The organism is Variovorax sp. Root434 (assembly GCF_001426595.1).
Taxonomy (GTDB): domain Bacteria; phylum Pseudomonadota; class Gammaproteobacteria; order Burkholderiales; family Burkholderiaceae_C; genus Variovorax.
Genome location: NZ_LMEK01000025.1, coordinates 1 through 227253 on the forward strand (window position 1 = coordinate 1; position 227253 = coordinate 227253).

Below are 227253 nucleotides of genomic sequence, written 5' to 3' on the forward strand. Positions count from 1 at the left end.
GAARCAGTCTGTGTAAATAGTCGGCGTTGAGTCTGCCTTGAATGCCCTTCAGACGTTGGTCTGGAGGGCATTTTTCATTGGAGAGCGATCAATGGGACATCGGCACGGACAGGACCGGGGGCAGGCGACGCTGTTTCCGCTGATGCTCGATGAGCTGGTGAGCCAGGACGCACTGGTTCGAGTGGTGGATGCCTGGGTGCAGGCGCTGGACTTGAAGGCGCTGGGCTTTGCCAAGGCGCAGGCGCAGCGACTTGGAACACCCCCCTACGACCCGGGGGATCTGCTGCGGCTGTACCTCTGGGGCTACCTGAGCGCGATCCGCTCCTCGCGGGCGCTGGAGCGCGAGTGCCATCGCAACGTGGAGTGCATGTGGCTGCTGGGGCGTTTAGCGCCGGATCACAAGACGATTGCCGAGTTCAGGCGCCAGAACACCGCAGGCCTGGTGGCCAGTTGTGCGGCCTTCGTGCAGTTCGCCCGGGCCAGCCGGCTGATCCGTGGATCGACAGTGGCTATCGATGGCTCGAAGGTCCAAGCGGTGGCCTCGCGCAAGGCGGTGGTGGGGCAGCGGGAGTTGGCGGCGCAGGCGCAGCGCAACGCGCAGGAGATCGCGGCCTATCTGCGATTGCTGGACAGCCGTGACAGCGAGGATGACCAGGATGGCGAAGGGCCTGGCGGTAGCCCCGGTGCGCCGGATGAGGTACGTGCGGCCCTGGAGCGCCTGAAGGCCGAGGGTCGTGCCATCGCCAATGAGGCGCAGCAGCTCATGCGCAGCGAGGCGAGCACCGTCGTGCGCGGTGAACCCGAGGCTCGCCCGATGCGCAGTCTGAACAGCCAGCCGGGCTACAACCTGCAGACGGCGGTGGAAACGCAAAGTCATCTGGTCGTCGCGCATGAGGTGGTCTGCGAAGTGAATGACCTGCGCCAGCTGCAGCCGATGGCCGAGGCGGCCAGCCGGGTGCTGCAGCAGCCTTGCACGGTGGTGGCGGATGCGGGGTATGCCAATGGACAGCACATTGCCGCGCTGGACGCCCAGGGCATCACCAGCTATGTGGCCGACAACCGCTCGGTGAACAACCAGGGCGGTGGCGGGCTGTACGAGCGCGATGTCTTTGTCTATGACCGCGCCAGCGACAGCTTCAGCTGCCCGGCGGGCAAGGTCCTCAAGCGCAAGCAACTCTCGCGCACGGACAAGGCGGTGATCTATGCAGCGCAGCCGAGCGATTGCACCGACTGTGCACACAAACTCAAATGCACCACGGCCCGCCAGCGCTTCGTCTCGCGCCACCTGTACGAAGAGGCGCTGCAGGCCAACGCGAGCCGGCTGGCCTCGAAGCCCTGGATGATGGCGCTGCGGCGCCAGACGGTGGAGCACCCCTTTGCCAGCATCAAGCATCTCATTCTGGGCAATGCCCGGCTGCTGATGAGGCACACGAGCGGAGCGCGCGCGGAGTTCAGCCTGGCTGTGATGGCCTACAACCTGAAACGGGTGTTCAACATGAAGGGCGCGACCTGGATGCACCAGGCGCTGAGGGGCTGAGGCCCTTGGGGCATTTGCTCGCCCCAATGAAAAATGCCCCGCTCTCGCGGGGCATCTCGATCAAGTCGTCGGCAGACTATTTACACAGCCTGGACGCTCTTCCGATCTAGGCGCTGAGGGGCTGAGGCCCTTGGGGCATTTGCTCGCCCCAATGAAAAATGCCCCGCTCTCGCGGGGCATCTCGATCAAGTCGTCGGCAGACTATTTACACAGCCTGCGAAAGGGGCGGGCTCTTCGCTGAAGGCGGCACAAGGTGCCGCCGCCCGGTCATATGCGCCCCATGAGCACGAGGATGACAACGATCACAAGCACGAGGCCGAGGCCACCGCTGGGCCCGTAGCCCCAGGACCGGCTGTAGCCCCAGCTTGGAAGCGCGCCGATCAGCAGCAGGATCAGGACGATCAGCAGAATGAACGAGAGGGACATGGTTTGCTCCTGGGACGTTGTTGCAACGAACCCCGATGCTGGTCATCCCCGCGGTGGCGCGGCGCCGGAGAGCCACCCCTTCGGTGGTCAGGACAGTCCTACCGCGCGCGTCGGCGTTTTGCCCGGCGTATCTGCAAGCGATGGAAGAGGCGTCCTCAGAGCCTGGCGAGCCGCTCCAGCGCGGCGAGCAGCGTCTCGTCTTTCTTGGCGAAGCAGAAGCGCACCACGCGCTGGTCGAAGCCGTTGCCGTAGAAGGCCGACAGCGGGATCGCCGCCACGCCGATCTCGCGCGTGAGCCACAGGCAGAACTCGGCTTCGGACAGGTCGCTCACCGCCGAGATGTCGACGCACTGGAAATAGCTGCCTTCGCTGCGCAGCAGCTTGAAGCGTGTCTTCTCGGCCAGGCCGGCGGCGAACAGGTCGCGCTTGCGCTGGTAGAAGGCCGGCAGTTCGAGGTACGGCTTCGGCTCGGCCATGTACTGTGCGAGCGCATGCTGCATCGGCGTGTTCACGGTGAACACGTTGAACTGATGCACCTTGCGGAACTCGGCCATCAACGGGGCCGGCGCGGCCACGAAGCCGACCTTCCAGCCGGTGACGTGGTAGGTCTTGCCGAAGCTGCTGACGATGAAGCTGCGCGCGGCCAGGCCCGGGAAGCGCGCCACGCTTTCGTGGCGCGCGCCGTCGTAGACCATGTGCTCGTAGACCTCGTCGCTGATCACGAACACGTCGGTGGGCGCGAGCAGTTCCTCGAGCTGGCGCATCTCGGCGGCGGTCCAGATCGTGGCGCTCGGGTTGTGCGGCGTGTTGATGATGATGGCGCGCGTGCGCGGCGTGAGCGCGGCGGCGATCTTGTCGAAGTCGGGGCGGAAGGTGCCGGGCACGAGCGGCACGCGCACCACGCTGCCGCCGGCCAGCTCGATGTTGGGGACGTAGCTGTCGTAGCAGGGCTCGAGCACGATCACCTCGTCGCCCGGGCGCACCACGGCGAGGATGGCCGTGATGATGGCCTGCGTGGCGCCGGCGGTGACGGTGATCTCGGTGGCCGCGCTGTAGCCGTGGCCGTACAGCGCCGAGATCTTCGCGGCGATGGCGTCGCGCAGCGCCGGGATGCCGGGCATCGGCGGGTATTGGTTGTGGCCCGCGGCCATGGCGGCCGTCACGTCTTCGAGCAGCTTCGGATCGCAGTTGAAATCCGGAAAACCCTGGCCGAGGTTGACCGCATTCTTCTCGGCGGCCAGCGCCGACATCACGGTGAAGATGGTGGTGCCTACAGCCGGCAGCTTGGTGACGATGTCGGGCGTGCGTGGGGATTGAGCTGTGCTCATAGTTCGTAGTCTTGTTGATGGCCGCTCAGGGCCTTGGCGATGAGGTTGCGGTCAAGGCGGTCGGACAGCAGCTCGGCGAACTTGAAGACGAAGTTGCGCAGGTAGGCGCTGCGCTTGAACGCGACCCGCGCGATATTCTGGCCGAACACGTGGCCCATCGGGCGCACCACGAGGTCGGCGTTCGATTCGTCGCGCACGGCCATCTCGGCCACGATGCCTACGCCCAGGCCGAGGCGCACGTAGGTCTTGATCACGTCGGAATCGATGGCCTCGAGCGCGATGCGCGGCGTGAGCTTCTTCTGCGCGAACGCATGATCGATGCGCGTGCGTCCGGTGAACGACGGGTGGTACGTGATGATCGGCTCGCTCGCCAGGTCTTCGAGCGAGATGCGCTCCTTGGCGGCCAGCGGATGGTCCTTGGGCAGCACCAGCACGTGCTGCCATTCATAGCAGGGCAGGGTCACGAGCTCGGCGTAGCCGTCGAGCGATTCGGTGGCGATGCCGATCTCGGCGATCTCATCGATCACCATGCGCGCCACCTGGTCAGGCGACCCCTGGTGCAGGCTCACGTTGACCTTGGGGTACGCCTCGCGCAGATTGGCCACGGGCACCGGCAGTACGTAGCGCGCCTGGGTGTGGGTGGTGGCGATGGAGAGGGTGCCGCTGTCCTGCGCGCTGAACTGTTCGCCGATGCGCTTGAGGTTGCCCACTTCGCGCATGATGAGTTCGATGCTGGCGATGACGTGCTGGCCCGGCTCGGTCACGCGCTTCAGTCGTTTGCCGTGGCGCGCGAAGATTTCAACGCCCAGTTCTTCCTCGAGCTCGATGATGGCCTTGGAAACGCCGGGCTGCGAGGTGTGAAGCGCCTTGGCCGCCTCCGTGAGATTCAGGTTGCGCCGCACGGCTTCCTGAACAAACTTGAACTGGTGCAGATTCATATCAAATTCCGTCTTATTGCGGAATTCATTATGCCTTCGGAATCTATCGAAATTGCCGGATGTTCAGGATTTGACCGCAATTCTGGCCAGGAGATCGACCAGTTCGGGCTCCTCGCCAACGATGCGGGCGAGCGAGAAGCCGACGTCGGGCCAGCGCTGCCGCAGCGCCTCGAGCTGGTGCGGCAGGTCTTCGCGCGCGTGCTTGCCCATGCCGAGGAACAGCGGAACCACGCGGATGGCGGTGGCACCGCCGGCAATCAGCGCCGCTGTCGCCGTGGGCAGGTCGGGCGTTGCCAGCTCCATGTAGGCGCAGGCCACGTGGGCGTCGGGTTCGTTCCTGCACACGCGCTCGGCCACGGCCTCGATGGGCTGGCGCCAGCGATCGTCGCGCGAACCATGTGCCAGCAGGACGATGCCCTGGGTCATCGTCGCAGCACCAGCCAGCTGAAGGCCGTCAACGACATCACCGAATAGATCATTCCCGGCGCCGCCGCCGTGAGCCATGGCGACCAGTTGCTCAGGTTGCCGAGATAGCCGAATACGTTGTTCAGCAGGAAGAAGCTGATGCCGATCATCACGCCGCCGAACACATAGGTGGTGATGCCGGCCTGGCGGAAGTGCAGATAGGCGAAGGGCAGGGCGAGCACCACCATCACCAGGCACGAGAGCGGATAGAACACCTTGCGCCAGAACTCGATCTCGTAGCGCTGCGCGGTCTGGCCGTTGGCGTCGAGGTGGCGGATGTAGTCGAACAGGTCGATCGTGCCCATGCGATCGGGGCGCAGGAGCGCGACCGACACCATTTCGGCGGTCAGCGTGGTGGGCCAGTTCAGCTGCGGAATCTTGGTCGTGGCAATGCGGGCCTGGTCGGCCGAGCTGCGCGTGTCGTACTTCTGCTCTTCGACGTCGGTGAGCATCCAGTGCCCGTTGTCGATGCGGGCCGAGCCCGCGACGATCTGGGTGCTGATGTAGCCGTTGTCGTCGAACTCGAAGATGCGCGGGCTCTTCAGCGCGCCCTTGCGGTCGATCGACAGCACGTTCACCGCGAACGACACATTGCCCCGTTTTTCCTTGAGCCAGGCGCCCGTGTTGCCGGCCAGGGAATAGACGCCCTGGTATTTGGCCTTGAGCAGCTGGCCCGTGCGCTCCGAAGCCGGTGCGACATAGTCGCCGATGGCAAAGGTCAGCATGACAAAACCGATGCCCAGCAGCAGCAGGGTGCGCAGCGCACGCCAGGGCCCCAGGCCGCTGGTGCGAAGGATCGTGTATTCGGAGCTCTGCGCCAGCCGGGCCATCACGAAGATGGAGCCGATCAGCACCGTGATCGGCAGCAGCTCGTAGAGGTGGCTCGGGATCAGCAGCGTCACGTAGATCAGCGCCTGCGCCGGCCCGTAGTTGAGGCTGTCCGGCTTGCCGATGGACTGCAGTTCGTCGACGAAGTCGAAGAAGAAGAAGAGGCTCAGAAAGCCGAGCGTCACGAACGCCACGGCCTTCAGCACCTCCACGTAGATCAGGCGTCTTATCGTTTTCACGTGGGTTCGATCTTGGGGGTGGACAGCGCGGCGGCGGACGGGCGTGGCTTGCCCGGCCGTCCCCAGTTGTTCTGGCGTATGCCGAGCCACGCCAGGTTGATCAGCAGCACGCCGCCATGCAACAGCACCATGAAGCCACCCAGACTGTATTTGCCTGAACTGATCCAGCTCTGCCCCAGGTTGAGCATGTTGTAGTAGACGACGAAAGCGAACAGTGCCAGCAGCAGGTTGCCGCTGCGGCCGACGCGCGGGTTGGCGCTCGACACATTCAGCGCCAGCAGCACGAAGTTGACGGCCGTCAGCAGCATCCCGATGCGCCAGGCCAGCTCGCCGCGGCTCGGGTCGCTCGGATCGGTCAGCAGGGACAGCGTGTTGCGCGCGCGCGGCGGCGTTGCGTCGTTGGTCAGGCCGTTGTTGCCGCCTGCCCGGGTGCCATAGGTCTTGAATTCGCTGATCTTCAGGCCGGTCTGGGCAATGGGCTGCTCGAGCCGCTGTCCGTTGTTGAGCAGGAGGTAGCGCGAATTGCCGATGTTCTCGATGCTGCCGCTGCGCGCCGAGGTCGTGATCTGCATGTTGCGCTCGATCGACCAGATGAAGACGTTGGTGGCCTTGGAGTTGTCCGCCGTCTCCTTGTCGATGAAGAACACGCGCACCCGGCCGGCGGATTCGCGGAACTCACCCGGCGCCACGCGCTCGATGTCGCTTCGCTGCTCGTACTGCTTGCGCATGCCGATGGTCTGCGAGTTGGCCCACGGCCAGCCCACCAGCGCCATCACCGCGATCAGGATCAGCACCGGCCAGGCGAAGCGGAACAGCGGCTTGACGAAGTCGATCAGGCCGCGCCCGCTGGAAAACCAGATCACCATCTCGCTGTCGCGGTACATGCGCGAGAGGGCGCCGACGATGGCGATGAACAGGCTCAGGCTCAGGATGGTCGGCATGTAGCCGAGCACCGTGTAAGTCATCACCAGGAACACCTCCTGCGGGTTCACACTGCCCTTGGACGCGAGCCCCAGGGTGCGGATGAGCATCATGGTCATCACGATGGTGACCAGGACCACGAGGGTTGCTCCGAAGCTGCGGGACAGCTCCTTGCGTAGGGAAGAATGGAATAACATCGTTCGAGGAAAAAAAGGATTATGGACTTTCAACTCAAGACCCTCACCGTCGCCCAGGCTGCAGCCGAGAAATCCGACGTCCTCATCGTGCTCGTGGGCAGCGCTCCGCTCACCTCCAAAGACCCGTTGTCGGTGCTCGCCGCCAGTGCCCGCAAGGCCGGCGACCTGCCCGACAAGGCTGGCAAGCAGCTGGGGCTCTACCGTCCGGAAGACGTGGTCGCGTCCCGCGTGGTGCTCGCCGCCATCGGCGACGGCAAGCCCGCCTCGGTGCGCAGCGGGGTGATCGCGGCGGTCAACGCGGCCAAGGCCCAGGGGCCCAAGCGCGTGGCCATCGTGTTTGCGCAGCCCGCCGACGGCGCGGCGGTAGCCAGCGCCGTCACGGCGGCGGCCGACGCGAGCTACGTCTACACGACCACCAAGTCGAAGGTCGAACCCCGCAGCATCCGCCAGCTGACCGTCGGCGTGGCCGATGCCGCCGCCGTCACCGGCGCCTTCGATGCCGCCCGGGCCACCGTCCAGGGCATCGAACTGGCCAAGGAATGGGGCAACCGGCCTGCCAACCATGCCACGCCCACGATGCTGGCCGAGGCCGCCAAGGGGCTGGCCAAGCTGCCGAACATCAAGTGCGAAGTGCTGGGCCCGAAAGAAGTCGAGAAGCTCGGCATGGGTGCCTTCGCGGCCGTGGCGCAAGGCTCGGCGGAGCCGCTGCGCTTCATCGTGCTGCGCTACCACGGCGCGCCCAAGGACGAGGCGCCGGTGGTGCTTGTCGGCAAGGGCATCACCTTCGATACCGGCGGCGTCTCGCTGAAGCCCGCGGCCGAAATGGACGAAATGAAGTTCGACATGTGCGGCGCGGCCAGTGTGCTCGGCACCTTCCGCGCACTCGGCGACCTCCAGCCCGCCATCAACGTCGTCGGCCTCATTCCCTCGTGCGAGAACATGAACGACGGCCGCGCCGTGAAGCCGGGCGACGTGGTGACGAGCATGAGCGGCCAGACCATCGAGGTGCTCAACACCGATGCCGAAGGCCGGCTCATCCTTTGCGACGCATTGACTTACGCCAAGCGCTTCGATCCGGCGGCCGTGATCGACATCGCGACCCTGACGGGCGCCTGCGTCGTGGCCCTGGGCGGTGTGCGCAGCGGCCTGTTCACCAGCGACGAAACGTTGGCCGCAGCGATCGAAGCCGCCGGCGAGGCCTCGCAGGACCGCTGCTGGCGCCTGCCGCTGGACGACGACTATGCCGAAGGCCTCAAGAGCAACTTCGCCGACGTGGCCAACATTGCCGGCCGCGCCGGCGGCGCCATCACCGCCGCCAAGTTCCTGCAGCGCTTTGCCGGCGACTTCGCCTGGGCGCACCTGGACATCGCGGGCACCGCCTGGAAGAGCGGTGCGGCCAAGGGCTCGACCGGCCGGCCGGTGGGCCTGCTGGTGTCATACCTGACGACCCGCGCGAACGGCAGCGACGGATCGGGCAAGGCCAGCAAAACCAAAGCCCCCGCAGCTCCGGCCAAAAAGGCCAGGTCGGCGAAGTGACGGAAATCGGTTTTCACTACAACGCGCCCGACAAGCTGAACTACGCCTGCCGGCTGGTTCGCAAGGCCGTGAATGCACGCGGCCTGCGCGTGGTGGTCGTCGGCGATGCGCGTGCGCTCGATGCCGTGGACGCCGCGCTCTGGCAGCTGTCGCCGGTGGACTTCGTCGCGCACTGCCGCGGCGATGCGCCGGCCCATGTGGTCGTGCGTTCGCCCGTCGTTCTTTCGGCGGAGGGTGCCGACGCGGCGTCGCTGCCGCACCGCGAAATGCTGGTGAATCTCGGACCCGAAGTGCCTGCAGGCTTCGAGCGCTATGAGCGCATGATCGACATCGTGAGCGACGAGGCCAACGATCGCCAGGTCGGCCGTTCGCGCTGGCGCCACTATGCCGATCGTGGCTACACCATCCAGCCGCACGATTTCGCAAAGAGTTCCTGACATGGCCAGCACGCTGCGCACACCGCCCCGGTTCGTTCCCACGCTGACCACGGTGCTCGAGGTTCCGCCGGAGCCCGCGAGTCCCGAGCCCCAGGCCGCGGCCGCGCTCCAACCCGACCCGGCGAGCGTCATGGCATTGCCGCCGGCCGTGCAGCTTTCGCAGGCGGAAATCGTCAGCCTCGAAGAGCAGTTGCTGCACCGCGTGTTGCAGCGCGTCGACCTGTCTCTGGAAGAGCGTTTGAGCGACACCGTGTCAGCTGCCGTTCAGCATCAGCTCGACGCGATGGTGCCGCGTTTGCGCAATGAAATCGAAGCCGTTCTGCGTGCACTGGTGATCGAGGCAATGGCCGCGGAACTCAGCGAAAACACAGGGTCTACGCCAGCTTCCGGCGCCTGAATCCTCGGCTAAACTGCGCCGCAGGTCGGAAGGGCGTGAGGGTGCCGCTGGTCCGCGGCGCGAAACTTGCGAGGTCTGTGCGCCCGGATCACACGACCGGTTTTTTATTCTTTTCATCCAAGTTCTGGAGGTTCTCATGCAATTGAAATGGACTGCGGTCGCACTGGCTGCTCTCACGCTTGTGGCTTGCGGCAAGAAAGAAGAAGCTGCTGCTCCCGCTGCAGCGCCCGCGCCAACGGCTGCGGCCCCGGCTGCTGCACCTGCCGGAGAAACCCTGCTCGTCAAGATCGGTCACGTTGCGCCCACGAGCGGTCCCATTGCCCACCTTGGCAAGGACAACGAGTTCGGCGCCAAGATGGCCATCGAAGACCTGAATGCAAAGGGCCTCAAGATCGGCGACAAGGTCGCCAAGTTCGAACTGGTCGCCGAAGACGACGCTGGCGATCCGAAGCAGGGCACCGCCGTCGCCCAGAAGCTGGTCGACGAGAAGGTCAACGGCGTGGTGGGTCACCTGAACTCGGGCACCACCATTCCCGCTTCGAAGCTTTATAGCGACGCCGGGATTCCGCAGATCTCGCCTTCGGCCACCAATCCGAAGTACACGCGCCAAGGCTTCAAGACCACGTTCCGCGTGGTGGCCGACGACACGCAGCTCGGCGGCACGCTGGGCAAGTACGCTGTCGAAACGCTCAAGGGCAAGAACATCGCCGTGATCGACGACCGCACAGCCTACGGCCAAGGCGTTGCCGAAGAGTTCGAGAAGTCGGCGAAGGCCGCTGGCGCCACCATCGTGGGCCACGAGTTCACCACCGACAAGTCGACCGACTTCAACGCCATCCTGACCAAGCTGAAGGCCGCCAAGCCCGACGTGCTGTTCTTCGGCGGCATGGACGCCGTCGGCGGCCCGATGCTCAAGCAAGTCAAGCAACTCGGCCTGAACGTCAAGTTCATGGGCGGCGACGGCCTGTGCACCGGCGAACTGCCGAAGCTGGCTGGCGATGCGATTGGCGAAGAGATGGTGGTGTGCGCTGAAGCCGGCGGCGTGGACGGCGACTTCAAGCAGCCGCTGGAAGACTTCAAGACCAAGTTCAAGACCAAGAACGGCGTCGAAGTGCAGATCTACGCACCGTACGTGTACGACGCGGTCAACGTGCTGGCCGAAGCCATGGTCAAGGCCGGCTCGTCCGACCCGGCCAAGTACCTGCCTGAAGTCGGCAAGACGCAATACAAGGGCGTGACCGGCCCGATCGCCTTCGACGAAAAGGGCGACATCAAGAACGGCGCCCTGACGCTGTACACCTACAAGGGTGGTGCACGCACGCAGATCGCCGTGGTGCGCTGATTCGCTTCGGCAGCGGCAACCTTCACGGTTGTCCGCAAAAGAGAAAAGGGCCTTCGGGCCCTTTTTTCATGGCTGTGACCCGTCCTGAAATGCGTTGACACCTTTCATCAACGAAAGGAGAAAACGCAATGGACACAGGCGTCAAGAGAACACAGCGCGACTACACGATGGCCTTCAAGTTGGCTGTGGTCGAGCAAGTGGAAAAAGGGGAGCTGAGCTGGGGCCAGGCGCAGAGTCGCTATGGGATCCAGGGCAACTCGACAGTGTTGAACTGGCTGCGCAAGCACGGTCGCCAGGGATGGGGTCGTGCGGCATCATCGGCGGCTATGCCGATCGACAAGACAGCCATTGCACCGACGCCGGAACAGCGGATCAAGGAATTGGAGACGCAACTGGCCAGGGCGCAGGAAAAGGCCCGGTTGTTCGAAGCGGTGCTGGAGGTCCTGAAGAAGGACCACGGCGTGCGTGTCGTAAAAAAGCCTTTGGGCAAGTCCTCGCGCAAGGCCTCGTCCAAGGGCTGAGCGTGACCCGGGCTTGCCACCACATGGGCATAAGCCGTCAGGCGTACTACCAAGGTCAGCACAGGGCCGCCCGGCGCCACGAACGCGCCGAAACGGTGGTGCAGCTGGTCAAGGAGCAGCGGATGCGCCAGCCGAGACTGGGTACACGCAAGCTGCACCACCTCCTGCGCGAGCCCCTGCAGCGCCAGGGCATCGAGCTGGGGCGTGATGCGATGTTCGACGTACTGCGCAATGCGCGCCTGCTTGTGGCGAACCGCCGGGCGTACCACAAGACGACGGACAGCCATCATCGCTTTCGCCGCCACCCGAACCTGGTCAAGGCGGGGCCTGCGCAGATTCGCGTCACGCGCAGCGAGCAATTGTGGGTGGCCGACATCACGTACCTGCCCACGGCCGACAGGGTGGTTTACCTCAGCCTGGTCACCGATGCGCATTCGCGCAAGATCGTGGGCTGGCACGTCCATGCCAGCCTGCAGACGGAAGAGGTGGCGCGGGCCCTGAAGATGGCGCTGCGCGGGCGAAAAACGCGCGAGCAACTCGTGCATCACTCCGATCGCGGCATCCAATACTGCTCGAGCTACTACCAGGCGCTGCATCGCCTGCATGGCCTGAAGTGCTCGATGACCGACGGCTACGACTGCTACCAGAACGCGCTGGCCGAGCGCGTCAACGGCATCCTCAAGACTGAATTCCTGCTGAGCCAGCCAGCGGACCTGGCTCAGGCCAGACGTCTGGTGGCGGAGTCCGTGCAGATCTACAACCACGAGCGGCCCCATCTGTCGCTCAAAATGCAAACACCCGATGCCGTGCACCGGGTGTCCGTGGTCGGCTGAGGCCGGCTATTTGGGTGTCAACGCATTTCAGGACGGGTCACTGCTTCAGGGGCGGTTCAGAGCGGCGCAAGACCCGAAGAGCGATTGGCGTTGCAGTACTCGATGAAGGCGTCGAGATCGCGCGACTTGTCGAACACCGCGTCTGCACCCAAAGCCATACAACGCGCGCGTATGTCGGCCGTCACGTAGTTGCTGAGCACCACCACCCGCTGGCTGGGCTTGCGGGTCCTGCAGCCGCCCAGAACGCCGAGGCCGGAACCTTCCTTCAGGAAGAGGTCGACGATCAGGAGCTGCCAGTCGTCGGGATGCACCTCGAGCCATGCAAGGGCCTCTGTCTCGGTTTCGGCGAAGCCGACCACACGGCCATTGACCAAATCCTCGAGTGCCGGGACCAGGTTATCCCTGATGGTCTTGTTGTCCTCGACGAGGAACGTGATGAGGGCCATGCCGTGGTTTCGCTTTGAGAACGAATAGCGTAGCGTGCCTGGCGTTGCCGCGGCGTAGGAGAAAGGATACGGACGGAGTGCCGGTGGCCGAATCCGGGGTCAGTCGTCGCCGTCGGCGCGGATCTCTGCCTTGAGCTTCTTGGCCAGCGCCTGGCTTTCGTCGCGCTCCGCAGCCGCTTCGAGGCGCTTCTCGATCTCCTCGCTCAGTGCGGCATTGACCTCGGCCAGCTTCTCGGCGGACTTCGCCAGCTTTTCTTCCAGCTGGCTCGTGTGCTCGATAGCTTGTGCCACTTCGCCGACCTGCACTTCTTCGGGCAACTCCTGTTCGAGTACCGTGTTCACCACGGCGAGGTTGTCCGATGCCCGCTGCACGTCGGCAGCCACCTGCTCGCTTTTTTCCAGGGTGCGGTCCAGTGGGGTCCTGCCGCGCGGCGCGTTTTTTCGTTGTCCAGCCATCGAGGCTCCTTTGCAGGCTTTGAAACTAAAACACTCGGATCGTAGCGCCAGATGAAAGGATCCGGCAGGTGATATCCAGTTGTTGCAAAGCAACGCACTGCTTGGTGAGCCAGACGATAAAAAAAGCCCAAGTGCTTGTGGCGACTTGGGCTTCTTGCGTTGTCTGATGTTCGTGAACGGTTACGAACAATCAATCTCTGGCGGAGCAGGCGGGATTCGAACCCGCGGAGGGCTATTAACCCTCACACGCTTTCCAGGCGTGCGACTTAAACCGCTCATCCACCGCTCCTGAGCCTACGATTGTAGCAGTCAGTTCAGGCCGGATTCGACGGCTTGCCTGCCTGGACCATGCGCATCGCCGAAGCGATGAGCGCGGCGGTCTCGGTCATGTTGCTCGGCACGATCAGCGTGGTCTTGGAATCGGCCGCCACCTTGCCGTAGGCGTCGACGGCGCGCTCGGCCACCTTGAGCTGCACGGCCTGCTCGCCGCCGGGCTGGCGGATGGCGGCCGCCACGCGCTCGATGGCGTCCGCCGTTGCGGTGGCCACCGCGGTGATGGCGGCGGCTTCACCCTGTGCGTTGTTGATCTGCGCCTGCTTCTCGCCCTCGGAGCGGGCAATGAAGGCCTCGCGTTCGCCGGTGGCGATGTTGATCTGCTCCTGGCGGCGGCCTTCGGAGGCCGCAATCAGCGCGCGCTTGCCGCGCTCGGCGGTGATCTGCGCCTGCATGGCCAGCAAGATTTCCTTCGGCGGCGTCAGGTCCTTGATTTCGTAGCGCAGCACCTTCACGCCCCAGTTGAGCGCGGCCTCGTCGATCGCGGCCACCACCTGGGCGTTGATCACGTCGCGCTCCTCGAAGGTCTTGTCGAGCTCCAGCTTGCCGATCACGCTGCGCAGCGAAGTCTGTGCGAGCTGCGTCACGGCCACGATGTAGTTCGACGAGCCGTAGCTCGCGCGCATCGGGTCGGTCACCTGGAAGTACAGGATGCCGTCCACCTGCAGCTGCGTGTTGTCGCGCGTGATGCAGATCTGGCTCGGCACGTCGAGCGGGATTTCCTTCAGGCTGTGCTTGTAGGCCACCCGGTCGATGAACGGGATCAGGAAGTTCGGGCCGGGCGTCATGGTGCCGTGGTACTTGCCCAGGCGCTCGCGCACCCAGGCGTTCTGCTGCGGCACGAACTTGACCGACTGGCTGATGAAGATGATCGCGATGACCAGGATGATGAGAGGGACCGAAAATTCCATGGTGCGCTTCCTTTTTCTGAGTTCTATGGACTGACTAGACCTTGTCGACGACCAGCCGGCTGCCGACTACTTCGACCACCCGGTGCTCGCCGCTCGAGGGCGTGCGGCCCGCGCGCTGGACCACCGTCCATTGCGCGCCGCGGTAGCGCACGGTCGCCGTGCCGTCGGCGTTCCACGCATCGACGTGAACGCTCTCGCCGATGTCGAGGTTCACGTCGCGGTTGGCTTCGGTGGGCGGGGGAGGAGGGCGCTTGCGCTGGATCGAGTACCAAGTGAGCACGGCCCCCACGCCGATCACCGAGGCCACGATCAGCTGGGCGACGGTGCCGAAGCCCAGGTGAGCCGAGATTGCCGCGGCCGCGAAGCCTGCGGCCAGCAGCAAAAGATAGACGGTGCCTGAGAGCAACTCGACCACGATGGCGGCCCCCGCAATCAGCCACCAGACGGTGGAATTCGCCATTTCAACTCCTCTTTTCCTTGTTCGATGCGCGCCATTCTGAGGCATTTGCCTCAAGCGCTTGCCTCGGGTAGGGGGTACTGCGCCGCAGCCGGAGAAATGGGCCTTGCCCGACGGGCCCGAATGGCTTGCCGGAAGCTGACCGGATCCGTCATCCGAATTCCGTACACTTCGCGCCTCGCCTCATTGCCTGTCTGTCTGCCTGTCCGGAGCCCCGCTCATGAAATTCCGCTTTCCCATCGTCATCATCGACGAGGACTTCCGCTCCGAGAACACCTCGGGCCTCGGCATCCGCGCGCTCGCGCAGGCCATCGAGACGGAGGGCTTCGAGGTGCTGGGCGTCACGAGCTACGGCGACCTGAGCCAGTTCGCGCAGCAGCAAAGCCGGGCCAGCGCCTTCATCCTGTCGATCGACGACGAGGAGTTCACCATCGGCCCCGACCTCGATCCGGCCGTGCTGAACCTGCGCAACTTCATCGGCGAAGTGCGGCGCAAGAACGCCGACGTGCCGATCTACATCTACGGCGAGACCAAGACATCGCGCCACATCCCGAACGACATCCTGCGCGAGCTGCACGGCTTCATCCACATGTTCGAGGACACGCCCGAATTCGTGGCGCGCCACATCATCCGCGAGGCCAAGAGCTACCTCGAGAGTGTGCAACCGCCGTTCTTCAAGGCGCTGATCGATTACGCGGAAGACGGCTCCTACTCGTGGCACTGCCCGGGCCACTCGGGCGGCGTTGCGTTCCTGAAGAGCCCGGTGGGCCAGATGTTCCACCAGTTCTTCGGTGAGAACATGCTGCGCGCCGACGTCTGCAACGCGGTGGAGGAACTGGGCCAGCTGCTCGACCACACGGGCCCAGTGGCGGCCAGTGAGCGCAATGCGGCGCGCATCTTCAATGCCGACCACTGCTTCTTCGTGACCAACGGCACCAGCACCAGCAACAAGATGGTGTGGCACCACACGGTGGCGCCGGGCGACGTGGTGGTGGTCGACCGCAACTGCCACAAGTCGATCCTGCACGCGATCATCATGACCGGCGCGATTCCGGTGTTCATGAAGCCCACGCGCAACCACTTCGGCATCATCGGCCCCATTCCGAAGAGCGAGTTCGAGCAGAGTGCCATCAAGGCCAAGATCAAGGCCAATCCGCTGCTGGCCGACGTGGACGCCGACAAGGTCAAGCCGCGCGTGATGACGCTCACGCAATCGACTTACGACGGCGTGATCTACAACACCGAGACCATCAAGAACATGCTCGATGGCTACGTCGACACGCTGCACTTCGACGAAGCGTGGCTGCCGCACGCCGCATTCCACCCGTTCTACGGCGCCTACCATGCGATGGGCAAGCGCCGCGTGCGGCCGAAGGAATCGCTGGTGTTCGCCACGCAATCCACCCACAAGCTGCTGGCCGGCATCAGCCAGGCCAGCCACGTGCTGGTGCAGGACTCGCAAAACCGCCAGCTCGACCGCGACCTGTTCAACGAGGCCTACCTGATGCACTCGTCGACCAGCCCGCAATACGCCATCATCGCGAGCTGCGACGTGGCCGCCGCCATGATGGAGCCGCCCGGCGGCACTGCGCTGGTGGAAGAGAGCATCCTCGAAGCGCTGGACTTCCGCCGTGCCATGCGCAAGGTGGAAGAAGAGTTCGGCAAGGACGAGTGGTGGTTCAAGGTCTGGGGCCCCGAGAAGCTCGTCGACGAGGGCATCGGCCGCGCCGAAGACTGGATCATGCAAGGCGAGAAGAGCGGCAAGCCAAAGAACAAGAAGTCGCCGCGCAACTGGCACGGCTTCGGCGAACTGGCCGACGGCTTCAACATGCTCGACCCGATCAAGTCGACCATCGTCACGCCGGGCCTCGACCTCGAAGGCAACTTCGCCGAGACCGGTATTCCCGCGAGCGTGGTGACCAAGTTCCTCGCCGAGCACGGTGTGATCGTGGAGAAGACGGGCCTCTACAGCTTCTTCATCATGTTCACCATCGGCATCACCAAGGGCCGCTGGAACACGCTGCTCACGGCGTTGCAGCAGTTCAAGGACGACTACGCGCGCAACCAGCCGATGTGGCGCATCCTGCCCGAGTTCTGCCAGCAGCACCCGGGCTACGAACGCCTCGGCCTGCGCGACCTGTGCCAGCACATCCACCAGCTGTACGCGCGCTACGACGTGGCCCGCCTCACGACCGAGATGTACCTGAGCGACCTGACGCCGGCCATGAAGCCCAGCGACGCCTTCGCCCACATCGCGCACCGCAAGACCGAACGCGTGGAGATCGATGAGCTCGAAGGCCGCATCACCACCAGCCTGATCACGCCGTACCCGCCGGGCATTCCGCTGCTGATTCCGGGCGAAGTGTTCAACAAGAAGATCGTCGACTACCTCAAGTTCTCGCGCGAGTTCAATACGCAGTGCCCGGGCTTCGAGACCGACATCCACGGCCTCGTGGCGCGCATCGATGAGACGGGCAAGAAGCGCTACTACGCGGACTGTGTCAAGGAAGCGAAGTAAGGTACAGGGCGGCCCGAAGGGCTGGGGCCTAGCCTTCGCGCACTCGCATGAAGCGCGCGAAGCGGGGCAGTCCCTTGGCGGTGGTGCCGTTGTAGCGGTAGGTCACCCAACTGCCGATGGCGGGTGGGTTCTCCCGTTCGGCATCGGTCAGTCCGGTGCCAAGCTTGAAGCGCTTGCCGTCGGACGTCTCGACCACCAGTGCGCCGAGCCGGGCACTGTGCTTGCCTTTGCCGGGCACGTGCTCGATCACGCGGGCCTCGGCGTCCTCATAGGGTTTGACCTTCAGCAGGTCGCTGTTGCGCTCGCCACGGTACAGGGAGCTGCCGCGGTGGAGCATCAACCCCTCTCCGCCCATCTTGACCGTCTTGTCGAGCAGCGCCTGCAGTTCTGCATGTGTGGTCGCGCGCTGCTGCGGCACCGGCACCACCCAGGGGGCGTCGGTGATGGGAAGCAGCTTGCGCAGCGCGGCCAGCCGCGTCGTGAAGTCGCCGCCCTGGGCGGGCAGGTCGAAGACCATGAAGCGCATCTCGTGCCATGCGATGTCGTTGGGTGTCTGGCTGCGCACTGTCGACACCGCATGGGCGAAGCGGCCGCGTCCAGCCCACAGCTCGCCGTCGAGCGGCTGCCTGGGCAGCGGGGCGGTGAACCATGCGGGCGCCATGATCCGCTCGCCGCCGCGCGTCCAGAGCTGCTTGCCGTCCCAGTAGCCGCGCACGCCGTCGTACTTCTCGCTGACCCAGTAGTCGTTCAGCGACATGCCGGGGCGATAGACGTCGGCCAGCATCAGCGAGGGCGCTGCCTCGCGCGCGAACGCGGAGGGCGCGGCGATCACGCCGAAAGCGGCAAGCAGCAAAGAGCGTCGATTCAGCACGATGTGTGAAATGGGTTGCGCAGCACGGCCGTTTGGCAGCCGTGCCGGGGTTTGGCGCAGGACTACTCGGCCATCCCGCCGACGACGTTGCTGAAGCCGCCGTCCACATAGGTGATCTCGGCGGTCACGCCGCTGGCCAGGTCGCTCAGGAGGAAGGCGGCCACGTTGCCGACTTCCTCGATGGTCACGTTGCGGCGGATCGGCGAGGCGTCGGCCACGGCCGCCAGCATCTTGCCGAAGCCCTTGATGCCGCTGGCCGCCAACGTCTTGATGGGGCCCGCGCTGATGCCGTTGACGCGCATGCCCTTCGGGCCGAGCGAGGCGGCCGTGTAGCGCACCGAGGCTTCGAGTGAGGCCTTGGCCAAGCCCATGGTGTTGTAGTTGGGCAGCGCGCGCTCGGCGCCCAGGTAGGTCAGCGTGAGCAGGGACGACTTGTCGTTGAGGTAGGGCAGGGCCGACTTGGCCATGGCCGGAAAGCTGTAGGCGCTGATGTCGTGCGCGATCTTGAAGCCTTCGCGCGAGAGCCCGTCGAGGAAGTCGCCCGCGATGGACTCGCGCGGCGCGAAGCCGATGCTGTGCACGAAGCCGTCGAACTTCGGCCAGGCCTGTGCGAGGTCGGCGAAGAGCTTGTCGATCTGCGCGTCGTCGCCCACGTCGCAATCGAAAATCAGCTTCGAGCCGAAGTCTGCGGCATATTCGGTGATACGGTCCTTGAATCGCTCGCCGACATAGCTGAAGGCGAGCTCCGCGCCCTGCTCATGGCAGGCCTTGGCAATGCCATATGCAATGGAGCGATTGCTCAACACGCCGGTGATCAACAGTTTTTTGCCGGAAAGAAAGCCCATGAAGTTGCCTCGTGAAAATCTTGGGCAGAATTCTCGCATGCGGTTTCTCCGGGTCTGGTGGTTGATGGTGTGTGCGGTTCCCGCGTGGGCCGCGCATGGATATGCGCTCTGGGACGACCTGAAGTACGCCCCAGGCTTCAAGGCCTTCGACTACGTCAACGTGGACGCCCCGAAAGGCGGCGAGTTGCGGCTGGTGAGCAACCAGCGCTACTCGACTTTCGACAAGTACAACCCTTTCACCATCAAGGGGGCACCGCCGGCCTACCTCGACAGCATGCTGTTCGAGTCTCTGTTGGCCGGTTCGATGGACGAAACCGGGTCGGGCTACGGCCTGCTGGCCGAGGACGTCGCGGTAGCCTCCGACCGCCGCAGCGTCACCTTCCGCCTGCGACCCGAGGCGAAATTCCACAATGGCATGCCGGTCGAGGCGGCCGACGTGAAGCACAGCTACGACACGCTCATCGGCCCTTTCACCTCGCCAGGCTACAAGACGCTGCTGCAGGAAGTCGACGGTGCCGACGTGCTGGATGCGCGCACCATCCGTTTTCGCTTCAAGACGGTCAACCGCGAGTTGCCGCTGATCGTGGGCAGCCTGCCCATCTTCAGCCGTGCCTGGGGTGTAGAGAACGGCAAGCCCAAGCCCTTCGACCAAGTCGTGATGGATATTCCCATCGGTAGCGGCGCCTACAAGATCGGCCCTGTGCGCTTCGGCAAGGACATCACCTACGTGCGCGACCCCGGCTACTGGGGCCGCGAGCTGGCCGTGAACCGTGGCTTGCACAATTTCGACCGGATCACTGTCAAGATCTACAAGGACAACACGGCCCGGCTCGAAGCCCTGAAGGCGGGCGAGTTCGACATGATGAGTTTCTACTCGGCCGGCGACTGGGCGCGGCGGGTGAACGGCAAGCGCTTCACCACGGGTGAGCTCGTCAAGCACGAGTTCCCGCACAAGAAACCGGCGGGTTTTCAGAGCTTCGTGCTCAACAGCCGCCGCGACAGGCTGAGTGACCCGCGCGTGCGCGAGGCGCTGGGCCTGGCGCTCGACTACGAGTGGATGAACCGGCAGATGTTCTACAACGGCTATCCGCGCGTGAAGGACCTGTTTGGAAATACGGATTGCGAGGCGCAGGGCTTGCCGTCGCCCGAGGAGAAGGCGCTGCTCGAACGTTGGCGCGGCAAAATCCCCGACGCGAGCTTTGGTCCAATGTTCACGCCGCCCATCACCGAGGGCGAGGGCCAGTCGCTGCGCAACAACCTGCGCCGCGCGCGCGACCTGCTCAAGCAGGCCGGCTGGGAATACCGCGACGGCGCCTTGCGCAACGCCAAGGGCGAGGCCATGACGTTGGAATACCTCGACAGCAAGGAAGGCGGCGTGCGAACCGTGTCGCCTTGGATCCGCAACCTCGAGAAGCTCGGCATCACCCTGAACTTCGCGACCGTCGACTTCGCTCTCTACCAGGAGCGCCTCGACCGCTTCGACTTCGATATCACGACCATCAATTTCCCGGGCACGAACAACCCCGGGCAGCAGTTGCTCGAGATCTTCGGCAGCAAGGCGGCCAAGACGGAGAGCTCGGGCAACTACATGGGCGTGTCGACGCCGGCGGTCGATGCCTTGCTCAAGGACATCGTCGATGCCGACACCAAGGCCGACCTGATACCCGCGTGCCGTGCGCTCGACCGCGTGATCATGCACAGCCATTACCTGATTCCCCAATGGACGCTGAACTCGCACCGCATCGTCTATGACGACTGGCGGCTTGCGTTCAAATCGCCCATGCCGCCGTACGCCAACGGCGAGGACTGGGTCATGGGCACATGGTGGGCCAAGCCGGCGCGCCAGAAATAGAAGAGAGGAAACAGACCGTGCTCTCCTATGTCCTCAAGCGTCTGCTGCTGTTCATCCCGACCCTCCTCGGCGTGCTGCTGGTGACTTTCCTCGTGATCCAGTTCGTGCCCGGCGGCCCGGTGGAACAGTACCTGGCTGAAGCCAAGACGGTGGGGCGGGGCGGCGGTGGCGGCGGCTTCGAGTCCGGCGGTGGCAGCTATCGCGGCAACCAGGGCGTCGACCCGAAGCGGCTCGAGCAGATCAAGGCGCTGTATGGCTTCGACAAGCCGCCGCACGAACGGCTGTTTCTGATGCTAGGCCAGTTCGCGCGCTTCGATCTGGGCAAGAGCTTCTTCCAGAACAAGGACGTCTGGACGCTGATCCTCGAGAAACTGCCCGTCTCGATCAGCCTGGGCCTCTGGACCTTCTTCATCAGTTATGGCGTGGCGGTGCCGCTGGGTGTCGCGAAGGCGGTAAAGGCGGGAACGCGCTTCGACCTGATCAGCACGCTGATTGTGCTCATCGGCTATGCCATCCCGGGCTTCGTTCTGGGTGTGGCGCTGCTGGTAGTGTTCGGCGGGCAGTTGCAGTGGTTCCCGCTGCGAGGCCTGACCTCGGCCAACTGGGACGACCTGGGCTGGGGCGCGCGCATCGTCGACTATCTCTGGCACATCACGCTGCCTGTCACGGCGATGGTGCTCGGCAGCTTCGCGGTGACGGCCATGCTCACCAAGAACGCCTTCCTCGAGGAAATCCGCAAGCAGTACGTGTTGACGGCGCGGGCCAAGGGGCTGGGCGAGAAGCAGGTGCTCTGGAAGCATGTGTTCCGCAATGCGCTGATTCCGATCATCACGGGGCTGCCTTCGGCGTTCATCGGTGCGTTCTTCGCCGGCTCGCTGCTGATTGAGACGCTGTTCTCGCTAGACGGCCTGGGTTTGCTGGGCTACGAGAGCGTGATCCGGCGCGACTATCCCGTCGTACTCGGCACCCTCTATCTCTTCACGCTGATCGGCCTGGTGACCAAGTTGATTTCCGATCTTTGCTATGTTTGGGTGGACCCGCGTGTCAAATTCGACTGAGGGCGTTGTGCCCATGAGTGCGGCCGGTGGCACGGAGACGAAGGCAACGCCGGTGGCCACAACGGCCCACCTCTCGCCTGGTCGTCGTGCGTGGATGCGTTTCAAGCGTGACCGCCTCGGCTTCTGGAGCTTGGGGGTCTTCGCGACGCTAGTGGTGCTGAGCCTGTTCGCCGAGGTGCTGTCGACGGACAAGCCGCTTGTCCTGCGCTATGAAGGGCACACATATTTCCCGGTGCTGCGCGACTACTCCGAGAAGACTTTCGGCGGTGACTTCGAAACGCCAACCGACTACCTTGACCCCTTCATTCGCGAGCGCATCACGAAGGGCGACAACTGGGCGATCTACGCACCCAATCCCTACGGCCCCAAAACGCTCAACTACTTCGCCAAGTCGCCGAGCCCGGCTGCCCCGACGGCCGACAATCTGCTCGGCACTGATGACCGTGGCCGCGACTTGCTGGCGCAACTGATCTATGGCTTCCGCGTGAGCGTGCTGTTCGGCCTGGCGCTCACCGCCATCGGCACGGTGCTGGGCGTGGTCGCCGGTGCCGTGCAGGGTTACTTCGCCGGCAAGACCGACCTCGCGTTCCAGCGCTTCATCGAAATCTGGGGCTCCATGCCGGAGTTGTACCTGCTGATCATCTTCAGCGCGATCTTCGCTCCCAGCGTGGCACTGCTGCTCATCCTGCTGAGCCTGTTCGGCTGGATGGGCTTGGCCGACTACGTGCGCGCGGAGTTCCTGCGCAACCGCCAGATGGACTACGTGCGTGCCGCGCGCGCTCTTGGCGTAGGCAACCTGCAGATCATGTGGCGCCACATCCTGCCCAACAGCATGGTGCCGGTCGTCACTTTCCTGCCGTTTCGCATGAGCGCGGCCATCCTGGCGCTGACCTCGCTCGACTTCCTGGGCTTGGGCGTACCGCCGGGCACGCCGTCACTCGGCGAGCTGCTCAGCCAGGGCAAGGCCAACATCGATGCCTGGTGGATCTCGATATCGACCTTCGGCGTGCTCGTCGTCACCCTGATGCTGCTGACATTCATGGGCGACGCGCTGCGCGACGCACTCGATCCGCGCAAGGCCGACAAATGACGAACGATCCGCAACTCAAGCAGGCCCTGCTGGACGTGAAAGGCCTGCGTGTCGCGTTCGGCGGCAAGGAGGTCGTGCACGGCATCGACTTCCAGATGGCCGCCGGCGAAAAGCTCGCGCTGGTCGGCGAGTCGGGCTCGGGCAAGACGGTCACGGCGCTGTCGCTGCTGCGGCTGGTGCAGAACGCCGATGTCACCGGCGTCGCGAGGCTCTTCGGTGGCGCAGCGCCGCAGAGCGTGCGCGACCTGCTGTCGATTCCGGAGCGCCAACTGCGCGGCATCCGCGGCAAGGAGATCGCGATGATCTTCCAGGAGCCGATGACCGCGCTGAATGCGCTCTACAGCGTCGGCGACCAGATCGCCGAGGTGCTCGAACTACATGAGGGTCTGTCGGCTCGCGCCGCGCAGGCGGCCGCCGTCCAGTTGCTGGCCGATACCGGTATTCCCGAGCCGGCGCGGCGGGCGAGGGCGTTTCCGCACCAACTCTCGGGCGGCCAGCGCCAGCGCGCGATGATCGCGATGGCGCTCGCCTGCAAGCCGCGCCTGCTGCTGGCCGACGAACCGACCACCGCGCTCGACGTCACGGTGCGCGCGCAGATCCTGGAGCTGCTGGCCGACCTGCAGCGCAAGTACGGCATGGCCGTGCTGCTCATCACGCACGACCTGAACCTGGTGCGCCGTTTCGCCGACCGCGTGGTGGTCATGGAAAACGGCCACGTCGTCGAGCATGGCGCCGTGGCGCCGGTGTTCGATGCCCCGCAGCATCCCTATACGCGCAAGCTGATCGACAGCCATCCGCAGCGCAATGTGGCGGCCGTTGCCGCGCGTGCCGACGCATCGCCCGTGATCGAGGCGAAGGCCTTGCGCGTGATCTACCCCGTGCCGAGGCCCGGCATCGCCGGCTGGTTCCGGAAGGGCGAGTTCGTGGCGGTGCAGGGCGCGGATTTCCGCATCGTGCCGGGCGAGACGCTGGGCGTGGTGGGCGAATCGGGTTCAGGCAAGTCGACGCTTGCGCTGGCGGCGCTGGGGCTTTTGAAGCACCAGGGTGCACTGGAGGTCGCGGGCAAGAGCTGGGCGGTCGATCGCGCCTCCGATCTCGGCTTGCGCCGCGTCATGCAGGTGGTGTTCCAGGACCCGTTCTCGTCGCTGTCGCCGCGCATGACGGTGGAGCAGATCGTGGGCGAGGGGTTGCGCGTGCATGCACCCGAACTCGACGTCGGAGCGCGCCGCGCCCGCGCGCTCGCCGCACTGGCCGACGTCGGGCTGACGGAGGCCCAGTTCCCCTCGCTGCTCGATCGCTATCCGCACGAGTTCTCGGGCGGACAACGGCAGCGCCTCGCGATCGCCCGTGCGCTGATCGTCGATCCGCAACTGCTGGTGCTCGACGAGCCGACCAGCGCGCTCGACGTGACGATCCAGAAGCAGGTGCTGAGCCTGCTTCAGCGCCTGCAGCGCGAGCGCGGGCTGAGCTACCTGCTGATCACGCACGACGTCGAGGTAATCCGTGCCATGGCGCACCACGTCATCGTGATGAAGGACGGTGCCATTCTCGAAACCGGGCCGGTCGAGCGAGTGCTCGACGCGCCCGATCACCCGTACACAAAAAAGCTGGTAGCCGCCGCGCTGCTGGAATAAACGGAGATTGCAGTAAATGTCGGAAACCGGACGCGACCGGCGCGGCGCCTGGCGCGCGGCGCTGGCCTGCATGGTCACCCTTGCGGTGGCGATGGGCCTGGGGCGCTTCGCCTTCACGCCCATGCTGCCCATCATGCTGCACGAGGGAAAGCTGGAGCTGGCGGCGGGCGGGGTGCTGGCGTCGCTCAACTACCTGGGCTACTTCCTCGGCGCGCTGAGCTGCGCAGCCATCGGCATCAGGGCTTCGAGCATGGTGCGCGGCGGATTGGCGGCCACGGCGGCCCTGCTGATCGGCATGGGGTTGCTGCACAGCTTCACGAGCTGGGGCGTGTTGCGGACGGCGGCGGGCGTGATGAGCGCCTGGGTGTTTGTCTTTGCCTCGGGCTGGGGGTTGCGCCGCCTGTCGGAAACGAATGCGCCAACGCTGGCCGGGGTGATCTACACCGGACCGGGCATCGGCATCGCCATGACCGGCCTGCTCGGCGGGGTGCTGGGGCGCTGGGGTTCCGAGGCGGGGTGGATCGGCCTGGGCGTCCTGGCAATCGTGCTGGTCGCGGTGATCTGGCGGGTTTTCGACGACGGCGAGCGGGCACCGGTCGGCGGCGGGGCCGCGCCGGCGCCTGTTGCCCCGGCCCGCGCAGCCGGATCGGCGGCTGACCGCAGCGACGCGATCTGGCTGGTTGCGCTCTACGGCCTGGCCGGTTTTGGCTACATCATCACCGCCACCTTCCTGCCGGTGATCGCCCGGCAGGCGCTGCCGGGGTCGCCCTGGCCCGATTTCTTCTGGCCGCTGTTCGGGCTGGCCATCATTCCGGGGGCGTTGATCGGAGCCCGCGCGCCAACGCATTGGGACAACCGGTTGCTGCTGGCTGGCGCCTACGCGCTGCAGGCGCTGGGTGTCGTTCTGTCGGTGGCGTGGCCGAGCATCGCCGGGTTCGCGCTCGGCAGCCTGCTGTTGGGCATGCCGTTCACCGCCATCACGCTTTTCGCCATGCGGGATGCCCGTCGTCTGCGAGGCAATGCGGCGGCCGGGTTGATCGGCTACGCAACGGCTTCCTATGGGGTGGGGCAGATCATCGGGCCGCTGTTTGCGGCGCCGCTGGCCCAGCGGACGGGGTCTTTTCAGCTGCCGCTGCTCGTCGCGGCGGCGGCACTGGCACTCGGTGCGGTCCTGTTTGCGTTGGTTTGGTCTAAATCGCGTCGCGCAATAGCCGATTGAGGGGCAAAGCCCCTTCATATATTGCACAAATAGCATATAATTCGAGGCTCACGACCAAACGGGCGGGTACCAACCGCCCGTTTTTTTTGGTCTATGCATTCTGGGCTGAGCATTCATGGCTGAGCTCATGGCGATTTGGCATCCGTGGCGGGCGGGTGGCATGAACCCAGTTATTCAAAAGGCGCATTCGAACACGTGGCATTGCAGCAAATAGTGGAACAAACTGTGGCCGGTCTCGGCTATGACCTGGTCGAGATCGAGCGCTCGGCCGGGGGATTGCTGCGCGTGACGATTGATTTGCCCTGGACGGCCCCCACCTCCGAAGCTGTGGCTGCCGGTGTGCCCGAGCCCTTCGTGACGGTCGAGGACTGCGAGAAGGTGACGCGCCAATTGCAATTCGCGCTTGAGGTCGATGGTGTCGATTACAAGCGGCTCGAGGTGTCCTCGCCGGGTATTGACCGTCCGCTGCGCAATGAGCAGGATTTCGAGCGTTTCGTGGGCGAGGTGATCGACATCACGCTCAAGGCGCCCATGGGCGCGGCAGCGGCGGGCCAGGTGTCGGCCAACCGCAAGAAGTTTCGCGGCACGCTGGAGCGGATCGCACAGGTAGAGGGTGCCGCTGGCGCCCAGGGCTGGCAAATCGTCTGGAGCGATGCGCCGGAGCCCAAGCCAGGTCAAAAAGTGAGCAAGAAGCGCGCGCCCGCAACGCTGCAGGCGCTGGGCTTCGTGCTGGACGAGCTGCGCGACGCGCGGCTCGCGCCCATTGTGGATTTCAAGGGCCGCAAGGCCAAAACCCAACCGGGTTTTTCGGATATTGACGACGGAACGCAGGTTCCGGACTGACCAGAGGAGTGGTGGCATGAATCGCGAAATGTTGATGTTGGTGGATGCGATCTCGCGCGAGAAGAACGTCGAACGTGACGTCGTCTTCGGCGCGGTCGAATCCGCACTGGCGCAAGCCACCAAGAAGCTCCATCAGGGCGACGTGGACATCCGCGTCGCGGTCGATCGCGACAGCGGCGACTACGAGACCTTCCGCCGTTGGCATGTCGTGCCCGACGAGGCCGGCCTGCAGCTGCCCGACCAGGAAATCCTCCTGTTCGAAGCCAAGGAGGAAATGTCGGACATCGAAGTCGGCGAGTACATCGAGGAAGCGGTGGACTCGGTGCCGATCGGCCGCATCGGCGCCATGGCCGCCAAGCAGGTCATCCTGCAGAAGATCCGCGACGCCGAGCGCGAGATGCTGCTCAACGACTTCATGTCGCGCGGCGACAAGATCTTCGTGGGCACCGTCAAGCGCCTGGACAAGGGCGACATCATCGTCGAGGCCGGCCGCGTCGAAGGCCGCCTGCGCCGCAGCGAGATGATCGCCAAGGAAAACCTGCGCAATGGCGACCGCGTGCGCGCCATGATCATGGAAGTCGACCTGACGCTGCGCGGCGCGCCCATCATTCTTTCGCGCTCGGCTCCCGAGTTCATGATCGAGCTGTTCCGCCAGGAAGTGCCCGAGATCGAACAAGGCCTGCTCGAAATCAAGAGCTGTGCCCGCGACCCCGGTTCGCGCGCCAAGATCGCCGTGCTCTCGCACGACAAGCGTGTCGACCCGATCGGCACCTGCGTCGGTGTGCGCGGCACGCGCGTCAACGCCGTGACCAACGAGCTCGCCGGCGAGCGCGTGGACATCGTGCTGTGGAGCGAAGATCCGGCCCAGTTCGTGATCGGTGCGCTGGCCCCGGCCAACGTGTCGTCCATCGTGGTGGACGAAGAAAAGCACGCCATGGACGTGGTGGTCGACGAGGAAAACCTCGCGATCGCCATCGGCCGCGGTGGCCAGAACGTGCGCCTGGCTTCCGACCTCACCGGTTGGAAGATCAACATCATGGACGCCAACGAGTCGGCCCAGAAGCAGGCAAGCGAAACCGACGCCAGCCGCAAGCTCTTCATGGAAAAGCTCGACGTCGACGAAGAAATTGCCGACATCCTCATTTCCGAAGGCTTCAACAGCCTCGAAGAGGTGGCCTACGTGCCGATCTCCGAAATGCTGGAGATCGAGGCCTTCGACGAAGACACCATCAATGAGCTGCGCTCGCGTGCCAAGGATGCGCTGCTGACCATGGAAATCGCCAAGGAAGAGGGTGTCGAGCCCCAATCGGCAGTGTCGCAAGACCTGCACGATCTCGAAGGCCTGGACCCCGAGCTGATTCCCAAGCTGACCGAAGCGGGTGTGAACACCCGTGACGACCTTGCCGACCTCGCGGTCGATGAACTCACCGAGATCACCGGCCAGAGCGCCGATGACGCCAAAGCCCTCATCTTGAAAGCCCGCGAACACTGGTTCGCTGGCCAAGAGTGACGGTCATGGAGGCACGAAACCAATATGTCCAGTACCACTGTCGCCGAGTTCGCGAACGAGCTCAAGAAGACTCCCGAAACCTTGCTTGACCAGCTCAAGAGCGCAGGCGTGCCCAAAGCGGCCGCCACCGATGCACTCACCGAGGCTGACAAGCAGCGCCTGCTCGGCCATCTGAAGGCCAGCCACGGCACCGTCGAGCCCGAGCGCAAGAAGATCACGCTGACCAAGAAGTCGACCAGCGAGATCAAGCAGGCCGACGCCACCGGCCGCGCCCGCACCATCCAGGTGGAGGTGCGCAAGAAGCGCACCTTCATCCAGCGCGAGGATGGTCATCCGGCCACCCCCGAACACGCGCAGCAAGCTGCCGAAGCCCCGGCAGCCCCGCCGGCCGCACCCCGCGTCGATGAAGCCGAACTGGCCCGCCGCGAGGAAGAAGCGCGCCGCCAGGCCGAGCTGATCCGCCGCCAGGAAGAAGAGCTGGCCGAAAAGCGCCGCCTGCGTGAAGAAACCGAAGCACGTGAACGCGAACAGGCTGAAAAAGCCGAACGCGCCGAACAAGCCGAGCAGGAAGCCGCACGCATCGCCGCCGAAAAGAAGGCTGCCGCCATCGCGGAAGCCGCGGCAGTGAACGCCGCCGCCAGGTCAGCCGCCGCGCCGGCCGTGGCGCCAGCGCCCGCAGCGACAGCGGCTGATGTTGCTGCCGCCGCCGCGGCGCAGCAGGCTGCCGACACCAAGCTCGCCGCGCAGACCGCTGCGATGCAGGCCAAGGAAGACGCGAAGGCCAAGGCTGCGGCCGAATCGAAGGCCCGTGCCGACGAGGAAGCTGCGCGCGCCAAGGACCTCGACGAGCGGCGCCGCAAGGCCCTCGCCGAAGCCGAAGCCATCCGCGCCATGATGAACGCACCGGCCCGCGTGCTGGTGCCGCACAAGGCGCCCGAGAAGCCGCAGCCCGAGAAGGCCGCGGTCAAGGGCACGCTGCACAAGCCGGCTGCACCTGCAGCGCGCCCCGGCGCGCCTGCCGCGCCCGGCGCTGCAGCAGCACCCGGTGCCGCCGGTGCCGGCAAGGAAGTCAAGTCCGCGAAGCTCTCGTCGAGCTGGGCTGGCGATCCCGCCAAGAAAAAGGAAATCAAGACCCGCGGCGATGCCAGCGGCGGTGTCGGTCGCGGCAATTGGCGCGGAGGCCCGCGTGGGCGTCGCGGCAACGACCGTGGCGGTCATGACGAGCAGCACGCACCGGCCGCACCGGTCGAGGCACGCGTGCTCGAAGTGCACGTGCCCGAAACCATCACCGTGGCCGAGCTCGCGCACAAGATGGCCGTCAAGGCGCAGGAAGTCATCAAGCAGCTGATGAAGCTCGGCATGATGGCGACCATCAACCAGTCGCTCGACCAGGACACCGCGATGATCATCGTGGAGGACATGGGTCACAACGCCGTGGTTGCCGCGCTGGACGATCCGGAAGCCTTCACCGACGAGGACGTGTCGGCGCAAACCGCCGAAGCCCTGCCGCGCGCACCGGTCGTGACCGTCATGGGCCACGTCGACCATGGCAAGACCTCGCTGCTCGACTACATCCGCCGCGCCAAGGTCGCCGCGGGCGAAGCCGGCGGCATCACGCAGCACATCGGCGCGTACCACGTGCAAACCGAACGCGGCATGGTGTCCTTCCTCGACACCCCGGGTCACGAGGCCTTCACGGCCATGCGTGCCCGCGGTGCGCAGGCCACCGACATCGTGATCCTGGTGGTGGCGGCCGACGACGGCGTCATGCCCCAGACCAAGGAAGCCATCAAGCACGCAAAGGCGGCAGGTGTGCCGATCGTGGTTGCGATCAACAAGATCGACAAGCCCGATGCCAGCCCGGACCGCGTGAAGCAGGAACTGGTGGCCGAAGAAGTCGTGCCCGAAGAGTACGGCGGCGACGTGCCGTTCGTGCCGGTGTCCGCCAAGACGGGCCAGGGCATCGACGACCTGCTCGAGCAGGTGCTGCTGCAGGCCGAAGTGCTGGAACTCAAGGCGCCGGTGGATGCCGCCGCCAAGGGCCTGGTCATCGAGGCCCAGCTCGACAAGGGCCGCGGCCCGGTCGCCACCGTGCTGGTTCAGTCCGGCACGCTCAAGACCGGCGACGTGGTGCTGGCTGGCTCGACCTATGGCCGCGTGCGCGCCATGCTGGACGAAGACGGCAAGTCGACCAAGGCCGCGGGCCCGTCGATCCCGGTCGAAATCCAGGGCCTGACCGAAGTGCCACAGGCTGGCGACGAGTTCATGGTGATGAGCGACGAGCGCCGTGCGCGCGAAATCGCCACCTACCGTGCCGGCAAGTTCCGCAACACCAAGCTGGCGAAGGCGCAAGCCGCGAACCTGCAGAACATGTTCACCGACCTGTCGGCCGGCGAAGTGCAGACGCTGCGCATCATCATCAAGGCCGACGTGCAGGGCTCGCAGGAAGCGCTGGCGCAATCGCTGCTCAAGCTGGCGACGGACGAGGTCAAGGTGCAGGTGGTGTACGCGGGCGTGGGTGGTATCAGCGAAAGCGACATCAACCTCGCCATCGCCTCCAAGGCGGTCGTGATCGGCTTCAACGTGCGTGCCGATGCCGGTGCGCGCAAGCTGGCCGAAGGCAACGGCGTGCAGCTGAACTACTACAGCATCATTTACGACGCCGTGGACGAGATCAAGGTCGCGATGTCGGGCATGCTGGCGCCGGAGCGCCGCGAGGAAATCATCGGCTCGGCCGAGATCCGCACGGTGTTCGTGGCCTCGAAGATCGGTACGGTCGCGGGTTCGTACATCACCTCGGGCTCGGTCAACCGCAGTGCGCATTTCCGCCTGCTGCGCGACAACGTGGTGGTCTACACCGGCGAAGTCGACTCGATCAAGCGCATGAAGGACGATGTGCGCGAAGTCCGCGAAGGTTTTGAGTGCGGTATCAAGCTCAAGAACTACAACGACATCAAAGAAGGCGATCAGCTCGAATTCTTCGAAATCAAGGAAATCGCCCGGACGCTGTAAGCGTTCGAAGCGAGAGAGTCCATGCCGAAAAGAAAAGCCGCCGCCCCAAACCGCGCGTTCAAGGTTGCCGACCAGATCCAGCGCGATCTGACGGAGCTGATCGCGCGCGAGTTGAAGGACCCGCGCGTGGGCATGGTCACGATCCAGGCGGTCGAGGTCACGCCGGACTATGCGCACGCGAAGGTCTTCTTCAGCCTGCTCACGGGCGACGTGGACGAGACCACCGAAGCGCTGAACCAGGCCGCGGGATTCCTGCGCAATGGCCTGTTCAAGCGCCTGCATATCCACACCGTGCCCACGCTGCACTTCCTGTTCGACCGCACCACCGAGCGTGCGGCCGACATGAACGCGCTTATCGCGCAGGCCGTCGCTTCGCGCTCGAAAGACGACTAGCCATGAACGCGCCACGCACAAGGGTGCAGCGGCGCCCTGTGCATGGGGTGTTGTTGCTCGACAAGCCGCTGGGACTCTCCAGCAACCAGGCCTTGCAGAAGGCCAAGTGGTTGCTGCGCGCCGAAAAGGCGGGCCATACCGGCACGCTCGATCCGCTCGCCACGGGAGTCCTGCCGCTGTGCTTTGGCGCGGCCACCAAATTCAGCCAACTTCACCTTGATGCCGACAAGACCTACGAGGCCACGGCCCGTCTTGGCGTCAAGACCGCGACCGGCGATGCCGAAGGCGACGTGATCGCCGAGCGGCCTGTGCACGTCACGTCGGAAGACCTGGCGCGCGTGGAAGCGCAGTTCACAGGCTCGATCCGCCAGGTGCCCCCGATGCACAGCGCGCTCAAGAAAGACGGCAAGGCCCTGTACGAGTACGCCCGCGAAGGCATCGAAGTCGAGCGCGCGCCGCGCGACGTGGTGATCCACAAGCTCGAACTCGCCGCCATCGATGACAACACGATCCGCATCCTTGCCGCCGTCAGCAAGGGCACCTACATCCGCACCCTCGGCGAAGACATCGGCGAGGCGCTGGGCTGCGGTGCGCACCTGACCTCGCTGCGCCGCATCGCCACGGGCGGTTTCGTCGAAGCCCAGTGCATCACGCTCGAGGCGCTTGAAGCCATGGACGAGGAGGAGCGTCTGGCACAGCTCCTGCCTGCCGAAACCTTGGTGGACGGCCACAGCCGCGTCACGCTCGGCGCGGAAGATTCGGCACGTTTTCTCTCGGGCCTGCGCCGCCGTGGCAGTTGGGCCGATGCGAGCGAGGTGGCCGTGTTCGGCACCGATCCACCTGCCTTCCTCGGCACGGCCCACGTCACGGCCGGCGAACTGATACCGGGGCGCTTGCTGAACCCCATCGAAATCCAGCAAATTCTTTTGAACGCACAACAGACCGAAGCGACACCATGAGTACCAAGCAAATCCGCAATATCGCCATCATTGCCCACGTTGACCATGGCAAGACCACGATGGTTGACCAGTTGCTGCGCCAGTCGGGCACCTTCGCCGAGCACGAAAAAGTGGTCGACACGGTGATGGACAACAACGCCATCGAAAAGGAACGTGGCATCACGATCCTGGCCAAGAACTGCGCCGTGACCTGGGAAGGCACGCACATTAACATCGTCGACACCCCGGGCCACGCGGACTTCGGCGGTGAAGTGGAACGCGCGCTGTCGATGGTCGACGGCGTGGTGCTGCTGATCGACGCGCAGGAAGGTCCGATGCCGCAGACGCGCTTCGTGACCAAGAAGGCGCTGGCCCTGGGCCTGAAGCCCATCCTCGTGGTGAACAAGGTCGACAAGCCCGGCGCGAACCCTGACAAGGTGGTCAATGCCGCCTTCGACCTGTTCGACAAGCTCGGCGCAACCGACGAGCAGCTGGATTTCCCCGTGGTGTACGCCTCGGGCATCAACGGCTGGTCGTCGCTGGAAGAAGGCGCACAGGGCGAGCAGTGGGGCCCCGACATGTCGGCCCTGTTCAACACCATTCTGAAGCACGTGCCGTCGCAAAAGGGCGACCCCGCTGCGCCACTGCAACTGCAGATTTCCGCGCTCGACTTCTCGACCTTCGTCGGCCGCATCGGCGTGGGCCGCATCAGCCAGGGCACGCTGAAGCCGATGGCCGACGTGATCGTGATGGAAGGTCCGGACGGCAAGGCCGTGAAGGGCCGCGTCAACCAGGTGCTGACCTTCCAGGGCCTGGACCGCGTGCAGGCGACCGAAGCCGGCCCCGGCGAGATCGTGCTGATCAACGGCATCGCCGACATCGGCATCGGCGTTACCGTGACCGACGCTGCCAACCCGGCGCCGCTGCCGATGCTCAAGGTCGACGAACCGACCCTGACCATGAATTTCTGCGTCAACACCAGCCCGCTGGCTGGCCGCGAAGGCAAGTACGTCACCAGCCGCCAGATCTGGGACCGCCTGCAGAAGGAACTGCAGCACAACGTGGCGCTGCGCGTGAACGAGACCGACGAAGAGGGCGTCTTCGAAGTCATGGGCCGCGGCGAACTGCACCTGACCATCCTGCTGGAAAACATGCGTCGCGAAGGCTATGAAATGGCCGTGTCGAAGCCGCGCGTGGTGTTCCGCAACGTCAATGGCGAAAAGCACGAACCCATCGAGCTGGTCACGGCCGACATCGAAGAACAGCACCAGGGCGGCGTGATGCAGGCACTGGGCGAGCGCAAGGGCGAACTCGTCAACATGGAACCGGACGGCCGCGGCCGCGTGCGCCTCGAGTACCGCATTCCGGCGCGTGGCCTGATCGGCTTCACGAACGAGTTCCTGAACCTGACGCGCGGTTCGGGCCTCATCAGCAACATCTTCGACAGCTACGAGCCGCACAAGGGCGAGATCGGCAGCCGCAAGAACGGCGTGCTGATCTCCATGGACGACGGTGAAATCTTCACCTACGCCCTGGGCAAGCTCGACGATCGCGGCCGCATGTTCGTGAAGGCGAACGACCCGGTGTACGAAGGCATGATCGTCGGCATCCACAGCCGCGACAACGACCTGGTGGTGAACGCCACGCGCACCAAGCAGCTGACGAACTTCCGCGTCTCGGGCAAGGAAGACGCGATCAAGATCACGCCTCCGATCGAACTCACGCTCGAATACGGCGTGGAATTCATCGAGGACGACGAGCTGGTCGAAATCACGCCCAAGAGCGTGCGCCTGCGCAAGCGCTACCTGAAGGAACACGAGCGCAAGCGCGCAGGCCGCGACACGTCGCAGGGCTGATCGCTTTCGGATTGCAGCCCCCTTCATGCGCCTGACGCACGGCAGCGCTGTCTGGCTGATGGCCGTCGTGACCCTGATGTGGGGCACGGCGGGCGTCGTCACGCGGCACCTCGCGCAGGCGCACAGTTTCGAGATCACCTTCTGGCGCAGCTTCTTCACGATGCTGGCGCTGCTGGTGATCTTGCCGCTTTGGCGGGGGCGCGCGGTGTTCTCGCAGTTGCGTCATGCCGGGCGCGAACTCTGGATTTCCGGCGTGTGCTGGGCCGTGATGTTCACGGCCTTCATGGTCGCGCTCACGCTGGCTTCGACGGCCAGCGTGCTCGTCACGATGTCGCTCGGGCCGCTGTTCACTGCGCTGGCTGCGCGCTTTTTCATCGGGCATCGGCTGCCCGCGCGCACCTGGCTGGCCATCGTGGTCGCGGGGGCCGGCATCGGCTGGATGTACGGCACGCAACTGCTGCAGGGTGGCGGCGCTTCACTGGCCGGCACGCTCGTTGCGCTGTGCGTGCCTTTGGCCGGCGCGACCAACTGGACCGTGGTTCAGCACGCGCAAGCCAAGGGTCACAGGATCGACCTGGTACCTGCCGTGCTGATTGGTGCGGTGCTCTCGGCGCTGTTCACGTTGCCCTTCGCCTGGCCCTTCAGGGCCGATGCGCATGATCTCGGGCTGCTGGCTTTCCTGGGCGTGTTCCAGCTCGCCATTCCCTGTGTGCTCTCGGTGCTGTGCGCCCAGGTGCTGAAGGCGCCTGAGGTCGCGTTGCTGGCCTTGCTGGAGGTGATCTTCGGGATCGCGCTGGCCTGGATCGGCGCGGGAGAGCGGCCTGCAGCGAGCGTGCTGACCGGCGGGGTGCTGGTCATCGGCGCGCTGGTGTTCAACGAACTGCTGGCATTGCGCGGGCGGCGCACCACGATCTCTGACATCGCGGTGCCGGGCGCCCACTGAGGAACCGGTTCTGCCGCGTGCGGCGCGGGCCTCCACACCGCGAAAACCAGAAAAAAACGCCGGCAGATGCCGGCGTTCTTGCGTCAGATCCGCAGGGGATCAGGGACGGGCGACCTTCCAGGCGCCGTTCAGGACGCCGTCGCCGGTCTTGTCGCCGGGCTTGGCATCCTTCGACCAGTAGTACAGCGGCCAGCCCTTGTAGGCCCACTGGCGCTTGCCGTCTTCGCGAATGATGATGGTGTAGCCGCCGATGGGCTTGGCGGCGTCGGCCACGCCGAGCGCGGGCCAGTTGGTGGCGCACTGGGCGTTGCAGGCGGAGGTGCCGGAGCCCGCGGTGTCCTTGGCGAAGGTGTACAGCGTCATCCCGTTCGGTCCGACCAGCACGCCGTCAGCGGTGCGGGTGGGCGTGTCGGGCGCGCTGGCGGTCTTGTTGGACATGCCGCCGCAGCCGGCGAGCAGGGCCGCCGCGAGGATCGAGGCGCTGAGCAATTTCATGCAGTTTCTCCTTCAGTTGAAAAATCGCGACAACGAGCTTGGTGACAGGCCAGGCGAGATGATTGCGCGAGCCGGCAGTTTATGCGGTCGGCACGACAAATTGCGGTAGGCCGGGGTCGCGAGTTCGAGCAAAAGGGCGGTGCGGCCACCTGCCGGAGATGGCGCCTGCGGGAAAAGACTCAGCGGCTGCGGTTCTTCATCGCGCGCTCGACCTCGCGCTTGCCTTCGCGGTCCTTGATGGTGTCGCGCTTGTCGTGCTCGGCCTTGCCTTTGGCGAGGGCGATCTCGCACTTCACCTTGCCGGCTTTCCAGTGCAGGTTGAGCGGCACCAGCGTGTAGCCTTTTTGCTCGACCTTGCCTATCAGGCGACGGATTTCGTCCTTCTTCAGCAGCAGCTTCTTGGTGCGGACCGAATCGGGATTGACGTGGGTGGATGCACTCTTGAGCGGGTTGATCTGGCAGCCGACGACGAACAGTTCGCCGTTGCGGATCACCACGTAGCCGTCGGTGAGCTGCACCTTGCCTTCGCGCAGCGATTTGACTTCCCAGCCTTCGAGGACCATGCCGGCCTCGAAGCGCTCTTCGAAGAAATAGTTGTACGCGGCCTTCTTGTTGTCGGCGATGCGGGAGGAGGTATCTTGTTTCTTTGTGGCCATGACTCGGGAATGTGGGGGCTGCATGGCTTCAATACAATCCGTCGCGCACGCTGTGCCGATTCTATGAAAACAGTCAACAAGTCCGTCCTCATCTGGTACAGCGCCGAAGAGATGTATGCGCTCGTCACCGATGTGGCGAGGTATCCGCAGTTTCTTCCGTGGTGCGACAAGGCCCGCATTCTCGAGGAGGACGAGGCCGGCATGACGGCCGAAGTCGGTCTGGCATTCGCCGGTTTGCACCAGAGCTTCACGACCCGCAACTCGCACGTGCCGGGGCGCGAGGTGCAGCTGAAGCTGGTCGACGGGCCATTCTCCAACCTCGATGGCAAGTGGAAGTTCGTGCCTGTGGGCGAGCAAGGCGAGCGCGCCTGCCGCGTTGAGCTGCACATGAGCTACGGCTTCAGCAACTTCGCCCTGCAGGCACTGGTGGGGCCGGTGTTCGACACCATCGCCTCCAGCCTGGTCGAGGCGTTCGTCAAGCGCGCCGAGCAGGTCTACGGCTCGTCCTGATGATCATCGAGGTCACGCTGAGCTGCTCGCCGGCGGCGCGCGAGGTGTTCGAGCAGGTCCTGCAGCTCGCGCCCGGCACGACGCTGGCCGATGCGGTCCGGGCCAGCGATCTTTCCCTGCGCTTTCCGGATCTGGATTGGCGACACGCCATGACCCCGGGCATCTGGGGCAGGGCGGTCGAGTGGGAGCAGGCCTTGAAGGACGGCGACCGCATCGAGCTGTGCCGTCCCCTCAAGGTAGACCCCAAGGTGGCGCGCCGGCAGCGGTTCCAGCGTCAGGGTGCTCGGGGCACAGGCCTGTTTGCGAATCGCCGCAAGGGCGGCAAAGCCGGCTACTGAGCGCCGGTTACTTGCAGTCGCTGTTGATGACCGTCTGAAGGCGCTTCTGCTCGGCGGCGCGCGCAGCGTCGTCCATGATCTCGCGCTCGCCCTGCGCATTGACCTTGGCAATGCGGATGCCGCTGTCGACCGTGGCCTTGCCCTGGCGCGCGAGCGCGCAGTTGTCGGCCTTGGCCTTCGCAACCTTGGCTTCTTCCGCAGCCCGCTTGGCCTCTTCCTCGGCCTCGGCTTTCTTGGTCTTTTCCTCGAGTTCCTTGTCGACGCCGGTGGGCTTCGGCGTGCCCGCCGTCTTGGCAGGTGCACCAGCCTCCGCGGCCGCGCCTTCGGCGGGCGGTGCATCGACGTTGGGATTCGCGCGCGACACCGGCGGAGGACCCACGCGGCGCAGGATGTTCTTCTCCGGCACATCGGGCGGTGGCGCCTGATCGCTGAAGACCTTCTTGCCGTTCTTGTCGACCCATTGCCATTGCGCGCTCGCCGACAGCGGCAGCGCAACGACACATCCCAGTACCAGCCAGTGCACGAATTTCATCCCTGAAGTTTAGCCGGGCCTTACTTTTTGCAACATGCGGGGTGGGTGGTTTTGCAACGCTTCGAAAAAGCCCGGCCCGGCAAACGGGTCGGGGGCCTCGTTACAATCCGTCTTTTGGAGCTTCACCCATGCGCCTTCTCGGCAAAGCGCTCACCTTCGACGACGTGTTGTTGGTGCCAGCGTTCTCCCAGGTCCTGCCCAAGGACACCTCTCTCGCCACCAAATTCTCCCGCAACATCACGTTGAACCTGCCGCTCGTCTCGGCGGCCATGGACACCGTGACTGAAGCCCGCCTCGCGATCGCCATCGCGCAGGAGGGGGGTATCGGGATCGTGCACAAGAACCTCACCGCGCAACAGCAGGCCGCCGAAGTGGCCCGCGTGAAGCGCTACGAGTCGGGCGTGCTGCGCGACCCGGTGGTGATCACGCCGACGCACTCGGTGCGCCAGGTGATGGCGCTGTCCGACCAGCTCGGCATCTCGGGCTTCCCGGTGGTCGACGCCGGCAAGGTGGTTGGCATTGTCACGGGACGCGACCTGCGCTTCGAGAACCGCTACGACGTGCCCGTCAGCGAAATCATGACGCAGCGCGACCGGCTCATCACCGTGCCCGACGGCACCACGCTGGCCGAGGCCAAGGCGCTGCTGAACAAGCACAAGCTCGAGCGCCTGCTGGTCATCAACGGCGACTGGGAGCTCAAGGGCCTGATCACCGTCAAGGACATCACCAAGCAGACCAGCTTCCCCAACGCCGCACGCGACGCCAACGGCCGCCTGCGCGTGGGCGCGGCGGTCGGTGTGGGTGACGGCACCGAAGAGCGCGTCGAAGCCCTCGTGAAGGCCGGCGTCGACGCCATCGTGGTCGACACCGCCCACGGCCACAGCGCCGGCGTGATCGAGCGCGTGCGATGGGTCAAGAAGAACTATCCGCAGGTCGACGTCATCGGCGGCAACATCGCCACCGGCGATGCCGCGCGCGCACTGGCCGACGCCGGCGCCGACGCGGTGAAGGTCGGAATTGGCCCTGGCTCCATCTGCACCACCCGCATCGTGGCCGGCGTGGGCGTGCCGCAGATCATGGCGGTCGACAGCGTCGCCACCGCGCTGCAAGGCACGGGCATTCCGCTGATCTCCGATGGCGGCGTGCGCTACTCGGGCGACATCGCCAAGGCCATCGCGGCCGGCGCCAGCACCGTGATGATGGGCAGCATGTTCGCCGGTACCGAAGAGGCGCCGGGCGAAATCGTGCTGTACCAGGGCCGCAGCTACAAAAGCTACCGAGGCATGGGCTCCATCGGCGCGATGCAGCAGGGCAGTGCCGACCGGTATTTCCAGGAATCGACCACCGGCAATCCGAACACCGACAAGCTCGTGCCCGAGGGCATCGAAGGCCGCGTGCCCTACAAGGGCTCGATCGTCTCCATCGTCTACCAGATGGCCGGCGGCGTGCGTGCCAGCATGGGCTACTGCGGCTGCGCCACCATCGCCGACATGCAGAACAAGGCCGAGTTCGTCGAGATCACCACGGCCGGCATCCGTGAGAGCCACGTCCACGACGTGCAGATCACGAAGGAAGCGCCGAACTACCGCGCTGAATAGTCTGGCCCCCACGCTCCCCCACTGCGTGTGGGTCGCTGCCCCCCGAGGGGGCCGCAGGCCGCCTTGGGGCGGCCCGGCGCCGGCCTGAAGCCCATTCTGGCCAGACCTTGAAAGTCGGGCCAGACTTAGTTTAGAATTTGGGCCAGATTCAGATTTTCTGGCCCAAATGCAATCCATCGGCATCGCTGAAGCCAAGAACAACTTCTCGGCCCTGATCGACTCGGTCGAAAGGGGCGAGGAGGTTCGCATCACCCGCCACGGCAAGGAAGTCGTGCGCATGCTGCCGGTGCGCCGCAAGCCGGTCATCACCGACGAGCAGATCGAGCGCGAACTCGGGCAGATCGACGCGCTGCACGCCGCCATCCAGCCGGGTCTGCCACTGCGCGTGCTGCTCGACGAAGGGCGCCAATCGTGACAGCCTTCGTCATGGACGCCTCGGTTACCTCCGCCTGGCTGCTGCCCGACATGGCCAGCGAACACACCCGCAAGCTCTACGCCGCCATCCGCCGCGACGAGGTCGAGCCGCAGGCGCCCAATGCCTGGCAATGGGAGTGCGCCAACATCCTCGCCAACGGCGTGCGCAGCGGCCGCATTCCGACGTCGGCAGTCGAAGGGCTGTGGAGTGTGCTCGACGCCATTCGCCACCGCGTCGAACTGCATGAGCTCGCTCCCGCGCAGCACAAGGCCGTGCTCGCCGTGGCCATCGACGTTGGCGTGTCGCTCTACGACGCCGGCTACCTCTGGCTCGCCAAGTCGCTCAATCTCCCGCTCGCCACCTTCGACGAGCACCTCATCCAGGCAGCGCCCAAGGCGGGCGTGAAGCTGTTCGACATTTCAACGCTCTGAGTCCCAACGCCCATGCAACACGACAAGATCCTCATCCTCGACTTCGGCTCGCAAGTCACGCAACTCATTGCACGCCGCGTGCGCGAAGCCCACGTGCTGAGCGAGGTGCACCCCTGCGACGTCACCGACGAATGGGTGCGCGAATACGCGGCCGACGGTCACCTCAAGGGCGTGATCCTGTCGGGCAGCCATGCCAGCGTGTACGAAGAAACCACCGACAAGTGCCCGCAAGCCGTGTTCGACCTCGGGGTGCCCGTGTTCGGCATCTGCTACGGCATGCAGACCATGGCGCATCAGCTCGGCGGCAAGGTCGAAGGCGGCCACAAGCGCGAGTTCGGCTTCGCGGCTGTGCGTGCCCATGGCCACACCGCGCTGCTGAAGGACATCTCGGACTTCACCACGCCCGAAGGCCACGGCATGCTCAACGTGTGGATGAGCCACGGCGACAAGGTCACCGAACTGCCTCCGGGCTTCAAGCTCATGGCCAGCACCGACAGCTGCCCCATCGCCGGCATGGCCGACGAGGCGCGCCGCTACTACGCGCTGCAGTTCCACCCCGAAGTGACGCACACGGTTCAGGGCAAGGCGATCATCGAGCGCTTCGTGCTCGGCATCTGCGAAGCGAAGCCCGACTGGGTCATGCGCGATCACATCGCTGAAGCGGTGCAGAAGATCCGCGAACAGGTGGGCGATGAAGAAGTCATCCTAGGCCTCTCAGGCGGCGTCGATTCGAGCGTGGCCGCCGCGCTGATCCACCGCGCCATCGGCGACCAGCTCACCTGCGTGTTCGTCGACCATGGCCTGCTGCGCTTGAACGAAGGCGACATGGTCATGGAGATGTTCGAAGGCAAGCTGCATGCGAAGGTGATTCGCGTGGATGCCAGCGACCTGTTCCTCGGCAAGCTCGCCGGCGTGAGCGACCCCGAAGCCAAGCGCAAGATCATCGGCGGCGAGTTCGTCACCGTGTTCAAGCAGGAAGCCGCCAAGCTCAAGGCCGGCGACGGCGGCCACAAGGGCGCGACCTTCCTGGCCCAAGGCACGATCTACCCCGACGTCATCGAGTCGGGCGGCGCCAAGAGCAAGAAGGCCGTCACCATCAAGAGCCACCACAACGTGGGCGGCCTGCCCGAGCAGTTGGGCCTGAAGCTGCTCGAGCCGCTGCGCGACCTGTTCAAGGACGAAGTGCGCGAACTCGGCGTGGCGCTCGGCCTGCCGCCCGAGATGGTGTATCGCCATCCGTTCCCCGGCCCCGGCCTGGGCGTGCGAATCCTCGGTGAAGTGAAGAAGGAATACGCCGACCTGCTGCGCCGCGCCGACGCGATCTTCATCGAGGAACTGCGCAACTTCACGGACGAAAGCGGCAAGACCTGGTACGACCTCACGAGCCAGGCCTTTACGGTGTTCCTGCCAGTGAAGAGCGTGGGCGTGATGGGCGATGGCCGCACCTACGACTACGTCGTCGCATTGCGCGCCGTGCAAACCAGCGACTTCATGACCGCCGACTGGGCGGAGCTGCCTTATGCGCTGCTCAAGAAGGTGTCGGGGCGGATCATCAACGAGGTGCGCGGGATCAACCGCGTGACGTACGACGTGTCGAGCAAGCCGCCGGCGACGATCGAGTGGGAGTGAGGAACGCAAGTTGAGCGGTATTCGAACGGTCATCCACTCGAGTGCGTGACCGTTTCGCCGGCCACCGCCACGCCCGGCAGCATCGCGACCGCCGGATCTCGCGTTCAGTTCGGAAAGCGAAGCTCGAAGCGAATTGTTCCGGTCGGGGAGCACGAGACACGCGCCTCCCCGCGATGGATTCCCATGATGGCCTTGACGATCGCCAATCCCAACCCGCTGGACTCGGCTGGACGGTCATGCGTCGCGTCGGCGCGATAGAAGCGGTCGAACAGTCGCTCGAGTTGCTCAGGTGGAATGGGGATGCCGTCGTTTTCGACAGCGATCGTCGAACCGGATTCGTGCTGCGTACCGATCAGGCGCACAGTCGTGTTGATGGTGCTGTAGCGAAGCGCGTTGACGACCAAATTGTGAATGGCTCTGCGCGCCAGCGGCGCGTTGGCCAGCACGGAGCCGCTCGCCTGTACCGAGAACTGCAAACCGGCTTCTTCTGCAGGCCCTTCGAAATAGTCGGCGATTCCCCGCAGTTCGTCAGCCATCGCAAGCGGCACGCGCTCGATGTCGAGCGCGGCATGATCGGCCCTGGCCAGGAACAGGATGTTGTCCACGATCAGGCTCAGGCGGTTCATCTCCTCGAGGTTCGAATCCAACACTTGCTGGTACTCGGTTGGGCTGCGCACGCGGTTGAGCGCGACTTGGGTCTGCCCGATCATCGCTCCCACCGGCGTGCGAATTTCATGCGCGAGGTCAGCCGAAAACTGGGACAACCGGTCGTAACCCTGGGAGATGCGGTCGAGCATCGCGTTGAACACGGCCACCATTTCCCTTAGTTCTCGCGGGGCGTCCTGTTCCGGAAAACGAATGGCGAGGTTGATCGGGTGTATTTGCGCTGCCTGTTCCGACACACGACGCAGAGGACGGAGTCCATGGCGCAGCGCCACGTAGACCAGCAGCACAGACGCGACTATCGACATCAGCGTGCTTCGGATGACCTGAAATCGACTCTCGCCGATCATCCGCATCTCGCTCTCGAGGGGATGCCCGGCCACCACCTCCACCAGTTCTCCGTCTTGTCCCGAGCGGGCGAGGCCCGCCACCCAATGCATCCGAGGATGGTCGGTCGTCCGCAGCACGTCCTGCGCCACCATCTGTCGGCCAACAGGCGCAAGCATCACGGCAGCGGGCACCTCCACGCGATCCGGATTCACCTCGACGAAAGGAGTCTCTCCAGCGCGGCGCAGTATGAGTACGTCGGTGGTCCCACCCCGGAGGGCTTCGAAGAGCAGAGATCGATCGCGCAGGTCTTGCATCGTGCGCGCGTCACCAACGAGCCGGCGGAAATGCTCGGCACGCCCAATGAGCTGGTCGTCGGCATGCGCAGTGATGGCGGTTCGCGCGAAGAAAAAGAAGTAGCCACCGAGCATGCTCGTCATCGAGAGTGCGATCAAGCCGCACAGCAGCGTCACCCGCATCGCGAGCGATTGCGGAAGCCAGTGCCCCTTCAATCCGCGCTCCTTTCCAAGTCGTTGAGCGCATCGCCGAAGGCGTAGCCCACGTTGCGCACCGTGTGTATCAACGGCGTCGCGAATGGCCGGTCAATCTTGGCACGCAACCGCTTGACCGCTACATCGACGACGTTGGTGTCGCTGTCGAAGTTCATGTTCCAGACTTCGGAGGCGATCAACGTACGCGAGAGCGCCTCCCCCTGGCGCTTCACCAGCAGGTGCAGCAGCAGGTACTCCTTGTTGGTCAACGCGATTTCCACGCCCTCGCGCGTGACCTTGCGTCGCAGAGCGTCCAGCTTGAGGTCGGCGACCTGGTACATGTCGGCATCGCGAGCGACGCCGCGTCGCAGCAGTGTGCGGATGCGCAGCACGAGCTCGGTGAAGGAGAAGGGTTTGACGAGGTAGTCGTCTGCGCCAAGTTCAAGGCCGCGGATGCGATCGCTCAGCTGGTCTCGGGCGGTCAGGAACAGCACGCGCATGTCGCCCTTCTCGCGAAGCGCCGGCATGATCTGCCAGCCGTCGATACCAGGCAGCGTCACATCGAGAACGACAAGGTCGTAATCGTTGTTCAGCGCCGCGTGGAGGCCGTCGGGCCCGGTGCGTGACAGGTCCACGGCGTAGCCACTTTCCCGGAGCCCCTTCTTCAGGTACTCGCCGGTCTTGGGGTCGTCCTCGATGACCAGGATCTTCATGCGAGTGGATTCTCGCCTCGACGGAGGTACGGACGACATGACGTTTTTGTCATTGACTTGTCACCCCCGACCGGCGAGCGAATACCTAAAGTCTCCTCGACCGCCTTGCCCCATTCACACATCTCAAGGAGATTCACATGCATCAACGTCCCAACTCGCTTTTCGCAGCCAGCCTCGTCGCGCTGGCCATCGTCATTCCCACGGCCTCGTTCGCGGCCGGCCCGGAGGCGACAGTGCGCGTTCGCGGCACGATCGTCACGCGCAACGGCGACCAACTCGAAGTGAAGGCCCGCGAAGGCAATTTCGTCTCGATCAAACTCAAGCAAGGCTGGACTGCCAACGGCGTTGCCAAGGCAGCAATTTCCGACATCAAGCAAGGCGACTACGTCGGCATTGCGTCCTTGCCCAGGGCACAGGGTGGCGACGGCGCGCTGGAGGTCCTGATCTTTCCGGCGGCGATGAAGGGCATGGGCGAAGGCAGCTTCGGATGGGACCTCAAGCCGGAAAGCTCCATGACCAATGCCACGGTTTCCAACGCCGTGAAGTCGGTCGACGGTGGCGTCGTCACGGTGACGTATCACGGGCAGGAAAGGAAGATCGCGATCCCGACGGGTACGCCTGTCGTGACGTTGACTCAAGCAACCTCGGACGACGTCAAGGCCGGCGCAGTCGTGTTCGTCTCTGCAGAGAAGGGCGCCGACGGCAGCCTGTCCTCAGGACGTCTGGTGGTCGGCAAGGACGGCGTCGTTCCGCCGATGTAAGCGAAGTGGCCGGCACTGCGCCGGCCGTGCGACCTCAGAACAACACGAGAGCCAACTTCCATGTCTACAACATTTGATCTCCCCGATGCCAACCAGGAACAGTGGCTGAAGCGCTACTACTACTTACGCGCCTTGTTCTCGATAGTCTGGGTAACCGCTGCTTTCGCTGTCGGTACCAAAGTGCCCGCAATTGCGGCGCTGCTGCTGGTTGTCTATCCCGCATGGGATGCGACCGCCAACTGGATCGATGCGACCCGCAGCGGCGGTCTCGCGAAGAATCGCACGCAACGCATCAATGTCGGGGTGAGCGGCGTTGCGACGGCGGCGGTACTTGTCGCATTGAATTCCGGAATGGGTGCCGTGATCGCGGTCGTCGGCGCATGGGCCATCGCTTCCGGCCTGCTTCAACTGAGCACGGCGGTTCGGCGATGGAAAAGCCATGGTGCGCAGTGGACGATGATCCTGAGCGGGGCCCAATCCGCTCTGGCAGGTGGCTTCTTCATTGCCCAGTCACGAATGGAGACGCCTCCCTCCATCGCGAACGTGGCCGGCTATGCGGGGGTCGGTGCGCTTTACTTCCTGATTTCGGGCGTATGGCTGACGGTGCGTCACATGCGGAGCATTGGCCCGAGCATCCAGAACAGAAATTGATCATCTGCACAGACAGCGCAAGACCGGTTTGACAAGTTCGCATGCAAGCCGAAGGTGCGCCAGATGCGCGAGACGGCCAAAGGGAAGCCACGGTTCGCGATAACAGGTGGTCTTAATTCAAATCAAGAAAACCGGAAGATTCGAATTTTCCGGCCTGGCGATCGTTCGCAAGGCTTCACGCGGGGCGCTCCTGCCAGGGACACCACCTTGAAGCCTTGGCCGGCTACCGCGATCCGGCACTCAGGGCGCCAACGCGCTCGACGTCGCCAGCGAGGCCGCCTCCGCTGTGCAGTCACGCGCTGGTTTTGCGCCATGGGTGCGGGCTTTTTTGACTTCGTCACGCGCGGCGTTGAACTGCGCCATGAACGTCGGGTTCGTGTGCAGCCGCGCCACGGCTGCAGCGCCAACCAGGCGTCCGGCTTCGATATCGCTCTTCCAGTGCGCACCGCAGATTCCGCGGCTTTGCCCGTAAGCCCGTCCGCGTTGCAGCAGCGCATTGCTGCGGTCGGGCGCGAGTTCCGCCAGCACCAGTGCCTGGGCCCAGCCGGCAGCCGCATGGCCTGACGGGTATGAACCGTTCTTGCGCAGAAAATCTTCTTCCTCCGGGGTGCAGCTACTTTCCTTGAATGCGACAAATGGACGCGTCCGGTTGTAGTTGTTCTTTGCTTTGGAAGTCGAGGCGGCCGCATCGGTCAACACGCGCCGCAGCAACATGTTCAGATGCGGTGTGGCCTGCTCGGAGACCGGAACTCCCAGCGCGCAGGCAAAAACCTGTTCTGCCGGGGGGAACTTGAGATTGGCATCCTCCCTGGCGAGTTCTCCTCGTGCGCTGTTCTGCAGCGCACGCAGCGCATGGAAGGCTGCATTGTCGGCCTCCTGGTCGGCAGAACCGACAGCGGGGGGAGCGGCCAGCAGCGCCAGGCTGTCAGGCAGTTCATCCGCCGCAAGGTAGCCCTTGAGGAAGCCCGAGCCTGGTCGAGATTCACCAACCGCGCTTGGGCTGATGGAGGGGGGCGCGGCAGACATGGCACCGCCTGGATGAGCCAGATCGGTGCTGGTACAGGCGCTTGCCATAAGAGCGGCAAGGAGCAGGGGAAGGGAAGGGGGAATTCGCATAAGGTCTCCAATATTTCTTGAAACGGTAAATCGGAACGGAATCGAATGAGCGACGGATGCCGAGGTCGTGGGAAGTGGCGACGTGGTGTTTGAATCGTTGTTCACGTGCGAGACATCGCCGAAAAGCTCGACGACCATGCCGAGGTCGTACGACGCGCCGAGGTTCGCGGTCTTGAGTAGAAGGTTGCCGACCTTATTGGGTCGGATCAATACGCAGTTTGCTTTTGGGGTGCGCAGACCAGGGTCAGCGCGGCAAAAGCGGCGACCACGATGCCGGGGCCGCTGGCGGCCATCACGCCCGCCACGCCCAGGCCTGCGGCCAGTACCTGTCCGGCGATCAGCGGGCCGCCGATGGCACCCAGGCGGCCCACCATGATGGACGCGCCCACGCCGGTGCCACGGATGGAGGTGGGGTAGAGCGCCGGGGCCATGGCGTACAGCACCAGTTGGCGGCCCGTGGCGCAAAACCCGGCACCCAGCCCGGCGAGCAGCATCATCGGCAGACCTTGAGCCCAGCCCAGCCCGGCAAGCGACAACAGCATGCCCAGGTAAATGCAGACTGCGGTCTTGACGCGGGCGGACGAGTCCATCAGCCGTCCCACCATCAACGAGCCTGCGGCACCGCCAAAGTTGAACAACAGCGACACGAGGCTGCTGTCCTCGCGGCTGAAGCCCTTGCCCTGCATCAGCGAGGGTAGCCAGTTCAGCAGCATGTACAGCACGGTCAGCACGAAAAAGCTGGCCAGCCACAGCAGCAAGGTGGACTTCCACATGCCGCCCGTAAACAAGCCGGACACGCCTTCGGTGGCCACCGGCCGGTGGGTGGCGGCGGCTTGCTGCTGGCGCAACTGGTAGGCCTGCGACTCGGGCAGCATCAGCATCAACAACACGGCGATCGCGATGGGCACCACGCCGCCCACGTAGAACAGGCCGCGCCAGTCGCCGCCAAAGTTGACCATGCCCAGCACGGCGGCAGCGGCACCGCCCAGAGGCACCCCGGCGTAAGTAATGCTGACCGCGATGCTGCGGTGGCGCGGTTGGGCCGCCTCGGACGACATGGCAATCAGGATGGGCAACGCCGCACCCAGGCCCAGTCCGGTCAGGAAGCGGGCGGCCAGCAGGCTGTGAAAGTCCCACACTTGGGTGGTGGCCAGCGAAAACACGCCAAAGATCAGCACCGACACCACCAGCACCTTCTTGCGGCCAATCCGGTCCGACAGCCAGCCGCCCAGCAGCGCGCTGGGCAGCAGCCCCAGCAGGCCGGCGCTGAACATGGCACCGATCTGCGGTTGCAGCAATTGGAATTCCTTGCCAATGCCGCCTGCCGCGATGCCTGCGGCCTGCAGGTCCAGGCCCTCCAGCAGCGCGACGATGAAGCACAGTATCAGCGTCTTGAATTGTTGCCCCGGTGTGCCGGGGCTTGAATGTGTCTCGATCATTGAGGTTGCTCCCATTTATATAGCGACTGACACAGGTGAAATGCGCGCCGGGAGTTCGTCGGGCCTTCGAGCCCTTTCCAATCCAAAGGCAGGCGCAGCGAAAGAGATGCCAGTCATCGTGTGCTCTTCGCTGGCTGGATTGTGGTTATGAAAAATAACCAATACAAGCGGGATTCGGCGCTCGACCGTAGGTGCTTTCCCTCGCTTTGGAAGGTCGGAATATGGTTTCAATAAATAATCAAATTTGCCGGATTCGACACGCGAGAACGAGGCCCGATCTAGTCACCATCGGCAAAGTTGTCGAACAACAGCCCGCGCAGCCACTGGTTGCCCGGATCGCGGTGCACCTTCGCGTGCCAGAACAGGTTGATCGCGATCTGCGGCAGCGCCACCGGATGTGGGCGCCACACCAGTCCGAACGGCTCGGCGATGCTCTGTGCGAGCCGTTCGGGCACGGTCGCGATCATCTCGCTCGATCGCAGGATGTGGCCAATGGCCACGAAGTGCGGCACCTTGAGCCGGATGCGCCGCTGGATGCCCTGTGCCGCCATCACGTCGTCTGCCTTGCCGTGGCCCGTGCCGGCAGCCAGCACCTGCACGTGGTCGGCCGCGCCGAAGTCCTTGAGCGAAACGCTGCGCTTGTACGCGAGCGGATGCGCGTTCGAGAACAGGCACACGTAGCGCTGCAGGAACAGCCGGCGCTGGAACACGCCCGCTTTCAGCTGTGGCAGCAGGCCGATGGCGATGTCGACGTGGCCGGCTTCCAACTCGTCGCGCAGGTTGGTCGCGGTGTTGTTGCGCACCGTGCTGATCGTCACGCCCGGCGCCGCCACCGACAGCGCCTCCATCAGCCTCGGCGTGAAGTAGATCTCGCCGATGTCGGTCATCGCGAGCGTGAATCCGCGCGTGCTCGTGGCGGGGTCGAACACCACCTGCTGGTTGAGTGCGGTGTGCAGCGCGCCCATGGCGTAGGCCACCGGTTCGGCCAGCTGCAGCGCGAAGGGGGTGGGCTCCATGCCGCGCGCGGTGCGCAGGAACAGTTCGTCGCCCAGCAGCTTGCGCAGCCGCGCCAACGCATTGCTGATGGCCGGCTGCGAAAGCCCGAGCGATTCAGCCACGGCCGACACGCGCTTTTCGGCCAGCATGCGGTCGAACACCAGCAGCAGATTGAGGTCGATGTCCTTGAGTTGCATGGCGTACCTTTATTCAGCACAGTGATGCAGATGATTCACCAAATTCTATTGGTCAATCGGCCGGTGCCGAGCATCATCGGTCCCGGAGACAAGCTGGATCCACACCGGCGCAAGAGAAACCCACGATGGACCTTCACATTCACCCCCTTGCCCGCACCCTCGAGGTCCGCCCCGGCGCGAACCTGCTCGAAGTGCTGCGCGAACACCATGTGCCGGTGTCGTACAGCTGCATGTCGGGGCGCTGCGGCACCTGCCGCTGCAAGGTGGTGTCGGGCCAGCTGCTCGACGGCGGCCAGGACGCGATCCGACCGGACGGGCAGGGCGAGCGCTACGTGCTGGCCTGCCAGAGCACGCTGACCGAAAGTTGCGCCATCGAGATTCCGGAGCCCGACGAAGTGGTGGTGCACCCGGCGCGCATCCTGAAGGCGACGGTCACCGGCATCGACGTGCTCACGCACGACATCCGCCGCCTGCGCCTCAAGCCGAACAAGCCGCTGGAGTTTTCCCCGGGTCAGTATGCGCAACTGCAGTTCGCGCCCGACTTGGCGCGGCCGTATTCCATGGCCGGACTGAGCCGCGACGCCGAGCTTGAATTCCACGTGCGCAGGGTGCCCGGCGGGCGCGTCACGGCGCACATCTTCGAGCAGCTGCGCGTTGGCGATTCGGTCCGCGTGAGCGGGCCGCTGGGCACCGCCTACCTGCGTACCAAACACCGCGGGCCCATGCTCTGCGCGGCAGGCGGCACGGGGCTGGCGCCCATCCTCTCGATCGTGCGCGGTGCCATAGCGACCGGGCTGACGCAGCCTATCCACCTCTATCTGGGTGTGCGCTCCGATGCCGACGTCTACGGCCTGGGCGAGCTGCGCGAACTGCAGGCGCAGCATCCAGGGTTGAATGTGCACGTGGTGGTCGTCACCGGCCCCGCGAAAGAAAACCAGCGTGTGGGCCTCATCACCGATGCCATCCGCGCCGACTGGTCCGGTAACCTCGATGGATGGCGCGCCTACCTGTGCGGCTCGCCGCCAATGGTCGAGGCCGTGACTCAGCTAGTGCGTGGCCGGAGCCTCGCGCCCGAGCAGATCCACGCCGATGCCTTCTACCTGCAAGGCGTCTGAAGCAAGAAACCACGAGAAAAGAGGAGACCCGCGATGACCACGCAAACCGTGTTCCCCATCGAGCTGAAATGGGAAAGCGAAAAGAGCAGCCGCATTCCCTTCATGGCCTATACCGACGAGGCGCTGCACAAGAAGGAGCTGCAGCGCTTCTTCTACGAAAAGCACTGGTGCTACGTCGGTCTCGAAGCCGAGATTCCGAACCCCGGCGATTTCAAGCGCACTGCCATCGGCGAGCGGTCGGTCGTCATGTCGCGCGACGAAGAGGGCGTGATCCACGTCTTCGAGAACGTCTGCGCGCACCGCGGCATGCAGTTCTGCCGCGAGCGCCATGGCAACCGCAAGGAGTTCGTCTGCCCCTACCACCAGTGGAACTACACGCTCAAGGGCGACCTGCAGGGCGTGCCGTTCCGCCGCGGCGTGAAGCAGGACGGCAAGGTCAACGGCGGCATGCCACCGGACTTCAAAACCGAGGAGCACGGCCTGACCAAGCTCAAGGTGGCCTCGCGCGGCGGCGTGGTGTTCGCGTCGTTCGACCATGGCATCGAGTCGCTCGAGGACTTTCTCGGACCCGACATCCTGCACTACTTCGACCGCCTGTTCGACGGCCGCAAGCTCACCATCCTCGGCTACAGCCGCCAGCGCATTCCAGGCAACTGGAAGCTCATGCAGGAGAACATCAAGGACCCGTACCACCCGGGCCTGCTGCATACTTGGTTCGTGACCTTCGGGCTCTGGCGCGCCGACAACAAGTCGGAACTGAAGATGGACGCGCACGGCCGCCACGCCGCGATGATCTCCACGCGCGGCACCGGCGGCAAGGCGTCGCAGGTCACGCAGGTGTCGAGCTTCAAGGAGAGCATGCAGCTGAAGGACCCGCGCTTTCTCGACATCGTGCCCGAGCCCTGGTGGGGCGGGCCGACCGCGGTGATGATGACGTTGTTCCCCAGCCTGATCCTTCAGCAGCAGGTCAACAGCGTCTCGACCCGGCACATCCAGCCCGTGGGACACGACGCCTTCGATTTCGTCTGGACGCATTTCGGCTTCGAGGACGACACCGAGGAGATGACACAACGGCGACTGCGCCAGGCCAACCTGTTCGGCCCGGCGGGTTTCGTCTCGGCCGATGACGGCGAGGTGATCGAGTTCTCGCAGGAAGGCTTCGAGCAGAAGCCCTTCCACCGCACGCTGGCCGAACTCGGCGGGCGCGAGGTGGAGAACACCGACCACATGGTGACGGAGACACTGATTCGCGGCATGTACCGCTACTGGCGCGAGGTGATGGAAGCATGAAGAACCTCGACGCCAACGTCTACCTGGAGCTGTCGCGCCTCTATGCGGCCTATGCCCATGCGGTCGATTCCGGTCACTGGGACCTGTGGCCCGCGTTCTTCACGGAGCAATGCAGCTACCGCCTTCAGCCGCGCGAAAACCACGAGCGCAATTTGCCACTGGCCACGCTCTCGTTCGAGAGCCGGGGCATGCTGGAAGACCGGGTCTACGGCATCAAGGAGACGCTGTTCCACGATCCGTACTACCAGCGCCACGTTGTCGGCCTGCCACTGGTGCACAAGGTCGACGAAGACGGCACGATCCACAGCGAGGCCAACTACGCGGTGTTCCGCACCAAGCTCGACGGGCCTTCGACGGTGTTCAACGTCGGCCGCTACATCGACGCCGTGGTGCCCACACCTGAAGGCCTGAAGTTCGCGTCGCGCCTGTGCGTGTTCGACAGCGAAATGATCCCGAACTCCATCATCTACCCCATCTGAAAGCGACCATGAGCACCATGACCTGGGTCGACGCCGCGGCCGTCGACGACATTCCCTCCGACGACGTGGTGGGCATCGAGGTGCAGGGGCGCGACATCGCCCTCTACGGCACCGAGGACGGCATCCACGCCACGGACAACATCTGCACGCACGGCCATGCGCGGCTGTGCGACGGTTTTCTCGAAGGCCACGAAATCGAATGCCCGCTGCATCAGGGGCGCTTCGACGTGCGCACGGGCAAGGCGATGTGCGCGCCGCTCACCGAAGACTTGCGCAGCTACCCGGTGAAGATCGAGGGCGGGCGGGTGTTTCTCGCGTTCGAGGGCTGATCTGTTCTGCCGCTGATCTGCAGTCTCTGTATCTGTTGCGCGGTGAGAGGGCTGGCGACAATGAGCCTCCCTTTCACGGAAGCGCCATGACAGCAGAAAAGACCCGGGACCAGATCGCCGACCAGATTGCCGCGGAGCTGGGCCACAGCTTCGACGGCGAGATCATTGCCGGCGGCCACTATGTGCCGCTCGTGCGCGACGGCCGCACGGTCTACCTCAGCGGCCAGGTGCCGCGCGTGGGCACCACGGTGGTGGTCACCGGCCGCGTCGGCGATACGGTGTCGCTCGACAAGGCCCGCGAAGGCGCGCAGATCTGCACGCTGCGCAGCCTGGCGCTGCTGCGCAGGGCCTTCGGTTCGCTCGATGCCATCGAGAAGGTCTTGCGCGTCGGCGCGTTCGTGCAATGCACGGCCGACTTCACGCAGCAGAGCGAAGTGGCCGATGCCGCTTCCGACCTCTTGCACCGTGTGTTCGGCGAGGCCGGCGTGCACGTGCGCACGGCGGTCGGCGTGTATGCACTGCCGAAGAATGCGACGGTCGAAGTCGAGATGACAGTCGCCGCCAAGCAGTACATCGGCTAGCGCGACGCCAGGCCGATGAGGTCGCGTGCCAGCTGGGCGATGGTCAGCGGCGCGCAGCCTTCAGCGTTGTTGCTCACGGTGACGAAGGCGTTCTGGCCCGCGCGCGTGGTTCCCGCGATCACCTTGGCCAGCGCCGCGCGCGTCTCGGGATCGGGATCGACGATCTTGTCGAAGGGGCCGTAGAGCTTTTCCGCATCCTCGTAGCCGAAGCGGCCGTGGCGCCGGTGCAGGTTCCAGCGGCACACCAGCGGACCGGGCCACATGGCGCGCAGCATCGGCAACTGCTCCTCGATGGGGGGCATCTTGGCGTGCAGGCCCATGCAGAAGGTGGCGCGCACGCTGCGCAGCATCCCGGCGAAGGCGGGGTTCAGCAGCTGCGGGTCGCGCACTTCGACGGCGATCACCGCATCGGGCGCGACCGACGTGAGGTCGGGCAGCGAGTCGAGCATCTCGGCGATGCGCGCCAGCAGCGCGGGCTGGTCGGCCAGAAGGTGGCCGGGAATCGGGCTCAGCTGGAACACCAGCACGCCGATGCGATGGCCCAGCCCTTCGAGCGCGGGCAGCACGAACTCCTGCCGCGCGATCTCGCTGCTGAGAAACACGGGGTTGGCCTGCATGCCGCGGCCGCTTTCGTCGCGCACGGTGGCGTCGGTCACGAGGCTCGGCGCCTTCACCACGAAGCGGAAGTCGTCCGGCACCATCGCCGCGTAGCGCGCGTACTGGCTGGCGGTGAGGGCGCGGTAGAAATTGCGGTCCAGGCTCACGGTGCGAAACAGCGGGTGCTTCGCCAGCGCCGAGAGGCCGTTCTTCGACAGCACGGTCTCGGCATATTCGCCATCCCAAACCAGGTTGGCCCAGCCCGGATAACTCCACGACGAGGTGCCGAGCCGCAGCTTGGGCGGCAGCGCCGTGGACAGCTCGACCAGTGCCGGATCGGTGGGGGCGGGCTCGACCGTGCCGGTGCGCGGCTTCTTCTTTGCGGGCGGTTCGGCTTCCGCCTTGGCGGGCGCCGGCGCGGCCGCTGACGCCTCTTCAGGGCGCGGAAGATCGGGAAAAAGAGAGTCCTGTACGTCAGCCATGTCTATGTCTGGGCCCGCATTCTCGGCCAACGCCGGACGGGCGCGCCGCGCCGGGCACAATTCGCGCCATGAAACAGTGGTTGCGCACGCAGGGTGGTTGGTGGCTGGCATGGCTGGCGCTCACCGCCGCGGGCGCGGTGTGGCTCGCGCGCGCCGAACTGGCGCAGGTGCACCAGGACTTCGAGACCGACGTGCGCATCGCGCACCGGCTCATGAGCCAGCAGATGGTGCAGTACGACGCCGTGCTGGCCACGCTCGCGCTGCTGGAGCCCAGCACCGGCGCGGACCATCCGGAGCAGCGCCTGCCTTCGGTGTATTCGTCGATCCTGCGCGTGCAGCGGCGCGACCGCGACGAGCCCTGGGCAGACAGCGCGCAGGCCGGCGCATTGGCCGCGGCCGAGGCGCGTTCGCGCAGCCTGCAGCGCCCCGAACTGGCCGCGCTCGACCTGGCCCATGGCCGCTATGTGCTCGTGATCGGCGCCACGCCGTTCAGCTACGCGCTCGACATCGACCTGGCCGGTTCCGTGCCGTGGCGCGACTGGCCGATGAATCCGCAGCGCAGCCCCGTGAGGGTGAGCCTGCAGCGCGACGGGCAGCAGCTCGTGCTGCAGCCCGGTACGCCGGCCACGAACGGATGGCGCTTCGACCTGACCAAGGCGCTGGCCTCGCCGAGCCAGCCCTTCGACCTCGTGGCCGAGCGGCAGGTGGGGTGGGGCGAGCTGCCGTGGCGCGGCATCGCCGGCTGGGCCGTGGCCGCGGCCGCGCTGCTGGTGGGCCTGTGGGCCGCGCAGCGCCAGCGGGTTGCGCGGCGGCGGGCCGAAGAGCTGCTGCGGCTCGGGCAGGTCGCGCGGCTCAATGCGCTGGGCGAACTGTCTGCCGGGCTGGCGCACGAACTCAACCAGCCCCTCACGGCGGTGCTGGCCAACGCGCAGGCCGCGCGCCGTTTGCTCGACGACGAGCCGCCGGACCTGGCCACGGCGCGCAACGCGATGGGGCAGGCCGTCGAGCAGGCGCGCCGCGCGGCCGGCGTGGTGGGGCGCCTGCGTCGCGTCATCGAGCGTCCCGAGGCCGGCGGCGACGCGAAGCCGCTGGTGCTGCAGGAGGTGGTGCGCAGCGCCATGCACCTGCTGGCGCCGGAGTTCGCGAAGCACACGATCAATGCGCAGTTCGACGCCGCCGCGCAGGCGCCGGTGCGCGTGCAGGCCGAGGCAGTGGCCCTCGAGCAGATCGTGCACAACCTGCTCATGAACGCGCTTCAGGCGCTCGAGCTCGTGCCGGCGGCCGAGCGGCGCCTTGTCGTCTCGGTCGGCCGCAACGGGCAGGAGGGCGTGCTCACCGTGACCGACAACGGACGCGGCATCGCGCCCGAAGCGCTGCCGCGCCTCTTCGAACCTTTCTTCAGCACGCGCGAAGGCGGGCTGGGCCTAGGCCTGAGCCTCAGCGAAACCCTGGCCAGCGGCATGGGCGGCAGTCTGAGCGCGGCCAACGCCTCGCCCCGCGGCGCGCGCTTCACCCTGCTGCTGCCACTGGTCGCACCGAACCCGTGAACACATCGAGCATCCATCCTCCGCAATCCCCGCTGGTCCACCTGATCGACGACGACCAGGCGGTGCGCGACAGCCTGTCGCTGCTGATCGGCACGGTCGGCCTGCGCGTTCAGGCCTGGGCCGACCCGCAGGCCTTCATCGACGGCTTCGACCGCGCGAGCGTCGGCGCCATCGTGCTCGACGTGCGCATGCCCGGCATCAGCGGCCTGACGGTGCTCGACCGTCTGGTGGCGCAGGGCGTCGACCAGCCCGTGATCATGCTGACCGGCCACGGCACGGTCGAGATGTGCCGCCGCGCCTTCAAGGCCGGCGCGGCCGAGTTCCTCGAAAAGCCGGTGGACGACGAGCAATTGCTCGAAGCCCTACAGCAGGCCGTGCGCCAGCACGTGCGCTCGCGCGAACGCTCGCAGGCCGACAACGCCGCGCGCGAGCGGGTGGCGCAGCTGTCGGAGCGCGAGCGCGAGGTGCTCGCCTTCATCGTGCAGGGGCTGACCAACAAGGAGATCGCGCGCACGCTCGCGCTCTCGCCGCGCACGGTCGAGACGCACCGCGCCAACCTGTTCGCCAAGCTCGGCTGCGATTCGCTCGCGCAATTGATCCGGCGCTATGCCGTGCTGGTGGACAGCGCTCCGTAGAACTACGGAGCACCGCGCGTAGCCGTACGAATGGCCGTTGCGCGCCGGGTTTTCTACAGTGGCGCAGCCGTCGGCAACTGCCGGCGCAATCACCCGCATCCACTGGAGAAAACGAACAATGCATTCCATCCTTCGCCTCGGCGGCCTCGCCGTTCTGCTCGCCGCTTCCGCAGTCCAGGCCCAGACGCCCGCACCCGCGGCTTCGGCCGTGCGCACCGAAAAGAACATGTCGCTCGCACTGGCCAACCAGATCGCGGCCGAAGCCGTGGCCGCCTGCGCGGCCAACGGCTACAACGTGGCGGCCACCGTGGTCGACCGCGCCGGCACCGTGCGTGCCGTGCAGCGCGCCGACAACGCCGGCCCGCACACGCTGGCTTCGAGCGAGCGCAAGGCCTGGACCTCGGCCTCGGCCAAGAGCCCGACGCAGGCCATGATGGAAGGCGTGCAGAAGAACGCAGGTGCGGCCAACCTGGTCTACCTGCCGGGCTTCCTGCTGCTGGGCGGCGGCGTGCCGGTCAAGTCGGGCAATGAGGTGATCGGCGCGGTCGGTGTGGGCGGCGCACCCGGCGGCCACCTCGACGACCAGTGCGCCAACGCGGCGCTGGAAAAGGTCAAGGGCCTGCTCTGATGAAGGCGCGCGGCATCTGGCCGGGTGTGCTGGCGATCGCGCTCGGGTTGGGCGTGCCGGTCAGCGTGCTCGCCCAGGTGCCGCCGCTGGCGGCGGAGGTGCTGGCCTACGAAGGACTGCACCAGGCCGCATGGCATGGCGACCTGCAGAAGCTGAAGGCGCTGGCCGCCTCGGGCGCCAACCTCGATGCGCGCGACACGCGCGGCCGCACGCCGCTGCATGTCGCCACGCATGCGCGGCAGCGCGAGGCGATCAAGCTGCTGGCCAAGGCCGGCGCCAACCTCGACCTGCTCGACGACGATCGCTACGACGCCGTCACCATCGCGTCGGTGGCCGACGACACGCCGACGCTTTCCCTGCTGCTGTCGCTCGGCGCCAAGGCTGGGCAGACCACGAGCCGCTACGACGGCACCGCGCTGATCGCGGCCGCGCACCTCGGGCACGACGAGGTAGTGCGGCGGCTGATCGCGGCCGGTGCGCCGCTCGACCACGTCAACAACCTGCACTGGACGGCCGTGATCGAATCCATCGTGCTCGGCGACGGCGGCCCCCGCCACCAGCGCACGCTGGCCGCGCTGATCGATGCCGGCGCCAGCCTCAAGCTGACCGACCGCCAGGGCAACACGCCGCTGCAGCTGGCCAAGGCGCGCGGCTACACCGCGATGGTGAAACTGCTGGAGGCGCCGCGTACAAGATAGGGGCAGCTCGGGGACAATCGGGCCTCGCCACGAGGAAAAACGCCCATGTACATGCCCCCGCAGTTCAATGCCAAGGATCCGTCCATCGCGCTGGAGCTGATGCGCTCGCACCCGTTCGCGAGCCTGATCTCGAACGACGACGACGGGCTGCCGTACGTCACGCACCTGCCGCTGGTGGCCGAGCCGCGCGGTGGCGACGAACTGGTGCTGCTGGGGCATTGCGCCAAGCCCAATCCGCACTGGCGCTACCTGCAGGCGCGACCCCAGGCGGTCGTTACCTTCCTCGGCCCGCATTCGTACCTGTCACCTTCGGTGTACCCCGACCTGGCCCGCGTGCCGACCTGGAACTACCTGGCCGTGCACTGCACCGTCGAGGCCCGGCTGATCGAGGAGCCCGCGGACAAGGACGCGCTGCTCAAGAAACTCATCGGCGACCACGAGCCTGCCTATGCGCAGCAGTGGCGCGACCTGGGCGAGGAGTTCCAGCTCAAGATGCTGGCCGGCATCACAGGCTTCGAGTTGCGCGTGACGGCGCTGCAATGCAAGGTCAAGCTCAACCAGCACCGCCGCGAGTCGCATGCCGCGATGCATGCGGTCTACAGCGCGGGCACGCCGGACGAGCAGGCGCTTGCCGTGTGGATGGGCCGGCTCGGCATGACGGCCGATGCGCCCGTGGCGGAGGAACGCTGAGATGCGCGGATTCGGGCTCATCGGCCTCGTGCTGGCACTCGTGATCGCCGGGCTGGTTGCGAAGAAGCAGATGACGAGCATGGCTTCTTCTTCGCGACCGGCCGTGCCCGGCGTTGCCGCACCGGCAGGCGAAGCGCCTGTGAATGCGCAACAGGTGCAGCAGCAGGTCAAGGCGCGCCAGATGCCGGATGACAACTGAGGCCATTCCCGCGCCGATGCCGGGCGACGCGCACTGGATGGCGCTCGCGCTCGCCGAGGCGCAGCTTGCCGCCGAGGCAGGCGAGGTGCCCGTCGGCGCTGTGCTGGTCAAGGACGGCCAGCTGATCGCGACGGGCCGCAACACGCCGGTCGCGCAGCACGATCCGAGCGCGCATGCCGAGATCAACGCGCTGCGCGCCGGTGCCGCCGCGCTCGGCAACTACCGGCTCGATGGCTGCGAGCTGTTTGTCACGCTGGAACCGTGCGCGATGTGCTCGGGGGCGATGCTGCATTCGCGGCTGGCGCGCGTCGTGTACGGCGCGACCGACCCAAAGACCGGTGCAGCCGGCTCGGTGCTAGATCTCTTCGCCGAACCCCGGCTGAACCATCGCACGCTGGTGCAGGGCGGTGTGCTGGCGCAGGAGTGCGCCGCCGTGCTGCAGGCCTTCTTCCAGCAGCGCCGGAGCGCCGCGCGCGCGCAGGCCGAACCCTTGCGCGACGACGCGCTGCGCACGCCGCAGGAGCGCTTCGACGCGCTGGCCGGCTACGCCTTCGCGCCGCACCACGTGCAGGACCTGCCGAGCCAGCAGGGCTGGCGCATGCACTACGTCGATGAAGGCGGTAAGGGCGACGCCTGCTGCCTGTGCCTGCACGGCCCGGGCGAATGGGGCTACTTCTTCCGGCATCTGGTGGGCCTGCCGGGGCTGCGCACGCTCGTGCCCGACCTGATCGGTTTCGGCAAGAGCGACAAGCCCAAGCGCGAAGCGCCGCATCGCCTTGAATGGCACCGCGACGTGCTGCTCGAATGGCTGGATCGCATGCCGTCCGGCGCGATGGTGCTCGCGCACAGCGCGGCCGCGACCGACCTGGCAGCGCTGCTGCAGGCCGCAGCGCCCGGCCGTTTCGCGGCGATGCTGCTCGTGCCCGACGGCGGCGAGCAAATCGAGGGCGCTTGGCGCGCACCTTTCCCCGATCGGGGCTACGAAGCAGCGCTGCGCGCGCTCGGCCCCATCGCCACGTCCTCGGGACCTGCGCCGGCGCAAGCCCGAACGTTCGTGCGGCAGGTGCGAAACGCAATGGGATACTCGAACACGTGAGCAAACACATCTATATCTATTCCCCCGCCAGCGCGGTCCGCGACAAAGCCGCCTTCCGGCGTGGCGTGAAGCGGCTCCAGGCACTGGGCCATGAAGTCGAAATCGACGAGGCGGCACTCTCGGCGTACCAACGCTTCGCGGGCGACGACGCCACGCGGCTCGCCGCGATTTCGCGCGCCGCAGCAAGCGGTGCCGACGTGGCGCTCATCGCGCGCGGCGGCTACGGCCTCACGCGCATCCTCGACGCCATTCCGTACAAGGCCGTGGCCAAGGCGATCGGCAAGGGCACCGAGTTCGTCGGCTGTAGCGACTTCACCGCGCTGCAGAGCGCGCTGCTGGTCAAGACCGGCGCCGTGAGCTGGTCGGGCCCTGCGCTCGGCGAAGACTTCGGCGCCGAGGCCGGCCCCGACGACATCATGGAAGCCTGCTTCGACGATCTCGTGAGCGGGCAGGGCGAAGGCACCGGCTGGCGCATGCCGGTGCGCGATGCCGACCTGAAGTTCAAGCCCGTGCAGGACGCGGTGCTGTGGGGCGGCAACCTCTGCGTGCTGGCCAGCCTGCTCGGCACGCCGTACTTTCCTGCGGTCGACAAGGGCGTGCTCTTCATCGAGGACACCAACGAGCATCCGTACCGCATCGAACGCATGCTCGACCAGTTGAAGATGGCCGGCGTGCTGGCGCGCCAGCGTGCCATCGTGTTCGGGCAGTTCACCGGCATCCGCAAGGTGCCGGGCTACGACCGCGGCTTTGGCCTGGACACGGTGATCGACCGGCTGCGCGCGTCGCTCAAGGTGCCCGTGCTGGCGGGCCTGCCATTCGGCCACGTGCCCACGAAGGTGCTGCTGCCGGTGGGCGCGAAGGTGTCGATGGCGGCGGAAGGGCGCGACGTCTTCCTCGTTTGGGGCCACTTGCACGCGTCGGCGCACGGGCACCACCACGAACATGATCATCATCACGCCCATTGACCACGGGCAGGGAGAAGAAAGCGAAAAAAGAAAAACGGCCCCGAAGGGCCGCCGCAGCTTCAGCTGTTGTTGCTGGTAAAGCGCTGGTGCGCGCGAGGCCCCATCGAGCCCGGCAATCCGCCCTTGAACATGCTGTTGATGGCTTTCATCTGGCGGCGGGCGGCGGTTTCGCCGTCGATGGCGCTCAGCGCCATCATCACGTCCTGGCGCAGGTACCAGAGCGCCTCGACGTCGGCCGCGAAGCGCACGCGTTGGCTGACGCGCTGCACCGAGTGGCCGCCATGGGCCTGGAGCACCGACAGCATCGCGGTGCGAATGCGCCCCAGCTGGCTCTCCGTCGCCTGGCGGGATCCGGAGCCGGGTACGTTCAGCAGGCGAAGGAGGCGGAGAAGCATGGGCGGGATGCGTGTGGGAAGCCAGGACGGCCGCTACCTTAAGCCTCAGTCAACAGTTCCACAAGATCTGAAACGATGTTTCTTGTTTGCAAACAACACCCTTGGCTTAGTATTTTTTCCGTCGTTGTGTTTTGTTTTCAAAAGCACTACAAGCGGCCAAAAGACCCCTGGTATGTCTGCTCCGTGCCCAACGGGGTATACCCGGCGGTCAACACGAAGAGAGCGCAACCCGCTTCTTTTTGTGCGCGATGGATAGCCAGGAGAGCTGTTTGCGGAGGAAGGTAGAGAGCCTGAACGTTCACAACCTGCGATAGAAAAATCGAGAATCACAACAATATGGGTGTCAATTCCACAGTCGTATTCGCGGACTTGACGGGGAGTACGAGAGTCTTCGAGGCCATGGGGAATGCGCGGGCCACGGAAACGGTGACGCGGCTGACGCAATGGATCGGCGGCGTGTGCCAGGCGCATGGCGGCCGGGTGGTGAAGTCGCTCGGAGACGGCGTGTTCGCCATCTTCTCCAGCGGTGCTGCCGCCACGCACGCCGTCGTCGAGCTGCAGCGCTATCACCAGAAGCGGCTGCTCGCGTGGCCTGTGCCGTTGCGCATGGCGCTGCAGATCGGCGTGGCCAGCGGCGAGGTGGTCGAGGTCGAGGGCGACTGCTACGGCGACGCCGTCAACCTGGCCTCGCGCCTGAGCGACCTGGCCGGCCCCGGCCAGATCTGGGTGACCGATGCGGTCATCTCGCAATTGCGCGAAGGTACGGTGCAGCACCGCGACCTGGGCCTCATCAACATCCGAGGCCGCAGCGAGATGTCGGTGGTGCACCGGATCGACTGGCAGGAGGAGGTGACGAGCTTCCTCACGGTGCCTGCGGCGCTCGCTCCGCTGCGGATGCCCGACTCCACCTTCGGCCAGATCGAACTGGCCTGGCTCGACGTTCGTTCGATGTTCCGTACCGAAGAACTCCCGATCCACCTCGGCCGCGTCAACGACGCCCAGTTCGTGGTCAACGATCCCCGCGTCTCGCGGCTGCATGCACGCATCGAGTTGCGACAGGGCAGCTGCGTGCTGATCGACGTCAGCACCTACGGCACCTGGGTGCGCTTCCACGGCAACGGCGGACCGAGCACCGAGATCGCCCTGCGGCGCGAGGAATGCGTGCTGCACGGGCGCGGCGAGATCGGGCTGGGCGCGCCGCTCAGCGATGTCAGCGCGCCGACCATCGCCTTCAACACGAACAGCGGCGATGTGATGCTGTCGCGCCGGGAGATCGCGCGTTGACGCTGCACGCGTGACATTGCCAGCCGTCTACAGCCCTCGGCCCGGCTGCAGCTACTACGGCCCCGCCAGTCGCGCTGGCATGCCAATTTTGTTTCAGGAAGTGACTAAAAAGTCACATTGATACACATTAATGTGGCGGCGGCGCTGGCTTCTGGATGTCCGCCAGCCTGTTTCCCGCAGGGCATGCCGCTTGCCTTGGATCGCTCGGTCGGCGCCGATACGCCGGAGGAGCGAGGATCATGGTGGAACAGTTCGAGGCCGGCTGCGCAAGCCCGGTCGACGAAGCGATGTGCATCGCCGCGGCGCCGGCACATGTGGCGGCAGCGGCAACCGATGAAACAAGGTCGGACGTCCCGCCGCGGCCCCTGAAGGCCGCAGCCGCGTTCTCCATGGCCGCCGCGTTGGCCGCATGCGGTGGCGGCGGAGGCGGCGCTGGGGGCCCCGGCTTTCCCATTGGCGGCGGTCTCGGCGCAGGTCCGGGCGCCAGTCCGGGCGCTGACCCGGGCGCCGTTCCGGGCGCGGCACCCGACACCGGCCCCTATCACTATCCCCAGGCCCGGAGCGACGCGGAGGCCGCGCGCTTCCTGCTGCAAGCCCAGTTCTCCGCCTCCGACAGCGAGATCGCCGCCGTGCGCGCCAAGGGCTACATGCCGTGGCTCAGCGAGCAGTTCGGTGCGGCCAGCGAGCCTGACGCCTGGGACTGGGTCAACGGCAAGACTTACGGGGCCGTCGACACCGACGCCATGATCTGGCGCCAGCTCATGACCGCGGCCGACCCGGTGCGCAAGCGCATGGCGCTCGCGCTCAGCGAGATCTTCGTGGTCTCCGGCACCGACATCGGCTCGAGCTGGCCCACCGCCATGATGGCCCAGTACTGGGACATGCTCGTGAGCGGCGTCACCGGCAACTTCCGCCAGCTGCTGGAAGACGTGACGCTCAACCCCGCGATGGGCTTCTACCTCAATACCCGCGGCAACCGGAAGGAAAATGCCTCGGGCCGGCAGCCCGACGAGAACTACGCCCGCGAAGTCATGCAGCTCATGACCATCGGCCTGTACCAGCTCGAAGGCGACGGCACGCTGAAGACCGGCCCCGACGGCCTGCCCATCGAAACCTACGTGCAGAGCGACGTGTCGAACCTCGCACGCGTCTTCACCGGCTACGACCTCGACATCCGATCCGCAGAGCGCAACGCCTTCCGCCCGCCCGACGCGAGCTACACCATCGAGACCAATGCCTGGACCACGCGGCCGATGGCCTACACGGCGGGCAACCATTCGATGCTCGAAGCGCGCTTCCTCGGTGCCACGGTGCCCGCCGGCACGCCAGGCCCGGCGGCATTGAAGATCGCGCTCGACACGCTCTTCAATCACCCGAACGTCGGCCCCTTCATCGGCCGGCAGCTGATCCAGCGGCTGGTCACGAGCAACCCCAGCGCGGCCTACGTCAGGCGCGTGGCCGACACCTTTGCCAACAACGGCGCTGGCGTGCGCGGAGACATGAAGAGCGTGTTCGCGGCCGTGCTGCTCGATGACGAGGCGCGCGGCCCCGCCGGCCTTTCCGACCCGAACTTCGGCCGCCTGCGCGAACCGATGCTGCGGCTCGTGCAATGGGGCCGCAGCTTCGGCATCGGTTCGGCCGATGACACCTGGGAGATCGGCAACACCTCCGACCCGAGCCAGAGCCTCGGCCAGAGCCCGCTGCGCTCTCCCTCTGTGTTCAATTACTTCCGCCCCGGCTATGTACCGCCCTCGACCGCCATCGCCAGCAACAAGCTGGTGGCGCCCGAATTCCAGCTGGTCAACGAGACCAGCGTAGGCGGCTATCTCAACTTCATGCAGAACGTGCTTCAGGGCGGCTTCAACGGCAAGGACGTGGTGGCGAACTACGCGGTCGAAAAGGCGCTGGCGCTCGACCCCGCCGCACTGGTGCTGCGGCTCGACCTGCTGCTCACCGGCAACCAGCTTTCGGCCGCCACCGTGGCGTTGATCACCGACGCGCTGGGCAAGCCGCCACTGGCGAACCCCGCCACCGACGCCCGCAGGCTCGACCTCGTCTGTGCCGGCGTGCTGCTGGTGATGGGCTCGCCCGAATATCTCGTCCAGAAATAAGAAGCCGGAGCCGACCGACCATGCACCTGATCCATCCTGCCCTGCACACGCGCCGCGCCTTCCTGCGCCGCACGGGCCAGCTCGCGATCGCCGGCACCGCGCTGCCATTCGCGCTCAACCTCGCTGCCATGGGCGAAGCCGCCGCGCAGGCTGCGCCCGGCGACGACTACAAGGCGCTGGTCTGCGTCTTTTTATTCGGCGGCAACGACTACGCCAACACCCTCGTCAACTACGACGCCGACAGCTACGCGAAGTACAGCGCTATTCGCGGCGCCATCGCGCTGCCGTTCGATGCGGCGCTCGCGGCCACCGAACTCAAGCCCGCCGTCTCGCTCGCCAACGGACGCAAGTACGCGCTGAACCCGGCGATGACCAGGCTCGCCACGCTGTTCGACGAAGGCAAGATGGCCGTTCAGCTCAACGTCGGCCCGCTCGTCAAGCCGCTCACGCGGGCGCAGTTCGAAAGCCCGAACCGCAAGGCCTTCCCGATCCCGCCCAAGCTGTTCTCGCACAACGACCAGCAATCGGTCTGGCAGTCGTCCTCGCCCGAAGGCTCCACCATCGGCTGGGGCGGCAACCTCGGTGACCTGATGCTGGGCGGCCAGCGCAACGCGTCGCTCTTCACCTGCATCTCGGTGGCTGGCAACACGGTATTCCTGTCGGGCGACGAGGCGCTGCAGTATCAGGTCGGCACGCGCGGCGCGGTGCGCATCAACAGCGTGAGCGCCACCACCGGCAGCGTCTATGGCTCCTCGGCCGTCAAGGCGGCCATGCAGCAACTCGCGCAGCAGGCGCGCAGCCACACGCTGGAGAACGAATACAACAAGGTCACCACGCGCGCGGTAGAGGCCGAAGGCAAGGTATTCGCGGCCATCCAGCCCGACGATCTGAGTGGCAACTTCCCCAGCGGCAACAACCTGGCCGACCAGCTCAAGATGGTGGCGCGCCTGATCCGCGGACGTACCGCGCTGGGCGTGCGGCGGCAGGTGTTCTTCGTCTCGATGGGTGGCTGCGACCTGCACGACGACCTCGACACGAAGCAGGGTGGTCTGATGCAGCGGCTGTCCGATGCAATGACCGCGTTCCAGCGGCAGATGGAAGCGCTCCACCTCGCCGACAAGGTGACGGCCTTCACCGCCTCCGATTTCGGCCGCACGCTGTCGAGCAACGGCAATGGTTCCGACCACGGCTGGGGCAGCCATCACTTCGTGGTCGGCGGCGCGGTGAAGGGAAAGGCGCTGTACGGCACACCGCCGCCGGTGAGCGTGGGCAACACCACCGGCGACGACGACCAGTGGCACGTTGGCCAGGGCCGGCTGCTGCCGACCACCTCGGTCGACCAGTACGCGGCTACGCTGGCCAAATGGTTCGGCGTGCCCGACGCGGAGCTCGACGGCATCCTGCCCAACCTGAAGAACTTCAACAACGTGACTGCGCCGAGTGGCATCAGCTATCCGCGCGATATGGGATTCATGGCATGAACGAAATGAGCAGCATGGGTGCCATCGGTGGCCTCAACGGCATGGAAGGTGGGGCCAGCGTGAATTTCAGCGCGGAACACCCCGCGAATGAGTCCACCCCGATGCGCAGCAAGGGGGTGACGCACGTGCGTCCCTTCACCCGCGTCGAGGCCGCCATCGCGGCAGTGGAGTCGCTGGACCGCGAACTGAAGAAATTCGAACTCGCGGTGGCCGACAGCCTGCAGGACTACCTTGGCGTGCAGATGGCACAGATCACCGACTGCGCGCTGGCACGCGGCTGGGAGCCGGTCAGCTTCATGCAGAAGGACGGATTCCGCGTTTACCGCTATGAGGCCATGCCCGCCTACAAGGGGCGCCGCAAGAAGCGTTGAGGCGCCGCCGCAGAGCCGAACGTTCAGGCGTTGGCCGTCGTGTCGAAGACGGTCAGCGTGCCAAGCACACCGCGCGTCTCGAGCACGGCCAGCTGGCGCGCCACTGCCGCGACGAAGCGCGGTTCGCCGCCAAGCTCGCCGAAGACTGGCGAGAACCCCGCGAAGAAGGCCACGCGCTCCTGCACCGACGGTGCCGCGTTGGCTTGCACGAGCCGTTGGGCCAGTGCTTCGGCGAGAGGGTCTTGTATGTCGTGCGTGGCACCGGTCTCGTCCACGCCGCGCAGGTAGTGAATCCATGCGGCGATGGCGAGCGCGAGCCGGTCGATGGGCTGTCTGGCAGCGAGCCGGTCGCGCACCGTGCCGAGCAGGCGCTGCGGCAGCTTCTGCGAGCCGTCCATCGCGATCTGCTTCGTCTGGTGCTGCAGCGCGGGATTCGAGAAGCGCTGCAGCAGCCGCGCGCGATAGCTGTCCAGGTCGAGGCCCTGCATGGCCGGCAGCGTGGGGGCGATCTCTTCGCGCATCAACGCGTCGATGAAGTTGCGCAAGGCCGGCTCCGCCATCGCGCGGTCCACCGTGCGAAAGCCCGCCATCGCACCCAGGTAGGCGAGCGCCGAATGGCTGCCGTTGACCATGCGCAGCTTCAGCCGCTCGAAGGGTTCCGCATGTTCGACGAAGCGCGCGCCTCCCGCGGCCCAGTCGGGGCGCCCGTTGGCGAAGCGGTCTTCCACCACCCATTCGAGAAAGGGCTCGCCGATCACCGGCCATGCATCTTCGGCACCGAGGCGCGCGGAGATGCGTTCGCAATCGGCGTCGGTGGTGCGCGGCACGATGCGATCGACCATCGAATTGGGGAAGCTGCAGTGCGCGTCGATCCAGCTGTGCAATGCCTCGTCGACCTGCTGCGCAAAGGCCAGCACGATGCCGCGCAGCGTGTCGCCGTTCGCGGGCAGGTTGTCGCACGACAGCAGCGTCACGGGCGGCAGCCCGCGCTGGCGGCGCAGGTTCAGCGCGTGCACGACGAAGCCGGGCATCGTGCGCGGCGCTTTCGGGTGCGCGAGGTCGTGCACGATGCTGGCGTCGTCCAGCCGCAGCGCGCCGGTGGCCGGGTCGTGGTGGTAGCCCTTCTCGGTGATCGTCAGGGTGACGATGCGCGTGTCCGGATGGGCGAGGCGTTCGAGCACGGCCTGCGGGTCTTCCGGCCCCACGAGCACGTCGAGCAGGTTGCCCACCACCTGCAGCGCCTCGCGCGGGCTGCCGTCGTCGGCCGCATCGCGCAGTGCCAGCGTGTAGAGGCCGCCTTGCGGCTGCAGCGCATCGCGCGTGTCGGCCGCGCGCAGCGACACGCCCACCGTGCCCCAGCGCAGGTCGCCGCTGGCATGCAGCGCGGCCTCGTTGACGATCGCGAGGTGCGCGCGATGGAAGGCGCCCACGCCGAGGTGGACGATGCCGGCCCGCAGCGCGTCGCGGTCATAGCGCGGCTTCGCGACGTCGATGGGCAGCGAGGGCAGGGTGTCGGGATTCAGGTGTGGCACGGCGCTTTCCCCGCTCACCAGTTCCACAGCGTGCCGTCGTGCTGCAGCCGGTTCACCGGGAGGTAGGCGCGCTGGTACGGGTACTTGGCGGCGAGCTTCTCGTCGATGTCCACGCCGTGGCCCGGCGCCTCGCCCGGATGCAGCATGCCGTTGGCGAAGCTGTAAGCGTGCGGGAACACCGCGTCGGTCTCGTCGGTGTGGCGCATGTATTCCTGGATGCCGAAGTTCGGCACCCACATGTCGAAGTGCAGCGCCGCGCCCATACAGGCCGGCGAAAGGTCGGTCGCGCCGTGGCAGCCCGTGCGCACCTGGTAGAGCGAAGCCAGGTCGGCGATGCGGCGCAGCTGGGTGATGCCGCCCGCATGGACCACCGTGGTGCGGATGAAGTCGATCAGCTGGTTCTCGATCAGGTCCTTGCAGTCCCAGATGCTGTTGAAGATCTCGCCCACGGCCAGCGGCGTGGTCGTGTGCTGGCGGATGAGCCTGAAGGCCTCCTGGTTCTCGGCCGGCGTGGCGTCTTCCATCCAGAACAGGTTGAAGGGCTCGAGCGACTTGCCCAGCCGCCCGGCCTCGATGGGCGTCAGGCGGTGGTGCACGTCGTGCAGCAGGTGGATGTCGGGGCCGACGGCGCTGCGCACTGCGTCGAACAGCTTCGGCGTGTGCTCCAGGTACTTGGCGGTCGACCAGTCGTGCTCGCTGGGCAGGTCGGCGTCGGCCGGCTCGTAGAACATGGTGCCGCGGCCCACGCCGTACACCTTTTCCAGGCCCGGCACGCCGCTCTGCGCGCGAATGGCGAGGTAGCCTTCGTCCTTGTAGCGAAGCACCTCGTCCACTGTCTGTTCGATGTCGCGGCCGTTGGCGTGGCCGTACACCATCACGCCGGTGCGGCTCTTGCCGCCGAGCAGCTGGTACAGCGGCATGTTCGCGGCCTTGGCCTTGATGTCCCACAGCGCGGTGTCGACCGCGGCGATGGCGGTCATGGTGACCGGGCCGCGGCGCCAGTAGGCGCCCTTGTAGAGGTACTGCCAGATGTCTTCGATCTGGTGCGCGTCGCGCCCGATCAGGCAGGGGATGACGTGCTCGGTGAGGTAGGCCGCCACGGCCAGCTCGCGCCCGTTGAGCGTGGCATCGCCGATGCCGGTGAGGCCCTCGTCGGTTTCGATCTTGAGGGTGACGAAGTTGCGCCCGGGGCTGCAGACGATGACGCGTGCGTTGGTGATTTTCATGATGCGTGGCTTCAGGGGGTGTGTGGTTCAGCCGTTCCAGCCGAGGTGACCGAGGAAGTCGCGGGTGCGCTCCACCGTCGGGTTGTCGAAGATCTGCGTGGGCGGGCCCTGTTCGATGATGGCGCCGGCCTCGAACACCACCACCCAGTCGGCCACGCGCCGCGCGAAGCCCATCTCGTGGGTCACCACGATCATGGTCATGCCTTCCTGCGCGAGCTTCTGCATCACGCTCAGCACTTCGCCGACGGTCTCGGGGTCGAGCGCCGAGGTGGGCTCGTCGAACAGCATCACCTCGGGCTCCATCGCCAGCGCGCGGGCAATGGCCACGCGCTGCTGCTGGCCGCCCGAGAGGTTGGCCGGGAAGTTGCCGGCCTTGTTCGCCAGGCCCACCTTTTCCAGCAGCACCATCGCGCGGGCGCGGGCCTTGTCCTCGGGCATGCCCAGCACGGTGACCGGGCCCATCGCCACGTTGTCGAGCGCCGACTTGTGCGGGAACAGTTCGAAGCTCTGGAACACCATGCCCATGCGCTGGCGCACCTTGCGCACCTGCGACTCCTGCGAGGGCAGCGCCACGCCATCCACCAGCACGCGCCCGCCGTCGATGGTTTCCAGCGCGTTGGTGCAGCGAAGCAGCGTGGACTTGCCCGAGCCCGAGGGGCCGATCAGGCACATCACCTCGCCCTTGTGCACCTGCAGCGACACGCCGCGCAGCGCCACGAAGTCGCCGTACAGCTTGCGGACGTTCTCGTACACCAGCACGGGCGGCTGGTCGGCGTTCTTGCGCGCCGGGGAAAGAGCGGTTGGGGTGGTTGCGTTCATTCCTTGACTCCGTATTTGCGGTGGATCCAGTCCACCAGCTTGGCTTGCGGGTAGCCCATGAGCCAGTAGATGACGGCCATGGCGGTGAGCATTTCCAGCACGCGGAAGGTCTGCGCGCGAATCTGCATCGAGGTGTAGGCCAGCTCGCTGACGGCGATGACCGAGACCAGCGAGGTGTCCTTGAACAGCGAGATCCAGGTGCTCGCGATCACCGGCAGGATGCGGCGCGCGGCCTGCGGGATCACCACCTTGAACATCGCCTGGCGTCGCGACATGCCCATGGCGAGCGCGGCCTCCATCTGGCCCTTGCGGATCGAGTTGATGCCTGCGCGGAAGGTCTCGGCGTTGTAGGCCGCGACGTTCAGCACGAGCGCCACGAGCGCGGTGGTGATGGCCGAGAACTGCACGTCGAAGGCCATGGGCATCACGTAGAAGGCCCAGTAGATGATGAGGATCAGCGGCAGGTTGCGGAAGAACTCCACGAAGCCGAGCGAAACCGACTGCAGCAGCTTGTTGGGCGACAGGCGCATCAGCGCGAGCACGATGCCGCCGGGCACCGCCAGCAGCATCGTGAGCACGGTCAGGCCCACGGTGAGGGCGGCGCCTTCGAGCAGCGCGGCCCGGTGCGTCCAGATCACGGACCAATCGAATGTCATGGCTGTGTCTTTCCTAGGAGCGGCCGAGGTGCGCGAAGCGGCGATAGAGCCGGTCCACGCCCCGCGTCACGGGAAACAGGATGCAGAAGTACGCCACCATCACCGCGGTGAACACCTCCACCGGCCGGTAACTCTGGCCGGCCACGGTCTCGGCGCGGTGCATCAGCTCGGGCACCGCGATCACGGTGGCGATGGCCGTGTCCTTGATCGCGATGGTGAGGATCGAGCCGAAGGCCGGCAGCATCCGCACGATGGCCTGCGGCAGCAGCACCTTGCGCAAAATTTGCGCGCGCGACATGCCCAGCGCCAGCGCGGCGCGCGTCTGGCCCGGCCGGATCGACTCGATGCCGGCGCGGATCACCTCCGCTGCGTAGGCCGCGATGTGCAGCGTGAGCGCGACCAGCGCCGCCCAGAATGGCGGGAAGGTCACGTTCGCGATGATCGGAAACGCGAAGTAGATCCAGATCAGCACCACCAGCACCGGAATGGCGCGCATCGAGTCGATGTAGAAGACCAGCAGCGACCGCAGCCAGCGCGGGCCGTACAGGCGCAGCAGCGCAATCACGAGCCCGGCCAGCAGGCTCGTGGCCGCGCTGACGATGCTCAGCAGCACGGTCATGCCCAGGCCGCTGGCGAAGAAGCGCCAGTTGTCCGCGATCGGCGAGAAATCGAAGTTCATGGGAAGAACCCCCGTGAGGTGATGAAGGGAAGGGCGGGCGCGTTCTTCAGAACGTGACCATCACCTTCATGGCGCGCTGCCGGTCGGCGGCCAGCGCAAAGGCCTCGTGCACGCGCGACACCGGCAGTGCGTCGGTCAGCAGCGGCGACACGTCGAGCACGCCGCGGCTCAGGTAGTCGACCGCCCATGCGTACTCGCCGATGAAGCGGAAGGTGCCCACGTAGGTGAGGCTTTTCACCATGACCTGGTTGAACGGGCAGCCCTCGCTGCTGCCGTTGAGTGTGCCCACCTGCACGACGGTGCCGCGCGGGCGCGTGAGGCGGATGCAGTTGGCCAGCCCCGCGTAGTTGCCCGACACCTCGAAGCTCACGTCGACCTGGCCCTTGCCCTCGGCCAGCGCGTCCAGCGCCGCCGGGTCCTTCGCGGCGTTGATGGTCTGCGTGGCGCCCACGCGGGTGCAGGCGGCCAGCGTCTGGTCCTGGATGTCCACCGCGATCAGCCGGCTCGCGCCCGCCAGCTTCGCGGCCATGAGGATCAGCGCCCCGATGGGGCCGGTGCCGATCACCATCACCGTCTTGCCCAGCAGCGAGCCGGCCTCCTGCACCGCATGCAGCGCCACCGCCAGCGGCTCGCCGAAGGCTGCCAGCTCGAACGACAGGCCGTCGGGTACGGGCACGCACTGGCTCGCTTCCACCACCACCTGCTCGCGCATCGCGCCCTGCATGTGGGGCCACTTGCTCGCGCTGCCGAAGAAGTGCACGTTCTCGCAGTGGTTGGAAGCGCCCATGCGGCAGAAGCGGCAGTGGCCGCAGGTGCGCGAGGGGTTGAGCGCCACGCGGTCGCCGGCGCGCACACAGGTCACTTGCGCGCCTACTTCCAGCACCTGGCCCGAGGCTTCGTGGCCCGGCGTGAGCGGGGCGCGGATCAGGAAGTCGCCGACGCGGCCGTGCTGGTAGTAGTGCAGGTCGGAGCCGCAGATGCCCACGGCCTTGACGCCGACGCGCACTTGCGTGGGCGAGAGCGTTTCAGTGGGTACGTCTTCCACGCGCAGGTCGCGGGCACCGTGGATCTGGCAATTCAACATGTTGAAGGTCTTGAAATGATGGGCAAGGGAGTCCCCGCGGGCCGCGCCGATGGCGGCGGCCCGAAAGGCTTCGATGGGGGGTGGAGGAAGCGCCCGAAGGCGCTCGACTTACTTGAGGTTCTGCGTCATGCGCCGCTCTTCCGCGGTCAGCGCGGGCTGCATGCGCTGCGCCACCGAGCGCAGCCAGTCGAGGTACACCTGCTGCTCCTTGGCCACGCCCATGCCGGACTGGATCTCGAAGATCTTGCTGTCCTGGCAGTCGTTTTCCTTCGGGAATGCGGCCAGCCCCTTCACCTTCTTGCTGATGTTGGGCCACAGCATGCGGTTGAGCGGCGCCACGTCGGAGCGCCCGGCCACCACTTCCTCGATGGGTGCGACCGAGCCCGAATTGGCCACCCCGCGCAGCTTGGCCTTCGGGAACTGCTGGCGCACCAGCGGCTCTTCGCCGGCACCCGAGAAATAGGCGATGGTGACCTCGGGCCTGTTGAAGTCCTCGAGCGTCTTCGCGCCGGTGAACTTCGGGTTGTCGGCGCGGCCGAACATGCACACGCCGGTGCTGGAGAAGGTGACGAAGTCGATGATCTTCGCGCGCTCGGCCGTCTGGTTCAGCGGGCCGATCATGATGTCCATCTGGTTGGCCACCAGCGCCGGCACCTTGGTTTCGTGGCTCACCGCCACCGGCATCATCTTCACGCCGAGCAGCTTGGCGAATTCCTTGCCCAGCATCCACGACGGGCCGGCCCAGTCTTCGCCGTCGCCGCTGGTGTTCTGCACCAGCCAGGGCGGGTTGTTGACCACGCCGACTCGCAGCACGCCGGCCTTGCGGATGGCGTCGATGCGGGGACTGGCACCCGGCGCGGGCGGGGTCTGCGCCAGGGCCGTCGAGCCAAGGGCCGCGAGTGCCGCAGCGAACACGGCACCGCGCGATGCGCGCGCCAGGAAGGTCTTGATCTTCGTCATGCTGTCTGTCTCCTGATATTGCTGGGATTCATGCTCACTTGAGCGTACCGACGATGCGGGCCTCGTCCGCGTCGAGGCGCGCTTTCTGCGCCTTGGCGACCTCGCGCAGCCAGTTCAGGTACGCCGGCTGGTTCTTGTCCACCGCGAGCCCGACGGGCGAGGCCTTCTCGGTGCTCGACTGGCAGTTGTTGTCCTTCGGCAGCACGGCGAGTCCCTTGACCTTCTGCTGCAGGCCGACCCATGGCACGCGGTTGATCGGCGCAGCATCGGCGCGGCGCGCCATGATTTCCTCGATGGGGGCGGTGGCGCCCGAGCTGGCGACGGCGCGCAGCTTCGCCTTCGGGAAGCGCTCCTTGACCCAGCCTTCCTCGGCGCCGCCGGTGAAATAGGCGATCGTCACGTCGGGCTGGTTGAGGTCGTCCACCGAGGCGGCCTTGGCCAGCTTCGCGTTGTCGGCGCGACCGAACATGCACACGCTGGTGGCGGAGTAGATGACGAAGTCGACCACCTTGAGCCGTTCGGGCGTTTCGCCCAGGGGGCTGATGGTCATGTCGACCTGGTTGGCCGCGAGCACCGGCACCTTGGTTTCGTGCGACACCGGCACGGTGCGCAGCTTCACGCCGAGCTGCCGCGCATATTCGTTGGCCAGCAGCCAGGCCGGGCCGCTCCACGGCTCGCCCTGGCCGGTGGTGTTTTCCATCAGCCAGGGTGCGTTCTGCAGCACGCCCACGCGCAGTTCGCCTGCCTTGCGGATGGCGTCGATGCGTGGGCTGGCGCCGGGCGCCGGCTGGGCGGACGCGCCACCCGCGGTAGCGGCCAGCAATGTCAGGGCGAAGCAATGCGCGGCGATGCGGCATCGCCGAAGGACTGTCGATCTCATGGTCTTGTCTCCGTGGTTCGGGTGGCGCCAGCCGGAGGCCGGACGCCGGGTGCCTGCTCAGCGCCAGGCTTGCGCGAATTCGCTGATCACGCGCTCGATGTGCGCGCGCATGGCTTTGCGGGCCGCGTCCGCGTCGCGCTCCAGCAGGGCGGTGAACACGCGCTGGTGGTCGTCCTGCGAGGCGCGGCGCAGCGCCGGGGTGTGGAAGTGGGCTTCCAGCTGCGACCAGATCGGGGCCTTGGTGTGGTCCCACACCGCGGTCACCATCTGCAGCAGCACGCTGTTGCCGGTCGACTCGGCAATGCGCAGGTGGAACAGGCGGTCGGCCGCTTCGTTGGCCTCTTTGTCGTGCATGTTCTCGCGCATCTCGGCCAGCGCGCTGTAGATGCGGTCGAGGTCGCTGTCCTTGCGGCTCTCGGCGGCCACCGCCGCGATCTCGGCCTCGATCAGACAGCGCGCGCGCAGCAGCTCGAAGGGGCCCGGGCCGGGCGACAGGGTGTAGGCCGAGGCCGGCGCCACCGCGCCGGATGCCGGCGCACAGACATAGATGCCCGAGCCGCCGCGCACTTCGACGTTGCCCTGGATCTCCAGCACGATGATGGCCTCGCGCACCAGCGTGCGGCTCACGCTGAAGCGGTCGGCCAGTGCGCGCTCGGACGGCAGGCGGTCGCCCACCTTGAATTCGCCTTCGGTGATGAGGGCGGCGATGCTGGCTGCGAGCTTCTGGTAGGAGCGGTCGGAATCCAGCTCGGTCGCAGGCAGGCGGGGGAGTTCGTGAATGGTCGCCATGTGGTGAGCCAGTCTAAAAGTGGTTCACCAATTTACCGATAGTGGTTTACCACTAGCCGAGTGCCGGCTTGCTGGGAGCCGGCCGCGCTCAGCCCTGCGCCAGAAGGCCGCCGAGCCTGTCGATGTCGATCGGCTTCTGCAGGTGGTGGTCGAACAGCCCTTCGGCCGCCTCGCCGCCCGTGTCCTCCGCCGAAAAACCCGAGATCGCGATCAGCAGCTTCGGCGTGCCTTGGGCGGTGCTGGCGCGCAGTCGCCGCGCCACCTCGGTGCCCGGGAAATCGGGCAGCGTGAGGTCGATGAGCGCGGCATCGAAGCTCTCGGCGGCGGCCGCGTCCAGCGCCTGCTGCGCCGTGTAGGTGCAGCGCGCGGTGTGGCCGAACAGGCCCAGCAATTCCTGCAGCAGGTCGGCCGCGGCCTTGTTGTCGTCGACGATCAGCACGTTCACGAGGGGGTTTCTTTCCTTCAGGTTGAAGAGGGAAGTATGGCGGGCGGCTCCAGCGGCAGGTCGACCACGAAGCGCGAGCCTTCGCCCGATGCGCTTTCCACGCCGATCTGTCCGCCATGCAGGCTCACGATCTTGTGCGTGATGTACAGGCCGAGGCCCAGCCCGGCCGCGTGCTTGCGGCTGTCCTTGGTGCGCTCGAACTGCTTGAAGATGCGCTCCTGGTCTTCGGGCGCAATGCCGATGCCCTGGTCGCGCACGGCCACCCGGGCGGTGCCTCCCATCTGCTGCACCACCATCTCGACCGGCTTGCCGCCGCCGTAGCGCAGGGCATTGGTCAGCAGGTTGGTCAGCACCTGTTCGATGCGGAACTCGTCCCACACGCCGTGCAGTTCGGCGGGCGCAATGAGCGTGATGGCCGAGCCCGCGGCTTCGGCCTGCTGGCGCAGGTTTTCCACCACTGCGCGCGCCAGCGCGGCCAGGTCGACCGGCTCGGTCTTGATCGACAGCGCGTCGCGCCGCATGCGCGTGACGTCGAGCATGTCGTCGATCAACCGCACCATGTTGCGGATCTGCCGCTGGTCGCGCTCGATCATCGCGGGCAGGCGCTCGGGCGCGAAGTTGGCGAGATTGCCCTTGGACAGGTGCAGCTGCCGCAGCTGCGCCTCGAGGTACAGCGTGTTGAGCGGCGTGCGCAACTCGTGCGACACCATCGACATGAAGTCGTCGCGCATGCGCACCGCGCGCTCCAGCTCGTGCTGCGTCTGCTGCAGCTGCTGCACCAGCTCTTCCTGCTTGCGGTGCGCGGCAGCGAGCGATTCCATCTCGTGCCGCAGCGCCTTGCGGTGCCGGTACAGGTCGACGAACACGTGCACCTTGCTGACCACCGCATGCGGGTCCAGCGGCTTGTGCAGGAAGTCGACCGCGCCGCTCTCGTAGCCCTGGAAGGCGTAGTTCAGCTCGCGCCCGGCCGCGCTCACGAAGATGATGGGAATGTGCCGCGTGCGCTCGGTGCCGCGCATCAGCTCGGCCAGCTCGAAGCCGTTCATGCCCGGCATCTGCACGTCGACGATGGCGAGCGCGAATTCGTGCTCCAGCAGCAGCGCGAGCGCGGCGTCGGCCGAGGCGGCGCGGTACACGATGCGCCCCGGCGCGCGGATCAACGCCTCCAGCGCCAGCAGGTTTTCCGGCAGGTCATCGACGATGAGCAGCTTGCTCTGGACGTCAATGTTCATGGGCGGCCTCCAGTTGAAGCAGCAAGGTGCGCAGTTCGCGCAGGGGGAGCACGTAGTCGGGAGCGTGGCGCGCGATGGCGGCTTGGGGCATGGTGGGAATCTGTGCTTCTTTCGGTTCCTGGACGGCGGTGAGCCCGCCGGCCAGATGGATGCGGTGCAGGCCTTCGGCACCGTCTTCGTTCGCGCCGGTCAGCAGAAAGCCGGCGAGGGCAGGGCCGTAGGCGTCGGCGGCGGAGGCCATCAGCACGTCGATGGACGGCCGCGAGAACAGCACCGGCGGCTCGCAGCTCAGCGAGAAGGCGCGCTCGCGCTCGATCGACAGGTGATAGCCGGGCGGTGCGAAGTAAAGGCTGCCGGCCGCCAGCGGCATCTTGTCGGCGGCTTCGTGCACCGGAATCGGCAGGCGCTGCGCGAAGATCTCGGCGAGGTGGCTCGCGTGCCCCTCGGGCAGATGCAGGACCACTGCCATCGGAATGTGCCAACCAGCGGGCAGGCCGTGCAGCAGCGCGGAGAGCGCATCGATGCCGCCGGCCGAGGCGCCGAGCACCACGGCGTCCACGCGCTTGCGAACGGGTGAGCGAAGGTGGCGGTTCATGTGGCCTTGCGGTAGATGCGCTCGGCACGCGCATGCGTGTCGAAACGGTCGGAGTAGCCCGAGAAGTCGATGCTTTCCTTCGAGCCCAGCCCGAGAAAGCCACGATGCGACAGCGACTCGTGGAACAGACCCAGCGCCCTGTCCTGCAGCTCCCGATTGAAGTAGATCAGCACGTTGCGGCACGACACCAGCTGGGTTTCGGCGAACACGCTGTCGGTGGCCAGGCTGTGGTCGGCAAAGATCACGTCGGCGCACAGAGAAGGGTCGAAGCGCGCGGCGTCGTAGGCGGCGGTGTAGTAGTCGGAGAACGCGCTGCGTCCGCCCGCGCGCTGGTAGTTGGCGGTGTAGCCGCGGATCGCCTCCAGCGGAAAGATGCCCAGCCGCGCCTTCTCCAGCGAAGCGGGGTTGATGTCGGTGGCGTAGATCTGCGTGCGCGCGAGCAGGCCTTCCTCGCGCAGCAGGATGGCCAGCGAGAACACTTCCTCGCCGGTGCTGCAGCCCGCCACCCAGACCTTGACGGAAGGGTAGGTGTGCAGGATCGGCACCACATGCTCGCGCAAGGCCAGGAAGTAGGCCGGGTCGCGGAACATCTCGCTCACCGGGATCGTCAGGAACTGCAGCAGCCGGCCGAACAGCAATGGCTCGCGCAGTACCCGCTCCTGCAGCGCCGAGATGCTCGGCAGCCCGAGTTGCTCGAGCGCATGCAGCACGCGGCGCTTCTGCGAGGCCACGGTGTAGTTGCGGAAGTCGTAGCTGTACTTCAGGTAAATGGCTTCCATCAGCAGGCGCAACTCGATCTCCGTGTCGCTCAGCGGGTGAAGTGGCGGCGTCTGCGCGGCCTGCGATGTGCCGGGGCGTGTGGTCACAGGCGCTCCATCTTCGGCATCCACACGCGCAGCAGCGAGAACAGGCGTTCCAGGTCCACCGGCTTGGCGAGGTAGTCGTTGGCGCCGGCAGCAAGGCACTGCTCGCGGTCGTCCTTGGTGGCCTTGGCGGTGATGGCGATCACCGGCATCTTCTCGAAGCGCGGGTCGCCGCGCAGGCGGCGCGTGGCTTCGAGGCCATCCATCTCCGGCATCATCACGTCCATCAGCACGAGGTCGATCTCGCTGACCTGGTCGAGCCGCTCCAGCGCCTCGCGGCCGTTGCGGCCGATCTCGACGATGGCGCCGCGCTGCTCCAGCGCGCTGGTCAGCGCGAAGATGTTGCGCACGTCGTCGTCCACCAGCAGGATGGTGCGGCCCTCGAAGATGCGGTCGCGCCCGCGCGCCGTCTTCAGCATGCCCCGGCGCTCGCTGGACAGCTCGGCCTCCACCTTGTGCAGGAACAGCGTCACTTCGTCGAGCAGGCGCTCCGGCGAGCGGGCACCCTTGATGATGATCGAGCGCGAATAGCGCTGCAGCTCGGCTTCTTCGTCGCGCGTGAGGTTGCGCCCGGTGTAGACGATGACCGGCGGGAACGACACGATCTCCTCGGCCGCCATGGCCTTGAGCAGCTCGCTGCCCTGCATGTCGGGCAGCCTCAGGTCGGTGATCATGCAGTCGAACACGCGGGTGCGCAGCAGCTCCAGCGCTTCCTCGCCGGAGCCGACGGCAACGATCTCGATGTCCTCGTCGCCGATGAGCCGGATGACGCTCTCGCGCTGCAGCTCGTCGTCTTCCACCAGCAGCACGACCTTGACCTTCTGCGTGAGCTTTTCCTCCAGCCGGCCGAACACCTTCCTCAGCTCGTCGCGCGTGGCCGGCTTCAGCGCATAGCCGATGGCGCCCATCTGCAGCGCCGCGCTCTGTGCGTTCTCGGCGGCGGACACCACGTGGATCGGAATGTGGCGCGTGTGCGGCGAGTCTTTCAGCCGCTGCAGCAGGCCGAGCCCGGTGCTGTCGGGCAGGCGCATGTCGAGCAGGATCGCGTCGGGCAGGAACTGCGTGGCCAGCTCGAAGCCGTCGGCCGCGCCATGCGCCACCAGGCAGCGGTAGCCCAGCTCGTGCGCCAGGTCGTAGAGGATGTGCGCGAACTGCGGCTCGTCCTCGATCACGAGCACGCGGCGCACCTGGTCGCGCGGGAGGCTGCGGTCGTCGGCGAACTGCGGTGCAGGCGCCGGGGGAGGGGGCTTCGGCGCCAGCGGCGCAGCGGAAGGCACGGACGGTGCGGGTGCAGGCCGGGGCGTGTAGATCGTCGACGACTGCTGCGGCAGCCCCGGCGAAGCCTGCGGCGCCTTCGCCGGCAGTTGCAGCGTGAAGGTGCTGCCCCGGCCCGGCTCGCTCTGCACCGTGAGCGTGCCGCCCAGCAGCTGCGTGAGGTCGCGCGAGATCGACAGGCCCAGCCCGGTGCCGCCATAGCGCCGGCTGGTGGTGCCGTCGGCTTGGCGGAAGGCCTCGAAGATCAGCTCGTGCTGCTGCGCGTCGATGCCGATGCCCGAGTCGGACACCGCGAAGGCGGCGCCACCGTCCGGTGCCGGCGCAACGACCAGCGCCACTTCGCCGCTGTCGGTGAACTTGAGCGCATTCGACAGCAGGTTCTTGAGGATCTGCTCGACCCGGTGCCGGTCGGTGACCAGCGAGGCCGGCGCGTCGGGCCGCACCTCGAGCCGGAAGCCCAGGTTCTTCTGCATCGCCAGCGGGCCGAAGGTGCTCTCGAGGCTGCGGGCCAGCTTGGCGAGCGCGACGTCTTCGGGCACTACTTCGAGCTTGCCGGCCTCGACCTTCGCGATGTCGAGGATGTCGTTGATCAGCACCAGCAGGTCGTTGCCCGACGAGTAGATCGACTCCGCGAACTTCACCTGCTCCAGCGTGAGGTTGCCCTGCGGGTTGTCGCCCAGCAGCTTGGCGAGGATGAGCGCGCTGTTGAGCGGCGTGCGCAGCTCGTGCGACATGTTGGCGAGGAACTCCGACTTGTAGCGGCTCGCGCGCTGCAGTTCGTCGGCGCGGTCTTCCAGGTCGCGCTGCACGCGGCGCAGCGCGGTGTTGCGCTGGTCCAGCGCCTCGGTGCGCTCGGAGAGCTGGCTGTTGGTCTGCTCCAGTTCGGCCTGCTGGTTCTCCAGCATCGCCTGCGAGGCATGCAGGGCGCGCGACTGTTCTTCGAGCTCTTCGTTGGCGGTGCGCAGTTCTTCCTGCTGCACCTGGAGTTCCTCGTTGAGCTGCTGGGTCTGGGCGAGAACGTCCTGCAGCTGCTCGCGGTAGCGCGCCGCCGCCAGCGAGCTGCCGATGTCGTCGGCCACCGTGTCGATCAGCTGGCTGCCGCGCTCGTCCAGGGGGCCGGGCAGGCCGAGCTCGACCACGCCGTTGACCATGCCGGCGCTGGCAACGGGCACCAGCAGCACGGCCTTGGGCGACATTTCACCGAGGCCCGAATTGACCTTCAGGTAGTCGGCATCGACCGGGTCGAGCAGCATGCGGCGCCGCTCGGCCGCGGCCTGGCCCACCAGGCTCTCGGTGGGGGAAAAGACCTGCGGCATCGCCTCGGCCGAACTCGAAAAGCCATAGCTCGCCGCCCGACGCAGCGGACCGTGGCGCTCGCGCACATACATCGCGCCGACCGAGGTGCCCAGGTAGCGCGAGAAGAACGCGAGGATCTTGCGGCCCATGTCCGGCGCGCTGAGTTCGCCTACAAGTTCTCCCACCAGCTCGGTCTGTGCGCTGCGCAGCCAGGCCTCCTGGGCGAGCCTGTCCGCGTGCTCGGCCTGCTCCTTCAGCACCACGTCGTAGCTGTCGGACAGCAGCACCAGCTGGCGCCGCCCGAAGTAGGCCGCCAGCCCGGTGATGACCAGCGTGAACAAGAGGAACAGGCCGACCACCCACCATGCGGTGCGGTTGGCGTCGTTGTTGCGCTGGAAGCGCAGGGTCTGCTCGGTTTCCATGAACGCCGTGAACTCGGCGCGCATGGCGTCGGCCAGCCGCTTGCCCTGGCCCAGGCGCACCTCGAGCTGGGGGTCCGGGCCGGCACGGCGCGCGGCGATCAGCTGGGCGGCCAGCTCGTTCCAGTTGCTCTGGATGGCGGCGATGCGGTCGACGCGTTCCACCTGCTGGCGGTTGTCCGACACCAGCTTGCGCAGCGTGGCCGTGTCGCCGTTGATGCGGGGCAGGGCGCTCTGGTAGGGCTCCAGGAAGCCGTCGTCGCCGGTGAGAAGGAAGCCGCGCATGCCGGTCTCCATGTCGACGCTCTGGTGCTGCAGCTCGCTGGCGACACGGGTGACGCGGTCGGTGTGCTCGACCCAGCCGATGGTCGACAGCAGGAAGAGGATCAGCCCGACGAACACCACCGCACCGAACACGCCGCCGATCAGCGGGAGCTTGAGGTTGCGGCTCAGCAGACGCTCGAAGTGGTCGGGGTCGATCGCGGTGGGAGTTTTCATCAGGCGCATTTGTAAGCAAAACCTATCGAGTCTTGCCGATAAATCGGGGGGACCCTGTCGGAGAAGGGCCCGTCGCAATTTTGACGCGGGCGAGGAAGCCTTATCGTCGGCACCCTGTGGCTATACTGTGAATTCATACAGCATTGCCAGATGGGCGCCACACCCTCCAACCCGCAGAACGATGCGGCCACCGTTGCCGCACATGTCGTTTCCGTCAAGGCCCTGTGCGCCTTCGGTGCGAAGGCGGGCGACCTCGACCTGCGGTTCGTGCCCGCGCCCAGCGCGCTCGAAGGCATGGCAGGCCACGCGCTGGTGCAGCACCGGCGCGATCCCGAGCACTACGCCTGCGAAGTCGGGCTCGAAGCCACTTGCGGTTCAGTCCGCGTGCGCGGCCGGGCCGACGGCTACGAAGCGCGCAAGGCCCGCGTCGAAGAGATAAAAACCTTCCGCGGCGACTTCGACGCCATCCGCGGCAACCACCGCGCGCTGCACTGGGCGCAGGCCCGCACCTACGGCTGGATGCTGTGCGAGCTGAACGGCCACGACGAAATGACGGTGGCGCTGGTGTACCTCGACCTCGCCACCGGCGACGAGACCGTGCTCGAAGAGCATCACACCCGCGAAGCGCTGCGGGAGCATTTCGAGCTGCTGTGCGGCCGTTACAGCGCCTGGGCCGCGAGCGAAGCCGGGCACCGCGCCGCGCTCGACGAAACATTGGCCCAGCTCGAATTTCCGCATCGCAACTTCCGCACGGGCCAGCGCGAACTGGCCGAAGCCGTCTACCGCGCGGCGATGGGCGGGCGCTGCCTCATGACGCAGGCGCCCACGGGCATCGGCAAGACGTTGGCCACCATCTTCCCGCTGCTCAAGGCCCGCGCCGCGCGCAGGATCGACAAGGTGTTCTTCCTCACCGCCAAAACCTCCGGCCGCCCGGTGGCGCTAGACGCGCTGCGCGTGCTCGACAGGGGGCAGGGCCAGGGCCGGCTTCGCGTGCTCGAACTCGCCGCCCGCGAGAAGGTCTGCGAATACCCCGACCGCGCGTGCCACGGCGATGCGTGCCCGCTCGCCAAGGGCTTCTACGACCGCCTGCCAGCCGCACGCGAGCAGGCCGCGCAGGTGGCGTGGCTCGACCGCGAAGCTTTGCGCCACATCGCGCTCGCGCACGAGGTGTGCCCCTATTTCCTCGCGCAGGAAATGGCGCACTGGGCCGACGCCATCGTCGGCGACTACAACTATTACTTCGACAGCAGCGCCTTCCTCTACGCCACCATGCGCGACGCCGACTGGCGCGTGGCCGTGCTGGTGGACGAGGCCCACAACCTGCTGGAGCGCTCGCGCGGCATGTACACCGCGCAGCTCGAAGGCGCGGCGCTCGAAGAGGCGCACCGAGTCGCGCCGGCCGCGCTGCGCGGTCCGCTGGCCCGGCTGTTCCGCGAATGGGACACGGTGCAGCAGGCCCAGGTGGCCGACTACGAAACCGGCGACGAGATTCCCGAGCGCTTCCTGCGCACCCTGCAGGCCGCCAACACTGCCATGGCCGAGTACTTCGCCGCCACGCCCGATGCGTCGCAAGGGCCGCTGCAGCGCTTCTTCTTCGACGCGCTGCACTTCGCCCGGCTGGCCGAGGCCTTCGGCGACCACTCGGTGTTCGAGCGCACGCTGGGCGCGGCGCAGCAGGATCGCGGGCTCGCCATCCGCAACCTCGTGCCCGCGCCATTCCTGGAGGCGCGCTTCGGCGATGCGGTGTCGGTCACCTGCTTCTCGGGCACGTTGTCGCCGTTCGAGTTCTACCGCGATGCGCTCGGCCTGCCCGAAGGCACCGCGTTGCTCGACGTGGCATCGCCCTTCAACAGCCAACAGCTGCGCGTCGAGGTGGCGATGCATGTGTCGACGCGCTTCCGCGACCGCGCGGGGTCGCTGCGCAACGTGGCGGACATCATCGGCGCACAGTTCGAGCGACTGCCCGGCAACTACCTGGCCTTCTTCAGCAGCTTCGACTACCTCGAGAAAGCTTGTGCCGCCTTCTCGCTTCGGCATCCTGGCGTGCCGGTATGGACGCAGACGCGCGGCATGCGCGAGGCTGACCGCCACGGCTTCATCGCGCGCTTCGAAGAGGGCGGGCAGGGCATCGGCTTCGCGGTGCTCGGCGGCGCGTTCGGCGAGGGCATCGACCTGCCGGGCAGCCGACTGATCGGCGCCTTCGTGGCCAGCCTGGGTCTGCCGCAGTACAACGAACTCAACGAGATCACGCGCGAGCGCATGCAGACGCGCTTCGGCAAGGGCTACGAGTACACCTACCTCTACCCGGGCCTGCAGAAGGTGGTGCAGGCGGCCGGCCGCGTGATCCGCACCGAGCAGGACCGTGGCGTGCTCCACCTGCTCGACGACCGCTTCGCGCGTGCAGAAATCCGGGAGCTGCTGCCGCGCTGGTGGCATGTGCAACTGGGCGGAGGCCATGAAGAAGATGCGCGCCGCTAGACGCCTCGAACACGCCGGCCAGCCCGACCTGTTCGGCGAGGCGCCCGTGGCCGCCATCGAGGGGCTGCGCTACGAAAGCGGGTTCCTGTCGCCCGAAGAAGAGGCCGCGTTGCTGCACATCGTCCAGGGCCTGCCGCTCAGGGAGATGCGCTGCAAGGAATACACGGCGCGGCGGCGCGGCACCAGCTTCGGCGGCAGCTACGACTTCGACACCAACCGCCTCAAGCCCGGCCCGCCGCTGCCCGAGGCATTGCACCCATTGCGGGCGAAGGCGGCCGCATGGGCCGGCATCGCGCCCGAAGACCTCACCCACATGCTCATCGCCGAATACCGGCCCGGCACGCCGCTGGGCTGGCACCGCGACGTACCGGACTTCGAGGACATCGTCGGCATCTCGCTGTTCGGCGATGCGGTCATGCAGTTCAGGCCGTATGTGCCCGGCGCGGCGGCCTCGCGACCGAGCTCGCTGGAATTTCTTGTCGAGCCGCGCTCGATCTACATGCTGCATGGCCCGGCACGCTGGGAGTGGCAGCACGCCATCGCGCCGACCGAGGCATTGCGCTATTCGATCACGCTGCGCACGCGAAGAAGATCGCCCGGGCCGTGATCGCGGCTGTCATCGCGTGCCGCCGCCGCGGCGCGCCTGCAGCTGGTTGCTTCCGCCGACGTGACTCTCGCGGTCGTGCCGGCTTTCCGGCGTGCGGCGCGGCTCGTTCCTTGGCGTGGCGGGCTGATTGCCCGCCTTGTTGTGCTGCGTGGGCACGGTGTCGTGCTCGTCGGTGGTGATGGTGTCGGGGTTGTGTTTCGGGTGCTGCCTGTGGCTCGTCATGGGGCTTCCTGGATAGGGGTGGACAAGACATTCATTTGTCCTGCGGCCGATGCAGGATGCCTGTGGGAATGGACCGACCCCGTACGTCGTCCAAGCCGCGCGGCAGCGGCCGATCTACGCCATGGGTCGGAAGACAGACTTCGCTGACGCGCAGCGCGTGCGTCTTCTTACCCCTTGCGCGCGCCGTGCGCCCAGCATGGGGGCTTCTCAACCCGCAGGAGCAATGCCATGCCAAGAGGCGACAAGTCGTCCTACACGGACAAGCAGAAGCGAAAGGCCGAACACATCGAAGAGGGCTACGAGCACCGCGGTGTGGGCAAGGGCGAGGCCGAGCGCCGCGCCTGGGCCACGGTGAACGCCGAGACAGGCGGCGGCAAGAAGTCGGGTTCGGGCCGGGGCAAGGCGGAGAACCGCGCCCCCTCGCGCAAGGGCGGACGCCTGGGCGGCGCTGCCGCTGCCCACCGCACCGCCGCCGAACGCTCGGCCTCGGCGAAGAAGGCCGCCGCCACGCGCAAGCGCAACGCCGAAAAGCGCGGCTGAGCGCAGTGAAGAGGAACATGGCCTGAACGTGCGAGTTCCGGCGGCCCGCTGAAATCAGCCATCGGGCATGTCCGAAAATCGGATTTCTCTTCGGAAAGCCGTGAAAACCGGACATTCCTGACCTGTTTCTGGCGCCAGCCGGACGACTTGCGATTTCCCGCCACCCGGCGGTGAACGCGGGTTGCCGGCTTGTTCGGCGACGCTGCGCCGAACACGGCTTCTATGCCGCCCAAGATCGGGCAACCGGCGGCCATTCCACCGCCGTTTTCGTCGTTTGCCGCGCCTTCGACGCGTCGATACGATCCCGCGCCTTGCCCTTCACGAAAGGACCGCGCGAGTGCCCATCACCACAGCTTCTTCCCCTGGCTCCGATGCCAATGCGCGCTGGCAGCAACGCAGCCGGCGCCATGTCTGGCATCCCTGCACGCAGAGCATCCGCCTCGAAGCGGTGCCGCCCCTGCCCATTGCGCACGGCGACGGCGTGTGGCTCTTCGACGCCGAAGGCCGCCGCTACATGGATGCCACCAGCTCGTGGTGGGTCAACCTCTTCGGCCATGCGCATCCGGCGATCAACGCCGCGCTCAAGGACCAGCTCGACAAGCTGTCGCACGTGATGCTCGCGGGCTGCACGCACGCGCCGGCGGTGGAACTCGCCGAGCGCCTGTCCGCGCTGACGGGCCACGCGCTCGGCCATTGCTTCTACGCGTCCGACGGCGCCTCGGCCGTGGAGATCGCGCTGAAGATGAGCTTCCACGCATGGCGCAACGCCGGGCGCGGCGGCAAACGGCGCTTCGTGGCGCTCAGGCAGGGCTACCACGGCGAGACGCTCGGCGCCTTGCATGTGACCGACGTGCCGGTATTCCGCGATGCCTATGCGCCCTTGCTCGCTGATGCACACCTCGTCGCCTCGCCGGATGCGCGCAATGCCCGGCCCGGCGAGGACGCGGCCGCCGTCGCGCGCCGCGCCGCCGCCGAACTCGAAACGCTGCTGGCCGAGCAGCACGACACCATCGCCGCAGTGATCGTCGAGCCGCTGGTGCAATGCGCCACCGGCATGGCGATGCACGACCCCGAGTACCTGCGTCGGCTGCGCGCCCTGTGCGATCGCCATGGGGTGCACCTCATCGCCGACGAGATCGCGGTGGGCTGCGGGCGAACCGGCAGCTTCTTCGCGTGCGAGCAGGCCGGCATCTGGCCCGACTTCCTGTGCCTCTCGAAAGGCATCAGCGGCGGCTACCTGCCGCTGGCGCTGGTGATGACGCGCGACGCCATCTACGAAGGCTTCGTCGACGACGACGCGGCGCGCAGCTTCCTGCATTCGCATTCCTACACCGGCAATGCACTGGCCTGCCGCGCGGCGATTGCCACGCTGGATCTTTTCGAGAGCGAGGATGCGCTGCAACGCAACCGCGGCCGTGCCGCGCGCCTGCTGCGGCACCTGCGCGAGGGGCTTGCAGGGCAGGCGGTCGATCATCTGCGGCAGCGCGGAATGATCACGGCCTTCGACGTGCGCGAGCCGGGCGCGCGTTTCGCCGAACGCTTTCACCTGGCGGCGCGCACGCACGGGCTGCTGATGCGGCCGATCGGCAACACCGTGTACCTCATGCCGCCGTACACGATCGGCGATGCCGAGATCGATCAGCTGATCGACGGCACGCTGGCCACGCTGAAAGCCGTCATGGCCACGAACCAGGAAGAAGGAGCCCGCGATGTCGCGCTTGCTTGACCGCCTGCAGGGCGAGATCCACGCGCTCGATGCGCAGTCGCTGCGCCGCCGCCGGCAGATCGCCGAAACCGCCTGCGCGCCCGAACAGGTCCTCACGCTGGCCGGCGCCACCGCGCCGCGCACCATGCTCGGCTTCAGCAGCAACGACTACCTCGGTCTTGCCGCGCACCCGGCATTGGCCGCGGCATGGGCCGAGGGTGCTGCGCTGTACGGCACAGGCAGCGGCGGTTCGCACCTGATCCTTGGCCACTCGCGCGCTCACGCGCAACTCGAGGAGCGGCTCGCCGAGTGGATGGCACCTTTCATCCCCGAAGCGCAGAGCCTGTTCTTCTGCACGGGCTACATGGCCAACCTCGCCGTGCTGTCGGCGCTCGGCGGCGCCGAGGCGGTCATCTTCTCGGAAGCACTCAACCACGCCTCGCTGATCGATGGCGCGAGGCTGGCCAAGGCGCGCGTCGAGCGGTATCCGCACTGCGACGTGGCCGCGCTCGACGCGCAGCTCGCCGCCTGCGACGCGCCGGTGAAGCTCATCGTCAGCGATGCGGTGTTCAGCATGGACGGCCACATCGCCCCCGTGGCCGAACTGCTCGCGCTGGCCGAGCGGCACGATGCCTGGCTGGTGATCGACGACGCGCACGGTTTCGGCGTGCTGGGCGCCACGGGGCGCGGCGTGCTCGAAGCCATGGGGCTGCGCTCAGAGCGGCTGGTGCTGATCGGCACGCTGGGCAAGGCCGCAGGCGTGTCGGGCGCGTTCGTGGCGGCGCATCGCACCGTCGTCGACTACCTGGTGCAGCGCGCGCGGCCGTACATCTTCACCACGGCCGCACCGCCGGCCGTCGCGCACGCGCTGCTCGCGAGCCTGGCGCTGATCGAGGGCGAGGAGGGCGCCGAACGCCGTTCACGGCTGCGGGAACGCATCGCGCAATTGCGCCGGGGCCTGACCGCTGTGCTGCCAACAGACGGCAGCGCATGGCTGCCCGAGTCGCCCACCGCGATCCAGCCGCTGATCGTCGGCGACAACGCGCGCGCAATGCGCACCATGGCGCAGCTCGATGCGCGCGGCCTGCGCGTCGGCGCGATCCGCCCGCCGACCGTGCCCGCCGGCACCGCGCGGCTGCGCATTGCGCTGTCGGCCAGCCACGGCGAAGCCGACGTCGCCCGGCTCGTCGATGCATTGGGCACTGCACTGGCGCAGCCCTGGAAGGAGGCCGCATGAACTGGTTCGTCACCGGCACCGACACGGGCATCGGCAAGACACTGGTCAGCAGCGCCATGCTGAGCCTGCTGGCCGGCTCCGGCCTGCGCGCGGTCGGCATGAAACCGGTGGCGGCCGGCCTTGAAGAGAGCGATGGCGAATGGCGCAACGAAGACGTGGAGCAGCTGCACGCGGCAGGCAACGTCGATGCGCCGCTGTCGCAGCGCTGCCCGTACCTGCTGCGCGCGCCGATGTCGCCGCATCTGGCGGCCAGGGAAGAGGGCGTGCACATCTCGCTACTGCCGATGCTCTCGGCCTTCGCGGAACTCTCGGCGCGCGCCGATGCCGTGGTGGTCGAAGGCGTGGGTGGCTTCTGCGTGCCGTTCGGCGACGACCTCGACAGCGCCGACCTCGCCGTGGCGCTGGGCCTGCCCGTGATCCTCGTGGTCGGCCTGCGGCTGGGTTGCCTCAACCATGCGCTGCTGAGCGCCGAGGCGGTTCGCGCGCGTGGCCTCGTGCTGGCGGGCTGGGTGGCGAGCGTTGTCGATCCCTCGATGCTGGCGCCGCAGGCCAACCTGCAGACGCTGCGTGCCCGGCTCGGCACGCCGCTGCTCGGCGTGGTGCCGCATCTGCAACACCCCAGTGCCGCGCAGGCAGCCCGCCACATCGACTTGCGTGCACTGCGCGCGACGGCGGCCCATGCCGCGCGCCGTGCCGCGGCGGAGGAATCAGCCGCGCTGGCCTGATTCGACGAGCCGCTTGGCTCGCACGCCGCCCTGGCGCTCCAGCATCCAGCCCGGGTACTCGGCCGGCAGCGCGCTCACCTTGTCCAGCGCGGCCAGTTCGTCGCCCGTGAGCTTGATGGCCGTGGCGGCGATGTTGTCGTCCAGCTGCTCGGCGCGCTTGGCACCGACGATCACGCTGGTCACCACCTGCTGGTGCAGCAGCCACGCCAGTGCGATCTGTGCGACCGACACCTTGCGCGCTTCGGCCAGCTCGCGCATCACGTCGATGCAGTCGTAGGCACGCTCGACGTTCACCGGCGGAAAGTCGAAGGTGGTGCGGCGGCTGCCTTTTTCCGCCTGCGTGTCGCGGCCGTACTTGCCGCTCAGCAGACCGCCCGCGAGCGGACTCCAGACCATCAGGCCGACGTTCTCGCTGCGCAGCATGGGCGCCAGCTCGCGTTCCAGGTCGCGCCCGGCGATGGTGTAGTAGGCCTGCAGCGACTCGAAGCGCGCGAGCCGGTCGCGCTCGGCGATGCCCAGCGCCTTCGCGATCTGCCAGGCCGCCCAGTTCGACACGCCCACGTAGCGCACGTGGCCCTGGCGCACGAGGTTGTCGAGCGCGTGCACGGTTTCCTCGATGGGCGTGATGGGGTCGAAGCCGTGGATCTGGTACAGGTCGATGTGGTCGAGCTGCAGGCGCTGCAGGCTGGCCTTGACGCCATCCATGATGTGAAAACGCGAGGCGCCCGCCGAGTTGACGCCCTTGCTGCCGGTTTCGCCGAGCACCTTGGTGGCCAGCACGAAGCTGTCGCGCGGCACCTTGAGGTTCTTCAGTGCCTGGCCGGTGATGACTTCCGACTGCCCTTCGGAGTACACGTCCGCCGTGTCGATGAAGTTGATGCCGGCGTCGAGCGCGCGGCCGACCAGCCCTTCGGCCTCCGACTGCTGCAGGTTGCCGATCTGGCCCCAGATGCCGGAGGAGCCGCCGAAGGTCATGGTGCCGAGGCACAGTTCGGAAACCAGGAGGCCGGTGCGGCCGAATTTGCGGTATTGCATGCAGAGGTTCCTTTGCGTTGGAAGCAGCCGCCGAAAGGGGCCGACAAGCCCGGGCGACTGCAGAAAAGTATCCGGCCGGCGCCCGGCCCATGGCGAGCGCGTTCCTGCAAAGTATTTGCCTGATTCTCCAGACCTCCCGCGTGGCGCGTGCGAATCCGATGGAGGAGCGCTAAGCTTCGAACCGCTCATTCCTCCATGGTGGCCGCCCCTTTGGCCCCCAACCATGACAAGGCCTCGAACATGTCCGACGAAACACCCGAAATCGCCGCCGTCATCGCCCAGCCGATGCCGCTGGAGCCCGAACTCGACGAAGCCCGCAAGGAACTGGTGGCGCTGATCGAACACATCACGCGCGGGCAGGACGGCACCGTCATCACCGCCGTGCCCGGCCTGCAGGTGTTCTGCATCAGCAAGCCCGAAGGTCCCAAGCACGCCTTCGCATCTCCGGCGCTGGGCCTGATCGCGCAGGGCTCCAAGCGGATCATCGTGGGCGACGACATCTACGTGTACGACCCGATGCACTACCTCGTCACCTCGGTCGACCTGCCAGTGTGCGGCCAGGTGTGCGTGACGAGCGAGAAGGAGCCTTACCTCGGCGTGCGGCTGGAACTGGCCCTCGACGAGATCGGCGAGCTCATCGGCGACGAGAAGCTGCCCGCCAAGGCCAATGCGCCAGCCTCGCGCGGCATGTACGTCAACCGCATCGCGATGCCGGTGCTCGAGCCCGTGCTGCGCCTGCTGCGGCTGCTCGATACGCCGGAAGACGTGCCGATCATGGCGCCGCTCATCAAGCGCGAGATCATGTACCGCCTGCTGGTCAACGGCGAGGGCGCGCGGCTGCGGCAGATCGCGCTGCAGGACAGCCACACCCAGCGCATCGCGAAAGCCATCAGCGCGCTGCGCGTCAACTACGCGCAGTCGCTGCGGGTGGAAGACATGGCGCGGGCGGTGCACATGAGCGTGTCGTCGTTCCACCACCACTTCAAGGCCGTCACCGCGATGAGCCCGCTGCAATACCAGAAGCAGCTGCGCCTGCAGGAGGCGCGCCGGCAGATGCTGATCGCCGGCGCCGACGTGGCGAGCGCCGCGCACAACGTGGGCTACGAAAGCCCGTCGCAGTTCGCGCGCGAGTACGGCCGCATGTTCGGCGCGCCGCCGCTGCGCGACAAGCGCCGCTGGCTCGGCGAGGCGGGCAACGACGCGATGGGTGCCGCGTCGATGGAAGCGGCCTGAGTCTGACCACCGAGCGCACGGAGCGGATCTTCGTCGAGGCGAGCGACGCACCAGCAGGCGACGCCAGCGCCGCAAGAACAGGCGCAGCCCTGTAGCACTTGCTGCAATTTCCTGCGCCGCCGCTGCCATGCAGGTTTCGCGGAACTCCGCTATCGTTTTGTTCGCTGCAGCAACACGGAGTAATGCATGCTTTGGCAAAAGAAGCTGGCACGATGGAGCGACGTGGTCCGCGAACGCGCCAACCTGCCTGTGCGGCTTACCTTGTGGGACGGTCAGTCCTACGACTTCGGCACCTTCAGCGGGCCTTCGGTCACGCTGCATTTGAAGTCGCCCGCCGCGCTGCCGCTGATGCTGCATCCCACACTCGACAACCTCGGCGAGGCCTACGTCAAGAGCAAGATCGACATCGAGGGCAAGCTCAGCGACGTCATCGACATCGCCTACGGCCTCGCCAGGACCTCAATCGACAAGCATGGCGGGGCGGTGCGGAACATGGCGCGCTATTTCGCGCACACGAAATCGGCGGACAGGAAGTCCGTCCAGTACCACTACGACGTCTCCAACGAGTTCTATAGGCTGTGGCTCGATCCGAACATGGTCTATTCATGCGCCTACTTCGAGAACGGCGACGAAGACCTTGCCACTGCGCAACTGAAGAAGATAGACCACATCCTCACCAAGATCGAACTCAAGCCGGGGCAGACCCTGCTCGACATCGGCTGCGGCTGGGGCGCGCTGGCGATCCGCGCGGCGCAGAAGTTCGGCGCGCGCTGCGTGGGGGTGACGCTCTCCCGGAACCAGCTGGAGCTGGCGACCGAACGCGTGAAGGCCGCCGGCCTGCAGGACCGCATCGAGATCCGCCTGCAGGACTACCGCGACGTGACCGGCCGGTTCGACCGCATTACCAGCGTCGGCATGTTCGAGCACGTGGGCCGCAGGAACCTGCCCGCGTACTTCAGGCGCATGCAGGAGCTGCTTGCAGACGACGGCGTGGTGATGAACCACGGCATCACCTCGTCCGATCCCGCTGGCGGCGGCGTGTCGTACGGCGGCGGCGACTTCATCGACCGCTACGTATTCCCCAACGGCGAGCTGCCGCACATCAGCCTGGCATTGCAGGCGATGCAGCAGGGCGGCCTCGAAGCCTTCGACGTGGAGAACCTGCGCCGCCACTATGTGCAAACGCTGCGCTGCTGGAGCGACGCCTACGAAGCCAACAGCGAGAAGGCGCACGCATTCGTCGACGAAGAAAAATTCCGCATCTGGCGCATCTACCTCGCGGGCTGCGCCTATGCCTTCGAGAACGACGATGTGGCCATCTACCAGATCGTGGGCCGCAAGGCCGGGCGGCCGGCGAACACGCTGCCGTGGTCGCGCCGCTCTATCTACGACGGCACCTCGTTCGGAAGCCCCTAGAGCTTGAGCGCCGGACAAGGGCTCAAGCCGTCTATAGCATGCACGGCTCATGACCTCCACCAGCAGAACAACAAACCGCCCCCTCGTCATCGCCTCGATCATGGCCTCCATGGCGATGGTGGCCATCGAAGCCACCATCGTCTCCACCGTCATGCCGCAGATCGCCTCCGAACTGGGCGGACTGCATCTGTACAGCTGGGTGTTCGCCTCCTTCCTGCTGGCGCAGACCGCGATGACCGTGGTATTCGGCAAGCTCTCGGACCTGTACGGCCGCAAGCCCATCATGTTCGTGGGCATCGCCGTCTTCGTCCTCGGCTCGGTGCTGGCGGGCTTCGCATGGTCGATGCCGGCCATGATCTGCTTCCGGCTCATCCAGGGCATCGGCGCGGGCGCCATCCAGCCGGTGGCGCTCACCATCGTGGGCGATCTCTATCCGGTGCGCGAACGCGGCAAGGTGCAGGGCTGGCTTGCGAGCGTCTGGGCCGTGTCGGCTGTGGTGGGACCGATGATCGGCGCGCTGATCGTGCAGAAGCTGTCCTGGGCCTGGATCTTCTGGGTCAACGTGCCCATCGGCCTGGCGGCGGCGGCTGGCTTCTGGCTCTTCCTGCACGAAGCGCCGACGGTGCGCCGCTCGTCCATCGACATGGTGGGCGCGGTGCTGTTCACCATCGGCATCGCGGCGCTGATGATCGCGCTGACGGAATTCGGCGTCGGCAATTCGGGCGTGGCACTCGCGTGGGCCGGGTTGTTCGTCGTCACGCTCGTGCTGTTCATCGCGCAGGAGCGCCGTGCGACCGACCCGATGGTGTCGCTGAAGCTCTGGGGCGCGCGGATGATCGCCGCCGTCAACGGAGCGGCAATGCTGGCCGGCATGGTGCTGATCGGCATCACGACCTTCCTGCCGATGTACGTGCAGGTGGTGCTCGAGCGCTCGTCGGTCACGGCCGGCCTCACGCTCACGATGGTGATGCTCGGCTGGCCCATCGGCGCGACGCTGACCTCGCGCACCTTCCATCGCATTGGCCTGTGGCGCATGGTGGTGGTCGGTGCAGCGCTGATTCCGGTGGGCACCTCGGCCTTCGTCCTGCTCGCGTCAGGCAGCTCGCCGGTGCTGCCCGCCATCGGCTCTTTCGTCATCGGCCTGGGCATGGGCGTGATGAGCCTGAGCTCGCTCATCCTCATCCAGGAAGGCGTCGATCTCGCGCAGCGCGGCATCGCCACGGCCTCGAACGTGTTCTCGCGCAACCTCGGCAGTGCGCTGGGCGCGGCCTTCTTCGGCGCGGTCTTCAATTTCGGGCTGACGCGAGGGGATGGCAGCCCGATGTTCACCGACGACCAGCTGCGCCTGCTGCTGCAGGGCGTGCAGGGTTCGGCGGCCAATGATGCGGGCATTCGCCTGGCGCTGGGCGGTTCGCTGCATCTCACCTTCGTGGCGATGCTGGCCGTGAGCCTGGGTGTGGTCGCGCTGGCGTTGCTGTTGCCGAAGGAAGGGCTGGAGAGCCATGCGGTCGGGGCGAGGAAGCCGGCGCCGAAGTAGGCCGCTTCAGCGCAGCAGCGACTTCTTCATGTACGCCAGGTAGAAACCGGGCGCGTAATCGTCGATGCGGGCGAACTCCTCGTAGCCGTGCTTCAGGTAGAACGGGCGCGCCTGCCACTCGAAGGTGTCCAGCTTTGCGTTCTTCGCACCCAGCGCGATGGCTTGCTGCTCGGCCTCGGCCAGCAGGCGGCTGCCAAGGCCCGAGCCTCGCGCGTCTTCTTCGACGAAGAGCACTTCGATGTTGAGCCAGTAGAGAAACACGAAGCCGCGCAGTCCACCGAGGAGGCGGCCGTTCTCGTCCCTTGCGTTGAGGCGGATGTACTGCTGTTCGGGGTACTCGCCGACGAAGCCATAGTTGTAGTGGCGCAGCTTGAGGCCGAGCTCGCCGGAGCGGACTTCTTCAGGCGTGGCGGGGGCAATGGTGAGGTTTTTCATTCGGGAGAAAAGCTGTGCGATGGAACGGCGCAACTCTACCGGTTCGCCCGAAGTCCGAACCCGAACCACAGCCCGCTCACGCCCCTCCATCGCGAACCTCATCAGGTAACTTGGAATCTGTCTTTGGAAAAGCGGTGGCATTACACAGAATCGGCCGAAGCGTTCGTTCGACCATTGCCATGCCACTGCGTACCTTTCATCTTTCTCCGTCGGCCCAGGGCCGCAAAGTTCTTGCCCTGACAGCCACTGCCTGGCGCATTCCGCCGCGCTCGGCACGCGAAGTGGCGCGCCGGGCGCCACATGGCTATATGCCTGTGCGGGCGCTGCGGCGGCTGCATGCGGCCGCGGTGCTGGCCTTGCTGCCGCATTCGTGGTGAACTTGGCGCCAGGGCCATGAACCTGGAGACAAGAGAAGATGCTGATCGTCCTGGGTGGTCTGCCGGGCACGGGCAAGACCACCATCGCGCGCGAGATCGCCGAACTCGTGCCGGCCGTCTACCTGCGCATCGACACCATCGAGCAAGCGCTGCGGTCGGCCAGGGTGCTGGCCGGTGACGTGGGGCCGGCCGGCTACATCGTGGCCTATGACCTGGCCCGTGCCAATCTTTCCCTGGGGCAGGCGGTTGTGGCCGACTGCGTGAATCCCTTGCCGGTGACGCGCGAGGCCTGGCGCACCGTCGCGGCAGATACTGCATCGCGCATCGTCGAGGTCGAGATCGTGTGCTCCGATATTGCTGAACATCGGCGCCGCGTCGAGCAGCGCAGCGTCGACGTGCCGGGCCTCGTGCCGCCGACGTGGGCCTCGGTGCAACGCCACGACTACGCGCCCTGGACCACCCAACGCCTTGTCATCGATACCGCAACCCTCAGCGCGCGCGAGGCCGCGCAGTCGATCCTGTCCCAGGTGCGCGACTGAGCATTCAGCAAATATCGATATAGAAATTCAGCGCAAACGGTGCGCACGATGCCTCTGAGAATTTGCAGCAATTCTTTCCGAGGCGTCTTTCGCCGCATACCGTGTCCTACTCGCTGTCCCTGCTCGACAAGAGCCTGATCCCAGAAGGCGCCGACGCCACTCAAGCGTTCCAGCACACCATTGCGCTCGCGCAAAGCGCGGAGCGGCTGGGCTACCGCCGCTACTGGCTCGCCGAGCATCACGGCAACAGGAACTACGCGGGCTCCGCCCCCGAGGTGCTGGCCGCGCACGTGCTCGCGAAGACCTCGCGAATCCGCGTGGGCACGGGCGGTGTCATGCTGCAGCACTACAGCCCGTTCAAGGTGGCCGAGACCTTCCGCGTGCTGGCCTCGCTGGCACCGGGGCGCGTGGACCTAGGCATCGGCAAGGCGCCCGGCGGCCTGCCGCTGACGAGCAAGGCGCTGCAATGGCTGCACGATCCGGTGAAGGCGAAGGGCGAGGACTTCGGGCTGCGCCTGGCCGAGCTCGATGCCTTCCTGCACGATGGCATTGCCTCCGGCCATGCGCTGGCCGGCGCGGTGGTCACGCCCAATCCGCCGCAGCTACCGCAGCGCGTGCTGCTCGGCGGCAGCCCTGAAAGCGCGGTGCTGGCGGCGCGCCTCGGCTGGGACTTTGTCCATGCGGGGCATTTCAATGGCGACCCGGTGAACCTTGCGCAATCGATCGAGGCCTACCGCGCCGAGACGGGCCGCGCGCCGTTGCTCGCGCTCTTCGCCTTCGCGGCCAAGACGCACGAAAAGGCCGCGGAGCTTGTCGGTGCGCTGCGCAGCTTTAGGGTGCACCTGCCCACGGGCCAGAGCGTCAACCTGCCCAGCCTCGAAGCCGCCGCCGAGTTCGCGCGGCAGGCCGGCGTGAGCGACTACCGCACCGAAGAACGCCGCCCTCATGTGATCGCCGGCACCGGCGAAGAGGTGCGCGACGCGCTCGACGCGTTAAGCGAGCGCTACGGCATCGAGGAGTTCGTCATCGACATCCCCGTGGCCGGCTTCGCCGAGCGCCACGCCTGTGTCGAACTGTTCGCCAAGGCGCGCGAACCCGCGCTGGCCTGAGCCTTTTCTTTCAACCCCACAAGAACGATCGTCATGAGCAACATCAAGTTCGGCGTCATGCTGCAGGGTGCCGGCAGCCACATGAACTCCTGGAAGCACCCGGGCGGGCCGGCCGACGCCAGCGTCAACCTCGGCTTCTATGTGCGCACCGCGCAGAAGGCCGAAGCGGCGGGCATCGCCTTTGCGTTCGTGGCGGACGGGCTCTACATCAACGAGAAGTCGATCCCGCACTTCCTCAACCGCTTCGAGCCGATCTCGATCCTGTCGGCGCTCGCCACCGTGACTTCGAAGATCGGCCTCGCCGGCACCGTCTCCAGCTCGTACAGCGACCCGTTCACGGTGGCGCGCCAGTTCGCCTCGCTCGACCTCATCAGCGGCGGGCGCGCGGGCTGGAACGTGGTGACCACGCCGCTGGAAGGCAGCGCCAAGAACTACAGCCGTGCGCACCCCGAGCACGCGCTGCGCTACGAGATCGCCGACGAGTACCTGGCCGTGACGCAGGGCCTGTGGGACAGCTGGGACGACGACGCCTTCGTACGCGACCGCGAGAGCGGCCGCTTCTTCGACCGCGACAAGCTGCACACGCTGGACCACAAGGGCAGATTCTTCGAAGTGTCGGGCCCGCTGAACATCCAGCGCTCGCCGCAGGGCCAGCCGGTGATCTTCCAGGCCGGCTCGTCGGACGCGGGCATCGGGCTCGCGGGCAAGTACGCCGACGCCGTGTTCACGCACTCGCCTTCGCTGGAGGACACGCGCTCCTTCCTGCGACAGGTGAAGGCCAGCGCCGTCGCGCAGGGCCGGCAGGCCGGCGACGTGAAGATCTTTCCCGGCATTGGCCCCGTGGTCGCGGCCACCGAGGAAGAGGCCGAGGCCAAGTACCGCGCCATCCGCGAGCTGCTGACCGTGGAAGAGGCGCTGGCCTACCTCGGCCGCTTCTTCGACCACCACGACTTCAGCCAGTACCCGCTGGACGCGCCTTTCCCCGAACTGGGCGAGCTCGGCCGCAACAGCTTCCGCTCGACCACCGACCGCATCAAGGCCAACGCGAAGGCCAAGGGCCAGACGCTGCGCGAAGTGGCGCTGGAAGTGGCCACGCCGCGCACGCAGTTCGTGGGCACGGGCGAGCGCATCGCCGACGAGATCATCCGCTGGGTGGACGAGGGCGCGGCCGATGGCTTCATCCTCGGGTTCCCGGTGCTGGGACAGGGCCTGGACGACTTCATCGAGTTCGTGATTCCGGTGCTGGAGGCGCGCGGGCGCTACCAGCGCGAGCTGCCCGGCCAGACGCTGCGCGACCACATGGGCCTGCCGCGCAAGGCGAGCCGCTACGCCGCGCAAGACGACGCGTCCGCAGCGAAAAAGAAGGTCGCCTGATGGGAGTGAACCGCAAGGAGACGGAGACGAACCGCATGAACGAACACTTCCTCTACACCACGCCGCTCGACCCGCGCGCAAAGCCGTTGCTCGAAGGCCTTTCGTTCGAGTACGACAGCCGCTATGGCGACGTGCTGCGCGAGCCCGGCGCGCCGCGCGAGATAGACCGCTATCCGGCCGAGGTGTTTGCGCCGTCGCACGGCGGCAACTTCGTGCTGCTGCTGCGCGACGGCGTGGCTATCGGCGGCGGCGCCTTCATGCGGCATGACGAGCGCACAGCGGAACTCAAGCGCGTGTGGACGCACGGCCAACTGCGGCGGCAGGGTTTGGCCAGCAAGGTGCTTGCCGAGCTGGAAGCGCAGGTGCTGCGCCAGGGCTACGAGCGCATCTACCTGACGACGGGCTTTCGCCAGCCCGAGGCCGTGGGCCTGTACCTCGGCCATGGCTACACGGCGCTGTTCGATCCGCCCATCGACCCCGAAACGCCGCGCAAGCTGCCTTTCGAGAAGCACCTGAACGCGGGGCGCCCTCACGGTCGTCCCGCCGCGCAACGAGTCGAGGCGGTACAGCGATGAACACGACCGTTCTCGACGCCGGCGCCGAGTCGCGCAGCCCCTTGCCCGTTCGCGCGCCTCAACCGCAGCGCGTGGCACCGGCACCAACGCCGGCACCCGCCAATGGCGACTACTCGCACTTCCGCGTCGTGCCGGCGAAGTACCCGGCCCGCACGGCCGGCACCATCTTCGCCGTGGCGGTTATCGGCATCGTGCTGCATTCGACGCTCACCAACCCGCGCTGGGGCTGGGGCGTGTTCGCCGAATGGTTCTTTGCGCAGCCGGTGCTCGAAGGGCTGGGCCGCACACTGCTGCTGACGGCGCTGGGCGCGCTGCTCGGCTTCTTTTTCGGCACCGGGCTGGCGCTGGCACGCGTCTCGCGCTCGCCGCTGCTGGCGCGGCTGTCATGGGTGTTCACGTGGATCTTCCGGTCGATTCCGGTGATCGTGCTGCTGCTGATCATCAACAACCTCGGCTACCTCTACGAGACCGTGACGCTGGGTATTCCGGGCACCGACGTCACCTTCTTCTCGTATCCGACCACGCAGCTCATCAGCCCGTTCGTGGCGGCGTTGCTGGGTCTCACGCTGAACCAGGCGGCCTTCGCCTCGGAGATCGTGCGCGGCGGCATCCTTTCGGTGGAGCAGGGGCAGCTCGAAGCGGCGGCGGCACTGGGGCTGTCGCGCGGAAGGCAGTCGTTGCGCATCGTGCTGCCGCAGGCGATGCGCACGATCTTGCCTACGGCCTTCAACGACATCATCGGGCTGGCCAAGGGCACGTCGAACCTCTACATCCTGGCGCTGCCCGAGCTGTTCTACACGATCCAGATCATCTACCGGCGCAACCTCGAAGTGATTCCGCTGCTGATGGTGGCGACGGTGTGGTACCTCATCATCCTCACGGTGTTGTCGGTGGCGCAGCATTACATCGAGCGGTATTTTTCGCGCGGCGCGCTGCGCCATCCGCCGCGTTCGTGGCTCGGCGGCGTGGTGCGCGGCCTGTGGCGATCGAAGGCTCCGGCCGTGGCGCCCGTGGCCGGAGCGCCTGTCGTCGCCGACGCCCCCGCACAGGTGCCGCGCTGGACCGATCCGCTAACGCAGGGCGGCGAGGTCACGATCCACGGCGTTTCGAAGAGCTTCGGCACGCTCAAGGTGCTCGACGACGTGACGCTCACCGTGGGGCAGGGCAGCGTGACGGTCATCCTCGGCCAGTCGGGCTCGGGCAAGTCGACGCTGCTGCGCGCCATCAACCACCTGGAGCGCGTGGACGACGGCTTCATTGCCATCGACGGCGAACTCATCCGCTACCGCCGCGACGCGGACACGCTCTACGAGCTGCACGAGAAGGAAATCCTCAAGCGCCGCGTTGATGTGGGCATGGTGTTCCAGAACTTCAACCTGTTCCCGCATCTCACGGTGCTGGAGAACATCGTCGAGGCGCCGGTGTCGGTGCGCGGCCTGCCGCGCGCCGAGGCCGAGGCACTGGCCTCCGAACTGCTGGTGCGCGTGGGCCTGGGCGACAAGACGCATGCCTATCCGCGACAGCTTTCCGGCGGCCAGCAGCAGCGCGTGGCCATTGCCCGTGCGCTCGCGCTCAAGCCCAAGGTGCTGCTCTTCGACGAGCCCACCTCGGCGCTCGACCCCGAGCTGGTGGGTGAGGTGCTGGCCGTCATCAAGGAGCTCGCGCGCTCGGGCACCACGCTGGTCATCGTGACGCACGAGATCGGTTTTGCGCGCGAGGTGGCCGACACCATCGTCTTCATGGAGCGCGGCCGCATTCTCGAAACCGGTACGCCCGACAAGGTATTCAACGCGCCGGAGCACCCGCGCACGGCCGAGTTCCTGGCCAAGGTTCTTTGATTCCTTCTCCTTTTCTTTCTCTACTGCATCGCTCTTCATGATCCATCGACGAAACATCCTGTCCGCTCTTCTGGCGACGTTGCTGCCCCTGGCTGCCCTGGCGCAACCCGCCGCCGATCTGAGCCCCGAGCAGGCCGGCCGGCCGCGCGCGCAGAAGCTCGACGAGGCCATCAAGCTCGCGAAGGACTTCAAGTTCCAGAAGGAGGGCGTGCTCGTCGTCGGTACGACCACCGGCCGCCTGCCGTTCGCGGCCTATGCGACCGACACGAAGACGCCCGTGGGCAACGCCCCCGACATCGCCCAGCTGGTAGCCGACAGCCTCGGCCGCAAGCTGGAGCTGGTGTCCACCGCCTGGGCCGATTGGCCGCTGGGCCTGCAGTCGGGCAAGTTCGACGTGGTGGTGTCCAACGTGACAGTGACCGAGGAGCGCAAGGAGAAGTTCGACTTTTCCACTTACCGCAACGACCAGATCGGTATCTACGTGAAGTCCGACAGCAAGCTTGGCGCCATCAAGGAGCCGAAGGACATCGCGGGCCTGAAGGTGATCGTGTCGGCCAGCACCAACCAGGAGCAGATCCTGCTGCGCTGGAACAAGCAGAACGTGGCGGCCGGACTGAAGCCGGTCGAGATCCAGTACTACGACGACGATGTGGTACAGCGGCTGGCGATCCAGTCGGGCCGCGCCGATGCGTACGTGGGCCCGAACGCCATCGCGGCCTATGAGGCACGCGACGGCAAGACGAAGCTCGCGGGCGTGTTCTCTGGCGGCTGGCCGCAGAACGCCGAGATTGCAGTCACCTCGCGCAAGGGCTCGGGCATTGCAGATGCCATCACGCTCGCACTGAACGCGCAGATCAGGAACGGCAACTACGCCAAGGCGCTTTCGCGCTGGAACCTGAGTTCCGAAGCCATCGAGGCCTCGCGCACCAATCCGCCGGGCCTGCCGAAGAACTGAGCGATGGGCATGACTTTCAAGTACGCACCGGGCGCCTGGATCGCCCGCAGCTTCGTCGCACTCACGCTGGTTGCCGGCGCGGCGCAGGCCGCCGACAAGTTCGACTTCAGCCCCGAGCAGCGCAGTCGCCTGCGCGCTGGCAAGGACGCCGAGGCCGTCAATGCCATTCCACCGAGCTTCAGGTTCGTGAAGGAAGGCGTGCTGACCGTCGCCATCGCGCCGTTCGCGCCGCCCATCTCGACCTACGCCACCGACGCGAAGACGGTCGTCGGCTTCGACGCCGACTTCGCGCTGCTCATCGCCGATGCGCTGGGCCTGAAGCTCGACCTGCAGCCCATCGCCTGGGCCGACTGGCCGCTGGGATTGAGCTCGGGCAAGTACGACGCGGTGATCTCCAACGTGGGCGTGACCGAGCAGCGCAAGGAGAAGTTCGATTTCTCGACCTACCGCCTCGGCCTGCATGGCTTCTATGTGCGCACCGACAGCGCGATCAAGTCGATCAAGGAGCCGAAGGACGTCGCGGGCCTCAGGCTGACGACCGGCGCCGGCACCAACCAGGAGCGCATCCTGCTCGAATGGAACCGGCAGAACGTTGCGGCGGGTTTGAAGCCCGTCGAGATCCAGTACTACGACGACGATGTGACGCGCACGCTGGCGGTGGTCACCAAGCGGGTCGATGCCAATTTCAATCCGAATGCGCCGCAGGCCTATGAGGCTGCGAAGAACGGGCAGATCCGTTTGGTCGGCACGGTCAACGCGGGCTGGCCGCTGAAGTCGGACGTGGCCATTGCCACGCGCAAGGGCAGCGGTCTCGCGGTGGCGCTGACCACCGCGGCCAATGGCCTGATCCGCAGCGGCACCTACGCCAAGGCGCTGGCGCGCTGGAGCCTCACGGAAGAAGCTTTGCCGAAGTCGGAAACCAACCCGCCCGGTTTGCCGAAGTTCGCGCCATGAGCATCCGCCATCTTGCATTCCTCGCGCCCGGCAACTACGCCGAGGGCGATCCGCACACCGGGCTCGAAGCCGCGCTGAAGCTCTTCGAATTCGGCGAGAAGCTCGGCTTCAATGGTGCATGGGTGCGGCAGCGGCACCTGGAGCGCGGCGTGTCGTCGGCCGCGACCTTCCTGGCCGCCGCAACGCAGCGTACGCGTCGCATCGAGCTGGGCGCGGCAGTGATCCAGATGGGCTACGAGAATCCGTTCCGGCTTGCCGAAGACCTCGCCACGGTCGACGTGCTCTCGCGCGGCCGGCTGCAGGTGGGCCTGAGCGCGGGCGCGCCGCTGCATGGCGCGCTGTTGGGCAATCGCTTCCACGACGCGGCGCCGAACACCATCGACTTCACGCACAAGCGCGTCGGGCGGCTCAAGGCCAACCTGGAGGACACGCTGCTCGGCGATGAGCAGACCTTTGTCGAGTCGGCCGGCGGTCGCGTGCGGCCGCGCATTCAACCGTATGCGCAGGGCTTGACCGACCGGCTCTGGTACGGCGGCGGTTCGCTGCGCTCGGTCGAGTGGGCGGGACGCAATGCGTTCAACCTGCTGCTGGGCAATGTGCTGTCGGGCGAGACCACCGACGACTTTTTGCAGGCGCAGCTGGGCCTCGTCGAGCGCTATCGCGCCAGCGAAGTGGATGGGCGCGGGGGCAGGGTGGCGCTGGGCCGCGTCATCGTGCCGCTCGATGGCGCAGATGCCGCCACGCGCAAGCGCTACCGCGAGTTTGCGGCCGGCCGCGTCGAACGCACGCTGACGCCGCAGGGCGAGCGGCGCACGCTGTATGCGGCCGACCTCGTGGGCACGTCCGACGAGATCCTGCAGCGCCTGCGGCGCGACCCGGTGCTGCCGCATGTGAGCGAGTTGCGGGTGGAGCTGCCCTATAACTTCAGCGGTGCGGAATACGAACAGATCCTGACCGACTTGTCTGGCCGCATCGCGTCGGAACTCGGTTGGCGGGCGCTTTGAACTGGAGGATGGAGAGAGAAGAGAGGCCCTGAGGCGTTGAGTTCGAGGTGAGTCGGAGTCGGGTTGCGCTTTAATTCGACGGGCGACTTTTCGACGGGCCTTCGGCCCGTTTTTTTCTTTCCAGGAGAAGGCGAGCCCTACAGCATGTATGTCACGAGCTTGAAGTCCGGGTCCTCGGGGAAGGGCTTCACCGTGAAGCCCAGCCGCCGCACCAGCTTCAGCATGTCGGGGTTGTTGGCCAGCACCAGCCCGTCGATTTCCGCGAGGCCCTTGTCGCGCGCCACGTCGATGATGCTTTCCATCAGCCGCGAGCCGATGCCCTTGCCGCTGAACTCGTCGGCCACCACCAGTGAGAACTCGCAGCTGGTCTGGTCGGGGTTGGTGACGTAGCGCGACACGCCCACGATGTGCTCGCTCTCGAGCACGGTGCCTTCGGGCGACACGCTGCGCTCCAGCATCACCGCCACCAGCGCCATCTCGCGGTCGTAGTCGATCAGCGTGAAGCGCGACAGCATCGACGGCGGCAGTTCGTGGAAGCGCGAGACGAAGCGAAACCAGCGGCTCTCGGGCGAAAGGCCCTGCACCAGCGCCTGCAGCATCTGGGCGTCGTTGGGGTGCACCGGCCGCACGATGTAGGTGCCGCCGCCGGTGCCCGGCAGGGGCCACTCGCGTCGGTAGCGCGCGGGGTACGGCATGATCGCCAGATGCTGGTAGCCGTTGCCCAGGTGGCCCGCCGCCGCCTGCGTGCTGCTGCCGATCACGATGCGCGCATCGACAGACACCGCGCCCGACTCGTCCACGATGATCGGGTTGATGTCCATCTCGCGCAGCTCGGGCAGCTCGCACACCATTTCCGACACGCGCAGCAGCACGTCTTCGATCGCTTCCATGTTCACGGCACTCGCGCCGCGCCATTCGCCCAGCGTCTGCGCCACGCGCGAGCGCTCGATGAGCCGGTGCGCGAGAAACTGGTTGAGCGGCGGCAGCTCCATTGCGCGGTCGTTCAGCAGCTCGATCATGGTGCCGCCCGCGCCAAACACGATGACCGGGCCGAAGGGCTCGTCGGTCACCATGCCCACGTAGATCTCGCGGCCGCGCCGCGCCCGCACCATCTTCTGCACGGTCACGCCGTTGATGCGCGCCTCGGGCGCGAGGCGGGCCACGCGCTCCATCATCTCGATGTAGGTGTCGCGCGCGCCGGTGCCGTTCATCACGTTGAGCGCGACGCCCTCGACGTCCGACTTGTGCGGGATGTCGGGCGAATCGATCTTCAGCGCCACCGGAAAGCCAAGCTGCGTCGCGATCATCATCGCCTCGCTGGCGCTGCGCGCGAGCATCGTGCGCGTGATCGGAATGTGGAAGGACGACAGCAGCGACTTCGATTCCATCTCCGTCAACACACGGCGCCGCTCGGCCAGCACGCTTTCGATCAGCAGGCGCGCACCCTCGATGTCGGGCTTGGCCAGCGCCGACAGCGGCGGCGGCGTCTGCTGCAGCAGCTGCTGGTTCTGGTAGAAGGCCGCGATGTTGCCGAAGGCGCCCACCGCGGCTTCCGGCGTGCGAAAGCTCGGAATGGTTGCCTCGGCCAGCACCGAGCGCGCCTTGCCGACGGAAGAGTCGCCCATCCAGCAGGCCAGCAGCGGCTTGTTCATCGGCCGCGGAATGTCGGCCAGTGCTTTCGCGGTGGCGGCCGCATCGGCGCCGGCCTTGGGCGAGAAGATGGCGAGCACGCCGTCGACCTGGCTGTCGGCCGAGGCTGCGTCGATGGCGGCGCGGTAGTGCTCGGGCAAGGCCTCTTCAGAAAGGTCGATCAGGTCGGCCAGCGAGGCGAGCGGGGGCAGGGCGGGCTGCAGCACTTTCTGCGCGGGCGCGGAGAGCTTGCCCAGGTCGAGCCCGATCTCGTTGATCCAGTCGGCCGCCAGCACACCGGGCCCGCCGCCGTTGGTGACCACCGCAAGCCGCTTGCCCACGGGGCGGTAGCGCGAGGCCAGGCACTTGGCGGCCGAGAACAATTCGACGAAGGAACGCACGCGCACGGCGCCTGCGCGGCGCAAGGCGGAATCGAACACGTCGTCGCTGCCCACGATGGCCGCGCTGTGCGTCTGCGCGGCCTCGTTGCCCGCGGGCTTGCGGCCGGCCTTGAGCACCACCACCGGCTTGGCATGCGAGGCCGAGCGCAGCGCGCTCATGAAGCGGCGCGCGTCGGCAATGCCTTCGAGGTACACGATGATGCTGTGCGTGGCCCGGTCGTTGGCGAGGAAGTCGAGCACCTGAGGAATGTCGACCGAGGTGTGCGGACCCAGCGACACCACGCTGGAAAAACCGACGCCGTTCTGCCGCGCCCAGTCGAGCATCGAGGCCGTGAGCGCACCCGATTGCGACACCAGTGCGAGCGGCCCCGGCCTGGCCAGCGGGCCGGCCGCACTCGCATTCAGATGCAGCAGCGGCCGCTGGAAGCCCAGCGAGTTCGGCCCCAGCAGATGCACCCCTTCGCGCTGCGCGATCTTGCGCCACTGAGCAGCCTGGTCCGCGCCGATGCCGCTCGAAAGAACCGCTGCCGCCGTGCAGCCGATGCGCCCCGCGATTTCAAGCGCGGCCGCCACGTCGCGCGGTGCCAGCGCGATCAGTGCGAGGTCGGCATGGGTATGGGCCAACTCTTCGAGCGTGCCCTTGGTGCGCACGTCCAGAAAGCGCAATGTGCCGTCGAAGCGGTCGGCGCGAAAGGCCTCGCGCAGCGTGTGGCCCGCCGGGGTCTGGCCGCCCGGGTCGTCGGCGTGGCCGACGAAGGCCACGATGGAGGCGGGCGCGAAAAGCGGGGTCAGAAAATGCTTGTCCATGCCCCCAAGTCTGCACCGTTCGCCGGCCGTTGTGCAGTGCGATGGTCAGGACGGATTCAGCACGCTTGGCTATAGTCAAGGTTCCATGCAAAAACGTATTGGCGTGATCTTCGTCTCGCGACGAAATTCATTACGCAGCATCCTGGCCGAAGCGTGCCTCGCGCACCTGGACCCGAAGCGGTTCTCGGCATCTTCCTGCGGTCAACCCGGGCACGTCGCCCGCGAGTTCCATCCCGCAGCCGTCGCCGCATTGAAGAGCACGAGCATCCCCGTGCCGCTGCGGCCGCCGCGCAGCTGGGACGAACTGGTGCGCGCGAATGCCGCGGCGGCAGACTTCGTCATCACGCTGGATGCAACCACCGAATCCCGCCAGCCGCCATGGCCCGGCCAGCCCGACGCGGCGCTGTGGGCCTACCCGGACGTGGCCGATGGCAGCGACCTCGACAAGATCGCGCACGACGCGATCCAGATGCTGTTCTCGCTGCGCCGCCGGCTGGAACTGCTCGTGAGCCTGCCGATACAAGGGGTGGATCGCTCGGCCGTGCGCTCCGACGTGCGGGACCTGGGGTACTTGCGCTAGCGGGCCTGCGCGCCCGTTCGCTTCACTCCAGCGTGAAGCCGATCTTCAGCGTCACCTGCCAGTGCGCCACCTTGCCGTCGACCACATGCCCGCGTGTCTCGGTCACGGTGAACCACTGGATGTTGCGCACCGTCTCGTGCGCCTTGGCGATGGCCGCCTGCACGGCATCTTCGATGCCCGTCGGCGAAGAGCCCGTCAGTTCGAGCGATTTGTAGACATGGTTGGACATGGGATCGGTCTCCTTCAGGTTGTTGGTTGGACAGCGGCGGCAAGGCGGCCGCAAAACATCGTAGTCCTGTTGCGGGTAGCCGTGGACGAATCCGGCTATCGATATGCGCCCGGCTGCTTTCCCGCAGCCCCGAAGCTCTCGACCAGGAACCCGACGACGGCCTGCACGCGCGCCGTGCGGCCCTTGCGGCTCGGTACCAGCAGCGTGACCGGTGCACTGTCGAACTGCCAGTCGGCCAGCACGCGCACCAGCGTGCCGCGCGCGACGGCGTCGGCTGCGTCCCATTCGGAACGCAGCACGAGGCCCATGCCTTGCTCGGCCCATTGCCGGGCCACGCCGCCATCGTTGGTGACGTAGGCGGGCGAGATGCGCAGCGTCTCCCGCGCGGCCAACCGCTTGCCCGATGACCCGGCTGTGCCTTTGGCCGGACGCACGTGCCACAGCGTCACGTCCTCGTCGTTCTCCCGGATGCAGATGCAGTCGTGCGCCAGCACATCGCGCGGCGCACGCGGCACGCCGCGCAGGCGCAGGTAGTCCGGGCTCGCGCACAGCCAGCGCTCGTTGGCGCTCAGCGTGCGCGCCACCCATGAAGAATCGCGCACCGTGCCGATGTGGATCACCGCGTCGGCGTCGTGCCGGTCGGGCCACGGGGTTTCGCGCAGGTCGAGCTGCACGCGCAGCCCCGGATGCAGCCGGGCGAAACGCGCCAGCATCGGCGCGATGTACTGCCGGCCGTAGCCGAAGGGCGCGGCGATGCGCAGCGCGCCGGTAAGCCGCCGGTCGTCGCGCTGCATCGATTCGCGCAGGCCTTCGATTTGCCCGAGCAGCGCGGCGGCCTCGCGCGCGAAGCGTTCGCCCTCGGGCGTGAGGCTCAGCCGCCGCGCGGTGCGGGTGGCGAGCGACAGGCCCAGCGCGGCTTCGAGCTTGCGCAGCCGCATCGACAGCGCGGGTGGTGTCACGTCGAGCGCGCGGGCCGCGGCGCTCAGTGAGGGTTCGCGCAAAAGGGCGGCGGCGAGCTGCATGTCCTCGATCTGGATCATTAACTTCTGCTTAACGATTGATGAGCGTGCATTGAAGCACAGGCATGGCCTTGAAACGTACAGTCGGTGGCCATGAGCACCCTTTCCACCATCGACACACCTGCCGCTCTCATCGAACAGGCGCGCATGCTGCACAACATCGCGCGCATGCAGCAGCGCATGAACGAACTCGGCGTGCGCTTTCGCCCGCACGTGAAAACCAGCAAATGCATCGACGTTGCCAAGGCACAGCGCGACGCGGGCGCGCAAGGCATCACCGTTTCCACGCTGAAGGAGGCCGAGCAGTTCTTCGCCGGAGGCTTCACTGACATCCTCTATGCCGTCGGCATGGCGCCGCACCGGCTGCCGCATGCGCTGGACCTGCGCCGGCGAGGCTGTGCGCTCGGCATCATCACCGACGGCGTGGAATCGGCGCGGGCGATTGCCGCGTTCGGCCGCGCGAACGGCGAAGTGTTCGACGTGCTGATCGAGATCGACACCGACGGCCACCGCTCCGGCATCCGCCCGGAGGAAGACGCGCTGCTCGACGTGGCACGCGCGCTGCATGACGGCGGCATGCGCCTTGGCGGCGTGATGACCCATGCCGGCTCCAGCTACGAGCTGGACACGCCCGAAGCCCTGAGGGCGATGGCCGAGCAGGAGCGCTCGGGCTGTGTGCGCGCGGCACAGCGCCTGCGCGGCGCGGGCCTGCCGTGCCCCGTGGTCAGCGTCGGCTCCACGCCCACGGCGCTGATGGCCCAAGCGCTCGATGGCGTGACCGAGGTGCGGGCCGGCGTGTACGTGTTCTTCGACCTCGTGATGCGCAACATCGGCGTTTGCACCGAGGCCGACATCGCCTTGAGCGTGCTCACAACGGTGATCGGCCACCAAGCCGAAAAGGGCTGGGCCATCGTCGACGCGGGCTGGATGGCCATGAGCCGCGACCGAGGTACGCAGAAGCAGAAGCGCGACTTCGGCTACGGGCAGGTCTGCGGTATCGACGGCAAGGTGCTGGACGGCTACGTGCTCAGCGGTGCCAACCAGGAGCACGGCATCCTCTCGCGCGAAGGCGCGCCGGACACGGACATCGCGGCGCGCTTTCCCATCGGCACGCGGTTGCGCATCCTGCCGAACCACGCCTGCGCGACCGGCGCGCAGTTTCCCGAATATCACGCGCTGTCGGAAGAGGGCGCGCTGAAGACCTGGGGACGGTTTCACGGCTGGTGACGCGGAGGGCGTGCGTGATCAGGAATGCATCGCCTACCTCTGGGAGCAGCAGCTTCTCAACACGCCAGTGCCTGGCAACGCAAAATGATCTGAGCTAAACAAGACTTGTGTGTCGACGGGTAGCCTCGTGCGAGGCTGACGACATCTCCAAGAGCTGGTCGAAGGGTTTTGCGGGCGCACGGACCGCGTCCCCGTTCGACCATCCCGAAGATTTCTGCCCCTGAGGCCTTCCGCCTTGGGTCAGCTCTTGGGCTTTGCGTATTCCTCTGCGCTCATCACCTCGAGGCCGACGAACGGAGCGTTGCCTTCGACCCACGCGTCGTGACCCGGCGGAATGGTGTACGACATGCCTTCCTCGATGACGGTCTGCGAGCCGTCATTCATTTGCACGGTGATCCGCCCGGACACCGCATACCCGACGTGAGCCACCTGGCAACTGTCCGTGCCCACGACCGGCTTGATGCACTTCGACCAGCGCCACCCGGGCTCGAACCTGAAGCGTCCGAGCGTGTAGCCCTCGAGGCGGACCACTTCGACGCGGGTCTTGTCGGGCTGCCGAACCTCATCCGGTTCGTCATGGGATTTCGTCTGAAGCTTGCTGACGTTCATCGGACTTGCCATCGCGACTCTCCTTGCGGCACGAGTGAGCAGACAGTCCGCGGCAGTCTCGTGCCGAACCGCACGTGAACGATGGAATGGTAGTCCTGGGTCACGCTTGCGATGATCTGTTTCTTGCACGGCAGTGCCGCTCTTGCAGCGGGTTTCATGTGGCAGTTTGCGTAATCCGGGTTACAGAAAATCTTCGTTCACCACCAGCGACAACACGGACCAGCGCAGTCGCTGGGCCCAGTTCGATTCGGGCTCCCGATGCAGCACCCAGCGGCGTCCGTCGCGCAGGAAGCTCCATTGCAGGCCGCCTCGCTGGGGTACCTCGCTCACGGTGAAGCTCGCAGGCATGCGCACGCGCTGGATCAGGTCGGCCAGCTCGCTTGCAAGCGCGGGGCTGTCGACGATCAGGCCCAGTTCGGTGTTGCAGTGCGCCGAGCGCCGGTCCATGTTCATCGACCCCACGTAGAACCAGCGCCGGTCGACCACCGCCAGCTTGGCGTGCAGGCGCCCGAGCGAGCCGCGGCCGCTTTCGGTGTTGCTCCAGGCCGGCTGCGGCTCGCTGGCCGGCATCAGCTCATACAGCATGGCGCCCATCTGCAGGAGGGCGCTGCGGTAGCGCGCGTAGCCATAGTGCACCAGCGGTTCGTCGGTGGTGGCGAGCGAATTGGTCATCACAGACACGCGCGCGCCCTCGCGGCTCGCATGGCTCAGCGCCTCGATCATGCGGGGCATGGGCACGAAGTAGGGCGAGACGACGAGCACCTCCGAGCGCGCGGTCCGGAACAGGTCGAGGTTCGCGGCCATGACCGCGCCCTCGCGGCCTTGGGGCTCAGCGGCCTCTTCGACACTGCCGCCGGCATCGCCCGCGAAGAGGCCTGGCACCGCCGCGTCCGCAACCACGCGCACCTGCGCAGGCACCAGTGCGACGCGCCCCTGCGCCAGCTGCGCACCGACGGGGCCGCGTCCCAGCGCATCGGGTTCGTCGGCGGGAGGCATGACGCGCCCGAGGTCGCGCACCAGCGCGGCGAAGCGTTCGCGCGCAGGGGCGGGTGCCGGGGAGCCGCTGGCTGCGATGGCTTCGAAGGGGTACGACAGCGGTCCGTTCCAGAAGGCGTCGAAGCTCGCCGACAGCGCGCGCACCGCCGGCCCGGCCAGCAGCGCGTCCATGTCGATGAAGTTCGCCGGCTTGCTGCGCCCGAAGTACTCGTCGGCGATGTTGCGTCCGCCGGTGATGGCGAAGCTGTTGTCGGCAATGAAGAGCTTGTTGTGCATGCGCCGGTTCACGCGGCCGATCTCGTGCAGCGACAGCAGCACGCGCGTACGCAGGCCGCCGCTGCGCACCGGCAGCGGGTTGAAGACGCGCACCTCCACGTTCGCGTGCGCGGCCAGCCCGGCCAGCATCTCGTCGTCTCCGCCCGTGTACAGGTCGTCGACCAGCAGGCGCACGCGTACGCCGCGCTGCGCCGCGTCGCGCAGCTCGCGCAGGAACTGCCGCCCCGCGCTGTCCTGGGCCACCACGTAGTACTGTGCGTCGACGGTGTGTTGTGCGGCCTGCGCAAGTGCGATGCGTGCGTCGAAGGCCTGGTCGCCACCTGGCAGCAGACGCACGCCGGACACATCGGACATTGCGGACATCGCACTGTCCGCGGCCGGCAGCGACGCGGCGGCAATGCGCGCCAGGGGGCTGTCCCCAAGGTCGGTGCGCGCGTGCGACGCAACACGGGGTACCTCGTCGGGCAATGCAGCGCAGCCCGCCAGCAGCGAGACCGCGAGCATGGCCGCGGTGCACAGCCAGCGGGCGAGCGCCACATGGTGCAGCGCCAGGATGCAGAAGCGGCATGCAAGGGGTTCCCATGCGGCACGCAGCGCGGCAAGAGACTTGGGGGTGTTCATGGCGGTCCTCGGTGCATCGGATGCGAAGTGGCGATCGATGCAGCCAGTTTTCCGCGCGGCGCGCGCCGCAACCATTGGACGCAGCGCCTAGTCCCCGGCGTGGCCATCCGACTAGGCCTTTGGTGTAGGTGCGCACGCTCGCTTCTTGGGGGGCTTTGCGCTAATCTGCATTCAGGACGGGGAGGGTCACCGTAGACGAGAGGCCTGTATGAAGGTTCTGCTGGTCGATGACCACGAGATCGTCTGGAACGGCACGCGCCTCCTGCTGGAGCGCATGGCCGCCGAGATCGAACCCGGCCGTCCCTTCCATTTCGAAGCCGTGCGGGACGCCGAGCAGGCCTGCCAGCTCGACCCCGCCGGTATCGACCTGCTGCTGCTCGACTACCACCTGCCCCAGCTGTCCGGGCTGGCGGCGCTCAAGGCCGTGAAGGCGCATTTCGAGGCCACGCCCGTGTGCATGCAGTCGGCGGAAAGCTCGCCGCAGCGCGTGCGCGAGGTCATCGAGGCCGGCGCGGCCGGCTTCATTCCCAAGTCGTACCGGCTCGAGGACATGGAGGCCGCCCTGCGCGTGGTGCTGCGCCACAAGATCTACCTGCCGGCCGAGTTCGTGCTGGCCGACGACGTGACCCGCGCGCGCGACCCCGACGAGCTGCCGCGTGAGGACCTCGCGGGCTTCCTGCGCGTCGAGCTGTCGCCGCGCCAGCGCGAGGTGCTGGCGCTGGCGATGCGGGGCATGCCGGTCAAGCTGATCGCGCGCCAGCTGCTGATTGCAGAGGGCACGGTGAAGGTGCACCTGTCGATGGTCTACCGGGCGCTCGGGGCGCGCAACCGCACCGATGCCATGTGCCGCGTCTTCGACGCGCAGGCGGCATGGGCGCTCGAGGCTGCGTGAGCATGCCGGCCGCGCTGGACGATCTGGACGAGCGGCGCCTGCAGGTGGTCGCCGAGCAGGCCGTGGGGTTGCGCTGGCAGATCCTGCTCACCGCCGTCGTCGTCGCGGCCATCGTCTGGCGCGACGTTCCAACACTCTGGGTGCTCGGCTGGTTCGCGGCGGTAATCGCCAGCCGCGAGTGGCGCGCCGCCGCGCTCGCGCGCATGGCCGCCGACCGCGCCCGCCCGATCGCCGCGCGGCTGCGTGCCACCGTGCACTGGAACGTGCTGATCGGCGCCTGCAACGGCTCCGCGGCGCTGTTCATGGCCCGGCTCGACCCGACGCTGGACGCGGTCCTCACGATGATCCTGGTGTCCTGGGGCGCGGGCGCCGTGTCCACCAGCGCGACCGTGATGCCCGCCTTCCTGGCCTACGCGGGGCTGCTCTTCGTGCCCACGGCCGCCATGTGGCTGGTGGCCGGCGGCTGGCTCGGCGGGGGCGTGGCGGCGCTGGTGCTGATGTTCTTCGGCGTGCAGACGCGCTTTGCCCGGCGCAACCTGCAGACCTTCGAGGAGTCGTTCGGCATCCGCGCCGAGAACCAGGCGCTGGCCACTTCGCTGGAGTTCGAGCGCGCGCAACTGGCCATCGCGCGCGACCAGGCGGTGCGCGCCAACAACGACAAGAGCCGCTTCCTTGCCGGCGCCAGCCACGACCTGCGCCAGCCCCTGCAGGCGATGGCGCTCAACGTGGGTGCGCTGCGGCACGTGGCGATGGCGCCCGATGCGCGCGCGATCGTCGAGGTGGTCGACAGCAGCCTGGAGCAGCTGCGCGCCATGCTCGACGCGCTGCTCGACGTCTCGAAACTCGACGCCGGCGTGGTGGTGGCCCAGCCGCAGCGCGTGCAGATCGACCGGCTGCTGACCGCCGTGATGGCCAGCTTCGGCGCCGCGGCGGCGGCGCGCCGGGTGGCGCTGCACACCGACTGCCCGCCCGGCCTGGCGGTGCGCACCGACCCCGACCTGCTGCGCCGCATGCTGGCCAACCTCGTGGACAACGCGATCAAGTTCTCGCCCGCGGGCGGGCAGGTCGAGGTGCGGGTCCGTACACAGGACGCATCGGATGCCGAGGTCGAGCTGACCGTGCAGGACAGCGGCCCCGGCATCGCCCCCGAGAACCACCGGCTCGTGTTCGAGGACCTGGTGCAACTCCAGGCGTCGGGCTCCGGCGCCACGCCCGCCGCGGGGCATGGCCTGGGCCTGGGCATCGTGCGGCGGATGGCCGAGTTGCTGGGCGTGCCGGTCAAGCTCGAGTCCCGCCTCGGCGCGGGCGCCTGCTTCCGCCTGCGGCTGCCGCGTGCCGCGCCCGTCGGCGCCGATGGCTCAGGGGGTGACGGCGCCGGCGCGCCGTGGAGCCTGGCCGGGCGCTGCGTGCTGGTGCTGGAGGACGACCCGATGGTGCGCGGCGCCTACCTCAACGCGCTGGGCGCGATGGGCTGCCGCGTGCTGTCCGCCGCCACGCTCGACGAGGCCCTGGCGCAGGTCGACGAGCCCGATGCGGTGGTGCTCGACTGCCGGCTCGGTGGCGGCGCCTCGGGCTTCGATGCCGCCGAGCGCTTGCGCGCGCAGCGCTCCGCACACCCCGCGCTGCCCATCGTCATGGTCACGGCCGACACCGACCCGGCGGTGGTCGAGGCGGCGCGGCAGCAGGCGCTGCCACTGCTGCGCAAACCTGTCGACGACCAGACGCTCGGCCGCGCGTTGGCCGCAGCCATCGAGCATTCCTGAATCCGCGACCATCCTGCGAGGAGCCGAACATGAACGACGGTGGCCGCGACGACGAGGGTGATCCCGGCGACCGCCTGCTCTCGCAGGGCGCCGAGGTGCTGGTGCGCGAGATCGCCGCGGCGCCGCCCGATGCGCTGCACTGCGATGTGCTGGTCATCGGCAGCGGCTACGGCGGCGCGGTGGCGGCGGCACGGCTGGCGGGTGCGATGTCGCTGGACGCGGCGCCCGGCATCGCACCGGGCGCCGTGCCGATCAAGGTCTACGTGCTGGAGCGCGGCAGCGAATACCTGCCCGGCGAATTCCCGGCCACCTTCGCCGAGTTGCCGGGGCATGTGCGCTTCAGCATGCAGGACGGCAGGCCCGCGCGCGGCAACGCCTCGGGGCTGTTCGACCTGCGCCTGGGCGGCGAAGTGAATGCGCTGCTCGGCAACGGGCTGGGCGGTGGGTCGCTCATCAATGCGGCGGTGATGGAGCGCGCCACGTCCGATGCCTTCGAGGGCGGCGCCTGGCCCGCGGGCCTCGACCTTGCCGCGCTGGCGCAGGGTTACGGCAAGGCCGAGGCCATGCTGGCGCCGGAGCAGATTCCCGAGAACGTGTCGAAGCTCGACTCCCTGCTGAAAGCCGGTGCACGGCTGCATGCGGCGAGCGGCAAGGCCCATGTCGCCATCGCCTTCGCCGACGGCACGCGCACGCCGGCCCAGGTGGCGATGCACCGCTGCCTGCGCTGCGGCGACTGCGTGAGCGGCTGCAACCACCGCGCCAAGAAATCGCTGGACACCAACTACCTGGCGCTGGCCCATGCACGGGGTGCGCGCCTGTTCACCGGCGGCACCGTGCACCGCATCGCGGCCCTGCCGGGAGGGGGCGGCTATGCGGTCGAGTTCTTTTTCACCGACCGGCGCAAGGCACGCACCGACAACGTCCGGCCCTACGTGGTGCACGCGCGACGGGTGGTGGTGGCCGCCGGCACGCTGGGCTCCACCGAGCTGCTGCTGCGTTCCAGGGGCGCGGGCCTGCCCGTCTCGCAGGCCGTGGGCCGTGGCTTCTCGGCCAACGGCGACATGATCGCGGTGGCGGCGGCGCAGAACGACGAAGCGCTGTCCAGCGCGCCCGAAGGCGATGCGCCGGCTCAGCGCGGCATCGGGCCGACCATCACCGGGCTGCTGCGCACCTGTGCGAAGCAGGGCGAGCGCCCGCTGGTGATCGAGGAGTTCGCCATTCCCGCGCCGCTGCGCCGCCTGCTGGCCGAAGTGGTGACCACCACCGACGCGCTGCAGGCGCTCGCGCACATGGACCTCGACCTGCACGCGCCGGACGAAGGGCGCGATCCGCTGGCCGTGGACGACGACATGCTGCGCCGCACGCCGGTCTACGGAATGATGGGCGACGACGGGGCGGCCGGCCAGGTCAGCTTCGTCGGTCATGGCGGCGAGGGCGCCGTGCTGGCCGATGCGCAGGTGCGTGTGGCGTGGCCGAAGGTGGCCGCACTGCCCGTGTTCGAGGCGCAGATGCGCGCATTGCATGCGGCCCACGATGGCGCGGGCGGACTCGGCGGTCGCGTGCTGCCCAACCCGCTGTGGAAACCGATTCCGCCGTTCGGCAGCCTCGCCGCGCTGGTGGACCAGCTGGAGGACGTGGGCTCGGTGCTGACCGTGCACCCGCTGGGCGGTTGCCGCATGGCCGACGGGTGCGAGGGCGGCGTGGTCGACAGCTGGGGCCGTGTCTACGACGGCGCTGCTGCTTTAACTGCGCCGTCGCTGCTGCCGGGCCTGGCGGTGCTCGACGGCTCGATCGTGCCGGTGTCGCTCGGCATCAACCCCTCGCTCACCATCGCCGCGCTGGCCGAGCGCGCGGTGCCCGTGCTGGCCACGGACTGGGGCCTGGTGCTGGCCGGTTCGCCGCAGCCGCCGCCGTCGCCGTCGCAGCGCCCGTTGCGCCGCGACCTGACCCATCCCCGCGCGCCTGCGCCGACGCGCATCTCGCTGCGCGAGCGCATGACGGGTCGCGTGCACATCGACGGCCAGGCCTTCGCGCTGAGCGCCGAAGTCGAGTTCGAGCCGTTCGACGTGCCGTCCTTGCGCGCGACGCCGCGCGTGCTGTCCCAGCCGGTGGTGCTCCTGCGCTTCGGCAAGGGCGACGACGCGCCCGTCGCGCATTGCACCGGCACCGCATCGATGCTGGTGCGCGAGAAGAGCGACAGCATCGAACGCATCCTGCGCAGCCACGCGCTGGCACGCAAGAAGCTGCTGGCACTGGTGCAAAGCCTGCTGGACGTGCGCGCCGCATCGGCCGGCGGCGCGATCGATGAGGACGACGCTGTCTTCGAGGGCCCCGCCATGGCCGACCTGCTGGCGCTGTGCTCGCACCTGGGGCAGGTGCGCCTCATCGAGTACGACTGGACGGTGGCGCGCATCGCGCACGGCGCACCACTGAAGGAGGGCGACCGGCTGCGGCTCACCAAGCGCATCGCGTTCGTCGAAGGCGGCAATCCGTGGCGGCAGCTGAGCGAGGGCGACCTGCAGCAGCTCGGCCCCGATGCGCCCAAGCCGCTGGGCCGACTGGTGCTGGACCCTTCCTACTTCGTCGAGACGCTGCAACCCCTGCTGCGCGTCGAGCACCAGCAGGACATGCCCAACCAGCTGGCCGACCTGGCCGAGCTGGCGCTCTGGGTGCTGCGCATCGTGCTGCAGGTTCACCTGCTGCGCTTCGTGCCGCCGCCCGACTCGCCGCAGCGGGACTGGGAGCGCCTGCCGGGCGAGGTGTACGGCGTGCGGCCCGAGCCGATCGAACTCGTCACCGCGGCCGGCCCGGGCAGCGAGCCGCCGCGGCTGCTGTCGCGCTACCGCCCGCCGGCGCGCCGCGCGGGCACGCGGCCCGTGATGTTGATCCACGGCTACGGCGCAAGCGGCTCCACCTTCGCGCACAGGAGCATCCCCGGCAACCTGGTACACAGCCTGCTCGCGGCCGGGCGCGAGGTCTGGGTGCTCGACCTGCGCACCAGCATCGGCTTCCCGAATCGACCGCGACGCTACTGGTCGTTCGACAAGGTGGCCGAGACCGACATTCCGGATGCCTTGCGCACCGTGCAGGCGGCGTATGCGACGCCCGACGAAGCGGCGCCCATCCAGGTCGACGTGGTGGCGCATTGCATCGGCGCCGCCATGTTCAGCGTGGCGGTGCTGCGCCTGCCGGGGCTGCATGCATCCATCGGCGCGGTGGTGCTGTCGCAGGTGGGGCCGCTGCTGCGCGCCACGGCCTTCAACCGCTTCCGCGGCTATGTGGCGGGCTACCTGCAGCAGTTCATCGGCATCGACGAGTTCGACACGCGACCCACACTGACGCGCATGAAGCGCCTGCTCGTCGACGGCCTGCTGGCGACCTTTCCCTATCCCGACGACGACGGGGAGGCCGAGCGCCTGCGCGAGGCGCCGGGCTTCGCGGCCGTGCGGCACCGGGCCGACGCCATCTTCGGCCAGACCATGCGGCTGCACAACATCGGCAAGGACACGCTCGATGCGCTCGATTCGATCTACGGCTTTGTGAAGGTGCGCGGCCTCGCCCAGGTCGGCAACTACGCCCGCGAAGAAGTGCTGACCGATGCCGGCGGGCAGGGCCACGCGGTGGGCTTCGAGCAGGTCGGCCAGCGCTTCGGCTTTCCGGTGTTCATGCTGCACGGGCAGCGCAACGCGGTGTTCGACTGGCGAGGCTCGTACGAGAGCTTCTGGCTGCTGAAGCGCGTGTTCGGCAAGGATGAGGGCCTGCCGCGGGAGCCACCTGAGCTGCCGGAATCGTCGGACGCTTCGAAGCCTTCCGGGGGCGACCTGTTCCTTGGCGAAGGCACGCCGCACCAGCTGCTGGTGCTTGGCGACTACGGCCACCAGGACACGCTGATCGGCGAGAAGGCCTGCATCGACGTGTTCCCGCACATCGTGCGCTTCCTCGAGGCCTTCGACAGCAAGCCCGGCCGCGGCAATCCGGTGCCGCCCGACTGGCGGGCCAGCCTGCCGTGGACAGGCCCGTGGCTCGGCCATGCGAGCCGCGTGGCGAACAACGCGGGCCGGCTGCATTGCCGGCTGGCGCTGCGCCCGCCGCCCGCGCATGTGTCGGCGCGCGCCGTGGTCTTCGTGCCCGCGTGGCGCCGCGACGGGCGCTGGTGCTTCGACTTCGAATGGATGGTGGGCCTGGAGACCACGCGCGAAAAGCTCCTGCAGGAGGCGGTGGAGATCGACCTGTTCGACGACCGACTTGCCGACTACCAGGGCTTCGCGGTGCTGACGGCGCACGACGACCTGCCCATGGCGCGCGGCCCCCTCGAGGTGCTGGGCCGGAGGCTGGCGCCCGGGCTGTTCGCGCAGCCGCAGGACGAACCGATCGAGCCCATCCGCGAGCAGGTGATGAAGACACTGGACGCGGCCACCGACGCGCAGCGCGAGCGCGCCATGGTACGCCTCGACCCCGCATGGACCGGCGCCGTCCAGAGCGAGGGCGAGCCCGCGCAGGCCTCGCTGTGCTTCGTGCTCGCCAGTTGCCAGTACGTGCCGGGCCTGGTCGACCGGGTGCCCGCACAGGCGTCGTACCGGCGGCTCGCGCAGCGGCTCGAGGTGCTCGCGCCGCCGCACAAACCGCAACTGCTGGTGCTGGCCGGCGACCAGGTGTATGTCGACCAGACCGCGGGGCTCTTCGTGCCGGCCGGCGGCGACGACGTCGGCCAGGCCTATGCGCTCACCTTCAGGCTGGAAGCGCTGCGCCAGGTGATGGCCTCGCTGCCGACCTGTCCGCTGCTCGACGACCACGAGGTGATGGACGACTGGGAGCCGGGCCCCGGCCCCTACGGAACGCCGGCCGTGCGCGCCGCGCTCGACGGCTACGTCGCGCAGCAGCACAAGCTGGTGCGGGGTATCGGCCTGCACCGCGACCCGCGTCCCTTCGACTACCGCATGGCGCCGGCCGGTTTTCCGTTCTACATGCTCGACACGCGCAGCACGCGGCAGCGGCGGGCGCTGCGCACGGACGCGCAAGCCACGCCGCTGGACCAGGCGGCGATCCGTGCCGAGGCCGGCATGGGCGACCTGAAGAAGTGGCTCGAGGCCGCGCCCGCCGGGCTGCCCAAGTTCATCGTGTCGCCGGTGGCGCTGTTCCCGATGCCGCGCGCGGCGGTCTTCGGCGACCCGGCGCAACGCCTGGGGATGGACGACTGGAGCGGCTACCCGGCCTCGCAGCGCGCGCTGCTCGAACTGCTGCGCAACACCACCGCGCGCCACGTGGTGGTGCTGTCGGGCGACCGCCACATGTCGAGCGTGTCGAGCCTCTGGCTGCAGGCGCCGGGCGGGCCGGTGGAGGTGATCTCGGTCGTGTCCTCGGGCCTGTATGCGCCCTGGACCTTCGTCAATGCGCGGCCCGACGTGTTCTGGCTCGACGGCCAGGTCGAGCTCGGCGCCGTGCCGGGTGCCTTCGGCGCCACCATGGTCACGGCGGCCGTGGGCACCGGCAACGGCTTCGCCGTGCTGCAGGTGGAGCGCGGCGCCACCGGCCATTGGCGGATCGGCGTCACCCTCGACCTGGACGACGGGCTCACGCAGTGCCTTCGCGACCTCGATCCGACCGGCGGTGGCTGGACGGTGACGGGGCCGGCGCGCTTCGCACGCGGGGAGCGCTTGTGATCCGCGACAGCAGACAGACGCTTTGCTGCGAAGCGATCGTTCGTGACAACTTCACGCACGAACCATCGACATGAGCAGATCCGTTTGCACAGCGATCAGGTGGGACCTGCGAGGAATTCCTTGGCCCGCGCCAACAATTCCTTGGTCGTCTTCTTGGCTGGGCGTCGATCCGCTATCTTCCCGGCAAGCCGCTCGACGATAAGGCGGTGCCCCATTCCAACCGCGATCTCCAGCAGCTCCTCCTGGTGCGGATGGATCACCGTGTAGTCCCTGTCGACTTCCGCACACCGTGACACGGCTTCATCGAACAGCCGCGCAAAGCGGCCCGTATCGTGCCGGGCGTTCAACAGCAACTGGAAGAAAGCCCACTCCACCATATGCTTGTCGTTTGGAAGCCCTTGCCCGGCCCAATCGAAGGCGATGGCCTGGCGCAGTAGCAATTCTGCCGTCTCGATCTCCGCTGCACGATTGAATGCGATGCCCGCGCGTACGAGGTAGTTCATTGCCTGGTTGGGCTTGGACTGATTCGCACGATGTTCGGCATTCGCCCGTTCGGCTGCAAGACAGAAAAGCAAGGCGGCCTCGGCGTGAAGCTGTCGGTCCTGCCGGCGATGCGCGCGGTCGCCAATATCGAATGCCGAGAAAGGCGCATCGGCTTTCTCTTTGATCAGTGCGCGCGTGGCGTCGTGGTCAAAAGTCGGCAGGTTCATTGCTGGATAAAAGCGAGATGAATTGTGCGATGACCGTGCAGGCCCGCTGGTGGTCAACTGTAGCCATGCAGGCTGGCGGCGAAAAGGGGCTGAACCGGAAGTGCAGATTTCTCTGCAGCCGCCCAGCATAAGCGCCTACGCCGAATCGGCGCTCAGGTCGCCTGAGCCTGCATCGTTGTTCAAGCTTGAAGCGGGCTCCACGCCTCAGAAAAGCTTTCGAGGCAAATCGGCTGCGCGTGAGGGTCTTCTTCTCTAAACAATCCGCGGCCAACGCCGAAATCCTGCACGGCATCCCGAAAGCCACCCGCAGCGCCTGACGCGATACCCCAAGCTCGGCGCTTGCAAACCGCAAGAGGGCTCTCGAGCAGCGTTGCGATGGCGCCCATTGCAGAGAGAAGCTCTCGCTGGCGCGTTTCAGAGGCAGAAGCTGCTAATGCGACCACCAATATGGAACCGAACTGAGGTACGCCTCTTTGTCGGACGTCAGGCGCCCGAAGTAGATGCAAGTAGAAGTCGGGCGCCTCATGTTCTTTCTCGCACACCGTCCATGATGGTGCCCATGCTTCCGTCCCAAGGAATCTCCAAGGATTCGACTCGAGGGCGTTGGAGGGCGAACCGTGCGTCCAACGTGCATGTGACTTCAAATCCCATCCCAGCTTTCCGAAGGCGAGCGATCGATGTTCTTTCCCCAAACCCGAGGCCTGGCTTGAACGGACTGTCGGCTTTCCACGGTCTGAGGAGGCAAATGACGCTAGCAACGGCTCGATCTTCACCCATACCTGCCATTGCCAAGGTAACAAGCCCGGCGCACCAAGCAGTACAAATACATCGTAGTTCTTGGCGTAAAACGGAATTGAGTTTGTCACGAGGAGAGGGGCATCATTCAACTGGACGGCCACGCAACCGATGCGTGTAGCGAGCTTGCCTGGGGAGCGAATGTCTGTTCCTGGCAGCCTGTAGTCTTAGTCGTCACCCAGGGCGCTGCGCAAGAACGCGAGCATTCTGGGCCATGAGTCCTGTCGTGCGCGCGCGGTCCCTTCAGGCGTCCCACCCATGTCCATTGCTTCGCCGGACACGGGATGCTTCGATTTAAGCATTGTTGTCGGACCGTTCGGCCAGGCAATGCTGTGTCCCGCATTCGCGTACGCCAAGTGCTCCACGCGATGGCGAAAGCCTTGTTGCTTGAATCGCCGCACGGCGAACTCCGTCAATTCGGTCGACGGCCAAAGCTTGTCGTCGATTCCTGTAATCATAAGCACGGGCCCGTTGATGTTTTCAACGCGGATGGAAGCTCCATTCGCGTATGCAGCATCTCTTAACGGAATGGAATACCAGTCGAAGCTGTCCTTTCTTGCGTCGCCGGCGGCCAGCGCCTTGTCCCATTGCTCATAGGTAAGTGTTCGGGCATAGGGAATCTCTTGGCCGTTCTGCGTCCACGCGCCGTAGCCGCTTTCGGGGTACGACGGCCACAGGATGCCGCTGGGCACATAGGCGACCACCGTCCGAATTTCCGGATAGGTCGCACCTAGAAGCAACGCAAGTTCTCCGCCTCGCGAAACACCTACGACGCCGATGCGGTTCGCGGCGACGCTAGTTTGATCCGACAGCCAATCCAGTGCCGTGCCGAAGTACTCGAGCGGGATGCGGTCGAGCGTTGTCGGCAAGCCTTCTGCGGCGAAATACGCCAAGGCAAGCGCCACATATCCGTGGGACGCCAACAGTGCCGCCATCTCCTGAGACCAGGCCAGCCCTCCGTTGGAACCGCCAACCACAAGCACAGCCTCGTGCGGTCCGGTTTGGGCGGGCTCAAACATCTTGCCGAAAAGCTTGCGCTCTCGCACTTCTCGCGACACGACGCCTGGACCAATGTAGACGCGCCGAATTGGATGTGAGATAGGCGATGCACCGCTCTCCATCTCCGCAACCAGTGTCGCGGTCAGAGGGTCCCTGCTCATGCCCTCGAAGCCCTTGGCAAGGGCTCCATAAACTGGCGCCCGAGACCAAAACAGCCCCATGGCGTCTATACCTTCGTATGACCCTGAAGTCGGAGAATGAGTGCTGAGGTCTACAACGCCGTTGGCGTCAGCCTTGAAGGTGGCGCTCGACAGCAGAACGACATCATTAAAGCTGCTCCAGAGCTTCAAGGTGACTACCACCCCCGGCTGAAGATCCAGAACGCGAATTGCAACGGTCTCATCGACGAGACAGGTTTGGGGCAACGTGTCGAACTTCATAGGCTAAGAAGGAGTGCCCTTGCGCGCTCGGCCACGCTTGAAACGTAAGAGTATTCCGATTGCCAACATGGCAAGTATTCCTCCCAAGATCAGTTGCCCAACGAGGGCAGCTAGGGCGGCCCCGGAGATGAGACCTAGCCCAACCGCGCCCTCAATGAAGTGGAGGACTGCATCTAGCTTTGCGCCCGGATAGAACTTGGCCATCTTTTCGGAGGGATCTTGTCAATACGCGGTTTTGGCCGACTTTTGGTTTGCCCTCGCCGAGGAACGCAGCAACCAAGCTTTAGCCTCTTCAAGAGCTTTGCCCGCGTCGATTCGGTCTTTGGGTTCTGCATTTCTTCTTCCCGCTCGAGATGGGCAGGGCCACTGTGGACGAGACCACGCGGGCCGAGGCCCGCCTATCCGCCAAAGTCAGTTCGTCGCAAAGCAGTACATCAGCCCATCACTGCCGCTCATTTTGAGTTGGTCGACGCTGCAGCCGCGCGTACCGTGCGAGGAGTTCCACGAGGCATTGGCCACTGGATCGGGATTGGTGCCCTTGTGGTCGTGATGACCCACGATGGCGGAGCCGCCGTCGCTTTTGGTCCAATTGCCGCAAGTGGTGTCCTTGCCGGGATCGGGCACGGCCAGGGTGCCGTCAGGGCGCGAGCCAGTGAGGATGTCGTGGCGGTTGACCGGGTCGCCGAAGCCAGAGACAACTTCGCCCTTCTCGGTCAGCGAGGTGTCCTTGCCCACCTTGGCGTTGGCGCTGTGCAGGTCAGCCACGCTGGTGGCGACGACGACTCCCTTGGCATTGGTCCACGGACCGGTGCCGATCCGGTCGCGCGCATTGACAGCCGGCTGCCCGTTCGCGGCAGCGGTGCTCAAATAGGCATGCCAAGTTTTGCTGCCCGCCCCGGCGCTCGTGGCCAGCGACTGGCAGAAGCGATCGGCTCCGGCCAGGCCTCCGAGGTCGCCGCCCTTGCCAGGGTTGGCGCTGGTGATGAAGAAGCTCATGGCGTTGCCGCCCGACGACCCCATGGCACCGCAACCGATGATCAGAGATGCGGCTGCGACGGCGGCGCCAGCGGAAAGAATGAAGCGACTTGGCATCGGAGTCTCCTGGCTGTATTGGAGCGGGGAGGCTACCGCACCATCGTGTCAGCGGCAACCCAAGCCCGCTACCCATGCGGCGACCGCAACTCAACATCATTGCGGGGCTGCTGCTTGCCCCAGTCATCGCGCGGCCGGACCGCGTTGCGCCGGGTTTACTTCGAACGCCCGTCGAAATGCTGTACCGGCACCGCCTCGAGGTCGATGCCCTCGAGGCAGCGAATGTTGATGGCCGCAATCTTGTTGCCCTTGGGATCGGTGCCTTCGCCGAAGGGATGGATGCCGCAGACCGGGCAGAAGCGATGCGAGATCACGTGCTTGTTGAACATGTAGTTGCTCATGTCCTCGGGTGGCGTCTTCAGCCTGAGCCGCTCGTGCGGCACGAACCACAACAACGACCCCTTGCGCTGGCACATCGAGCAGTTGCATGCCATTGCCCCCTGGATGTCGCCCTCGACTTCGAAAGCGATCCGACCACAGTGACAGCTGCCTTGGTAGTTCATCGGTCCTCCATAAGAAAAGTTGCGCGTGGACAATGATCGGTCGCGCATTCCGTGCTCGCCTCACCGGCGATTGCTCACACCCCTTCGATGATCCGCAGATCCCGTTCGGCACCGTCGCCCAGTGCAGCCAGCGCGGCTTGGTAGTCGGGGCTGTCGTGAACGGATCTTGCATGGTCGATGCTGTCGAATTCGACCAACACGGTGCGCTGGGCCAGTCCGAATTCGTAGACCTGGGCCGGCAGCCCCCGCGCTAGAAAGCGTCCGCCGCCGGCGGTGATTGCCGGGCCGGCCAGTTTTGCGTAGGCCGCAAGTTTGTCGGCGTCCTTGATGGCACGGTATGCACTGACCCAGTAGGCTTTTGCCATGGTGATTTCTCTCAGGTTGGGGAGCTGGCAATATAGCTTGCGATGGCTCCTCGCCGCCGCTCGCCGGCATGCAGGCACTCTCAGAAGGACTGTTCCGCAACCACCCGGCGCACTGTCTGCAATGCACTGCGCAGGCTGTCCAACCCGACGGAGCCGAGCGCCAGCCGCAGTGCATGCGGCACGTGCTGCGAGGCGGAAAAAGGCTCGGCCGTCGACACCGACACGCCATCGCGCATCAGCGCCGCCGAGATGCGGTCGGCGCGCGTTTCTTCCGGCAAGGGCAGCCAGACGAAGTACGACGCCGGGTGGCGCACGCAGCGCAGCCCGGCGAGTGCGTCGCCGGCAATGGCTTGCCTCGTCGCGGCGTCGTGCCGTTTCTCGGATTCGAGCCGGCCGACGGTGCCGTCCTCCAGCCACGCGCAGGCGATTGCGGTAGTCACGCCGGGGTTGCACCAGGTCGTGGCCCGGATCGACCGTTCGATCTTCGGCACCCAGGCTTCCGGGGCCACGACGAAGCCCACGCGCAGCCCGGTCGCCACGCTCTTGGACAAGCCCGAGACGTACACGGTCGTCTCCGGTGCCAGGGTTGCCAGCGGGGGAGGCGGGTCGTCGGCCAGAAAGGCGTAGGCCGCGTCTTCGATGACGAGCAGGCCGTGCCGCCGCGCGATGGCTGCCAGGCGGCGGCGCCGGCTCGCGCTCATCACCCAGCCGAGCGGGTTGTGCAAGGTCGGCATGGTGTAGACGGCGCGCACGCGGCGCTGCATGCACAGGCGCTCCAGTGCATCGAGGTCGGGTCCCTGGCCGGATGCAGGAATGGGTGCCAGCTCCAGCCGCTGCGCCTCGGCGAGCACCTTGAAGCCCGGGTAGGTGAGGGCATCGACCGCGACCACGTCGCCCGGCTGCAGCAGCGCCATGACCGTCACTGCCAACCCGTGCTGCGCGCCGTCGACGATCAGCACGCTCGACGGTTCGGCCGCCAGCCCGCGCGACTCGAGGTGCCGCGCAATGCAGGCGCGTTCGTGCATCCGGCCGCCATGGGGCGCATAGCGCAGCATCGCTTCCAGTTCGCCGCCGGCGGCAAGCTGGCGCAATGCGCCGCGCAGCAGTTCGGCCTGTCCGGGCAGCGAGGGGTAGTTGAAGTTCAGGTCCACCAGGCCCGCGGCCACGGCCTGCTGGTCGATGCCCAGTCCGCGAGGCCGCACGGTCTCGCGCACGAAAGTGCCGCGACCGACCTCGCCGCTGACCAGCCCCATGGCCTCGAGCTCCGCATAGACGCGCGATGCAGTGACCAGCGCCAGCCCGTGGCGTTCGGCCAGCCGCCGGTGCGTGGGCAGGCGGGTGCCGGGCTGCAGGCGCCCCGCGCGGATCTCGGCGGCGAGTTGATCGACCAGTTGCTTGTAGCGGGCTTCGGCCATCGCGGGATGTATCCATGACAATTTTTTGATTGTATTGATCGTCTCTCCTACGATGGATGAGCCCCTTCTTCTCAACGCACGAGCACCACGAACACCATGCACATCGCGATCCTCACCTTCGACGGTTTCAATGAACTTGATTCGCTCATCGCGCTGGGCGTCCTCAACCGGATCAAGAAGCCGGACTGGCGCGTGAGCCTGTGCTGCCCGACGGCTGAAGTCACGTCGATGAACGGCGTGACCGTTCGTGCGCAGTCCCTGCTCGAAGACGCGCGCCATGCGGATGCCGTTGTCGTCGGCAGCGGCATCCGGACGCGCGATGTCGTCGCCAGTCCCGAGTTGATGGGGCGCCTCGCACTCGATCCGGCGCGCCAGCTGATCGCGGCCCAGTGCTCGGGCACGTTGATCCTGGCAAAGCTGGGCCTCGTGGGCAGCGTGCCGGCATGCACCGACCTGACCACCAAGCCCTGGGTGCAGGAGGCGGGCGTGGAGGTGCTGAACCAGCCCTTTTATGCGCGCGGCAATGTCGCCACCGCGGGCGGCTGCCTTGCTTCTCCCTACCTGGCCGGCTGGATCATCGCCCGCACCGAGGGGCTCGAAGCCGCCACCGCGGCGCTCCACTACGTCGCACCCGTGGGCGAGAAGGACGCCTACGTTGCCAATGCGCTGAAGAACATCGCGCCGTACCTGCCGCTATGACACCCGGGCTCGGCTGAACGTGGACCTCAGTGGTCCACGGGCGCCTGCAGCACCGCGGTCGCGCCCGATCCGGCCGACGCGTCCGCCAGTATCCTGGCCGGCCCGCAGCGGCCGTAGGTGTCGTCGAAGCGCACGATGTCGTCCTCGCCCAGGTAGCCGCCGGTCTGCACCTCGATCACTTCGAGCACGGTCTTGCCCGGGTTCTCCAGCCGGTGGATCGCGCCCAGGGGCAGGTAGATCGATTCGTTCTCGTGCACCAGCGTGACTTCGCCGTTGCAGGTGGCCCGCGCCGTGCCCTGCACGACGATCCAGTGCTCGGCGCGGTGGTGGTGCATTTGCAGCGACAGCTTGCCGCCGGGCTTGACGGTCAGGCGCTTGACCTGGAAGCGCTCGCCCAGGTCGATGCTGTCGTACGCGCCCCAGGGCCGCACCACGCGGCGGTGCTGGGTGGCCTCGGCGCAGCCTTCCCGCACGAGCTTGCGCACGACGTCAGCCACCTGCTCGGCGCAGCCCGCGCCGGCCACCAGCACGGCGTCGGGGGTGTCCACGATGATCAGGTCTTCGGTGCCCAGCGCCACCACCGGCCGGTGCGGCGCGTGGATGAAGGTGTTGCGCGAATTCAGCGCGCTGGCCTTGCCGCTCAGGCGGTTGCCCGCATCGTCCGCCGGATGCAGGCTGGCAACCGCGTTCCAGCTGCCGACGTCGCTCCAGGCGCCTTCGAATTTCACGACCGCGATGTTCTTGTGCTTTTCGAGCACCGCGTAGTCGATGCTGTCGGCGCGGCAGCCCTCGAAGGCGACGGGCTCCAGCCGCAGGAAGCTGCCGTCGGCGGCCACCGCGGCGGTAGCCTGTTCGCAGGCCAGCAGGATGTCGGGCGCGTGCTCGCGCAGTGCCGCGATCAGCGTGCGCGCCTGCACGAGGAAGATGCCCGCGTTCCAGCTGTAGCCGCCATGCAGGATCAGTGTTTCGGCCACCGCCGCCGTCGGCTTTTCCACAAAGCGCGCCACGGCCTGGCTGCGCCCGTCGGCCGAGGGCTCGCCGGCCTCGATGTAGCCATAGGCGGTGCTCGGAAAACTCGGCACCACGCCGAAGGTGACGATCTTGCCGGCCAGTGCCGCCTTGACGCCGGTGCGCACGGTGCGGGCGAACAGCGCGGTGTCGGGAATGTGGTGGTCGGCCGGCGCGAACAGCAGCAGATCGCCGGGATCGGCCAGCAGCGCGGCCGAGGCCATGGCCGCGGCGGTGTTGCGCGCCACCGGCTCCAGGATCTGCCGGCCCGTGGCATTGGTGTTCTCCATCGTTTCCTTCACCAGGAAGCGATGGTCTTCCGACGTGATGCAGGTGATGTCGCGGTTCAGCGCCGACAGTCGTTCGAGCGTGAGGTGCAGCAGGCTCTTGCCGCCGACCAGCGGCGCGAACTGCTTGGGCAGCGCCTTGCGCGACAGCGGCCAGAGCCGCGTGCCGCTGCCGCCGCACAGAACCACGGGATGGATGAGAGGAGTTTTCATGATGGCCTGCCTGCGTTTCTTCTTGAGGGAGTGGGAAAGGGGAACTTCAGATCAGCCCGGAGTACGCCGCGTAGCTCACGGCCTGCGCACGCGAATGCACGTGCAGCTTCTTGTAGATGTTCTTGATGTGCGCGTTGACGGTCTGGCCCGAGATGCCGAGCTTGGTACCGATCTCGTCGGTGACGTGGCCGCGCGCCACGCAGCGCAGGATCTCGCACTCGCGGGCCGTCAGCGTCGCTTCGCGCGCGGGCGGCTCCACCGACGGCGGCATGTTGCCGGGCCGATGGATCAGCCGCGAGAGCAGCCGCCGCGCCAGCCGCGGCGTGATGGCCGCGCCACCGTTGACCACCTGCAGCACGGCCTGGGAAAAGCTCTGCAGCCAGGCGTCCTTCAGCAGGTAGCCGGTGGCGCCCAGTTCGAAGGCATGCAGCACGTGCGCCTCGTCCTCCATCGCGGAGATCACGATGACCTCTCCCGCGCGGTGGAGCTCGCGGGCCTCCTGGATCAGTTCGAAGCCGCTGCCGTCGCCCAGGCGCAGGTCGACCATCAGCACGTCGAACTCGTGCGTGACCAGCAGCCGGCGGCCGTCGCGCAGGCTGCCGGCCTGGCCTTCGAGCTGGATGCGCAGGTCCGACAGCAGTTCCTGCGCGATGACCCGGCGCATGAACTCGTCGTCGTCGACGAGCAGCACGCGCACCGGCGCGTTTTCCTGCCCCCTCAGGAAGCCGGGCCATAGCGGCGCGGCGGGCGCGCAGACACCCGGTGGATACCCCGAGTGGCCGGCGGCCTGCTCGCCAGGAGATGAGGATGCGTTTTCAGGCATGGCTGTGTCCCGGTTTGGAGTTGATGCTCGTGCTGGTGTTGTCCTGGAAGCGCGGCAGGCCCGAGGCATGGGCCGGTGCCGGGTCGTCGAAACCGTGCGGATTCGCGGCTTGCCAGCGCCAGCTGTCCGCGCACATCTGGTCGAGGTCGCGGCGCGCGCGCCAGCCGAAGGCCTGCCAGGCACCGCGCGCATCGGCCCAGTAGGCGGGTGCGTCCCCCGGTCTGCGCGGCCCGATGCGCAGCGCGATGCGGCGGCCGCTCGCGCGCTCGAAGGCCGACACCACCTCCAGCACCGATGCGCCGCGGCCGGTGCCGAGGTTGGCCATGAGAATGCCGGGCCGGCGGGCAGCGTGGCGCAGCGCCGCCACGTGGCCCTCGGCTACGTCCATCACGTGCACGTAGTCGCGCACGCCGGTGCCGTCGATGGTGTCGTAGTCGGCGCCATGCACCACCAGGCATTCGCGCTGGCCGGCCGCGACCTGAGTGATGTAGGGCATCAGGTTGTTGGGCGGCCCGTGCGGCCGCTCGCCGAGCAGTCCGCTTTCGTGTGCGCCGATGGGGTTGAAGTAGCGCAGGCAGGCGATGCCCCAGCGCGCATCGGCCCGTGCGAGGTCGGCCAGCAAGCTTTCCACCATTGCCTTGGTGCGGCCGTAGGGGTTCACCGCAGCGTACGGCGCGCTCTCCGCGATCGGCGAGGGCTGCGAGTCGCCGTACACCGTGGCCGACGAGGAAAACACCAGCGTGCGCACGCCGGCCCGGTCCATGGCCTGCACCAGCGCCAGCGTGCCGGCGAGGTTGACGTCGTAGTAGCTCACCGGGTCGACCACCGATTCGCCGACCGCCTTCAGGCCAGCGAGATGCACGACCGCCGAGACGTCATTCGCCGCGAACACCCGGTCGAGCGCCAGCGCGTCGCGCACGTCGCCGCACACGAGGACGGGCTCGACGCCCGTGATGCACGCCACCCGCTGCAGCGAGCGCGCGTCGCTGTTGACGAGCGTGTCGAGCACCACCGGCAGGTAGCCCGCCGCGATCAGCGCCACGCAGGTGTGGCTGCCGATGAATCCAGCGCCGCCGGTCACGAGAATTCTGGGTGCGCGCATGGTCGTGGTCCTGGTGTGCGGCGCGTTTCGTCAGCGCGCGATGCAGCGCTGCAGTTCCTCTTCGAGGCGCTGCAGGATGGTGTTGCGGTCCAGCTCTTCCTCCGCGAAGCGGCGGCCGGCCGAGCCCAGCAGATCGCGCGTCGCGGGCGACATGGAGAGCTGTTCGATGGCATCGGCCAGCGCGGCCGCGTCGCCCGGCTCGACCACCACGCCGCGGCCCCACACGGCCTCGCTGAGCGCGGTGCCGGCGTGCGCGGTGACGATCACGGCGCGGCCGCTCGCGAACATTCCGCCCAGCTTCGACGGCATGACGAGGTCCGCGGCATCGGCGCGCTGGGGCAGCACGTGGATGTCGGCCATGCCCAGCAGTTCGTTGAATCGCTCGGCCGGCTGCAGGTCGAGAAAATGCGTGTTGGCCAGCCGGACGCAGGCGTCCATCAGCGAAGCGCGGCTCGGTCCGTTGCCGCAGAACACGAAGTGGATGCCGTGCGAGCAGACCAGCAGGCGCGCCGCCTCGGCCAGCAGCTCGATGCCCTGCTTGCTGCCGAGGCTGCCCGCATAGAGCACCACCACCGCGTCGGCCGGAATGTTCAGCTCGGCCCTATAGCCCTGCGGCGGCACGCCTTCGGCCACCGCCGGCCGTGCGACAGGCTGGACGGCCTCCACGTCGACCCAGTTCGGAAACAGCACCAGCCGGGCCTCGTCCACGCCTTTTTCGAGGGCCTTGGTGCACATCGCTGAAGAGATGCTCGACACCCGGTCGAACCGCTGCATGAGCCAGCGCTCGGCCGCCAGCGCGAAGCGCCGCACCCGTTCGCCGCGCACCCAGCCGAGGCCGAATGCCGCGTCCACCTCGTAGTCCTGGATGTGCAGCCACGACCGGATGCCGAGCAGCTTCGCAAAGCACAAGGCGGCCGGTGTGCAGGAAATGGGCGGCTCCACGACGAACATCAGGTCGGGCTTCCAGCGCAGCTGCGCCAGCAGCAGCGGAATGCTCGACAGCGTGAAGGACAGCAGGTGCCCGATGCGCCCCAGCGCACGGGGCTTCGACGGTACCCAGGTGGGCGCGCGCCAGACCGTGACACCGTTCCAGCCGGTCTTGCGCCAGGTCCACGCCGAGTAGCCCTCGAACACCGACCATTGCGGAAAGAAGGGCGGCGACGCGATCACCCGCACCTCGTGCCCGCGGACGTGCAGCCACTCGGCCATCTCGCCCGAGTACTTGCCGATGCCGGCCAGCTCGGGCGCGAAGTTCATCGAGTAGAGGAGGATCTTCACGATGCCTGCCTCCGCGCCAGCAGGCGCAGCAGGGGGAAGAAGCCGAAATGCAGGCGCATGCGTGTTTCGTACAGCGCGAGGTCGGTCGCACAGGCGATGAAGAACACGTAGTGCGGCTTGCCCGGGAACATCGCCGCCACCGCGACGTAGGACGCCAGCCGCAGCGCAACCTCCAGCAGCGCCCACCGGCCGAGCGACCCCATCGAGGTCTTCAGCGAGAGCACCATCTCGTGATGGATCGTGTAGGTGCGCAGCAGGAAGTACGGCGCAATGCACAGGAAGATGGAGCGCGCCTCGTTGCCCAGCTTGAGCAGCGGAGCGGCCACCGAGATGAGGGCGGCCAGCCCGACGAAGAGCCCGCAGCCCAGCAGGAAGGAATACTTGGCGAGGCGCAGCTTTTCCGCGGAGAAATCGTGCGCATCCGTCTCCAGCATCGCGGGTGTCTTCGTGATGAGAAAAGCCTGCACGAACTGCGACGGTGCCTCGGCCAGCAGGAAGGCGATCTTGAAGGCCCCCACGTAGCCGAGCGGCATGAAGTACGCCACGATGAGCAGGTCCGACTTGCGCAGCAGGAACATGAGCAGCGAGTACACCGTTGCGCCGGCCTGCGACGCCAGCCCGAGCGCAGCCCGCCCGGCCGGTGGCGCCGCGCCGTTGCCCGGCAGGCCGATGGCCACGCACACCACCACCACGGCGAACAGGTTGATGAGCAGCAGGTGCGCCACGCCCAGCTCGAAGCGCACCGCCACGCAGAGGCTCACGCCGGCGACCAGGATGGTCGAGCGGATGCCGGTCTCCAGGTTGAGCAGACCCGCATGGCCGAGGCCGCGGCTGAACGAGAGGCGCAGGCTGTTGAACGCGAAGACCGCCAGCGTGGCAATCACGAGCAGGAAGGGCGCGTCCCCCACCGGCATGTGCTGCACCGTGAGGATCACGGTCGCCAGCACCGCGGCCAGCGGCAGCCCGATGGCCAGCGTACGCACCACGTCGCCGCGCGTGACGCCCGGCGGCACGGTGGCCGCATTGCGCGAGAACAGCAGCGAGCTGCCCAGCGTGCCCACCACCAGCGCCACTTCCATGACCGACTGGTAGATGGAGTACTCGCCGAAGCGCGCCGGGGAAATGCTCGCCGCCATCAGGAAGATGGCCAGGAAACCCGACAGGTACACATACAGCCGCGAGGCCAGCGCGCCCACGCCCGAAAGCCAGGCCATGCGGGCGCCGGGTAGTGCGAGTTGCGGGCTGAAGTGCTTCATGGCGCGGACCGGTTCACGGTTGCTTGGTGGCCGAGGCGCGGGGCGCGCGGCGTGGGTCGAACAGCCGGCGCGCGAACGCCGCGGCCCGAAACGCGCTGTTCCTGGCGCGGCGTGCCATCTGCAGCGCAAAGGTCACGCCCGCCACGGTGTACGTGTGGCCGCGCAGTGCGTAGGGCATGGCCATCTTGGCGCTGCCCTGGAAGTGCAGTGCCACCACGCGCGTCATTTCGCCGGTGGTGCTCGTCAGCCAGGCCTTGCCCTCTCGGTACGCGATGCGCTTGGCGCCGCCCAGCACCTTGAACTCCCGCTGCAGCTGGTTGTGCATGCCGTTGATGTTGTGGTCGATGACGGTGCCGTTGAGCACGCGGTTGATGGGCGCGTCGTTGCCCGTGGCGTGGGCCCAGAGGTAGAGCAGTGTCATGTCCGACACGCCGCCGCGCACGCCCCGCGCGGCAAAGCGCGCGGCAATCTCGCGCAGCTTCCTGCGCCCCGACGGGGAGGCGTAGCAGTCGAGCACGTAGGCCACGAAGCGGCGCAGGCCGTTCGCGGTCCAGTAGCTCACGTGCGGCGAGATCTGGCAGTGGTTCCAGCCGTCCGAGGTCTGCATGCAGGAACCCGAGAAATCGGCCTTGCCCACGAGCCGGGCGACATGCGGCCCGGCCCCCTGGAAGAGCAGCACGTCGCTGTCGATCAGCGTGAACTCGCGCACCTCCGGGTTGGATTCCAGAAACTGCGCTAGAAGAAAGTAGCGCCGGAAGCAGATCTTCTCGAACTCGGGCGAGTTGCTCGACAGATGCACGTACGACCGGCAGAAGCGTTCGTAGGCCGGGCCGGCGTCGGTGCTCGAGAGCACGAGAAGCGGCTCGCCGGCCAGCGCGGCCGATTCGCGGCATAGCGCGAGGGTCTTGTTCTGGCGGTCTTCCACGACGATGAAGGGCAAGGATGGGTTCATGGCTCTTGTTTTGAGGGTTGAAGGGATGTGACAGCACTCGTTGAATTCAGGGGGTACGCGCCGTGACGCTCTTCATCAGCGCGACATGCGCGGGAAGAAAACGGCCGGTGGCGTCGATGGGCATGTCCAGCGTGAAGAGGCCGCGCGCGGCGGCCGCTTCCGAGATCCAGTTGCGCAGCTGCGTGGCCGAGAAGCGCGCCGGCGCCTCGCGGCCCCACGAGGCAGTCAGCGGCGTGAGCACGTGCAGCGCCAGCTCCGACGGCGGCGCCGACAGACGCGCAGGCGGCTGCATGTACTCGCCGGCCATCAGGTTCTGGCAGGGCGCCGATTTCGCGCTGAAGCGCTCGGCGCCTTCTCCCGCGTTGAAGGCCAGCCAGCGGTTGACCCCGCCCGCGCGGGCTGCGCTGCACAGCAGCTCCCAGCCGGCAGGCGTGATGCCCTTCGTGTTGTAGGTGCCGTCGAACCACCAGCCGCTCAGGAGCGACCCGTAGCGTTCCGACCAGTCGCGGATCACGCTCGACCAGGCGGCGATGAAGCGCGCGGGCGGTGGCTCCTGCTCGGACACGTCGCCCAGGCATTCCATCAGCGCGCGGTCGCCTTGCGGCGCGCGGAACGGCAGGTACAGGATCAGCGCAATGCCGCGGCTGCGAAGCGCCTGGCCGATCTCCATCGGCAGGTCGCGCGGCGAACGATTGCCTGCGCTGGCCGGGCAGAGCACTTCGAGCGCGGCATTGGGCGCGATGTACTGGCCGTTGTTCTGCCCGAGCGTCAGGATCAGGTGCGAGGCGCGCATGTCCGCCAGAGCCGACGCGAAGGCCTCGACGTCGAAGCGCCCGATCTCGCCGATCGACTGCTTGTCGGGCAGGTAATGCACCATCACGCCGAAGCCCGGCACCGGACTGCCCACAGGCTGCGCATGGCCGGCCAGCGGCAGCGCCGCCAGCTGGAACAACAGCAGCGCCGCGAGAAATCGCATGGCGCGCAGCGGCCGCTTCGTCATGGCATGGCCCTGGCGAGCGACAGCGTGCCGCGCTTGAGCATCAGGTAGCGCCCCGCGATGGTGGCGGGCGCGCAGGCGGCGGCATGCGCCCACACCGGATGCGTGCGCTCGTGTTGGGCGAGGTGCTTGGCGAGCCGGAAGGGGTCGCTGGAAGCGCTCCCCACGAAGAAGCCGTAGCCCTCGAACAACTCGCGGTGCACCGGAATGTCCGACAGCAGCAGCGGCACGCCCAGCGTCGCCGCCTCGGCCGCCGAGAGGTTGAAGCCCTCGAAGGTGGACAGCGAGATGAAAGCGGTGGCGCCCTGGTAGAGCCGCAGCAGTTCCTCGCGCGACACCAGCCCCCGGTGCCGCACGAAGCCGCGCACCTCGGGCGCCAGCGCGGCCACCATGCGCTCGACCTCGGCCGCGCCGTTGCCGGTGATGTCGAGGTAGTCGACGAGGCCGGCGCGCCTCATGCGCTCGAACAGCGTGAGGATGCCGCCGAAGTTCTTGTGCGGGTAGTAGTGGTAGGCCGCGATGAGGTAGCGCTCGTTCGGCATCGCGGCGGGCGCCGCGGCGACCCGGGGCGCGTCCACCGGGTTGAAGATGACCGTCGAATGCTCGCAGTGGCCGAAGTGGCGCTCGAAGTCGCGCTGGCTGCTGCGGCTGATGAAGACCACGTCCGCCGCGCTGCGTGCCGCGCGCCACAGGCTCCAGTCCAGGAAGAGGCGCTTGCTGCGCTTGAAGTACTGCGGATAGGCCTTGTACTGCAGGTCGTGGACGATGACGATCGAATTGCGGTGCCGCCCGAAAAGCGTGAACGGCAGGAAGTAGTTGGGAAAGAACGAGTACAGCCGCTCCCCCGTCAACAGCGTGCGCAGGCAGTGGAAGTTGTAGAGCAGCGTGTCGAGGATGAAGCGGCTGATCTTCAGGCGCTGCGCCAGGGCGAACAGGCGCGGATGCCGCTCGCTGACCGGCTCGACCCGGTCGTCCTGAGACAGCCGCATGTGGCGCAGCAGCACCTCGGACACGTTGAGCACGCCGCCGGCCGCTTTGTTGAGGCGCACGGTGTCGTAGTAGAGGTAGGTGGCCATGGCGATGCCCCTCTCATGCGCTCGGAAGGCCATGCCGCACGGCGCGCGGCAGCGGGCGGCGGGCGCGGGAACTCAGGGCGCCGGCAATGAGAGCGGCGATCAGGCCCGAAGCCGCGAACGGGCCCCAGCCCAGGATCGGGCCGCGCATGAACGGCACGTAGGCCGCAAGCAGCACCAGCGCCGACAGGTAGGCGCCTGACAGCGGCCGGTTCGGATCGACGGCGCGGTCGACCATGCGAAAGCCCGCCGAGATCGCAAAGCCGAACAGCGCCGGCCCCGCCAGGCCGAAGTCGAAATACGCCGTGGTGAAGGGCGGCAGCGACAGGTTGCTCTGGGAGAAGTTGCCGAGGATGGCCGACCAGCCGAGCGGGTCGAAGTCGGGAAACATCTTCAGGTCACGCGGCAGGAAGAAGGAGAACGCCGAGAGCAGGTAGCGGCCCCAGCCGAGGTCCGGAATGGGCGCGCGCTCCAGGATGCCCGCGACAACGAACATGGCGTCGAAGTCCTGGCTGAACGGGAAGGTCGTGAGCTCCTCGCCCCACATGCTGCCGCGCGAGATCAGGTTCAGCACCGGGCCCAGGCCGGCGATGGAACCGAAGATCACCCCAGCGAGCAGCCAGCGCCGGCCGCGCCCCATCCCATGGATGAGCAGCGGCAGCAGCCCGACCAGCAGGACCTGCCGCGCCGTGTTCACCGGATTGGCCGCGGCCATCGCCAGGCCGAACGCCAGGCCCGCCGCGCACCAGGACCACAGCGTGCGGCGGCGCACCGCGTGGATGGCCAGCGCCACGAAGCACAGCAGAACCACCAGCTTGGGCAGCGTGGAATAGAAGATGTAGTCGATCGGCACGTTGTCTTCGCCGCCGCCGGCACCGCCCACGACGCCGCGCGCCACGAAGTTGAGCTCGGGCTTGATGAACAGCGAGGCGAAGGCGGCCAGCGAGCAACTCAGCAACAGAAGAAGAGGGTGGGCCACGCCGACCAGTCGCCGGTCGTGGCCCCCCGGCAGGTGCTCGGGCGCGTCGGGCACGCCCAGCCGCGCGGCCTCCACGCCGGCCATGTACAGCAACAGGAGCATCAGCGCCTGGGTGTACGCGTCCGTGCGCATGACGCCTGCCTCCCAGAACTCGACGTCCTGCGAGATCTGCATCGCCGGCGCGATCGAGAAGTAGGTGAGGATCGTCGCGTAGTGGATCAGCAGGAACACGCTGCCGCCGGAGGAACCCAACATCGAGAGTTGGATCAGCGACAGCGCGAACACCGCCGCATAGCCCCACACCGGATCGACCAGGCCGCACAGCATGGCGCAGACGATGCCGGACCAGAAGGAGAGGGTTCGCATGGCGGGCCTGCCGTGGGTGGGTCGATGGATGGGTTGGAACGGTTCAGGCGTGCACGTGCGCCTGGACCGGGTTGCTTTCCTCGAGTGGCCGGGGCGCCTTCTGGTAGTCGGCGTAGGTGCGGCGAAGCCCCTCTGCCAGCGGCACGGTCGCGTGCCAGCCGAAGCTGGCGGCGCGCGACACGTCCAGCAGCTTTCTCGGCGCGCCATCGGGCTGCGCGAGGTCGTAACGGATGCTGCCGGTGTAGCCCACGACTTGGCTGATCAGCTCGGTGAGCTCGGCGATCGACACGTCTTCGCCGGTGCCGAGGTTGATGTGCCCGCGCATCGCGTCGGTCTGCCGGTCGTAGTCGGCACGCGACAGGTTCATCACCTCGAGGCAGCCTTCGACCATGTCATCGACGTAGAGGAACTCGCGCCGCGCGCGCCCGCTGCCCCAGATCAGCACGCTGGGCGCATTGCTGATCTTGGCCAGGTGGAAGCGCTGGATCAGCGCCGGCACCACGTGGCTGTTCTCCAGGTGGTAGTTGTCGCCGGGGCCGTACAGGTTGGTCGGCATCACGCTGCGGTAGTCGATGCCGTGGCTGGCCCCGTACTGGCGGTTGTAGCTCTCGCACAGCTTGAGGCCTGCGATCTTGGCGATCGCATAGGGCTCGTTGGTGGGTTCGAGCTTGCCGTTGAGCAGATACTCCTCGCGGATCGGCTGCTCGGCCATGCGCGGATAGATGCAGCTGGAGCCGAGGAACAGCAGCCGCTTCACGCCCGACACGAAGGCCTGGTGCGTGACGTTGGTGGCGATCGTCAGGTTCTCGTAGATGAACTGCGCGGGGTAGGTCATGTTGGCGTGGATGCCGCCGACCTTGGCGGCTGCCAGGTAGACCTGGTCGATCTGCTCCGTCGCGAAGAAACGGGCCACTGCCGCCTGGTCGAGGAGGTCGAGTTCGCTGTGGGTTCGTGTCACCACGTCGTGGCCCAGTTCGCGCAGCCGCCTTGCCGTCGCCTGACCCACCAAGCCGCGATGACCTGCAACAAAGATTCGCATATGAGCTTTCGTGAAGGGGTTGATGAAGTTCGAGGCCAGACAAAATCGAAGCCGGCTACCGGGACCCGCGCGCGCCGGCGACCACGCCGAAGGTTTTCAGCAGGATCACGAAGTCGCGCCACAGCGACAGGTGGGCCACGTATTCCGCGTCCATCGCCGCGCGCCGGCGGTAGCTGATCTCGTTGCGCCCGCTGATCTGCCACAGGCCCGTGATGCCCGGGCGCACGGCGCGGTAGTGGCCCCAGTACTCGCCGTACAGGTCCTTCTGCGCGAACATGCAGGGGCGCGGGCCCACCATGCTCATGTCGCCCTTGAGCACGTTCCAGAACTGCGGGAACTCGTCGATGCTGTACTTGCGAAGGAAGGCACCGAAGCGGGTGATGCGCGGGTCGTTCTGCAGCTTCTGGTACATGGCCCATTCGCGCCGCGCGGCCTCGTTGTCGCGCAGGTGGCGCGCCAGCACCGCGTCGGCATTGGCCACCATCGAGCGGAACTTGTAGAACTTGAAGACGCGGCCGTCCTTGCCGTAGCGCGGCTGCATGTAGATGGCCGGGCCGCCCGAGGTGTAGAGCACGCCCAGCCAGATGAGCGCGTAGGCCCAGCCGAAGAACAGGAAGAACGAGCCGGCCATCAGGATGTCGGCCGCACGCTTGGCGCGGCGCAGCGATGGCGTGCCGCCCAGCGGCCCGTACGCGGCCGTGTTGGCCGCCGTGCCACCGGCGCCTCGCCCGGTGGAGGATGTCGATCGCAGCGTGTTCATGATTCTGCGTGCTCCGGGTGGATGCGCTTGGGCATGACGGTGTCGGCCGTTTCCAGCGCGTAGGTGGGTTCGCGGCGGGTCGGGGCATAGCCGTAGTAGCCGTAGCTGTAGCTGCGGTAGTGGCGCTTCGAGGTGTCGACCGCGTTGAACACCGCGCCGTGGAAGGCCGCGCCCACGTGGGCCAGCCGCTTGGCGCTTTCCACCAGCTCGCCGAGCTCGCTCTCGCCGGCGCGGGCCACGAGCAGCACCGTGCCCATGCTCGGTGCCATCGCGGCGGTCTCGGACGCGAGCAGGGCGGGAGGACCATCGACGACCACGACGTCGTAGCGCGCGGACAGCGTAGACAGCATGTGCGCGAAGGTGTCGCTGGTCATCATGGAGGCGGGGTCCGGATGCAGGGTGCCCGCGGCCAACACATCCAGGTGCGGCAGCACATGTTGGTGAATGGCGTCCTCGAGCGGCACGCCGCCGGCGATGACGTCGGCCAGGCCCTCCTTGCTCTGCAGGCCGAACTCCTGGCTCAGCTTGCCGCGGCGCAGGTCGGCGTCGATCAGCAGCACGCGCTGGCCCGATGTGGCCAGCAGCGTGGCGAAGTTCGACGACACGAAGGTCTTGCCTGCACCCGCCGTGGCGCTCGAAATCAGCACCCGGTTATTGGGCGCGCCCATCATCACGAACTTCAGCGCGGTGCGCAGCCGGCGCAGGCCCTCGAGCGCAGGGTCTTCCACATGCAGCGCCGCCAGCACCTTGATGCCGGGCTTGCCCTTGCGAACGGCGCGGTCGAGCACGCGCTGCTGGCTGCTCATCGGGATCGAGGTGTACACCTGCAGGCCGGTAACGGCCTCGATGTCCTCGGGTTTGCCGATGGAGCGCTTCAGGTTCTTGCGCGCCATCGCTGCGGCGCCGCCGAGGAACAGGCCGCCCGCCAGCGCCAGCGCGACGACGATCAGCGGCTTCGGCCGTACCGGCTTCTCGGCCAGCAGCGCCAGGTCGAGCACGCGCACGTTGGCGACCTTGCCTTCCTTGGCCAGCCGCATCTGCAGCGAGCTGTTCAGCAGTGTGGCGTAGAGGTCGGTGTTGACCTTGATGTCGCGCTGCATGCGCAGCGAGTTCTGCTGCAGCATGGGCATGCGGCGGATGCGGCCGTCAACCGAACCGAGCTCCTTCTTGAGCGAGGCGATCTGCGCGTCCAGCGTCTTCAGGTCGGGGTGCGCGGCGGTGAAGCGGCTTGCCAGGTCCAGCCGCTTCTGCTTCGCATCGAGCAGCTTGGCCTGCAGGTCCACGTTCTGCGACAGGGCATTGCGGGCCTCGTCGTCCAGGCTGATGGTGCCGTTCTGGTTGCGGTACTGGTTGTAGGCGTCTTCCGACTGCTCCAGCTGCTGCTTGAACTTGGGCAGCTCGGTGCCCAGGAAGGCCAGCGCGCGCTCGGCCTGCACCGTCTTCTGGTCGATGTTCTGGCGCAGGTAGAGGCGCGAGATCTCGTTGAGCACGTCGGCCAGCTGGGCGCGGTTCGGGGCCTGCAGGCTGACGTCGATCACGCCGGACTGCTTGCCTTTCTCGACCACGCGCAGGTCTTTCTGAAGGCCCAGCAGGGTGAGCTGCTTCGAGTAGCGCACCAGCTCGAAGGCGCCGCCGGGCCGGGCTTCGAAGGAGCCCACCAGCAGGTGCAGGGTGCCGCCGGGCACGGAGGCCTCCAGCGGCACGCCGGCCGTGCCCTTCAGCGGTGTGTCCAGGTCCGGGTTGGTCAGCGTGTAGTTGCCGTCGCTGCCCGCGATCAGCGTGAACTTCTTGCCCTCGAACGCGCTCGGCACATCCATCTGCGCGACGGCGATCCGCTCGGTGCCCGAGACGAAATTGCCATATCCGAACACGCCGGGGCTGGAGAGCTGGCTCGAATGCCGAGCGATGAACTCGCCCACCACCGGTATGTAGCGCGGCTTCGCGCTGATGTACAGCCGCGTGTTCTCCATCGCCTGTCCCAGCACCATGCGCGACCTCAGGATCTCGGTCTCGCCGGCGGTCGGCGTCTTCACGCTGATGCCCCCGCCGCCGTTGGAGTCACCGGGAAAGTTGCCGCCCGAGCGGTCGGGGTCTTCCACCTGGATCAGGATGTTGGCCTCGTACATGCGCGGGCCGAACAGCGCGTAGCCCACGCCCACCAGCAGCGCCAGCGCGGCGATGGAGGCAATCAGCCAGCGGCTGTCGATCAGGACGTCGAGGTACTCGTGGAACCGGGACTCCCGGGGCCAGGCCGTGGTCTCGATCACCGTCATGGGGGAGGCCGCAGGTGCGGGAAGCGAAGGTTGCCAGCGCGCGTTCATGGGGTTCACCTTTTCGTGTTGCGGGGCGAGGCTGCGTGCTTACCGGCGGGCGGTATCGCGGCCGAGGTTGACGACCTGGGCAGACGGCAGGATCAGGCTGATGACGCGGTTCCAGGTGACCAGCGGCACGTGGTCGACGTAGACCACGTCGCGCGGCTGCAGCTCGAAGCGGTCGGCCAGCGCCAGCGCTGCCGGGTTCCTCGCGTTGAGGTTGAAGATCTGCTGCGTGTCGAGGTTGTCGGGCGCGTTGCGCACCACGTAGATCTGCCCCGTGCTGGCCGACAGCAAGTCGGGGCCGCCGGCATCGCCCAGCGCTTCGTTGAGGCTCAGGCGGCCGTTGTTGCGCATCAGCAGCGCGCCGGGGCCGCGCACCTCGCCCATCACGAAGACCCGGCTGTCGTCGCGGGAGCCGACATTCACCACGTCGCCGTTGCGCAGCGCGATGCTGTTGCCGTCCAGGCCCATGGACTGGAGCATCGGCAGGTCGATCACCGTCGAGACGCCGCCGCGCGTCAGCGTGACCCGCGAGCGGTCGCCGCTCTGCGTGAAACTGCCGGCGCGGCCAATGGCTTCGGCCAGCGTCATCGGCACGTCGGTGAAGATCTGCAGGCCGGGCGTGCGCACCTCGCCCTGCACGTAGGCGCGCTGGCTGCGGAACGACTGGATGCGCACCGAGACCTGCGGCTCCTTGATGTAGGTGCCGATGCGCCGCGCGACCAGCTCGGACGCGCCGCTTTCGGTCAGGCCCTGCAGCTTGACGCGCCCGATGAACGGAAAGCTGATCTCACCCTTGGCGTCGACGATGAAGCCGGGCGCTACGGCAACGCCGGTCGGGTCGGTCTGCTGCGCGATCACCGCGCCGGCGTTGGGCAGCAGTTCCGGGTGGTTGTAGACGATGATGCCGACCACGTCTCCGGGCCCGATGGTGTAGACCGGCGGCGCGGCCAGCAGGCGCTTCATGCCGTCGGGCGTGGTCTTGGGCCTTTGCGCCATCTGCGAGCGGATCAGGTCGGGCGTGATCGGAATGACCTTGCCGCTGTCGGCCGAGGCGGTGCTGTCGCCCGTGGTGCTGGTGAAGCCGAGCGGTCCCACGCCGCCGAAGCCCGGCGCGCAGCCGGAGAGCAGGACCAGTCCCAGCGACAGCAGCAGGCACAGGCCCAGCCATCGCAGCCGGGCATCGACCTGTGCCGGTGCCAGGGCGCGGGCTCTGGCTGGAAGGGCGCGTGTGCCGCGTGTCTGCGTCGCTGGATCGGGGCGTTGCATGGTGATCTCCTTGACGGCCGGTTGACGGTGGGTGGATGGGGAACGACTGGGTGAAAGGAGCTGGGCCGCGCGTCAGGGCGCGGCCCAGGTGGCGGGCATGGCCCGATCGGCGCCAGCCGCCATCGGGCGGTTCTGGTTGCGGCGCTCGGTGCTTGCGCCGAAGCAGCGCTCGGCGACCCAGTCGCCGACGGACTGGAGGAACAACCTCTGTCCCTGTTCCGTGCAGACGGTGTGGTCGGCTTCGGCGATGAATTCGTACTGCAGCGCCTGCGTGAAGGGCTGGCGGGCGAAGGCTCCGAGCTGGTCGCGGCCGTGGTCGCAGACGTGCAGCGACCCCGAATACAGCAACTGCACCGCCACCTTGCGTTCGACGAGGCGCCGGAGGGTGGCGCCGAACCAGGCCGCATTGACCTCGGGTGTGCGCTTCTCCGCGAAGAAGCCCGGCAGCGGCGTCGTCGAATGGCTGGGCAGGAAGTGGCGCTGGAGCCAGCGTTTGGCCTTGCCGGGGAAGGACGGGTGCGCGGGCGCGGCCAGCGCGCGGCGCACGTTGCGCTCCCAGCGGGCGCGCCGCTCCGGGAAGGCGAAGCCATCGAACAGCGAAAGCGCCACCACGCGCGGGTCGGCCGCGGCTGCCAACATCGCATGTTCGACACCCGAGCACATGCCGACGATCACGAACTGCCGGGCGCCCAGCATGCGTTCGCAGGCGTCCATGGCGGCCTGCAGGCTGTGCACGGCACGGGCCTGAAGGTCGGGCGAAGTGTCGAGCGCATCGCTGTCGCCGATGCCGCCCAGGTCGAAGCGCAGGCTGCTCACGCCGCGCGCGGCCAGCACATGCGCCAGCTTCACGTTGATGCGGCGCGGCCCGACGCGGTGGTTGGCGCCCATGTTGAACATGAGGCAGGCCACGTCGCCCGGCGCCTGCTGCGCGGGCCCGGTGAGCATGCCCATCAGCGCGTCGCCGGGGCCGAAGCAAACCGGTGTCTGTGTCGCGTCATTCATGGAGAGCCCCCTGGAGGCGGTTGAGCGCGTCGGCGGGAACCATCGCGCTGTTGGGGTAGGGGTCGGAGGTCCAGTCGAGCTGGTGCCGGAAGTACGCAAGGCGAACCGGCATGTGGCGCGACTGCTGGTCGGCGGCCCACTGCGCGGTGCGTTCGTCGTCCGGCTCGGCCAGCACCAGCGTGTCGTGCAGCGCCGTGAGCGGCAGCGATTCGGGAACCAGCGCCGCCAGCTGCGCGCGCAGCGCGGGCGAGAGCACCGTGCCGAGGGCTTCCTCGGGCACCGCATCGGGCTCCTGCGCCAAGCTGCGGTGCCAGGCCCGGTCGGGGATGCAGAAGGTGGTGTCGATGGCGGTCACGTGCTGTTCCCGCAGCAGCCGCGCATAGCGGCGCCCGTCGATCACCGGCTCCCACAGCACCAGCCGCACAGGGTCGCAGCGTCCGCCGCGCGCGGCCAGCACGGCCAGGGTGGCGCCGAGCCGCGCGCCGACCCACACGATGGCTGCGCCCGGCGCGCGACGGCGCAGTTCCTCGTGCGCCGAGCACAGGTCGCGGCGCCAGCCGTCGAATTCGCCCTCGTTCTCGTCGCCCGGCGAATCGCCCGAGCCGTAGAAATCGAAGCGCAGCGTGGCGATGCCGTTGCGCGAGAGGCGCTCGGCCAGCACCTTGAAGAAGCGATGGGTGCGCAGGCCCTCCTGCCCGAACGGTGGACACAGGAGCACGGCGGTGTTCTCGGCCCGGTCTTCCTCGGCCGGATGGAACACGCCGAAGATTTGGCGTGAGGCGGGCCCGAACATGAGTGGCGCGAAACGAGTCATGCATGCGCCTCCAGCAGCTGCCCCGAACGGCTGGCGCGGGCCTCGGTCTGGCGCCATTCGGCGAGCGAGCCCACGCAGTCGAGCCGCGCGGGCGCCGGCCCCAGAACCAGCCATAGGATGCGGCCGGCCACCAGCAGCTCGACGCTTCGGCAGTCCGGCTCAATGCCCACCTCGAAGCTCTGCGACGACACCAGCAGGCCGACGCCAATGGCCTTCAGGCAGGCTTCCTTGCGAGTCCAGCAAGTCAGGAAGGCCTTGTCGCGTTCGTGCGCGGGCAGGGCGGCGAGCGCTTCCTGTTCGCGCTGCGTGAAATATTCCGCCGCAAGCACCGCCGCGTCGGGCACCGAGCGCAGCAGTTCGACGTCGGCGCCCAAAGGGCCGCGCCCGCCGATGGCCAACAGCGCCAGGCCCTGGCTGTGGCTCAGCGAGAACTGGGTGCGCGTATGGCCCGACAGCGAGGGCTTGCCGAACGAGCCGGTGGCCAGGTGCAGTGCAGCGTGGTGCAGGCCGGTGTACTCGCAGAGCGCTTGCCGCAGGGCGACGTGCGCGGCCACGAAACGCTGGCGGTCGATGGGAAACCGCAAGCCGGCGGCGCGCGCGCACTCCTCCTCCGACAGGATCTGCGCGGGAGGAAGCGCAGGGAAGCTGTCCAGGTCGACATACCGGCAGATCGGCGCGTCGATGGAAAGTGCGTAGTCGGAGTTGTCCATGATCACCCCTTGCGCAGCCAGCTGCCGAGGGCGCCCAACAAGCCGCGCTGCGCGTGTGCGGCCGTGTCGGCGGCCAGTTCCGCGAGGTCGGACGGCACGCCCTGCGGCGCGGCCTGCGCCGACGAGGCGATCTGCCCGAGGTTCTCGAACAGGTAGCGCCGCGGCTCCACGCGGTGCCCCAGCGTCTGTGCCGCCTGCTGCACGGCGCGCAGCACCAGCAGCGAATCGCCGCCGAGGTCGAAGAAGTTGTCGCTGGCGCGGATCTCGCTCACGTCGATGCCGATCACGCCGGCCCAGATCTGGGCGAGCTGCGCGTGCTCGGGGCTGAGCAGGCCCTGCCTGGCCTTGCGCTCGTCGCCGTTGGCGGCGCCGGCCGGCACGCCCTTGTCCGTGTCGCGGGTGGCCAGCTTGCGCAGGTAGAGCGCGCTGGCCGAGCCTTCGGTGTTGGCGATCTCCGCGAGCGTGGCGCTCGGGTGGTCCGCAACGCGGCGCAGCACCTCGAGGTAGCGCTCGCGCATCTGGGCGCCGGTCTCGCGCAGGTACACGTCGGCGTTGTAGATCAGCGCGCCTTCCAGGCCGTGCGGCTTGTCCATCAGCCACACGCCGATGTCGTCGGTGGCGCCATGCTGCATCACGTGCATCTGGCGGGTCTGCAGGCTGCCGATGGAGCGCGAGCGCTCGCGCGCGTCCTGGAACGAGAACATCGATTGGTAAGGGCCGGAGGTCTTGATCTGCCCCGCATAGCCCGGCTCGGCCATCAGGCGCTCGAACGGCACCTGCTGGTTGTTCATCATCGACAGCAGCTCCTGCTTCACGTACTGCATGAAGCTGGGCAGCGGCAGCGCCATGTCCACCGCGAGCGAAACCGGCAGCACGTTGTTGAAGTAGCCCATGACGTCTTCCGTCTCGGCCTGCTGGCGGCCGCGCACCGGGTTGGCGATGACGATGGCGTCGTTGCCGGTCACCTGGGCCATGGTCAGCGCGTAGACGCCGAAGGTCAGCATGCTGAGCGTCACGTCCATGTCGCGCGCGATCTCGCGCAGCCGCTGCGTGCTTTGCAGGTCGATGCTGATCCAGTGCGCGCCGCCCTGGCCGCTCTTGCCCGCGCGGCGCGGCATGTCGGTCACGGGCGGCCGTACGGCCTTCGCGCCTTCGAGCCGGCCGCGCCAGAACGCGAGCTGTTCCTCGCAGGCGGGCTCGGTCATCCACTTCTCCAGCCACTCGGCATAGTCGCCGTGGGTGGTGGCGAGCGCGGGCAGGTTGTGCGGACGGCCGCGCTCGGCGGCGTCGTAGAGCGCGGCCAGTTCGCGCTGCATCAGGTCGAAGGACCAGCCGTCCCAGATCAGGTGGTGCGGCACGAACATGAAGACGTGCTCGTTGTCGTCGATCTGGAACAGGGTCGCGTGCATCATCGGCGCGCTGTGGATGTCGATCGGCCGGTCCGCCAGCTCCTGCATGCGCTCGGCCAGCTCGGCCTCGCGCTGGTCGGCCGGCAGGCCGCGCAGGTCGACCAGCGGCAGGGCGAACTCCACGGACTCCGCGATCAGCTGCACCGGCTTGCCGCTTTGCTGGTCGATGTCCATGCGGGTGCGCAGCGAGGGCTGGCGCCGGATCACCTCGCGCAGCACGCCTTCGAAGCGCGTTGCATCGAGCTGCCCGATCAGCCGCTGCGCCGAAGGCGCGTTGTAGACCGAGCGGCCCGGGTGCAGCTGCTCCATGAAGCGGATGCGCTCCTGCGAAAGCGTCAGCGGGGCGCTGCGGCGCTCCGGGCGGCATGCAATGGGAGCCTGCAGCCCGACGCCCGCGCCCTGCAGGCCCTGGATGGCCGCGGCCAGCTTCTCGGCCGTGGGCGACTCGAACAGCGAGCGCAGCGGCAGCGTGACCTGGAACTCGCGGCTCAGCAGCGTGGTGAGCCGCGCGGCCAGCAGCGAATGGCCGCCCACGCTGAAGAAGTTGTCGTGCATGTCGAGGCCCGGCAAGCTCAGCACCTTCTCCATGATCGCGAGCACCTTGCGCTCGTGGTCGTTGCGCGGGCCGGCGCCGCGCCGCACCTCCTCGCGCGCGGCCGCCTGCGGCGGCGGCAGCGAGACGCGGTCGATCTTGCCGTTGGCCAGCGTGGGCAGGGCATCGAGCGTCACCACGTGCTGCGGCAGCATGAAGGCCGGCAGGTGCTTGCGCAGGTGCACCATGAGCGCATCGAGGTCGAAGCCGGCGCCCGGCATCAGCGCGAGGTAGGCCACCAGGCGCACGTCGCCGGGGTTGTCCTCGCGCGCCACGACCACGCTGCGGGAGACGCCCGCAACCTCGCAGCAGCGCACCTCGATCTCGCCGGGCTCGATGCGGTAGCCGCGCACCTTGACCTGGAAGTCGAGCCGGCCAAGGTGGTCGAGCAGCCCGTCGTTGCGCCAGCGGCCGCGGTCGCCCGAGCGGTACACCCTCTTCGCGGTGCCGAAGATGCGCACCGTGACGAAGCGCTCGGCGGTCAGCTCCGGACGGTCGAGGTAGCCCAGCGAGACGCCTTCGCCGGCGATGCAGATCTCGCCCGGCACGCCGATGGGGCAGGGCTGCAGTTCGGCATCGAGGATCCATATCTCGGTGTTGTCGACCGGCCTGCCGATCGACACGCCGCGCGACGCGATCTCTTCGGGGCGAACGTGCCAGGCCGTGGAGTACACCGTGGTCTCGGTCGGCCCATAGCCGTTCCACAGGCCTTCCATGCGTTCGCAAAGCGCCAGCGCCATGCTCGGACGCAGCGCCTCGCCACCGGTCCAGCCGCGAAAGCCGGGGGAGCCGCCGGCCCACTGGGCATCCAGCAGGAGCTGCCACATGCCGGGCGTGGCCTGCAGGAGCGTGATCTGCTCCTGGTCGAGCGTCTGGGACAGGCGGTTGCCGTCCATCGCGACGTCGCGTTGCACGATCACCAGCTCTGCGCCCGCCGCCAGCGGCAGCAGCAGGTCGGGCACGGCCATGTCGAACGACAGGGTGGTGACGGCGGCGATCCGGTCGGCCGGGCCGATGCCCGATTCGCGCTGCATCCACTGCAGCAGGTGTGCCACGCCCCGGTGATGGGCAATGACGCCCTTGGGCAAGCCGGTCGAGCCGGAGGTGTAGATCACATACGAGGCGTCTTCGGGCCCCGGGTCGTCCATGCTCGGCGGCAGGGTTTCGCCGGACAGCTGCCGCCATGCGGTGTCGCGGTCGATCTCGAAGATCCGCTGGCCCGCGTCGGCACACCAGTCGCGAGGCGTCGCGGCGATGTCCGACGTGGTCAGCATCAGGCTGAGCCGGGCGTCGCTGGCGTAGTGGTCGAGCCGCGCATGCGGAAAAGCCGGATCGAGCGGCACGTAGGATGCGCCCGCCTTCAGGATGCCCAGCATCGCGACGACCATTTCCAGGCTGCGCTCCAGGCACAGCCCCACGCGCTGGCCGCGGCCCACGCCGCGCGCGTGCAATGCACGCGCCATGCGGTTCGACAGCGCATCGAGTTCGCCGTAGCTGCAGCTTCGCGCGCCGTCGCGCACCGCCGGGCGATCGGGCTGCCGAGGCACGCGCGCGACAAAGCCGGCATGCGCCAGCGGCATGCCGACCAGCGGAACGCGCGCGGGCTGCAGCTCGATCAGCGAACGCGCGGCGCCGACGGACAGCACTTCGAGCCGGCTGACCGTTTCGTCCGGCTTGTGCGAGCCCGACTGCAGCACGCACTCGAACATGTCCAGCCAGCGCTGCACGCTGACGTCGTCGAACAGGTCGGTGTTGTACTGCGCCTCCACCATCAGGCCGCCATCGAGCGGGCGCAGGTTCAGGAACAGTTCGAAGTTCTCGTAGCGGCGGGGGATGGTGTCCTGCGCCACGTCGAGGCTCGTGAACGCCTCGGCGCTGCTCGCCACGTCGGGGTCGACGTTGAACGCCACGCTCACCAGCGGCAGCCGGCTCGGGTCGCGCTCGAGCGACAACTGGCCCAGCAGCGCGCCATAGGTAAGCGCCTGGTGGTCGAAGGCGTCGAGCACGGCGGTGTTGCATTCGTCCATTAGCGCGTCGAAGCGCATGCCGGCATGCGTGGCGATGCGCAGCGGCAGCAGGTTCACGCAATGGCCGACCAGCCCGGGCATGTCGTGCGCGAGCTGGCCCGACGCCGGCACGCCCACGACGATGTCTTCCTGGCCCGTGAGGCGATGCAGCGTCGCGACGAAGCCACTGAGCAGGCCGGTGAACAAGCTGGCACCGGCCTTGGTGCTCGTCACGCGCAGGGCGCTGACGAGGCGCTTGTCGAGCAGGTGCTCTGTGCGGCGCGAATTGAAGGTGCGTGCGGCCGGGCGCGGACGGTCCAGCGGCAGGTCGAGCACCGGCTGCATGCTGCCGGGGAAGCGCCCGAGCCAGTAGTCCACGTGCGCCTGCATGTCGGGATGCGCGGCCGTGGCGGCCTCCTCGGCGGCGAAGTCGGAGAAGAGCGGTGCCGCCCTGAGCTTCAGCCCGGTGCCGCTCTGCTCGGCATAGAGGTGGCCCAGCTGCTCGGTGATGACTCCCCAGGACCAGCCGTCGCAGACCACGTGGTGCGCCGACATCACGAGTTCGTGCTCGGCATTGCCGAGGCGGTACAGAACGGCGCGGAACAGCGGGCCATGTTCGAGCGAGAAGGGCGTGCACACCGCCTGGCCATGGGCCGAGCGCAGTGCCTGCGCACGGGCTTCAGGCTCGAGTCCGCTCAGGTCTTGCCGGGTCAGGACGTTCCCGCTTGGATGGCTGACCAGCATGCAGGTGCCGTCCGGCGAGATCGTGGCGCGCAACGCCTGGTGGCGTTCGAGCAGCCGGTCCATGGCACGCGCCAGGGCCTCCTCGTCCAGCGCGCCGCGCAGGCGCAGCAGGACCGATTCGTTGTAGGCCATCGAGGCCTCGGTGCTGAGGGTTGCGCCGAGCCAGACTTCGCGTTGCGATTCCGTCGTGGGAATGATGCATTCGATGGCACCGTCGCTGACGGTGGGCTTGAAAACGGCGTTCATGCTGCGGCCTTTCCATTGAAGATGTGCTGGCTGGGGGTGGGCGCGCCGGGCACGTACCAGAAGGGCTGGCCGTCGATGTCGCGGGCCAGCACCGAGCCTTCCTCGGTCGGCTTGTGCGCGTCGAAGCCGGCGACGGCCACGGCGCGGCGCGGCAGGAACCCGGACTCCTGCATCTCTGCGACCGATTCCTTGAATGCGTTCTGGATGAATGCGATGTCCTCGGCGCTGTGCGCGCTCGTGAGGAAGCACGGGAAGTTGTCCAGGATGTGCACGCCGCGGCTGCGCATCATTGCGAACAGCAGGTCCTGCAGCGGGTGGTCCTCGAGCCAGCTCACGCGCCACAGCGACGCGAAGTGGCGGATCTCGACAGGCGCGCCGACTTCCTTGCACCAGCTCGAAAGCTCGGCGGCCATGGCGGCGGTGCTGCCGTTGAGTCCGGCCTGCAGCGCGGGGCCGGCTTCCTTCAGGTGGGTGAGCGAGGCCTTGGCCGCGGCGAGTGCGAGCGGATGGCGCACGAAGGTGCCGGCGAAGTAGGTCACGCCGACGCCAGGGATCGAGTCGTCGCCGTACTGCCAGGCGCCGCCGTCGAGCGCGTCCATGAACTCGCGCTTGCCGGCGATCACGCCGACCGGGAAGCCCCCGCCGATCACCTTGCCGTAGGTGGCAAGGTCGGCGCGCACGCCGAACAGCTCCTGGGCACCGCCCAGCGCGGTGCGAAAACCGGTGATGACCTCGTCGAAGATCAGGCAGCAGCCGCTCTTCGCGGTGATGTCGCGCACCTCGCGCAGGAACTCGCGCGGCTGGAAGTCGGGGCGGCGGCTCTGCACCGGCTCGGCCAGCACGGCGGCGAGGTCGTCGGCGTTCTCGCGGATGAACGCCAGCGCCTCGGGCGTGCCGTAGTCGAGCACGCGGATGTCGCCGAACATGCCGCTCATCACGCCCGGCGCGGCCGACAGGCCCTTGCCGCCCTTGCCGGCGCGCACCAGCACCTCGTCGAAGGTGCCATGGTAGGAGCCGGTGAACACTACCACCGTGCTGCGGCCGGTGACGGTGCGCGCGATGCGCAGCGCGGCCATCACGGCTTCGGAGCCGGTGTTGCACAGGGCGGCGCGGTCGCTGCCCGTGAGCTCGCAGATGAGCGCCGTGACCTCGGCCGCCAGCGGATGCTGCGGGCCGATCTCGTAGCCCTGGTCGAGCTGCCTGCGCACGGCCTCCTGCACGAAGTCGGGCTGCCAGCCGAACATGTTCATGCCGAAGCCGTTGAGCGCGTCGACGTATTCGTTGCCGTCGAGGTCCCACATCTTCGAGCCCTTGGAGCGCTCGATGACGATCTGGTAGGTGATCTCCTTCGTGATCGGGCGGAAGCCGTTGACCACGCGCGGGTCGGCCATGTGCGGGCGGTTGGCGGCGGTGAACTCCTTGCTCTTGCGCGTGCGCTCGACATAGCGCCGGATGAAGGCGGCGAGGCGTGCCTTCTGGCGGCCGCTGGGTTCGGCCATGCGCTGGGTGTGGATGCGCGCGATGGCGCCGAAGGCCTTGGACACGTCGTAGCGCACCGGCTCTTTCTGCGCGGGCTCCTCGGACGGAACTGCAGCCACCGGCTGGACCGGCACGGCCTGCAGCGTCATCAGCGGCGCGGCCGGCGCCGCACCCGACAGCAGTGCGAGCTGCTGGCGCATCAGTTCCATCTGCTGCGCAATCAGCTGCGACAGCTGTGCGTCGCCCGCGGCACCGCCTTGCATCGGCATGTATACGGGCATCGGCTGGCGCGGCGCGGCCTGCGGCACGGCAACGGCACTTTCCACCGGCGCTGCCACGACGGCGGGTGCAACGGCCGGCGCAGGCGCTGCCTCGGGCGGCAGGCTCTCGCGCAGGAAAGCCGAGAGCGAGTCGAAGCAGCGGTATTTCTCCATCAGCTGGCGGAAGCTGAGGTTGACCTTGAAGTGCTTCTTGATCTGCGTGGCCGCCTGGGTCAACGTGAGCGAATCCAGGCCCAGCTCGCCGAAGGGCGCGTGTCCCTCCGCCTGTGCCATGTCGAGGCCGGAGATGTCCTCGAACAGGGTGCGCAGGCGTGCGTCCATGGACGAGGCGGGAGGGGGAAGAGGCGAGGGCGTTGCTGCTGCGGTCACGATCGGCTCCAGGGGAATGGATGGAATGAAAGAGGCAGGGGCCGCGACGGCAGCGCTGACGGATGCGGTCGCGGTGGAAAGGGGGAGAAGGGTGGGAACGGCGATGTCGACCCAGAAGCGCTTGCGCTCGAACGGCGTGGTGGGCAGGCACACGCGCTGGGCGCCGTTGCGTGCAGCGAGGCGCGACAGCTCGACCTCGGCGCCGCAGGTCCACAGGCGGCCCAGCGCCAGCCGCAGAGTGCGAGCCTCGTCGGCCGGCTCGCCGTGCAGCAGCGGCACGACGCTGCTCGCGCCGTGCTGGCGCACCAGCGTGGAGAGCATGTTGCGCGGGCCGGCTTCCACGAACAGCGGGTTTGCCGTCTGCGCCATCGCGCAGCGCACGGCCGGCGAGAAGCGCACGGTTTCGCGCAGATGCCGGGCCCAGTAGGCCGGGCTGGTGGCTTCGGTGTCTTCGAGCGGCTGGCCGGTCAGCGTCGAGTAGATCGGCGTCTGCGGCGCACGCAGCGCCACCTTGCCGACCAGTGCCTCGAAGGGCGCGACAGCCGCGTCCATCATGGCGGAGTGGAAGGCGTGCGAGGTCTGCAGCGGGCGGGCCGGAATGCCGTCTGCTTCCAGCGCCGCCTGCAGCGCCGCGATGGCGTCGAAGGGGCCGGCGGCGACGCAGGCCGTGGGGCCGTTCTCGGCGGCGAGCGACAGCTGCGGGCCGAGCCGGCCGGCCAGTTCGGCCGCGCCCAGGCGCACCGACAGCATCGCGCCCGCTGGCTGGGCCTGCATGAGCGCGCCGCGGCGGGCCACGAGCCGGGCGGCGTCTTCGAGTCGCATCACGCCCGCGAGCACGGCCGCGACGAATTCGCCGACGCTATGGCCGATCAGCGCATGCGGCCGAGCGCCCAGCGCCAGCAGCCGCCGCGCGAGCGCGTATTCGAGCGTGAAGATCGCGGGCTGCGTGACGGCCGTGGGCACCAGCGACTGCGCGTCGCCGAAGAACATGCGCTCGCGCAGGTCGAAATCGGTCGCGCCGTCGAAAGCGGCCATGCAGTCGTCGAACGCGGCGGCGAACACCGGGTCGTTCGCGCGGAGGTTCTTGCCCATGCCTGCGTACTGCGCGCCCTGCCCGGGGAACATCAGCACGAGCTGCGGTGCACGCGAGGCGGTGCGGCCGCTGGCGCGGCTGGGCGAATCGGCGCTGCGCAGGGCCGCGATGGCTTCGGCCGTTCCGCTGGCCACCACCGCGCGGCGGAAGGTGTGAGCCTTGCGGCCGACCGCGAGGGTATGGGCCACGTCGGCCAGCGACAGTTCGGGGTGCGCCTCGAGGTGCGCCGCGAGCTGCTCGGTGGCCGTGTCGAGCGCGGCCTCGGAGCGCGCCGACAGCGGCAGCACGTGGTCGCCTGTCGCCGCCGGCGAGGCCTGCCGCGGTGGCGCTTCTTCGACGATGACGTGCGCGTTGGTGCCGCCGACGCCGAAGGAACTGACGCCCGCGCGGCGCGGCTGGTCGGCACGCGGCCACGGCTGCAGGCTCGCCGTGACGTGGAAGGGGGTGCGTGCGAAGTCGATCGCCGGGTTTGGCGCGCTGAAATGCACGGTCGGCGGAATCTGTTCGTGATGCAGCGCCAGCGCCGTCTTGATGAGGCCGGCCGCACCGGCCGCCGTGACCATGTGGCCGACGTTGCTCTTGAGCGAGCCGAGCGTGCAGTAGCCGAACGCGTCGGTGTGCTCGGCATAGGCACAGGCCAGCGCCTCGACCTCGATCGGGTCGCCCATCGGCGTGGCGGTGCCGTGAGCCTCCACGTAAGAGATGCTGCGTGCATCGACGTCGGCCGCCGCGAGCGCGGCTCGAATCACCGCCGCCTGCCCGTCGACGCTGGGCGCCGTGAAGCTGGCCTTGGAGCCGCCGTCGTTGTTCACGCAAGCGCTGCGCAGCACGGCGTAGATGGTGTCGCCATCGGCCTGCGCGTCGGCCAGCCGCTTGAGCAGCACCACGGCCGCGCCGTCGCTGAAGACCGTGCCACGCGCCTGCGCGTCGAAGCTGCGCGTGCGGCCATCGGGCGAGAGCATCGAGCCCTCGTTGTAGAGATAGCCGCTGCGCGGCGGGCAGGTGACCGAGGCGCCGCCGGCGAGCGCCATGTAGCACTGGCCCGTGCGCAGCGCATGGAAGGCGTGGGCCACGGCCACCAGCGAGGTCGAGCAGGCGGTATGCACGCTGACGGCCGGACCTGTGAGGTTGAGCCGGTTCGCCACCCGCGTGGTGATGTAGTCCTTCTCGTTGGCCAGCATCACCTGGAACTCGCCGACCGGCTCCACGAGGTCGGGCCGCGTGCTCACATGGCGCTGGAAGTAGGTCGCGTTGTACATGCCGGCATACACGCCGACCGGGCCCGGCGCGGCATCGGGCACGTAGCCGGCGCGCTCCAGGCATTCCCAGCAGATCTCGAGGAACACGCGCTGCTGCGGGTCCATAAGCTGTGCTTCCTTCGGGCTGATACCGAAGAAGGCAGCGTCGAAGTCCTCGATGCCGTCGATCACGCCGCGTGCGCGAACGTAGGACGGGTCGCTGCGCAGGGCCTCGCTCACGCCGGCGTCGAGCGTGGCGTCGTCGAAGAAGCTGATGGTGTCGCGCCCGGCAACGAGGTTGTCCCAGAACTGCTCGACGTCGGCCGCGCCGGGAAAGCGTCCGGCGGTGGCGACCAGGGCGATGGCGTCGTGAATGCCGGCGTCCGGCCGCGCTGCAAGGGTGGCCGCTGTGGTCGGTCGATCCTCCGAGACGACCACAGCGGCCGAGGCGGGCAGATCACCCACCTGCTGCATCCGCGCACCCATCGCTTTTGGCGTGGGATTGCGGAAAAAAAGGTTGGTCGACAACGGCAGGCCGGTGCCGCGCTGCAGGTCGGCGAGCACCTGCAGCACCAGCAGCGAATCGCCGCCGAGGTCGAAGAAGTTGTCGTTGCGCCCGACCTTCGAGATGCGCAGCGCGCGGGCGAAGGCCTCGCACACCTGCTGTTCGACGGTGTCGCGCGCCTCTTCGAAGGGCTGGGCGAGTTCGGGGCGTTCACCGGCCGGCTCGGGCAGCGCCCTGCGGTCGAGCTTGCCATTCGGCGTGACGGGCAATTGCGCGAGCCATACCTGGGCGGCAGGAATCAGCGCCGCGGGCAGGCGGGCCGCGAGGTGCGCACGCAGCGCATCCCACGAAACCTTCTGCGAGCGCGCGACGAGATAGGCCACAAGGCGCAGCTGGCCGCTGCCGTCGGGCCGCGCGACCACGGCGCAGGACTGGATGTCCGGGTGGGCGAGGATCGCGGCCTCGACCTCGCCGGTCTCGATGCGGTGGCCGTGGATCTTCACCTGGCCGTCGCGACGTCCGATGAACTCTACGGTGCCGTCGGGCAGCCAGCGCGCGAGGTCGCCGGTGCGGTAGAGCCGCTCGTCCGCACCGCCGAAGGGGTCGGGCACGAAGCGTTCGGCATTGAGCGCGGGCTGCCCCAGGTAGCCGCGGGCCAGGCCCTGGCCGCCGATGCAGAGCTCTCCCACGAAGCCCGTCGGCAGCAGTGCCATCGAGGGGCTCAGCACGCGCAGGACGGTGTCCTTGATGGGACGCCCGAGCGGAATCGAACGCAGGTCTTCCGGCAGCGGCAACGCGATGCGATGCGTGGCCGCGAAGGTCGTGCACTCGGTGGGGCCGTAGCCGTTGCTCAACGCGAGGCCGGGCAGGGCGGCCAGCGCGCGCCGCACGTGCGGCACCGACAGCGCTTCGCCGCCGGTGAACAGGTGCCGCAGGCCCGAGAGATGGGCTGGGTCGTCGTCGATCACGGCGTTGAACAGCGCGGCGGTGAGCCATGCCGTGTGCACGTCGTGGCGCGCGATGGTGCGCGCGAGGCCGGCACCCGTGGGCACGCGCTCTTCGTGCACCACGCAGCAGCCGCCGTTGAGCAGCGGACCCCATATTTCGAGCGTGGCCGCGTCGAAGCCCAGCGGCGCCGCGTGCAGCATGGCGCGGCCCGGAGCGAGCGCGACGTAGTCCACGCCCACCACGAGCCGCAGGATCGAGCGGTGGCAGATCTCGATGCCCTTGGGCGTGCCCGTCGAGCCCGAGGTGTACATGACGTAGGCCACCGATTCGGCGTCGATCGCCGGTGGTTTCCATGCACTTCGATTTGTGTTGTCTTCGTATTCGTCGAGCAGCAAAACGCCGTGGTGGAGGGGGACCAGGTGGTGGTGCGCCTGCATGGTGAGCACGTGGTGCGCACGCGCCTCGCCGAGCATGTAGGCGATCCGCTCGGGCGGGAAATCGGTGGGCACCGGCACATAGGCGCCGCCAGCCTTGAGGATGCCGAGCTGGGCCACGATGGCAGCCATCGAGCGGTCGAGCAGCAGGCCGACGCCGTCGCCGCTGCGAACGCCCAGGCACTGGAGGCGCCGCGCGAGTTCGTCGGAGCGCCGGTCGAGTTCGCCGTAGCTCATTTGCGCATCGCCTTGTGCGATGGCAATGGCATCGGGGGTGGCCGCGGCCTGGCGGCTGAACACGCCGGTTACCGTGGTGGCCGGGTCCACCGGGGCGAGGGCGATGTTCCAGGCTGCGAGCTGATCGGCGCGATCGGTGCGCGGCAGCGTGCGGATGTCGTCGAGGGCGGCATCGGGGCGCTCCAACAGATCTTGGGCGGTGTCGGCAAGGGCAGCGAGCAGCTGTTCGATTGCGGCGGCGTCCATCGAGCCCGTGGCTGCATCTATATGAAGCAATGCCGAAGCGGCGTCGAAGCGCAGCCGCACGGGGGCGTCGGCGTCGACCTCTCCGCGCAGCCAGAGCGAGTCCGGTGGCGCAATGGGCTGCGGTGATTGCGACGCCGCGCGGCGGGCGAGGTCCAGTTCAGCCAGCCAGGTACCCGCGGCCTTGGTGGCGTCGAACGCGACGGTGGTCGAGCAGCGCGCCGGGGCAACGCCAGCCTCGTGCAGCACGGGCCAGAGGCTTCCGAGCCAGCGCGACTGCAGCAGCAGCCATGCGCCCGCGAAGAGGGCGTCCGGCAGCTGGCCGGTGGCGGCGAGCCATTGGCTCCAGCGCCGGGCAAAGCCGGGCTCGAGCGCCAGCGAACCGGTGCAGCCGCCGGCCGGTCCTTCCGGCTTGCATCGCGGCACGAACAGGTCTTCCAGGGCGAGGCCCGGAGAGCTTTCCTGCGGCTGCGAAACACTTCGAATTTCCATCTGAATATCCCAGAAGAAATACAATGGGAACAATTGGGCAAATGAAAATTCCATTTGCCCAATTAATGGGGGAGCATTTGTTGTGTTCTTTTCGTGACTTCATCCTAGGAGCTTTCCCGGGGCCGATGTGCGCACTTTAGGCCTGGGTTACAAACAGACAAGGTTATTTCTAAAACGTACTACCCGAATCATCCAGTTTGAGGTAACTGATGCGGGATTTGGAGGACGCAAGCTTGTGCGCGAGGCACTTTCGAAAGCCGAAAGGCGGGGTTGAAGCGGGGTACTCCTGGGGAGAAATGCCGAAATTCCGGAGGAAAGCGCCTGGCCTGAGGCTGCCTGGCGCGAACGGGTTGGTCTCGCGTCCGCTCTCTGTAGTCATGCGAAAAATGGGGCGTCTTTGCTGTCGAAAAATGAAACATCCTCCCGGCGGCGGCTGTTATCAATTCGCCCCTTCTGTAACCGGATAAAAAATAACTGTACAAAACCTTGGATTTGAAAAGACTGAAAGAAGCGCCCGCTTCCGCGCGAATCAATCCTTTCCAAGGTCGAAAATGCTTTACGAAATCCTATTGCCCGACGTTGCCCTGACGCCTTGCGATCACTATTGGAAATCAATTCTCCCGAACAATTCAGACGCATTGACCGCCAATGCCACATATTTCAGCAATGCGGCCTGGGCGCAGGAATACCTGGATTTCTGTCACCGCGATGCCCACTTCCGCAGCCGCTGGCTCGCCGCCGGGGGCGAGTGGACGGACAAGGTCGTCATCGACCTGGGTTGCGGCCCTGGCAATGTCTTCGCCACGCTGGGCGGAAAACCCCGGCTGCTCATCGGCGTGGACGTGGCCCCGGGCTCGCTGGAGCTGGCCGCGGGCCTCGGCTACACCACGGTGCTGGCGGATGCGGCGCATACGCCGTTCCGCTCGCGCGTGGCGGACATCGTGGCCATCAATGCCACGCTGCACCACTGCGACGACATGACGGCAGTGCTGCGCGAGGGCGCCCGCCTGGTGAAGCCTGACGGCATCCTGATCACCGATCACGATCCCCAGCTGACGGCATGGGACTACAAGGGTCTGGCCAGGCTGTTGTGGGACGCGCGGCTGTGGGTCTACCGCATGACAGGGCGCGGTTTCCACAAGACCGGCAGCCAGCAGTCGTGGGGGCTGAAGACCGAGGTGCATCACCGGCCCGGCGACGGCGTGACGAAGGAGTTCTTCGAATCCACGCTGCGGCCGCTGGGCTTCGATGTCCGTGTGCATCCGCACAACCACCGGATAGGCGCCGAGGCGCTCGCCGGCAAGGTCGGGCGGGCCCAATGGAAATACCGCATGGGCAACGTGCTGTCCGGCCGCGACCCAGCTTCCCCTGCGAGCGCGCTGTCGTTGATGTGCATCGCAAGGCGCACGACAGGGGAGGAACCGGAGGCCGGTTGAACACCCCGCGACTGCTGGTAGCCTTCCCGGATTCTTCGAACGCGGTCCCCGGAGCACCGGGGAGCGCGAGATTCAGGTCATCAAGGAAGGAATCCGCTAGTGGTTGTGACAGGAAGGAACTGGCGCGCGGGCATTGCGCTGACCGCGGCATTGATGGTGGCAGCGTGCTCCACCTCACCCAAGGCGCCGGTGGCGGGACCGGGCGAGTACGTCGTCCAGCCGGGCGACACGCTCTATCGCATTGCGTCAAAGGCGGGGCGTTCGCCGGGCGAGGTTGCGCGCTGGAACAACCTGCAGGACCCCGATCGGCTCGAGGCAGGGCAGGTGCTGCGCGTGGTCCCGCCGGGCGGCGCGTCGTCCGAGCCGCCCCACGCAAGGAGCGCAGGCGCCGAGCGCCCGGAGCGTTCGAGGCCGCCCCGGGCCGCGGTGCCGGAGCCGGAACCGGCCGCACCACCCGCATCGCGGCGAAGCGACTGGAGTTGGCCCGCGCAGGGCCAGGTGATCGCGGGCTTCAACGGCAGCAGCAACAAGGGCATCGACATCGGCGGCAGCCTCGGCGAGCCGGTGATGTCCATCGGCGCGGGCAAGGTGGCCGTGACCGAAACGCTGCGCGGCTACGGCAGCGTGCTCATGGTCGATCACGGCGGCTCCTACATGTCGGTCTATACCAATGTGCGCTCGATGCTGGTGAAGCAGGGCCAGCAGGTGCAAAGAGGCCAGAAGATCGCCGAGATCGGCGGCGCCGACGGCGGGCGCGCGATGCTCCACTTCGAGATCCGCCACCGCGGCAATGCGGTCGATCCGCGGCAGTACCTGCCTGCGAGGTGACCGCGGCGGCGCGGCCTCTGGCGAAAGGCATCCCCCGAATTGGTGATATCGCGGCGCCGGCGGAATGCGCAGACTCTCGCCCTCACTCTGTACTGGAGCGGCTATGGAACTCGTGCACTGGATGTTCGTCATTCTTGGCATCGCGCTGGCGCTGACCACGCAATGGTTCCTTCTTGCCCCCTTCAGTCTCGACTGGCAGCCGCTGCGTGCCCGGATTGCCGAACAGGTCACCCAATCGGCCGCGCTGCTGGAAGAGTGCGCGTCGGCGATCGACTCCAGGTTCTAGCCGTCCGCCTGCCGCGAGGGCCGCGCCAAGCTCGACGCGTCCCCGGCCCCTCTAAGATGCTCGCTGTTTTTTAGATGACCTGAAGACGCGAGAGGCAAGGGGAGGGCCGCGCATGATTTCTTTGCTCCACACCGCGGACTGGCAGATTGGCCGCGTGTTCTCGCAGTTCGAACCCGACGACGCCGCGGCGCTGTTCGAGGCGCGCTTCAAGGCGGTCGAGCTGCTGGCCGGCATCGCCGCCGAACGCAAGGTCGACGCCGTACTGGTCGCGGGCGACGTGTTCGATCTGCAGACCGTGTCCGACAAGACCATCCGCCGCATGTTCAATGCCATGCAGGGCTTTGCCGGCCCCTGGCTGCTGATTCCGGGCAACCACGACTCCGCGCTGAGCGAATCGGTCTGGAGCAGGGCGCAGCGGCTGGGCGCCATCGCGCCGAACGTCGTCTGCTGCCTGGAGCCCAAGCCGCACACCGTGGCCGGCAAGTTCACGCTGCTGCCGGCGCCGCTCACGCAGCGCCACACCTATGGCGACCTCACCGAGTGGTTCGCCACCGCCGAGCCCGACGAAGAAGAAGGCCTGCCCCGCATCGGCCTCGCGCATGGCAGCGTGCAGGGCATCCTCTCGGAAGACATCGACTCGACCAACCCCATCGCCGCTGGCCGCGCGATGCAGGCACGGCTCGACTACCTCGCGCTCGGCGACTGGCACGGCACCCGGCAGATCGACGAGCGCACCTGGTACGCGGGCACGCCCGAGACCGACCGCTTCAGGGCCAACGATTCGGGCCAGGCGCTGCTGGTCGGCATCGCCGGAGTTGGCGCGGTGCCGGTGGTCGAGCCCATCCGCACCGGCCAGTTCGACTGGCAGCAGTGGGAGCCACGGCTCGCTGTGGCTTCCGACATCGACGAGCTGGTGCAGAAGCTGGAGCAGATCGGCAGCAGCGACGTGCTGCAGCTGCGCGCCCAGGGCAGCTGCGACCTCGCCGGCCACAACCGGCTGAACGACGCCCTCGACGCCGCGCGTGCCCGCGCCCGCGCGCTGGTGTGGGAAGGCGAGGCGCTGCGGCTGGAGCCGACCGAAGACGACATCCAGGCGCTGCACGCCGATGGCTTCGTCGGCGAGGCGCTGCAGGCATTGCGCGAGCAGCAGGGCGGCACCGATGCCGAGCTGGCCCGAGACGCACTGCTCACGCTGGCGCGAATCCTCGGCGCGCAGCAGGGCAGTTCTTCGCAGGCGGGAGCCGGCGCATGAAGCTGCAGCGTCTACGCATCGAGAACTTCAAGCTGTTCCGCGCGCCGCTCGAAATCGACGGCCTGACGGACGGGCTCAATCTTTTCGCCGCACCCAACGAGTCGGGCAAATCGACCGTCGCGGAGGCGATACGCGCCGCCTTCTTCGAGCGGCATCGCTCGAACGTGGTTGGTCATCTGCGGCCTTGGGGCGAGAGCTCGGTAACTCCAACAGTGGAAGTTGATTTCGAACTCGATGGAAAGCCATGCCGGCTCGCCAAAGGCTTCCTCGGGAAGAAACGCTGCGAGCTGGTGATCGATGGAGCGCACATGGATGGCGCAGCAGCAGAAGATCATCTCGCGGCATTGCTTGGCTTTAGCTTCCCAGAAAAGGGCGTCAGTGCACCAAAGCACATGGGGATTCCAGGATTGCTGTGGATCAAGCAGGGCACATCGCAAGACATAGCTGAATCAGTGGGCTTTGCGAGCGATCACCTACGCAGCGCGCTTGGTGAGTCACTGGGCGAACTGGCCTCCAGCAACGGCGATGCGGTGTTGAAGGCTGTGGATGTTGAGCGCAACGAGCTGCTCACACAAAGCACCGGTGTTCCGCGCGGCGCCTTCGACGAAGCCCTCAAGTTGCGCATAAAACTCGAAGCCGATCTCGAACGGCTGAACGCCGACATCGAGTCGTACCAATCAGGCGTCGACCGCCTCTCCGCGCTACGACGCGACCACCAGCGCGACGAAGCCGCGCGGCCGTGGGCGGTATTGCGGGAACAGCTCGTCGTCGCGCAGCAGCGGCTCGACGAAGCCCGGGGGCTGGACGAGAAGAAGACCGCGCAGGAGGCCGCGCTCAGGCAGATCGCCGCGCAGGTGAATTCATGGCGCACCCAGCTCCAGGCGATGGAGCGCGAGGAAGGCTCGCTCGCCCAGCGGGAGACGAATCTGCAGAGGACGCAGGAAGCCTTGGCCAAGGCGCTCGGCGAACTGCAGGCCTGGGAGCCGCGCCACGCGGCCGCGACGAAGGCCGATGCCGAGGCACGTGAAAACCTCCGTCTGGCGCGACAGGCTGCCTCACGCATCGCGCAGGAGAAAACCGTCGAAAGCCTGGCCGAGCAGCTCGCCACGCTTTCGCAGAGCCACGAGAAGGCGAAGGCCGAGCAGGAAAAGGTCACGCGCCTTCAGGCTGAGGCGCAGGCGCTCGCGGTGCCGGATGGCGAGCTCAAGCGCCTGCGGCATTGCGCGGACGCGCTTCGCACGGCTCAGACGAAGCTCGATGCAGTGGCAACAGCCCTGGAGTTCGAACTGCAGCCCACAGCCAAGGTCCGTGTGGCCGGCGTGGAACTGTCGGGCTCGAAGCGCCAGACCGTCATCGCCCGCACCGACATCGAGATCGAAGGCGTGGGCCGCATCAGCGTGCTGCCGGGCGGCACCGACCTGGAAAGCCTCGCCATCGAGCGCGACCGCGCGCGTGACGAACTCGCGGCGCTGCTGCAAGGCCTGCGCGCGGAAAGCGTGGCGGCGGTCGAGGAGCGCGCGCGGCAGCAGGTTCTGCGCAAGGGCGAAGCCGGTGCCGCTGAAGCCGTGCTGGCGGCGCTGGCCCCCAAGGGACTCGGCACGCTCGCTGCCGACGTGGCGACGCGCGAAGCCCGCCTCGCGGAAGCCCGGCAGGTGTTGCAGGCGATGCCATCCGTGCCGGCTGCAGGCATCGCTGTGCCTTCGGCCGAATCGGAGGAGGGCGCCGCGCGCGCCACATTGGAGGTGGCCGTCGCCGGCCTCAACGACGCGAAAGTCGCGGCGGGCAATGCACGCGAACAGGTAAAGGCCGCCGAAGACGAGCTCGCCGCCGTCAAGGCCACCTTGAGCGATCCCGCCCGCGCCGGCAGAAAGACCGAAGCCGGCGGCGCGCTGACCGACGCGCTGGCGCAGCAGTCGGCGATGCAGGACAGGCTCGCGGAGTTGGCCCAGCGGCTGCAGACCGTCAACCTGCCGGTGCTCGCGCAGGACGTGGAGCGGCTGGAGCGCAGCGCAAGGCAGGCCGAGGCCGCGCACAGCCAGCGCGCCAACGAAATCACCCGGCTCGAAGTCGAACTGGAAACCAAGGGCGCGATGGGCCAGGAAGAAGCCGCCTCGGAGAAGCAGCGCGAACTCGACCACGCCAAGCGCCGCTGCACCGAACTCGAACGCCGGGCGAGGGCGCTCGACCACCTTCTGAAGCTGTTGCGCGAGAAGCGCTCGGCCCTGGCGCGGCGCCTGCGCGCGCCGCTGCAGAAGCACCTCGACCACTATCTGCAGATTCTTTTTCCCGGTGCGCAGATCGAAGTCGGCGACGATCTCTCGCCCGGCCGCATCACGCGCCAGGGCCTGCGCGGCGCCCAGAGCGGCGAGTTCGAGGAACTCAGCGTGGGCGCACGCGAGCAAATGGGCGTGGTCGCCCGGCTGGCCTACGCGGACCTGCTGAAGGAAGCGAACAAGCCGACGCTGCTCATCCTTGACGACGCGCTGGTGAACACCGACGAAGAGCGCCTGCGGCAGATGAAGCGCGTGCTGTACGACGCGGCACAGCGGCACCAGATCCTGATCTTCAGCTGCCATCCCGAGGCCTGGCGCGATCTGGGCGTGGTGGCGCGAAGCATTCCCTGAAGCCGTCTTCCAGTTTTGGCGGCTCGACGAGCGGGCGAGAGCCCGGCCGGTTTCCACAGTGATTGCCCGGTAGTCCAACTCGTCGAGCCGCCGCCCCGTTTGGGCGTGGCTATACTGCGCCGGTCACGTCAAAAAGAGGCGTGATCGGGATTGGACTCCCGTTGAAACCACTGCGTCGCAAGCCGCAGTCACCCCGCAGGGTCTGCGGCTTCGTCGTTCGTGCTTCCAGTTTTGGCGGCTCGATGGGCGGGCGCAAGCCCGGCCGGTTTCACGCAAGTGGTTTCCCGGTAGTCCAACCCGTCGAGCCGCCGCCTCCGCTTGGACTCGGGTGCGTCGGTTTCTGCAAACCGAAACCCTTGGAGGCCATTCATGGCTGCATCCGCTCGCGCATCCGCGCGCGTCTCTTCCCCTTCCGAATCTTCCGCCTCACAGAGCGCCGAGCTGCTCGCGCTGCAGCTGTGCGACGACATCGGCGGCCTTCAGGCGATGCAGCGCGCGTATGCGTGCCTCGAAAAGCTCATCGTCCAGCAAGGGGTGAGCGATACGCCGGAGGTCTATCCGAGCCGGGCCGAACTCGCGGCGCTGGTGGGCGTGGTCAACGAGGAACTGCAACGGCGAATCGAAGCGGCGGACGCCACGGCGCAATCACTGCGCGCCGGCCTGGGAAAGGGCGGCACGCAGTGAATACGCTCCCGGCTACTTGTTCGCCGGCACGAAGAACAGATATTCGCCGCGCCCCAGTTCGGGCGTGATCGTGTAGCCCGCGCACAGGTCCTCCGTGCACTGGATGACGATCACGCGCGGCCAGATGGTCGCGGCCGTGGGAAAGCCTGGCAGGTACTGCGGCACGTGCCACACGCCGAGGGAGCCGACCGGCAGCGCGTTCTCGGTGCCCCGTGCGTTCTGCAGGCCGCTGCCCATATTCATCCGCTCGACGCGCAGCGTGGGCTGCACGGCCGCGGCCGCCGCTGAAGTTGCCGCGCAGCAGGCCGCCAGCCAGAGGAGGAGTACGGTCCTGGTCATTTGGCGCTCCGTGCGGTCATTGCGCGGCGGATGCCGGACGCGGTGCGGCCGCGATGTCGTCCACCCGCTGGTCCAGCATGAGCGACGCGGCACGGATGGACGCCACTTCGCCCGGTTCGATCGGCGTTACCGTGGCGCTGACGACGGGCATCGTGACCACCGCGGTGGACTCTTCCGGCGCAGCCGCAGCTTGCTGCTGCTGCGGTTGCTGCGGGGCAGGCGCGACTTCCGCAACGGGCGCGGGCAGCGTTGCCGGGGCGGCTGGAGGAATGACAGCCACGGGCTGTGAAGCCACCGGCATCGGGGCCGGCGCGGGTGCTGGTGCCACGACAGCCACCGGCCGCGGCGGTGCGGCTGGTGCCCCGCTTGCCGATGCCTGCGGCCCGTAGGCCGTCACGCGCTCGTCTGCTGTCATTGACTGCGGGCACTTGGTCCCGGTCATTTCCAGCGCTGCCATGGCCGCCGGGTCCATGCAATCCATGGCGAGCGACGCCGCCTTCATGCCCTTGTTCCAGAGCTCGCGGCTCATCTTCAGGCGCTTGCAGTGCTCGTCCGTCCAGGTGGTGCCGAAACTGAGCCCTACGCCCGGGCCGTTCGCGCTGGCGCTCGAGCTGCCCATGCAGGTGTCGTTGCTCGTCGTCAGGTTGGGTCCGTTGACCGACGGCACGTTCTTGATCGTGTAGCTGCCGCGGTAATCGACGGTGTTCGTCGTCGCACCCGTGTTGTTGACGTTCTGGTTGCTGGTCATCGTCGACTGGGTGGTCACGCTCGCGGGACTCGCGAACGTCACCGACTGGCTGTTGCCCTGGGCCGATGTCGTGGCTGAGCTCGAAGATCCGTTGTTCGCACCGGTGTTGGTGTTGGTCTGCTGGGCAACGGCCGCTGCGGACACGGTCAGCAACGCGAGGAAAAGCAGTTTTTTCATTTTCTCGACTCCTTTGAGGACTGGGGAGAGGCACGGGCCTCTCCCCATTTCCAGGTTCAGCAACCGGTCTGCGCGAAGCTCAGGGAGCCGATGCGGTTGCGCCCGCGCCAGCCGTGCCGCTGGTGCCGCCACCGTTGGTGAAGCCGGCGGCATTGCCGAAGGCGAGGTTGGTGACACCGAAGGAGCCGCCGGTGGAGCCGGCCGTGGCCGAGGTGCTCGTGCCGTTGATCGGGCCGTTGATGGCGCCCGACGAGGCGTTGTAGCCCGAGGTCGTGGTGGAAGTGCGGGTTACCACGGCGAGCCCGCCGCCAGGGCCTGCTGCCGTCGCTGCGGTGTTGTTGGTGGTGGAAGAGGCTGCACCGCCTGCGCTGCCGCTCACGTGCGTGGCGCCGCCAGCGGAGTAGTTGGCCATGCCTGCCGAGGTCGCGTTGGCGGAGGCATTGGCACCGCCCGTGGCCAGGCCGTTGCCGGTTGTTGCTGCCACGCTGGTCACGCGACCGGTGGTCGTCGCCGAGCCGCCTGCCGTCGCACCGCCCACGGCGAAGCCAGGAACCGCGAATGCGCCGCCCGAAGCATTGGCATTGGCCGCCGAGCTGGACGTGGCCGAGTTGTAGCTCAGTGCGCTTCCCGTGCCGGAACTGGCAGCGACCGATCCGGCGGAGCTGGAGGAGCCGGTCGTCGTGGAGGTGGCTGCGATTGCGGTGCTGCCGACGGTTGCCGACGCGACGCCGCCGACCAGGACTACCGCGATGGCGATGAGAGTCTTCTTCATGATGCTTCCTCGAATGGTGTGAAACAAACCTGATCGCCGGAACCCGGCCATCAGCTGACGGTCGGTGACGCGGAACGGAATGGATGCGTGACGACCGGGGTGCAGTTTCAGCGTCGGGGAAGCAACGAAGAATGCCCTGTGCTGGTTAGCACAAGGCTATGGCGAAAGGCATGGGTGAGTCCCTTGCCGGTGGGGCGGAAAAATGCTGCCGCCATACGGTGGCCGCGGGGGAAATTACGGCATTCGACGACCGGTCAGGTAGATGGAAACCGGATGAAAGCGAAGTAATCGAATCTGCTGCCCGCCGTCGATGTCTCCCGTGTCTACGCCTGGAGGAGCTCGGCGCGCCCTCGGCGGCATCCCTGAGCTCGCTGAACCTTCGCAACACGGTAGCCAATGGCGCCAGTTCCGGCCAACTGGCCATCCGGCCATCGGCTGGTTGTCACGCTGCACCAGAGCGTTTTGTCATGCTCCCGCCCCGCACGGGCAGGGCGCTTGACTCCCCCAAGAAAGGGCGCTTCGCTCATGTGCGAAGGCGGCGTGATTCCTAAAGTCATCCCCAGGCCGAACGCTTCTGCCCATACCGGGCAAACAGACAGTTCAGGCCGGTCACGACAACCGGGGAACACACATGCAAACGCTCGCACTGCCGCCGAGACTCTTCATGAACCTGCTGCGCGAAGACGCAGGCATGTCATTCATGGAGTTCGCGCTGATCGGTGCGCTCGTGGTGGTTGTGTGCCTCCTCCTGTGGCTCGCCATTCGGCGCAGCGCCTGAAACCACGGAGCCCACCATGCAGGAATTCAACGCCGTCCTCGAACTGCTGGCGATGCTGGCTACCGACGTTCGCATGCTCGTGCTATTCGCGCTGCTCGGCGTGGCCGCCGTCAGCGACTGGCGCTTCTACCGCATCCCCAACTGGCTGACCTTCGGTGGCGCGCTCTTCGCGCTCATCGCCGGAACGCTTGCGGCCCGCACGCCCACCGTGGGCGCATTGAGCGCATTCGGCGGACTGGCCGTCGGCTTCGGCGCAATGCTGACGTTCTACGTGATCGGGATCATGGGCGCCGGCGACGTCAAGCTGATGGCGATGGCAGGTGCCTTCCTCGGGCCCCAGCAGACGCTGATGGCCGTGCTCTGTACCTTCATCGCCGGCGGCGTGGTGGCCCTGGCCTTCGCGATCCATCGGCGCCGCCTCGGGCACATGCTGGCCAATGTCAAGGCTGTGGCACAGGGCATGGCGGTCTCCAGCATCGTGGGAATTCGTCCCAGCGGGCACGTTCCGGCGGAGCAGTCCGTCGGGAAGCTGCCCTACGGAATCTGCATTGCGGCGGGCACGGTGATCAACGTGCTTGCGCACCAGCTGGGCTACGTCTAGCCCTTTCATTCATTCACCAATTTCTCATCCAACGCGAGGTTCACATGAAGAACATCAAGGCGCTCGGGCTGATCTTTCTGGCCTTGCTCACAGGGCTGGCCGCCGCGGTCTATGCGACCGGGTGGATATCGCGGCAAGGCGGAATCGCCTCCAACAAGGTGGTCGTGGCCGCCGTCGACATCGAACTGGGCAGCCGCGTCAACGCGCAGATGCTCTCCACGGTCGACTGGCCCGCCGGCTCCATACCGAGCGGTTCGTTCAGCGACATCAAGGCACTGAACGACCGCGTGGTGAAGGTCGGCGTGCTGCGCGGCGAAGCGATCATGGAGGGCAAGTTGGCGCCGGTGGGTACCCAGGGCGGGCTGTCGGCGGTGATCGCCAGCGGCAAGCGGGCCATGACGGTGCGCGTCAACGACGTGGTCGGCGTCGCCGGCTTCGCACTGCCGGGCAACTACGTCGACGTGATGGTCAACGCCCAGCAGGACAAGGACAAGGCCAAGGGCGAGCAGAACAGCCAGATCAGCAAGACCGTGCTGGAGAAGGTCCTGGTGCTGGCGGTCGCACAGGAGGCCAATCGCGACGACACCAAGCCGAAGGTGGTGAGCGCCGTGACGCTGGAGCTCTCGCTCGAGGATTCCGAAAAGCTCGACCTGGCACGCAGCGTGGGAACCCTGTCGCTCGTGCTGCGCAACCAGATGGACAAGACCACCGTCGCAACGGCCGGCATCACCAAGGGCCAGTTGTTCGGTGAGAAGGAAATCCTGCCGATCGCCACCACGGTGGCGGCGACGCCGCCGGCCCGGCCGCATGTGGTGCGCACCGGCGCCGTCGCGGTGCCTGCGTCCCAGTGCGTGGAAGTGATCCAGAACGCCGCTCGCTCTCTCACCTGCTTCTGATTCAAACCTCCAGGAGGAACACCAAGTGCAATATCTCTCTCCCACCCCCGCCTGGTTGCTGGCGGCACTCACGATGATGGCGGCTCCCGCCATCTCTGCCGAACTCGCGGTGCCTGCCGCCGCCGCGGCCGCCACAGCCGCCGTCGCGGCACCGGCAGCAGCCTCGGCCGCAGCCGCGCCCGCCACCCGGCGCTGCACCGCCATCATCCCGGACGACCAGCCTACCCAGGCGGTGCTAGGCAAGTCGGTGGTCATTCCGCTGAAGGCGCGCGTCGTTCGCATCGTGGTCAGCGGGCAGCCTCCGAGCCGGGCGCCCGCTGCGGCTGCCATGCCGGCGGGCATGGCGCCGCCTGCACCGGCCGCGGCTGCGAATGCCGGCGACGGCGTTGCCGATGTCGACGTCACGCTGCTGAGCCCGACCGACCTGTTCTTCCGCGGCCGCCAGGCCGGCTCGATGAACGTCGTGCTGCAGAGCGCCGACGGCACCTGCTACATCAAGGACGTATTCGTCACCATCGATCCGGGAGCGCTGCAGTCCAAGTTGGCCGAGCTGATGCCGGAAGAAAGCCGCATCCGCGTGCGCAGCGCGGAGAAATCCATCGTGCTCACTGGCGAGATCAGCGATGCGCTCAAGCTCGACGACGTGATGAGCCTGGCGTCGGCCTATGGTGCCGACGGCAAGAAGGTTGTGAACCTGCTGCGTGTGACGGCGCCGCAGCAGGTCATGCTCGAAGTGAAGATCGCCGAAATCAGCAAGACCCTGCTGGACAGGCTGGGCGGACGCGTCAACTTGAACCGCTCCGGCAACGGCGGCCTCAACAACTATTCGCTGATCTCCAATTTCCTGAGCGGCGGTGGCGGCCTGATCGAGGCGCTGAGGATCGGCCGCACGTCGATCGGCCTCGACGGCCAGAAGGACGACGGCCTGGTGCGCATCCTGGCGGAGCCCAACATCATGGCCATCAGCGGCCAGCAGGCGAGCTTCCTGTCGGGGGGGAAAATCTTCATTCCGGTGGCGCAGAGTTCCGCTAGCGGCAGCGGCACCAACATCACGCTGGAAGAAAAGGAGTTCGGGATCGGGGTCAAGTTCACCCCGACCGTGCTCAACGGCGGCCGCGTCAACCTCAAGATGGTCTCGGAGGTGTCGGACCTGTCGCAAACCGGTTCGCCTTTCACCACCATCGGCGGCGTGACTGCCGTGCTGCCGTCGCTGACGGTGCGCCGCGCCGACACCACCGTGCAGCTCAACGACGGGCAGAGCTTCGTGATCGCGGGGCTCATCAAGAGCAACGTCACTGAGTCCATCAAGCGCTATCCCGGATTGGGCGAAGTGCCGGTGATGGGGGCGTTGTTCCGCAGCACCGAGTTCCAGAACGACCAGACCGAGCTGATGTTCGTGATCACGCCCCGCATGGTCCGGCCGCTGGTCGATTCGCCCCGCCTGCCGACCGACAACCACGTCGTTCCCAGCCGTGCGGAGGTCTATCTGAACGGCAGCCTCGAAAGCGCCACCCCGGCACCGGCCCCCGATATCCAGTGAGGAGCAACACCATGTTCATCAAGTCGACCACTCTCGCGCTGACGCTGCTCCTGGGCACCGGATGCTCCCACGTCACACCCAACTACGACGCGCGCTTTGGCGATGCGGTGCGCGACGCGAAAAAGAGGATGACGATCAATCCCGATGCCGGCAGGGACGGCAATCCGGTCGCGGGCATGGACGGCCGCTCGGCGAGGGAGTCGATGGTGCAGTACCACGAGTCGTACAAGGCGCCGCCACCGGCGGTCAATGTCATCAACATCGGCGGCGGCATTGGTAGCTCGGGGAAGTGACAGGCTGCCTTTCGCGGATTTGTTCCACAGAGTCTTTACATGGAAAGGAGAGCACCACGAATCGCAATGAAATTTCTTCCCTATCACGTCATTTTTTCAAACCTGATTTCCAACTGTTCAAACCTTGAAAGGAAAGAACCATGAAGAACTTTCTCCAGGCCATCGGCCAATCGACACGCGGTTTCTTGCTCGAGGAAGAGGGCGCACAGGTCGTCGAGTACGCGCTGATCATCGCGGTCGTCTCCATCGCGCTGGTCATCGCATTGAGGGCACTCACCACAGGGGCCACCTTCACGAACTTCATCAATCGCGTCAACGTGTGCCTGAACGGGCCGGGGCCCTGCGTCTAAGTGGCGTTCGAGGAGGGGAGCGGGTCCTCCGACTCGCTTCGCTCTACCTTTTCATCCGCTTCCGCGTCACTCTTTTTGTACAACGAATCGAGGTCATTACCATGTTCAAGAAATTCCTGAAAGACGAAAGCGGTGCTCAGGTCGTGGAGTACGCGCTGATCATCGCCGTCGTTTCCATTGCGCTGGTTATTGCGCTTCAGCTGCTCGCCAGCGGGGCGCCCTTCACGAACTTCATCAGTCGCCTGAACGTGTGCCTGAACGGGCCGGGCCCCTGCGTCTAAATGGCGTTCGGGGAGGGGAGCGGATTGGGCTCTCTGGTCCGCTTCGCTCTACCCCTTCATTCGCTTCCACGTGACTGTTTCTCCACAAGAGCCGAGGTCATCACCATGTTCAAGAGACTCCTGAAAGACAAAAGCGGTGCCCACGTCGTGGAGTACGCGCTGATCATCGCCATCGTCTCCATTGCACTGGTGCTCGCGCTGCAACCGTTGTTGATTGCGGCGGGTTTCGGATCCGTCATCGCCCGGGTCGTCGTCTGCTTGGGCGGCTCCGGCTGCGTGTAGAGCAGACGACGTCTTCTCCATCGTCCAACAGGAAGACCGATCATGAAAGCCAACCGCTCCCATCGCCGCCAGCGTGGCGCGATGATCGTCACCGCCGCGCTGTTCCTGTTGTTCATGCTGGGTTTCATGGGCATCGCGCTCGATTTCGGCCACTTGTTCGTCGTCAGGACCGAGCTGCAGACGGCAGTGGACAGTTGCGCGCTGGCCGCGGCGCGCGAGCTCGACAAAACGAGCTCGGCGATCACGCGAGGCAAGAGCGCCGGTCAGACGGCCGGCAACGCGAACCGGGTGAACATGCAGTCGGCCACCTGGGGCGGACAGGGCCAGATCGTCGCCACTGAAGTCACGTTCCGCGATGCTTCCTATGCGCCCACGACCGTTCCCACCGCGGCCGTCTACGCGCAGTGCGCGCACACCCAGCCCAACATCAGGATGTGGCTGATGCAGGCCGTGGGCGCCTTCTCGGGCGATACCGCCGGCAACCCCGCGACACGCAGCGTAGCGGCGAGCGCAGTCGCCACCCGCGCGAGCGCACAGACCGCGTGCCCCATTCCGGTCGCGGCGAAGCCGAAGCCGGGCGGCACGGCACCGAACTACGGCTTTGCCGTCGGCGAATGGGTGACGCTCATCATGGCGCAGAACGCTGCCGTGGGCGGCCAGATCGGCTGGGCCAATCTCGACGGCAGCAACAGCGCCTCGGAAACCGAAGCCGAACTCAACGGCCGCTGTGGCGCCAAGGTGGGCGACACGATCGGCACCCCCGGCGTGCAGACCTCGGTGGCCGACGTCTGGAACCAGCGCTTCGGCATCTATAAGAACACTAGCGACCCGAGCGTGGATCGGCCCGACTACACCGGCTATGCCTACACCTCGCTCAACTGGCCCGCGCGGTTCAATGCCTACAACGGCGCGCCAGGCGCCGGAGCAGACCCGACCGCTCAGAACTTCGTGACCAAGCGAGCCGCCTTCGCTTCCTGCGCAGACACCGGCACCAAAGTGAAGGGTGCGAACAGCTGCGAGTCGATCACCGGGCTGTCGCTCAACAGTTTCCAGAAGCTGGCCAATCCCGGCAACGTTGCCGGAGGCCACATGCAATACGGACTGGACCGTCGCTTCGTCACGGTGCCAGTCATCGACGGCGGCAACCGCGTTACCGACTACCTCTGCATGCTGATGCTGCAGCCGCTGAGTATTCCGATGACCGACACGCAGCTGGAATTCCTCGGCAACGCGGGAGCCGCGGGCAGTCCCTGCACCACCAGCGGGCTGGCGGGTGGATCGGCAGGCCCGTTGGTTCCGGTCCTGGTGAGATGAGGTGAGCATCATGAAAAAGTCCCATCGCACCCAGCATGGCGCCGCGCTGATCGAGCTGGCGCTCATCATGCCGCTGCTGCTGCTGCTGACCTTCATCACCACCGAGTTCGGCCGTGCGGTGTATGAGTACAACGCGGTCGTCAAGTCGACCCGCGATGCGGTGCGCTACCTGTCGGTACAGACACCCAACACGCACATCGACGAGGCGCGCAACCTGATCGTGTACGGCAACACCGCCGGCACCGGGACGCCGCTGGCGCGCGGGCTAAGCCTTTCGAACGTGCCGGCCGGCAGTTGCTGCACCTGGCAGTCGGCCGGTGCAGGCCCGATCGTCACCACGGTCACGGTGCGCGTCAGCAGCTACTCCTTTCAGTCGCTATTCCCTTCGGTGATGGGTGTCGTTCTCACGGGTGCGAACGGCAACATCGTCTTCAGCGACATCACTGCCACCATGAGGGCGCCATCATGAGACACCACGTCAACGGTGCGACCACGGTCGAATTCGCCCTCGGCCTGCTCATCTTCCTCATGCTCGTTCTGGGCATCGTCGACTTCTCGCGCATGCTGTTCACGTGGAGCGCGGCCCAGGAGGCAACGCGCGCAGGGGCCAGGTATGCGGTGGTGTGCGACGACACGGCCCAGCAGGCGCTCGTGCTCGCCCGTATGAAGGCGCTGCTGCCGCAGATCAACACCGTGTCGGTGACGTGGGCGCCATCGGGCTGCACGGCCTCGACTTGCGAGGGCGTCACCGTGAGCATCACCGGCCTGAACTATCAATGGATCTCTCCCATCGTGGGCGCTACCGCGCCGCTGATCCCGATGCCGGGCTTCTCCACCTACCTGCCGCGCGAGGTGATGCGCAAGGACCCGAACAGCGCTGCCATCTGCTCCTAGCAACCTACTGGACACGACCATGAAGATCGCCATCATTTCCCCCAATCCGAACCATCTCCAGGACATGCGCAAGGTCCTCGAGGCGCGCTCCCATCAGGTGTCGCTGTTCGAGGGCGGCAAGAGCCGCATGCAGTGGGTCGTCGAGAAGGCAGCTCCGGAGCTTTTGCTGGTCGACGGCATGTGCTGCGACCTCCAGGAGCTGGCGCTGGTAGAGAAGCTCACGCTGCAGTACCCGGCGATCGCGGTGGTGCTGCTGTGTGCCATGCAGACCCCGGAGTTCCTGATCCATGCGATGCGCGCGGGGGTGCGCGAGGTGCTGCCGTCGCCCTCCGACACCGCCGCGCTCGAGGCCGCCGTCGAGCGCATTGCGCTCAAGATGGCCAGCACGCAAGCGCGCAGCCCCGGCCAGGTGGTGGCATTCATGCCCTGCAAGGGCGGCAGCGGATCGACCTTTCTCGCGACCAACATCGCCTACCAACTCTCGCGGGAGCGCTCAGTGCTGCTGATCGACCTGAACCTGCAGTTCGGCGATGCGCTGTCGTACGTGAGCGACATGCGCCCGAGTTCCACGATGGCCGACGTCGCGCGCGACATCGGCCGCCTCGACGCCTCGCTGCTCGCAGCCAGCGTAGTGCGCGTGGCGCCGGGCTTCAGTATCCTGCCGGCTCCCGACGACCTCTCGCGAGCGATGGACGTCAAGGCCGAGCACGTCGATGCGATCTTGCAGGTCGCGCTGACGATGTACGACTTCGTGCTGTTCGACCTCGGACCGCGCATCGACACGCTCTCAATCCGGGTGCTGGACCGCGCGGACCGCATCTTTCCGGTGCTGCAGCCGAGCCTGCCGCACATCCGCAACGTGACGCGCCTGATGCAGGTGTTCAAGTCGCTGGGCTACGCTCCCGGCAAGGTCGAGCTGCTCGTGAACCGCAGCGCCGGGGGCGGGGAGATCGGGCTGTCGGACATGCGCCGCTCGCTCGTCGGGGCGACGCTCACGATCGTTCCGGACGGTGGCAAGGACGTGGATGCGTCCATCAACCGGGGCGTACCGCTGGTGGAGATGTCGCGCGGCAGCGTGCTCGCCAAGCGGCTCGCCGAAATCGCTCACACGCTCAGCCCGCGGCAGGAAGCGGCGCCTGGTTTCATCGGGCGACTCTTCCGCCGCGCCTGAGTTCCGATTCATTCTTCAACAGCAAGGCAGGTTCCCATGTCATTCAGAGAACAGCTCAATGCGGTCGAGACCGACCCCGGGCAGGCAGCGCATGCCGCCGACCTGACCGCCTCGCCCTTTGCATCGGACGCCTACAAGCTGCTGAAGGAGCGCATGCACCTGAAGCTGCTCGACCGCTTCGACCTCGCGGCGCTCGAAACCCTGAAGCCCGACGTGCTGCGCCAGGAAATCTCGACCATGGTCGGGCGGCTGCTGCAGGAGGAGCCCGAGGCGCTCAACGACATCGAGCGGCGCACGCTGATCCGCGACATCCAGCACGAGATGCTCGGCTTCGGGCCGATCGAGCTGCTGATGGCCGACCCATCGGTCTCGGACATCCTGGTCAATTCGCACGAGAAGGTCTACGTCGAACGGCGGGGCCGGCTGGAGCTGACCAACGTGAGCTTCACCGACGAGAAGCACCTGCTGCGCATCATCGACAAGATCGTCTCGCTGGTGGGGCGGCGCATCGACGAATCGAGCCCGATGGTGGATGCGCGGCTGCCCGACGGCTCACGCGTCAACGCGGTCATCGCGCCGGTGGCGCTCGATGGGCCGATGATGTCGATTCGCCGCTTCGCGAAGATTCCGCTGCGCATGGAGAACCTCGTGAACGAGCTCAAGACGCTGACGCCGCCGATGGCGCAGATGCTCGAGGGGCTGGCCCAGGCGAAGGTCAACATGCTCATCTCCGGCGGCACCGGTGCGGGCAAGACCACGCTGCTGAACATCCTCTCGGGGTTCATTCCGCCGACCGAGCGCATCATCACGATCGAGGACGCCGCGGAACTCCAGCTGCAGCAGCCGCACGTGGCGCGCATGGAGACGCGGCCGATGAACATCGAGGGCAAGGGCGAGATCACGCAGCGCGCGCTGGTGCGCAACGCGCTGCGCATGCGGCCCGACCGCATCGTGATCGGTGAGGTGCGCGGCGCAGAGGCGGTCGACATGCTGCAGGCGATGAACACCGGCCATGAAGGCTCGCTCACCACCATCCACGCCAACACGCCGCGCGACGCGCTGGCTCGGCTGGAGAACATGATCGGCATGGCGAACCTGAACCTGCCGCACCGCACCGTGCGCCAGCAGATCGCCTCGGCCATCACGGTGGTCGTCCAGGTCCTGCGGCTGGTCGACGGGCGGCGCAAGGTCACCAGCATCCAGGAGATCACCGGCATGGAAGGGGAGGTGGTCACCATGCAGGAGATCTTTACCTTCCAGCAGACCGGCATGGGCCCCGACGGCCAGGTGCGCGGCCATTTCCAGGCGACCGGTGTCAGGCCGAAATTCGCGGAACGGCTGCATGCCTACGGCGTGGACCTGCCCGACACCATGTTCGAGCCGGGCAAGCATTACGAATAAGGAGACTGCCATGTTCAACAACCTGGGCGGCAATACGCTCATCACCATCACCGTGCTGGTCTTCGTGACCGTGCTGATGATGATCGAGGGCCTGTACCTGCTGTGGCGCTCCTACAAGGGGCCCGAGGCGCGCAAGATCGAGAAGCGGCTGCAGGCGTTTTCCGCGGCAATCGACCGCACGTCGCAGGCCCATCTGGCCAAGGAGCGCATGCTCAGCGAGGTGCCGTGGATGCAGCGCATGCTGCTGACGCTGCCGCGGGCGCACCGGCTGGACCGCTTCATCCTGCAGGCGGGGCTGGAATGGACGGTCTCCAGCTTCCTGCTGGCGTGCGGAGCACTGGGCGTGTTCGCGTTCGTCCTGACGATGTGGATGGCTCGCCAGCCGGTACTGCCGGCACTCGTCGTCGGGAGCGGCGCGGCGATGCTTCCGGCGATGTATCTGCAGCGCCAGCGCAGCCGCAGGCTGGCCCGCATGGAGAAACAGCTTCCTGAAGCGCTGGACCTTGTGACACGCGCCCTGCGCGCCGGGCACTCGTTCGCGAGCGGCGTGCAGATGATCGGCGACGAAATGGCCGACCCGATCGCCAGCGAGTTCCGCATGGTTGCCGATGAGGTCAACTTCGGCGTCTCGCTGCAGCAGGCGCTGACCAATCTCAGCGAGCGTGTGCCGCTCACCGACCTGCGCTACTTCGTGGTGGCGGTGCTGATCCAGCGCGACTCCGGCGGCAACCTGACGGAGGTGCTGAGCAACCTGAGCCGGCTCATCCGCGACCGGCTCAAGCTGCTCGCGCGGGTGCGGGTGCTGTCGTCCGAAGGGCGCCTGTCGGCCTGGATCCTGGGCCTCATGCCCTTCGCCCTGGGCGGGCTCATGAACATGTTCAACCCCGAATTCATGGCACCGCTGTGGACGGACCCGATCGGGCAGACGGTCGTCAAGTACATGCTGGCACTGATGCTCGTGGGCATCGTGATCCTGCGCAAGATCGTGAAGATTCGCGTCTGAAGGAGAAGAGCCATGACCATGCTGTTTCCCATCCTCGTCTTCCTCGCCGTGTCGCTGGCCATCGTCGGCTTGGCGGCCTGGTTGTCTCCAACGCGCACGGAGCAGCGCCTGCAGGCGGTGGCGCCGTCGGCCGGCAAGTCGGCATGGACCGAAACCGCCGTCCGGCTGGTCGGTCCCTTCGCTCAGTTGTCATCGCCCACCAGCGACGCCGACCTGTCGCCGTTGCGCGTGCGGTTCCTGAACGCCGGCATTCGCTACCCGGACGCCTATCTCGTCTACTTCGGCATGAAGACGCTGCTGCCGCTGGGCTTTGCCGCGCTCGCCTTTCTGGGAATGCGGGCGGCGGGTTCGGCGGACGACACGGTGATGATGCTGTGGCTCGCGGTGGCGGCGCTGACCGGCTGCTACCTGCCCAACCTGGTGCTGCGCCTGCTCATCCGCGCGCGCCGCCGCGAGATATTCGAGAACTTTCCCGATGCCGCCGACCTGATGCTCGTGTGCGTCGAGGCCGGGCTAGGCCTGGACGCCGGCCTGACCAAGGTCACGGAGGAAATCCAGGTCAAGAGCGCGGCCCTCGCACAGGAACTGCACTGGACCAACCTCGAAATGCGCGCCGGCAGCACGCGCGAGAAGTCGCTGCGCAACCTGGCGCTGCGCACAGGCGTGGAGGAGATTGGCACCTTCGCGACCATGCTGGCCCAGTCGGACCGCTTCGGCACCAGCATCGGTGAGTCGCTGCGCGTGTTCTCCGAGGACCTGCGCCACAAGCGGCAGGTGCGCGCGGAAGAACTGGCGGCCAAGGTGCCGACCAAGATGCTGGTCCCGCTGGTGCTGTGCATTTTCCCCTGCATCTCGATGGTCATCCTCACGCCAGCGGTTATCCGCATCATCCGGATGATCGGGCCGATGTTGAGCGGGTCTTGAGCGCCGGGGGGCAACCCGGCGCGGCGGTGGCTCAGTGCGCGACAGCCGCCGCATCGAGCTGATGCTTCACCGCGTGGATGTACAGCTCGAGGCGGTTCGTCACGCCGAGCTTCTGGTAGATCGAGGTGAGATGGTTGCGCAGCGTGTGCTCGGTGACGAAGAGCTTTGCGGCCAGCGCCTTGTTCGAGGCGCCACTGCCCGCCACGACGATGCGGATGATCTCGCGCTCCTTCTGCGTCAGGCTGGCCAGCTTGGCGGCTTCGGGGTCGGCCTTCGGCGGCTTCTTCGCTGAGGTCAGCTGGGAGAAGACGCGGCCCATGGTCTGCGGATCGACGCAAAGCTCACCGTTGTGGACGCGTTCGATGGTCTCGAGAACCTGCTGTGCCGAAGCGTCCTTGCGCATGACGCCGCGCGCGCCGTGCAGCACGGCAAGGTCGAGCATGCGCTGTTCGCGCTCTGCAGTGAGCACGAAGACGCGCGACACCTCGTTCGACAGTAGGCTGGGCAGGATGTCGATGGCGCAATGGCCGTCCAGGTCCAGGTCGAGCACAACGACGTCGGGCGCGAGGCTTGCTGCCGTCGCCACGGCGTCTTCGCAGCTGCTGGCGGTGCCGACCACCTTCATGCGAGGTTGCTCCCCCTCGATCAGCCTGGACAGGCCCCACAGCATCGTCTGGTGGTCGTCAACGAGCAGAACGCCGATGGAATGGGCAGCAGGTTGCATGACGGACTCCTGGTCTTGTCTTTTTTCAAATGGGAATTTCCACCACCACCGCGGTGCCGCCGCTGACGCACTGGCGGACCTGCGCCCGCCCGCCGAGGGCGGTGGCGCGTTCGGTGATGGAACGGGGGCGGAATTTGGTGAAACCCTCTTCGCAGGCTTCGTTCTCGATGCGCAGGTGCAGCCGCCCGTTCTTGCAGCCGAGGCGGATGCTGCCGTGGTGCGCGTGGGTGTGCTTGCAAATGTTGTTCAGCCCTTCGCCGACCATTTGCAGGACTTCCGCGGTCATGCGGTCGTCCAGCAGGACCTGGCCGTCGACGGCGACGGCGATGTCTATGCCGTAGAGCCCCTTGATGCGCTCGGCCTGGCGATGCAGGTGGGGCAGCACGAGCCCGCAGGGGCTGTTCGCGCCGTGCTTGACCGCGCCGGCATAGCGGCGCAGATCGGCGATTACGCCGTCGGCCACGCTTGCGAGCTTGTCGAGATCCTCGCGCAGCGGGTTGTCGGTGGTGGCCTTCTTGAGCAGTGCGCACAGGCCCATCCGCAGGCCGATGTAGGGCTGTACGGCCGTGTCGTGCAGGTCCAGCGCGATCTTCAGGCGCTCCGCGGAGGCGGCTTCGGAGGCCATCCGGTCGAGCACTTCGATGGTCTCGATGACCGGGAAGATCTGCTCCATGAGGTGTGCCAGGAACAGGGCGTCGGACTTGTTGAACAGCCCGTCGCTGGACGACACGAAGACCCGGCCCTCGCCCAGCCGCATCGGCAGCGGAGCGCTGATGAAGCCACGGGCCTCCAGCATGGCGGCCACGGCGGCGCAGCGCTGCGCGCCTTCCTCGTCCTCGATGCGCCAGCCGCTCGCGCCGGCTTCGAGGGCATGGCTTTGTGGCCACAGGCGGCTCAGGGGCCAGGGCATGCGGTTGCTGACCACGGTGAGGTCCGGTGCCAGCGCCATGAGCGGCGACTCGGCGATGCGGCCGATCGTCTCGACGCTGACGTGTTCGCAGGCGTCGTTCTTGCGCAGCGTGCGCAGGATCCAGTCGCCGGTGGAGGTGTCGCGCGTCAGGAGGATGCAGTGGCTCGCCCGGAAGAAGGCCAGCGTCTTTTCCATCGTGCGGGCGATGGTGCGGCCCGCGCCGAACCGCGGGTTGGACAACTGGCTGACATCGCCCAGGAGTGCCAGGCGCCGCTGCAGGGCCAGCTTGGAGCCGCCCCAGTGCACGATCATGTGCCCCAGGGCCAGAAGGAACGTCGCGCGCATCAGCAGCTGCGGCGTTTCGTCGCCAGTGCTGGTGGCCAGGCCGCAGGCAGCAAAGGAGGCGACCGATGCAACTGTTACACGGGCGCCTTCCTCGAAGCCCCAGCGGAACGAGGAGGTCAGGATCGCGAAGAAGTAGAACAGGAAGAAAAGGCTCTGGACGCCGTCGGTCACGGAGACGATCAGCGTGAACCACAGCACGTCGGACCAATGGATGGCCTTGCCCTGGAAATACGGGCGGCCAATGCGGGTGCACACGTAAACCAGCAGGCTATGCAGGATGTAACCGGAAAAGGCCAGCCAGACCGCACCCGAAACCTGCTGCCGGTGGTCACCCGCGTCGACGGCGACGGCGAGCAGCGCCGCAAAAGACAGCACGAGGCGCATGCGGGCCACCATGAGAGCATCCGCAGCGACGCTCGCGTCGACGTCGGGGGCAGTGGTGCGTGTGAGCATGGAAAAAGGGGGCAAGCGATGTGTGTGAAGGTTTCACATTACTACTTTCGTAGTCGAAGACAATGCAAATTGATACCTTTAGTCACATCGTGACATTTGTTACGCATGGTTTCAATTGTGGATCTTGAGGGTTTTTCAGACCACTGCCGAGGGAGCCGCCCCCACCGATCAGCAAAAAGCGCGCTGATTGCAGGTACCTCTCCCGTGCGAAACAGCGAAGCCGCTATCGAGCGCGCGGATTCAGGTCCGCCGCGCGACCAGCGCTGTCTGCCCCAGGGGAGTCACCCGCAGGATGACCGCCTGCCTGAACTTCTGCTGGGTCTGCCTGGCGCGGCAGGGCGGGGGAAGCGTGGCTTCCACCATGCCCGCCGCATTCAGTACGGCCACCGAGTTGATTTCGGCCGGATCGTCGGTGCGCAGCGGGAAGACCGAGTTTCCGATCTTGCGCAGGTAGTCGAGCGGCATGAGGGGCCACTTCGGACCGTCGGCCGCTGCAGCCCCGCTTGAGCGAAGGCCGGCGATCTCCGCGTGCCCTTCGTCCGTGATGGTGAACACCACGGCACTCTCGTACTTCTGGTAGCCGAGGTCATCCAGATGGAATTCGGCTTCGACAAGTCCGGTCGCAAGCAGGACCGCGGCGTGCCTGATGTCCGGCTCGGCTGTGAGCGTCACCGGAAATCTCTCGTGAAGAAGCCGAAGGAGGAGGGTGAGCGGCATACATGCTCCTGTCCGCACTGGATGTGCGCTTCGAGACATGGGGATGGGGTGCGAGCGGGTTTCCCCGTCTGAGCACCTGGACTGCGCCGCCTCCCGCAAACCCCCTCAGGACGCGTGACGAAACCACGGGCGGAAAGCCGTGGCTGCATGGATGCCGTTCGTCACGACGGAGATAGGGCATTGGCGCCTTAAATGTGATTTTTTCACTTTAGGCGTTTTGTTGTACAGCAACCGACCGGCCTTGTCGATAGGCAGGACGGCCTGGGCATGAATCGAGAGCGCCCATCGTCGCGGGCGCTCGGCGTGTCAAGGCGTGAACGTCACCCGCTGCGCGATCAGCACACCGTTGACCACCCGGTCTCCCACGACGGTCACGCGCTGGCCGTTGGCCAGGTTCGCAGCGATTCCGTTCTCGAAGACAGTGCCGGGGCCGCTGGCATCCACGGGCTGGCCGCGGACCCTGAAATCTGCAGGCGAGTTGTACGTGCCGATGGCGCCGATCAGCGTGAAAGAGGCCGGGCCGCCGGTGCCCGGAATGTTGCGGATGCGCAGTTTCTTCACCACGAGCACGCCGCCGGACATGAAGCCATCGACCTCGACCTTCACGCCATTGCCGAGCGAGCCCACGGGCCCGCCCGTGACCAGGGCGTTGGTCGCGTCGACCGGCGTGCCCAGTACCTTGAACGAGCCGCGCGAGGCGAAGTTGGTGATGACGCCCGCCAATTGGACAGCGACGCCATTGCTCACCGGAATGGCATACCAGCCCTCTACCTTCGTGGCTACGAGCAGGTTCGCGAACGGCGCGGCGGTGCCCCGGACGCGCACGATGGTCCCGTTGGCGAGCGACGATGCGTCCAGGCCCGTGAACGCAGCCGCGCCGAAATCGATCGTCAGCTGCCCGAGCTTGAAGGTCTTGCGCGCGCTATCGAGGTTCTCCACGGTGCCCGTGACCAGAGGAGCGCTCAGGGTTGGAGCGACCTGAATCCTGGTGGCTCGCAGGGTGCCCGGCGCACCGGGCAGGCCCCACACCTGCACGATGTTGCCCGAGACGACGTCGGTCAGCCCGCTCGCGTCGGCCCAGACGGTGGCCGAGTCGATGCTCACGGTGGTGCCCATCACGACGAAGCTGCCGCCCGCGACGTCGATGCCCGAGACCGCACCCCGCAGTTCGGCGGCCGACAGCACCTGGGTGGCGACGCCGGCGGTGAAGTCGGCGTCGACCTTGCCAGCTACGCGCGCGCTCATGCCGATCTGCAGTTCGGTGGCGTCCTCGATGGTGATGGCGGCGCTGTCGGTGTCGTAGCGCAGCCCGTTGAGGATGATGCTGCCCAGGCCGTCCGCCGCGCCGATGCCAGCGGCGTCGGCAGTCACGCCGGTGCCGCCCGAACCCACGCCGGAGCCGTCGGTGCTGCCGTTGCCGGCGGTGCTTGTGTCGCCGCCGGTGCCGCTGCCCGTTCCGGATGCGTCGCCGGTGGCACCGGTGCCCGTTCCGGCCGTGGCGTCTGCGCCCGCCGTCGCCGTGCCGGCCGCACTACCGCTGCCAACGCCCGCCACCGAGCCGCCGCTGGCACCGTCTCCGCCCCCGCCGCAGGACAGCAGCAGGGCCACGAGGCCGGCGTACAAAAGACCGAGCATGAGCCGGCGAGGTGTCTTGATGGTGCTCATGGCGTGGGCTCGCTTTCAGGGGGACGGGACGGCGCAGGCGCGCTCTCGTCTTCGTAGTAGGTGTAGATGCCGACGCGGATGCGCGCCTTGGCACCGGCGGGGGCGCTGTCGACCGCCCGCGTCATTTCCTGCGCCAGTTCGTGGTGCAGGGTCGCCCAGCGCTCCCGCACGAGGCGCTGGATCTGCTCGCATTCCTGCAGCGTCAGCCCGCGCGCGTACACCGCGCGCTCGAGCATCCTGGGCTCCTCGCCCAGTGTGTTGGACACGGCTGCCAGCAGATGGTCGCGGCCGTTGTCACCGAGGAAGGCGAGCATGGACTGGAGGTTTTGCACGGGCACGAAGCCGTCGGTCGTGAGTTCGACCACGCCTTCGTCCTCGGTCACCATGTTCAGGCGCACCAGTTCGTCGAGGATGGTGCGATGGTGCACGTTGCCGCGGCTGCTCATGCGCGCCACGGCCTCGAAGGAGGGGGCGGCATTGCCGGTGGTGATGGGCAGGCGCCGGAAGGAGTCGTCCTGGGTCAGCATCTGCAGCCACAACGTGAAAGTCTTGGCCGCTGCCGACAGCTCGGTGTGGGGCAGGGGATCGACGGTGGCCCGGACCTTGGCGGTCACCGCCTTGCGGTTCAGGCCGGTGGTCACCGAAAGCTGGCTCAGGTTGGGCTTGGGCACGCCCTGGCTGCGCCAGGTTCGCTGTGCTTCCTCGATCAGCAGGTCGCGCAGCAGTTCCTCGAGGTGGGGATGCTTGACCCCCATGGCGAGGGCCAGCCGGACCACCGGACGAAGAATGCGAGCGCAGGCGGCAAGGGCCCAGTCCAGCCGGTGTTCCATGGAGGCGAGCGTTTATTCCTGAGGGTGCGGTTCGAAAAGGGGCAGCGGCGCTGGCCGCCGACCACGGGTATCACGCTATTGTCCTGCGCAACAGCACCCGTGTGAAAGCTTTGGACCACTTTTAGCCGCTTCCGCCGCAAGTGCCGTCGGCCAAACGTTTGACACTGGTCCGGCCCGTGGCGCTGATGTTGACCTGGCGGGCCTGGCTGGCGCTGGGCGAGGCCCGGCAGATCGTGATGCTTGCAGGGCTTGCGCCGACGCCGGTGGCCTGGAAGGTAAGGGCACTCGTCCCCCCGGAGTCGCGCAGCTGGTAGCCGCCGGCGGCGGCGGGTTGCTGCAGCAACACCTTCGTGCCGCTCAGCACGATCCAGCCGGTTTCCCATTGGCCGGAAGTGCTGCAGCTGGCGCCGTCGGCCGAAACGCACAAGGTGACGGCGGCATTGCGCTTGATGGCCTCGCTGCGCGCAAGCTGGCCGCTGGCGACCAGGGCCGTGGCGTAGGAATTCAGCCGTGTCGACAGGCGCACGCTGTCGAACGAAGGCACGGCGATGGCGATCAGCACCACCATCACGGCCAGCGTGACCATCAGCTCGACCAGCGTGAAGCCGCGCTGCCGGGGTGCCCGGCAACCCGTGCCGGGGCGGTTGCTCCTGCTCTTGGAAATCACGGGCGCGCCTATTTCTGGATGAACCAGTAGACCCGGCCCTTGGGCTGCTTGAACGCCGCCTTCGGGGTGGCGCCCTTGGGGCTCAGGAAAGAGTCGGGCCGGGCGCCGATCACCACGTCGCGGATGCTGCCGTCGTCCAGCTGGATCCGGCCCACCACCGGCGAGGGCGCCAGGCCGCCGCCCACCACGTTCTGGAAGCGGCCGGTGCTGCTATCGGGGGGCGCGGCATTGGCATACGACACGTTGTAGACATTCGCCGTGCCGAGGTCGGCCTTGCAGGACTGTGTGTTCGGCGTGGTGGGTATGTGGGTGTTGAAGGTGGTGATGCCGTAGGCCGTCACCGAGGCGGTCACTACCTTTTCGCCGGGGGCCAGGGCCAGGTACCAGCCCTTCTTGCTGGCGAGGTCGGTGGCCGTGGGAGTCGCCGTGGTGGCGATGGCCTGCAGGGAGGCGTGGCACAGCACGGAGGTACTGCTGCAATTTGTCGATTCGGAACTCAGCCATGCGGTGTCGGACGGCTTGTCCACCAGCATGTAGAAGCGGTTGGCCACGCTGAGCGCGGCGCTGTAGTAGCGCAGCGGCTTCTCGCGGTCGCCTGAGCCCAGCAGGACCACGTAGACGCCGTTGTCCTCGACGACGTCGGGGCCGAACATGAATTTGCGGTTGGGCGTGCAGGTGGTCACGGTGTCGCAGCCGAGCGAGGCGATCTTCGTCATGCTCCAGCTGCCGGGCGTCGCGTCACCGATGGTGATCCGGTAGACGTTGCCGCCCAGGTCGGCCGCGTAGGCGATGCGCGCCAGTCCGAGGCTGTCGTTGATGATAGTGACTTCACCCACCACGGCGCGGTCGGTGACGAAGCTGTTGAGCTGCGTTCCGGTGCCGGCGTCGAGCACGTAGACCCGGTTGCCCTTGGCGCCTGCGCCGCAGGCCTGGGCGGCCGTGGCGGCGTCGACGTCCTCGCACTTGTCGTAGCCGCCGCCGAACACCAGCATCGGGCTGTTGCCGCCGCCGTAGCCGGTCGACTTGACGATCTTGGGCGCCGACCATGTCTGGCCGATGCCGGACATGCCGGTGTCGCAGCCGGTGTCGTCGTCCTGGTTCGGGCAGCCCTTGCGCCACTTGAGGCTGGGCGCCGCAGGATTGGACACGTCGAATGCATAGATCAACCGGCCGCCGCGGCGCATGCTTGCGAACAGCCAGGCGGTGGAGCTCTGCCGGTAGGCCGCTACCGCACCGTCCATGCCGTAGGGCTTGGGCGCCACCGAGCCCGTGCTCACCGGCAGGCCGGGGAAGTTGATGCGGGTGCTGTTGTCGTACAGCCGCTTGAGGCTGCCGTAGAACTCGGGGGGCACGAAGGACCACAGTTCGTCGCCCGCTGGCGCCGAGCCGATGGCCGCGCTGCGGTTGCCATTGATGGCGCGCAGCACGCCGTCGTTGCCGCCGTAGAACACCACCACCTGCGGCTGTGCGTCGGTACCGTAGTTGATGGCCACCGGTCGCGAGTGCACCACGTCGCCGTGCACCGAGGGGCGCATGGCGGTGGAGGTAAGGGGGTTGCCGCTGGCGTCGGTGCGCTCGTCGCCCTTGTTGTCGGCGCCCCGGACCCAGTTGATCAGGTTGGTGCGATCGGTGGTGCTCGCCACGCCCAGGGCCGCCTGGGTGATGGAGCTGTTGCCGTCGTCGAAGCTGGTGAGCGCCGAGCAGGCGCCGGGGGCGCAGGTCTTCACGTTGCGGTTGGCCACCGCAAGGCGGCGCAGCATGTAGCCCTGGGCACCTTTCTCGACCACGTTGCCGTCGGGGCTATCGGCCGCCTCCTTGCCGAGGCAGTCGCCGGAGGGACGGAAGCTCCAGTAGGCATCGGTGTTGCTCGGCAGCGGCGTCCAGTAGCTGCGGGCGCAAGGGGCGACGAAGCCGGTCTGGTTGTTCACCGCGTTGGCGCTGGCGGCGTCCTGCAGGACGAGCTGGTTGCTGCTGTCGAGGCCGAGCTTGTATTGCTTGAGGTTGCCATTCCAGCGCGGCAGTGCGTCCTGGTCGGGGCGGAACATGCCGACGAACACCTGGTTTAGGTAGGTGCCCTGCGTGTTCACGCTCACGGGAAGGCTCACCGAAGAGAACACGCTGTTGACCGACTGGATCTTGCTGAAGATGTCGTCGATTGCCGCGCCTAGCGAAGCGCCCAGGTCGGGATCGGACGAGATGTCGTAGTACTCGCCCTTGCTCTGGGTGGCCATGCTCTTGAGCAGCGCGCTCCAGCCGGGGCCCTGGCCACCGGAGGCCTTGGCCGCCTCGACGGTATACAGCTTGACGCCCATGCTGGTCTGCAGGAACCGCGCCCACTCGTCGGCCGTGTTGTCTTGCGAGCCGCTGGGGCTCAGCACGATGGGGGTGGTGCTGCCGCCCGCGGCGCGCAGTGCGTCGGTGGAAGTCTGGCTGTCGCTGTTGTTGTCCTGCGCGGCGCCGTTGCTGATGTAGATGACGTACGTGCCCACGCAGTTTTCGGTGCTGGGGCCCACGTAGGTGGTGCTGCTCATCGCGGCCAGCGCGTTGCGCGGCAGCGCGTACACGGCCTTCGATGCGTCGGTGCCGTAGACATTGCCGCTGTAGTCGGCCTTCCGCTTGTTGTTGCCGGCGATCGGGGTGCCGCTGGCCAGGTAGCGGTAGACCTCGGCCATGGTCTTGCCGGCCTTGCCGCCGTTGGACTTGTCGTCGAGCTTGTCGAGGCTGCGGATGAGCGCGCCATACTTGACCTTGGTGCCGTCGTCCAGCGTGCGCACCGCGGCGCGCACGTAGCCGCCGTCGGAGTTGGAGTTGCCACCGCCCGTTTCGGTGAACATCATCAGGCCGACCTTGAACTTGTTGGACGGCAGGCTTTCGAAAGCCTTCGCGAGCGCGGTGATCTCGGCCGTGAACGGCTGGTTCCAGTTGGCCGTGTTGTCCAGCACGAACAGCACATTGGGCGCCTGGGCGGCCGCCTGGTTGTAGCCCACGAAGAGGTCGATGTCCTCGGCATGCGCCGCACTCAGGGGCAAGGCCAGCAGGGCGGCTGCGCACAGCGGCGCGAAGAATTTCTTTGTCATGGTGTCGGCCCGTTGCACAGCGCCTCGAACTGCGCCTTGTTGAGTAGCGCGCGCACGCCTTGGCGCACGGCGGTGGTAGTGCCGCTGGCGGCATCGGTCACGGTGGTGCTGATGTCCCAGACCGAGTTGTACTGGTCGGGCAGGGTGGACAGGCCCGAGCCGCTGCTGGAAGCCCCGCCCGTGATGCCGCTCGGCCCGGTCACCGTGCCCCCGCCGCTGTCGACCGCCTTGGTTGCGCGCACGCACACCGGCGGGGCGACCACGACCGTGTAGTCGGGGGTGCCGTCGTTGTTGATGTCGACCAGGCTCTCGGTGCGCTGGGGCGGCGTCAGCGAGGGCGTGCCGTCGGAGCCCGGCGCCAGCAGGCTGGTGGCGACTTCCTCGATGGCGCGGTTGGCTGCGGCAACGGCTTCGTTGCGGGTCTGCAGGTTGCCGACCGATTTGAGGTTGGCGCTGCTGAGGTTGAACGCTGCGGTGACCGTGAGGGTGATCAGCAGCAGCATGATCATTCCTATGAGCAGCGCCGCGCCCTGCTGGCGGCGCGTGGCCGGTGTATGGGTCATGGCGTCTCCCTTCGACCGGTCACGTTGGTCAGGCGCACGGTGGTGGAGAACGCGTGGCGCTTGTAGTGGTCGTTGAACGGGCCCAGCGTGGCGGAGCCCAGGTTGTAGGTGCGCGTGTCGGTGTGGCCCGGCGAAACCTCGGTGCTGCGCGCGAGCACATGGAGCTTGACCGCCACCACGTTCACCAGTTGGTCGGCAGTGCAGGGCGCGGCGACGCTGCAGTGCACGAAACTGCCATCGGGGCTGCCGTCGCCGCGGTTGGAAGGGGTCATCCGGTCGGCGGCGTCGGCCCAGTTGATCGCTGCGGCGTAGTTCACGGCGCCGCTGGTCTTGCCGATCGTGTCCAAGCCGAACTCCACCCTGAACCCCTCGACTCCCTCTATCAGAGGGACCGGCGGCTGCTGCGCCAGGACGCCGCTTGCCAGGTCGAAACGCGAGCGCGCCAGCGTCGGTACGCCGTCGCCCACCGTCTCGGCGTAGTCGCGCACATAGTAGATGTCGGCAACGAACTTGCGCTTGGGCGAAGGCGTCGTGCAGTCCTTCATGAACATGTTGCCGAAGCCGCTGGTGGACAGGTCGAATGACGAGGGCTTCTGCGTGCCGCACAGCGAGGACTGGAAATACAGGTTGCCGGCGATGTCCGCCTCGCAGTTGGGCGTGCCGGGCAGGCAGGTCTCGGCGTGCCGCACGACCAGGACGTCGGTGTTGGCCTTCTTGTTCTTGAGCAGGTCGGTGCAGGTGGCGGGCACGGTCTCGTAGCTCTGCACCCCGAGGTCGAGCAGCTTGCGCTTGTAGTCGTCGGTCCAGTTGGCGACGGAATAGGCCAGGCAAGGGTCGGGAGGTGTACCGGTGGGCACGTTCTCCGGCACGCCATTGACCGTGAGATCGTCGAACTGGGGCATGTAGTTTTCCCAGAACCCGGCGTGGGAGAGCTCGTTCTCCAGGACGAAGATGCTGAGCCGCCCGCTTTCGATCTGGCGGTTTACGCGTTCCATTTCGCGCTGGGTGCCGCTCACGTTGAGGAACAGCGCGAGCAGGGCTGCCATCACGATGAGCATGATGGTGATCGACACCATCAGTTCGATCAGCGTCAGCCCGCGCTGCCGATGGCGCGACGCGGTGGCCGTCATGAAAGGGCTCCGATGCGTACGAGCGTGGTGACCGTCCTGCGGCACAGGTCGTTCACGCAGCGCGTGCCGGTGGCGTCGTACAGGTCCTTGCCGCAGCCCACGCCGGCGGATGGGGCGGAGATTGGCACCAGGCCCTGCCATGCGACGGTGACGAGGTATTCGTTGTTGCCCATGTCCTGCACGCAGCCGCGCCCGCCGATCACCGTGCCGAGCTTGCTGCTCCCCGAGGTTTCGGCCGCGCCCTGCAGCGCGTTGCACCATTCGGCGGTGTCTACCTGCTGGCGCGTGCCGGTGGCAGCGGGGCACGTGCTGCCGCTGCCCAGCGGGGTGCTGGTGACGTAGCTCGAGGCCATCCGGCGATTGATCGCGATGCGGTTGGCCATGTCGTTCAGCATGACCAGCGCCTGCGAGCGCTGGTACGACTCCATCTCCGACGCCTGCAGCCGCGCCTGCAGTCCCACGAGGCCGAACAGCCCGAAAGCCACCACGACGATGGCGACGATCACTTCCAGCAAGCTCACGCCACGCTGGTTGCGCGCCTGACGGGTGCCGCGGGCGCCTCTCACCATTTCGCAAGCGGCGTCTTCACGCCTTCGCTGTTGAGAGTGAGCGCGCCGTCGCCCGACTGGCTGCCGAGCGGTGTCAGCGTCAGCGTGTAGCCGGGGACACCGGTCGTAGACAGAGTGATGTCGTAGCTGTAGTTGCTGCTGACCTCGGCCGGCAGTGCGTATCCGCTGGCTGTCAGCGCAGCCTTGTCGGCATAGTTGCGGTTCGCCAGGAGGAACTGCTGCTGCCGGTTGGCGATGTCCATCATCTGCGCCTGCGCCGCCGATCGCTTCGAGCGGATGACGTACTGCTGGTAGCTGGGCAGCGCGATGGCCGCCAGGATGGCCACGATCGCCACCGTGATCATCAACTCGATCAGGGTGAAGCCGCCGGTTTTGCGCGCGTGCGAAGGCTCGTTCATCGTGATGCGTTTAGAAATGTTTCACATTGTTATAAATGTGAATTTATCACATCAAACGCATGTGTGAACCTTTTTCCCAGCGCGATTCGCGGCACGGGCGCAACAGGTGCGCCAAAGGGTGTCAGAGGACGTTGCAACTTGCTTCTCCTTGCCACGGATTGATATTGGCCCGTAGAGGCGGCAAAGTCCAGTTCGATAGCGATGGGCACGCCGTAGGACCAGGACTACTGGCGTGAGCGCAGGCCAACCGTCGTCCGGAGCACTTCGCGCGCAATTGGGGTACCCAGCGTGAGGGGCCGCCTAGCACGGCGTGCGCGAGGGCCTTGCGCGTTGCCCGCTCGTGGCCGCAGGCCGCCACGAGGGGGAGGGAAGAGGGTGGTCCGTCAGTCGGCCACGGCGCCCGATTTCTTCACCAGCGCGGCCCAGCGCGGAATTTCCCTGGCCATGTGATCACGCAGTTCTTCCGGCGTACTTCCCACGATCTCCATCGCCAACTGGTCCGAGAGCCGGGCCTGCACGTCGGGCTGCTTGAGCGCCTTGACGATCTCGGCATTCAGGCGCTGGACGATCGGCTTGGGTGTGCCCTTGGGCGCGTACACGGCCTGCCACGACGACATCTCGAAGCCTGGAATGCCCGATTCGATCATGGTCGGCAACTCGGGCGCCAGGGCGATGCGCTTGCCCGTGGTCACCGCCAGCAGCTTGAGCTTGCCGCTCTTCACCAGCGGCAGTGCGGCCGTTACCTGGTCGAACATGAAGGGCACCAGTCCAGCGGCCACGTCGGTCATGGCCGGCGGCGTGCCCTTGTACGGCACGTGGGTGAGCTTCACGCCGATGAGGTCGCCGAACATCTCGCCGGCCAGGTGGGTGGAGGTCCCGGCGCCGGAAGAGGCAAAGGTGCGCTTGCTCTCGTCTTTCTTCAGCAGCGCCACCAGTTCGGCCACCGAGTTCACGCCGAGTTGGCTGTTGACGATCAGCACGTTGGGCAGGCGCGCGACCAGCGAGACGGGCTCGAAGTCCTTCATTGGGTCGTAGGGCAGGTTCTTGTACAGGCTCGCGTTGATGGCGTGCGTGCTGATGGTGCCGCCAAGCAGCGTGTAGCCATCGGGCTTGGCCTTGGCGACGTAGGCCGCTCCGATGCCGCCGGCCTGGCCGGGCTTGTTGTCGACCACCACCGACTGCTTGAGGCTGTCGCCCAGCTTCTGGGCCAGCGTGCGCGCCACGATGTCGGTGGATCCGCCGGCGGTGAAGGGCACGACGTAGACGATCGGCTTGGCGGCCGGCCAATCGGAGGCCTGGGCCCAGGTGGCCACGGGGACGAGCGCAGCCAGGAACAGCGCCGCGGCGCCACGGATGAATCTCATGGATTTGTCTCCTCGGGAATTGGGGGAAAGAGAAAGGGCTTCAGCGGCCACGGGCGCTGCGCCAGGACGCGAAGTCGGCGCGGCTTTGTTCCTCGGTGGGCGGATACAGGCCGAGGATGGAGCGGCCTTCGAGCACCTTTTCCTGCACGAAGTCCTCGAAGGAGGTCATCTCGGTCGCCTCGGCGGCGATCTCGTCGGCCATGTGGGCCGGGATGACGATCACGCCTTCCGCGTCGCCCACGATCACGTCGCCAGGGAACACCGGCGCGTCGCCGCAGCCGATGGGCACGTTGATGTCGATGGCCTGGTGCAGCGTGAGGTTGGTCGGCGCGCTCGGGCGGTGGTGATAGGCCGGGAAGCCCAGCTTGGCGATGTCGGGGCTGTCGCGGAAGCCGCCGTCGGTCACCACCCCGGCCACGCCGCGCTTCATCAGCCGCGTGACCAGGATGCCGCCGGCCGATGCGGCCCGCGCATCTTTTCGGCTGTCGATCACCAGCACGGCGCCTTCGGGGCATTGCTCCACTGCCTTGCGCTGCGGATGGTCGCGATCGAGGAAGACGCTGATCGGATTCAGGTCTTCGCGCGCCGGCATGTAGCGCAGCGTGAAGGCTTCGCCCACCATGTTCGGCAGGCCGGCGTCGAGCGGTCGCACCTCCTGGATGAACTGGTTGCGCAGGCCGCGCTTGAACAGGGCGGTGCACAGGGTGGCGGTGCTCACCTTCATGAGCAGGTCGCGAGTGGCGGGATTCACGTGTTGTCTCCGTTGTCGAAAGAATGAGAAAAAGGGGAGGAGGGCGGGCGCGTCAGAAGATGTCGGGTTCGGCCACCGGCTTGCCGAAGCTGGTTTCGAGGAAGTCGAAGTCGCAGCCTTCGTTGGCCTGCTTGATGTGGCGGCCGAACATCCAGCCGTAGCCGCGCCCGTAGCGCGGCGGCGGCGGCGTCCACGCGGCCTTGCGGCGGGCCAATTCCGTGTCGTCGACGTCGAGGTGGATGCGCCGTGCGGGCACGTCCACGGTGATGCGGTCGCCGGTCTTCACCAGCGCCAGCGGGCCGCCGATGGCCGCCTCGGGCGAGCAGTGCAGCAGGCAGCCGCCGTAGCTGGTGCCGCTCATGCGCGCGTCGGACAGGCGCAGCATGTCTGTCACGCCCTGCCTGAGCAGCTTGGTGGGAATCGGCAGCATGCCCCACTCGGGCATGCCGGCGCCGCGCGGGCCGGCGTTGCGCAGCACCAGGATGTCGTCGGCCGTCACGTCGAGTTCGGGGTCGTCGACCGCCTTCTTGAGCGACGGATAGTCGTCGAACACCAGTGCGCGGCCGGTGTGCCGCAGCAGGTGCGGCGCGCAGGCGCTGGGCTTGATCACGACGCCGTCGGGCGCAAGGTTGCCGCGCAGCACGGCCAGCGCGCCTTCGGCGTAGATGGGGTTGGCGAGCGGACGGATGACGTCGTCGTTGTAGACCTCGGCGCCCGCGATGTTCTCGCCGAGCGTGCGGCCGTTGACCGTCAGCGCTTCGGTCTTCAGGTGGCCTCGGATGCGCTCCAGCATCGCCGACAGGCCGCCGGCGTAGAAGAAGTCTTCCATCAGGTAGGCGTCGCCGCTGGGGCGGATGTTGGCGATGACGGGCACGCGGCGGCTGAAGTCGTCGAAGGCGTCCAGGCTCACCGCATGGCCGGCGCGGCGCGACATCGCGATCAGGTGGACGATGGCGTTGGTGCTGCAGCCCATGGCCATCGCGCAGGCGATGCCATTCTCGAAGCTGGCGCGCGTGAGCATCTTCGCGGGCGTCCAGTCTTCCCACACCATGTCGACGATGCGGCGGCCGCAGTCGGCGCTCATGCGGATGTGGTTGGCGTCGGCCGCGGGAATGCTGGAGGCGCCCGGCAGGGTGAGTCCGACGGCCTCGGCGATGCCCATCATGGTGGCCGCGGTGCCCATGGTCATGCAGGTGCCGTGGCTGCGCGCGATGCCTGCTTCCATCTCCGCCCAGGCCTGGTCGCTCAGCCGGCCGGCGCGGCGCTCGTCCCAGTACTTGAAGGCGTCGGAGCCCGAGCCCAGCACCTTGCCCTTCCAGTTGCCGCGCAGCATGGGGCCGGCGGGCAGGTAGATGAAGGGGATGCCCATGCTGATCGCGCCCATCGTGAGGCCGGGCGTGGTCTTGTCGCAGCCGCCCATCAGCACCGCGCCGTCCACCGGGTGGCTGCGCAGCAGCTCTTCCGTTTCCATGGCCAGGAAGTTGCGATAGAGCATGGTGGTGGGCTTGACCATGCTTTCCGACAGCGAAATGGCCGGCAGTTCGAGCGGGAAGCCGCCGGCCTGCAGGATGCCGCGCTTGACGTCGTCCACCCGCTGCTTGAAGTGCGAGTGGCACTGGTTGGCATCGCTCCAGGTGTTGACGATGGCAATGAGCGGCTTACCCATCCAGTCGGCGTGGCTGTAGCCCATCTGCAGCACACGCGAGCGGTGGCCGAAGGAGCGGAAGTCGTCGGGTGCGAACCAGCGTGCGCTGCGCAGGGATTCGTAGGGGCGTTTCATGGGGGTGTCTCTGTGGGCGCGAGGCGCGGCGGGGCAATGCCGGCGGGATTAAAACACTAATATATTAGTACGTCAATGCCACAATCCGGCCCGATGAGTGCCCTTCCAAAATTTCGACTCGACCGCACCCGCCTCGCCGCGCCGCAGGTGACGGAGAAGCTGCGCGACGCCATCCTCTCGCTGGACCTGGTGCCGGGTACCGTGCTGGCGCGGCAGGAACTGGCCGATCGCTTCGGCGTGAGCCAGACCCCGGTGCGAGAAGCGCTGCTGCGGCTCAACGAGGAAGGACTGGTGGACGTGTTCCCGCAGCACGCCACGCTGGTCAGCCGCATCGACATCGCGGCGGCGCGGGAGGCGCATTTCCTGCGCCGCTCGATCGAGCTGGAACTGGTGCACCAGCTCGCGCTGGAGGCGCCAGCGGGGCTGGTCGAGCAGATGAAGGCCGTCATCGCGCAGCAGGTGGCGTTGTCGACAGCACAGCGCTATGGCGATTTCGTCGGCGCCGACCGCGCCTTCCATCACCTGATGTACGAGGCCGGCGGCGTCGCCAGCCTGTGGGAGCTGGTAGGGCGTGTCTCGGGCCACGTCGACAGGCTGCGCCGCCTGCACCTGCCCACCGCCGGCAAGACCGAGGCGATCCTGCGCGACCATCGCGCCATCGTGCGCGGCATCGAGGCGAAGGACCCGGCGGCCGCGCAAGCGGCATTGCGCAGGCACCTGTCGGGCACGCTCAGCGCGGTGGACGAGATCTGCCGGCAATATCCGGACTACGTGGCCACGTCCTGATCGGAACCATTCGCCAGATCACCGCCACCGCTTGCAGCCGCAGGCCAGGGCGGCTATCTCGCGCAGGATTCTCCGCGTTCTGAATTTAACATAATGCACATTGTGTTCATTTCAGATGAGCACAACGAGGCACCCCCAGCCGGTATCAACGCTTCAGCGCGCCCCCCGAACCCCGGCCTTCGTAGTTCACGCCCTTCGTCTGCTTGACCTCGATCTTCTTCGCGTCCGGGCACGGCTCGTTCGAATAAGCGACCTTGCCGCCCTGGACGCACTTGTAGATCGAATGCTGCGCCATCGCGCCAGACGCGAAACCCACCAGTCCAAACGCCAGCAACATGGCGCCCGCCGGCCTCACCATTTGCCGTCCTTCGGGATCGCCTTGGGCGCATTGGCTTTGGCTGCCGCCGCCGCAGTGATCAACGACGCCGCTTCCGGACGGTTCGCCTTGTTGGCAAAGTCGACGGCCGTCATGCCCAGCTGGTTCTTCATCGTCGTATCCGCGCCTTCGGCCAGCAGCAACTTCACCGCCTCGCTCGAGCCGTACATCGCAGCCATCATCAGCGGCGTGGTGCCATTGGGCGATTGCGCATCGATGAATGCGTAGTTGTCGAGCAGCACCTTCATGATGGTCAACTGGCCGCTGGTCGCGGCGTAGTGCAGCGGCGTCCAACCCGTCTTGTTGACCGCAGCGTCGCGCTTCAGCAGTTGTGTGACCAGGTCCTGCTGGCCCTTGATCGCGGCCAGCATCAGCGGGGTTTCGTCCTTGGCGTTGGCCAGGTCCACATTGGTCTGAGGCGACTCGATCAGCACCTGGATCACTTTCGGCGAAGGCTCACGCAATGCGATCAGCAAACCCGTCTGGCCGTGCTCGTCACGCGTGTTCGGATCAAAACCGCGCTGCAGCAGCGTGCGCACGCCGCTGGCGTTGTCTCCACGCACGGCCCGGAAGAAGTCTTCGAACGAACCGGCATGCACTGAAAAAGATGCAGCAAAAACAATAAGGTAAAGCGATTTTTTGATGTAGTTCTTCATGATTTAACATCCCTGAACAACGTTTCGAAGTTGTCGCTCGTGGCCTTGGCGATGGCCTCCACGGGCACTTTTCGCAGCTCGGCGATCTGCCGTGCCACGAACGGCACGTACGACGGATTGTTGGTCTTGCCGCGGTACGGCACGGGCGCGAGATAAGGGCTGTCGGTCTCGATCAGCATGCGGTCCAGCGGCACAAAAGCGGCTACGTCGCGCAGATCCTGGGCCTTCTTGAAGGTCAGGATGCCGGAGAACGAGATGTAGAAACCCAGATCGAGCGCCGCGCGCGCCACCTCGGCGGTTTCGGTGAAGCAATGGAACACGCCGCCGGCCGCCCTGCTGGCGCCGTCCTCGCCCTCCTCCTTGAGGATCGCCAGCGTATCGGCCGAGGCCTCGCGGGTGTGGATGATCAGCGGCTTGCGGGTCTGTTGAGCGGCGCGGATGTGCACGCGAAAGCGGTCGCGCTGCCATTCCATGTCGGAGATGCTGCGCCCGCCCTTGCGTTCCTCCATCTGGTAATAGTCGAGGCCGGTCTCGCCGATGGCGACCACGCGGGGCCGGGCCGACAGCCGCACCAGGTCTTCGACGCTGGGCTCGGCGATGTCCTCGTTGTCGGGGTGCACGCCGACGCTGGCCCAGAAGTTGTCGTAGCTGGCGGCCAGCGCCTGCACGTCGTCGAACTCCTCGAGCTTGGTGCAGATGCAAAGCGCCCGGTCGACCTGCGCGGCGGCCATGGCGGCACGAATCTGCGGCATCTGGTCCGCGAACTCGGGGAACGTGAGGTGGCAGTGGGAATCGGTGAACATCGGAAATGGTGAAGTGCGCGGCGCACTCCCTGGTGGGAGGTGGCGCCGTCGACGGAGTTCCGCGTCACGGGGACGGCGGAAAACTCAGATGGTTTGCGTGGGACGGTCGGAGGCCATCGAACCGCCCAGTGCGGCCTCGATGCGTGCCTTGAGCTGGCGCGATTTTTCGTCGGACGGGAACCGGATCCCCACGCCTGGCGCCCGGTTGCCAGCCGCACGCGATGGCGTGATCCAGGCGACCTTGCCGGCCACCGGATAGCGCTGCGGGTCTTCGGGCAGCGTCAGCAGCACGTAGACATCGTCGCCGAGCCGGTATTCGCGCGTGGTCGGAATGAAGATGCCGCCTTCTGCAAACAAAGGGATGTAAGCCGCGTACAGCGCGCCCTTCTCCTTGATGGCGAGTTGAATGACGCTCGGCCGGGCGGGCGTGGCGTTGGGAACGGCGGAGGCGACAGGTTGGTTCATGGGCGACGAGCGGCAGAGTTTAGGGTGGTTCGCGCTTCGCTCACAAGCGCTTCCAGCATGAGGCCCGCATTGAACGGGTGTTCCGCGGTTCTCGCGGCACTTGCCAACGACTTCGACCAGCGCGCCAGCGCCAGCCGCGACGGCGCGGCGGGCAGGTCGGCGGCGTCGAAGAACCGGGGCGCGGCACCATTGCCGACAGCCATCAGGTCGTGGCAAAGCTTCTGCAGCGCACCGACGGCCTGCGCCGGCGCGTGATCGGCCAGCGCGCCCACGTCGCCACGCGTCATGGCCTTGGGAAGCAAGGACCAGGCCTTGGGCGACTGACCCGAGCGCGCGAGCCGCAAGGCGTCGCTCGGCCGGCCACCGGCGGCGCGCAGCAATGCGGCCGCATCGGCGGCGGGCACGTCCTGCGCGGCCAGCCAGGCTTCGGCCTCGGCGGTTTCAGGCCAGGGCAGCGTGAAGCCCAGGCAGCGGCTGCGGATGGTCGGCAGCAGTTGCCACGCGGCCTCGCTGACGAGCACGAAGCGCACATCACCGACGGGCTCTTCGAGCGTTTTCAGCAGCGCATTCGCGGTGATGGTGTTCATGCGCTCGGCCGGATACACCAGCACCACCTTGCCACGGCCGCGCGCGCTGGTTCGCTGCGCAAACCCGACCGCGTCGCGCATTGCCTCGACGCGGATCTCGCGGCTGGCCTTGCGTTTCTTGTCGTCGATGTCGGCCTGCGCCTTCTCGTCGAGCGGCCAGTTCAGTTCCTGCATGGCGACTTCGGGCATCAGCACGCACAGGTCGGCATGGGTGCGAACCTCGATGGCATGGCAGCTGGCGCAGTGGCCGCAGGCCGTGCCCTCCTGCGTCGGCTGCTCGCACAGCCATGCGGACGCGAGCGCCAGCGCCAGTTCGTACTGGCCGATGCCGGAGGGACCTTGCAGCAGCCAGGCATGGCCGCGCTGGCGCAGCAACTCGGTGAGCGGCTGGCGCAGCCAGGGGGACAGAGCCGGCACGCTCATCGGGCAATTCCGCTGTTCAGCACGCCACGCGCCACCAATGCCGTTTCAACCTGCTGCCACACCTGGTCGCGCGACTGGCTGGCATCGATGCGCACGAAGCGCGTCGCATCAGCGGCCGCGCGGGCCGCGTAGCCCCGGGCGACGCGGCTGAAAAACTCGACGGGCTGGGCTTCGAACTTGTCGGGCACGCGAGCGCCGGCCAATCGCTGCGCGGCGATCCCGGGCGCGAGGTCGAACCACAGCGTGATATGCGGCTGAAGCAGCGCCGCCCTGCCCGCCTCCGCCTGCACCCATTGTTCGAGCGTCGAAAGCACGGCTTCATCGAAGCCTCGCCCCGCCCCCTGATAGGCAAAGGTCGCGTCGGTGAACCGGTCGCACAGCACCACGTCGCCACGCGCCAGCGCCGGCTCGATGACCTGCGCGATGTGGTCGCGCCGCGCCGCGAACACCAGCAGCGATTCGGTCAGCGGGTCCATCGGCTGCTCGAGGATCAGCCCGCGCAGCGTCTCGGCCAGCGGCGTACCGCCTGGCTCGCGCGTGCGCACGACCTCGCGGCCCTGCGTCCTGAACAGAGCCTCCAGCGCATCGAGATGGCTCGACTTGCCCGCCCCGTCGATGCCTTCGAGCGTCAGAAACAGGCCGTTGTCACTCATTGGGTTGCCTTCGGTTTGGAATCGCTGCCGCCGCCGCGCTGATAGCGGTTGACCGCGCGGTTGTGGTCGTCGAGCGAACTGCTGAACTGGCTTGTGCCGTCGCCGCGCGAGACGAAGTACAGCGACTTGCTCTGCGCGGGCTGCACCGCTGCCAGCAGCGCGGCTTTGCCGGGCATGGAAATCGGCGTCGGCGGCAGCCCGCCGCGCGTATACGTGTTCCAGGGCGTGTCGGTCAGCAGGTCTTTCTTGCGCAGGTTGCCGTCGAAGGCGGTGCCCATGCCGTAGATCACCGTCGGGTCGGTCTGCAGCGGCATACCGATGCGCAGGCGATTGGTGAAGACAGCCGCGATTTCCGAGCGGTCTTTGGCCTTGCCTGTCTCCTTTTCGACAATACTGGCCAAAATAAGCGCCTCATCGGCCGATTTCAACGGCAGATCGGAGGCGCGGGCGGCCCAGGCGGCTTCGAGCTTCTTGTCCATGGCCCGCATCGCGCGCTGCATCAGGGCGATGTCGGTCGAGCCTTTCGAGTAGGTATATGTGTCCGGAAAGAAGCGCCCTTCCGGGTGCAGGCCCGGCTTGCCCAGCCTGGCCATCAGCGCCTCGTCGGTCAGGCCCACGCTGTCTGGCTTGAGCTGGTCGGCCTTGGCGAGCGCGGCGCGCACCTGGCGGATGTTCCAGCCCTCGACCAGCACCAGGCTGCGCGTGGCTTCCTCGCCGCGCACCAGGATGTTGAGCAGTAGCTTGGGCGAGACGCCGCGTTCCAGCTCGTAGCTGCCGGCGCGCATCTGGCGGTCTTGTCCCGAGATGCGGAACCACAGGTAGAGCAACTGCGGCTGCACGTCGACGCCCGTGTCGGCCACGGCTTGTGCGATGCCGCGCGGCGTGGTGCCGGGCTCGACAGACAGGTCGACGCTGGGCGCCGGCAGCTTGAGCGGCTGGTGTACCCACCAGAGACCGGCGCCGCCAAGCGCGAGCGCGATCAGGGCGGCAAGCAGGAAAAGCGTAAGGAAGAAGCTGCGCACGGATCCGATGTGGGGAAGACGGAAAAAGCCGGAGAAAACCGGTGGATTCGCAGGCTGCAGGGAAGGAGCCCCTGCCGCCCCGAAGGAACAGGCCCGGCCATGATAATTCAGCGATGACCACAGTCGTTCTCAATGGCGTGACCGCCCTCTCCCACCTCGGTGTGATCCGTGCCGAGGGCCCGGACGCCGCCAGCTTCCTGCACGGCCAGCTGACCCAGGACTTTTCGCTGCTCGGCGCCTCCGACGCCCGGCTGGCTGCGCTGTGCACCGCCAAGGGCCGTGTGATCGCAAGTTTCATCGGCATCAAGCCGCAACCCGAGCTGATCCTGCTGGTGTGCAGCCGCGACATCCTGGCCGCGACGCTCAAGCGCTTGTCGATGTTCGTGCTGCGTGCCAAGGCCAAGTTGACCGATGCCACCGACCAGTTTGCGCTGTATGGCCTGGCTGGCACTGCCCTGACCGGCAACGGCCTCGACGCCGCCGCCTCGCCCGGCAAGCGCACGGCCGTCGGCGATGACGTCAGCGCCGTGTCGCTGTATCCAGCCGACGGGGTGCCGCGTGCGCTCTGGATCGCGCCGGCCGGCCACGCCGCACCCACGGGCCCCGCGCTCGATGCCGCCCTGTGGCAGTGGAGCGAGGTGCGCAGCGGCATCGTGACGCTGACCACGCCGATCGTCGACGCCTTCGTGCCGCAGATGATCAACTACGAATCGGTCGGCGGCGTGAACTTCAAGAAAGGCTGCTACCCCGGCCAGGAAGTGGTCGCGCGCAGCCAGTTCCGCGGCACGCTGAAGCGGCGCACCTACCTCGTGCAGGCCGATGCGGCCGTCTCCGCCGGACAGGAGGTGTTCGCGGCCGCCGATGCCGAGCAGCCCGTGGGCATCGTGGCGCAGGCCGCGCCGGCGCCAGACGGCGGCTGGTCCGCGCTGGTCTCGATGCAGATCGCCGCGCTCGAGGCCGGTGGCCTGCGCGCGGGCGCGGCCGACGGCCCGGCACTCACGGTCGATCCGCTGCCCTACCCCCTGCTCGAGGACATCTGAGTCTCCCATCCCCCCAACGCCCTTGAAGAAAAGGGGCGTTCGGCGCTATCGAACAGATGGCGCCATTTTTTTGCGCGTCGTTTAACCCTGCCGCCGATGCAGCGCCGTAGAAGCCTGCACCGATCAACTCCCGGCAAGGAAGACACCATGAAGCGCAGACTCTTTTCCACCGCCTTGGCCCTGAGCGCCGCGGCCTCCTTCTCGGCCTGCGCGCAGAGCCCGGAGCGGCCTTACGCCCCGCCCACGCCGTCCAGCCGCATCGGCTCGCTGATGCAGATCAGCGTGGTCGACCGCGGCACGGGCACCGAACTGCCGATCTACCGCCACCGCGGCGAATACTGGGTGGCCGGCCGCCCCGGTGCGCGCTACGCCATCCGGGCGCGCAACACGATGGGTGAACGCATCATGGCCGTGATGTCGGTGGACGGCATCAATGCCGTCACCGGCGAAACGGCCGGCGTCGGGCAGAACGGCTATGTGTTCAGCGGAGGCGAACGCAGCGACATCACAGGCTGGCGCAAGAGCGATTCGCAGATCGCGGCCTTCGAGTTCGCCGCGGCCGGCAACTCCTATGCGAGCCGCACGGGCCGCCCGGACGATGTGGGCGTGATCGGCGTCGCGATGTTCCGCGAGCGCATACCCGAGCCGCTCCCGCCGCCGGTCACGCCTTTTCCGTACCGCGACGAACACGGCGAGCGCGAGCGCCGAAGCGAGTCGTCGTCCCTGGGCGATGCGCGGGCGAAGGCCGGTTCGGCCGACGGTGCCACCGCGGCAGCGGAATCCCCTGCGGGCAGCCTGCGCCAGCCCGCGCCCAGCCCGAGCCTGGGCACCGCCCACGGTCGTCGCGAAACCTCGTACGTCGGCAAGACCACCTTCGAGCGCGCACAGCCGTCGCCCGATGAAGTGGTCCGCATCCGCTACGACAGCCGCGAGAACCTCGTTGCCGCGGGTGTGATCCCGGTGCCGCCCGCGCCGCGCTGGCCGCGTCCGGCCGGTCCGTCGCCGTTCCCGGGTTCCGACCCGGGCTACGTGCCGGACCCGCCCGCGCGCTATTGAGAAGAAGAAGGAAGAAGGGACCGGCGCATCTCGATGTGCGGGATGCCGGCCTCCTCGAAGCCGTCGCCGTGCGGCACATAGCCCAGCCGCGCATAGAAACGCTCGGCGCTGCGCTGCGCATTCAGCGCCACCATGCTGTCGCCGCGCGCCCTGGCGGCGTCTTCGAGCACCTGCATCACCGCAGCGCCGTGCCCGCCACTGCGCAGGTTGCGATGCACCGCCATGCGGCCGATGTGCGAGATGCCGTTCTCGGCCGCCAGCAACCGCCCTGTGGCGATGACCTGTCCGATGCGGTTGCGCGCCACCGCGTGCAGCACCACGGCGTCCTGCGCGTCCCATTCCATCGCTTCGGGAATGTTCTGCTCCTCGATGAACACCGCGCGCCGCAGGGCGCCAGCGCCTTCGCCGAGGGTGGCCCAGTCGCCGGTCTCGACGCTGCGCATCGTCTCGCCGGCCTCGTAGCCGGTCAGCACTTCTCGCAGGGCTGCAGGCACCGGCTTCGAGGTCTGCGTCGCTGGGTCGGCGAACACATAGACCAGCTCGCAGCCGACCAGGAACTGGTCCTGCCGGAACAGCCCGCCCTCGAACACCATCGACGAATTGCCGATGCGCGCGCAGCGCACGCCCATGTCCAGCATGTCGTCCATGCGCGCCGAGGCGCGGAAGTCGATTGTGGCCTTGCGCACGTAGAGGTCGCCGCCCAGCGCATGCATCGCCTCTTCGTACGGCAGTGCCAAGGCGCGCCAGTAGTCCGAGATGGCTGTGTCGAAGTACATCAGGTAGTGCGCATTGAAGACGATCTTCTGCATGTCGACTTCGGCCCAGCGTACGCGCAGGCGATGAAAAAAGCGGAAATCGCTGCGTTGCATTCTTGTCTCCGGAAAGGGTTGGAATTGTAGGAACCGGACGCTTCAGCCCCGAGCGCCTGCGCCCAGCGCCAACAGGCTCTTGCGCACCGCACGGCCCTTGCCACCGAGCTCGAGCCCTGCCAGCAGCTCCAGCGTTGGCGCGGGCAGCGTCCGCTGCGAACTCAGCGCAATCTCGAGCAGCAGTTCCATCAGCGCAGCCAGGTCCTTGGGCGGATTTCCGGCATCGGCCGCCAGCATGTCGCAGAGAAGGTCGAAGACCGGCGCAGCCAGCCGTGTATCGGCCCGTACCGCCGCCTCCAGGCTCTTGCCATGGCGCTTGGCCATCGTGAGCGACGACGCCAGCAGCGCACGCAATTGCGCTCCCAGCGCCGGCACGTCGAGCCGGCCTTCGGTAAAGGATTGCACCAGCGCATCGACCGCAAGCGCCGTCTGGCCCGGCTCCTTGCCGGCGAGCGCCAGTGCAAGCAGCAGCACTGCCATCGGCTGCGAAGCAGTGACGGGGACCGTGGGATCGAGCAGCGGCATGAGGTAGGCCCGGTTTTGCCACTGTGCTTCCCACCAGTCGAGGTTGTTGCCTATCTGCCGGCAGCCATCGGCGAAGAAACTCTCAAGCGACGACGGCAGCACCGTGGCGGCATGGCGCAACAACGCCTCGTCATGGGCGCCGTCCATGCCGGCGCGGCGCACGGCCACCAGCGCGTGCGGCGTGTCCGGGTGCACCGCGGCGGACGCCAACTGCAAATCGTGGTGAATGTAGGTCTTGCCTTCGTAGGTGGAACTCCTGGCATTCACCGACCATGTGTAGCGGGCTGCGCTCGCCCCGTCGGGCCCGAGGTCACCCCAGGCATCCAGCACGCGCGAATCGTCGCCGCCGGGGTGGCGGATGCGTGCCGCGGTCGCGAACAGGGCCTGTTGCGCCTCGTCCGCCTTGGCGGAAATGGCGACGCCATCCTCGCCCAGCGCGTGGCGCAACGCGCGCACCAGAGGGGCATCGGCCAACTGGCGAGCCTTCTCGCGCAAGATGGCTGCGCCTTGTCCCTGCGGCGGAGCCAGCCGCAGCATGCCCCGCACCTGCTCGCCCAGGCATGGCTGCGCCCCGCGCCCCTGATACGCCGCAATGCGCTCGATGAACACCGCCGGGTCGATGAACCCGCGCGCATGCGTGGCCGATGCCAGCGGCGCGAGGCCCCAGCCCTGCGCGGCCTGATTGATCAGGTCGTCCACCCGCAGAGCCAGAAATTCGTCGGCCTGCGGTTTCTGCAGGCCGCTGCGGTGCGGGTTGTCGCGCAGATCGGGCAACCGCTCTGCGCTCGCGACGAAGACCAGCAGCCTCGCCAGCCGGCTCGGCACCTCGCTGCGCAGCAGCTTGCGGGCACGCTTGACCACCGGCGCGCACTGCTTCACCAGCGCTTCCGGCAGCGGTGCCATGCGCACCAGCGCTTCGACGACGCGCTCCAGTTCGTCGGTGTCGTTGGGGTTCTCCAGCACGAAGGCCAGCCGTTCGGTCAGCTCGGCGGGATCGGTGACAGGCGCGAGCGCGCGGCCGGCGTCGAGCGGATCCATCGGGCCGCTCCCCATCGGCAATGACCCGGCCGTTGCCGGCGCAGGGGCCGCGGCGTCGGATGCGTCGCCGAGCAGCGCCCCAAGCGCCGGTCGGTTGACCGTTGCCACGCTGCCGATGTGTGCCGCCAGCTCACCGCGTGCAGCGTCGTCCATGCCCCAGGCATCGAGCCGCTCGATGATCTTCTTCTGCAGTTCGGCCGCCTCGTGCACCAGTCCGTGCAGCGCCAACGCCGAGGCTTCATGTGCCAGGGCGGGTTCTCGCTTGACGACGGCCTCGACCAGCTTCAGCGCCGCATCGACCTGCGACTTGGCGCTCGCATAGAACACCGGCCTCAACGCGCCCAGCAGCGAGGCTCCGTCGATGTGCTTCGCCGCATGCAGCGTTTTCAGCGCGCCGAGCGCCAGTGCCACGGTCGGCGGAATGCGGCTCTGGCAAAGGCCCAGATAGCGCGCGGCAAGGGGCGCCATCTCGCTCGCGGAGGGAGCCAGGGTCTCGTGAAAGCGCGAGAACCAGCCCGCGCGGAATTGCGGCCAGTCTTTCTCGAGCGTGCCGAGGGCCCTTTCGAGCAGTTGCTCCCGCGTGAATTCGCCCCGCGCCACGCCCTCGATGAAGATGTGCGACCAGGAGTTCTCCGGCGAGTGGTTGTATTTGTCCACCGCCGACAGGTTGTGCTCGCTCGTTCCCTCCACATCGAACAGGCGGAGCACGGCTTGATACAGGCCGGGGTCGCGGTCGAAATGCCGGTCCATGGTGGCCGAGCGATACGAGGCACGCGGCAGGGCCATCAGGCCAATGGCGTAGTCGTCGCCCTGCGGCCGGTCGATCAGCCCCGCGGCCACCAGGTTTTGCACCGGCAGGATGTGGGCGACGAAAGTGCGCAGCGTCGCTTCGGCCGCCTTTTGCAGTGCGGCACGCCAGCCGGCGGCGTCGATGCCGAACCGCTTGCATAGCGCCGCGGCAGTTTCCGGGTCGAGGGCGACCTGGGGACCGGCGTGATCGAGCAAAGCCTCGGGTCCCATGCAAACGACCATGGCCCCCTGCAGGGCGCGGTATTGCGCCGCCTGCGCCTCGCCGCCCCACTGGCGTGCATACGGGCTGCCTTGCCAGTGGCTTGAGCGCATGATCTGGCCCATCTTCTCGAGCGATTCGGCACATGCCTTGGGGCCGGCCGCTGGCATGGCCTGCAGGGCGGCGATCGCGGCCTCGAAATCGCCCCGGTGCACCGCCTGTTCCAGCGCGCCGGCCGGCACTAACACCGGCAGTTCTTCTGCGTTTCTCATCGATCGCCTTCCGCAGCCGAGGCTGAAGCCTCCACCGCCAATACGTGCTTGCAGGGGCCGCGCTCGCCCTGGTGCTTTGCATACCAGGGGCAGGTGCAACGCAGTTCGCCGTCGATCTCGCGCACGCTGTACACGCTGCCCGCACTGCTCACCTGAGCCTCGACCGGGCTGGCATTCGCGATGCTGACGGCGCCGCGAGCCAGGAGTTCGCGCGCATCGGCCAGGCGCGGATGCATGTCCTCGACCGACGACAGGTCGAACGGCAGCACACGGTGGAAGTAGCGCCGCTCGACCACGTCGAAGCCCACCAGGCCCGAAGCACCGAGGATTCGCAGGCTGTCGTCCACGCTCGCCTCGGTGATGCCCAGCGTGTACGCCAGGGCCGCCGGGTCGATTACCGTCTGCCAGTTCAGCTGCGCTCTCACCAGCGCCACCGCGCGTTCGTCGTCCATGCGCATCAGTGCGCGCAGCGCCTGCCCTTCGCCCGAAAAGCCGCGCCAAGGCTCCGCACTGAGCGCCAGCGTGAGCCGCGCGCCGGGAAACGCGAGTACCCATGCACTGGCCTGTTGTGTCTCGTCGGCATGCACGGCGAGGCTGCGCGCCTTGGGCAGCAGTGCTTCGAGCACCCGCAGCCGGCTGGTGTCGGTCACGCGCACGCCCTGCGGATGCGGCCGCGTGGTGGTAAACGGCCCCTTCGGCGAGGGCACCACCCAAAGGGGAGTGCGGCTGGTCGATGCCTTGGGCAGCGTGCGAAGAAAACGCAGGCCCTCCAGCCCCTTGAGTTCGAAGCGATGCCGCATGCCGGCAAGGTACGACTGCACCTCGACCATGCCGCGCAGCCAGCGCAACGGCAGCGCCACCTTGCGCTCGACCACCTCGCCGCCGCCCGATTGCAGCGTCAGCGCGTCGCGCCCGACCGACAGTGCCAGCCCGTCGGCGTCGCGCAGCCGGGCCAGCGCGGCGCGCATCGGGGCGTTGAAATCGACATTGGTCGTGCCCTTGCCGACCACCTGTCCGTCATAGGCATCGGGCAGCAGGTCCACACGCACATAGCAGCTGCAGCAGGCCGAGAAACCCTCGAAGCGCAACAGCTCGCCGCCGGCCGTGACCACGGGATCGGCCAGCGCGACGGCGCGCGCAACACTGTTGGCTGGCGTGAAGAAGCGCGAGCCGACCACCAGGTGAACGGCGCTGAGCAGTTCCGCGTAGAGCCGGGGCTGCAACAGGCGGCCCTCGAAGAAATGCGGATGCGCCGTGCCGCCATCGGCCTGCAGGCTGGACGTTGCCAGGCTCAGCCGCGGGCCCGACGGCTCCGCCAGCGTGGCCGACATGTGCGCGTACCGGTAGGCGTGTGTGACAGCGTTCAAGGCTGCAAGGCCTCGCGCAGTGCGCGGGCCGCGTCCTCCTGCGCCTGCAGCGCCTCGGGAATCGCCCGCCCCATCTTGATGAATTCGTGGATCACGCCGCGGTAGATCTCCAGGTCGACCGGCACGCCCGCGGCGCGCAGCTTGTCGGCGTAGGCGATGCCTTCGTCGACCACCGGATCGCATTCGGCCAGGCCGATCCAGGCCGGCGCCACGCCCTCGACGTCGTCGGCCAGCAGCGGCGCAAAGCGCCAGTCGTCGCGGTCGGCCGGTGTGCGGACGTATTGCGCGAAGAAGAAATCGATCATCGACTTGGTCAAGAGCGGGCCGTCGACGTGACGCAGATGCGAGGCCGTGTCCTGGTGTGCGGTGGTTCCGGGGTAGATCAGCATCTGCAGCGCGAGCGGCAGGCCCGCGTCGCGCGCAAGAATCGCGCAGACGGCCGCCAGCGTGCCACCGGCACTGTCGCCGCCCACCGCCAGGCGCCGCGAATCGACACCGACGCGCCCGCCCTCGCGGGCCAGGAAGGCGAAGGCGTCCCATGCGTCGTTGGACGCGGTGGGAAACTTGTACGCCGGCGCCAGGCGATAGTCGACCGACACCACGGCGCAGCCGCTCCTGAGGCTCAGCACGCGGCACAGCGTGTCGTGCGTGCGGATGTTGCCGACGGTGAAGCCGCCACCGTGAAAGTACATCAGCGCGGGCAGCGCGTCGACGGACGGCGCATACAGCCGCGCCGGAATCGCATGCCCGTCGCGTGCCTCGATGCTGAAGTCTTCGACCCGCGCCAGTTCGGGCTTGGGCACTTCGAGCACGCCGGCGCCCTTTTCGTAGGAGGCCTTGGCCTCCTCGGGCGTGAGCCGGTCGAGCGGGGGGTGGCCGGCGCGCGCCATGCGCTCCACCACGCTGGCCATCTTCGAGGTGAGCCGCGTGGCCGGCGGTGTTCCGGGCGCGACAACGGCAAGGGTTTCTTTCGTGTGCAAGACTGATCGCTCTTGTTAGATTTGGCTGGTCGGCAATCGTACTGCCCCGAGGCATTTCCACATTCATGGCACTCATCCAATACCTCACCCAGATCCAGTTCGAATTCGGCGCAATCAAGCTGCTGTCCAGCGAATGCGCGCGCATCGGCATCAACCGCCCGCTGATCGTGACCGACGCCGGCGTGCGCGCGGCCGGCGTGCTGCAGAAGGCGCTCGATGCCATTTCCGACCTCGAGGTCTCGGTGTTCGACCAGACGCCCTCCAACCCCACTGAAGCCGCAGTGCGCGCAGCCGTCGAGCTGTACCGCAGCGGCCGCTGCGACGGGCTCATCGCCGTGGGCGGCGGCTCGGCCATCGACTGCGCCAAGGGCGTGGCCATCGCGGCCACGCACGAAGGCCCGCTCAAGACCTACGCCACCATCGAAGGCGGCTCGCCCAAGATCACCGAGCGCGCAGTCCCGCTGATTGCGGTGCCCACCACCAGCGGCACGGGCAGCGAGGTGGCACGCGGCGCCATCGTCATCGTCGACGACCACCGCAAGCTCGGGTTCCACAGCTGGTTCCTGATGCCCAAGGCCGCCATCTGCGACCCTGAGCTCACGCTCGGCCTGCCGCCCAGGCTCACGGCCGCCACCGGCATGGACGCCATCGCGCATTGCATGGAGACCTTCATGTCGGCCGCGTTCAACCCACCCGCCGACGGCATCGGCCTCGACGGGCTGGAGCGCGCCTGGGGCCACATCGAACGCGCAACAAGGGACGGCAGCGACCGCGAGGCGCGACTGAACCTCATGAGCGCATCGATGCAGGGCGCCATGGCCTTCCAGAAGGGCCTGGGCTGCGTGCATTCGCTGAGCCACAGCCTTGGCGGCGTCGATCCACGCCTGCACCACGGCACGCTCAACGCCCTCTTCCTGCCCGCCGTGATCCATTTCAACTCGGGTGCCGAATCGGTGCAGAAGGAGCAGCGCCTTCAGCGCATGGCGCAGGCCATGCACCTCGATTCGGCCGGCGACCTCGGCGATGCCATCCGCGACATGAACGCGCGCCTCGGCCTGCCCAAGGGCCTGGCCGAGGTGGGCGTGACGCCCGCGATGTTCGAGCAGATCATCGATGGCGCCATGGCCGACCACTGCCACAAGACCAATCCGCGCCTGGCCACGCGCGACGACTACAAGGCCATGCTCGAAGCCTCGATGTAAGGGCTTCTTCTACGCTTGTTTTCAGAGGGGAAAGCGGCCCGTGCCGCCCCCTGCGCGTCATGTATATGACATAAGGAATTTCTAGACTGCCCATCGAAGGTTTCGCATCCGCAGAAGCCCCATGGGTCAGGGAAATTTCGAATGCCGCGTACCGTCCAAGTCCACACCGTGATGAGCTCCGAGCAGCTCAAGTTCCGCGCCATGCGGGGACGGGAGGGGCTCTCGCAACTCTTCGAGTTCGAGGTGGACATGGTCAGCACCAGCTTCAGCCTCGACCTGAAGCAACTGCTCGGCACCTCGCTCACGCTGGAGCTGGCCGACGAAGGCGCACCGCGCTTTCTCAACGGCACGGTGGTGCGCTTCGAGCTTGTAGGCCGCGCCAACGAAACCGGCCGCCACTACATCTACCGTGCGCTGGTGCAGCCGTGGCTGTGGTACCTCACGCGCACCACCGACTGCCGCATCTTCCAGAACAAGAGCGTGCCCGAGGTGCTCGACGAAGTGCTGGGCAAGTACGGCTTCCAGTTCGACAAGCGCCTCACGGGCAGCTATCCCGCCATGGAGTACTGCGTGCAGTACCAGGAAAGCGACTTCGCCTTCGTGAGTCGCCTCATGGAGCACGAAGGCATTGCCTACCACTTCGAGCATGGCAACGGCTCGCACCTGCTGGTGCTGGCCGACGACACCGGCAGCTACAAGCCGCTGCCCGGCCACGCCAGCATCGCCTACCGCCCGCGCGACCGCGTGCTCAATGCGCTGGAGCCCTGCATCGACCAGTGGCGCGTGGCCGAGCAGATCACCTCGGGCCGCGTGATGCTCGACGACTTCGACTTCAAGAAGTCGCGCGCCTCGCTGCAGAGCGTGCAGCAAGACCCCAAAGCCCATGAGCATTCGACCTACGAGGTCTACGAATGGCTGGGCGGCTACAGCGAGCACCAGCAGGGCGATGCCTACGCCAAGGTCCGCCTGCAGGAGCTGCAGTGCGCGCACGAGCTGGCTTCGGGCCACACCAATGTCGTCGGCATGGCGCCGGGCTACCTGTTCGAGATGACGCACTGCCCGCGCGAATCGGACAACCGCGAATACCTCGTCACCGAGACCCGCTACAACCTGCAGGAGCCCGAGTACTCCACGGGCGGCAGCAGCGAATCGGTGTGCGAGTTCGACTTCACCGTGCTGCCCTCCTCCGTGGCCTACCGCCCCGCACGCACCACGCCGCGACCGCGCACCAACGGCCCGCAGACCGCCACCGTGGTCGGCCCCGAGGAGATCTGGACCGACCGCTTCGGCCGCGTGAAGCTGCAGTTCCGCTGGGACCGCTACGGCCAGTCGGACGAGAACAGCTCGTGCTGGGTGCGCGTGTCGAGCAACTGGGCCGGCGCCAACTACGGCACCATGCACATGCCGCGCGTGGGCCAGGAAGTGATCGTCGATTTCATCGGTGGCGAGCCCGACCGCCCCATCATCACCGGCCGCGTCTACAACAGCGACCAGATGCCGCCATGGGAGCTGCCCGCCAACGCCACGGCCAGCGGCATCCTCACGCGCTCCAGCGCCGGCGGTGCGGCCAACCAGGCCAACATGCTGCGCTTCGAGGACCGCTCGGGGGCCGAACAGATCCTGCTGCACGCCGAGCGCAACCTCGATGTCGAAGTGGAAGCGGACGAAACCCGCGACGTGGGCGGCAACCGCACCAGCGTCATCCACGGCAACGAAAAGATCGACGTGCTGGGCACGCGCACCACCACCATCACCCGCAAGGAAACCGCCACCTACAACGGCGGCGAAGAGCGGCTCGTGAACAGCGGCGGCGTCGAGACCATCAACGGCGGGCAGACCCGCACCGTCAACGGCGGCGAGACCGAGACCATCCACAGCGGCGAAACGCGCACCGTGACCGGCGGCCGCACCGAGACGATCTCCGGCGGCGAAACCCGCAGCATCACAGGTGGCCAGAGCGAAACCATCGCGGGCGGCGAATCCCGCACCATCACCGGTGGCGCGACGTGGACCATCACCGGCGGCCTCACGGCCACGGTGGACGGCGCGGAGATACTCAACACCAAGGGGCCGCGCACCGAGAACATCACCGCAGGCGAGACCCGCAACATCACCGGCACCGTCACCGAGAACGTCAGCGTCGAGATCATCGTGAACGCGCCGAAGGTCACCTACAACGTGCCGCAGCACACCATCAGTTCCTCGCAGGAGAACAACTGGCGGATCGGGCGCGCCAGCGGCTGCGTCTTCCGCTTCGGCGCAGTGGCCACCTCCTTCGACGTCTGGGGCGCGAGAGCGCAGATCTACGCGGCCCTCAACCTGCAGCTGGCAGCCGTGAAGATCGACATCTCGGCCTTCAAGAACAAGGACAACGGGCTCACCCTCGAAACCTCGGGCGCCAACGTGAAGGCCGCGGGCGCCAAGATCCGCAGCGGCGGGCTGGCGATCCAGGCCAAGGTCATGAGCATCTTCAGCTGAACACGACGACCTTGCCCATGCAGTTCTGGTTGCCAGTTATTTCCGGTGTGCTGATCGTCCTCTTCCTGGCGTTCGTGATCGTGCACACCGTGCGCAGCAACAAGCCCTACCGCGAAGAAGAACGGCGCTACGAACGGCTCGCGACCCAAGGTCAGCCCGCCAGCGCCCAGGTGCTGGCCCTGCGGGAGCTGGCGCAAGGCACCTACGACAACGACGTCGAACTGCGAGTGCGCACGGCCGCCCTGGCCGGTCGCCCACCACGGGAACAGACACTCAAGACCCGCATCGCGCGCGAGCTGGTGGTCAATTTCATGCCCGGCCAGACGATCCACGTGCTGGTCGACCCGGCCGACTCCACGGCCGTGGCCATCGACCGCCGGCAGTCGACCACGACTATTTCCCGCTGATCGCGCGCGCATCTCCCGTTTCATGAAAGTCATCAAGCCGCTCCGGCTCAGCGTACTGAGTCGCCCCTTTCCATGGCAGCGCCGCCAGCGACTGGGCCTTACCGTGATCGCCATGACGGGCATGGATGCCGTGCCCGTGCTCCATCCCGATGCCGAGCTCTGGCCCCTGGTCGCCGAGGAGATCGGCGAGCAAGGTGTGCTCGACCTGGGCATGCCCAAGCGCAGCGCGGAGTTTCTTGTCACCGGCCACGCCTATACCGCGCACCAGCAGATCCGCAACCAGTGCATGGTGAAGATGCGCGTCGGCACGATCGAGAAAAGCCTGCGCGTGTCGGGTGACCGCTACTGGCTCGACAAGCGCGCCACCCCGCCGCAGGACTTCGACAGCATGCCGCTCGACTGGCAGCACGCCTATGGCGGCGCGTCGTTCGCGGACAACCCGCTGGGCATCGGTGCCGACGAGGAGACCATCAACGGCGTGCGCACGCGCCGGCTTCCGAACATCGAGTCACCCGATGCACCCATCCAGCGCCACGACCAGCGGCTCCCCCCGGCCGGCTTCGGCGCCATCGACGTGATGTGGCCCCGGCGCTTCGCCCGCATCGGCAAGGACTATGGCGACCGCTGGGCGAAGGAAGACTTCCCGGCCTTCTCCGGCGACATGGACTGGCATCTCTTCAACGCGGCACCCGAAGACCAGTGGTGGTGCGACGCCGACTGCGTTCCCGGCGCAGTGCCCTACGAAATCTGGAACATGCACCCGCACAAGCCGCATCAGGAGGGCCGGCTGCCCGACTGGCGCGCACGCTGCTTCCTCACGCTGGCGTCCGAGGCCGGAGAGACCACCTTCACCGACGTTCCCATGCGGATGACCACCGCCTGGTTCTTCCCGCACCGCGAGCGCATCGTGCTGATCTATCACGGCGTGGCGGACATCCGGGAAGATGACGCGGCCGACGTCGTCCACCTGATGCCCGCGCTCGAAGAAGCAGGCGCCGAGCCGCTGCCGGTCAGCCACTATCAATCCGTCCTGCAGCAGCGACTGGACCCGGAAAGCGGCGCGCTCTACAGCTTTCGTGATCGCGATCTGGTTCCCGCCGCGGCAATCGCCCCCTGGCTCGACACCGTGTCGCTGAAAGACCGTCCGCTTGGCCCGCTGGCGCGCAATGCACATCGGCACGGCGCGTGGATGCGCGAGCAGATGCGCCAGAAGATGATCGACGACGGCCAGGACCCCGAGCGCTACTTTCCGCCACCGGACCCGGCCGACGAACTGCCCACACTGGACGCCTTGCCCGAATTCATTGCGCGCAGCAAGCGTCTGCAAGAGGACGCCAAACAGAAGCTGCACGCGCAGCGGCAGCAGCTGTCAGAGACGCTTCGCGCGGGCGCGGCCGAAACCGGCTCCACGGGACCGGACATGAGCCCGCTGCTCGCGCTGGCCGAAGGCCGCGAGCGCTCCGCGCTCAAGGGGCCTCCCGCCGCGGCAATGACGCCGCATCTCCGGAGCATGGGTGCATCCATCTCGGAAGTACCGGGGACGCTTGCGGCCGACATGGCTCCAGTCACAGAACTCCTGGGCCGCGGGGAGTTCATCGCCACGGCGCAACGCAAGATGTACCTGAGCAGCGCCCACCATCAGGACGCTGCCGACCCGATGACGCCGGAGCGGGCCGCCGAGACACGCCAACAGGTAACGGCGATCCTCGCCGGCAACCGCGATTTCTCGGACATGGACCTGACCGGTGCCGACCTGTCGGGCATGGACCTGAGCGGCGCGCACTTCCGCGGCGCTCTGCTGGAGAGCGCCAACCTGCGCGGCGCGCGGCTCGACGGCGCCGACTTCTCCCGCGCGGTGCTCGCGCGCGCCTGCCTCGACGGCGCCTCGCTGCGCGCAACGCTGCTCGAAGGAGCCAATCTCGGCTTCGCCCGGTGCCGGCAGACCGTTTTCGCCGGCGCGCGTCTGCGCAATGCCACGCTCGAAAACATCCTGTGCGAAGACTGCGACTTCAGCGCCTCGCAGTGGGAAGACAACACGGTGGTCGAAGCCTCATTCGCGCGCTGCCGCTTTCACCGCACAAGCCTCAAGGTGGTCATGTTCCTGGAGAAGGTGCGGCTGGACCAGCTCGACTTCGAAGAGGCGGAGCTCTTCAAGCTGCACTTCGTGCGCTGCAAGCCCGGCGCGATCGGCTTTGCTGCGGCCCAGCTCGACAGCTGCGTGTTCGTCGACGTGGAGGCCGACGGGCAGATGGATTTCGCGCGCGCGAATCTGCGCACCACCTGCATCGTGGGCACGAGCAGCTTTCGCGAGGCGAAGTTCCAGGGCTCTCATCTGCGCGAGTGCAGCCTGCGCGCGGTGGCGCTCTCCGGCGCCAGCTTTGCCGATGCCCGGCTGGACAACAGCGACTTCTCCGGCTGCGACCTCACGCGCGCCGACTTCTCGCGCAGCAACGCACGCGACTCGCGCTTCGTGCGCGCCGATCTCCAGCACGCCAGCCTGCGAGACGCCGACCTGATCGACGCGAGCTTCCAGAAGGCCGACTTTCGTTTCACCGACCTGCGCGGCGCCAACCTCTTCCGCGCCGACGTCTCCCAGAGCCTCATGGACGGCACCACGCTGCTCGACGGCGCCTATACGCACCTGGCCAAGGTCTATCCGATGCGCCAGGAAGCCGCGGCCGCATGACGCCGCACCGATTGCAAACCATGGTGCAGCGTGGCGAACCGATCCGGGAGCGAAGCTGCAAGGGCTGGCGCCTCGACGGAATGGATCTTTCCGGCGGCGTGTTCATCGAGGTCGATTTCGACGGCGTGAGCTGCATCGGCACGCGCTTCGAAGAGAGCCAGTTCGAACGCTGCACGCTCGGCGGCGTACGGCTCAACGACGCACAGCTGAAGAAGGCCGCCTTCTCCCAATGCGCGCTCACGTCGGCGGACCTGACGGCCGCCGTGCTGGACGACGCCGTATTCCATCGCTGCAAGCTGCCGGGCAGCGACTTCTCGCAGGCCAGCGTGGTCGACACCAAGTTCATGGAAAGCACGCTTTCGCGCAGCCGCTTCGCGGGCGGGCTGCTGGACCGGACGCTCTTCTTCCAGTCGCCACTGGACGGTGCCGATCTCTCGGGCACCCGTCTGGACAAGGCGGTGTTCTACCAGGTCGACCTGCGCACGACCGCGCTCGGCGGCGCGCGTTTCGAACGGGTCGTCTTCGTCGAGTCGCGCCTCGGTGGCCACGATTTCTCGAGGCACCACTTCCTGCTGTGCCAATTCACGGATGCGGACCTCGAAGGCTGCAACTTCGAGGGGGCGCACATGGCGCAGTGCAACTTCAAGGGCGCCAGGCTGCGCGACGCGGTTCTGCGCGGCGTGCATGCGCCGCAGGCGCTCTTTCCCGAGGCCGACCTGAGCGGTACCGACGCGCGCGGCGCGCATTTCGACCAGAGCCTCTGGATCGAGGCAGTGCTCGCGGGCACCGATTTCGGCGGGGCCAGCATGCAGCAATGCATCTTCCACCGCGCCGATTGCACCGGCACCAGCTTTGCCGGCACGGACCTCACCTACGCCGACTTCTCCGAGGCCATGCTCGCGGGCGCGAACCTCGATGCCCGCCTCTTCCGCACCCAGCTGCACGGGGCACGCGACGTTCCCGACGCCTTGCGCGGCAATGCCGGCGTGCTGCCCAACGACCCCGACCTGTTCGAGGCGCAGCGCTGGTCCGCGCACCGCACGCGACATCCCACCCCGTTCACGAAAGGCGAAACCCAATGAAGAACATCGCAGCATTGCGCAGCCCCCAGGCAGGCACGGCCGACGCTCCCGTGCAGCGCCTTGGCAAGGTGGTCGAGTTCCTGGCCGAAGGGTCGCTGTACCGCGTCGAATGCGAGGACGGTGCCTGGCAATGCCGCCGCGCCGCCAGCTGCCTGCTGCGGCCCGAGCCGGGCGACACGGTACTGATCTCGGGTCCCGATCGCTACCACGTCTACCTGATCGCGGTGATCGATCAGGCCGACCCCAGCGCGGCGCGCATCGAGACCACCGGCCGCCTCGTGCTGGCCGCGCCCTCGGGCGGCGTGCAGATCGAAAGCGGCGAGACCATCCGGCTGCAATCCGCCAAGGCAGTGGAGGTCAGCAGCGAGCGCTTCGCACTCAATGCGAGCGAGGCCGATTGCAAGGTGGACCAGCTCAACTACGTCGGCAGCGCGGTCCGGGCCATGACGGCCAGCATCCACGTCGTCGGCAGGCTGTGCGAGACCGTCATGGACCGGCTGGTGCACATCAGCCGCACGGCCTTTCGCATGACCGAGCAGACCGAGCAGCTGCGGTGCGGCCAACTCGACTACGAAGCCGCCGACCTTGCCCGCATCCATGCGGCGCAGACGGTGGTCACGGCGCAGGCGGTCGTGAAGGTCGATGCCAAGCAGATCCACATGGGCTGAGCCCTTTCAGGAAAAAGAGAAAGGAACCGACACCATGTTTGCCAACTGCCAGATGATGGGCATCGACCTGGCCTTTCCCGACGTGTGCAAGACACCGCCGGCCATTCCCATTCCCTACCCCAACTTCGCGCTCGGCCCGACCGCGATACCCAATGCGTGGAACATCCTCTTCATGTTCGCGCCAGCGCACAACCTCGCGACCGTCACGCCGCTGACCAACGGCGACAACCCCGGTGTGACGCTGGGTGTGATCTCGCCTTCGGTCATGGGCCCTTCCCGCCACATCACCGGCTCGTTCACAGTGCTGTTGAAGGGTAGCCCGGCCACGCGCATGACGAGCCTGTCGGTACAGAACCGCAGCAACGCGATCGGCATGCGCATCGTGCCCAGCCAGTGCAAGGTGCTGATGCTCGCTGCCTGACGCGTCCTCCCAAGGCTATTCCGCCTTCACCCCCGCCGTACGGATCACCTTGCCCCACTTCGCCGTCTCGGCGGTGATGAAGGCGTCGAACTCCTCCGGCGTGCTGCCCACTGGAATGGTGCCCATCGCATCCAGCTTGGCACGCGTCTCGTCGCTCCTGATGATGCGGGCCAGTTCCTCCGACATGCGCTTGACGATGTCGCGCGGCGTGGCCGCCGGCGCCACCATGCCGGCCCAGGTGCTGCCGGTAAAGCCCGCGAAGCCCTGCTCGATGAAGGTCGGCACCTCGGGAGCCGCCGCCAGGCGCTTGTCGCCCGCCACGCCGATCAGCCGCACCTTGCCTGCCTTGGCCTGGTTGATGAGGCCCGTGGGCGCGTCGAAGAAAAGCTGGATCTGCCCGCCCATCAGGTCGGTCAGCGCCGGCACCGCGCCCCGGTACGGGATGTGGATCATGTAGGTCTGCGTGAGCGACTTCCACAGCTCGGTGGTGAGGTGCGCGGCCGAGCCGTTGCCCGAGGAGCCGAAGCTCACCTTGCCCGGGTTGGCGCGCGCATAGTCGATGAGCTGGCGCGCCGTCTTGAACGGCGCATCGATATTCACCGCGGCCAGCAGCGGCGACACGCCCATCAGCGACACGCCGGTGAGGTCCTTGCGCGGGTCGTATGGGAGCTTGGGGTACAGCGTGGTGTTGGCCGCGTACGCGGCGATGACGACGCCGAAGGTGCTGCCATCGGGCGCGGCCTTGGCGATGGCGTCGACGCCGATCAGGCTGTTGGCGCCCGGCTTGTTGTCGACCAGCACCGGCTGGCCGAGCTTTGTCTGCAGGCCGATCTGCACCAGCCGCGCCATCTGGTCGGTGAAGCCGCCCGGCGTGTAAGGCACGATGATGCGGATCGGCTTGGTGGGCCATGTGCCCTGCGCGAACGACGGCAAGGCGAGGCTTGCGGCGGCAGTGGCGAGCGTGAACCGGCGGCGCGACAGCGTGGCGTGGGGCATGGTGGCGGGAACCTTTTCTTCGTTGCTTCGGAATGGATCGGATCATTCTCGAAGCGCCGCGCGGGCGGCACGGTCAGGGTTTGCCCGGCCGGCCGCCGTGTCATCACGCCAGCGGCAACCGCATGTCGAAGCGCGCCCCGCCACCCGCTTCATTCGCCGCCTCGATGCGCCCGCCATGCGCATGCACCACGGCCTGCGACAGTGCCAGCCCAAGTCCCAGGCCCGGTGTGTTCTCGTCCGAACGCGCGGTGGCGCCGCGGTAGAAGCGCTCGAACAGATGCGGCAGTTCGTCGCCGCGGATGCCGGGCCCGCTGTCCGCCACGCTGATGACGGCCTCGTTTGCTTCCGCATCCGCGCGCAGGCTCACGCGCACCGTGGTGCCGGCCGGCGAAAACTTGAGCGCGTTGTCGAGCAGGTTGGCCAGCGCCAGGCTGGCCGCGCCGCGCGCCACCCGCGCGGCCACGGGCGGAGCAGGCGCCAGCGCGAACTCCAGTTTCCGCTCGCGAGCCAAGGGCTCCAGTCGCCGCACCGCCTCTTCCGCCAGCTGGTTCAGCGACACCGTCTCGGCCGCGCCGCGCTCCTGTCCAGCGTCGAGCCGGGCCAGCACCAGCAGTTCTTCCACCAGCAGCGTGAGCGACTCGACTTCTTCGAGCGAAGAATGCAGCGTCTCCACATAGGCGGCCGGTTCGCGCGGCCTGCGCAGTGCGAGTTCAAGCTCGGTACGCAAGCGCGACAGCGGCGAGCGCAGCTCGTGCGATGCATCGGCCGTGAACCGCCGCTGCGCCTCCATGCCCTGCTCGATGCGCCCGAGCATGTCGTTGAGCGTGTCCACCAACCGCCCGATCTCGTCGTGCGTGCCGGGGTGCGGCAGGCGTTCGCCGAGGTTCGCGTCGCCGATGCGGTGCGCGTGCTGCACCACGTCGTCGATGGCGCCGAAGGCGCGCCGCGTGATCATCGCGCCCGCCGCACCCAGCGCCAGCAGCAGCGCGCCGCCGAGGATCACGAACAGCACGCTGGCCATCGCCACCGTGCGGTTCACGTCGTCCAGCGAGCCCGCCACCTGCACCGCCAGCAGCGAACGGTGGCCCTGCACGGGCACGGAGACCATGCGCGTCGGCTCTTCACCAAAGCCGTCGAGCGTTTCGAACACGGTTTCGCCCGCCGCGAGCCGCTCGCGCAGCACTGGGGGAATGGGCAGCTGCGCCTCGCCGAGGTTGGCGCTGCGCGCCAGCACACGGCCCTCGGCGTCGACGATCTGCACCAGCCGGTCGAGCCGCACGAACGACGGCGCGCCGGGGCCGGGCGGGGCCTCGTGCACGATGACGGTGTCGCCCTCGCCGGCGGACAGCAGCATGCCCATTTCGGTTTCGGCCAGCGCCAGCAGCGCCGCGTCGAGCTCGCGGTGCACGTTGCGCGCGAACACGAGGTACGAGCCGAAGGCGGCAATCGCCATCACCACCACGATCGCGCCGACGTGCGCCAGCGCCAGCCGCTTGCGAAAACTAAGCATGTGCGCTGCCGCCGCCGTTGTGGTCGTCAGCCAGCGCCAGCCTGAAGCCGCGTCCGCGCACGGTCTGGATCAGCGGCGCGGCCGGCGGCGCGTCGACCTTGCGGCGCAGGTTGCTGATGTGCACGTCGATCAGGTTGTCGATGGCGATCAGGTCGTCCTTCCACACCTGCTCGGCCAGGCGCGAGCGGCTCACCACCTCGCCGGCGTGGCGCAGCAGTATCTGCAGGATCGCGAATTCCTTGTGGGTCAGGTCGAGCGCCATGCCGCCGCGCAGCACGCGCTGGCTCTGCGGATCGAGGCTCAGGTCGGCCAGCGCGAGCACCACCGGTCGCATGATCTCGGAGCGGCGCAGCAAGGCGCGCACGCGGGCCAGCAGCTCGTCGAAGGCGAAGGGCTTGGTCAGGTAGTCGTCGGCGCCGGTGTTGAGGCCGGCCACGCGATCGCTCAGCGCATCGCGGGCGGTGAGCATCAGCACGGGCGTCTTGCAGCCGCGCTGGCGCAGGTCGCGGCACAGGGTGAGGCCGTCCTTGCCGGGCAGCATCCAGTCGAGCACGATCAGGTCGTAGGCGACGACGAAGGCTTCTTCGTCGCCCTCCTCCGCCGTGTGCACGACATCGACGACAAAGCCCTCTTCCTGCAGGCCCCGGGCCAGCAGCCGGGCGGCCTTGCGGTCGTCTTCGATCAACAGGATTCTCATGGGCGCGGATCATGCCGGGCCTACCTGACTGCTGGCCGCCGGGTCCCGGATCCTGAAGACATCTTCAGGATTTCTTGAGGGCTTCTTCAGTCGCGCTTTCGTACCCTCCCCCGCAGGAGACGGGAGCGGATCGAAGGCACGGGAAGCATCCCGCGCACGGCGCGCCCGTCCGTGACGGACGCATCGCGATGAAGAAAAAATCCCTCTACCAGATCACCCCCGCACGCATCGTCTTCGGCGTGCTGACCTGCGCGGCCCTGTGCGTCGATTCGTTCGACAACACGGCCCATGCCGCCACCACCGTGGCCGCCGCACCGGCGCCGATGCTGGTTCGCAAGGACAACCGATTGAGCGTGCCCGCCGGCTCGCCGCTGCGTGACCGCTTGCTGGTCGCCACGGTCGGCCAGGACACCCTGCCGCATGAAGTGAGCCTGCCCGCTACGGTAGAGGCCAATCCGGCCAACACCGTCAACATCCTGCCGCCGCTGACCGGCAAGCTGCTCGAGCTGAAGGTACGCCTGGGCGACACGGTCAAGCGCGGCCAGGTGCTCGCCACGATGGCCTCGCCCGACCTCGCGCAGGCCGTGGCCGATGCGCAGAAGGCTCGCGACGCGCTCGAACTGGCGAAGCGGGCACTGGTGCGGGCGCGCGGCGTGAATGAGGCCGGCTCCAACGCCGCGAAGGACGTCGAAGCGGCGCAGAGCAGCGTTGCCCAGCAGACGGCCGAGCTGCACCGCAGCGAGACGCGCCTGCGCAGCCTTGGCGCGGAAGGCAGCGGCGGACAGGCGGGCCAGGTGCTGAAGATCGTCGCGCCCTTGGCCGGCACGGTCACGGCCCTGAACGCGGCCGCGGGCGCCAACCTGAACGATGCCAATGCAGTGCTCATGACCGTGTCGAACCTCGATTCGGTCTGGGTCACGGTCAACGTGCCGGAGAACATCGTCGGCGCGGTTGCGCCTGGGCAGAACGCGGTGATCACGCTGGCGGCCTACCCGGGGCGCAGCTTCACCGGCAAGGTCGGCTTCGTGAGCGCGGTGCTCGACGCGGACACGCGCCGAGCCCGCGCGCGCATCGTCTTCGCCAACCCCGACGGCCTCTTCAAGCCCAACATGTATGCGACGGCCGTGCTGGGCGTGCCGCAGGGCGCGCAGCCGCAGGTGCCGTCCTCGGCGCTGCTGATGAACAACGACAGCGTGAGCGTGTTCGTCGAGGCCGAACCGTGGACCTTCGTGCGGCGCACGGTGGAACTGGGCCGGGAAGACGGCGACAAGGTTCGCATCCGCAGCGGCCTGACCGCCGGCGAGCGCGTGGTGGTCCGTGGCGGCGTGCTGCTGAATGATTAATCTCATCATCACCCAGTTCTTTCGCCGCAGGCACCTGGCCTGGGCGATGTCGATCGCGCTGGTGCTGTTCGGCGCCTGGTCGTGGACGCAGATGACGGTCGAGGCCTACCCGGACCTCGGCGACGTGACCGTGCAGGTGACGACGCAGGTCAACGGCCTGGCCGCCGAGGAGATCGAACAACAGATCACCACGCCGCTGGAGCGCGCGCTGAGCAACACGCCGGGGCTGGCCTCGATCCGATCGAGCAGCACCTTCGGGCTGTCGCTGATCAACCTGAGCTTCAAGGACGGCACCGACGACTATTTCGCGCGCCAGCGCGTGACCGAGCGCATCGGGCAGGTCAGCCTGCCTTCGGGCGCGCAGCCGGGCCTGGGGCCGGTGGCGGGGCCGGCGGGCGAGATCTACCGCTACACGCTGGAGTCGGACACGAAGAACCTGATGGAGCTGTCGGAGCTGCAGCGCTGGAAGGTGATTCCTGCGCTCAAGCAGGTGGCGGGCGTGGTCGACATCAACAACTTCGGCGGCTTCACCAAGGAGTTCCAGCTCGAACTCGACCCGGCGCGTATGCAGAAGTACGGGCTGGTGCTGAACGACGTGGTCACGGCCATCAACAACAACAGCGCCAATGCGGGCGGCGGGCGCATCGCGCGCGGCGACCAGAGCTATGTGGTGCGCGGCATCGGCCAGATCCACACGCTGGACGACCTGGGCACGGTGGTGGTGGCGCAGAACAGCGGCTCGCCGGTGCTGGTGCGCGACCTGGGCCGGCTGCAGTTCGGCCACCAGGAGCGCGGCGGCATCCTGGGCAAGGACACCAACCCCGACACCGTCGAGGGCATCGTGCTGATGCTCAAGTACGAGAACCCCTCGCGCGTGCTCGAAGGCGTGCACCAGAAAATCGACGAGCTGCAGGCGCAGCTTGCGCCCATGGGCGTGAAGATCGTGCCCTACATCGACCGCGACGACCTCGTGAAGCTCACGGTCGACAAGGTGACGCACACGGTGCTCGAAGGCATGGCGCTGGTGTGCTTCGTGCTCATTCTTTTCCTCGGCAGCCCGCGCAGTGCGGTGGTGGCGGCGGTGGCCATTCCGATGTCGCTGGTCACGGTGTTCATCGTGATGCACTTCACGCGCATGCCGGCCAACCTGTTCTCTCTGGGCGCGATCGACTTCGGCATCATCGTGGACGGGGCCATCGTGGTGATGGAGGCGATATTGCGGCGGCGCGAGGAAGAGCCCGAGGCCACGCTCACCGAGGGCAACATCCTCGAAACCGTGAGCCACGTTTCGGGGCCGATCTTCTTTGCCACGCTGATCATCATCACGGCGTACTTTCCGCTCTTCGCCTTCGAGCGCGCGGAGGGCAAGCTGTTCAAGCCGATGGCGTTCACGGTCGGCTATGCGCTGGTGGGCGCCCTGCTCTGCGCGCTCACGCTCATTCCCAGCCTGGCCTACGTGGCGCTGCGCAAGCCGAGCAAGCCCTTCGTCAACAAGCCGCTGGTGTGGCTCACGGGCGCGTACCGCCGCGTGCTGTCGAAGCTGCTGGACGTGCCGGCCATCGCCTACGGCCTGAGCGTGCTGGCGCTGGCCGCGGTGGTGGTGCTCGGCGCCACGGCCGGGCGAGAGTTCTTGCCCGACATCGACGAAGGCGCGCTGTGGCTGCAGGTGCAGCTGCCCTCGGGCCTGTCGCTCGACAAGGCCAGCGACATGGCGACCGAGCTGCGCCACGTGCTGCTCGAATACCCCGAGGTGTCGTACGTGGTGACGCAGATCGGCCGCAACGACGACGGCACCGACCCCTGGACGCCCTCGCACATGGAAGTGCCCGTGGGCCTCAAGCCGTACGGCGAGTGGCCGGCCGGCGTGAACAAGGCCGCGTTCGTGCACACGCTGACCGAGCGCTTCGCGCGCATGCCCGGCTTCGATGTGGGCATCAGCCAGCCCATCATCGACGGCGTGAACGACGCGGTGGGCGGCGCGCACAGCCCGCTGGTGCTGCGCATCTACGGCGACGACCTGAAGGAAAGCCGGCGCATCGGCAACCAGATCGTCGAGCTGCTGGGCACGGTGCGCGGCACGGCCTCGGCTTCGCTGTTCCAGGAGCCGCCGATTCCGCAGGTGGTGATCCAGCTCAACCGCGAGGCAGCGGCGCGCTTCGGCGTCAATGCGAACGACGTGGCCAACCTGGTCCAGACCGGCATCGGCGGCGCGCCCGTCATCACGGTGTATGCGGAGAACCGCACCTACAACGTGGCGGTGAAGATGCCGAAAAGCGCCAAGGGCAACACCGAGGCCCTCGGCGCGCTGCTGCTCAACAGCTCGAGCGGCGCCAAGGTACCGCTGTCGCAGGTGGCCGACATCCGGCTGCAGACTGGCGAGAGCACGATTTCGCACGAGATGAACGAGCGCCAGATCACGGTGCGCGTGGACAACCGCGACCGCGACCTGGCCTCCTACCTGGTCGAGGCGCGCGAACGCATCGCGAAGGAAGTGAAGTTCGATTCGACCAAGTTCCGGCTGCAGTGGGCCGGCCAGTTCGAGAACCAGCAGCGCGCGCAGTCGCGGCTGGGCATTTCGCTGGCCATCGTGGTTGGCATCATGGCGGTGCTGCTGTTCTTCCAGTTCGGCAAGATCCGGCAGGTGGCGCTGATCCTGGGCGTGGTGCCGATGGCCATGCTGGGCGGGCTGATCGCGGTGCACGTGGCGGGCGAAACGCTCAACGTGGCGACGGCGGTAGGCTTCATCGCGCTGTTCGGGGTATCGATACAGAACGGGATCATCATGGTCGCGAATTTCCGGCGCGTGCGCGGCGAAGGGCTGGCGCTGCAGGCCTCGGTGCTCGAAGGCGCGGCCGAACGGCTGCGTCCGGTGCTGATGACGGCCACGGTGGCCTCGGTCGGCATGCTGCCGGCGGCACTGGCCACCGGCGTCGGCACGGATGTGCAGCGCGGGCTGGCGACGGTGGTGGTCGGCGGGCTGGTCGTGTCGACGCTGCTCACGCTGTTCATCCTGCCGACGCTCTACTTCGCGATGGAACGTGTGTTCGAGAGCAAGGGCTGGGGCATGCGTTCGCGCCGCGACCGCTAGGAAAGCAGAAAAATGACGACGAAGAACACAAGCCTTGCAACGCCCGTGGCGGCCTGCATCGTGCTGCTGCTGGCCGGCTGCGCGGTCGGCCCCGACTATGCGCGGCCGCCGCTGAACCTGCCCATGCCGTACACGGCCGCACCGCCCGCGAGCCGGGAGGCCGAAGGCGTGCCGCTGGCGCGCCTGTCGCCCGAACTCGACGTGCCGGCGCAGTGGTGGCAGGCCTTTCGCTCCGAGCCGCTGAACGCGCTGGTCACGCAGAGCCTGGCCGGCAATCCGACCATCGAGGCCGCCGACGCCGCCCTGCGCGCGGCGCAGGAGAACGAAGCCGCCGACCGCGCCGCCTTCTGGCCCAGCGTGGCGCTGGGCTACTCGCCCACGCGGCAGCGCGTGGCCGCTACGGTCGCGAGCCCGGTGTCGTCGAACGCGAACCTCTACACGCTGCATACGGCGCAGGTGACGGTGTCGTACACGCCCGACGTGTTCGGCGCCACGCGCCGGCAGGTCGAGGGCGCGCAGGCGCAAACCGAACTGCAGCGCTTCCAGAGCCTGGCCGCAAAGCTCACGCTGAGCAGCAACGTGGTGACGGCAGCGATCACCGAGGCGTCGCTGCGCGCGCAGCAGCGCGCCACGCTGGAGATCATTGCGGGGCAGAAAGAAGTGCTGCAGGCCTATCGCAAGCAGCGGACGCTGGGCCAGGTGGCGCTGGCCGACGTCGATGCGCAGGAGGCTTCTCTGGCCGCCACCGAAGCCACGCTGCCGCCACTGGACAAGCAACTCGCGCAGCAGCGCAACCTGCTGGCCACGCTGGCGGGCCGCTACCCGAGCGAGGGCGTGGCGGCGCATTTCGATCTCGACGCGTTGCAGCTGCCGACGGAGCTGCCGTTGACGCTGCCTTCCACGCTGGTCGAGCACCGCCCCGACGTGCGCGCCGCCGAGGCGCAATTGCAGGCAGCGAGCGCCGCCATCGGCGTTGCAGTCGCCGCACGGCTGCCCAACATGACGCTGGGCGTGAACTCGTACGGTTCGTCGGCCTATACGCTGTCGGGGCTGTTCAAATCGTCGTCGCTGTTCTGGACCGTGGCCGCGAGCGTGACGCAGCCCATCTTCGACGGCGGCGCGCTGAAGCACCGCGAAGCCGCCGCGCGGGCCTCGTTCGACCAGGCGGCTGCGCAGTACCGCGCGACGGTGCTCACCGCCTTCCAGGACGTGGCCAACACGCTCGAAGCCATCGACGCCGACACGCGCGCGCTGCAGGCTGCCATCAAGGCTGAGCGCACGGCCTCGCAGAGCCTGGCGCGCACGCAGGCGCAGGTGCGGCTCGGCGATGCCAGCGCGCTGTCGCTGCGCGTCGCGCAGCAAGCCCGGCAGCAGGCGCTGCTCAACCTTGTGCAGGCCCGCGCGCTGCGGTTGACCGACGCGGCTGCACTCTTCCAGGCGCTCGGTGGCGGGTGGTGGAATCCGCCGCCGGCGCAACTGGCCGCTTCGCCCTCTTCTTCTCTTTCCCCCCAACTGCCATGAACATCATCCGCCACGAGATGGGCCCCCGCTTCAGCGAGATGGTGACCGTCGACCTGGGTACCGCACGCCTGCTGTACCTCTCGGGCCAGGTGGCCGAGAACCCGTCGCTCGACATCACCGGGCAGATGCGCGAGATCCTGCGTCACATCGACGACATGCTCGCCACGCAAGGCGCAACCAAGAAAGACTTGGTGAGCGTGACGATCTACCTGCGCACCGTGGGCGACTACGCGGCGATGAATTCGGTATGGGACGAATGGGTGCCGGCCGGCCACACGCCGGCGCGCGCGACCGTGGGGGCGAAGCTGATCGACTCCGAATACCGCGTCGAGATACAGGCCACGGCGGCGATCGGGCCCAGGGCATGAAACGCATTCGGCGCGCAACAGCCCTGTGCGCATTGACGCTCGGCGGCTGCACCGCCTTCGACGCGCACTCCTTCGACCACTCGGCAGGCTGGCGGGCCGCAGAGGTGGTCAGCGTGGGCCGCGCGGGCGAGCTGGCCAGGTCCGTCGATCGCGATTGCGGTGCCGAGGGTGGCGCCGCGGCGCCCTACGCCATCGTGCGCTACCGCAACGGCGGCGTGCATTCGCACTCGCTCGGCACGGGGCACTGGCCTGCGCGCGCCGATCCCAAGGTCGGCGATGCGGTGGAGGTGAACATCCTTGACTGCGCCGTGCCGCTGGCGCTGCCGGGTCAGAGCGGAAGCATCTCCGGTACGCCGTCGCGCTGAAGCCAACCCTCGAACTCGTCCGACAGCCGCTGGGCCTCGCGCGTGGCCCGTCCCCACGCCGCGATGCGCGCCTGCGCGTCGTTGGCGAAGTGGATGAAGTCCTTGCGATCGGGCAGCTTGCCGTTGGGCAGCGACCGCACCCATTCGGGGTCGGGCGCGAGCAACACCATGCGGTCGAGGAAGCCGC

Annotated in this window: 204 protein-coding genes and 1 tRNA gene (1 of these 205 only partly in view); 104 read left to right on the forward strand and 101 right to left on the reverse strand. The window is 67.2% G+C overall.

Features of this window, described 5'->3' with window-relative positions:
- Window positions 1-91 precede the first annotated feature (91 nt).
- Window positions 92-1537, forward strand: a complete 1446-nt coding sequence (locus ASD05_RS20940; RefSeq protein ID WP_082572209.1) for an IS1182 family transposase — start codon at window positions 92-94, stop codon at window positions 1535-1537.
- A gap of 267 nt (window positions 1538-1804) precedes the next feature.
- Here ASD05_RS20940 and ASD05_RS29595 read toward each other — a convergent pair whose 3' ends face one another.
- From ASD05_RS29595 to lptF, 6 genes are all read right to left on the reverse strand, one after another.
- Window positions 1805-1963: a DUF3309 family protein gene (locus tag ASD05_RS29595; protein ID WP_082572211.1), complete on the reverse strand. Its 159-nt coding sequence runs from the start codon at window positions 1961-1963 to the stop codon at window positions 1805-1807.
- 155 nt (window positions 1964-2118) lie between these two features.
- Entirely contained in the window at window positions 2119-3291 is a 1173-nt protein-coding gene (locus ASD05_RS20945; protein WP_056596599.1) for a pyridoxal phosphate-dependent aminotransferase, read from the reverse strand.
- Window positions 3288-4229 carry a CysB family HTH-type transcriptional regulator gene (locus ASD05_RS20950; protein WP_007832298.1) on the reverse strand — a complete coding sequence of 314 codons (942 nt, stop codon included), beginning with the start codon at window positions 4227-4229 and terminating at the stop codon, window positions 3288-3290. The genes ASD05_RS20945 and ASD05_RS20950 overlap by 4 nt, the downstream gene beginning before the upstream one ends.
- Before the next feature lie 63 nt (window positions 4230-4292).
- Window positions 4293-4655, reverse strand: a complete 363-nt coding sequence (locus tag ASD05_RS20955) for a sirohydrochlorin chelatase (RefSeq protein ID WP_056596601.1) — start codon at window positions 4653-4655, stop codon at window positions 4293-4295.
- Window positions 4652-5761 (reverse strand): LPS export ABC transporter permease LptG, encoded by a 1110-nt coding sequence (lptG, locus tag ASD05_RS20960; protein WP_056596605.1) that lies wholly within the window; start codon window positions 5759-5761, stop codon window positions 4652-4654. Before lptG ends, ASD05_RS20955 begins: the two co-directional genes overlap by 4 nt.
- Window positions 5758-6879 (reverse strand): LPS export ABC transporter permease LptF, encoded by a 1122-nt coding sequence (gene lptF / locus ASD05_RS20965; RefSeq protein WP_056596609.1) that lies wholly within the window; start codon window positions 6877-6879, stop codon window positions 5758-5760. The genes lptG and lptF overlap by 4 nt, the downstream gene beginning before the upstream one ends.
- 21 nt (window positions 6880-6900) lie before the next feature.
- On the opposite strand from lptF, the gene ASD05_RS20970 reads away from it, so the two are divergent.
- The 5 genes from ASD05_RS20970 to ASD05_RS20995 all read left to right on the forward strand — a co-directional run bounded on the left by ASD05_RS20970 (window position 6901) and on the right by ASD05_RS20995 (window position 11945).
- Entirely contained in the window at window positions 6901-8415 is a 1515-nt protein-coding gene (locus ASD05_RS20970; protein WP_056596612.1) for a leucyl aminopeptidase, read from the forward strand.
- Window positions 8412-8852, forward strand: coding sequence for a DNA polymerase III subunit chi (locus tag ASD05_RS20975; protein ID WP_056596615.1), 441 nt, complete (start codon window positions 8412-8414; stop codon window positions 8850-8852). Before ASD05_RS20970 ends, ASD05_RS20975 begins: the two co-directional genes overlap by 4 nt.
- A gap of 1 nt (window position 8853) precedes the next feature.
- Window positions 8854-9249 carry a hypothetical protein gene (locus tag ASD05_RS20980; protein ID WP_056596618.1) on the forward strand — a complete coding sequence of 132 codons (396 nt, stop codon included), beginning with the start codon at window positions 8854-8856 and terminating at the stop codon, window positions 9247-9249.
- 136 nt (window positions 9250-9385) lie between these two features.
- The gene (locus ASD05_RS20985) at window positions 9386-10591 is read left to right on the forward strand and encodes a branched-chain amino acid ABC transporter substrate-binding protein (protein ID WP_056596621.1); all 1206 of its coding nucleotides are present in this window, start codon (window positions 9386-9388) and stop codon (window positions 10589-10591) included.
- 128 nt (window positions 10592-10719) lie between these two features.
- Window positions 10720-11945 (forward strand): IS3 family transposase gene (locus ASD05_RS20995; protein ID WP_414930058.1). Its coding sequence is split into 2 segments (ribosomal slippage): window positions 10720-11062 and window positions 11062-11945, totalling 1227 coding nucleotides; the frame shifts between segments, so codons are not numbered across the junction.
- Between the two features lie 56 nt (window positions 11946-12001).
- On the opposite strand, the gene ASD05_RS21000 is transcribed toward ASD05_RS20995, so the two are convergent.
- The 5 genes from ASD05_RS21000 to ASD05_RS21020 all read right to left on the reverse strand — a co-directional run bounded on the left by ASD05_RS21000 (window position 12002) and on the right by ASD05_RS21020 (window position 14551).
- Window positions 12002-12391, reverse strand: a complete 390-nt coding sequence (locus tag ASD05_RS21000; RefSeq protein ID WP_056596629.1) for a response regulator — start codon at window positions 12389-12391, stop codon at window positions 12002-12004.
- Between the two features lie 99 nt (window positions 12392-12490).
- Window positions 12491-12847 (reverse strand): hypothetical protein, encoded by a 357-nt coding sequence (locus ASD05_RS21005; RefSeq protein ID WP_007832285.1) that lies wholly within the window; start codon window positions 12845-12847, stop codon window positions 12491-12493.
- Window positions 12848-13045: 198 nt separating this feature from the next.
- Window positions 13046-13136, reverse strand: a tRNA-Ser gene (locus ASD05_RS21010).
- Between the two features lie 25 nt (window positions 13137-13161).
- Window positions 13162-14091, reverse strand: a complete 930-nt coding sequence (locus ASD05_RS21015; RefSeq protein WP_007832284.1) for an SPFH domain-containing protein — start codon at window positions 14089-14091, stop codon at window positions 13162-13164.
- Window positions 14092-14125: 34 nt separating this feature from the next.
- Complete coding sequence (locus ASD05_RS21020) at window positions 14126-14551, reverse strand: NfeD family protein (RefSeq protein WP_056596632.1); 426 nt, start codon at window positions 14549-14551, stop codon at window positions 14126-14128.
- Window positions 14552-14768: 217 nt separating this feature from the next.
- Between ASD05_RS21020 and ASD05_RS21025 the strand changes: the two genes are divergently transcribed.
- Entirely contained in the window at window positions 14769-17066 is a 2298-nt protein-coding gene (locus tag ASD05_RS21025; protein WP_056596635.1) for an arginine/lysine/ornithine decarboxylase, read from the forward strand.
- Between the two features lie 28 nt (window positions 17067-17094).
- Here ASD05_RS21025 and ASD05_RS21030 read toward each other — a convergent pair whose 3' ends face one another.
- The gene (locus ASD05_RS21030) at window positions 17095-17937 is read right to left on the reverse strand and encodes a DNA ligase (RefSeq protein WP_056596638.1); all 843 of its coding nucleotides are present in this window, start codon (window positions 17935-17937) and stop codon (window positions 17095-17097) included.
- Window positions 17938-17999: 62 nt separating this feature from the next.
- Window positions 18000-18782 carry an enoyl-ACP reductase FabI gene (gene fabI, locus ASD05_RS21035; RefSeq protein WP_056596641.1) on the reverse strand — a complete coding sequence of 261 codons (783 nt, stop codon included), beginning with the start codon at window positions 18780-18782 and terminating at the stop codon, window positions 18000-18002.
- 37 nt (window positions 18783-18819) lie between these two features.
- Here fabI and ASD05_RS21040 point away from each other — a divergent pair, with 37 nt between their 5' ends.
- The 12 genes from ASD05_RS21040 to ASD05_RS21095 all read left to right on the forward strand — a co-directional run bounded on the left by ASD05_RS21040 (window position 18820) and on the right by ASD05_RS21095 (window position 35130).
- Window positions 18820-20634: an extracellular solute-binding protein gene (locus tag ASD05_RS21040; protein ID WP_056596643.1), complete on the forward strand. Its 1815-nt coding sequence runs from the start codon at window positions 18820-18822 to the stop codon at window positions 20632-20634.
- A gap of 17 nt (window positions 20635-20651) precedes the next feature.
- Entirely contained in the window at window positions 20652-21692 is a 1041-nt protein-coding gene (locus ASD05_RS21045; RefSeq protein ID WP_056597900.1) for a microcin C ABC transporter permease YejB, read from the forward strand.
- Between the two features lie 13 nt (window positions 21693-21705).
- Complete coding sequence (locus ASD05_RS21050) at window positions 21706-22782, forward strand: ABC transporter permease (protein WP_056596646.1); 1077 nt, start codon at window positions 21706-21708, stop codon at window positions 22780-22782.
- A complete protein-coding gene (locus ASD05_RS21055; protein WP_056596648.1) occupies window positions 22779-24416 on the forward strand; it encodes an ABC transporter ATP-binding protein in 1638 nt (545 codons plus the stop codon). Before ASD05_RS21050 ends, ASD05_RS21055 begins: the two co-directional genes overlap by 4 nt.
- A gap of 16 nt (window positions 24417-24432) precedes the next feature.
- The gene (locus tag ASD05_RS21060) at window positions 24433-25635 is read left to right on the forward strand and encodes a YbfB/YjiJ family MFS transporter (protein WP_056596650.1); all 1203 of its coding nucleotides are present in this window, start codon (window positions 24433-24435) and stop codon (window positions 25633-25635) included.
- A gap of 195 nt (window positions 25636-25830) precedes the next feature.
- On the forward strand, window positions 25831-26478 hold the full coding sequence (rimP, locus tag ASD05_RS21065) for a ribosome maturation factor RimP (RefSeq protein ID WP_056596653.1): 648 nt from the start codon (window positions 25831-25833) through the stop codon (window positions 26476-26478).
- A 16-nt stretch (window positions 26479-26494) separates the two neighbouring features.
- Window positions 26495-27988 carry a transcription termination factor NusA gene (nusA, locus tag ASD05_RS21070; protein ID WP_056596656.1) on the forward strand — a complete coding sequence of 498 codons (1494 nt, stop codon included), beginning with the start codon at window positions 26495-26497 and terminating at the stop codon, window positions 27986-27988.
- 24 nt (window positions 27989-28012) lie between these two features.
- Window positions 28013-31000, forward strand: a complete 2988-nt coding sequence (gene infB / locus ASD05_RS21075; protein ID WP_056596659.1) for a translation initiation factor IF-2 — start codon at window positions 28013-28015, stop codon at window positions 30998-31000.
- Between the two features lie 21 nt (window positions 31001-31021).
- On the forward strand, window positions 31022-31393 hold the full coding sequence (rbfA, locus tag ASD05_RS21080; RefSeq protein ID WP_007832256.1) for a 30S ribosome-binding factor RbfA: 372 nt from the start codon (window positions 31022-31024) through the stop codon (window positions 31391-31393).
- 2 nt (window positions 31394-31395) lie between these two features.
- Window positions 31396-32352 (forward strand): tRNA pseudouridine(55) synthase TruB, encoded by a 957-nt coding sequence (gene truB / locus ASD05_RS21085; RefSeq protein WP_056596661.1) that lies wholly within the window; start codon window positions 31396-31398, stop codon window positions 32350-32352.
- Window positions 32349-34187 (forward strand): translational GTPase TypA, encoded by a 1839-nt coding sequence (gene typA / locus ASD05_RS21090; RefSeq protein ID WP_056596664.1) that lies wholly within the window; start codon window positions 32349-32351, stop codon window positions 34185-34187. Before truB ends, typA begins: the two co-directional genes overlap by 4 nt.
- 25 nt (window positions 34188-34212) lie before the next feature.
- The gene (locus ASD05_RS21095) at window positions 34213-35130 is read left to right on the forward strand and encodes a DMT family transporter (protein WP_056596667.1); all 918 of its coding nucleotides are present in this window, start codon (window positions 34213-34215) and stop codon (window positions 35128-35130) included.
- 99 nt (window positions 35131-35229) lie between these two features.
- On the opposite strand, the gene ASD05_RS21100 is transcribed toward ASD05_RS21095, so the two are convergent.
- Window positions 35230-35625 (reverse strand): ATP-binding protein, encoded by a 396-nt coding sequence (locus ASD05_RS21100; protein ID WP_056596670.1) that lies wholly within the window; start codon window positions 35623-35625, stop codon window positions 35230-35232.
- A 179-nt stretch (window positions 35626-35804) separates the two neighbouring features.
- Window positions 35805-36281 (reverse strand): SsrA-binding protein SmpB, encoded by a 477-nt coding sequence (smpB, locus tag ASD05_RS21105; protein WP_007832247.1) that lies wholly within the window; start codon window positions 36279-36281, stop codon window positions 35805-35807.
- A 63-nt stretch (window positions 36282-36344) separates the two neighbouring features.
- Between smpB and ASD05_RS21110 the strand changes: the two genes are divergently transcribed.
- On the forward strand, window positions 36345-36791 hold the full coding sequence (locus tag ASD05_RS21110; protein ID WP_056596673.1) for a type II toxin-antitoxin system RatA family toxin: 447 nt from the start codon (window positions 36345-36347) through the stop codon (window positions 36789-36791).
- A complete protein-coding gene (locus ASD05_RS21115; RefSeq protein WP_056596676.1) occupies window positions 36791-37129 on the forward strand; it encodes an RnfH family protein in 339 nt (112 codons plus the stop codon). Before ASD05_RS21110 ends, ASD05_RS21115 begins: the two co-directional genes overlap by 1 nt.
- 7 nt (window positions 37130-37136) lie before the next feature.
- Here ASD05_RS21115 and ASD05_RS21120 read toward each other — a convergent pair whose 3' ends face one another.
- Window positions 37137-37661, reverse strand: a complete 525-nt coding sequence (locus ASD05_RS21120; protein WP_056596679.1) for a DUF4124 domain-containing protein — start codon at window positions 37659-37661, stop codon at window positions 37137-37139.
- Window positions 37662-37789: 128 nt separating this feature from the next.
- Here ASD05_RS21120 and guaB point away from each other — a divergent pair, with 128 nt between their 5' ends.
- The 4 genes from guaB (at window position 37790) to guaA (ending at window position 41734) form a co-directional block, all read left to right on the forward strand.
- Entirely contained in the window at window positions 37790-39259 is a 1470-nt protein-coding gene (gene guaB, locus ASD05_RS21125; RefSeq protein ID WP_007832241.1) for an IMP dehydrogenase, read from the forward strand.
- A gap of 166 nt (window positions 39260-39425) precedes the next feature.
- Window positions 39426-39674 carry a type II toxin-antitoxin system Phd/YefM family antitoxin gene (locus tag ASD05_RS21130; RefSeq protein ID WP_056596682.1) on the forward strand — a complete coding sequence of 83 codons (249 nt, stop codon included), beginning with the start codon at window positions 39426-39428 and terminating at the stop codon, window positions 39672-39674.
- A gap of 11 nt (window positions 39675-39685) precedes the next feature.
- Window positions 39686-40105, forward strand: a complete 420-nt coding sequence (locus ASD05_RS21135) for a type II toxin-antitoxin system VapC family toxin (RefSeq protein ID WP_056596685.1) — start codon at window positions 39686-39688, stop codon at window positions 40103-40105.
- A gap of 12 nt (window positions 40106-40117) precedes the next feature.
- Complete coding sequence (gene guaA, locus ASD05_RS21140; protein ID WP_056596688.1) at window positions 40118-41734, forward strand: glutamine-hydrolyzing GMP synthase; 1617 nt, start codon at window positions 40118-40120, stop codon at window positions 41732-41734.
- Between the two features lie 104 nt (window positions 41735-41838).
- Here the strand turns inward: guaA and ASD05_RS21145 are convergent, their stop codons facing one another.
- Entirely contained in the window at window positions 41839-43203 is a 1365-nt protein-coding gene (locus ASD05_RS21145; RefSeq protein WP_056596690.1) for a heavy metal sensor histidine kinase, read from the reverse strand.
- A 29-nt stretch (window positions 43204-43232) separates the two neighbouring features.
- The gene (locus tag ASD05_RS21150; RefSeq protein ID WP_056596693.1) at window positions 43233-43928 is read right to left on the reverse strand and encodes a heavy metal response regulator transcription factor; all 696 of its coding nucleotides are present in this window, start codon (window positions 43926-43928) and stop codon (window positions 43233-43235) included.
- Window positions 43929-44065: 137 nt separating this feature from the next.
- Here ASD05_RS21150 and ASD05_RS21155 point away from each other — a divergent pair, with 137 nt between their 5' ends.
- On the forward strand, window positions 44066-44689 hold the full coding sequence (locus tag ASD05_RS21155) for a hypothetical protein (protein WP_056596696.1): 624 nt from the start codon (window positions 44066-44068) through the stop codon (window positions 44687-44689).
- A 60-nt stretch (window positions 44690-44749) separates the two neighbouring features.
- Window positions 44750-45340 carry a DUF308 domain-containing protein gene (locus ASD05_RS21160; protein WP_056596699.1) on the forward strand — a complete coding sequence of 197 codons (591 nt, stop codon included), beginning with the start codon at window positions 44750-44752 and terminating at the stop codon, window positions 45338-45340.
- Window positions 45341-45580: 240 nt separating this feature from the next.
- Here the strand turns inward: ASD05_RS21160 and ASD05_RS21165 are convergent, their stop codons facing one another.
- The 3 genes from ASD05_RS21165 to ASD05_RS21175 form a co-directional block, all read right to left on the reverse strand.
- On the reverse strand, window positions 45581-46666 hold the full coding sequence (locus ASD05_RS21165) for an acid phosphatase (RefSeq protein ID WP_235508049.1): 1086 nt from the start codon (window positions 46664-46666) through the stop codon (window positions 45581-45583).
- Window positions 46663-47895, reverse strand: coding sequence for a 3-(3-hydroxy-phenyl)propionate transporter MhpT (gene mhpT, locus ASD05_RS21170; RefSeq protein WP_056596705.1), 1233 nt, complete (start codon window positions 47893-47895; stop codon window positions 46663-46665). The genes ASD05_RS21165 and mhpT overlap by 4 nt, the downstream gene beginning before the upstream one ends.
- Window positions 47896-48173: 278 nt before the next feature.
- Window positions 48174-49088 (reverse strand): LysR family transcriptional regulator, encoded by a 915-nt coding sequence (locus ASD05_RS21175; RefSeq protein WP_056596708.1) that lies wholly within the window; start codon window positions 49086-49088, stop codon window positions 48174-48176.
- A 125-nt stretch (window positions 49089-49213) separates the two neighbouring features.
- Here ASD05_RS21175 and ASD05_RS21180 point away from each other — a divergent pair, with 125 nt between their 5' ends.
- The 5 genes from ASD05_RS21180 (at window position 49214) to ASD05_RS21200 (ending at window position 52882) form a co-directional block, all read left to right on the forward strand.
- The gene (locus tag ASD05_RS21180) at window positions 49214-50203 is read left to right on the forward strand and encodes a 2Fe-2S iron-sulfur cluster-binding protein (RefSeq protein ID WP_056596711.1); all 990 of its coding nucleotides are present in this window, start codon (window positions 49214-49216) and stop codon (window positions 50201-50203) included.
- Between the two features lie 33 nt (window positions 50204-50236).
- Complete coding sequence (locus ASD05_RS21185) at window positions 50237-51493, forward strand: aromatic ring-hydroxylating dioxygenase subunit alpha (RefSeq protein WP_056596714.1); 1257 nt, start codon at window positions 50237-50239, stop codon at window positions 51491-51493.
- Window positions 51490-51972 carry an aromatic-ring-hydroxylating dioxygenase subunit beta gene (locus ASD05_RS21190; RefSeq protein WP_056596716.1) on the forward strand — a complete coding sequence of 161 codons (483 nt, stop codon included), beginning with the start codon at window positions 51490-51492 and terminating at the stop codon, window positions 51970-51972. Before ASD05_RS21185 ends, ASD05_RS21190 begins: the two co-directional genes overlap by 4 nt.
- Window positions 51973-51980: 8 nt before the next feature.
- The gene (locus ASD05_RS21195; RefSeq protein ID WP_007832227.1) at window positions 51981-52301 is read left to right on the forward strand and encodes a non-heme iron oxygenase ferredoxin subunit; all 321 of its coding nucleotides are present in this window, start codon (window positions 51981-51983) and stop codon (window positions 52299-52301) included.
- An 86-nt stretch (window positions 52302-52387) separates the two neighbouring features.
- Window positions 52388-52882, forward strand: coding sequence for a RidA family protein (locus ASD05_RS21200; RefSeq protein WP_056596719.1), 495 nt, complete (start codon window positions 52388-52390; stop codon window positions 52880-52882).
- Here ASD05_RS21200 and ASD05_RS21205 read toward each other — a convergent pair.
- Entirely contained in the window at window positions 52879-53961 is a 1083-nt protein-coding gene (locus ASD05_RS21205) for a DUF72 domain-containing protein (protein ID WP_056596722.1), read from the reverse strand. The two genes, ASD05_RS21200 and ASD05_RS21205, sit on opposite strands and share 4 nt — an antisense overlap.
- A gap of 68 nt (window positions 53962-54029) precedes the next feature.
- Between ASD05_RS21205 and ASD05_RS21210 the strand changes: the two genes are divergently transcribed.
- The 8 genes from ASD05_RS21210 to ASD05_RS21245 all read left to right on the forward strand — a co-directional run bounded on the left by ASD05_RS21210 (window position 54030) and on the right by ASD05_RS21245 (window position 60419).
- Window positions 54030-55508 carry an ATP-binding protein gene (locus ASD05_RS21210; protein ID WP_056596725.1) on the forward strand — a complete coding sequence of 493 codons (1479 nt, stop codon included), beginning with the start codon at window positions 54030-54032 and terminating at the stop codon, window positions 55506-55508.
- Window positions 55505-56143 carry a response regulator transcription factor gene (locus ASD05_RS21215; RefSeq protein WP_056596727.1) on the forward strand — a complete coding sequence of 213 codons (639 nt, stop codon included), beginning with the start codon at window positions 55505-55507 and terminating at the stop codon, window positions 56141-56143. The genes ASD05_RS21210 and ASD05_RS21215 overlap by 4 nt, the downstream gene beginning before the upstream one ends.
- A 118-nt stretch (window positions 56144-56261) precedes the next feature.
- Entirely contained in the window at window positions 56262-56771 is a 510-nt protein-coding gene (locus tag ASD05_RS21220) for a GlcG/HbpS family heme-binding protein (protein WP_056596738.1), read from the forward strand.
- The gene (locus ASD05_RS21225) at window positions 56771-57469 is read left to right on the forward strand and encodes an ankyrin repeat domain-containing protein (RefSeq protein ID WP_056596741.1); all 699 of its coding nucleotides are present in this window, start codon (window positions 56771-56773) and stop codon (window positions 57467-57469) included. Before ASD05_RS21220 ends, ASD05_RS21225 begins: the two co-directional genes overlap by 1 nt.
- A gap of 45 nt (window positions 57470-57514) precedes the next feature.
- Entirely contained in the window at window positions 57515-58159 is a 645-nt protein-coding gene (locus ASD05_RS21230) for an FMN-binding negative transcriptional regulator (RefSeq protein WP_056596744.1), read from the forward strand.
- A 1-nt stretch (window position 58160) separates the two neighbouring features.
- Window positions 58161-58358, forward strand: a complete 198-nt coding sequence (locus tag ASD05_RS21235; protein ID WP_056596746.1) for a hypothetical protein — start codon at window positions 58161-58163, stop codon at window positions 58356-58358.
- Window positions 58348-59454, forward strand: coding sequence for a tRNA adenosine(34) deaminase TadA (gene tadA, locus ASD05_RS21240; protein WP_056596749.1), 1107 nt, complete (start codon window positions 58348-58350; stop codon window positions 59452-59454). The genes ASD05_RS21235 and tadA overlap by 11 nt, the downstream gene beginning before the upstream one ends.
- A complete protein-coding gene (locus ASD05_RS21245) occupies window positions 59451-60419 on the forward strand; it encodes an LD-carboxypeptidase (protein WP_056596751.1) in 969 nt (322 codons plus the stop codon). Before tadA ends, ASD05_RS21245 begins: the two co-directional genes overlap by 4 nt.
- Window positions 60420-60478: 59 nt before the next feature.
- Here ASD05_RS21245 and ASD05_RS21250 read toward each other — a convergent pair whose 3' ends face one another.
- Complete coding sequence (locus tag ASD05_RS21250) at window positions 60479-60814, reverse strand: hypothetical protein (RefSeq protein ID WP_056596754.1); 336 nt, start codon at window positions 60812-60814, stop codon at window positions 60479-60481.
- Between the two features lie 336 nt (window positions 60815-61150).
- On the opposite strand from ASD05_RS21250, the gene ASD05_RS21255 reads away from it, so the two are divergent.
- The 4 genes from ASD05_RS21255 (at window position 61151) to ASD05_RS21270 (ending at window position 66061) form a co-directional block, all read left to right on the forward strand.
- Window positions 61151-62098: an adenylate/guanylate cyclase domain-containing protein gene (locus ASD05_RS21255; RefSeq protein ID WP_007832214.1), complete on the forward strand. Its 948-nt coding sequence runs from the start codon at window positions 61151-61153 to the stop codon at window positions 62096-62098.
- 239 nt (window positions 62099-62337) lie between these two features.
- Window positions 62338-64209 (forward strand): DUF1800 domain-containing protein, encoded by a 1872-nt coding sequence (locus tag ASD05_RS21260; protein ID WP_056596756.1) that lies wholly within the window; start codon window positions 62338-62340, stop codon window positions 64207-64209.
- 20 nt (window positions 64210-64229) lie between these two features.
- Window positions 64230-65690, forward strand: a complete 1461-nt coding sequence (locus tag ASD05_RS21265) for a DUF1501 domain-containing protein (RefSeq protein WP_056596759.1) — start codon at window positions 64230-64232, stop codon at window positions 65688-65690.
- Window positions 65687-66061, forward strand: a complete 375-nt coding sequence (locus tag ASD05_RS21270; protein ID WP_056596763.1) for a hypothetical protein — start codon at window positions 65687-65689, stop codon at window positions 66059-66061. The genes ASD05_RS21265 and ASD05_RS21270 overlap by 4 nt, the downstream gene beginning before the upstream one ends.
- A gap of 23 nt (window positions 66062-66084) precedes the next feature.
- Here the strand turns inward: ASD05_RS21270 and ASD05_RS21275 are convergent, their stop codons facing one another.
- The 14 genes from ASD05_RS21275 to ASD05_RS21340 form a co-directional block, all read right to left on the reverse strand.
- Window positions 66085-67593, reverse strand: a complete 1509-nt coding sequence (locus ASD05_RS21275; protein ID WP_157610194.1) for a mannitol dehydrogenase family protein — start codon at window positions 67591-67593, stop codon at window positions 66085-66087.
- A 14-nt stretch (window positions 67594-67607) separates the two neighbouring features.
- Entirely contained in the window at window positions 67608-68819 is a 1212-nt protein-coding gene (manD, locus tag ASD05_RS21280) for a D-mannonate dehydratase ManD (protein ID WP_056596768.1), read from the reverse strand.
- Window positions 68820-68846: 27 nt separating this feature from the next.
- Window positions 68847-69638 carry an amino acid ABC transporter ATP-binding protein gene (locus ASD05_RS21285; RefSeq protein ID WP_082572215.1) on the reverse strand — a complete coding sequence of 264 codons (792 nt, stop codon included), beginning with the start codon at window positions 69636-69638 and terminating at the stop codon, window positions 68847-68849.
- Window positions 69635-70294, reverse strand: coding sequence for an amino acid ABC transporter permease (locus ASD05_RS21290; RefSeq protein WP_056596773.1), 660 nt, complete (start codon window positions 70292-70294; stop codon window positions 69635-69637). Before ASD05_RS21290 ends, ASD05_RS21285 begins: the two co-directional genes overlap by 4 nt.
- Window positions 70295-70307: 13 nt before the next feature.
- Complete coding sequence (locus tag ASD05_RS21295; protein WP_056596775.1) at window positions 70308-70973, reverse strand: amino acid ABC transporter permease; 666 nt, start codon at window positions 70971-70973, stop codon at window positions 70308-70310.
- A gap of 46 nt (window positions 70974-71019) precedes the next feature.
- Window positions 71020-72057: an L-idonate 5-dehydrogenase gene (locus ASD05_RS21300; RefSeq protein WP_056596776.1), complete on the reverse strand. Its 1038-nt coding sequence runs from the start codon at window positions 72055-72057 to the stop codon at window positions 71020-71022.
- Window positions 72058-72165: 108 nt separating this feature from the next.
- A complete protein-coding gene (locus ASD05_RS21305; RefSeq protein ID WP_056596778.1) occupies window positions 72166-73017 on the reverse strand; it encodes a transporter substrate-binding domain-containing protein in 852 nt (283 codons plus the stop codon).
- 34 nt (window positions 73018-73051) lie between these two features.
- Window positions 73052-73897, reverse strand: coding sequence for a substrate-binding periplasmic protein (locus tag ASD05_RS21310; protein WP_056596781.1), 846 nt, complete (start codon window positions 73895-73897; stop codon window positions 73052-73054).
- A 57-nt stretch (window positions 73898-73954) separates the two neighbouring features.
- The gene (locus tag ASD05_RS21315; protein ID WP_082572217.1) at window positions 73955-74686 is read right to left on the reverse strand and encodes a FadR/GntR family transcriptional regulator; all 732 of its coding nucleotides are present in this window, start codon (window positions 74684-74686) and stop codon (window positions 73955-73957) included.
- Between the two features lie 88 nt (window positions 74687-74774).
- Window positions 74775-75131 (reverse strand): response regulator, encoded by a 357-nt coding sequence (locus tag ASD05_RS21320; protein WP_056596783.1) that lies wholly within the window; start codon window positions 75129-75131, stop codon window positions 74775-74777.
- A gap of 17 nt (window positions 75132-75148) precedes the next feature.
- A complete protein-coding gene (locus ASD05_RS21325) occupies window positions 75149-76363 on the reverse strand; it encodes a hybrid sensor histidine kinase/response regulator (RefSeq protein ID WP_056596786.1) in 1215 nt (404 codons plus the stop codon).
- Complete coding sequence (locus tag ASD05_RS21330; RefSeq protein ID WP_056596788.1) at window positions 76353-76958, reverse strand: chemotaxis protein CheB; 606 nt, start codon at window positions 76956-76958, stop codon at window positions 76353-76355. The genes ASD05_RS21325 and ASD05_RS21330 overlap by 11 nt, the downstream gene beginning before the upstream one ends.
- Entirely contained in the window at window positions 76955-77824 is an 870-nt protein-coding gene (locus ASD05_RS21335) for a CheR family methyltransferase (protein ID WP_200955466.1), read from the reverse strand. The genes ASD05_RS21330 and ASD05_RS21335 overlap by 4 nt, the downstream gene beginning before the upstream one ends.
- Window positions 77821-81309 (reverse strand): response regulator, encoded by a 3489-nt coding sequence (locus tag ASD05_RS21340; protein WP_056597907.1) that lies wholly within the window; start codon window positions 81307-81309, stop codon window positions 77821-77823. Before ASD05_RS21340 ends, ASD05_RS21335 begins: the two co-directional genes overlap by 4 nt.
- 150 nt (window positions 81310-81459) lie before the next feature.
- Between ASD05_RS21340 and ASD05_RS21345 the strand changes: the two genes are divergently transcribed.
- Together ASD05_RS21345 and ASD05_RS21350 are read left to right on the forward strand one after the other, a co-directional pair.
- Window positions 81460-83787: an ATP-dependent DNA helicase gene (locus ASD05_RS21345; protein WP_056596791.1), complete on the forward strand. Its 2328-nt coding sequence runs from the start codon at window positions 81460-81462 to the stop codon at window positions 83785-83787.
- Window positions 83765-84394 (forward strand): alpha-ketoglutarate-dependent dioxygenase AlkB, encoded by a 630-nt coding sequence (locus ASD05_RS21350; protein ID WP_235508050.1) that lies wholly within the window; start codon window positions 83765-83767, stop codon window positions 84392-84394. Before ASD05_RS21345 ends, ASD05_RS21350 begins: the two co-directional genes overlap by 23 nt.
- Before the next feature lie 9 nt (window positions 84395-84403).
- On the opposite strand, the gene ASD05_RS21355 is transcribed toward ASD05_RS21350, so the two are convergent.
- Window positions 84404-84616: a hypothetical protein gene (locus ASD05_RS21355; protein ID WP_056596794.1), complete on the reverse strand. Its 213-nt coding sequence runs from the start codon at window positions 84614-84616 to the stop codon at window positions 84404-84406.
- Between the two features lie 228 nt (window positions 84617-84844).
- Between ASD05_RS21355 and ASD05_RS21360 the strand changes: the two genes are divergently transcribed.
- The 4 genes from ASD05_RS21360 to bioD all read left to right on the forward strand — a co-directional run bounded on the left by ASD05_RS21360 (window position 84845) and on the right by bioD (window position 88823).
- Entirely contained in the window at window positions 84845-85156 is a 312-nt protein-coding gene (locus ASD05_RS21360) for a hypothetical protein (RefSeq protein WP_056596798.1), read from the forward strand.
- A gap of 337 nt (window positions 85157-85493) precedes the next feature.
- On the forward strand, window positions 85494-86882 hold the full coding sequence (locus ASD05_RS21365; protein ID WP_056596801.1) for an adenosylmethionine--8-amino-7-oxononanoate transaminase: 1389 nt from the start codon (window positions 85494-85496) through the stop codon (window positions 86880-86882).
- Window positions 86866-88098: an 8-amino-7-oxononanoate synthase gene (gene bioF, locus ASD05_RS21370; RefSeq protein WP_056596806.1), complete on the forward strand. Its 1233-nt coding sequence runs from the start codon at window positions 86866-86868 to the stop codon at window positions 88096-88098. The genes ASD05_RS21365 and bioF overlap by 17 nt, the downstream gene beginning before the upstream one ends.
- Entirely contained in the window at window positions 88095-88823 is a 729-nt protein-coding gene (bioD, locus tag ASD05_RS21375; RefSeq protein WP_056596812.1) for a dethiobiotin synthase, read from the forward strand. The genes bioF and bioD overlap by 4 nt, the downstream gene beginning before the upstream one ends.
- On the opposite strand, the gene ASD05_RS21380 is transcribed toward bioD, so the two are convergent.
- Entirely contained in the window at window positions 88806-89858 is a 1053-nt protein-coding gene (locus ASD05_RS21380; protein ID WP_056596814.1) for an aldo/keto reductase, read from the reverse strand. The genes bioD and ASD05_RS21380 overlap by 18 nt on opposite strands.
- A 240-nt stretch (window positions 89859-90098) precedes the next feature.
- On the opposite strand from ASD05_RS21380, the gene ASD05_RS21385 reads away from it, so the two are divergent.
- From ASD05_RS21385 to ASD05_RS21395, 3 genes are all read left to right on the forward strand, one after another.
- The gene (locus tag ASD05_RS21385) at window positions 90099-91091 is read left to right on the forward strand and encodes an AraC family transcriptional regulator (protein WP_042673222.1); all 993 of its coding nucleotides are present in this window, start codon (window positions 90099-90101) and stop codon (window positions 91089-91091) included.
- A gap of 186 nt (window positions 91092-91277) precedes the next feature.
- On the forward strand, window positions 91278-92507 hold the full coding sequence (locus ASD05_RS21390; RefSeq protein WP_056596817.1) for an SAM-dependent methyltransferase: 1230 nt from the start codon (window positions 91278-91280) through the stop codon (window positions 92505-92507).
- Window positions 92508-92556: 49 nt separating this feature from the next.
- Window positions 92557-94044, forward strand: coding sequence for an MFS transporter (locus ASD05_RS21395; protein WP_056596819.1), 1488 nt, complete (start codon window positions 92557-92559; stop codon window positions 94042-94044).
- A gap of 6 nt (window positions 94045-94050) precedes the next feature.
- Here the strand turns inward: ASD05_RS21395 and ASD05_RS21400 are convergent, their stop codons facing one another.
- A complete protein-coding gene (locus ASD05_RS21400) occupies window positions 94051-94479 on the reverse strand; it encodes a GNAT family N-acetyltransferase (protein ID WP_056596830.1) in 429 nt (142 codons plus the stop codon).
- Window positions 94480-94658: 179 nt separating this feature from the next.
- Between ASD05_RS21400 and ASD05_RS30195 the strand changes: the two genes are divergently transcribed.
- The 9 genes from ASD05_RS30195 (at window position 94659) to ASD05_RS21445 (ending at window position 103204) form a co-directional block, all read left to right on the forward strand.
- Complete coding sequence (locus ASD05_RS30195) at window positions 94659-94856, forward strand: hypothetical protein (protein WP_157610196.1); 198 nt, start codon at window positions 94659-94661, stop codon at window positions 94854-94856.
- A 38-nt stretch (window positions 94857-94894) separates the two neighbouring features.
- Window positions 94895-95395 (forward strand): AAA family ATPase, encoded by a 501-nt coding sequence (locus ASD05_RS21405; RefSeq protein ID WP_056596836.1) that lies wholly within the window; start codon window positions 94895-94897, stop codon window positions 95393-95395.
- A 101-nt stretch (window positions 95396-95496) separates the two neighbouring features.
- A complete protein-coding gene (locus ASD05_RS21410; RefSeq protein WP_056596840.1) occupies window positions 95497-96504 on the forward strand; it encodes an LLM class flavin-dependent oxidoreductase in 1008 nt (335 codons plus the stop codon).
- Between the two features lie 33 nt (window positions 96505-96537).
- Entirely contained in the window at window positions 96538-97878 is a 1341-nt protein-coding gene (locus tag ASD05_RS21415) for an LLM class flavin-dependent oxidoreductase (protein ID WP_056596845.1), read from the forward strand.
- A 35-nt stretch (window positions 97879-97913) separates the two neighbouring features.
- Window positions 97914-98453 carry a GNAT family N-acetyltransferase gene (locus tag ASD05_RS21420; RefSeq protein ID WP_056597911.1) on the forward strand — a complete coding sequence of 180 codons (540 nt, stop codon included), beginning with the start codon at window positions 97914-97916 and terminating at the stop codon, window positions 98451-98453.
- Entirely contained in the window at window positions 98450-100291 is a 1842-nt protein-coding gene (locus ASD05_RS30985) for an amino acid ABC transporter permease/ATP-binding protein (RefSeq protein ID WP_082572221.1), read from the forward strand. The genes ASD05_RS21420 and ASD05_RS30985 overlap by 4 nt, the downstream gene beginning before the upstream one ends.
- Window positions 100292-100328: 37 nt before the next feature.
- The gene (locus ASD05_RS21435; protein WP_056596852.1) at window positions 100329-101246 is read left to right on the forward strand and encodes an ABC transporter substrate-binding protein; all 918 of its coding nucleotides are present in this window, start codon (window positions 100329-100331) and stop codon (window positions 101244-101246) included.
- Window positions 101247-101255: 9 nt separating this feature from the next.
- On the forward strand, window positions 101256-102200 hold the full coding sequence (locus ASD05_RS21440; RefSeq protein WP_157610197.1) for an ABC transporter substrate-binding protein: 945 nt from the start codon (window positions 101256-101258) through the stop codon (window positions 102198-102200).
- On the forward strand, window positions 102197-103204 hold the full coding sequence (locus ASD05_RS21445) for an LLM class flavin-dependent oxidoreductase (protein ID WP_056596857.1): 1008 nt from the start codon (window positions 102197-102199) through the stop codon (window positions 103202-103204). Before ASD05_RS21440 ends, ASD05_RS21445 begins: the two co-directional genes overlap by 4 nt.
- Window positions 103205-103341: 137 nt before the next feature.
- Here ASD05_RS21445 and ASD05_RS21450 read toward each other — a convergent pair whose 3' ends face one another.
- Window positions 103342-106041 carry a bifunctional acetate--CoA ligase family protein/GNAT family N-acetyltransferase gene (locus tag ASD05_RS21450; RefSeq protein WP_056596865.1) on the reverse strand — a complete coding sequence of 900 codons (2700 nt, stop codon included), beginning with the start codon at window positions 106039-106041 and terminating at the stop codon, window positions 103342-103344.
- 85 nt (window positions 106042-106126) lie between these two features.
- Between ASD05_RS21450 and ASD05_RS21455 the strand changes: the two genes are divergently transcribed.
- Window positions 106127-106621, forward strand: a complete 495-nt coding sequence (locus ASD05_RS21455; RefSeq protein ID WP_056596872.1) for a low molecular weight phosphatase family protein — start codon at window positions 106127-106129, stop codon at window positions 106619-106621.
- Window positions 106622-106643: 22 nt separating this feature from the next.
- Here the strand turns inward: ASD05_RS21455 and ASD05_RS21460 are convergent, their stop codons facing one another.
- Both ASD05_RS21460 and ASD05_RS21465 read right to left on the reverse strand, forming a co-directional pair.
- Entirely contained in the window at window positions 106644-106850 is a 207-nt protein-coding gene (locus ASD05_RS21460) for a dodecin (RefSeq protein WP_056518453.1), read from the reverse strand.
- Window positions 106851-106945: 95 nt separating this feature from the next.
- On the reverse strand, window positions 106946-107890 hold the full coding sequence (locus ASD05_RS21465) for a LysR family transcriptional regulator (protein ID WP_056596876.1): 945 nt from the start codon (window positions 107888-107890) through the stop codon (window positions 106946-106948).
- Between the two features lie 72 nt (window positions 107891-107962).
- Here ASD05_RS21465 and ASD05_RS21470 point away from each other — a divergent pair, with 72 nt between their 5' ends.
- Window positions 107963-109096: a DSD1 family PLP-dependent enzyme gene (locus ASD05_RS21470; protein WP_056596879.1), complete on the forward strand. Its 1134-nt coding sequence runs from the start codon at window positions 107963-107965 to the stop codon at window positions 109094-109096.
- A gap of 240 nt (window positions 109097-109336) precedes the next feature.
- On the opposite strand, the gene ASD05_RS21475 is transcribed toward ASD05_RS21470, so the two are convergent.
- Together ASD05_RS21475 and ASD05_RS21480 are read right to left on the reverse strand one after the other, a co-directional pair.
- Complete coding sequence (locus tag ASD05_RS21475; RefSeq protein WP_056596882.1) at window positions 109337-109717, reverse strand: cupin domain-containing protein; 381 nt, start codon at window positions 109715-109717, stop codon at window positions 109337-109339.
- Window positions 109718-109885: 168 nt separating this feature from the next.
- The gene (locus tag ASD05_RS21480) at window positions 109886-111598 is read right to left on the reverse strand and encodes a phospholipase D-like domain-containing protein (RefSeq protein WP_056596885.1); all 1713 of its coding nucleotides are present in this window, start codon (window positions 111596-111598) and stop codon (window positions 109886-109888) included.
- Window positions 111599-111806: 208 nt separating this feature from the next.
- Between ASD05_RS21480 and ASD05_RS21485 the strand changes: the two genes are divergently transcribed.
- Genes ASD05_RS21485 through ASD05_RS21495 form a run of 3 tightly spaced genes read left to right on the forward strand, consistent with a single transcriptional unit; the run spans window position 111807 to window position 119913 of the window.
- Window positions 111807-112490, forward strand: coding sequence for a response regulator (locus tag ASD05_RS21485; protein WP_056596889.1), 684 nt, complete (start codon window positions 111807-111809; stop codon window positions 112488-112490).
- The gene (locus ASD05_RS21490) at window positions 112469-114253 is read left to right on the forward strand and encodes a hybrid sensor histidine kinase/response regulator (RefSeq protein WP_157610199.1); all 1785 of its coding nucleotides are present in this window, start codon (window positions 112469-112471) and stop codon (window positions 114251-114253) included. Before ASD05_RS21485 ends, ASD05_RS21490 begins: the two co-directional genes overlap by 22 nt.
- Window positions 114254-114282: 29 nt before the next feature.
- Window positions 114283-119913, forward strand: coding sequence for an alkaline phosphatase D family protein (locus tag ASD05_RS21495; RefSeq protein ID WP_056596898.1), 5631 nt, complete (start codon window positions 114283-114285; stop codon window positions 119911-119913).
- Between the two features lie 95 nt (window positions 119914-120008).
- Here the strand turns inward: ASD05_RS21495 and ASD05_RS21500 are convergent, their stop codons facing one another.
- The 6 genes from ASD05_RS21500 to ASD05_RS21525 form a co-directional block, all read right to left on the reverse strand.
- Entirely contained in the window at window positions 120009-120623 is a 615-nt protein-coding gene (locus ASD05_RS21500; protein ID WP_056596901.1) for a hypothetical protein, read from the reverse strand.
- Window positions 120624-121585: 962 nt separating this feature from the next.
- Entirely contained in the window at window positions 121586-122857 is a 1272-nt protein-coding gene (locus ASD05_RS21505) for an acyl-CoA thioester hydrolase/BAAT C-terminal domain-containing protein (RefSeq protein ID WP_056596905.1), read from the reverse strand.
- Window positions 122858-123268: 411 nt separating this feature from the next.
- Window positions 123269-123949 carry a hypothetical protein gene (locus ASD05_RS21510; RefSeq protein WP_056596908.1) on the reverse strand — a complete coding sequence of 227 codons (681 nt, stop codon included), beginning with the start codon at window positions 123947-123949 and terminating at the stop codon, window positions 123269-123271.
- Window positions 123950-124104: 155 nt separating this feature from the next.
- Window positions 124105-124452 carry a GFA family protein gene (locus tag ASD05_RS21515; RefSeq protein WP_056596911.1) on the reverse strand — a complete coding sequence of 116 codons (348 nt, stop codon included), beginning with the start codon at window positions 124450-124452 and terminating at the stop codon, window positions 124105-124107.
- A gap of 74 nt (window positions 124453-124526) precedes the next feature.
- Window positions 124527-124817: a DUF1330 domain-containing protein gene (locus ASD05_RS21520; protein ID WP_056596913.1), complete on the reverse strand. Its 291-nt coding sequence runs from the start codon at window positions 124815-124817 to the stop codon at window positions 124527-124529.
- An 80-nt stretch (window positions 124818-124897) separates the two neighbouring features.
- Complete coding sequence (locus ASD05_RS21525; RefSeq protein WP_056596917.1) at window positions 124898-126232, reverse strand: PLP-dependent aminotransferase family protein; 1335 nt, start codon at window positions 126230-126232, stop codon at window positions 124898-124900.
- A 96-nt stretch (window positions 126233-126328) separates the two neighbouring features.
- On the opposite strand from ASD05_RS21525, the gene ASD05_RS21530 reads away from it, so the two are divergent.
- Complete coding sequence (locus ASD05_RS21530; protein WP_056596921.1) at window positions 126329-126931, forward strand: DJ-1/PfpI family protein; 603 nt, start codon at window positions 126329-126331, stop codon at window positions 126929-126931.
- Window positions 126932-126957: 26 nt separating this feature from the next.
- Here the strand turns inward: ASD05_RS21530 and ASD05_RS21535 are convergent, their stop codons facing one another.
- The 18 genes from ASD05_RS21535 to ASD05_RS21620 form a co-directional block, all read right to left on the reverse strand.
- The gene (locus ASD05_RS21535) at window positions 126958-128439 is read right to left on the reverse strand and encodes a mannose-1-phosphate guanylyltransferase/mannose-6-phosphate isomerase (protein WP_056596929.1); all 1482 of its coding nucleotides are present in this window, start codon (window positions 128437-128439) and stop codon (window positions 126958-126960) included.
- A 46-nt stretch (window positions 128440-128485) separates the two neighbouring features.
- Window positions 128486-129262, reverse strand: a complete 777-nt coding sequence (locus tag ASD05_RS21540; protein ID WP_056596931.1) for a LuxR C-terminal-related transcriptional regulator — start codon at window positions 129260-129262, stop codon at window positions 128486-128488.
- Window positions 129255-130364, reverse strand: coding sequence for a UDP-glucose 4-epimerase GalE (galE, locus tag ASD05_RS21545; RefSeq protein ID WP_056596934.1), 1110 nt, complete (start codon window positions 130362-130364; stop codon window positions 129255-129257). Before galE ends, ASD05_RS21540 begins: the two co-directional genes overlap by 8 nt.
- 30 nt (window positions 130365-130394) lie before the next feature.
- A complete protein-coding gene (locus ASD05_RS21550) occupies window positions 130395-131642 on the reverse strand; it encodes a glycosyltransferase WbuB (RefSeq protein ID WP_056596936.1) in 1248 nt (415 codons plus the stop codon).
- Window positions 131639-132898, reverse strand: a complete 1260-nt coding sequence (locus ASD05_RS21555) for a polysaccharide biosynthesis protein (protein WP_056596938.1) — start codon at window positions 132896-132898, stop codon at window positions 131639-131641. Before ASD05_RS21555 ends, ASD05_RS21550 begins: the two co-directional genes overlap by 4 nt.
- Window positions 132899-132911: 13 nt before the next feature.
- Entirely contained in the window at window positions 132912-133850 is a 939-nt protein-coding gene (locus tag ASD05_RS21560) for a hypothetical protein (RefSeq protein WP_056596939.1), read from the reverse strand.
- A 46-nt stretch (window positions 133851-133896) separates the two neighbouring features.
- Window positions 133897-134850, reverse strand: a complete 954-nt coding sequence (locus ASD05_RS21565) for a hypothetical protein (RefSeq protein WP_157610201.1) — start codon at window positions 134848-134850, stop codon at window positions 133897-133899.
- Entirely contained in the window at window positions 134847-135923 is a 1077-nt protein-coding gene (locus ASD05_RS21570; protein ID WP_056596941.1) for a glycosyltransferase, read from the reverse strand. The genes ASD05_RS21565 and ASD05_RS21570 overlap by 4 nt, the downstream gene beginning before the upstream one ends.
- Before the next feature lie 13 nt (window positions 135924-135936).
- Complete coding sequence (locus tag ASD05_RS21575; protein WP_056596943.1) at window positions 135937-137265, reverse strand: hypothetical protein; 1329 nt, start codon at window positions 137263-137265, stop codon at window positions 135937-135939.
- Between the two features lie 43 nt (window positions 137266-137308).
- A complete protein-coding gene (locus tag ASD05_RS21580; protein ID WP_056596945.1) occupies window positions 137309-138304 on the reverse strand; it encodes a GDP-L-fucose synthase family protein in 996 nt (331 codons plus the stop codon).
- A 55-nt stretch (window positions 138305-138359) separates the two neighbouring features.
- Window positions 138360-139064 (reverse strand): sugar transferase, encoded by a 705-nt coding sequence (locus ASD05_RS21585; protein ID WP_056596946.1) that lies wholly within the window; start codon window positions 139062-139064, stop codon window positions 138360-138362.
- A complete protein-coding gene (locus ASD05_RS21590; protein WP_056596947.1) occupies window positions 139061-141385 on the reverse strand; it encodes a polysaccharide biosynthesis tyrosine autokinase in 2325 nt (774 codons plus the stop codon). The genes ASD05_RS21585 and ASD05_RS21590 overlap by 4 nt, the downstream gene beginning before the upstream one ends.
- Before the next feature lie 39 nt (window positions 141386-141424).
- A complete protein-coding gene (locus ASD05_RS21595) occupies window positions 141425-142648 on the reverse strand; it encodes a polysaccharide biosynthesis/export family protein (RefSeq protein WP_056596948.1) in 1224 nt (407 codons plus the stop codon).
- Between the two features lie 72 nt (window positions 142649-142720).
- Complete coding sequence (locus ASD05_RS21600) at window positions 142721-143650, reverse strand: hypothetical protein (protein ID WP_200955467.1); 930 nt, start codon at window positions 143648-143650, stop codon at window positions 142721-142723.
- Window positions 143643-144464, reverse strand: coding sequence for a serine aminopeptidase domain-containing protein (locus ASD05_RS21605; protein ID WP_056596952.1), 822 nt, complete (start codon window positions 144462-144464; stop codon window positions 143643-143645). Before ASD05_RS21605 ends, ASD05_RS21600 begins: the two co-directional genes overlap by 8 nt.
- Window positions 144461-145174 (reverse strand): 4'-phosphopantetheinyl transferase family protein, encoded by a 714-nt coding sequence (locus ASD05_RS21610; protein WP_056596956.1) that lies wholly within the window; start codon window positions 145172-145174, stop codon window positions 144461-144463. Before ASD05_RS21610 ends, ASD05_RS21605 begins: the two co-directional genes overlap by 4 nt.
- 2 nt (window positions 145175-145176) lie before the next feature.
- The gene (locus ASD05_RS21615) at window positions 145177-150171 is read right to left on the reverse strand and encodes a non-ribosomal peptide synthetase (protein ID WP_056596959.1); all 4995 of its coding nucleotides are present in this window, start codon (window positions 150169-150171) and stop codon (window positions 145177-145179) included.
- Complete coding sequence (locus ASD05_RS21620) at window positions 150168-157490, reverse strand: type I polyketide synthase (protein ID WP_056596963.1); 7323 nt, start codon at window positions 157488-157490, stop codon at window positions 150168-150170. Before ASD05_RS21620 ends, ASD05_RS21615 begins: the two co-directional genes overlap by 4 nt.
- A gap of 638 nt (window positions 157491-158128) precedes the next feature.
- On the opposite strand from ASD05_RS21620, the gene ASD05_RS21625 reads away from it, so the two are divergent.
- From ASD05_RS21625 to ASD05_RS30815, 6 genes are all read left to right on the forward strand, one after another.
- Window positions 158129-158926 carry a class I SAM-dependent methyltransferase gene (locus ASD05_RS21625; RefSeq protein WP_235508051.1) on the forward strand — a complete coding sequence of 266 codons (798 nt, stop codon included), beginning with the start codon at window positions 158129-158131 and terminating at the stop codon, window positions 158924-158926.
- A 99-nt stretch (window positions 158927-159025) separates the two neighbouring features.
- Window positions 159026-159754: a peptidoglycan DD-metalloendopeptidase family protein gene (locus ASD05_RS21630; protein WP_082572227.1), complete on the forward strand. Its 729-nt coding sequence runs from the start codon at window positions 159026-159028 to the stop codon at window positions 159752-159754.
- Window positions 159755-159857: 103 nt separating this feature from the next.
- On the forward strand, window positions 159858-160040 hold the full coding sequence (locus ASD05_RS21635) for a hypothetical protein (RefSeq protein ID WP_056596966.1): 183 nt from the start codon (window positions 159858-159860) through the stop codon (window positions 160038-160040).
- Between the two features lie 112 nt (window positions 160041-160152).
- A complete protein-coding gene (locus ASD05_RS21640) occupies window positions 160153-161292 on the forward strand; it encodes a metallophosphoesterase family protein (RefSeq protein WP_056596967.1) in 1140 nt (379 codons plus the stop codon).
- The gene (locus ASD05_RS21645) at window positions 161289-163916 is read left to right on the forward strand and encodes an AAA family ATPase (protein WP_056596969.1); all 2628 of its coding nucleotides are present in this window, start codon (window positions 161289-161291) and stop codon (window positions 163914-163916) included. Before ASD05_RS21640 ends, ASD05_RS21645 begins: the two co-directional genes overlap by 4 nt.
- Window positions 163917-164285: 369 nt before the next feature.
- Entirely contained in the window at window positions 164286-164600 is a 315-nt protein-coding gene (locus ASD05_RS30815; RefSeq protein ID WP_056596971.1) for a hypothetical protein, read from the forward strand.
- Between the two features lie 12 nt (window positions 164601-164612).
- Here the strand turns inward: ASD05_RS30815 and ASD05_RS21655 are convergent, their stop codons facing one another.
- From ASD05_RS21655 to ASD05_RS21665, 3 genes are all read right to left on the reverse strand, one after another.
- A complete protein-coding gene (locus ASD05_RS21655; RefSeq protein ID WP_056596973.1) occupies window positions 164613-164939 on the reverse strand; it encodes a hypothetical protein in 327 nt (108 codons plus the stop codon).
- 16 nt (window positions 164940-164955) lie between these two features.
- Window positions 164956-165864 (reverse strand): hypothetical protein, encoded by a 909-nt coding sequence (locus tag ASD05_RS31075; protein ID WP_056596974.1) that lies wholly within the window; start codon window positions 165862-165864, stop codon window positions 164956-164958.
- A 79-nt stretch (window positions 165865-165943) separates the two neighbouring features.
- On the reverse strand, window positions 165944-166636 hold the full coding sequence (locus ASD05_RS21665) for a hypothetical protein (protein WP_056596975.1): 693 nt from the start codon (window positions 166634-166636) through the stop codon (window positions 165944-165946).
- A gap of 631 nt (window positions 166637-167267) precedes the next feature.
- Between ASD05_RS21665 and ASD05_RS30515 the strand changes: the two genes are divergently transcribed.
- From ASD05_RS30515 to ASD05_RS21735, 15 genes are all read left to right on the forward strand, one after another.
- Window positions 167268-167414 (forward strand): hypothetical protein, encoded by a 147-nt coding sequence (locus tag ASD05_RS30515; protein ID WP_200955468.1) that lies wholly within the window; start codon window positions 167268-167270, stop codon window positions 167412-167414.
- A gap of 16 nt (window positions 167415-167430) precedes the next feature.
- Window positions 167431-168015, forward strand: a complete 585-nt coding sequence (locus ASD05_RS21670) for a prepilin peptidase (protein WP_056596976.1) — start codon at window positions 167431-167433, stop codon at window positions 168013-168015.
- 44 nt (window positions 168016-168059) lie between these two features.
- The gene (cpaB, locus tag ASD05_RS21675) at window positions 168060-168911 is read left to right on the forward strand and encodes a Flp pilus assembly protein CpaB (protein WP_056596978.1); all 852 of its coding nucleotides are present in this window, start codon (window positions 168060-168062) and stop codon (window positions 168909-168911) included.
- Window positions 168912-168984: 73 nt separating this feature from the next.
- Window positions 168985-170451: a type II and III secretion system protein family protein gene (locus tag ASD05_RS21680; protein ID WP_414930062.1), complete on the forward strand. Its 1467-nt coding sequence runs from the start codon at window positions 168985-168987 to the stop codon at window positions 170449-170451.
- A gap of 11 nt (window positions 170452-170462) precedes the next feature.
- Complete coding sequence (locus tag ASD05_RS21685) at window positions 170463-170744, forward strand: hypothetical protein (protein ID WP_056596982.1); 282 nt, start codon at window positions 170463-170465, stop codon at window positions 170742-170744.
- 140 nt (window positions 170745-170884) lie between these two features.
- On the forward strand, window positions 170885-171094 hold the full coding sequence (locus ASD05_RS21690; RefSeq protein WP_056596984.1) for a Flp family type IVb pilin: 210 nt from the start codon (window positions 170885-170887) through the stop codon (window positions 171092-171094).
- A 101-nt stretch (window positions 171095-171195) separates the two neighbouring features.
- Complete coding sequence (locus ASD05_RS21695; RefSeq protein ID WP_056596986.1) at window positions 171196-171375, forward strand: Flp family type IVb pilin; 180 nt, start codon at window positions 171196-171198, stop codon at window positions 171373-171375.
- 105 nt (window positions 171376-171480) lie between these two features.
- Window positions 171481-171657 (forward strand): Flp family type IVb pilin, encoded by a 177-nt coding sequence (locus tag ASD05_RS21700; protein ID WP_056596988.1) that lies wholly within the window; start codon window positions 171481-171483, stop codon window positions 171655-171657.
- 42 nt (window positions 171658-171699) lie between these two features.
- On the forward strand, window positions 171700-172971 hold the full coding sequence (locus tag ASD05_RS21705) for a pilus assembly protein TadG-related protein (RefSeq protein ID WP_056596990.1): 1272 nt from the start codon (window positions 171700-171702) through the stop codon (window positions 172969-172971).
- Between the two features lie 10 nt (window positions 172972-172981).
- A complete protein-coding gene (locus ASD05_RS21710; RefSeq protein ID WP_056597919.1) occupies window positions 172982-173440 on the forward strand; it encodes a TadE/TadG family type IV pilus assembly protein in 459 nt (152 codons plus the stop codon).
- Window positions 173437-173865 (forward strand): TadE/TadG family type IV pilus assembly protein, encoded by a 429-nt coding sequence (locus ASD05_RS21715; protein ID WP_056596992.1) that lies wholly within the window; start codon window positions 173437-173439, stop codon window positions 173863-173865. The genes ASD05_RS21710 and ASD05_RS21715 overlap by 4 nt, the downstream gene beginning before the upstream one ends.
- A 19-nt stretch (window positions 173866-173884) precedes the next feature.
- Window positions 173885-175036 carry an AAA family ATPase gene (locus ASD05_RS21720; RefSeq protein ID WP_056596994.1) on the forward strand — a complete coding sequence of 384 codons (1152 nt, stop codon included), beginning with the start codon at window positions 173885-173887 and terminating at the stop codon, window positions 175034-175036.
- A 36-nt stretch (window positions 175037-175072) separates the two neighbouring features.
- Complete coding sequence (locus tag ASD05_RS21725) at window positions 175073-176437, forward strand: CpaF family protein (RefSeq protein ID WP_056596996.1); 1365 nt, start codon at window positions 175073-175075, stop codon at window positions 176435-176437.
- A gap of 10 nt (window positions 176438-176447) precedes the next feature.
- Entirely contained in the window at window positions 176448-177440 is a 993-nt protein-coding gene (locus tag ASD05_RS21730; RefSeq protein WP_056596998.1) for a type II secretion system F family protein, read from the forward strand.
- A 12-nt stretch (window positions 177441-177452) separates the two neighbouring features.
- The gene (locus tag ASD05_RS21735; RefSeq protein WP_056597000.1) at window positions 177453-178364 is read left to right on the forward strand and encodes a type II secretion system F family protein; all 912 of its coding nucleotides are present in this window, start codon (window positions 177453-177455) and stop codon (window positions 178362-178364) included.
- A 31-nt stretch (window positions 178365-178395) separates the two neighbouring features.
- Here the strand turns inward: ASD05_RS21735 and ASD05_RS21740 are convergent, their stop codons facing one another.
- The 14 genes from ASD05_RS21740 to araD all read right to left on the reverse strand — a co-directional run bounded on the left by ASD05_RS21740 (window position 178396) and on the right by araD (window position 194307).
- Window positions 178396-179088 carry a response regulator gene (locus ASD05_RS21740; RefSeq protein WP_056597001.1) on the reverse strand — a complete coding sequence of 231 codons (693 nt, stop codon included), beginning with the start codon at window positions 179086-179088 and terminating at the stop codon, window positions 178396-178398.
- Between the two features lie 25 nt (window positions 179089-179113).
- On the reverse strand, window positions 179114-180796 hold the full coding sequence (locus tag ASD05_RS21745; RefSeq protein ID WP_056597004.1) for a sensor histidine kinase: 1683 nt from the start codon (window positions 180794-180796) through the stop codon (window positions 179114-179116).
- Window positions 180797-181036: 240 nt separating this feature from the next.
- On the reverse strand, window positions 181037-181513 hold the full coding sequence (locus ASD05_RS21750) for a hypothetical protein (RefSeq protein ID WP_056597006.1): 477 nt from the start codon (window positions 181511-181513) through the stop codon (window positions 181037-181039).
- A gap of 306 nt (window positions 181514-181819) precedes the next feature.
- A complete protein-coding gene (locus ASD05_RS21755) occupies window positions 181820-183178 on the reverse strand; it encodes a DUF5666 domain-containing protein (RefSeq protein ID WP_056597011.1) in 1359 nt (452 codons plus the stop codon).
- On the reverse strand, window positions 183175-184008 hold the full coding sequence (locus ASD05_RS21760; RefSeq protein WP_056597016.1) for a DUF6502 family protein: 834 nt from the start codon (window positions 184006-184008) through the stop codon (window positions 183175-183177). The genes ASD05_RS21755 and ASD05_RS21760 overlap by 4 nt, the downstream gene beginning before the upstream one ends.
- A gap of 121 nt (window positions 184009-184129) precedes the next feature.
- Window positions 184130-184675, reverse strand: a complete 546-nt coding sequence (locus ASD05_RS21765; protein WP_082572229.1) for a GspH/FimT family pseudopilin — start codon at window positions 184673-184675, stop codon at window positions 184130-184132.
- Window positions 184676-184683: 8 nt separating this feature from the next.
- Window positions 184684-187752 (reverse strand): pilus assembly protein, encoded by a 3069-nt coding sequence (locus ASD05_RS21770; protein WP_056597018.1) that lies wholly within the window; start codon window positions 187750-187752, stop codon window positions 184684-184686.
- Window positions 187749-188315 (reverse strand): hypothetical protein, encoded by a 567-nt coding sequence (locus ASD05_RS21775; RefSeq protein ID WP_056597020.1) that lies wholly within the window; start codon window positions 188313-188315, stop codon window positions 187749-187751. The genes ASD05_RS21770 and ASD05_RS21775 overlap by 4 nt, the downstream gene beginning before the upstream one ends.
- Window positions 188312-189445: a PilW family protein gene (locus ASD05_RS21780; protein WP_056597022.1), complete on the reverse strand. Its 1134-nt coding sequence runs from the start codon at window positions 189443-189445 to the stop codon at window positions 188312-188314. The genes ASD05_RS21775 and ASD05_RS21780 overlap by 4 nt, the downstream gene beginning before the upstream one ends.
- Window positions 189442-190014: a prepilin-type N-terminal cleavage/methylation domain-containing protein gene (locus ASD05_RS21785; protein ID WP_056597025.1), complete on the reverse strand. Its 573-nt coding sequence runs from the start codon at window positions 190012-190014 to the stop codon at window positions 189442-189444. The genes ASD05_RS21780 and ASD05_RS21785 overlap by 4 nt, the downstream gene beginning before the upstream one ends.
- Complete coding sequence (locus ASD05_RS21790; protein ID WP_056597027.1) at window positions 190008-190412, reverse strand: type IV pilin protein; 405 nt, start codon at window positions 190410-190412, stop codon at window positions 190008-190010. Before ASD05_RS21790 ends, ASD05_RS21785 begins: the two co-directional genes overlap by 7 nt.
- A gap of 383 nt (window positions 190413-190795) precedes the next feature.
- Complete coding sequence (locus ASD05_RS21795; RefSeq protein ID WP_056597029.1) at window positions 190796-191776, reverse strand: Bug family tripartite tricarboxylate transporter substrate binding protein; 981 nt, start codon at window positions 191774-191776, stop codon at window positions 190796-190798.
- Between the two features lie 40 nt (window positions 191777-191816).
- Window positions 191817-192527: a ribonuclease activity regulator RraA gene (locus ASD05_RS21800; protein WP_056597032.1), complete on the reverse strand. Its 711-nt coding sequence runs from the start codon at window positions 192525-192527 to the stop codon at window positions 191817-191819.
- 52 nt (window positions 192528-192579) lie between these two features.
- Window positions 192580-194307 carry an L-arabinonate dehydratase gene (araD, locus tag ASD05_RS21805; RefSeq protein WP_056597034.1) on the reverse strand — a complete coding sequence of 576 codons (1728 nt, stop codon included), beginning with the start codon at window positions 194305-194307 and terminating at the stop codon, window positions 192580-192582.
- 93 nt (window positions 194308-194400) lie between these two features.
- Between araD and ASD05_RS21810 the strand changes: the two genes are divergently transcribed.
- Window positions 194401-195093: a GntR family transcriptional regulator gene (locus ASD05_RS21810; RefSeq protein WP_056597035.1), complete on the forward strand. Its 693-nt coding sequence runs from the start codon at window positions 194401-194403 to the stop codon at window positions 195091-195093.
- 145 nt (window positions 195094-195238) lie between these two features.
- Here ASD05_RS21810 and ASD05_RS21815 read toward each other — a convergent pair whose 3' ends face one another.
- The 7 genes from ASD05_RS21815 to mltG all read right to left on the reverse strand — a co-directional run bounded on the left by ASD05_RS21815 (window position 195239) and on the right by mltG (window position 200078).
- Window positions 195239-195430: a DUF4124 domain-containing protein gene (locus ASD05_RS21815; RefSeq protein ID WP_235508055.1), complete on the reverse strand. Its 192-nt coding sequence runs from the start codon at window positions 195428-195430 to the stop codon at window positions 195239-195241.
- Window positions 195431-195444: 14 nt separating this feature from the next.
- A complete protein-coding gene (locus ASD05_RS21820; RefSeq protein WP_007827713.1) occupies window positions 195445-196125 on the reverse strand; it encodes an ankyrin repeat domain-containing protein in 681 nt (226 codons plus the stop codon).
- Entirely contained in the window at window positions 196122-196928 is an 807-nt protein-coding gene (locus ASD05_RS21825) for a TatD family hydrolase (RefSeq protein ID WP_056597039.1), read from the reverse strand. Before ASD05_RS21825 ends, ASD05_RS21820 begins: the two co-directional genes overlap by 4 nt.
- A gap of 84 nt (window positions 196929-197012) precedes the next feature.
- Window positions 197013-197393: a PilZ domain-containing protein gene (locus ASD05_RS21830; protein ID WP_007827708.1), complete on the reverse strand. Its 381-nt coding sequence runs from the start codon at window positions 197391-197393 to the stop codon at window positions 197013-197015.
- Window positions 197390-198403 carry a DNA polymerase gene (locus ASD05_RS21835; RefSeq protein ID WP_056597041.1) on the reverse strand — a complete coding sequence of 338 codons (1014 nt, stop codon included), beginning with the start codon at window positions 198401-198403 and terminating at the stop codon, window positions 197390-197392. Before ASD05_RS21835 ends, ASD05_RS21830 begins: the two co-directional genes overlap by 4 nt.
- The gene (gene tmk, locus ASD05_RS21840) at window positions 198400-199056 is read right to left on the reverse strand and encodes a dTMP kinase (RefSeq protein WP_056597043.1); all 657 of its coding nucleotides are present in this window, start codon (window positions 199054-199056) and stop codon (window positions 198400-198402) included. Before tmk ends, ASD05_RS21835 begins: the two co-directional genes overlap by 4 nt.
- Window positions 199053-200078, reverse strand: a complete 1026-nt coding sequence (gene mltG, locus ASD05_RS21845) for an endolytic transglycosylase MltG (RefSeq protein WP_056597045.1) — start codon at window positions 200076-200078, stop codon at window positions 199053-199055. The genes tmk and mltG overlap by 4 nt, the downstream gene beginning before the upstream one ends.
- 113 nt (window positions 200079-200191) lie before the next feature.
- Here mltG and ASD05_RS21850 point away from each other — a divergent pair, with 113 nt between their 5' ends.
- Together ASD05_RS21850 and ASD05_RS21855 are read left to right on the forward strand one after the other, a co-directional pair.
- Window positions 200192-201118: a YgfZ/GcvT domain-containing protein gene (locus ASD05_RS21850; protein ID WP_056597047.1), complete on the forward strand. Its 927-nt coding sequence runs from the start codon at window positions 200192-200194 to the stop codon at window positions 201116-201118.
- Window positions 201119-201265: 147 nt separating this feature from the next.
- Window positions 201266-202174 (forward strand): hypothetical protein, encoded by a 909-nt coding sequence (locus tag ASD05_RS21855; protein WP_056597049.1) that lies wholly within the window; start codon window positions 201266-201268, stop codon window positions 202172-202174.
- On the opposite strand, the gene ASD05_RS21860 is transcribed toward ASD05_RS21855, so the two are convergent.
- Genes ASD05_RS21860 through ASD05_RS21875 form a run of 4 tightly spaced genes read right to left on the reverse strand, consistent with a single transcriptional unit; the run spans window position 202168 to window position 208165 of the window.
- A complete protein-coding gene (locus ASD05_RS21860; RefSeq protein WP_056597051.1) occupies window positions 202168-203043 on the reverse strand; it encodes a YbgC/FadM family acyl-CoA thioesterase in 876 nt (291 codons plus the stop codon). The genes ASD05_RS21855 and ASD05_RS21860 overlap by 7 nt on opposite strands.
- Before the next feature lie 42 nt (window positions 203044-203085).
- The gene (locus ASD05_RS21865; RefSeq protein ID WP_056597053.1) at window positions 203086-205887 is read right to left on the reverse strand and encodes a DUF6493 family protein; all 2802 of its coding nucleotides are present in this window, start codon (window positions 205885-205887) and stop codon (window positions 203086-203088) included.
- A complete protein-coding gene (locus ASD05_RS21870) occupies window positions 205884-207254 on the reverse strand; it encodes an SWIM zinc finger family protein (RefSeq protein ID WP_157610203.1) in 1371 nt (456 codons plus the stop codon). The genes ASD05_RS21865 and ASD05_RS21870 overlap by 4 nt, the downstream gene beginning before the upstream one ends.
- Window positions 207251-208165, reverse strand: a complete 915-nt coding sequence (locus ASD05_RS21875; RefSeq protein WP_200955486.1) for an alpha/beta hydrolase — start codon at window positions 208163-208165, stop codon at window positions 207251-207253. The genes ASD05_RS21870 and ASD05_RS21875 overlap by 4 nt, the downstream gene beginning before the upstream one ends.
- A 134-nt stretch (window positions 208166-208299) precedes the next feature.
- Here ASD05_RS21875 and ASD05_RS21880 point away from each other — a divergent pair, with 134 nt between their 5' ends.
- The 7 genes from ASD05_RS21880 (at window position 208300) to ASD05_RS21910 (ending at window position 217178) form a co-directional block, all read left to right on the forward strand.
- On the forward strand, window positions 208300-209436 hold the full coding sequence (locus ASD05_RS21880) for an iron-containing alcohol dehydrogenase (protein ID WP_056597060.1): 1137 nt from the start codon (window positions 208300-208302) through the stop codon (window positions 209434-209436).
- A gap of 141 nt (window positions 209437-209577) precedes the next feature.
- Window positions 209578-211914 carry a type VI secretion system Vgr family protein gene (locus ASD05_RS21885; protein WP_056597062.1) on the forward strand — a complete coding sequence of 779 codons (2337 nt, stop codon included), beginning with the start codon at window positions 209578-209580 and terminating at the stop codon, window positions 211912-211914.
- A gap of 17 nt (window positions 211915-211931) precedes the next feature.
- Entirely contained in the window at window positions 211932-212321 is a 390-nt protein-coding gene (locus ASD05_RS21890; RefSeq protein WP_157610205.1) for a DUF3592 domain-containing protein, read from the forward strand.
- A 22-nt stretch (window positions 212322-212343) separates the two neighbouring features.
- The gene (locus tag ASD05_RS21895; protein ID WP_056597066.1) at window positions 212344-215007 is read left to right on the forward strand and encodes a DUF2169 domain-containing protein; all 2664 of its coding nucleotides are present in this window, start codon (window positions 212344-212346) and stop codon (window positions 215005-215007) included.
- On the forward strand, window positions 215004-216089 hold the full coding sequence (locus ASD05_RS21900) for a pentapeptide repeat-containing protein (protein WP_056597068.1): 1086 nt from the start codon (window positions 215004-215006) through the stop codon (window positions 216087-216089). The genes ASD05_RS21895 and ASD05_RS21900 overlap by 4 nt, the downstream gene beginning before the upstream one ends.
- Window positions 216086-216757: a DUF3540 domain-containing protein gene (locus tag ASD05_RS21905; protein ID WP_082572231.1), complete on the forward strand. Its 672-nt coding sequence runs from the start codon at window positions 216086-216088 to the stop codon at window positions 216755-216757. Before ASD05_RS21900 ends, ASD05_RS21905 begins: the two co-directional genes overlap by 4 nt.
- Before the next feature lie 34 nt (window positions 216758-216791).
- Window positions 216792-217178 (forward strand): DUF4150 domain-containing protein, encoded by a 387-nt coding sequence (locus tag ASD05_RS21910; RefSeq protein ID WP_056597071.1) that lies wholly within the window; start codon window positions 216792-216794, stop codon window positions 217176-217178.
- 15 nt (window positions 217179-217193) lie between these two features.
- On the opposite strand, the gene ASD05_RS21915 is transcribed toward ASD05_RS21910, so the two are convergent.
- The 3 genes from ASD05_RS21915 to ASD05_RS21925 form a co-directional block, all read right to left on the reverse strand.
- Window positions 217194-218174, reverse strand: a complete 981-nt coding sequence (locus ASD05_RS21915) for a tripartite tricarboxylate transporter substrate binding protein (protein WP_056597073.1) — start codon at window positions 218172-218174, stop codon at window positions 217194-217196.
- A gap of 103 nt (window positions 218175-218277) precedes the next feature.
- Window positions 218278-219684, reverse strand: coding sequence for a sensor histidine kinase (locus ASD05_RS21920; protein ID WP_056597075.1), 1407 nt, complete (start codon window positions 219682-219684; stop codon window positions 218278-218280).
- Window positions 219677-220381 carry a response regulator transcription factor gene (locus ASD05_RS21925; protein WP_056597080.1) on the reverse strand — a complete coding sequence of 235 codons (705 nt, stop codon included), beginning with the start codon at window positions 220379-220381 and terminating at the stop codon, window positions 219677-219679. Before ASD05_RS21925 ends, ASD05_RS21920 begins: the two co-directional genes overlap by 8 nt.
- Window positions 220382-220569: 188 nt before the next feature.
- Between ASD05_RS21925 and ASD05_RS21930 the strand changes: the two genes are divergently transcribed.
- Genes ASD05_RS21930 through ASD05_RS21950 form a run of 5 tightly spaced genes read left to right on the forward strand, consistent with a single transcriptional unit; the run spans window position 220570 to window position 227066 of the window.
- Window positions 220570-221724, forward strand: a complete 1155-nt coding sequence (locus ASD05_RS21930; RefSeq protein ID WP_056597083.1) for an efflux RND transporter periplasmic adaptor subunit — start codon at window positions 220570-220572, stop codon at window positions 221722-221724.
- Window positions 221717-224812: an efflux RND transporter permease subunit gene (locus ASD05_RS21935; protein WP_056597085.1), complete on the forward strand. Its 3096-nt coding sequence runs from the start codon at window positions 221717-221719 to the stop codon at window positions 224810-224812. The genes ASD05_RS21930 and ASD05_RS21935 overlap by 8 nt, the downstream gene beginning before the upstream one ends.
- Before the next feature lie 12 nt (window positions 224813-224824).
- Window positions 224825-226333 (forward strand): efflux transporter outer membrane subunit, encoded by a 1509-nt coding sequence (locus tag ASD05_RS21940; protein WP_056597087.1) that lies wholly within the window; start codon window positions 224825-224827, stop codon window positions 226331-226333.
- Window positions 226330-226701, forward strand: coding sequence for a RidA family protein (locus ASD05_RS21945; protein WP_056597089.1), 372 nt, complete (start codon window positions 226330-226332; stop codon window positions 226699-226701). The genes ASD05_RS21940 and ASD05_RS21945 overlap by 4 nt, the downstream gene beginning before the upstream one ends.
- Window positions 226698-227066, forward strand: coding sequence for a hypothetical protein (locus ASD05_RS21950; RefSeq protein WP_056597090.1), 369 nt, complete (start codon window positions 226698-226700; stop codon window positions 227064-227066). The genes ASD05_RS21945 and ASD05_RS21950 overlap by 4 nt, the downstream gene beginning before the upstream one ends.
- Here the strand turns inward: ASD05_RS21950 and ASD05_RS21955 are convergent.
- Window positions 227030-227253 carry the final stretch of a patatin-like phospholipase family protein gene (locus ASD05_RS21955; RefSeq protein ID WP_056597925.1) on the reverse strand. Its footprint extends 850 nt past the window's final position, so the window shows 224 of its 1074 coding nt (coding positions 851-1074); its start codon lies off the right edge, out of view — the gene reads right to left on this strand; the stop codon is at window positions 227030-227032. The genes ASD05_RS21950 and ASD05_RS21955 overlap by 37 nt on opposite strands.

Bases quoted from the DNA above. Each gene is read 5' to 3' on its own strand.
- ASD05_RS20940 (WP_082572209.1), top strand. From the start codon at position 92: ATGGGACATCGGCACGGACAGGACCGGGGGCAGGCGACGCTGTTTCCG.
- ASD05_RS29595 (WP_082572211.1), bottom strand. From the start codon at position 1,963: ATGTCCCTCTCGTTCATTCTGCTGATCGTCCTGATCCTGCTGCTGATC.
- ASD05_RS20945 (WP_056596599.1), bottom strand. From the start codon at position 3,291: ATGAGCACAGCTCAATCCCCACGCACGCCCGACATCGTCACCAAGCTG.
- ASD05_RS20950 (WP_007832298.1), bottom strand. From the start codon at position 4,229: ATGAATCTGCACCAGTTCAAGTTTGTTCAGGAAGCCGTGCGGCGCAAC.
- ASD05_RS20955 (WP_056596601.1), bottom strand. From the start codon at position 4,655: ATGACCCAGGGCATCGTCCTGCTGGCACATGGTTCGCGCGACGATCGC.
- lptF (WP_056596609.1), bottom strand. From the start codon at position 6,879: ATGTTATTCCATTCTTCCCTACGCAAGGAGCTGTCCCGCAGCTTCGGA.
- ASD05_RS20970 (WP_056596612.1), top strand. From the start codon at position 6,901: ATGGACTTTCAACTCAAGACCCTCACCGTCGCCCAGGCTGCAGCCGAG.
- ASD05_RS20980 (WP_056596618.1), top strand. From the start codon at position 8,854: ATGGCCAGCACGCTGCGCACACCGCCCCGGTTCGTTCCCACGCTGACC.
- ASD05_RS20985 (WP_056596621.1), top strand. From the start codon at position 9,386: ATGCAATTGAAATGGACTGCGGTCGCACTGGCTGCTCTCACGCTTGTG.
- ASD05_RS21000 (WP_056596629.1), bottom strand. From the start codon at position 12,391: ATGGCCCTCATCACGTTCCTCGTCGAGGACAACAAGACCATCAGGGAT.
- ASD05_RS21005 (WP_007832285.1), bottom strand. From the start codon at position 12,847: ATGGCTGGACAACGAAAAAACGCGCCGCGCGGCAGGACCCCACTGGAC.
- ASD05_RS21015 (WP_007832284.1), bottom strand. From the start codon at position 14,091: ATGGAATTTTCGGTCCCTCTCATCATCCTGGTCATCGCGATCATCTTC.
- ASD05_RS21020 (WP_056596632.1), bottom strand. From the start codon at position 14,551: ATGGCGAATTCCACCGTCTGGTGGCTGATTGCGGGGGCCGCCATCGTG.
- ASD05_RS21025 (WP_056596635.1), top strand. From the start codon at position 14,769: ATGAAATTCCGCTTTCCCATCGTCATCATCGACGAGGACTTCCGCTCC.
- fabI (WP_056596641.1), bottom strand. From the start codon at position 18,782: ATGGGCTTTCTTTCCGGCAAAAAACTGTTGATCACCGGCGTGTTGAGC.
- ASD05_RS21040 (WP_056596643.1), top strand. From the start codon at position 18,820: ATGCGGTTTCTCCGGGTCTGGTGGTTGATGGTGTGTGCGGTTCCCGCG.
- ASD05_RS21050 (WP_056596646.1), top strand. From the start codon at position 21,706: ATGAGTGCGGCCGGTGGCACGGAGACGAAGGCAACGCCGGTGGCCACA.
- ASD05_RS21055 (WP_056596648.1), top strand. From the start codon at position 22,779: ATGACGAACGATCCGCAACTCAAGCAGGCCCTGCTGGACGTGAAAGGC.
- ASD05_RS21060 (WP_056596650.1), top strand. From the start codon at position 24,433: ATGTCGGAAACCGGACGCGACCGGCGCGGCGCCTGGCGCGCGGCGCTG.
- nusA (WP_056596656.1), top strand. From the start codon at position 26,495: ATGAATCGCGAAATGTTGATGTTGGTGGATGCGATCTCGCGCGAGAAG.
- infB (WP_056596659.1), top strand. From the start codon at position 28,013: ATGTCCAGTACCACTGTCGCCGAGTTCGCGAACGAGCTCAAGAAGACT.
- rbfA (WP_007832256.1), top strand. From the start codon at position 31,022: ATGCCGAAAAGAAAAGCCGCCGCCCCAAACCGCGCGTTCAAGGTTGCC.
- truB (WP_056596661.1), top strand. From the start codon at position 31,396: ATGAACGCGCCACGCACAAGGGTGCAGCGGCGCCCTGTGCATGGGGTG.
- typA (WP_056596664.1), top strand. From the start codon at position 32,349: ATGAGTACCAAGCAAATCCGCAATATCGCCATCATTGCCCACGTTGAC.
- ASD05_RS21095 (WP_056596667.1), top strand. From the start codon at position 34,213: ATGCGCCTGACGCACGGCAGCGCTGTCTGGCTGATGGCCGTCGTGACC.
- ASD05_RS21100 (WP_056596670.1), bottom strand. From the start codon at position 35,625: ATGAAATTGCTCAGCGCCTCGATCCTCGCGGCGGCCCTGCTCGCCGGC.
- smpB (WP_007832247.1), bottom strand. From the start codon at position 36,281: ATGGCCACAAAGAAACAAGATACCTCCTCCCGCATCGCCGACAACAAG.
- ASD05_RS21110 (WP_056596673.1), top strand. From the start codon at position 36,345: ATGAAAACAGTCAACAAGTCCGTCCTCATCTGGTACAGCGCCGAAGAG.
- ASD05_RS21115 (WP_056596676.1), top strand. From the start codon at position 36,791: ATGATCATCGAGGTCACGCTGAGCTGCTCGCCGGCGGCGCGCGAGGTG.
- ASD05_RS21120 (WP_056596679.1), bottom strand. From the start codon at position 37,661: ATGAAATTCGTGCACTGGCTGGTACTGGGATGTGTCGTTGCGCTGCCG.
- guaB (WP_007832241.1), top strand. From the start codon at position 37,790: ATGCGCCTTCTCGGCAAAGCGCTCACCTTCGACGACGTGTTGTTGGTG.
- ASD05_RS21130 (WP_056596682.1), top strand. From the start codon at position 39,426: ATGCAATCCATCGGCATCGCTGAAGCCAAGAACAACTTCTCGGCCCTG.
- ASD05_RS21135 (WP_056596685.1), top strand. From the start codon at position 39,686: ATGGACGCCTCGGTTACCTCCGCCTGGCTGCTGCCCGACATGGCCAGC.
- guaA (WP_056596688.1), top strand. From the start codon at position 40,118: ATGCAACACGACAAGATCCTCATCCTCGACTTCGGCTCGCAAGTCACG.
- ASD05_RS21145 (WP_056596690.1), bottom strand. From the start codon at position 43,203: ATGCGGGTGACGCTGCTGTGCGGCTTGATCGCACTCTCGATGACGAGC.
- ASD05_RS21150 (WP_056596693.1), bottom strand. From the start codon at position 43,928: ATGAAGATCCTGGTCATCGAGGACGACCCCAAGACCGGCGAGTACCTG.
- ASD05_RS21155 (WP_056596696.1), top strand. From the start codon at position 44,066: ATGCATCAACGTCCCAACTCGCTTTTCGCAGCCAGCCTCGTCGCGCTG.
- ASD05_RS21160 (WP_056596699.1), top strand. From the start codon at position 44,750: ATGTCTACAACATTTGATCTCCCCGATGCCAACCAGGAACAGTGGCTG.
- mhpT (WP_056596705.1), bottom strand. From the start codon at position 47,895: ATGATCGAGACACATTCAAGCCCCGGCACACCGGGGCAACAATTCAAG.
- ASD05_RS21175 (WP_056596708.1), bottom strand. From the start codon at position 49,088: ATGCAACTCAAGGACATCGACCTCAATCTGCTGCTGGTGTTCGACCGC.
- ASD05_RS21180 (WP_056596711.1), top strand. From the start codon at position 49,214: ATGGACCTTCACATTCACCCCCTTGCCCGCACCCTCGAGGTCCGCCCC.
- ASD05_RS21185 (WP_056596714.1), top strand. From the start codon at position 50,237: ATGACCACGCAAACCGTGTTCCCCATCGAGCTGAAATGGGAAAGCGAA.
- ASD05_RS21190 (WP_056596716.1), top strand. From the start codon at position 51,490: ATGAAGAACCTCGACGCCAACGTCTACCTGGAGCTGTCGCGCCTCTAT.
- ASD05_RS21195 (WP_007832227.1), top strand. From the start codon at position 51,981: ATGAGCACCATGACCTGGGTCGACGCCGCGGCCGTCGACGACATTCCC.
- ASD05_RS21200 (WP_056596719.1), top strand. From the start codon at position 52,388: ATGACAGCAGAAAAGACCCGGGACCAGATCGCCGACCAGATTGCCGCG.
- ASD05_RS21205 (WP_056596722.1), bottom strand. From the start codon at position 53,961: ATGGCTGACGTACAGGACTCTCTTTTTCCCGATCTTCCGCGCCCTGAA.
- ASD05_RS21210 (WP_056596725.1), top strand. From the start codon at position 54,030: ATGAAACAGTGGTTGCGCACGCAGGGTGGTTGGTGGCTGGCATGGCTG.
- ASD05_RS21220 (WP_056596738.1), top strand. From the start codon at position 56,262: ATGCATTCCATCCTTCGCCTCGGCGGCCTCGCCGTTCTGCTCGCCGCT.
- ASD05_RS21225 (WP_056596741.1), top strand. From the start codon at position 56,771: ATGAAGGCGCGCGGCATCTGGCCGGGTGTGCTGGCGATCGCGCTCGGG.
- ASD05_RS21230 (WP_056596744.1), top strand. From the start codon at position 57,515: ATGTACATGCCCCCGCAGTTCAATGCCAAGGATCCGTCCATCGCGCTG.
- ASD05_RS21235 (WP_056596746.1), top strand. From the start codon at position 58,161: ATGCGCGGATTCGGGCTCATCGGCCTCGTGCTGGCACTCGTGATCGCC.
- tadA (WP_056596749.1), top strand. From the start codon at position 58,348: ATGACAACTGAGGCCATTCCCGCGCCGATGCCGGGCGACGCGCACTGG.
- ASD05_RS21250 (WP_056596754.1), bottom strand. From the start codon at position 60,814: ATGCTTCTCCGCCTCCTTCGCCTGCTGAACGTACCCGGCTCCGGATCC.
- ASD05_RS21255 (WP_007832214.1), top strand. From the start codon at position 61,151: ATGGGTGTCAATTCCACAGTCGTATTCGCGGACTTGACGGGGAGTACG.
- ASD05_RS21260 (WP_056596756.1), top strand. From the start codon at position 62,338: ATGGTGGAACAGTTCGAGGCCGGCTGCGCAAGCCCGGTCGACGAAGCG.
- ASD05_RS21265 (WP_056596759.1), top strand. From the start codon at position 64,230: ATGCACCTGATCCATCCTGCCCTGCACACGCGCCGCGCCTTCCTGCGC.
- ASD05_RS21270 (WP_056596763.1), top strand. From the start codon at position 65,687: ATGAACGAAATGAGCAGCATGGGTGCCATCGGTGGCCTCAACGGCATG.
- manD (WP_056596768.1), bottom strand. From the start codon at position 68,819: ATGAAAATCACCAACGCACGCGTCATCGTCTGCAGCCCCGGGCGCAAC.
- ASD05_RS21285 (WP_082572215.1), bottom strand. From the start codon at position 69,638: ATGAACGCAACCACCCCAACCGCTCTTTCCCCGGCGCGCAAGAACGCC.
- ASD05_RS21290 (WP_056596773.1), bottom strand. From the start codon at position 70,294: ATGACATTCGATTGGTCCGTGATCTGGACGCACCGGGCCGCGCTGCTC.
- ASD05_RS21295 (WP_056596775.1), bottom strand. From the start codon at position 70,973: ATGAACTTCGATTTCTCGCCGATCGCGGACAACTGGCGCTTCTTCGCC.
- ASD05_RS21300 (WP_056596776.1), bottom strand. From the start codon at position 72,057: ATGTTGAATTGCCAGATCCACGGTGCCCGCGACCTGCGCGTGGAAGAC.
- ASD05_RS21305 (WP_056596778.1), bottom strand. From the start codon at position 73,017: ATGACGAAGATCAAGACCTTCCTGGCGCGCGCATCGCGCGGTGCCGTG.
- ASD05_RS21310 (WP_056596781.1), bottom strand. From the start codon at position 73,897: ATGAGATCGACAGTCCTTCGGCGATGCCGCATCGCCGCGCATTGCTTC.
- ASD05_RS21315 (WP_082572217.1), bottom strand. From the start codon at position 74,686: ATGGCGACCATTCACGAACTCCCCCGCCTGCCTGCGACCGAGCTGGAT.
- ASD05_RS21325 (WP_056596786.1), bottom strand. From the start codon at position 76,363: ATGAACATTGACGTCCAGAGCAAGCTGCTCATCGTCGATGACCTGCCG.
- ASD05_RS21330 (WP_056596788.1), bottom strand. From the start codon at position 76,958: ATGAACCGCCACCTTCGCTCACCCGTTCGCAAGCGCGTGGACGCCGTG.
- ASD05_RS21340 (WP_056597907.1), bottom strand. From the start codon at position 81,309: ATGAAAACTCCCACCGCGATCGACCCCGACCACTTCGAGCGTCTGCTG.
- ASD05_RS21345 (WP_056596791.1), top strand. From the start codon at position 81,460: ATGGGCGCCACACCCTCCAACCCGCAGAACGATGCGGCCACCGTTGCC.
- ASD05_RS21350 (WP_235508050.1), top strand. From the start codon at position 83,765: ATGAAGAAGATGCGCGCCGCTAGACGCCTCGAACACGCCGGCCAGCCC.
- ASD05_RS21355 (WP_056596794.1), bottom strand. From the start codon at position 84,616: ATGACGAGCCACAGGCAGCACCCGAAACACAACCCCGACACCATCACC.
- ASD05_RS21360 (WP_056596798.1), top strand. From the start codon at position 84,845: ATGCCAAGAGGCGACAAGTCGTCCTACACGGACAAGCAGAAGCGAAAG.
- bioF (WP_056596806.1), top strand. From the start codon at position 86,866: ATGTCGCGCTTGCTTGACCGCCTGCAGGGCGAGATCCACGCGCTCGAT.
- bioD (WP_056596812.1), top strand. From the start codon at position 88,095: ATGAACTGGTTCGTCACCGGCACCGACACGGGCATCGGCAAGACACTG.
- ASD05_RS21380 (WP_056596814.1), bottom strand. From the start codon at position 89,858: ATGCAATACCGCAAATTCGGCCGCACCGGCCTCCTGGTTTCCGAACTG.
- ASD05_RS21385 (WP_042673222.1), top strand. From the start codon at position 90,099: ATGTCCGACGAAACACCCGAAATCGCCGCCGTCATCGCCCAGCCGATG.
- ASD05_RS21390 (WP_056596817.1), top strand. From the start codon at position 91,278: ATGCTTTGGCAAAAGAAGCTGGCACGATGGAGCGACGTGGTCCGCGAA.
- ASD05_RS21395 (WP_056596819.1), top strand. From the start codon at position 92,557: ATGACCTCCACCAGCAGAACAACAAACCGCCCCCTCGTCATCGCCTCG.
- ASD05_RS21400 (WP_056596830.1), bottom strand. From the start codon at position 94,479: ATGAAAAACCTCACCATTGCCCCCGCCACGCCTGAAGAAGTCCGCTCC.
- ASD05_RS30195 (WP_157610196.1), top strand. From the start codon at position 94,659: ATGCCACTGCGTACCTTTCATCTTTCTCCGTCGGCCCAGGGCCGCAAA.
- ASD05_RS21405 (WP_056596836.1), top strand. From the start codon at position 94,895: ATGCTGATCGTCCTGGGTGGTCTGCCGGGCACGGGCAAGACCACCATC.
- ASD05_RS21415 (WP_056596845.1), top strand. From the start codon at position 96,538: ATGAGCAACATCAAGTTCGGCGTCATGCTGCAGGGTGCCGGCAGCCAC.
- ASD05_RS21420 (WP_056597911.1), top strand. From the start codon at position 97,914: ATGAACGAACACTTCCTCTACACCACGCCGCTCGACCCGCGCGCAAAG.
- ASD05_RS30985 (WP_082572221.1), top strand. From the start codon at position 98,450: ATGAACACGACCGTTCTCGACGCCGGCGCCGAGTCGCGCAGCCCCTTG.
- ASD05_RS21435 (WP_056596852.1), top strand. From the start codon at position 100,329: ATGATCCATCGACGAAACATCCTGTCCGCTCTTCTGGCGACGTTGCTG.
- ASD05_RS21440 (WP_157610197.1), top strand. From the start codon at position 101,256: ATGACTTTCAAGTACGCACCGGGCGCCTGGATCGCCCGCAGCTTCGTC.
- ASD05_RS21445 (WP_056596857.1), top strand. From the start codon at position 102,197: ATGAGCATCCGCCATCTTGCATTCCTCGCGCCCGGCAACTACGCCGAG.
- ASD05_RS21450 (WP_056596865.1), bottom strand. From the start codon at position 106,041: ATGGACAAGCATTTTCTGACCCCGCTTTTCGCGCCCGCCTCCATCGTG.
- ASD05_RS21455 (WP_056596872.1), top strand. From the start codon at position 106,127: ATGCAAAAACGTATTGGCGTGATCTTCGTCTCGCGACGAAATTCATTA.
- ASD05_RS21460 (WP_056518453.1), bottom strand. From the start codon at position 106,850: ATGTCCAACCATGTCTACAAATCGCTCGAACTGACGGGCTCTTCGCCG.
- ASD05_RS21465 (WP_056596876.1), bottom strand. From the start codon at position 107,890: ATGATCCAGATCGAGGACATGCAGCTCGCCGCCGCCCTTTTGCGCGAA.
- ASD05_RS21470 (WP_056596879.1), top strand. From the start codon at position 107,963: ATGAGCACCCTTTCCACCATCGACACACCTGCCGCTCTCATCGAACAG.
- ASD05_RS21475 (WP_056596882.1), bottom strand. From the start codon at position 109,717: ATGGCAAGTCCGATGAACGTCAGCAAGCTTCAGACGAAATCCCATGAC.
- ASD05_RS21480 (WP_056596885.1), bottom strand. From the start codon at position 111,598: ATGAACACCCCCAAGTCTCTTGCCGCGCTGCGTGCCGCATGGGAACCC.
- ASD05_RS21485 (WP_056596889.1), top strand. From the start codon at position 111,807: ATGAAGGTTCTGCTGGTCGATGACCACGAGATCGTCTGGAACGGCACG.
- ASD05_RS21490 (WP_157610199.1), top strand. From the start codon at position 112,469: ATGGGCGCTCGAGGCTGCGTGAGCATGCCGGCCGCGCTGGACGATCTG.
- ASD05_RS21495 (WP_056596898.1), top strand. From the start codon at position 114,283: ATGAACGACGGTGGCCGCGACGACGAGGGTGATCCCGGCGACCGCCTG.
- ASD05_RS21500 (WP_056596901.1), bottom strand. From the start codon at position 120,623: ATGAACCTGCCGACTTTTGACCACGACGCCACGCGCGCACTGATCAAA.
- ASD05_RS21505 (WP_056596905.1), bottom strand. From the start codon at position 122,857: ATGAAGTTCGACACGTTGCCCCAAACCTGTCTCGTCGATGAGACCGTT.
- ASD05_RS21510 (WP_056596908.1), bottom strand. From the start codon at position 123,949: ATGCCAAGTCGCTTCATTCTTTCCGCTGGCGCCGCCGTCGCAGCCGCA.
- ASD05_RS21515 (WP_056596911.1), bottom strand. From the start codon at position 124,452: ATGAACTACCAAGGCAGCTGTCACTGTGGTCGGATCGCTTTCGAAGTC.
- ASD05_RS21520 (WP_056596913.1), bottom strand. From the start codon at position 124,817: ATGGCAAAAGCCTACTGGGTCAGTGCATACCGTGCCATCAAGGACGCC.
- ASD05_RS21525 (WP_056596917.1), bottom strand. From the start codon at position 126,232: ATGGCCGAAGCCCGCTACAAGCAACTGGTCGATCAACTCGCCGCCGAG.
- ASD05_RS21530 (WP_056596921.1), top strand. From the start codon at position 126,329: ATGCACATCGCGATCCTCACCTTCGACGGTTTCAATGAACTTGATTCG.
- ASD05_RS21535 (WP_056596929.1), bottom strand. From the start codon at position 128,439: ATGAAAACTCCTCTCATCCATCCCGTGGTTCTGTGCGGCGGCAGCGGC.
- ASD05_RS21540 (WP_056596931.1), bottom strand. From the start codon at position 129,262: ATGCCTGAAAACGCATCCTCATCTCCTGGCGAGCAGGCCGCCGGCCAC.
- galE (WP_056596934.1), bottom strand. From the start codon at position 130,364: ATGCGCGCACCCAGAATTCTCGTGACCGGCGGCGCTGGATTCATCGGC.
- ASD05_RS21555 (WP_056596938.1), bottom strand. From the start codon at position 132,898: ATGAAGCACTTCAGCCCGCAACTCGCACTACCCGGCGCCCGCATGGCC.
- ASD05_RS21560 (WP_056596939.1), bottom strand. From the start codon at position 133,850: ATGAACCCATCCTTGCCCTTCATCGTCGTGGAAGACCGCCAGAACAAG.
- ASD05_RS21565 (WP_157610201.1), bottom strand. From the start codon at position 134,850: ATGACGAAGCGGCCGCTGCGCGCCATGCGATTTCTCGCGGCGCTGCTG.
- ASD05_RS21570 (WP_056596941.1), bottom strand. From the start codon at position 135,923: ATGGCCACCTACCTCTACTACGACACCGTGCGCCTCAACAAAGCGGCC.
- ASD05_RS21575 (WP_056596943.1), bottom strand. From the start codon at position 137,265: ATGCGAACCCTCTCCTTCTGGTCCGGCATCGTCTGCGCCATGCTGTGC.
- ASD05_RS21580 (WP_056596945.1), bottom strand. From the start codon at position 138,304: ATGCGAATCTTTGTTGCAGGTCATCGCGGCTTGGTGGGTCAGGCGACG.
- ASD05_RS21585 (WP_056596946.1), bottom strand. From the start codon at position 139,064: ATGAACACGCTGCGATCGACATCCTCCACCGGGCGAGGCGCCGGTGGC.
- ASD05_RS21590 (WP_056596947.1), bottom strand. From the start codon at position 141,385: ATGAACGCGCGCTGGCAACCTTCGCTTCCCGCACCTGCGGCCTCCCCC.
- ASD05_RS21595 (WP_056596948.1), bottom strand. From the start codon at position 142,648: ATGCAACGCCCCGATCCAGCGACGCAGACACGCGGCACACGCGCCCTT.
- ASD05_RS21600 (WP_200955467.1), bottom strand. From the start codon at position 143,650: ATGAATGACGCGACACAGACACCGGTTTGCTTCGGCCCCGGCGACGCG.
- ASD05_RS21605 (WP_056596952.1), bottom strand. From the start codon at position 144,464: ATGACTCGTTTCGCGCCACTCATGTTCGGGCCCGCCTCACGCCAAATC.
- ASD05_RS21610 (WP_056596956.1), bottom strand. From the start codon at position 145,174: ATGGACAACTCCGACTACGCACTTTCCATCGACGCGCCGATCTGCCGG.
- ASD05_RS21615 (WP_056596959.1), bottom strand. From the start codon at position 150,171: ATGAACGCCGTTTTCAAGCCCACCGTCAGCGACGGTGCCATCGAATGC.
- ASD05_RS21620 (WP_056596963.1), bottom strand. From the start codon at position 157,490: ATGGAAATTCGAAGTGTTTCGCAGCCGCAGGAAAGCTCTCCGGGCCTC.
- ASD05_RS21635 (WP_056596966.1), top strand. From the start codon at position 159,858: ATGGAACTCGTGCACTGGATGTTCGTCATTCTTGGCATCGCGCTGGCG.
- ASD05_RS21640 (WP_056596967.1), top strand. From the start codon at position 160,153: ATGATTTCTTTGCTCCACACCGCGGACTGGCAGATTGGCCGCGTGTTC.
- ASD05_RS21645 (WP_056596969.1), top strand. From the start codon at position 161,289: ATGAAGCTGCAGCGTCTACGCATCGAGAACTTCAAGCTGTTCCGCGCG.
- ASD05_RS30815 (WP_056596971.1), top strand. From the start codon at position 164,286: ATGGCTGCATCCGCTCGCGCATCCGCGCGCGTCTCTTCCCCTTCCGAA.
- ASD05_RS21655 (WP_056596973.1), bottom strand. From the start codon at position 164,939: ATGACCAGGACCGTACTCCTCCTCTGGCTGGCGGCCTGCTGCGCGGCA.
- ASD05_RS31075 (WP_056596974.1), bottom strand. From the start codon at position 165,864: ATGAAAAAACTGCTTTTCCTCGCGTTGCTGACCGTGTCCGCAGCGGCC.
- ASD05_RS21665 (WP_056596975.1), bottom strand. From the start codon at position 166,636: ATGAAGAAGACTCTCATCGCCATCGCGGTAGTCCTGGTCGGCGGCGTC.
- ASD05_RS30515 (WP_200955468.1), top strand. From the start codon at position 167,268: ATGCAAACGCTCGCACTGCCGCCGAGACTCTTCATGAACCTGCTGCGC.
- ASD05_RS21670 (WP_056596976.1), top strand. From the start codon at position 167,431: ATGCAGGAATTCAACGCCGTCCTCGAACTGCTGGCGATGCTGGCTACC.
- cpaB (WP_056596978.1), top strand. From the start codon at position 168,060: ATGAAGAACATCAAGGCGCTCGGGCTGATCTTTCTGGCCTTGCTCACA.
- ASD05_RS21680 (WP_414930062.1), top strand. From the start codon at position 168,985: ATGATGGCGGCTCCCGCCATCTCTGCCGAACTCGCGGTGCCTGCCGCC.
- ASD05_RS21685 (WP_056596982.1), top strand. From the start codon at position 170,463: ATGTTCATCAAGTCGACCACTCTCGCGCTGACGCTGCTCCTGGGCACC.
- ASD05_RS21690 (WP_056596984.1), top strand. From the start codon at position 170,885: ATGAAGAACTTTCTCCAGGCCATCGGCCAATCGACACGCGGTTTCTTG.
- ASD05_RS21695 (WP_056596986.1), top strand. From the start codon at position 171,196: ATGTTCAAGAAATTCCTGAAAGACGAAAGCGGTGCTCAGGTCGTGGAG.
- ASD05_RS21700 (WP_056596988.1), top strand. From the start codon at position 171,481: ATGTTCAAGAGACTCCTGAAAGACAAAAGCGGTGCCCACGTCGTGGAG.
- ASD05_RS21705 (WP_056596990.1), top strand. From the start codon at position 171,700: ATGAAAGCCAACCGCTCCCATCGCCGCCAGCGTGGCGCGATGATCGTC.
- ASD05_RS21710 (WP_056597919.1), top strand. From the start codon at position 172,982: ATGAAAAAGTCCCATCGCACCCAGCATGGCGCCGCGCTGATCGAGCTG.
- ASD05_RS21715 (WP_056596992.1), top strand. From the start codon at position 173,437: ATGAGACACCACGTCAACGGTGCGACCACGGTCGAATTCGCCCTCGGC.
- ASD05_RS21720 (WP_056596994.1), top strand. From the start codon at position 173,885: ATGAAGATCGCCATCATTTCCCCCAATCCGAACCATCTCCAGGACATG.
- ASD05_RS21725 (WP_056596996.1), top strand. From the start codon at position 175,073: ATGTCATTCAGAGAACAGCTCAATGCGGTCGAGACCGACCCCGGGCAG.
- ASD05_RS21730 (WP_056596998.1), top strand. From the start codon at position 176,448: ATGTTCAACAACCTGGGCGGCAATACGCTCATCACCATCACCGTGCTG.
- ASD05_RS21735 (WP_056597000.1), top strand. From the start codon at position 177,453: ATGACCATGCTGTTTCCCATCCTCGTCTTCCTCGCCGTGTCGCTGGCC.
- ASD05_RS21740 (WP_056597001.1), bottom strand. From the start codon at position 179,088: ATGCAACCTGCTGCCCATTCCATCGGCGTTCTGCTCGTTGACGACCAC.
- ASD05_RS21745 (WP_056597004.1), bottom strand. From the start codon at position 180,796: ATGCTCACACGCACCACTGCCCCCGACGTCGACGCGAGCGTCGCTGCG.
- ASD05_RS21750 (WP_056597006.1), bottom strand. From the start codon at position 181,513: ATGCCGCTCACCCTCCTCCTTCGGCTTCTTCACGAGAGATTTCCGGTG.
- ASD05_RS21755 (WP_056597011.1), bottom strand. From the start codon at position 183,178: ATGAGCACCATCAAGACACCTCGCCGGCTCATGCTCGGTCTTTTGTAC.
- ASD05_RS21760 (WP_056597016.1), bottom strand. From the start codon at position 184,008: ATGGAACACCGGCTGGACTGGGCCCTTGCCGCCTGCGCTCGCATTCTT.
- ASD05_RS21770 (WP_056597018.1), bottom strand. From the start codon at position 187,752: ATGACAAAGAAATTCTTCGCGCCGCTGTGCGCAGCCGCCCTGCTGGCC.
- ASD05_RS21775 (WP_056597020.1), bottom strand. From the start codon at position 188,315: ATGACCCATACACCGGCCACGCGCCGCCAGCAGGGCGCGGCGCTGCTC.
- ASD05_RS21780 (WP_056597022.1), bottom strand. From the start codon at position 189,445: ATGACGGCCACCGCGTCGCGCCATCGGCAGCGCGGGCTGACGCTGATC.
- ASD05_RS21785 (WP_056597025.1), bottom strand. From the start codon at position 190,014: ATGGTGAGAGGCGCCCGCGGCACCCGTCAGGCGCGCAACCAGCGTGGC.
- ASD05_RS21790 (WP_056597027.1), bottom strand. From the start codon at position 190,412: ATGAACGAGCCTTCGCACGCGCGCAAAACCGGCGGCTTCACCCTGATC.
- ASD05_RS21795 (WP_056597029.1), bottom strand. From the start codon at position 191,776: ATGAGATTCATCCGTGGCGCCGCGGCGCTGTTCCTGGCTGCGCTCGTC.
- araD (WP_056597034.1), bottom strand. From the start codon at position 194,307: ATGAAACGCCCCTACGAATCCCTGCGCAGCGCACGCTGGTTCGCACCC.
- ASD05_RS21810 (WP_056597035.1), top strand. From the start codon at position 194,401: ATGAGTGCCCTTCCAAAATTTCGACTCGACCGCACCCGCCTCGCCGCG.
- ASD05_RS21815 (WP_235508055.1), bottom strand. From the start codon at position 195,430: ATGTTGCTGGCGTTTGGACTGGTGGGTTTCGCGTCTGGCGCGATGGCG.
- ASD05_RS21820 (WP_007827713.1), bottom strand. From the start codon at position 196,125: ATGAAGAACTACATCAAAAAATCGCTTTACCTTATTGTTTTTGCTGCA.
- ASD05_RS21825 (WP_056597039.1), bottom strand. From the start codon at position 196,928: ATGTTCACCGATTCCCACTGCCACCTCACGTTCCCCGAGTTCGCGGAC.
- ASD05_RS21830 (WP_007827708.1), bottom strand. From the start codon at position 197,393: ATGAACCAACCTGTCGCCTCCGCCGTTCCCAACGCCACGCCCGCCCGG.
- ASD05_RS21835 (WP_056597041.1), bottom strand. From the start codon at position 198,403: ATGAGCGTGCCGGCTCTGTCCCCCTGGCTGCGCCAGCCGCTCACCGAG.
- tmk (WP_056597043.1), bottom strand. From the start codon at position 199,056: ATGAGTGACAACGGCCTGTTTCTGACGCTCGAAGGCATCGACGGGGCG.
- ASD05_RS21850 (WP_056597047.1), top strand. From the start codon at position 200,192: ATGACCACAGTCGTTCTCAATGGCGTGACCGCCCTCTCCCACCTCGGT.
- ASD05_RS21855 (WP_056597049.1), top strand. From the start codon at position 201,266: ATGAAGCGCAGACTCTTTTCCACCGCCTTGGCCCTGAGCGCCGCGGCC.
- ASD05_RS21860 (WP_056597051.1), bottom strand. From the start codon at position 203,043: ATGCAACGCAGCGATTTCCGCTTTTTTCATCGCCTGCGCGTACGCTGG.
- ASD05_RS21865 (WP_056597053.1), bottom strand. From the start codon at position 205,887: ATGAGAAACGCAGAAGAACTGCCGGTGTTAGTGCCGGCCGGCGCGCTG.
- ASD05_RS21875 (WP_200955486.1), bottom strand. From the start codon at position 208,165: ATGGCCAGCGTGGTGGAGCGCATGGCGCGCGCCGGCCACCCCCCGCTC.
- ASD05_RS21880 (WP_056597060.1), top strand. From the start codon at position 208,300: ATGGCACTCATCCAATACCTCACCCAGATCCAGTTCGAATTCGGCGCA.
- ASD05_RS21885 (WP_056597062.1), top strand. From the start codon at position 209,578: ATGCCGCGTACCGTCCAAGTCCACACCGTGATGAGCTCCGAGCAGCTC.
- ASD05_RS21890 (WP_157610205.1), top strand. From the start codon at position 211,932: ATGCAGTTCTGGTTGCCAGTTATTTCCGGTGTGCTGATCGTCCTCTTC.
- ASD05_RS21895 (WP_056597066.1), top strand. From the start codon at position 212,344: ATGAAAGTCATCAAGCCGCTCCGGCTCAGCGTACTGAGTCGCCCCTTT.
- ASD05_RS21900 (WP_056597068.1), top strand. From the start codon at position 215,004: ATGACGCCGCACCGATTGCAAACCATGGTGCAGCGTGGCGAACCGATC.
- ASD05_RS21905 (WP_082572231.1), top strand. From the start codon at position 216,086: ATGAAGAACATCGCAGCATTGCGCAGCCCCCAGGCAGGCACGGCCGAC.
- ASD05_RS21910 (WP_056597071.1), top strand. From the start codon at position 216,792: ATGTTTGCCAACTGCCAGATGATGGGCATCGACCTGGCCTTTCCCGAC.
- ASD05_RS21915 (WP_056597073.1), bottom strand. From the start codon at position 218,174: ATGCCCCACGCCACGCTGTCGCGCCGCCGGTTCACGCTCGCCACTGCC.
- ASD05_RS21920 (WP_056597075.1), bottom strand. From the start codon at position 219,684: ATGCTTAGTTTTCGCAAGCGGCTGGCGCTGGCGCACGTCGGCGCGATC.
- ASD05_RS21925 (WP_056597080.1), bottom strand. From the start codon at position 220,381: ATGAGAATCCTGTTGATCGAAGACGACCGCAAGGCCGCCCGGCTGCTG.
- ASD05_RS21930 (WP_056597083.1), top strand. From the start codon at position 220,570: ATGAAGAAAAAATCCCTCTACCAGATCACCCCCGCACGCATCGTCTTC.
- ASD05_RS21935 (WP_056597085.1), top strand. From the start codon at position 221,717: ATGATTAATCTCATCATCACCCAGTTCTTTCGCCGCAGGCACCTGGCC.
- ASD05_RS21940 (WP_056597087.1), top strand. From the start codon at position 224,825: ATGACGACGAAGAACACAAGCCTTGCAACGCCCGTGGCGGCCTGCATC.
- ASD05_RS21945 (WP_056597089.1), top strand. From the start codon at position 226,330: ATGAACATCATCCGCCACGAGATGGGCCCCCGCTTCAGCGAGATGGTG.
- ASD05_RS21950 (WP_056597090.1), top strand. From the start codon at position 226,698: ATGAAACGCATTCGGCGCGCAACAGCCCTGTGCGCATTGACGCTCGGC.